Annotated in this window: 178 protein-coding genes, 1 tRNA gene, 3 pseudogenes and 1 riboswitch (1 of these 183 running past the window's edge); of the genes and pseudogenes, 82 read left to right on the top strand and 100 right to left on the bottom strand. The window is 61.6% G+C overall.

Features of this window, described 5'->3' with window-relative positions; all coding sequences use genetic code 11:
• From lhpI to J0663_RS08940, 4 genes are all read left to right on the top strand, one after another.
• Complete coding sequence (gene lhpI, locus J0663_RS08955; RefSeq protein ID WP_207244051.1) at positions 1-948, top strand: bifunctional Delta(1)-pyrroline-2-carboxylate/Delta(1)-piperideine-2-carboxylate reductase; 948 nt, start codon at positions 1-3, stop codon at positions 946-948.
• Complete coding sequence (gene hrpB, locus J0663_RS08950; RefSeq protein ID WP_207244050.1) at positions 945-3,410, top strand: ATP-dependent helicase HrpB; 2,466 nt, start codon at positions 945-947, stop codon at positions 3,408-3,410. Before lhpI ends, hrpB begins: the two co-directional genes overlap by 4 nt.
• A 21-nt stretch (positions 3,411-3,431) precedes the next feature.
• Complete coding sequence (locus J0663_RS08945; RefSeq protein ID WP_207244049.1) at positions 3,432-4,760, top strand: ActS/PrrB/RegB family redox-sensitive histidine kinase; 1,329 nt, start codon at positions 3,432-3,434, stop codon at positions 4,758-4,760.
• A 70-nt stretch (positions 4,761-4,830) separates the two neighbouring features.
• The gene (locus J0663_RS08940) at positions 4,831-5,409 is read left to right on the top strand and encodes an ActR/PrrA/RegA family redox response regulator transcription factor (RefSeq protein WP_207244048.1); all 579 of its coding nucleotides are present in this window, start codon (positions 4,831-4,833) and stop codon (positions 5,407-5,409) included.
• Between the two features lie 11 nt (positions 5,410-5,420).
• Here J0663_RS08940 and J0663_RS08935 read toward each other — a convergent pair whose 3' ends face one another.
• Positions 5,421-5,915, bottom strand: a complete 495-nt coding sequence (locus J0663_RS08935) for an MmcB family DNA repair protein (protein ID WP_207244047.1) — start codon at positions 5,913-5,915, stop codon at positions 5,421-5,423.
• Positions 5,916-6,094: 179 nt separating this feature from the next.
• Here J0663_RS08935 and J0663_RS08930 point away from each other — a divergent pair, with 179 nt between their 5' ends.
• Positions 6,095-6,778 carry a L,D-transpeptidase gene (locus J0663_RS08930; protein WP_207244046.1) on the top strand — a complete coding sequence of 228 codons (684 nt, stop codon included), beginning with the start codon at positions 6,095-6,097 and terminating at the stop codon, positions 6,776-6,778.
• Between the two features lie 68 nt (positions 6,779-6,846).
• Here the strand turns inward: J0663_RS08930 and J0663_RS08925 are convergent, their stop codons facing one another.
• From J0663_RS08925 to hslV, 5 genes are all read right to left on the bottom strand, one after another.
• Entirely contained in the window at positions 6,847-9,018 is a 2,172-nt protein-coding gene (locus J0663_RS08925; RefSeq protein ID WP_207244045.1) for a malate synthase G, read from the bottom strand.
• Between the two features lie 85 nt (positions 9,019-9,103).
• Positions 9,104-10,516 carry a cytochrome P450 gene (locus tag J0663_RS08920; protein ID WP_207244044.1) on the bottom strand — a complete coding sequence of 471 codons (1,413 nt, stop codon included), beginning with the start codon at positions 10,514-10,516 and terminating at the stop codon, positions 9,104-9,106.
• Positions 10,517-10,564: 48 nt separating this feature from the next.
• A complete protein-coding gene (locus J0663_RS08915; protein ID WP_207244043.1) occupies positions 10,565-11,512 on the bottom strand; it encodes a DUF1402 family protein in 948 nt (315 codons plus the stop codon).
• Positions 11,513-11,700: 188 nt separating this feature from the next.
• Positions 11,701-13,008 carry an ATP-dependent protease ATPase subunit HslU gene (hslU, locus tag J0663_RS08910; RefSeq protein WP_207244042.1) on the bottom strand — a complete coding sequence of 436 codons (1,308 nt, stop codon included), beginning with the start codon at positions 13,006-13,008 and terminating at the stop codon, positions 11,701-11,703.
• Between the two features lie 105 nt (positions 13,009-13,113).
• Complete coding sequence (hslV, locus tag J0663_RS08905) at positions 13,114-13,641, bottom strand: ATP-dependent protease subunit HslV (RefSeq protein WP_064708199.1); 528 nt, start codon at positions 13,639-13,641, stop codon at positions 13,114-13,116.
• A gap of 178 nt (positions 13,642-13,819) precedes the next feature.
• On the opposite strand from hslV, the gene hisB reads away from it, so the two are divergent.
• The 9 genes from hisB to coaA are packed head-to-tail and all read left to right on the top strand — an operon-like array spanning position 13,820 to position 19,252.
• On the top strand, positions 13,820-14,428 hold the full coding sequence (hisB, locus tag J0663_RS08900) for an imidazoleglycerol-phosphate dehydratase HisB (RefSeq protein ID WP_207244041.1): 609 nt from the start codon (positions 13,820-13,822) through the stop codon (positions 14,426-14,428).
• A 22-nt stretch (positions 14,429-14,450) separates the two neighbouring features.
• Positions 14,451-14,936 (top strand): DUF2628 domain-containing protein, encoded by a 486-nt coding sequence (locus J0663_RS08895; protein ID WP_207244040.1) that lies wholly within the window; start codon positions 14,451-14,453, stop codon positions 14,934-14,936.
• A 2-nt stretch (positions 14,937-14,938) separates the two neighbouring features.
• Positions 14,939-15,589: an imidazole glycerol phosphate synthase subunit HisH gene (gene hisH / locus J0663_RS08890; RefSeq protein ID WP_207244039.1), complete on the top strand. Its 651-nt coding sequence runs from the start codon at positions 14,939-14,941 to the stop codon at positions 15,587-15,589.
• 52 nt (positions 15,590-15,641) lie between these two features.
• Positions 15,642-15,824 carry a hypothetical protein gene (locus J0663_RS08885; protein WP_207244038.1) on the top strand — a complete coding sequence of 61 codons (183 nt, stop codon included), beginning with the start codon at positions 15,642-15,644 and terminating at the stop codon, positions 15,822-15,824.
• Positions 15,821-16,378: a hypothetical protein gene (locus tag J0663_RS08880; protein WP_207244037.1), complete on the top strand. Its 558-nt coding sequence runs from the start codon at positions 15,821-15,823 to the stop codon at positions 16,376-16,378. The genes J0663_RS08885 and J0663_RS08880 overlap by 4 nt, the downstream gene beginning before the upstream one ends.
• Before the next feature lie 6 nt (positions 16,379-16,384).
• Positions 16,385-17,131 carry a 1-(5-phosphoribosyl)-5-[(5-phosphoribosylamino)methylideneamino]imidazole-4-carboxamide isomerase gene (hisA, locus tag J0663_RS08875; protein WP_207244036.1) on the top strand — a complete coding sequence of 249 codons (747 nt, stop codon included), beginning with the start codon at positions 16,385-16,387 and terminating at the stop codon, positions 17,129-17,131.
• Positions 17,131-17,919, top strand: coding sequence for an imidazole glycerol phosphate synthase subunit HisF (hisF, locus tag J0663_RS08870; protein ID WP_207244035.1), 789 nt, complete (start codon positions 17,131-17,133; stop codon positions 17,917-17,919). The genes hisA and hisF overlap by 1 nt, the downstream gene beginning before the upstream one ends.
• 17 nt (positions 17,920-17,936) lie before the next feature.
• Complete coding sequence (locus tag J0663_RS08865) at positions 17,937-18,260, top strand: phosphoribosyl-ATP diphosphatase (protein ID WP_017995608.1); 324 nt, start codon at positions 17,937-17,939, stop codon at positions 18,258-18,260.
• Positions 18,257-19,252 carry a type I pantothenate kinase gene (coaA, locus tag J0663_RS08860; RefSeq protein ID WP_207244034.1) on the top strand — a complete coding sequence of 332 codons (996 nt, stop codon included), beginning with the start codon at positions 18,257-18,259 and terminating at the stop codon, positions 19,250-19,252. The genes J0663_RS08865 and coaA overlap by 4 nt, the downstream gene beginning before the upstream one ends.
• Positions 19,253-19,266: 14 nt before the next feature.
• On the opposite strand, the gene J0663_RS08855 is transcribed toward coaA, so the two are convergent.
• From J0663_RS08855 to J0663_RS08845, 3 genes are all read right to left on the bottom strand, one after another.
• Positions 19,267-19,878 carry an alpha-ketoglutarate-dependent dioxygenase AlkB family protein gene (locus tag J0663_RS08855; RefSeq protein ID WP_207244033.1) on the bottom strand — a complete coding sequence of 204 codons (612 nt, stop codon included), beginning with the start codon at positions 19,876-19,878 and terminating at the stop codon, positions 19,267-19,269.
• Position 19,879: 1 nt separating this feature from the next.
• Complete coding sequence (arfB, locus tag J0663_RS08850; RefSeq protein WP_207244032.1) at positions 19,880-20,317, bottom strand: alternative ribosome rescue aminoacyl-tRNA hydrolase ArfB; 438 nt, start codon at positions 20,315-20,317, stop codon at positions 19,880-19,882.
• 180 nt (positions 20,318-20,497) lie between these two features.
• Positions 20,498-22,108 (bottom strand): phosphoenolpyruvate carboxykinase, encoded by a 1,611-nt coding sequence (locus J0663_RS08845; RefSeq protein WP_207244031.1) that lies wholly within the window; start codon positions 22,106-22,108, stop codon positions 20,498-20,500.
• Positions 22,109-22,446: 338 nt separating this feature from the next.
• On the opposite strand from J0663_RS08845, the gene J0663_RS08840 reads away from it, so the two are divergent.
• The 12 genes from J0663_RS08840 to trxA all read left to right on the top strand — a co-directional run bounded on the left by J0663_RS08840 (position 22,447) and on the right by trxA (position 40,060).
• Positions 22,447-23,184 carry a response regulator transcription factor gene (locus J0663_RS08840; protein ID WP_190233656.1) on the top strand — a complete coding sequence of 246 codons (738 nt, stop codon included), beginning with the start codon at positions 22,447-22,449 and terminating at the stop codon, positions 23,182-23,184.
• Between the two features lie 77 nt (positions 23,185-23,261).
• Positions 23,262-25,052 carry a sensor histidine kinase gene (locus tag J0663_RS08835; protein WP_207244030.1) on the top strand — a complete coding sequence of 597 codons (1,791 nt, stop codon included), beginning with the start codon at positions 23,262-23,264 and terminating at the stop codon, positions 25,050-25,052.
• Positions 25,049-25,498: an HPr kinase/phosphorylase gene (locus J0663_RS08830; protein ID WP_207244029.1), complete on the top strand. Its 450-nt coding sequence runs from the start codon at positions 25,049-25,051 to the stop codon at positions 25,496-25,498. Before J0663_RS08835 ends, J0663_RS08830 begins: the two co-directional genes overlap by 4 nt.
• A gap of 148 nt (positions 25,499-25,646) precedes the next feature.
• Complete coding sequence (locus J0663_RS08825; protein WP_004672623.1) at positions 25,647-26,048, top strand: PTS sugar transporter subunit IIA; 402 nt, start codon at positions 25,647-25,649, stop codon at positions 26,046-26,048.
• A 9-nt stretch (positions 26,049-26,057) separates the two neighbouring features.
• Positions 26,058-26,333 (top strand): HPr family phosphocarrier protein, encoded by a 276-nt coding sequence (locus tag J0663_RS08820; protein WP_207244028.1) that lies wholly within the window; start codon positions 26,058-26,060, stop codon positions 26,331-26,333.
• 143 nt (positions 26,334-26,476) lie between these two features.
• On the top strand, positions 26,477-27,877 hold the full coding sequence (gene ahcY / locus J0663_RS08815) for an adenosylhomocysteinase (protein WP_207244027.1): 1,401 nt from the start codon (positions 26,477-26,479) through the stop codon (positions 27,875-27,877).
• Between the two features lie 203 nt (positions 27,878-28,080).
• Positions 28,081-30,666: a sensor histidine kinase gene (locus tag J0663_RS08810; protein WP_207244026.1), complete on the top strand. Its 2,586-nt coding sequence runs from the start codon at positions 28,081-28,083 to the stop codon at positions 30,664-30,666.
• On the top strand, positions 30,663-32,177 hold the full coding sequence (gene tsaE, locus J0663_RS08805) for a tRNA (adenosine(37)-N6)-threonylcarbamoyltransferase complex ATPase subunit type 1 TsaE (protein WP_207244025.1): 1,515 nt from the start codon (positions 30,663-30,665) through the stop codon (positions 32,175-32,177). Before J0663_RS08810 ends, tsaE begins: the two co-directional genes overlap by 4 nt.
• A gap of 13 nt (positions 32,178-32,190) precedes the next feature.
• Positions 32,191-32,922, top strand: a complete 732-nt coding sequence (locus J0663_RS08800; protein WP_207244024.1) for a nucleotidyltransferase family protein — start codon at positions 32,191-32,193, stop codon at positions 32,920-32,922.
• A gap of 3 nt (positions 32,923-32,925) precedes the next feature.
• On the top strand, positions 32,926-36,120 hold the full coding sequence (gene addB / locus J0663_RS08795; RefSeq protein ID WP_207244023.1) for a double-strand break repair protein AddB: 3,195 nt from the start codon (positions 32,926-32,928) through the stop codon (positions 36,118-36,120).
• The gene (gene addA, locus J0663_RS08790) at positions 36,113-39,664 is read left to right on the top strand and encodes a double-strand break repair helicase AddA (protein WP_207244022.1); all 3,552 of its coding nucleotides are present in this window, start codon (positions 36,113-36,115) and stop codon (positions 39,662-39,664) included. Before addB ends, addA begins: the two co-directional genes overlap by 8 nt.
• A gap of 75 nt (positions 39,665-39,739) precedes the next feature.
• A complete protein-coding gene (gene trxA, locus J0663_RS08785; RefSeq protein WP_004672616.1) occupies positions 39,740-40,060 on the top strand; it encodes a thioredoxin in 321 nt (106 codons plus the stop codon).
• Positions 40,061-40,123: 63 nt separating this feature from the next.
• On the opposite strand, the gene J0663_RS08780 is transcribed toward trxA, so the two are convergent.
• From J0663_RS08780 to J0663_RS08735, 10 genes and pseudogenes are all read right to left on the bottom strand, one after another.
• A complete protein-coding gene (locus tag J0663_RS08780; protein WP_207244021.1) occupies positions 40,124-41,476 on the bottom strand; it encodes a bifunctional folylpolyglutamate synthase/dihydrofolate synthase in 1,353 nt (450 codons plus the stop codon).
• 27 nt (positions 41,477-41,503) lie between these two features.
• Positions 41,504-42,409: an acetyl-CoA carboxylase, carboxyltransferase subunit beta gene (accD, locus tag J0663_RS08775; RefSeq protein WP_207244020.1), complete on the bottom strand. Its 906-nt coding sequence runs from the start codon at positions 42,407-42,409 to the stop codon at positions 41,504-41,506.
• 39 nt (positions 42,410-42,448) lie between these two features.
• Positions 42,449-43,288, bottom strand: a complete 840-nt coding sequence (gene trpA, locus J0663_RS08770; RefSeq protein WP_207244019.1) for a tryptophan synthase subunit alpha — start codon at positions 43,286-43,288, stop codon at positions 42,449-42,451.
• A 3-nt stretch (positions 43,289-43,291) separates the two neighbouring features.
• Positions 43,292-44,512, bottom strand: coding sequence for a tryptophan synthase subunit beta (gene trpB / locus J0663_RS08765; protein WP_207244018.1), 1,221 nt, complete (start codon positions 44,510-44,512; stop codon positions 43,292-43,294).
• 2 nt (positions 44,513-44,514) lie between these two features.
• Complete coding sequence (locus tag J0663_RS08760) at positions 44,515-45,183, bottom strand: phosphoribosylanthranilate isomerase (RefSeq protein ID WP_207244017.1); 669 nt, start codon at positions 45,181-45,183, stop codon at positions 44,515-44,517.
• A 75-nt stretch (positions 45,184-45,258) separates the two neighbouring features.
• Positions 45,259-46,017, bottom strand: coding sequence for a M48 family metallopeptidase (locus J0663_RS08755; RefSeq protein ID WP_207244016.1), 759 nt, complete (start codon positions 46,015-46,017; stop codon positions 45,259-45,261).
• A 204-nt stretch (positions 46,018-46,221) separates the two neighbouring features.
• Positions 46,222-46,656, bottom strand: a complete 435-nt coding sequence (locus J0663_RS08750; protein WP_064800136.1) for a DUF2852 domain-containing protein — start codon at positions 46,654-46,656, stop codon at positions 46,222-46,224.
• Between the two features lie 143 nt (positions 46,657-46,799).
• Positions 46,800-48,077, bottom strand: coding sequence for a polyhydroxyalkanoate depolymerase (locus J0663_RS08745; RefSeq protein ID WP_207244015.1), 1,278 nt, complete (start codon positions 48,075-48,077; stop codon positions 46,800-46,802).
• A gap of 202 nt (positions 48,078-48,279) precedes the next feature.
• Positions 48,280-49,122 carry a fumarylacetoacetate hydrolase family protein gene (locus J0663_RS08740; RefSeq protein ID WP_207244014.1) on the bottom strand — a complete coding sequence of 281 codons (843 nt, stop codon included), beginning with the start codon at positions 49,120-49,122 and terminating at the stop codon, positions 48,280-48,282.
• Positions 49,123-49,218: 96 nt separating this feature from the next.
• Positions 49,219-49,341 (bottom strand): annotated as a pseudogene (locus J0663_RS08735) (glutathione S-transferase family protein); the annotation flags it as partial.
• 206 nt (positions 49,342-49,547) lie between these two features.
• On the opposite strand from J0663_RS08735, the gene J0663_RS08730 reads away from it, so the two are divergent.
• Both J0663_RS08730 and J0663_RS08725 read left to right on the top strand, forming a co-directional pair.
• Complete coding sequence (locus J0663_RS08730; protein ID WP_207244464.1) at positions 49,548-49,832, top strand: DUF2218 domain-containing protein; 285 nt, start codon at positions 49,548-49,550, stop codon at positions 49,830-49,832.
• A gap of 36 nt (positions 49,833-49,868) precedes the next feature.
• On the top strand, positions 49,869-50,468 hold the full coding sequence (locus J0663_RS08725; RefSeq protein WP_207244013.1) for a nitroreductase family protein: 600 nt from the start codon (positions 49,869-49,871) through the stop codon (positions 50,466-50,468).
• Between the two features lie 67 nt (positions 50,469-50,535).
• Here J0663_RS08725 and gyrB read toward each other — a convergent pair whose 3' ends face one another.
• The 5 genes from gyrB to J0663_RS08700 all read right to left on the bottom strand — a co-directional run bounded on the left by gyrB (position 50,536) and on the right by J0663_RS08700 (position 55,889).
• Positions 50,536-52,971, bottom strand: a complete 2,436-nt coding sequence (gyrB, locus tag J0663_RS08720; protein ID WP_207244012.1) for a DNA topoisomerase (ATP-hydrolyzing) subunit B — start codon at positions 52,969-52,971, stop codon at positions 50,536-50,538.
• Between the two features lie 135 nt (positions 52,972-53,106).
• A complete protein-coding gene (locus J0663_RS08715; protein ID WP_207244011.1) occupies positions 53,107-53,484 on the bottom strand; it encodes a helix-turn-helix domain-containing protein in 378 nt (125 codons plus the stop codon).
• Positions 53,481-54,050: a Smr/MutS family protein gene (locus J0663_RS08710; protein ID WP_207244010.1), complete on the bottom strand. Its 570-nt coding sequence runs from the start codon at positions 54,048-54,050 to the stop codon at positions 53,481-53,483. The genes J0663_RS08715 and J0663_RS08710 overlap by 4 nt, the downstream gene beginning before the upstream one ends.
• The gene (mltA, locus tag J0663_RS08705; RefSeq protein ID WP_207244009.1) at positions 54,050-55,192 is read right to left on the bottom strand and encodes a murein transglycosylase A; all 1,143 of its coding nucleotides are present in this window, start codon (positions 55,190-55,192) and stop codon (positions 54,050-54,052) included. Before mltA ends, J0663_RS08710 begins: the two co-directional genes overlap by 1 nt.
• The gene (locus J0663_RS08700) at positions 55,185-55,889 is read right to left on the bottom strand and encodes a Tim44/TimA family putative adaptor protein (RefSeq protein WP_207244008.1); all 705 of its coding nucleotides are present in this window, start codon (positions 55,887-55,889) and stop codon (positions 55,185-55,187) included. The genes mltA and J0663_RS08700 overlap by 8 nt, the downstream gene beginning before the upstream one ends.
• Positions 55,890-56,021: 132 nt before the next feature.
• Between J0663_RS08700 and J0663_RS08695 the strand changes: the two genes are divergently transcribed.
• Entirely contained in the window at positions 56,022-56,528 is a 507-nt protein-coding gene (locus J0663_RS08695; protein ID WP_311043476.1) for an FxsA family protein, read from the top strand.
• 101 nt (positions 56,529-56,629) lie between these two features.
• Positions 56,630-57,112 carry a protein-export chaperone SecB gene (gene secB / locus J0663_RS08690; protein WP_011423412.1) on the top strand — a complete coding sequence of 161 codons (483 nt, stop codon included), beginning with the start codon at positions 56,630-56,632 and terminating at the stop codon, positions 57,110-57,112.
• A gap of 54 nt (positions 57,113-57,166) precedes the next feature.
• Here the strand turns inward: secB and dnaQ are convergent, their stop codons facing one another.
• The 5 genes from dnaQ to J0663_RS08665 are packed head-to-tail and all read right to left on the bottom strand — an operon-like array spanning position 57,167 to position 60,801.
• Complete coding sequence (gene dnaQ / locus J0663_RS08685; protein WP_207244006.1) at positions 57,167-57,889, bottom strand: DNA polymerase III subunit epsilon; 723 nt, start codon at positions 57,887-57,889, stop codon at positions 57,167-57,169.
• On the bottom strand, positions 57,882-58,493 hold the full coding sequence (gene coaE, locus J0663_RS08680; protein WP_207244005.1) for a dephospho-CoA kinase: 612 nt from the start codon (positions 58,491-58,493) through the stop codon (positions 57,882-57,884). The genes dnaQ and coaE overlap by 8 nt, the downstream gene beginning before the upstream one ends.
• The gene (locus J0663_RS08675) at positions 58,493-59,350 is read right to left on the bottom strand and encodes a shikimate dehydrogenase (RefSeq protein ID WP_207244004.1); all 858 of its coding nucleotides are present in this window, start codon (positions 59,348-59,350) and stop codon (positions 58,493-58,495) included. Before J0663_RS08675 ends, coaE begins: the two co-directional genes overlap by 1 nt.
• Positions 59,343-59,942 carry a Maf-like protein gene (locus J0663_RS08670; RefSeq protein WP_207244003.1) on the bottom strand — a complete coding sequence of 200 codons (600 nt, stop codon included), beginning with the start codon at positions 59,940-59,942 and terminating at the stop codon, positions 59,343-59,345. Before J0663_RS08670 ends, J0663_RS08675 begins: the two co-directional genes overlap by 8 nt.
• Before the next feature lie 37 nt (positions 59,943-59,979).
• Positions 59,980-60,801 (bottom strand): pyruvate, water dikinase regulatory protein, encoded by an 822-nt coding sequence (locus J0663_RS08665; protein ID WP_207244002.1) that lies wholly within the window; start codon positions 60,799-60,801, stop codon positions 59,980-59,982.
• Positions 60,802-61,201: 400 nt separating this feature from the next.
• Here J0663_RS08665 and hemE point away from each other — a divergent pair, with 400 nt between their 5' ends.
• The 8 genes from hemE to J0663_RS08625 all read left to right on the top strand — a co-directional run bounded on the left by hemE (position 61,202) and on the right by J0663_RS08625 (position 69,980).
• On the top strand, positions 61,202-62,248 hold the full coding sequence (hemE, locus tag J0663_RS08660) for a uroporphyrinogen decarboxylase (RefSeq protein WP_207244001.1): 1,047 nt from the start codon (positions 61,202-61,204) through the stop codon (positions 62,246-62,248).
• On the top strand, positions 62,245-62,787 hold the full coding sequence (hemJ, locus tag J0663_RS08655; protein WP_207244000.1) for a protoporphyrinogen oxidase HemJ: 543 nt from the start codon (positions 62,245-62,247) through the stop codon (positions 62,785-62,787). Before hemE ends, hemJ begins: the two co-directional genes overlap by 4 nt.
• A 199-nt stretch (positions 62,788-62,986) precedes the next feature.
• Complete coding sequence (gene rho, locus J0663_RS08650) at positions 62,987-64,252, top strand: transcription termination factor Rho (protein WP_003571435.1); 1,266 nt, start codon at positions 62,987-62,989, stop codon at positions 64,250-64,252.
• A 101-nt stretch (positions 64,253-64,353) separates the two neighbouring features.
• A complete protein-coding gene (gene mnmE, locus J0663_RS08645; RefSeq protein WP_207244463.1) occupies positions 64,354-65,670 on the top strand; it encodes a tRNA uridine-5-carboxymethylaminomethyl(34) synthesis GTPase MnmE in 1,317 nt (438 codons plus the stop codon).
• 73 nt (positions 65,671-65,743) lie between these two features.
• Positions 65,744-67,618: a tRNA uridine-5-carboxymethylaminomethyl(34) synthesis enzyme MnmG gene (gene mnmG / locus J0663_RS08640; protein WP_207244462.1), complete on the top strand. Its 1,875-nt coding sequence runs from the start codon at positions 65,744-65,746 to the stop codon at positions 67,616-67,618.
• A gap of 24 nt (positions 67,619-67,642) precedes the next feature.
• Positions 67,643-68,260, top strand: coding sequence for a 16S rRNA (guanine(527)-N(7))-methyltransferase RsmG (gene rsmG / locus J0663_RS08635; RefSeq protein ID WP_207243999.1), 618 nt, complete (start codon positions 67,643-67,645; stop codon positions 68,258-68,260).
• A 19-nt stretch (positions 68,261-68,279) separates the two neighbouring features.
• The gene (locus J0663_RS08630; protein WP_207243998.1) at positions 68,280-69,074 is read left to right on the top strand and encodes a ParA family protein; all 795 of its coding nucleotides are present in this window, start codon (positions 68,280-68,282) and stop codon (positions 69,072-69,074) included.
• Between the two features lie 24 nt (positions 69,075-69,098).
• Positions 69,099-69,980, top strand: coding sequence for a ParB/RepB/Spo0J family partition protein (locus J0663_RS08625; protein ID WP_207243997.1), 882 nt, complete (start codon positions 69,099-69,101; stop codon positions 69,978-69,980).
• Here the strand turns inward: J0663_RS08625 and holA are convergent, their stop codons facing one another.
• Genes holA through leuS form a run of 3 tightly spaced genes read right to left on the bottom strand, consistent with a single transcriptional unit; the run spans position 69,981 to position 74,155 of the window.
• Entirely contained in the window at positions 69,981-71,021 is a 1,041-nt protein-coding gene (gene holA, locus J0663_RS08620; RefSeq protein WP_207243996.1) for a DNA polymerase III subunit delta, read from the bottom strand.
• Positions 71,022-71,031: 10 nt separating this feature from the next.
• Positions 71,032-71,541 (bottom strand): LPS assembly lipoprotein LptE, encoded by a 510-nt coding sequence (lptE, locus tag J0663_RS08615; protein ID WP_207243995.1) that lies wholly within the window; start codon positions 71,539-71,541, stop codon positions 71,032-71,034.
• Complete coding sequence (gene leuS / locus J0663_RS08610; RefSeq protein WP_207243994.1) at positions 71,531-74,155, bottom strand: leucine--tRNA ligase; 2,625 nt, start codon at positions 74,153-74,155, stop codon at positions 71,531-71,533. Before leuS ends, lptE begins: the two co-directional genes overlap by 11 nt.
• A 203-nt stretch (positions 74,156-74,358) precedes the next feature.
• Between leuS and J0663_RS08605 the strand changes: the two genes are divergently transcribed.
• The 3 genes from J0663_RS08605 to J0663_RS08595 all read left to right on the top strand — a co-directional run bounded on the left by J0663_RS08605 (position 74,359) and on the right by J0663_RS08595 (position 78,201).
• On the top strand, positions 74,359-75,018 hold the full coding sequence (locus J0663_RS08605; RefSeq protein WP_207243993.1) for a YggS family pyridoxal phosphate-dependent enzyme: 660 nt from the start codon (positions 74,359-74,361) through the stop codon (positions 75,016-75,018).
• A gap of 80 nt (positions 75,019-75,098) precedes the next feature.
• On the top strand, positions 75,099-77,009 hold the full coding sequence (locus tag J0663_RS08600) for a propionyl-CoA synthetase (protein WP_207243992.1): 1,911 nt from the start codon (positions 75,099-75,101) through the stop codon (positions 77,007-77,009).
• 256 nt (positions 77,010-77,265) lie between these two features.
• The gene (locus tag J0663_RS08595) at positions 77,266-78,201 is read left to right on the top strand and encodes a flagellin N-terminal helical domain-containing protein (protein WP_207243991.1); all 936 of its coding nucleotides are present in this window, start codon (positions 77,266-77,268) and stop codon (positions 78,199-78,201) included.
• Positions 78,202-78,270: 69 nt separating this feature from the next.
• On the opposite strand, the gene J0663_RS08590 is transcribed toward J0663_RS08595, so the two are convergent.
• Entirely contained in the window at positions 78,271-78,972 is a 702-nt protein-coding gene (locus tag J0663_RS08590; protein WP_088675408.1) for a DUF1013 domain-containing protein, read from the bottom strand.
• 229 nt (positions 78,973-79,201) lie between these two features.
• On the opposite strand from J0663_RS08590, the gene acs reads away from it, so the two are divergent.
• Positions 79,202-81,157, top strand: coding sequence for an acetate--CoA ligase (acs, locus tag J0663_RS08585; RefSeq protein WP_207243990.1), 1,956 nt, complete (start codon positions 79,202-79,204; stop codon positions 81,155-81,157).
• A gap of 102 nt (positions 81,158-81,259) precedes the next feature.
• On the opposite strand, the gene J0663_RS08580 is transcribed toward acs, so the two are convergent.
• Positions 81,260-81,484: a DUF1674 domain-containing protein gene (locus J0663_RS08580; protein WP_207243989.1), complete on the bottom strand. Its 225-nt coding sequence runs from the start codon at positions 81,482-81,484 to the stop codon at positions 81,260-81,262.
• A 110-nt stretch (positions 81,485-81,594) separates the two neighbouring features.
• On the opposite strand from J0663_RS08580, the gene htpX reads away from it, so the two are divergent.
• The 4 genes from htpX to purH all read left to right on the top strand — a co-directional run bounded on the left by htpX (position 81,595) and on the right by purH (position 87,530).
• The gene (gene htpX, locus J0663_RS08575; RefSeq protein ID WP_207243988.1) at positions 81,595-82,551 is read left to right on the top strand and encodes a zinc metalloprotease HtpX; all 957 of its coding nucleotides are present in this window, start codon (positions 81,595-81,597) and stop codon (positions 82,549-82,551) included.
• On the top strand, positions 82,542-83,927 hold the full coding sequence (locus J0663_RS08570) for an RsmB/NOP family class I SAM-dependent RNA methyltransferase (protein ID WP_207243987.1): 1,386 nt from the start codon (positions 82,542-82,544) through the stop codon (positions 83,925-83,927). The genes htpX and J0663_RS08570 overlap by 10 nt, the downstream gene beginning before the upstream one ends.
• 216 nt (positions 83,928-84,143) lie before the next feature.
• Positions 84,144-85,817, top strand: a complete 1,674-nt coding sequence (locus tag J0663_RS08565; RefSeq protein ID WP_207243986.1) for a heparinase II/III family protein — start codon at positions 84,144-84,146, stop codon at positions 85,815-85,817.
• Positions 85,818-85,913: 96 nt separating this feature from the next.
• The gene (gene purH / locus J0663_RS08560) at positions 85,914-87,530 is read left to right on the top strand and encodes a bifunctional phosphoribosylaminoimidazolecarboxamide formyltransferase/IMP cyclohydrolase (RefSeq protein WP_207243985.1); all 1,617 of its coding nucleotides are present in this window, start codon (positions 85,914-85,916) and stop codon (positions 87,528-87,530) included.
• Between the two features lie 18 nt (positions 87,531-87,548).
• Here purH and J0663_RS08555 read toward each other — a convergent pair whose 3' ends face one another.
• A complete protein-coding gene (locus J0663_RS08555; protein ID WP_207243984.1) occupies positions 87,549-88,934 on the bottom strand; it encodes an MFS transporter in 1,386 nt (461 codons plus the stop codon).
• Between the two features lie 26 nt (positions 88,935-88,960).
• Entirely contained in the window at positions 88,961-93,736 is a 4,776-nt protein-coding gene (locus J0663_RS08550; RefSeq protein WP_207243983.1) for an NAD-glutamate dehydrogenase, read from the bottom strand.
• Positions 93,737-94,014: 278 nt separating this feature from the next.
• Here J0663_RS08550 and pdxY point away from each other — a divergent pair, with 278 nt between their 5' ends.
• The 3 genes from pdxY to J0663_RS08535 all read left to right on the top strand — a co-directional run bounded on the left by pdxY (position 94,015) and on the right by J0663_RS08535 (position 97,302).
• Positions 94,015-94,890 carry a pyridoxal kinase PdxY gene (gene pdxY / locus J0663_RS08545; RefSeq protein ID WP_207243982.1) on the top strand — a complete coding sequence of 292 codons (876 nt, stop codon included), beginning with the start codon at positions 94,015-94,017 and terminating at the stop codon, positions 94,888-94,890.
• Between the two features lie 70 nt (positions 94,891-94,960).
• Positions 94,961-95,602 carry a carbonic anhydrase gene (locus J0663_RS08540; protein WP_207243981.1) on the top strand — a complete coding sequence of 214 codons (642 nt, stop codon included), beginning with the start codon at positions 94,961-94,963 and terminating at the stop codon, positions 95,600-95,602.
• Between the two features lie 89 nt (positions 95,603-95,691).
• Positions 95,692-97,302 (top strand): GGDEF domain-containing protein, encoded by a 1,611-nt coding sequence (locus tag J0663_RS08535; RefSeq protein WP_207243980.1) that lies wholly within the window; start codon positions 95,692-95,694, stop codon positions 97,300-97,302.
• Between the two features lie 50 nt (positions 97,303-97,352).
• Here J0663_RS08535 and J0663_RS08530 read toward each other — a convergent pair whose 3' ends face one another.
• The 3 genes from J0663_RS08530 to J0663_RS08520 all read right to left on the bottom strand — a co-directional run bounded on the left by J0663_RS08530 (position 97,353) and on the right by J0663_RS08520 (position 99,702).
• The gene (locus tag J0663_RS08530) at positions 97,353-98,177 is read right to left on the bottom strand and encodes a lytic murein transglycosylase (RefSeq protein WP_207243979.1); all 825 of its coding nucleotides are present in this window, start codon (positions 98,175-98,177) and stop codon (positions 97,353-97,355) included.
• A gap of 168 nt (positions 98,178-98,345) precedes the next feature.
• Positions 98,346-99,380: an aspartate-semialdehyde dehydrogenase gene (locus J0663_RS08525; protein ID WP_008528643.1), complete on the bottom strand. Its 1,035-nt coding sequence runs from the start codon at positions 99,378-99,380 to the stop codon at positions 98,346-98,348.
• 112 nt (positions 99,381-99,492) lie between these two features.
• Positions 99,493-99,702 carry a hypothetical protein gene (locus J0663_RS08520; RefSeq protein WP_207243978.1) on the bottom strand — a complete coding sequence of 70 codons (210 nt, stop codon included), beginning with the start codon at positions 99,700-99,702 and terminating at the stop codon, positions 99,493-99,495.
• Between the two features lie 86 nt (positions 99,703-99,788).
• Between J0663_RS08520 and J0663_RS08515 the strand changes: the two genes are divergently transcribed.
• The 5 genes from J0663_RS08515 (at position 99,789) to J0663_RS08495 (ending at position 106,298) form a co-directional block, all read left to right on the top strand.
• Complete coding sequence (locus J0663_RS08515) at positions 99,789-101,543, top strand: alkaline phosphatase (protein WP_207243977.1); 1,755 nt, start codon at positions 99,789-99,791, stop codon at positions 101,541-101,543.
• 198 nt (positions 101,544-101,741) lie between these two features.
• Positions 101,742-102,212 carry a hypothetical protein gene (locus J0663_RS08510; protein ID WP_207243976.1) on the top strand — a complete coding sequence of 157 codons (471 nt, stop codon included), beginning with the start codon at positions 101,742-101,744 and terminating at the stop codon, positions 102,210-102,212.
• Between the two features lie 6 nt (positions 102,213-102,218).
• Positions 102,219-102,911, top strand: coding sequence for an ABC transporter ATP-binding protein (locus J0663_RS08505; RefSeq protein WP_207243975.1), 693 nt, complete (start codon positions 102,219-102,221; stop codon positions 102,909-102,911).
• The gene (locus J0663_RS08500; RefSeq protein ID WP_207243974.1) at positions 102,908-104,179 is read left to right on the top strand and encodes an ABC transporter permease; all 1,272 of its coding nucleotides are present in this window, start codon (positions 102,908-102,910) and stop codon (positions 104,177-104,179) included. Before J0663_RS08505 ends, J0663_RS08500 begins: the two co-directional genes overlap by 4 nt.
• Positions 104,180-104,411: 232 nt before the next feature.
• Positions 104,412-106,298, top strand: coding sequence for an MFS transporter (locus J0663_RS08495; RefSeq protein WP_207243973.1), 1,887 nt, complete (start codon positions 104,412-104,414; stop codon positions 106,296-106,298).
• A 162-nt stretch (positions 106,299-106,460) separates the two neighbouring features.
• Here J0663_RS08495 and lpxE read toward each other — a convergent pair whose 3' ends face one another.
• Both lpxE and leuB read right to left on the bottom strand, forming a co-directional pair.
• A complete protein-coding gene (lpxE, locus tag J0663_RS08490; protein ID WP_207243972.1) occupies positions 106,461-107,195 on the bottom strand; it encodes a phosphatase PAP2 family protein in 735 nt (244 codons plus the stop codon).
• Between the two features lie 259 nt (positions 107,196-107,454).
• Positions 107,455-108,567, bottom strand: coding sequence for a 3-isopropylmalate dehydrogenase (gene leuB, locus J0663_RS08485; protein WP_207243971.1), 1,113 nt, complete (start codon positions 108,565-108,567; stop codon positions 107,455-107,457).
• Between the two features lie 168 nt (positions 108,568-108,735).
• On the opposite strand from leuB, the gene J0663_RS08480 reads away from it, so the two are divergent.
• Positions 108,736-109,668 carry a pyridoxal-phosphate dependent enzyme gene (locus tag J0663_RS08480; RefSeq protein ID WP_207243970.1) on the top strand — a complete coding sequence of 311 codons (933 nt, stop codon included), beginning with the start codon at positions 108,736-108,738 and terminating at the stop codon, positions 109,666-109,668.
• Positions 109,669-109,729: 61 nt separating this feature from the next.
• Here J0663_RS08480 and leuD read toward each other — a convergent pair whose 3' ends face one another.
• From leuD to J0663_RS08465, 3 genes are all read right to left on the bottom strand, one after another.
• Complete coding sequence (gene leuD / locus J0663_RS08475; protein WP_207243969.1) at positions 109,730-110,338, bottom strand: 3-isopropylmalate dehydratase small subunit; 609 nt, start codon at positions 110,336-110,338, stop codon at positions 109,730-109,732.
• 133 nt (positions 110,339-110,471) lie between these two features.
• Positions 110,472-110,891 carry a VOC family protein gene (locus tag J0663_RS08470; protein WP_207243968.1) on the bottom strand — a complete coding sequence of 140 codons (420 nt, stop codon included), beginning with the start codon at positions 110,889-110,891 and terminating at the stop codon, positions 110,472-110,474.
• Between the two features lie 107 nt (positions 110,892-110,998).
• Positions 110,999-111,232, bottom strand: coding sequence for a hypothetical protein (locus tag J0663_RS08465; protein ID WP_207243967.1), 234 nt, complete (start codon positions 111,230-111,232; stop codon positions 110,999-111,001).
• 113 nt (positions 111,233-111,345) lie between these two features.
• Between J0663_RS08465 and J0663_RS08460 the strand changes: the two genes are divergently transcribed.
• Positions 111,346-112,251 (top strand): HpcH/HpaI aldolase/citrate lyase family protein, encoded by a 906-nt coding sequence (locus J0663_RS08460; protein WP_207243966.1) that lies wholly within the window; start codon positions 111,346-111,348, stop codon positions 112,249-112,251.
• Positions 112,251-112,457: a DUF1737 domain-containing protein gene (locus J0663_RS08455; protein WP_008528624.1), complete on the top strand. Its 207-nt coding sequence runs from the start codon at positions 112,251-112,253 to the stop codon at positions 112,455-112,457. The genes J0663_RS08460 and J0663_RS08455 overlap by 1 nt, the downstream gene beginning before the upstream one ends.
• A gap of 20 nt (positions 112,458-112,477) precedes the next feature.
• Here the strand turns inward: J0663_RS08455 and J0663_RS08450 are convergent, their stop codons facing one another.
• Entirely contained in the window at positions 112,478-112,915 is a 438-nt protein-coding gene (locus J0663_RS08450; protein WP_008528622.1) for a metallopeptidase family protein, read from the bottom strand.
• Between the two features lie 162 nt (positions 112,916-113,077).
• On the opposite strand from J0663_RS08450, the gene J0663_RS31195 reads away from it, so the two are divergent.
• From J0663_RS31195 to bfr, 5 genes and pseudogenes are all read left to right on the top strand, one after another.
• Positions 113,078-114,034 carry an ImuA family protein gene (locus J0663_RS31195; protein ID WP_246590383.1) on the top strand — a complete coding sequence of 319 codons (957 nt, stop codon included), beginning with the start codon at positions 113,078-113,080 and terminating at the stop codon, positions 114,032-114,034.
• A gap of 40 nt (positions 114,035-114,074) precedes the next feature.
• Entirely contained in the window at positions 114,075-115,493 is a 1,419-nt protein-coding gene (locus tag J0663_RS08445; protein ID WP_246590399.1) for a Y-family DNA polymerase, read from the top strand.
• The gene (locus J0663_RS08440; RefSeq protein WP_207243965.1) at positions 115,490-118,933 is read left to right on the top strand and encodes an error-prone DNA polymerase; all 3,444 of its coding nucleotides are present in this window, start codon (positions 115,490-115,492) and stop codon (positions 118,931-118,933) included. Before J0663_RS08445 ends, J0663_RS08440 begins: the two co-directional genes overlap by 4 nt.
• Positions 118,934-119,028: 95 nt before the next feature.
• A pseudogene (locus J0663_RS08435) lies at positions 119,029-119,428 on the top strand ((2Fe-2S)-binding protein).
• The gene (gene bfr, locus J0663_RS08430; protein ID WP_207243964.1) at positions 119,394-119,879 is read left to right on the top strand and encodes a bacterioferritin; all 486 of its coding nucleotides are present in this window, start codon (positions 119,394-119,396) and stop codon (positions 119,877-119,879) included. Before J0663_RS08435 ends, bfr begins: the two are co-directional and overlap by 35 nt.
• 139 nt (positions 119,880-120,018) lie before the next feature.
• Here bfr and J0663_RS08425 read toward each other — a convergent pair whose 3' ends face one another.
• The 6 genes from J0663_RS08425 to rsfS all read right to left on the bottom strand — a co-directional run bounded on the left by J0663_RS08425 (position 120,019) and on the right by rsfS (position 125,798).
• Positions 120,019-120,576 (bottom strand): RNA pyrophosphohydrolase, encoded by a 558-nt coding sequence (locus J0663_RS08425; protein WP_207243963.1) that lies wholly within the window; start codon positions 120,574-120,576, stop codon positions 120,019-120,021.
• A gap of 24 nt (positions 120,577-120,600) precedes the next feature.
• Positions 120,601-121,791, bottom strand: a complete 1,191-nt coding sequence (locus tag J0663_RS08420; protein ID WP_207243962.1) for a divergent polysaccharide deacetylase family protein — start codon at positions 121,789-121,791, stop codon at positions 120,601-120,603.
• Between the two features lie 76 nt (positions 121,792-121,867).
• Entirely contained in the window at positions 121,868-123,190 is a 1,323-nt protein-coding gene (locus tag J0663_RS08415) for a S41 family peptidase (RefSeq protein ID WP_207243961.1), read from the bottom strand.
• Positions 123,180-124,580, bottom strand: coding sequence for a murein hydrolase activator EnvC family protein (locus J0663_RS08410; protein ID WP_207243960.1), 1,401 nt, complete (start codon positions 124,578-124,580; stop codon positions 123,180-123,182). The genes J0663_RS08415 and J0663_RS08410 overlap by 11 nt, the downstream gene beginning before the upstream one ends.
• A gap of 176 nt (positions 124,581-124,756) precedes the next feature.
• The gene (gene rlmH / locus J0663_RS08405) at positions 124,757-125,239 is read right to left on the bottom strand and encodes a 23S rRNA (pseudouridine(1915)-N(3))-methyltransferase RlmH (protein WP_207243959.1); all 483 of its coding nucleotides are present in this window, start codon (positions 125,237-125,239) and stop codon (positions 124,757-124,759) included.
• A gap of 115 nt (positions 125,240-125,354) precedes the next feature.
• On the bottom strand, positions 125,355-125,798 hold the full coding sequence (rsfS, locus tag J0663_RS08400; RefSeq protein ID WP_207243958.1) for a ribosome silencing factor: 444 nt from the start codon (positions 125,796-125,798) through the stop codon (positions 125,355-125,357).
• A 210-nt stretch (positions 125,799-126,008) separates the two neighbouring features.
• On the opposite strand from rsfS, the gene J0663_RS08395 reads away from it, so the two are divergent.
• Positions 126,009-126,386, top strand: a complete 378-nt coding sequence (locus J0663_RS08395) for a winged helix-turn-helix domain-containing protein (protein ID WP_207244460.1) — start codon at positions 126,009-126,011, stop codon at positions 126,384-126,386.
• On the opposite strand, the gene modC is transcribed toward J0663_RS08395, so the two are convergent.
• From modC to obgE, 7 genes are all read right to left on the bottom strand, one after another.
• A complete protein-coding gene (gene modC, locus J0663_RS08390) occupies positions 126,387-127,454 on the bottom strand; it encodes a molybdenum ABC transporter ATP-binding protein (RefSeq protein ID WP_207243957.1) in 1,068 nt (355 codons plus the stop codon). It lies immediately after the preceding gene.
• Positions 127,451-128,152 carry a molybdate ABC transporter permease subunit gene (modB, locus tag J0663_RS08385; protein ID WP_207243956.1) on the bottom strand — a complete coding sequence of 234 codons (702 nt, stop codon included), beginning with the start codon at positions 128,150-128,152 and terminating at the stop codon, positions 127,451-127,453. The genes modC and modB overlap by 4 nt, the downstream gene beginning before the upstream one ends.
• A 279-nt stretch (positions 128,153-128,431) precedes the next feature.
• Positions 128,432-129,223, bottom strand: a complete 792-nt coding sequence (gene modA / locus J0663_RS08380) for a molybdate ABC transporter substrate-binding protein (RefSeq protein ID WP_207243955.1) — start codon at positions 129,221-129,223, stop codon at positions 128,432-128,434.
• Between the two features lie 477 nt (positions 129,224-129,700).
• Positions 129,701-130,303 (bottom strand): nicotinate-nucleotide adenylyltransferase, encoded by a 603-nt coding sequence (locus J0663_RS08375; protein ID WP_246590398.1) that lies wholly within the window; start codon positions 130,301-130,303, stop codon positions 129,701-129,703.
• Positions 130,304-130,340: 37 nt separating this feature from the next.
• On the bottom strand, positions 130,341-131,624 hold the full coding sequence (locus J0663_RS08370; protein WP_207243954.1) for a glutamate-5-semialdehyde dehydrogenase: 1,284 nt from the start codon (positions 131,622-131,624) through the stop codon (positions 130,341-130,343).
• Complete coding sequence (proB, locus tag J0663_RS08365; RefSeq protein WP_207243953.1) at positions 131,617-132,786, bottom strand: glutamate 5-kinase; 1,170 nt, start codon at positions 132,784-132,786, stop codon at positions 131,617-131,619. Before proB ends, J0663_RS08370 begins: the two co-directional genes overlap by 8 nt.
• Positions 132,773-133,861, bottom strand: coding sequence for a GTPase ObgE (obgE, locus tag J0663_RS08360; protein ID WP_207243952.1), 1,089 nt, complete (start codon positions 133,859-133,861; stop codon positions 132,773-132,775). The genes proB and obgE overlap by 14 nt, the downstream gene beginning before the upstream one ends.
• Positions 133,862-133,945: 84 nt before the next feature.
• On the opposite strand from obgE, the gene J0663_RS08355 reads away from it, so the two are divergent.
• Positions 133,946-134,812 (top strand): endonuclease/exonuclease/phosphatase family protein, encoded by an 867-nt coding sequence (locus J0663_RS08355; RefSeq protein WP_207243951.1) that lies wholly within the window; start codon positions 133,946-133,948, stop codon positions 134,810-134,812.
• 96 nt (positions 134,813-134,908) lie between these two features.
• On the opposite strand, the gene J0663_RS08350 is transcribed toward J0663_RS08355, so the two are convergent.
• The 4 genes from J0663_RS08350 to rplU all read right to left on the bottom strand — a co-directional run bounded on the left by J0663_RS08350 (position 134,909) and on the right by rplU (position 136,896).
• Entirely contained in the window at positions 134,909-135,496 is a 588-nt protein-coding gene (locus J0663_RS08350) for a GNAT family N-acetyltransferase (protein ID WP_207243950.1), read from the bottom strand.
• A complete protein-coding gene (locus J0663_RS08345; RefSeq protein WP_207243949.1) occupies positions 135,493-136,149 on the bottom strand; it encodes a GNAT family N-acetyltransferase in 657 nt (218 codons plus the stop codon). The genes J0663_RS08350 and J0663_RS08345 overlap by 4 nt, the downstream gene beginning before the upstream one ends.
• Before the next feature lie 125 nt (positions 136,150-136,274).
• The gene (gene rpmA, locus J0663_RS08340; RefSeq protein WP_004676172.1) at positions 136,275-136,544 is read right to left on the bottom strand and encodes a 50S ribosomal protein L27; all 270 of its coding nucleotides are present in this window, start codon (positions 136,542-136,544) and stop codon (positions 136,275-136,277) included.
• 34 nt (positions 136,545-136,578) lie between these two features.
• On the bottom strand, positions 136,579-136,896 hold the full coding sequence (gene rplU / locus J0663_RS08335) for a 50S ribosomal protein L21 (RefSeq protein ID WP_007824851.1): 318 nt from the start codon (positions 136,894-136,896) through the stop codon (positions 136,579-136,581).
• A 305-nt stretch (positions 136,897-137,201) separates the two neighbouring features.
• Here rplU and J0663_RS08330 point away from each other — a divergent pair.
• Positions 137,202-137,291: transfer RNA gene (locus J0663_RS08330), tRNA-Ser, on the top strand.
• Positions 137,292-137,357: 66 nt separating this feature from the next.
• On the opposite strand, the gene J0663_RS08325 is transcribed toward J0663_RS08330, so the two are convergent.
• On the bottom strand, positions 137,358-137,972 hold the full coding sequence (locus J0663_RS08325; RefSeq protein ID WP_207243948.1) for a TetR/AcrR family transcriptional regulator: 615 nt from the start codon (positions 137,970-137,972) through the stop codon (positions 137,358-137,360).
• A 95-nt stretch (positions 137,973-138,067) separates the two neighbouring features.
• Here J0663_RS08325 and J0663_RS08320 point away from each other — a divergent pair, with 95 nt between their 5' ends.
• From J0663_RS08320 to J0663_RS08305, 4 genes are all read left to right on the top strand, one after another.
• Positions 138,068-138,790: an NIPSNAP family protein gene (locus tag J0663_RS08320; RefSeq protein WP_207243947.1), complete on the top strand. Its 723-nt coding sequence runs from the start codon at positions 138,068-138,070 to the stop codon at positions 138,788-138,790.
• 198 nt (positions 138,791-138,988) lie between these two features.
• Positions 138,989-140,425: a M81 family metallopeptidase gene (locus J0663_RS08315; protein WP_207243946.1), complete on the top strand. Its 1,437-nt coding sequence runs from the start codon at positions 138,989-138,991 to the stop codon at positions 140,423-140,425.
• A 38-nt stretch (positions 140,426-140,463) separates the two neighbouring features.
• A complete protein-coding gene (locus J0663_RS08310; RefSeq protein ID WP_207243945.1) occupies positions 140,464-142,248 on the top strand; it encodes a gamma-glutamyltransferase family protein in 1,785 nt (594 codons plus the stop codon).
• A 253-nt stretch (positions 142,249-142,501) separates the two neighbouring features.
• Positions 142,502-143,836, top strand: a complete 1,335-nt coding sequence (locus tag J0663_RS08305; protein ID WP_207243944.1) for a glucoamylase family protein — start codon at positions 142,502-142,504, stop codon at positions 143,834-143,836.
• Positions 143,837-143,930: 94 nt separating this feature from the next.
• On the opposite strand, the gene J0663_RS08300 is transcribed toward J0663_RS08305, so the two are convergent.
• The 6 genes from J0663_RS08300 to hglS form a co-directional block, all read right to left on the bottom strand.
• Positions 143,931-144,968 carry an ABC transporter ATP-binding protein gene (locus J0663_RS08300; RefSeq protein ID WP_207243943.1) on the bottom strand — a complete coding sequence of 346 codons (1,038 nt, stop codon included), beginning with the start codon at positions 144,966-144,968 and terminating at the stop codon, positions 143,931-143,933.
• Positions 144,965-146,545: an ABC transporter permease gene (locus tag J0663_RS08295; protein WP_207243942.1), complete on the bottom strand. Its 1,581-nt coding sequence runs from the start codon at positions 146,543-146,545 to the stop codon at positions 144,965-144,967. The genes J0663_RS08300 and J0663_RS08295 overlap by 4 nt, the downstream gene beginning before the upstream one ends.
• Positions 146,546-146,695: 150 nt before the next feature.
• On the bottom strand, positions 146,696-147,718 hold the full coding sequence (locus tag J0663_RS08290; protein ID WP_207243941.1) for an iron ABC transporter substrate-binding protein: 1,023 nt from the start codon (positions 147,716-147,718) through the stop codon (positions 146,696-146,698).
• A gap of 191 nt (positions 147,719-147,909) precedes the next feature.
• A complete protein-coding gene (amaB, locus tag J0663_RS08285) occupies positions 147,910-149,448 on the bottom strand; it encodes an L-piperidine-6-carboxylate dehydrogenase (protein ID WP_207243940.1) in 1,539 nt (512 codons plus the stop codon).
• A gap of 46 nt (positions 149,449-149,494) precedes the next feature.
• Positions 149,495-150,778: an NAD(P)/FAD-dependent oxidoreductase gene (locus J0663_RS08280; protein WP_207243939.1), complete on the bottom strand. Its 1,284-nt coding sequence runs from the start codon at positions 150,776-150,778 to the stop codon at positions 149,495-149,497.
• 63 nt (positions 150,779-150,841) lie between these two features.
• Positions 150,842-152,272, bottom strand: a complete 1,431-nt coding sequence (gene hglS, locus J0663_RS08275) for a 2-oxoadipate dioxygenase/decarboxylase HglS (RefSeq protein ID WP_207243938.1) — start codon at positions 152,270-152,272, stop codon at positions 150,842-150,844.
• Positions 152,273-152,356: 84 nt separating this feature from the next.
• Between hglS and J0663_RS08270 the strand changes: the two genes are divergently transcribed.
• The 3 genes from J0663_RS08270 to J0663_RS08260 all read left to right on the top strand — a co-directional run bounded on the left by J0663_RS08270 (position 152,357) and on the right by J0663_RS08260 (position 154,888).
• The gene (locus J0663_RS08270) at positions 152,357-153,265 is read left to right on the top strand and encodes a LysR family transcriptional regulator (protein ID WP_207243937.1); all 909 of its coding nucleotides are present in this window, start codon (positions 152,357-152,359) and stop codon (positions 153,263-153,265) included.
• Between the two features lie 68 nt (positions 153,266-153,333).
• Entirely contained in the window at positions 153,334-153,570 is a 237-nt protein-coding gene (locus J0663_RS08265; RefSeq protein ID WP_183838316.1) for an Lrp/AsnC ligand binding domain-containing protein, read from the top strand.
• A gap of 142 nt (positions 153,571-153,712) precedes the next feature.
• Complete coding sequence (locus tag J0663_RS08260; RefSeq protein WP_207243936.1) at positions 153,713-154,888, top strand: glycosyltransferase family 4 protein; 1,176 nt, start codon at positions 153,713-153,715, stop codon at positions 154,886-154,888.
• A 21-nt stretch (positions 154,889-154,909) separates the two neighbouring features.
• Here the strand turns inward: J0663_RS08260 and J0663_RS08255 are convergent, their stop codons facing one another.
• From J0663_RS08255 to epmA, 9 genes are all read right to left on the bottom strand, one after another.
• Positions 154,910-158,221, bottom strand: coding sequence for an oligosaccharide flippase family protein (locus J0663_RS08255; RefSeq protein ID WP_207243935.1), 3,312 nt, complete (start codon positions 158,219-158,221; stop codon positions 154,910-154,912).
• Positions 158,222-158,372: 151 nt separating this feature from the next.
• A complete protein-coding gene (locus tag J0663_RS08250; RefSeq protein WP_207243934.1) occupies positions 158,373-159,551 on the bottom strand; it encodes a glycosyltransferase family 4 protein in 1,179 nt (392 codons plus the stop codon).
• Between the two features lie 66 nt (positions 159,552-159,617).
• Positions 159,618-162,098 (bottom strand): glycoside hydrolase family 2 protein, encoded by a 2,481-nt coding sequence (locus tag J0663_RS08245; protein WP_207243933.1) that lies wholly within the window; start codon positions 162,096-162,098, stop codon positions 159,618-159,620.
• Positions 162,099-162,114: 16 nt separating this feature from the next.
• Positions 162,115-163,092: a DUF1839 family protein gene (locus tag J0663_RS08240; protein ID WP_207243932.1), complete on the bottom strand. Its 978-nt coding sequence runs from the start codon at positions 163,090-163,092 to the stop codon at positions 162,115-162,117.
• Positions 163,083-163,991, bottom strand: a complete 909-nt coding sequence (locus J0663_RS08235) for an amino acid--[acyl-carrier-protein] ligase (RefSeq protein WP_207243931.1) — start codon at positions 163,989-163,991, stop codon at positions 163,083-163,085. The genes J0663_RS08240 and J0663_RS08235 overlap by 10 nt, the downstream gene beginning before the upstream one ends.
• A gap of 4 nt (positions 163,992-163,995) precedes the next feature.
• Positions 163,996-165,177: an acyl-CoA dehydrogenase family protein gene (locus J0663_RS08230; protein WP_207243930.1), complete on the bottom strand. Its 1,182-nt coding sequence runs from the start codon at positions 165,175-165,177 to the stop codon at positions 163,996-163,998.
• Complete coding sequence (locus tag J0663_RS08225; protein ID WP_207243929.1) at positions 165,177-165,428, bottom strand: acyl carrier protein; 252 nt, start codon at positions 165,426-165,428, stop codon at positions 165,177-165,179. The genes J0663_RS08230 and J0663_RS08225 overlap by 1 nt, the downstream gene beginning before the upstream one ends.
• Positions 165,429-165,690: 262 nt before the next feature.
• Positions 165,691-166,743 carry a lysine-2,3-aminomutase-like protein gene (locus tag J0663_RS08220; protein ID WP_207243928.1) on the bottom strand — a complete coding sequence of 351 codons (1,053 nt, stop codon included), beginning with the start codon at positions 166,741-166,743 and terminating at the stop codon, positions 165,691-165,693.
• Positions 166,740-167,801, bottom strand: a complete 1,062-nt coding sequence (epmA, locus tag J0663_RS08215; protein ID WP_207243927.1) for an EF-P lysine aminoacylase EpmA — start codon at positions 167,799-167,801, stop codon at positions 166,740-166,742. The genes J0663_RS08220 and epmA overlap by 4 nt, the downstream gene beginning before the upstream one ends.
• Positions 167,802-167,949: 148 nt before the next feature.
• Between epmA and efp the strand changes: the two genes are divergently transcribed.
• Positions 167,950-168,519: an elongation factor P gene (gene efp / locus J0663_RS08210; RefSeq protein WP_064805660.1), complete on the top strand. Its 570-nt coding sequence runs from the start codon at positions 167,950-167,952 to the stop codon at positions 168,517-168,519.
• A gap of 99 nt (positions 168,520-168,618) precedes the next feature.
• Here the strand turns inward: efp and J0663_RS08205 are convergent, their stop codons facing one another.
• The 6 genes from J0663_RS08205 to metA form a co-directional block, all read right to left on the bottom strand.
• A complete protein-coding gene (locus J0663_RS08205) occupies positions 168,619-169,347 on the bottom strand; it encodes an SIS domain-containing protein (RefSeq protein WP_207243926.1) in 729 nt (242 codons plus the stop codon).
• A 17-nt stretch (positions 169,348-169,364) separates the two neighbouring features.
• Entirely contained in the window at positions 169,365-170,516 is a 1,152-nt protein-coding gene (gene nagA / locus J0663_RS08200; RefSeq protein WP_207243925.1) for an N-acetylglucosamine-6-phosphate deacetylase, read from the bottom strand.
• Positions 170,516-171,547: an SIS domain-containing protein gene (locus tag J0663_RS08195; RefSeq protein ID WP_207243924.1), complete on the bottom strand. Its 1,032-nt coding sequence runs from the start codon at positions 171,545-171,547 to the stop codon at positions 170,516-170,518. Before J0663_RS08195 ends, nagA begins: the two co-directional genes overlap by 1 nt.
• The gene (locus J0663_RS08190; protein ID WP_207243923.1) at positions 171,544-172,317 is read right to left on the bottom strand and encodes a GntR family transcriptional regulator; all 774 of its coding nucleotides are present in this window, start codon (positions 172,315-172,317) and stop codon (positions 171,544-171,546) included. Before J0663_RS08190 ends, J0663_RS08195 begins: the two co-directional genes overlap by 4 nt.
• 131 nt (positions 172,318-172,448) lie before the next feature.
• Positions 172,449-173,471, bottom strand: coding sequence for an aldose epimerase family protein (locus J0663_RS08185; protein WP_207243922.1), 1,023 nt, complete (start codon positions 173,469-173,471; stop codon positions 172,449-172,451).
• Between the two features lie 115 nt (positions 173,472-173,586).
• Positions 173,587-174,510, bottom strand: coding sequence for a homoserine O-acetyltransferase MetA (gene metA, locus J0663_RS08180; protein ID WP_207243921.1), 924 nt, complete (start codon positions 174,508-174,510; stop codon positions 173,587-173,589).
• A 49-nt stretch (positions 174,511-174,559) separates the two neighbouring features.
• A riboswitch (SAM riboswitch) is annotated at positions 174,560-174,637 on the bottom strand.
• A 153-nt stretch (positions 174,638-174,790) separates the two neighbouring features.
• On the opposite strand from metA, the gene J0663_RS08175 reads away from it, so the two are divergent.
• Positions 174,791-176,647, top strand: a complete 1,857-nt coding sequence (locus tag J0663_RS08175) for an ABC transporter ATP-binding protein/permease (RefSeq protein ID WP_207243920.1) — start codon at positions 174,791-174,793, stop codon at positions 176,645-176,647.
• A 46-nt stretch (positions 176,648-176,693) separates the two neighbouring features.
• On the opposite strand, the gene J0663_RS08170 is transcribed toward J0663_RS08175, so the two are convergent.
• From J0663_RS08170 to J0663_RS08160, 3 genes are read right to left on the bottom strand one after another with little or no spacing between them, the layout of a single operon-like run.
• On the bottom strand, positions 176,694-178,505 hold the full coding sequence (locus J0663_RS08170; RefSeq protein WP_207243919.1) for an ABC-F family ATP-binding cassette domain-containing protein: 1,812 nt from the start codon (positions 178,503-178,505) through the stop codon (positions 176,694-176,696).
• Positions 178,506-178,508: 3 nt separating this feature from the next.
• Entirely contained in the window at positions 178,509-179,165 is a 657-nt protein-coding gene (locus tag J0663_RS08165) for a thiamine diphosphokinase (RefSeq protein WP_207243918.1), read from the bottom strand.
• 57 nt (positions 179,166-179,222) lie between these two features.
• Positions 179,223-179,750: a MarR family winged helix-turn-helix transcriptional regulator gene (locus J0663_RS08160; RefSeq protein ID WP_207243917.1), complete on the bottom strand. Its 528-nt coding sequence runs from the start codon at positions 179,748-179,750 to the stop codon at positions 179,223-179,225.
• A 113-nt stretch (positions 179,751-179,863) separates the two neighbouring features.
• Here J0663_RS08160 and J0663_RS08155 point away from each other — a divergent pair, with 113 nt between their 5' ends.
• Positions 179,864-181,402 (top strand): MDR family MFS transporter, encoded by a 1,539-nt coding sequence (locus J0663_RS08155; RefSeq protein WP_207243916.1) that lies wholly within the window; start codon positions 179,864-179,866, stop codon positions 181,400-181,402.
• A 386-nt stretch (positions 181,403-181,788) separates the two neighbouring features.
• Positions 181,789-183,333, top strand: a complete 1,545-nt coding sequence (locus tag J0663_RS08150; RefSeq protein WP_207243915.1) for a M48 family metalloprotease — start codon at positions 181,789-181,791, stop codon at positions 183,331-183,333.
• 95 nt (positions 183,334-183,428) lie between these two features.
• Here J0663_RS08150 and J0663_RS08145 read toward each other — a convergent pair whose 3' ends face one another.
• The 5 genes from J0663_RS08145 to J0663_RS08125 all read right to left on the bottom strand — a co-directional run bounded on the left by J0663_RS08145 (position 183,429) and on the right by J0663_RS08125 (position 189,781).
• The gene (locus J0663_RS08145; protein ID WP_018244054.1) at positions 183,429-184,292 is read right to left on the bottom strand and encodes an RNA polymerase factor sigma-32; all 864 of its coding nucleotides are present in this window, start codon (positions 184,290-184,292) and stop codon (positions 183,429-183,431) included.
• Positions 184,293-184,665: 373 nt separating this feature from the next.
• Positions 184,666-185,238 (bottom strand): CarD family transcriptional regulator, encoded by a 573-nt coding sequence (locus tag J0663_RS08140; RefSeq protein ID WP_207243914.1) that lies wholly within the window; start codon positions 185,236-185,238, stop codon positions 184,666-184,668.
• Positions 185,239-185,631: 393 nt separating this feature from the next.
• Complete coding sequence (gene fdxA, locus J0663_RS08135) at positions 185,632-185,970, bottom strand: ferredoxin FdxA (protein WP_207243913.1); 339 nt, start codon at positions 185,968-185,970, stop codon at positions 185,632-185,634.
• 194 nt (positions 185,971-186,164) lie between these two features.
• Positions 186,165-186,569, bottom strand: a complete 405-nt coding sequence (locus tag J0663_RS08130; protein WP_207243912.1) for an RNA-binding S4 domain-containing protein — start codon at positions 186,567-186,569, stop codon at positions 186,165-186,167.
• A 2-nt stretch (positions 186,570-186,571) separates the two neighbouring features.
• Entirely contained in the window at positions 186,572-189,781 is a 3,210-nt protein-coding gene (locus J0663_RS08125) for a helicase-related protein (RefSeq protein WP_207243911.1), read from the bottom strand.
• Between the two features lie 792 nt (positions 189,782-190,573).
• On the opposite strand from J0663_RS08125, the gene J0663_RS08120 reads away from it, so the two are divergent.
• From J0663_RS08120 to J0663_RS08110, 3 genes are all read left to right on the top strand, one after another.
• A complete protein-coding gene (locus J0663_RS08120; RefSeq protein ID WP_003543790.1) occupies positions 190,574-190,729 on the top strand; it encodes a DUF3309 family protein in 156 nt (51 codons plus the stop codon).
• A 27-nt stretch (positions 190,730-190,756) separates the two neighbouring features.
• Complete coding sequence (locus J0663_RS08115) at positions 190,757-191,017, top strand: YMGG-like glycine zipper-containing protein (RefSeq protein WP_009991900.1); 261 nt, start codon at positions 190,757-190,759, stop codon at positions 191,015-191,017.
• A 190-nt stretch (positions 191,018-191,207) separates the two neighbouring features.
• Positions 191,208-191,354, top strand: coding sequence for a hypothetical protein (locus tag J0663_RS08110; protein ID WP_207243910.1), 147 nt, complete (start codon positions 191,208-191,210; stop codon positions 191,352-191,354).
• 138 nt (positions 191,355-191,492) lie between these two features.
• Here J0663_RS08110 and phbB read toward each other — a convergent pair whose 3' ends face one another.
• Together phbB and J0663_RS08100 are read right to left on the bottom strand one after the other, a co-directional pair.
• Positions 191,493-192,218: a beta-ketoacyl-ACP reductase gene (gene phbB, locus J0663_RS08105; RefSeq protein WP_207243909.1), complete on the bottom strand. Its 726-nt coding sequence runs from the start codon at positions 192,216-192,218 to the stop codon at positions 191,493-191,495.
• A 70-nt stretch (positions 192,219-192,288) separates the two neighbouring features.
• The gene (locus J0663_RS08100) at positions 192,289-193,455 is read right to left on the bottom strand and encodes an acetyl-CoA C-acetyltransferase (protein WP_207243908.1); all 1,167 of its coding nucleotides are present in this window, start codon (positions 193,453-193,455) and stop codon (positions 192,289-192,291) included.
• A gap of 237 nt (positions 193,456-193,692) precedes the next feature.
• Between J0663_RS08100 and phaR the strand changes: the two genes are divergently transcribed.
• A complete protein-coding gene (gene phaR / locus J0663_RS08095) occupies positions 193,693-194,268 on the top strand; it encodes a polyhydroxyalkanoate synthesis repressor PhaR (protein ID WP_207243907.1) in 576 nt (191 codons plus the stop codon).
• Here phaR and J0663_RS08090 read toward each other — a convergent pair.
• From J0663_RS08090 to mtgA, 5 genes are all read right to left on the bottom strand, one after another.
• On the bottom strand, positions 194,263-194,670 hold the full coding sequence (locus J0663_RS08090; RefSeq protein ID WP_207243906.1) for a hypothetical protein: 408 nt from the start codon (positions 194,668-194,670) through the stop codon (positions 194,263-194,265). The genes phaR and J0663_RS08090 overlap by 6 nt on opposite strands.
• A gap of 143 nt (positions 194,671-194,813) precedes the next feature.
• Entirely contained in the window at positions 194,814-194,999 is a 186-nt protein-coding gene (gene rpmF / locus J0663_RS08085; protein ID WP_003543812.1) for a 50S ribosomal protein L32, read from the bottom strand.
• Positions 195,000-195,155: 156 nt separating this feature from the next.
• Positions 195,156-195,803, bottom strand: coding sequence for a glutathione S-transferase family protein (locus tag J0663_RS08080; RefSeq protein ID WP_207243905.1), 648 nt, complete (start codon positions 195,801-195,803; stop codon positions 195,156-195,158).
• Positions 195,804-195,816: 13 nt separating this feature from the next.
• Complete coding sequence (locus J0663_RS08075; RefSeq protein ID WP_207243904.1) at positions 195,817-196,539, bottom strand: DUF1868 domain-containing protein; 723 nt, start codon at positions 196,537-196,539, stop codon at positions 195,817-195,819.
• Between the two features lie 196 nt (positions 196,540-196,735).
• A complete protein-coding gene (gene mtgA / locus J0663_RS08070) occupies positions 196,736-197,473 on the bottom strand; it encodes a monofunctional biosynthetic peptidoglycan transglycosylase (protein ID WP_207243903.1) in 738 nt (245 codons plus the stop codon).
• Positions 197,474-197,607: 134 nt separating this feature from the next.
• Between mtgA and J0663_RS08065 the strand changes: the two genes are divergently transcribed.
• Positions 197,608-198,522 (top strand): polyprenyl synthetase family protein, encoded by a 915-nt coding sequence (locus J0663_RS08065; RefSeq protein ID WP_207243902.1) that lies wholly within the window; start codon positions 197,608-197,610, stop codon positions 198,520-198,522.
• A pseudogene (locus J0663_RS08060) lies at positions 198,461-199,425 on the top strand (IS481 family transposase). The gene J0663_RS08065 and the pseudogene J0663_RS08060 overlap by 62 nt, the downstream one beginning before the upstream one ends.
• A 1-nt stretch (position 199,426) precedes the next feature.
• Here the strand turns inward: J0663_RS08060 and hisC are convergent.
• A protein-coding gene (gene hisC / locus J0663_RS08055) for a histidinol-phosphate transaminase (RefSeq protein WP_207243901.1) crosses the window boundary here: on the bottom strand, positions 199,427-199,967 show its 3' portion. The gene runs 521 nt beyond the window's last position; only the last 541 of its 1,062 coding nucleotides appear in the window; its start codon lies beyond the right edge, outside the window — the gene reads right to left on this strand; the stop codon is at positions 199,427-199,429.

The raw sequence follows: 199,967 nt of genomic DNA, 5'->3' as shown, positions 1-199,967 counted from the left end.
ATGCTTGTCCTCGATGAAGAACAGACGCGCGCGGCCCTGCCCTGGCCGGACCTGATCGAGGCGATCGCCCGCATGTTCCAGAGCGACTGCGTGATGCCGGTGCGCCATCACCATGATATGGAGGTGCCGGGCGAGGAGAGCGCCACGCTGCTTCTGATGCCCGCCTGGGTTCCCGGGCGCTATGCCGGGGTGAAGACCGTCTCGGTTTTTCCCGGCAACATGCGGCGGGGCCTGCCGGCGATCTTCGGAACCTATCTTCTTTCCTCCGGCGCCACCGGCGAGATGCTGGCCGCAATCGACGGCGGCGAGCTGACGGCGCGACGGACGGCGGCGGCATCGGCGCTGGCGGCCCGCTATCTCGCCCGACCAGACGCAGAGGAGATGCTCATCTGCGGAACCGGCCGGCTGTCCCTCAACCTGATGCTCGCCCATCGTACGACCCGGCCGATCAAGAGGTACCGCATCTGGGGCCGCAATGGACAGGCAGCGGAAAAGATCGCGGCCGAGGCACGAGCGCTCGGTCTGAATGCCGAAGCGGTCGAGAACGCCGAGGCCGCAGCCCGGACGGCCGATATCATTTCCTGCGCCACGCTTTCCAACGAGCCGCTGATCTCAGGCGAATGGCTGAAACCCGGCGCCCATCTCGATCTCGTCGGCGCCTTCAAGCCGAACATGCGCGAAAGCGACGACGAGGCCATCCGTCGCGCCAGCGTCTATGTCGATACCCGGGCCGGCGCCCTCACTGAGGCAGGCGATATCGTCCAGCCGCTGAAAAGCGGCGTGCTGAAGGAGGACGGCATAAAGGCGGAGCTTGCAGAACTCGTCAGCGGCGCCCGGAGCGGGCGGAGCCATGACGCCGAAATCACGCTGTTCAAATCGGTCGGCGCCGCACTCGAGGATCTCGCCGGGGCTATCCTTGCCTATGAAACGGTGACGGGCCGAAAGTGACAATCAGTGCATCATTGCCGGAACTTCCGGTTTCGCATGTCCTGCCGGCCATCGGCGTAGCCTTGGCCGAGCAGAAACGTGCCGTTCTTTCGGCGCCGCCCGGCGCGGGCAAAACGACACTTGTGCCGCTTTACCTGCTCGACCAGGTCTGGCGCGGCGACGGCAAGATCATCTTGCTGGAGCCGCGGCGGCTGGCGGCGCGAGCGGCGGCAAGCCGGATGGCGTCACTGCTCGGCGAGCAGGTTGGCGGCACGGTCGGTTATCGCATGCGCCTCGACAACAGGATATCGGCAGCGACACGGATCGAGGTGGTAACGGAAGGGGTGTTTGCCCGGATGGTCCTCGACGATCCGGAGCTGGCCGGAATCTCGGTCGTGATCTTCGACGAATTCCACGAGCGTTCACTCGATGCCGATTTCGGGCTGGCGCTGGCGCTCGACGTTCAATCGGCGCTCCGCGAGGATCTGCGCATCCTAGTGATGTCGGCAACGCTCGACGTCGACCGTGTGGCCGACCTGCTTAAGGAGCCCCCTGTCATCGAAAGCCTGGGGCGCAGCTTTCCGGTCGATCTCCGTTATCAGGATCGGCCGGGCGGTGAGCGCATCGAAGATGCCGTGACGCGCGCGATTATCGACGCGCACGCCAACGAAACCGGCTCGATCCTCGCTTTCCTGCCCGGCCAGGCTGAGATCACGCGGACCGCAGAGCGGCTGCAGGGACGTTTCGGACCGGAAACGCTGATTGCGCCGCTTTATGGCAATCTCGGCCAGAAGGAGCAGGATGCCGCGATTCGACCGGCGGTGAAGGGAACGCGCAAGATCGTGCTTGCGACGTCGATTGCCGAAACCTCGATCACCATCGACGGCGTGAGGATCGTGATCGACAGCGGATTGCAACGCCTGCCGGTATTCGAGGCGTCGACCGGCATCACCCGGCTGGAGACGGTGCGCGCGTCGCGGGCCTCTGCCGATCAGCGGGCTGGCCGCGCCGGGCGAACCGAACCGGGTATCGCCGTCAGGCTGTGGCACCAGGGACAGACGGCGGCACTGCCGGCCTTCACGCCGCCGCAGATCCTCTCCAGCGATCTTTCCGGGCTGGTGCTCGATCTCGCGCATTGGGGTGTCCAGGATCCGCGATCCCTCGCTTTTGTCGATCAGCCGCCGGAAACGACGCTTAGGGAAGCGCGGGCGCTGCTCGGTCAGCTTGGCGCGCTCGACAAGGACGGGGCGCTGACAGCGCGGGGCAAGGTGATGCGCGATCTCGCCCTGCCGCCACGGCTTGCGGCCATGGTGGTCTCGGCGGGCGAAATCGGACATGCCCGGGAGGCTGCGATGATCGCCGTTCTTCTCACCGAGCAGGGGCTTGGCGGGACGAGCCTCGATATCGAGGAGCGGCTGCGGCGCTTCAAGGCCGAGCGCGGCGAAAGAGCCGAGGCGGCGCGACGGCTGGCAGGGCGGCTGGCGAGCGGGCTTGACCAAGTTGGCGCAACGGCGCCGGCGCTTGCGGGCCAGCTGCTGCTGCATGCCTTCCCGGATCGAATCGCACTTCAGCGCGGCGCGCGCGGACGATTCGTGATGGCCAACGGGCGGGGGGCCGAACTGGCGGACACCGAGAGGCTGGCCGGCAGCCAGATGCTTGTGATCGCCGATCTTACCGGCCGGGCGGCGCAGGCGCGGATCCTGGCGGCAGCCGAAGTGACGCGCGGCAATATCGAAGCCGAACTGCCCGGCGAAATCAGAACCGACGACCAGATATTCTTCGACCGGCAGAGCCGCCAGGTGCGGGCGCGGCGGGCAACCCGGCTCGGCGCAATCGTCTTCGACGAGACGCCCTTGCCGCGTCCTTCCGGGGAAGCCGTCACTCAGACGCTGATGGAAGGCGTGCGCGAACTGGGACTCGATCAGCTTGCCTTCTCGAAGGATGCCATCCAGCTGCGTGAGCGGATCGATTTCCTCCATAGAACGATCGGCGATCCCTGGCCTGACGTCAGCGACGCCGCCCTGCTTTCGCGAATGGAGGAATGGTTCGCTCCCTTTCAGGGGGAGGCCCGAAGCCTCTCTGAGATTTCCCCGGCAGGGCTTTCGAACGGGCTGATGTCGCTGGTGCCACACGAATTGCAGCGCGATCTTAGCCGGCTTGCCCCGACGCATTTCGAGGCGCCGACCGGCCAAAGGCATCCGATCCAATATGAGGGCGAGGAGCCGGTCTTGACGATCCGCGTGCAAGAGCTGTTCGGGCTCAAGCAGCACCCGGCGATCGCCGGAGGCCGTCTGCCGCTGCTCCTCGAACTGACATCGCCGGCGCACCGGCCGATCCAGACGACACGCGATCTCCCCGGCTTCTGGGCCGGCTCATGGAAGGACGTACGCGCCGAGATGCGCGGGCGCTATCCCCGGCATCCCTGGCCGGAGCGGCCGGAAGAGGCGTTGCCGACGACACGGGCAAAACCACGTGGTACATGAGAGCCATCAAGGAGCCCCGGCATGATCGACAAGCCTGGCATGATCGACAAGACGGACAGCCAGTCGCTGGAAGATCGGCACAGCAGCCGCAGGCTGCGTTTGCAGACGCTGGTGCGGCTGCGCTGGCTTGCCGTCGGCGGCCAGGCGCTGACGGTGTTCATTGTGGCCTTCTGGCTGAAGTTTCCCTTGCCGCTGATCGCCAGTTCCTCGCTGATCGCCGCGCTTGCCTGGGTCAACTTCTATCTGACGATCCGCTATCCGCCGACGCATCGGCTGGAGCCGCCGGCCGCCTTCGCGCTGCTCGGCTTTGACCTGCTGCAACTTTGCGCGCTGCTCTTCATCACCGGCGGCCTTGCTAATCCGTTCGCCGCCCTCGTTTGCGTGCCGGTCATCATCTCGTTTGCCTCGCAGCCGATCCGCTACAGCACGGCGCTGATCGGCTTTGCGATGGTCTGCATCACGGTGCTTGCCTTTTCACCCTTTCCGCTGCCCTGGTTCGACGGGGCCGAGATCAATGTGCACAATGTCATGCAGTTCGGCGTCTGGTGCTCGATCGCCTCGACGATGGCCTTCGCCGCTTTTTACGCCTATCGCGTTTCGATGGAGGCGAGCCAGCTGGCCGATGCGCTGGCGGCGACCGAACTGGTCCTGCAGCGGGAAAAGCACCTGTCACAGCTCGACGGACTGGCCGCCGCCGCCGCACACGAGCTTGGCACCCCGCTTGCGACGATCAGCGTCGTCGCCAAGGAAATGGAGCGGGAACTCAAGGACGACGACCGTTTCCGCGAGGATGTGATGCTGCTGCGAAGCCAGAGCGAACGCTGCCGTGACATCCTGCGGCGGTTGACGACCCTCTCCTCCGACGGCGAGGCGCATATGCGCCGCCTGCCGCTTTCCTCGATGATCGAAGAGGTTGTCGCGCCGCACCGGGAATTCGGCATCACTCTTGAGCTCATCGAAAAAAGCCCGCGCAAGGGCGAGCCGGTCACCGACCGCAATGCCGGCATCATGTACGGGCTCGGCAACCTCATCGAAAATGCCGTCGATTATGCCAGGGAGAAAGTGACCGTCACCGTCGAGCACGATCACGACAAAGTGCTGATCGTCATCGAGGACGACGGCAATGGCTATTCGCCTGACATACTGACGCGAATCGGCGAGCCCTATGTGACCAAAAGGCAGAAGGAAGATACGGCCGGCGGCCTTGGGCTCGGACTTTTCATCGCCAAGACGCTGCTGGAACGCTCGGGCGCATCGCTGATTTTCGAGAACCGCGAGCCGGAAAAAGCCGGCGCGCGCATCCGCATCGAATGGCCGCGGATGCTGATCGACGCAAATTCGACAAAATGAGTTTATGGGCATAAGTAGAATGAAAAACGGTTGACCAAGATCGGGCGCTCAACCGTCGGGACCCGGGACGATGACAGAACAGAATCATGAAAATTTCGCCGCGTCGGATGAAGACCATATCGGGCCTGACGCCAGCTTGCTGATCGTCGACGACGACGGGCCGTTCCTGCGCCGCCTCGCCCGGGCGATGGAGACGCGCGGCTTTGAGGTGGAGACGGCCGAATCAGTGGCGGAGGGCGTTGCGAAATCGAAAGGCCGGCCGCCTAAATATGCTGTGGTCGACCTTCGCCTCGGCGACGGCAATGGGCTCGACGTCATCGAAGCGATCCGCCAGCGGCGCGACGACACGCGGATCATCGTTTTGACCGGCTACGGCAATATCGCAACGGCGGTGACCGCCGTAAAACTCGGCGCCGTCGACTATTTGGCAAAGCCTGCGGATGCCGACGACGTCTTTTCGGCGCTGACGCAACGGCCAGGTGAAAAAGCCGAGCTTCCCGAAAATCCAATGTCGGCCGATCGGGTACGCTGGGAACACATCCAGCGGGTCTATGAAATGTGCGAGCGCAATGTTTCGGAAACGGCGCGCCGGCTCAATATGCATCGCCGGACGCTGCAGCGCATCCTTGCGAAACGCGCGCCGAAATAAGCAAGCAACCGTCAAACGTCGTCCACGGTGAACGGTTTTCCGTTGGCCCATTCGGCCATCATCAGCCTTTGCGCGGCGGCGCGGGAGAAGTTGAGCGTGACCGATTTGCGCGTGGCAGGCGCCATGCGATGTTCCGGCGCCTCGCGAAGCATGTGGGCGCCGTAGCCATCCGAAAGGAAAAGCCCGCACTCGTCGGGAAAGATGTCGAGCGGCACGTCCTTATGCGTGGCAAAGAACAGGCGGTCGCAATGCAGCCTATATTCCGGCCATTTGCGATCCACCCGGAAATCCTCGATCGACGTCTTGATTTCGATAATCCAGACCTCGCCCTTTTCCGAAAGCGTGATCAGATCCGCTCGGCGGCCGCTGGCGAGCGGCAGTTCGGGCAGCACGGCATGGCGCATTTCATGCAGCAATATCTGCGTGCCGCGTCGCACCATCATGGCCCTGTCCGATTGCCGGCCATCGATTAACGGATTGTTATTGTAAACGCTCAAAATCGTCATGGATAACCGTCGCGGGGCCAGGCGTGTTGTTGCAAAAAAGCCATGCACTTTTAATTTGCGCAACAGACGAATTCGTCGCGCTGCAGCAGTCTTGCAAAGCGCAAGTTAATCGAAAATAAACCATAATCAATGATGGTCGAAAAACCGTTCTCCTTGCCCTAAAACTTCAAGAGTCATTCATGCGCATCCGCAATGCATTCCCTGTATTTGGCCTGCTGACGACGCTCGCTCTGGCTGGTTGCTCCACAACCTCAGACAGCGCCTCCGTCGACGACAAGGGCGCCGGCCCGACGGTACAGACGGCCCAGATCTTCGATGACGCCTATGGCGTGACGAAGGATGCCGGATACTCGCTGCCGGCGATCCCGATCAGCCGGGTCAAGCCGCAGTTCCGCCGCCAAGTCGTCAGCTACCAGACCACGGAGCGCCCCGGAACGATCATCGTCAACACGCGCGAGCGCTTCCTCTATTACATCCTCCCCAACGGCAAGGCGATGCGCTACGGCATCGGCGTCGGCAAGCAGGGCTTCGCATGGGCCGGCACCGCCTACGTCGCCTGGAAGCAGGAATGGCCGACCTGGCACCCGCCGAAGGAAATGGCCGTCCGCCGTCCCGACGTCGCCAAATATGTCGAAGACGGTATGGGGCCTGGCCTCAGCAATCCGCTCGGCGCCCGCGCCATGTATCTCTTCAACGAGGACGGTAAGGACACGCTCTTCCGCCTGCACGGCACGCCGGAATGGGCTTCGATCGGCACTGCCGCTTCTTCGGGCTGCATTCGCCTGATGAACCAGGACGTCATCGACCTCTATAGTCGCGTGCGTCCCGGCAAGGGGACCTCCAAGGTCATCGTCATCCAGTAAGGTAAATACTGAATTCGGTATAAAAAAGGCCGCCGGACTGTCGTTCCGGCGGCCTTTTGCATTCGCTGTCACGCGGTCTGCTTTGCCTTGAGCTCGAGGCGGCGGCGGTGAAGCACCGGCTCGGTATAGCCGTTCGGCTGCTCCCTGCCCTTCAGCACGAGATCGAGGGCGGCCTGGAAGGCGATCGACTCGTCGAAATTGCCAGCCATCGGCCGGTAGGCCGGGTCGGACTCGTTCTGCCGGTCGACGACGACAGCCATCCGCTTCATCGTCTCTACGATCTGAGCTTCGCCGACGACTTTGTGATGCAGCCAGTTCGCCATGTGCTGGGCAGAAATGCGCAACGTCGCGCGATCCTCCATCAAGCCGACATTGTTGATGTCGGGGACCTTCGAGCAGCCGACGCCCTGATCGATCCAGCGCACGACATAGCCGAGGATGCCCTGGGCATTGTTGTCGAGTTCTCGCTGGATTTCCTGCGGCGTCCAGTTCGGACGGACCGCAACCGGCACTGAGAGAATGTCGGAAAGCCTGGCGCGCGCCCGATCCTTCAACCCCTGCTGGATTTTGGCGACATTGACGCGGTGATAATGGGTGGCATGCAGGGTTGCAGCCGTCGGCGACGGAACCCAGGCGGTGTTGGCGCCGGCCTTGGGGTGAGCGATCTTCTGTTCCAGCATCGCCGCCATCAGATCCGGCATCGCCCACATGCCCTTGCCGATCTGGGCGTGGCCGGAGAGTCCGCATTCAAGGCCGATATCGACATTCCAGTTCTCATAGGCCGATATCCAGGCTGCCTGGCGCATGTCGCCTTTGCGAATCATCGGACCGGCTTCCATCGAGGTGTGAATCTCGTCGCCGGTGCGGTCGAGGAAGCCGGTATTGATGAAGACGACACGCTCACGGGCGGCGCGGATGCACTCCTTGAGATTGACCGTCGTGCGGCGCTCCTCATCCATGATGCCCATCTTGATGGTGTTGCGCGGCATGCCGAGCGCATCTTCTACCCGGGAAAAGATCTCGACGGCGAAGGCGACTTCTTCAGGTCCATGCATCTTCGGCTTTACGACATAGATGGAGCCGGTGCGCGAGTTCTTCTTTCGGCCGGCCGGACCAATATCGTAAAGCGCGATCAGGCCTGTGATGACGGCATCCATGATGCCCTCAGGCACTTCGTTGCCGTCTTTATCGAGGATGGCCGGGTTGGTCATGAGATGGCCGACATTGCGCACCAGCATCAATGAACGGCGATGCACCTCGAAGGACGCGCCATCCGGGCCGAGATAGTCCAGGTCCGGGTTGAGCTTGCGCACGAAGCTCGTCCCGCCCTTCGCCACTTCTTCCTGCAAATCACCCTTCATCAGGCCGAGCCAGTTGCGGTAGACGACGACCTTGTCCTCGGCATCGACGGCAGCAATCGAATCCTCGCAGTCCATGATCGTGGTGATCGCCGATTCCAGCCAGACATCGGAAATGTGGGCCGGATCGGCCTTGCCGATCGCCGTCGCCGCATCGATGACGATCTCGATGTGAATGCCGTTGTTCCTCAGGAGGATATGCGTCGGAGCGGCCGCATCGCCGCGATAGCCGGCAAAATGCCCGTTCTCTCTCACCATCAGCTGTTCGCCGTCGGTGGATCGGACGACAAGCGCTCCATCCTGGACGGAAAGGCCGCCGACGTCCTTCCAGCTCCCGTCCTGCAGCGGCACCGCCGCGTCGAGGAAATCGCGCACCCAGGCGATGACTTTCTCGCCGCGCTTCGGATTGTAACCCTTGCCCTTCTCGGCACCGTCGCTCTCGGGAATGGCGTCGGTGCCGTAGAGCGCGTCGTAGAGGGAGCCCCAGCGGGCATTCGCGGCGTTCAGCGCGTAACGGGCATTCATCACGGGAACGACGAGCTGCGGACCGGCGATCGAGGCGATCTCGGGATCGACGTTTTCGGTTGAGACCTGGAAGTCCGATCCTTCCGGCAGGAGGTAACCGATGCTGCGAAGAAAGGACTGATATTCGTCCATATCCGACGGAGCGCCATGCCGGCGATACCAATCGTCGATCTTGGTCTGCAGCTCGTCCCGCTTGGCCAGCAGCGCGCGGTTACGTGGGGCGAGATCGTGGACGATCGCCGAAAAGTCGGCAAAGAACTTGTCCGCATCGATCGCCAGGCCCGGCAGAACCTCCCGGGTCAGGAAATCATGAAGGACGGTTTCGATGGCAAGACCGTTCTTGTCAATGCGGCTCATGCGACATTCTCCCTGGCAGCGCCTATGAATGCTGCCACTTTGCCCGGCTTTCATTCACAGTCAATTCCGCAATAATTCGAAAGATTTATGCTTTCCTGGAAATTGTGCGCGGCGACACGCGCATCGGCAGCCCGTTCTGCGGCTGCGTCGTCAGCTTCTGCACCGGCCAGGGATTGGTCGATTCCGTCTGGTCGAAACGGAAACGGTGCATCATGACAGCCAGTGCGATCACCGCCTCCTGCAGCGCGAAGGTGGCGCCGATGCAGACGCGCGGGCCGGCACCGAACGGCAGAAACTGGAATCGGCCGATGCTGCCGCGGTTTTCGGGCAGGAAACGCTCCGGCATGTAGGCACGCGGCTTCTCCCAATAGAGTTCGTGGCGATGCAGCGTCCATGGCATGATGAGCACGGTGATATCGGCCGGTATTTCGATCTTTTCACCCTTGGCATTTGTCCAGAGGTCATCGGCGATCGCGGCGCGATTGATCGAGGGCGCGGGCGGATAAAGCCTGAGAGCTTCTTCAAAGGCCGCCCGCGTCACCGGCATCAGATCCAGCCATTCCACAGGCTCGGCGCCGGTTGCAAGGACGGCGTCGATCTCCCTCTCCATCGCCTCGCGGATGTGCGGGCTGTTGGCGACACAATAGAGAGTCCAGGCCAGCGCACGCGCCGTCGTCTCATGGCCGGCGCCAATGAAGGTCAGGATATTGTCCTCGATTTCCGCCTTCGTCAGACCATCGGGGCCTGCCTGTTCCAGGAGCAGCGTCAGAAAATCCTCCGGGGCCGCGGCGCGATCGGCCTTCATCTTCGCAAGCCGCATATCCATGGTGTCGCGCACGATCGCTCTGAATTTCTCCAGTACCTTCTGACCGCCGATGCGGGTCAGGCGCGGGACCCAGGAGGGCGCCCGCAGCAGGTCCATCGGGTCGATGCGGCCCATGCGATGGAGAAGCTGATTGACGTCGTCGGCAAAATGGCCGCTCGACGAGACGATTTCGCCGGAGAAAAGCGTTTCGGCAAGGATAGCAAAGGTCAGATCGGTCATGTCGGTGGCGATATCGAAGATGTGGCCAGCCGCATCGACGTTCTCATACTTTCGGACAAAATCTTCCGATTGCCGCAGCATCTGCCCGGCAAAACCTTTCGCGTGGCGCGGCGTGAAGACCGGGGCAACCGCCTTTCGCGATCGCTTCCAGACTTGGCCCTCGGCAGTCAGCAGGCCGTCACGCAGGATCGGCCGCAGCACCAGCTGGCGAATGTCCGACATGCGGTAATTGGCTGCGTTGTCGACCAGCACATGCTTGATCAAGCCGGGATCGTTGACAATCAGGGTATGTTGCCCGAAGAAGCTCGTCTTGATCCAGGGCAGCGTGTAGGACGGCTCACCCCAGAGTTCGAGCGGGTTGCGCAGGATGATGCGAATGATGTCAAGCCGGCTCGGTGGCACGGTGCGCGGCAGCGGTGCCGGCGGAACGAAGGGATCCGGACGCATGTCCATCGTCAAAGCCTTTCGGGGAAGATCGCCGTCTTCCCGGCAAGCTTGAAGCTAGAGCAGGCCCTTGAGTTCGTCCAGCTTGTCGTTGATCAGCCAGCCGTAATAGTTCTCCTCGGGCCAAACCGTCGCACCGCCGGAACGGTTTTTCGCTGCAAGGGCGGTAGCGCGCTGACGTGAATTGCCGACATTGTAAAGCGTCGCCGTGAGGCCGGGATTGCCCGAAATATCCATGCCGGCAATCTCCTTATAGTCGTCGATCGACCTGCGAATCGAGGCGGCGACGAAGGCAAGCGAGATGTCGGGATCCATGATCGCCCTGTAGACGGCGCCCGCATTCTTCTCGTTCAGCTTCGGATAGCCGGAGACGCGGGAGACGAGATCGGAGAGCATCAGCGCCGTCAGCGGGTTGACTTGGCCGAGTCCGAAGGTCTGGCCGGCGTAGAAGGGCTGGAAGAAGACCGCACTGAAGCGGTTGTTGGGGAAGCTCTCGCCGCCGACCGTCTTGCCGCGGAAATCGCTTTCCCAGACATCCTCCCGGCAGGACCAGAGCGTGTAGGAATCGCTCTTGCCCTTGCACTGCGCAAATTGCGGCCGCGCGACGAAATCGTCGATGCTTTCGCCGTCATAGGCGAAACGGAAGCTTTCGCCGGCATAGGAGGCGGCCTTGACATAATAGGCCTGCAGCCGGTCGTAGGCGTCGACATTATAGGTATGTTCGCCAACGATGGCGCCGATGACATGGATGGGGTTGATGCCGTAGGCGCTGGAGACCTTGCGGATCTTGGCCATCAGCTCGTGATCCGTCGCGAGAAGGTCATGGACCTTTTCATATTTCAGATCGAAGCTGCTCTTGGTGCCCTTGGTGCGGCGGACGGAAGCGCCTGGAATATCTGGCTGCTCGGCATGGCGATTGCCGGCCGGCACCGTCTGCATCGCGAAGGCCGGCGCCGAATTCACCAGGGAAACGGCAATCAAAAGGCTTGTCAAAAGGCGTCGCACGATCCGCTATCCCGTCCGTTCATCGTCCTGTTCGCGATGCGGCTGACTGGACCAGAATCTTGGCCGAATAAAGCCGCAGCGGCAAACAAAACGGGCCTTCACTAAAAAGGAAAAGGCCCGCTGTCGATAGTCGAGTTCATCACATTGCGGCATTCACACTGGTAAAGCCACGAACCGGTGCGCCGATATCACAGAATGAAGCGTGACAAATCGGTATTCTGCGCGAGATCGCCGACATGTTCGCGCACATAGGCCGCATCGATCGTGATGGCTGCCCCGGCCCGGTCGGGCGCATTGTAGGAAATCTCGTCCAGGACCCGCTCCATCACCGTCTGCAGGCGGCGTGCGCCGATATTCTCGACCGAGGAGTTCAAATGCACGGCGACATCGGCGAGTGCATCGATCGCATCCTCGGTGAAATCGAGGCTCAGGTTTTCGGTTTCCATCAGCGCCCGATACTGGCGAATGAGGCTTGCTTCGGTTTCCGTCAGGATCCGGCGGAAATCCTCCTTGTTCAGCGGACGCAGCTCGACACGGATCGGCAGGCGGCCCTGCAGTTCCGGCAGCAGATCCGACGGCTTGGAGACATGGAAGGCGCCGGAGGCGATGAAGAGGATATGGTCCGTCTTGACCGGCCCGTATTTGGTCGAGACCGTCGTGCCTTCGACGAGCGGCAGGAGGTCGCGCTGGACGCCTTCGCGCGAAACGCCGGCACCCATGCCGCCGTCGCGGGCGGCGATCTTGTCGATTTCGTCGAGGAAGACGATCCCGTCATTCTCGGTGGAGCGAACGGCCTCGCGCTGGATCACCTCGTTGTCGATCAGCTTGTCGGATTCATCGCGGATCAGATCGGTGTAGGAGGCCTTAACCGTCGTGCGGACCTTTTTGGTGCGTCCGCCCATCGCCTTGCCGAACATTTCCGACAGGTTGAGCACGCCGATATTGGCGCCCGGCATGCCGGGTATTTCGAAGCCACCCATGCCGGAACCGGCATCGGCCACCTCGATATCGATTTCCTTGTCGTCGAGTTCGCCGTCCCTCAGCTTCTTGCGGAAGTTTTCGCGCGTGGCGGGCGAAGCGGTCGTGCCGACCAGCGCATCGAGCACGCGCTCTTCGGCGCTCACATGCGCCTTGGCCTGCACCTCGGCCCGCTTCTTCTCGCGCACCAGGCCGATGCCGACCTCGACCAGATCGCGAATGATCTGCTCGACATCACGGCCGACATAGCCGACTTCGGTGAACTTGGTGGCTTCGACCTTGATGAAGGGGGCGCCGGCGAGTTTTGCGAGGCGCCGCGAGATCTCGGTCTTACCGACACCGGTCGGACCGATCATCAGGATGTTTTTCGGCATGACTTCGTCGCGCAGGCTCGGGTCGAGCTGCTGGCGACGCCAACGATTGCGCAGCGCAATCGCGACGGCGCGTTTGGCGTCATGCTGGCCGATGATGTAGCGATCGAGTTCGGAAACAATCTCGCGGGGGGAAAAGGTCGTCATTGCGCATCATTCTCCTGGCGGTCCGGAGCCATCGGCGTCCGGCCGCAATTCGTCGTTATTTCGCCCCGGCAGATCAGCCGCGGCGGCAGCCGAAAAGCCTGGGATTCAGACTTCGACGTCAAGCGATTCCACCACGATATTGTGGTTGGTGTAGACGCAAATGTCGGCGGCGATATCGAGAGCGCGGCGCGCAATCTCTTCGGCCGATTTGTCGGTATCCATCAGCGCGCGGGCGGCGGCGAATGCAAAATTGCCGCCGGAACCGATCGCCGTCGTGCCATGTTCGGGCTCGAGGACATCGCCGTTGCCGGTGATTGCCAGCGTGATCGACTTGTCGGCGACCAGCATCATGGCCTCGAGATTACGCAGGTATTTGTCGGTGCGCCAGTCCTTGGCGAGCTCGACGGCGGCGCGCATCAGCTGGCCGGGATACTGCTCCAGCTTCTTTTCAAGCCTTTCGAGCAGGGTGAAGGCGTCCGCCGTGGCGCCGGCGAAACCGGCGACGACCTCGCCCTTGCCGATGCGACGCACCTTGCGGGCATTGCCCTTCATGACGGTTTGGCCGAGGCTCACCTGGCCGTCACCGGCCATCACCACCTTGCCGCCTTTTCGAACTGTAATAATTGTTGTCATAAAACACCTGTCTGCCCGTGACGCGGGCTTTTACGCGAGACCACACACGGGTCCTTGTTGAGCCCTATGTAAGCAGGCCGGAGCCGATTGCAAATGGGCGGGCTTTTCTCTTCCCCGGCTTCTGGATATTTGCCGATACGCCTGATAAGGAACGGCCTTATTCCCGATGGAGGGCCGGATGGCCGAGACTGCAGCAAGCCGCACGGGCAGCGTTTCCCGCAAGACCAATGAGACCTCGATTTCCGTTTCCGTCAATCTCGACGGCACTGGCAAATCGAAGATTTCGACGGGCGTCGGCTTCTTCGACCATATGCTCGACCAGCTTTCGCGACATTCCCTGATCGACATGGAGATCGAAGCCAAGGGCGATCTGCATATCGACGACCACCATACGGTCGAGGATACAGGCATTGCGATCGGCCAGGCGATCGCCAAGGCGCTCGGCGACCGGCGCGGCATCACGCGTTACGCCTCGATCGACCTCGCCATGGACGAGACGATGACCAAGGCGGCGGTGGATCTTTCCGGCCGGCCGTTCCTTGTGTGGAACGTTGCCTTCAGCGCGCCGAAGATCGGCAGCTTCGACACCGAGCTCGTTCGGGAATTCTTCCAGGCGCTCGCCCAGAATGCCGGCATCACCTTGCACATTCTCAACCATTATGGTGCCAACAACCACCATATTGCCGAGACATGCTTCAAGGCCGTCGCCCGCGCATTGCGTGCGGCGACAGAAATCGATCCGAGACAGGCGGGCCGCGTTCCCTCGACGAAGGGCACGCTCGTCTGAGCCCCCCAAGGGAGCGACGACAATGACATCCAGCTATATTTTCCTGACGCCGCCCGGCGGCACGAGCGCCACGGCCGATGAGACGCGAACCATCCGCGACGGCTTCACCTTCCTCGGCCTGTTGTTTCCGTGGATTTGGCTGCTGGCGCATCGGCTGTGGCTGCATGCGGCCGCGGCTTTTCTGCTGCAGGCAATCGGCGGGGCGCTGACGGATGAACCGGGCCTGTGGGCGGCGGGAGTGGCAATCATGCTTGGCGTGAACATGATCGTCGGCCTCGAGGGTCAGAACTGGCGCATCCGCACTCTTGCCGCCAAAGGTTGGAACGAGGACGCACTCATTGCGGCCGATAAGCTCGACATTGCCGAGCAGATTTATTTCTCGGACAGGGCGGCCACCGCGGATCATGACGACACCGTCACACCGGACTGGCAGAACAAAGCAGGTGCAAACAGTCCGCGCGGCCAGGCTACATCGCTTGGTCTCTTTGGTTTTGATGGAGGACGCTGACGATGCGCGTCGCAATTATCGATTACGGTTCCGGCAACCTGCGTTCGGCGACCAAGGCTTTCGAACGCGCCGCCCGTGAGGCGGGTATCGATGCGCATATCGATCTCACCGACAAGGCGGAGGATGTTGCCGCGGCCGACCGCATCGTGCTTCCCGGCGTCGGCGCCTATGCCGATTGCCGGCGTGGCCTCGATGCCGTGCCCGGAATGACCGACGTACTGATCGAGGCGGTCGAGAAGAAGGCGCGACCGTTTCTCGGCATCTGCGTCGGCATGCAGCTGATGTCCTCGCGCGGTCTTGAAAAGACCGTGACCAAGGGCTTCGGCTGGATATCCGGCGACGTCGTCGAGATAACGCCTGACGATCCCGCGCTCAAGATCCCGCAGATCGGCTGGAATACGCTGGACCTCAGGCGCGAGCACCCGCTCTTCGACGGTATTCCCACAGGCCCGCAGGGACTGCACGCCTATTTCGTCCATTCCTACCATCTTGCCGCCGAAAATGCAGAGGATGTCATTGCGACCGTCGACTATGGCGGCCCGATGACCGCCCTCGTCGGGCGCGACAACATGGCTGGCGCCCAGTTTCACCCTGAAAAAAGCCAGAAGCTCGGCCTCGCCCTGATCGCGAATTTCCTGCGCTGGAACCCGTAATACCCCCGCCTTATTTTCCCTTTATGGAAAGGGCGGAACAGGAGTGCGCTCGATGCCGGCTTCGCGAAAACCAGGCAAGGTGTTCTATACGCTGCGACCCTCCAGAGAGGGCTTGCCTGCCTTCTCGGACATCCGGCTTCCCGATGGAACGATCATTCGCCGCGTCGACACAACCATCCATAAAAGAGCGCTTTCCAATGCGGCAAAGGCATTGAAAGAAAGGCTGGACCGATGATCCATGAATTCCTTGCCGGCAACGAGAATTCGCAGCTGCGCGCCAACGGCATCAATGCCGACGACATCACCGAAGCCGTGCTGGAATTCTATATCGAAGGCGAAGACGATCTGATCGGCCTGCTTGCCTACGCGCTTTACGAACGACAGAAACGCGATTTCGTCGTCAGCTATCGCAAGCGCAACGCCGGCCGATCGCCCAACGAGGCCGAGCTTGCCGCCGTTTCCAGCAACTATTTCTCCACCGACCTGCGCAACACGCTGCGCGACCGTGCCTCGCATATACTTTCGAGTTATGCCGAGACCTATGTCGAGGCGATGGAGCCGGAGATCCGGCTTGCCGCCGTCAACAGCGACGCCTTGCGACGGGTGCGCGAGATCGAGACATCGGTAAAGAGACGTTTCGGTTTCTGGCGCCAGGTCCGTGCCGGCTTCACCGTCGCCCTGCTGCTTCTCCTGCTTTTGGCCGCGGCCGCCATTGCCGCTGTCTTTTTCCGCTCGGATATCGTAGATGCGTGGAATGCGCTGACGCTATCGACCACTCTACGGACGTAAGACGACATGATCCTTTTTCCCGCGATCGACCTGAAGGGCGGCCAATGCGTCCGCCTGAAGCTCGGCGACATGCAGCAGGCGACGGTCTACAACACCGATCCGGCCGCCCAGGCGAAATCGTTCGAAGAGCAGGGTTTCGAATGGCTGCACGTGGTCGATCTCGACGGCGCTTTTGCGGGACATTCGGCCAATGGCGATGCCGTCGAGGCGATTCTGAAGGCGACGAAAAATCCAGTACAGCTCGGCGGCGGCATCCGTACGCTCGATCATATCGAGGCCTGGCTGTCTCGCGGACTGCGGCGCGTCATTCTCGGCACCGTCGCGGTCAGAAATCCTGATCTGGTCATCGAGGCCTGCCGGCAATTTCCGGACCAGGTTGCCGTCGGCATCGACGCCAAGGGCGGCAAGGTGGCGGTCGAGGGTTGGGCGGAGGCTTCGGAACTCGGCATCATCGAGCTTGCCCGGAAATTCGAGGGCGCCGGCGTCGCCGCGATCATCTATACCGATATAGACCGCGACGGCATCTTGACCGGCATCAACTGGAGCTCGACGCTGGAGCTTGCCGATGCCGTCTCCATTCCCGTCATCGCCGCGGGCGGCCTTGCCTCCATCGAAGACATCAAACGCATGCTGCAGCCCGACGCACGAAAGCTCGAAGGCGCGATTTCAGGCCGTGCGCTCTATGACGGCCGCATCGACCCGGCGGAAGCGCTGGCGTTGATCAAGGCCAGCAGGGCAAAGGAAACCGCATAATGACCCTCAAAGCCCGTGTCATCCCCTGCCTCGACGTCAAGGACGGCCGCGTCGTCAAGGGCGTCAACTTTCTCAATCTCGTCGATGCCGGCGACCCGGTCGAAGCGGCGAAGGCCTATGACGCCGCCGGCGCCGACGAACTCTGCTTCCTCGACATCACCGCGTCCTCGGACAATCGCGAGACGATCTTCGATGTCGTATCGCGCACGGCCGAGCAATGCTTCATGCCGTTGACCGTCGGCGGCGGAGTGAGAACCATCGCCGATATCCGCAAGCTGCTGCTGTGCGGCGCCGACAAGGTGTCGATCAATTCGGCAGCCGTCAGCAATCCCGATTTCGTTGCCGAGGCGGCCGACAAGTTCGGCGATCAGTGCATCGTGGTCTCGATCGATGCCAAACGCCGGCGCACGCAGGCGGTCGGCGGCGACAATCTCAGCGCCTGGGAGATCTATACGCATGGCGGCCGCAACGCGACCGGCATCGATGCGGTTGAGTTCGCCCAGAAGATGGTGGCGCGCGGTGCCGGCGAGTTGCTGGTCACCTCGATGGACCGCGACGGCACCAAGGTCGGTTATGATCTGGAACTGACGCGGACGATTGCCGATGCGGTGCGCGTGCCGGTGATCGCCTCGGGCGGCGTCGGCGACCTCGACGATCTCGTCGCCGGGGTGAAGGAGGGCCACGCCAATGCCGTGCTCGCCGCGTCGATCTTCCACTTCGGCACCTATTCCGTCAGCGAGGCGAAGCACTATATGTCGAAGTGCGGCATCGACATGCGTCTCGACTGAATTCTGAAAGCGCAGATATGAGCGGATTTTCCCTTTCCGACCTCGAAAGCATCGTCGAAGAACGGTCGAAGGCCTCACCGGAGCAATCCTGGACCGCCAAACTCGTGGCCGCCGGCCAGCCGAAGGCGGCGAAGAAGCTTGGTGAAGAGGCGATCGAAGCCGTGATGGCGGCGGTCACCGGCGACCGCGACAATCTGACCTATGAAGCCGCCGATGTGCTCTATCACCTTTTGGTCGTATTGAAGATTGCTGAAATACCGTTAGAGAATGTGATGGCCGAGCTCGAGCGCAGAACCGCGCAGTCCGGTCTCAAGGAAAAGGCCAGCCGGCAGAGTTCATGAGTATCGCGACTGAGATTATCGGGGTGCCGGAGATATTGGATCACTTCCAGTCGGAATCCTATTCGCCCTACCATTTCTTCTCTTCCGAGCAATGGGCGCAATTTCGGGCGGACACGCCGCTGACGCTGACCGGCGACGAGGTCAAACGGCTGCGCTCGATGGGCGACCCGATCGATCTCGACGAGGTCCGGCGCATCTACCTCTCGCTGTCGCGTCTGCTCTCGTCGCATGTCGAATCCTCGCAACTGCTGTTCGAGCAGCGCAACCGCTTCCTCAGCCTCTCCGACGTGACGAAGACACCCTTTGTCATCGGAATCGCCGGCTCGGTCGCTGTGGGAAAATCGACCACGGCGCGTATCCTCAAGGAGCTCCTGGGCCGCTGGCCTTCGAGCCCGAAGGTCGATCTCGTCACCACGGACGGCTTCCTGCATCCGAACGCCGTGCTGCAGCGGGAAAGACTGATGCAGCGCAAGGGTTTTCCGGAAAGCTATGACACGGCGGCGATCCTGCGCTTCCTCTCGGCGATCAAGGCGGGACGGCCTGACGTGAAGGCGCCGAGCTATTCGCACCTCGTCTACGACGTGCTGCCGGACGAATACAAGATCGTCGACCGGCCCGATATCCTGATCTTCGAAGGCATCAACGTGCTGCAATCGCGCGACCTGCCAGCCGACGGCAAGATCGTGCCGATGGTATCCGACTTCTTCGATTTCTCGATCTATATCGATGCCGCGGAAGACCAGATCCACAACTGGTATGTCACCCGCTTCATGCGGCTTCGCGAGACCGCTTTCCGCGACCCGAACTCCTATTTCCATCGTTATGCCTCGATCACCGACGCCGAAGCGCTCGAAATCGCCGAGGATCTTTGGACGAACATCAACCTGAAAAACCTGCGGCAAAACATCCTGCCGACGCGGCCGCGGGCCGATCTCATCCTGAAGAAGGGCAAGGATCATCTGATCGAGCAGGTTGCGCTGCGAAAACTATAGCAGGCAATCAATTTTCAAGCACGGACCCGGCGCAGCGTCAGATTGATGCGGCCGCCGTTCCTGAGCAGCGTCGAGGTCGCCGGATGGATACGGTCGACGCCGTGAAAACAAAGCCTTCCCTCACCGCCGAGAACGACCACGTCGCCGCTCGAAAGCTTGAAAGACAGCGTGGGATCGTTGCGGTTGAGGCCGCCAACGCGGAAGAGGCAGCTGTTGCCGAGCGAGATCGAGACTACTGGCGCCTGCAGATCCTCCTCGTCCCTGTCCTGATGCAGGCCCATGCGCGCGTCGTCGGCGTAGAAATTGACGAGGCAGGCTTCCGGCGGCTTGTCGTAGTCTGAAACGTCATCCCAGATATCGAGCAATTGCTGCGGCATGTCGGGCCAGGGCCTCCCCGTTTCCGGGTGCGTCGGCTGGTAGCGATAGCCGCGCGCCTTGTCGGTCACCCAGCCGAGCGGCCCGCAATTGGTCATGCGCACCGACATCGGCTTACCGGTACCGGGCATAACAGGCACATAGAGCGGCGCCTCGGCGACGACGGCGCGGATCACCGCCACCAATGCCTCCTGGCGCGCGCGGTCGAGGTAGCCGGGGAGATGGCGGATGCCGTTCATCAGGCCGGTCATATCATTCGCCGCCACCGGGGCGGCCGCGCATTTTCTTAACTTCGGAGCGGCCGGATTTTTCCTTCAGGCGACGCTCGACCGAGCCCTTGGTGGGCTTGGTCTTCTTACGCGGCGGCGGCGGCGGCTTGGCGGCCTCGAGAATGAGTTCCTTCAATCGGTCGCGCGCATCCTCGCGGTTGCGGTCCTGGCTGCGAAAGCGGCTCGCCTCGATCATCAGGACGCCCTCTTTCGACATGCGCCGGCCGGCAAGCTTGATCGCATTGGCCTTGACGCGATCGTTAAGAGACGGCGAATTCGGAATGTTGAAGAACAGCTGGACCGCGGTCGAGACCTTGTTGACATTCTGCCCGCCGGGGCCGCCCGCAAGAACGAACTGTTCCGTCAGTTCCCATCCTGCGATGGTGATCCTGTCATCGATGTAGAGTGCGTCGCTGGCCATGCGGCGTTCTATCTCATATCGGCAGCCAATTGAAAACATGGGCCGCCGTGAGAAAACCCGGGATCCTGCGATGCCGGGTTTCACGTGAGTCAGAGAGTCTGTTTAACGCAATTCCCGGCAAAAGCGCTTCGCGCTTTGCCTGGCAAAACCGCTGCACACTTTTGCTGGAATTGCTCCTTCTTATTCGGCCGCGACCTTCACACCGGGAGCCGCGTCGCGGACGCCGCCGTCGACATGGTTTTCGAACTTGGCGAAGTTGGCGATGAACATCGAAACCAGCTTTTCGGCCTGTGCGTCATAGGCTGCCTTGTCGGCCCAGGTCGAGCGCGGATCGAGAATGCCGCCGTCGACGCCATTGACGGAAACCGGTACAGCAAAACCGAAGTTCGGATCCGTACGGAATTCGACCTGGCCGAGTCTGCCGCTGAGGGCCGCGGCCAGAAGGGCGCGCGTCGCCTTGATCGGCATGCGTTTGCCGGTGCCGTAGGCGCCGCCGGTCCAGCCGGTGTTGACAAGCCAACACTCGACGCCGTGGCGGCCGATCAGCTCCTTGAGCAGATTACCGTATTCGGCCGGATGCCGCGGCATGAAGGGTGCGCCGAAGCAGGTGGAGAAGGTCGCTTCCGGCTCGACGACACCCTTTTCGGTGCCGGCCACCTTGGCGGTGTAACCGGAAAGGAAGTGATACATCGCCTGATCGGGCGTCAGGCGTGCAATCGGCGGCATGACGCCAAAGGCATCAGCGGTCAGCATGATGATCGTCTTCGGATGTCCGGCCCGGCCGGTTTCCGAGGCGTTCGGGATGAAATGCATCGGATAGGCGCAGCGGGTATTTTCGGTCAGCGAGCCGTCATCGAAATCGGGCTCGCGGTTTTCGTTCAGCACGACGTTTTCGAGCACGGTGCCGAAGCGCTGCGTCGTCGCATAGATTTCCGGCTCGGCTTCGGCCGAGAGACGGATGGTCTTGGCGTAGCAGCCGCCTTCGAAGTTGAAGATGCCGTTTTCGCTCCAGCCATGTTCGTCATCGCCGATCAGCGTGCGCGCCGGATCGGCCGACAGCGTCGTCTTGCCGGTGCCGGACAGGCCGAAGAAGACTGCCGCATCGCCGTCCGGGCCGACATTGGCCGAGCAGTGCATCGGCATCACCCCCTTTGCCGGCAGCAGGTAGTTGAGCACGGTGAAAACAGACTTTTTCATTTCGCCTGCATAAGAGGTGCCGCCGATGAGGACGAGGCCATTGGTAAGGTCGCAGGCGATCACTGTTTCCGAACGGCAGCCGTGGCGCGCCGAGTCGGCCTTGAAGCTCGGCAGATCGATGATCGTCAGCTTCGGCACGAAGCTCGGCAGTGCAGCGGCTTCGGGGCGGATCAGCAGATTGCGGATGAACAGCGAATGCCAGGCAAATTCGGTGACGACGCGGGTCGGCAGGGCGTGGCCTTCCTCGGCACCGCCGACGAGATCCTGGACGAACAGGTCCTTGCCGGCGGCATGGGCCAGCATGTCGTCGCGCAGCAGGGCAAAATGCTCCGGCGAGAGCGGCTTGTTGTTGTCCCACCAGATTTCGCCGTCGGTATTGGCGTCGCGAACGACGAATTTGTCGCGCGGCGAACGACCTGTATGCTGGCCGGTAATGGCTCTGAGCGCGCCTTGAGCGGTCAGTTCGGCTTCACCCCGGCGGATCGATTCCTCATAGAGTGCAGCGGCGGAAAAGTTGTAGCGAACGCTGGCTGCGCCGCCCAATCCAACCGTTGCAAGCTCCGTTGCCGGGTTATGAACTCCGAACTTTTCCATGGCTAGTTCCCTTTGCTCAGGCTCGTTGCCGTTAAAACTAAGCTAGAAATACGGGGAGAAATTTTAAAAGACAATAGACTGTAATTGAGAAAATACAGTAATATCAAATAATTAATCGATTTAAATTTATCGCGTTCTTTTTAAATCGTTTGAAGTGCTCGCGTTGAAACATTTTGACGCACGACTTATGGTTGCTCGCGAATTTAACAACAATCCTCCCCTTTATCTTTGCCACAATTTGTTCCACCTTTATCCTCCATAAGCGCATCCGGTCACTGAGACCGCCTGGGGACGACCAAAATCCGGGAGACTGCGCACTGATGACGGAGACCAACACCATGCCGACAATCGCGCTCGTTGACGACGACCGCAACATCCTCACCTCGGTGTCGATCGCACTGGAGGCCGAAGGATATAAGGTCGAGACCTATACAGACGGTGCCTCGGCGCTCGACGGCCTTCTGGCGCGACCGCCGCAGCTGGCGATCTTCGACATCAAGATGCCGCGCATGGACGGCATGGAACTGCTGCGCCGCCTGCGGCAGAAGTCGGATATTCCGGTCATCTTCCTCACCTCCAAGGACGAGGAGATCGACGAGCTTTTCGGCCTGAAAATGGGCGCGGATGATTTCATCACCAAGCCGTTCTCGCAGCGCCTGCTGGTAGAGCGCGTCCGCGCCGTCCTGCGGCGCGCCTCGAGCCGCGAAGCCGCCGCCGCCGGCGGCACGAGCCCCAGCGGCACGCCGAAGGCCGGCGCGGTGCAGCAGGCCCGCTCGCTGGAGCGCGGGCAGTTGGTCATGGACCAGGAGCGCCATACCTGCACCTGGAAAGGCGAAGCCGTGACGCTGACGGTGACCGAGTTCCTGATTCTGCATTCGCTGGCGCAGCGCCCCGGGGTCGTCAAGAGCCGCGACGCGCTGATGGATGCAGCCTATGACGAACAGGTCTATGTCGACGACCGGACCATCGACAGCCACATCAAGCGGCTGCGCAAGAAATTCAAGATGGTCGATACCGACTTTGATATGATTGAAACGCTCTACGGAGTGGGATACCGCTTCCGCGAAGCAGCCTGACGCCTCGCGGCGCGGCAAGAGACGATTGAGGGTCGCCGGCCGGTCCACCCGGCCCTACCCTTCGAAAGGGCCTGTCATTGGCACAGTTGGTGCAGGAAAGGGATTTGGACGATGCGGAGGGCGTGAGCACCCGTCGCGTCCGGGCCCGCCGTTGGTCTCATCCCTTCACGCTGATCCGCCGCATCTTCGGCAATGCGGTGTTTTCGAGCCTGACGCGGCGAATCCTGTTCTTCAACCTCGTCGCGCTGGTGGTGCTCGTCGGCGGCATCCTCTATCTCAACCAGTTTCGCGAGGGCTTGATCGACGCCCGCGCCGAAAGCCTTCTGACGCAGGGCGAAATCATCGCCGGCGCCGTTTCGGCCTCCGCGTCGGTCGACACGAACTCGATCACCATCGATCCGCAGAAACTGCTCGAGCTGCAAGCCGGCCAGAGCATCACCCCGGTGCCGAATGACGAGGATCTGGAATTTCCGATCGATCCCGAGAAGGTCGCGCCTGTCCTGCGCCGGCTGATCTCGCCGACGCGTACGCGCGCCCGCATCTTCGATGCCGACGCCAACCTGCTGCTCGATTCGCGTCACCTTTATTCGCGTGGCCAGGTGCTGCGCTTCGACCTGCCGCCGGTTGAGGAAGAAAAACAGACGTGGAGCGACTGGTTCGCGACACTGTTCAACAAGGCGCTGCAGCCCGGCAACCTGCCGCTCTATAAGGAAGCACCAGGTGGCGACGGCTCGATCTATCCCGAAGTCATGAACGCGCTGACCGGTGTGCGCGGCGCGGTCGTGCGCACCACCGAGAAAGGCGAACTCATCGTTTCCGTCGCCGTGCCGATCCAGCGCTTCCGCGCCGTACTCGGCGTGCTGCTGTTGTCGACGCAGGCGGGCGATATCGACAATATCGTTCATGCCGAACGACTGGCCATCATGCGCGTCTTCGGTGTGGCGACGCTCGTCAACGTATTGCTGTCGCTGGTGCTCTCATCGACGATCGCCAATCCGCTGCGCCGGCTTTCGGCTGCCGCCATCCGCGTTCGCCGCGGCGCCAAGACACGTGAGCAAATTCCGGACTTTTCCGCTCGCCAGGACGAAATCGGCAACCTCTCCATCGCATTGCGCGAGATGACGACAGCCCTTTATGACCGTATCGACGCGATCGAGAGCTTTGCCGCCGATGTCAGCCACGAACTCAAAAACCCGCTGACGTCGCTCCGCAGTGCCGTCGAAACACTGCCGCTCGCCAGGTCGGAGGATTCCAAGAAACGGCTGCTTGACGTCATCCAGCACGACGTGCGCCGTCTCGACCGCCTGATCAGCGACATTTCCGACGCTTCGCGCCTCGATGCCGAACTGGCACGCGTCGATGCCGCTTCGATCGACATGGAAGTGCTGCTGCGCGACCTGATCGAAGTGTCACGCCAGATCCGTGGCAGCAAGAAGCAGGTGGAGATCGACTATAAGATCGAACGCAAGCCGAACATCAAGACGCGCTTCCTCGTCAACGGTCACGATCTACGCATCGGCCAGATCGTCACGAATCTGATTGAGAACGCCCGCTCCTTCGTACCTGAAAAGGACGGCAAGATTACCGTGCGGCTGATGCGGACACGGTCGCGCTGCGTCACCACGATCGAAGACAACGGCCCCGGCATCCAAGCGGAAAATATCGACCGTATCTTCGAGCGCTTCTATACGGATCGGCCGGAATCGGAAGGTTTCGGGCAGAATTCTGGCCTCGGACTTTCGATCAGCCGCCAGATCGCCGAGGCGCATGGCGGATCGCTCCGGGCAGAAAATATTACGGACGCCGAAAGCGGACAGGTGCTCGGCGCGCGCTTTATCCTCGCCCTGCCCCTCGATCCCGCGGCATGACGGAGGCCGTCAACATCCATGCCACGGCGATCGTCGTCGGCAGGACGGGCCTGCTCTTCAGCGGTCCGTCAGGCTGGGGAAAATCGATGCTGGCTTTTACCTGCATGACCGAGGCGCGCCGTCTCGGGCTGTTCACGGCGCTGGTTGCCGACGATCAGGTGCTTCTGTCGGGAGAGGCCGGCACTGTGATCGCCACCTGCCCGCCGTCGATCGCCGGGCTGATCGAACTTCGCGGCACCGGCATCGTTCGGCAGGATCATGTTCCCCAGGCGGCCATGCATTATGCCGTGCTTCCCGGGAGCGCTTCCGGCGAGAACCGCGTGCCCCCCGAGGGCGAAATGGTCAGCCTTGCCGCCGGTTTTTCCCTTCCCGCATTGCGGTTGCTCACAGGCGCGTCTTCGCCGCTTGCAATCCTGATGGCGAAAGCCCCCGATATCGGCGATTGAAGGCTTCCGGATTGCTCAATCTGCCTTATATATTTGCATTTTTATCTTGCACTTCGGCTTTTCATCGCCAAGATGTGCCCCCACCGGTGGACGTAATTGCTGCATTGCGATATTGGGCCACCGTTTGCGTAATGGGAGCAGTAATATCATGATCGGACTTGTGCTTGTCACTCATGGCAAGCTGGCTGAAGAGTTTCGTCATGCTGTCGAGCACGTCGTCGGTCCTCAGAAATTCATCGAGACGGTCTGTATTGGCCCCGAAGACGACATGGACCAGAGACGGCAGGACATTCTGCAAGCTGTTTCCGGCGCCGATGACGGCCATGGCGTCGTCATCCTGACCGACATGTTCGGCGGCACACCGTCCAATCTCGCCATATCGGTCATGAGCAGCGGCCATACCGAAGTCATTGCCGGCGTTAATCTGCCGATGCTGATCAAGCTCGCCGGAGTGCGTGGTGAGAACAATATGGAGAAGGCGCTGGTGGAGGCTTCCGAAGCCGGGCGGAAATATATCAATGTCGCGAGCCGTGTGCTCAGCGGAAAATAACGGGCCTTCATGACGTCGCTATCCCGGGAACTCCTCATCATCAACAAGCGCGGTCTTCACGCGCGAGCCTCCGCCAAATTCGTGCAGATGGTCGAGAATTTCGATGCTGCGATCACCGTTTCCAAGGATGGAATGACGGTCGGCGGCACCTCGATCATGGGCCTCATGATGCTGGCGGCAAGCCCCGGCTCGAGCGTCGTCGTCTCGGCGAGCGGCAGCCAGGCCGCTGAAGCGCTGGAAGCCCTGGATCAGCTGATCCAGAACAGGTTCGGCGAAGAAATGTGAGCTCGGCGAGCTCATATAAACATATAAAGACTTCTTTATATCCTTATTGCCATCGCAAGCGAAGCCTGCTAAACGGCAGACATGCCGTGCGCTTGCTTCCGCCTGCGCCAATTTTTGAGACGTTTTTCAGCCTGGAGACCTCTATGAGCACTGAAAAAGATTATGTTGTCGCCGACATCGGGCTTGCGGATTTCGGCCGCAAGGAAATTACGATCGCCGAAACCGAAATGCCGGGCCTGATGTCCTGCCGCGCCGAATTCGGCGACGCAAAGCCGCTGAAGGGCGCGCGCATCACCGGCTCGCTGCATATGACCATCCAGACGGCCGTGCTGATCGAAACCCTGGTGGCGCTCGGCGCCGAAGTCCGCTGGGCTTCCTGCAACATCTTCTCGACGCAGGACCATGCCGCCGCCGCGATCGCCGCTGCCGGCGTTCCGGTTTTCGCCATCAAGGGCGAGTCGCTCGAAGATTACTGGGTCTATACCGACAAGATCTTCCAGTGGGCCGACGGCGGCCTTTCCAACATGATCCTCGATGACGGCGGCGACGCCACCATGTACATCCTGCTCGGCGCGCGCGCCGAAGCCGGCGAGGACGTCCTCTCAAGCCCGCATTCCGAAGAAGAGGAAATCCTCTTCGCACAGATCAAGAAGCGCCTCGCCGCTTCCCCGGGCTGGTTCACCAAGCAGCGCGACGCCATCAAGGGCGTCACCGAGGAAACGACGACCGGCGTCAACCGTCTCTACCAGCTCAGCCAGAAGGGCCTGCTGCCCTTCCCGGCAATCAACGTCAACGACTCCGTCACCAAGTCGAAATTCGACAACAAGTACGGCTGCAAGGAATCGCTGGTCGACGGCATCCGCCGCGGCACGGACGTGATGATGGCCGGCAAGGTCGCCGTCGTCTGCGGTTACGGTGACGTGGGCAAGGGTTCCGCTGCCTCGCTTTCCGGCGCCGGCGCCCGAGTGAAGGTCACGGAAGCCGATCCGATCTGCGCCCTGCAGGCCGCCATGGACGGTTATGAAGTCGTCCTGCTCGAAGACGTCGTTTCCTCGGCCGACATCTTCATCACCACGACGGGCAACAAGGACGTCATCCGCATCGACCACATGCGGCAGATGAAGGACATGGCGATCGTCGGAAATATCGGCCATTTCGACAATGAAATCGAGGTCGCCGCGCTCCGTAACCTCAAGTGGACCAACGTCAAGCCGCAGGTCGACCTCATCGAGTTCCCCAAGGGCAACCGCATCATCCTTCTCTCCGAAGGCCGTCTGCTCAACCTCGGCAATGCGACGGGCCATCCGTCCTTTGTGATGTCGGCGTCCTTCACCAACCAGACACTGGCTCAGATCGAGCTCTTCACCAAGCCCGGCCAGTATGAGAACAAGGTGTACATCCTGCCTAAGCATCTCGACGAGAAGGTCGCACGCCTTCACCTCGACAAGCTCGGTGTGAAGCTCACCCAGCTCAGCGAAGAGCAGGCTGCCTATATCGGCGTGAAGCCGCAAGGCCCGTTCAAGTCCGACCACTACAGATATTGATAGGCTCTTCGATATCCACAAGATGTAGAAGCCGCGGCATTGACAAATGCCGCGGCTTATTTTTTGGCGGCTCCCTTCCCGACGATTCCCTTCCGAAGTATTGTTTTAAGACTTGATTCGGGACGCCGGACCCCGTCCGACCGCTCCGAAAATGGGATGTCTTGTCGTAATGCGGCACATTGAAGGACGGAGACATACCGCGGATGTCGGAATTGAAAAACAGCCTGCCCGGTCAGGCGGATGACGGCGCTCGCGCCGGTCGCCGCCCGCTCACGGCAGGCCAAGAATATAGATCTGCAACGGCACACGAGGCCGAAAAGCAAGAGCATGGATCATTGGCGCGCTTCCTGAAAACCTGCGCGGCCGGCACGGCGCTTGCCGCGCTGGCGCGGCCGGTTCTGGCACAGGGCGAGCAGCAGGCGGCGGCCTCGGCTCACCTCTTCACCTCCTCGCAGGTCATCGGCGTTTCCGTCGTCATCGGCGTCATATCCGCGGCCCTGCTTTCGACGCTCTGGCTCGTGCGCCAGCGCGGCAATCTGGAGAATGAGAGCCGGGAAATCCGCTCGGCGCTCTCCGACGCCCAGCAACGCATTTCACAATACCAGGCGCTGATTGCCGACAAGAACCGGCGGATCGTCATCTGGGACGGCACTGCCCGCCCGGAACTGCTCGGCCAGCTTCCGCCGGAGACCGGCGCACCGCAGGACGGCGAATTCCTGGCTTTCGGTCTCTGGCTGAAGTCACGCTCGGCCGCGGAACTGGAAAAGGCAATCGACCGGCTGCGCGACGAGGCGCAGAGCTTCGATATGGTGGTCGAGACCATCCGCGACGAAATCCTCGAGGCGCAGGGCCGGGTTTCCGGCGGACGCGCCTTCGTCCGCTTCGTGGCGCTCAACAATCTGCGCGCCGAGCTTGCCGAACTCAGGATCGAACGCGACCGGCTGATGACCTCGATCTCGGCGTTCCAGACCATGCTCGACGCGATCGATATGCCGGCCTGGCAGCGCGACCCGACGGGCCGCCTCACCTGGGTCAACCAGGCGTATGGCGACGCGGTCGAGGCGCGCTCGCCGCAGCAGGCGATCAATGAAGGCCGCGAGATGCTGACGACCGTGGCGCGCGAACGCATTCGCGCGACGACGACGCCGGAATCGCCTTTCCACGACAAGATCTCGACCGTCGTGCACGGCAACCGCACATTCTTCGACGTCGTCGACGTCAAGGTTCCCGGCGGTTCGGCCGGCATTGCGGTCGACGTGTCCGACATAGAAGCGGTACGCGCCGAGTTGGAACGGACGCTGAAGAGCCATGCCGAAACGCTGGACCATCTCGCCACACCCGTCGCCATCTTCGACGGCGACCGCCGGCTGCAATTCTACAACCAGGCCTTCGTCGCACTCTGGGAGTTGGATATCGCCTTCCTCGAAGGCCGGCCCGATAACAGCGAACTGCTCGAGCGGCTGCGGGCAGCCAAGAAGCTGCCGGACCAGCTCAACTGGAAAAGCTGGAAGGAAGCGGCGCTTTCGGTCTACCGCGCGCTCGACACGCAATCGGATCTCTGGCACCTGCCCAACGGACAGACGCTGCGCGTCTTCGCCACCGCCCACCCGCAGGGCGGCGCCACCTGGGTGTTCGAAAATCTGACCGAACAGGTCGATCTCGAAACGCGCTACAACACGCTGGTCAAGGTACAGGGCGAAACGATCGATCACCTGTCCGAAGGCGTGGCGGTATTCGGGCCCGATGGGCGCATCCGCCTGTCGAATCCGGCCTTCCGCGCGCTCTGGGGCATTACGGAAACCGAAGCCAAGCCCGGCACCCATATCCGCGCGCTCGGCGAGGCCTGCGCGCCGTCCTATGACCGGCCGGACGGCTGGAAGACCTTCGCGGAACTGATCACCAGCTTCGATGACGAGCGCCGCTCGGGCCAGGGAACGCTGGAGCTTTTCTCCGGCCTCGTGCTCGACTACGCCGTCATCCCGCTGCCGAACGCCCAGACCATGCTGACCTTCGTCAACATGACCGACAGCGTAAGGGCCGAGCGGGCGCTGACCGAGAAGAACGAGGCGCTTCGCAAGGCCGACGAGTTGAAAAACGACTTCGTTCAGCATGTTTCCTATGAACTTCGCTCACCGCTGACCAATATCATCGGCTTCACCGACCTCCTGCGCACGCCGGGCGTCGGGCCGCTGAACGAACGGCAGGCCGAATATATCGACCACATCTCGACCTCGTCCTCGGTTCTGCTGACGCTGGTCAACGATATTCTCGACCTTGCGACCGTCGATGCCGGCATCATGCGCCTGAACTATGTGGAGATCGATCTCAATGATCTGCTCGACGACGTTTCGATGCAGATCGCCGATCGGCTGCACGAAAGCGGCGTCGCGCTCGAAATCACCGCGCCTGCCTATCTCGGCTCGATCGTCGCCGATCCGCAGCGGCTGAAGCAGATCCTGCTGAAGCTTCTCTCCAATGCCGCGAATTTCTCGCCCGAGGGCACCTCGATCGCGCTGGAATGCCGTCGTGAAGGCACGGATTTCGTGTTCTCCGTCCGCGATCGCGGCCCCGGCATCTCGCCAGATATGATTGCGACCGTCTTCGATCGCTTTGCCACGGGCGCCAAAAGCGGCAAACGCGGCGGCGCCGGCCTCGGCCTCTCGATCGTCGACAGTTTCGTCAGCCTGCATCATGGTGACGTGACGATCGACAGCGAGCCGGGCAAGGGCACGACGGTGGTCTGCCGTATCCCCTCGGTCAACGTACCGCATTCCGCCGCCGCCGAATGACGACCAACGATACGATCTCGCTTTTCCTGAAGGACGAGGCGGCTACCATTCGCCTCGGCGAAGACTTGGCGCTGGCCTTGAAGGCCGGTGATTGTCTTGTCCTTTCCGGTGATCTCGGCGCCGGCAAATCCTCGCTCGCCCGCGCGATCCTGCGAGCCATCGCCGATGATGAAGGGCTTGAGGTCCCGAGCCCGACCTTCACACTGGTGCAATCCTACGACCTGCGTATCCCGGTTTCGCACTTCGATCTCTATCGGCTCGGCGATCCCAGCGAATTGACGGAACTCGGCTTCGACGAGGCTCTGCAGAACGGCATCTGCCTTGTCGAATGGCCGGAGATGGCCGCGGGCGAGTTGCCGGCGGAGCGCATCACATTGACGCTGGCGCATGAAGGCAACGGCCGCCGCGCGACGATCGCCGCCGCCGGGGCACAGGCCTCGCGCATTCGCCGCGTCCTGGCGATCCGTAATTTCCTCGACGACGCCGGATATCCCGATGCCAAACGCCGCTTCCTGACTGGCGATGCCTCGTTGCGCGCCTACGAGGCGATCCATCATGAGAAGGTGAAGCGCCGCATCATTCTGATGGACTGGCGGCCGCATCCCGAAGGCCCGCCGGTCTATGATGGCAAGCCCTATCCGAAGGTCGCGCATCTGGCACAGGATGCCTATCCCTTCGTTGCGATTGCCAATGCACTGCGCGAACGGGGTTTTGCCGCGCCGGAGATCTTTGAGGTCGATTATACCCAGGGCATCCTGCTGATCGAGGATCTCGGCACTGAAGGCGTGCTCGATGACACGGGGCGGCCGATCGCCGAGCGTTACCGTCAAAGTGTCGCCTGTCTTGCCCAGCTTCATTCCATGCCGTTTCCGCGGGACATACCGGTTACCGCCACCCATACGCATCACATACCGGACTTCGATCGCACGGCGCTCAAGATGGAAGTGCAGCTTGTGCTCGACTGGCACATTGGCTGGAAGCGCGGCACCGCACCCTCGGAGGCAGAGCGCAAGGAATATCTGGCGATCTGGGACGGCCTGATCGATGAACTCGCCACGGCCGAAAAAAACCTGCTGCTGCGCGATTTCCACTCGCCGAACATCATCTGGCGTCCGCAGGAATCCGGCGTCAAAAAAATCGGCCTCATCGATTTCCAGGACGCGATGATCGGCCCGACAGCCTATGACCTTGCCTCGATCGTCCAGGACGCGCGCGTCACGATCGAGCCGGACCTCTTCCGGCGGCTGGTGGATGATTATCTTGCACTTCGCCACGCGCAGGGCGGCTTCGACGAAGCCGGATTCCTGAAGGCGTGGGCCATCATGTCGGCGCAGCGCAATTGCAAGCTTGCCGGTCTCTGGGTGCGGCTGCTGCAGCGCGACGGCAAACCCGGTTATCTCCGGCATATGCCGCGCACACTCGCCTATCTGAACGTCGCGCTAGAGCACGAGGCGCTTGCCCCCTTGCGCGATTGGTGCGCAAGGGCTGGAATAGGCCAGAGCGAATCATAAGTTCCGGATCAAGATGAGCATCAGACAAGCCATGGTACTGGCCGCGGGTCTCGGGACCCGTATGCGCCCGATCACCGAGACGATTCCGAAGCCGCTGGTGAAGATCGACGGCAAGCCGATGATCGACTATGCGCTGGACGCGCTGGTTTCGGCCGGTGTCGAACGGGCTGTCGTCAACGTTCACCATCACGCCGACCAGATGCTCGATCATCTCGGCCGTTATCGCGGCCTCGACATCATCATCTCGGACGAGCGCGACGGGCTGATGAATTCCGGCGGCGGGCTGGCGAAGGGGCTGAAGCTGCTCGACCGCGAGAATCTCTTCGTCATGAATGCCGATCTCTTCTGGATCGGCGAACAGCCGGGACGGCCGAGCAACCTTAAGCGCTTAGCCGGATTCTTCGACGCCGAGCGCATGGACATGGCGCTGCTCTGCGTCAGGATCGAGGATACGACGGGCCACAACGGCAAGAACGATTTCGGCCTTGCCGCCGACGGCCGGCTGACGCGTTATCGCGACGATCCCACCAATCCCGTCGTCTATGCGGGGGCGATCGTGATGCACCCGTCACTCTTCGACGATGCGCCCCGGGACGCCTTCAATCTCAATATCTATTTCGACAAGGCGATCGCACGCGACCGGCTGTACGGGATGGTGCTCGAAGGTCACTGGTTGACGGTGGGAACCCCAGAGGCGATCGGAGAAGCGGAGGAAACGATCCGCCGATTGCGGGCGTTCGCGTAAGCCATGACGGAGCGGCACCAGCCACGCATCCTGACGATCCCGGCGGGCCTTCCCTTCCTGAAAACCCTGGCATCGGCCCTTTGCGACGGCCGATTGACGCCGCTTTTCCGGCATGATGCCGATGATCCGCTGTCGCTCGCCAAGGTTACGATCTATCTGCCAACCCGCCGTGCCGTGCGCGTGCTGCGCTCGGAATTCGTCGATCTGCTTGGCGGCCGCTCGGCGATCCTGCCGGTAATCCGTCCGCTCGGCGAAACCGACGACGACAGCGGTTATTTCGACGAGGCGCTGCCGGCAACGATCGATCTGGCCCAGCCACTGTCCAACACCGCCCGGCTGCTGGAACTGGCGCGCCTGATCCTTGCCTGGCGAAACAAACTGCCGGAGATCGTCCGTCATATCCATTCAGACTCGCCACTCGTTGCGCCGGCAAGCCCGGCGGATGCCATCTGGCTCGCCCGCAACCTCGCGGAGCTGATCGATTCCATCGAAACCGAAGATCTCGACTGGTCGGAACTGTCGAAGCTCGACACCGGCGACTACGCCGCGTGGTGGCAGCTGACGGCGGAGTTTCTGCAGATCGCCAGCGCGTTTTGGCCGGAGCGGCTTTCCGAACTCGGCAAATCTTCGCCGGCACGGCATAGAAACGCCATCCTTCGGGCCGAAGCGGCCAGGATCTCGGCGACGAAACCTACCGGGCCGATTATTATCGCCGGTTCGACGGGTTCGGTTCCTGCCACTGCCGACCTCATCGCCGCCGTTGCCAATCTGCCCGAAGGCGTGATCGTCCTTCCGGGCCTCGATCTCTCCATGCCCGAAAGGCATTGGCAAATGGTAGCGCCCGAGCCGGCGCCGGGCCAGCATGCCAATCCGGCCAGCCGGAGCCATCCGCAATATGGCCTGTCATTGCTGCTGAAGAGGCTGAGGCTGACACGAGCCGACATCGGCCTCCTCGACGGACCGGAGACCGATCTCGATCGGCGCGCCGAAATCCTGTCCCGCGCACTCGCCCCGGCAGATGCGACCAGCGACTGGGGCGCCTGGAAGGAAGCTTTGCCCGAGGGAGCGCTGGATTCGGCCTTCGCCGATGTTTCGCTGATCGAAGCCGCCAATGAGCGTGAGGAGGCAACCGCGATTGCCATCGCGCTCAGGCTGGCGTTGGAAAGGCCGGGACAGGACGGCGAAAGCCGGGCAGCGCTGATTACGCCGGACCGCAATCTCGCCCGTCGGGTGATGGCCGAACTGTCCCGCTTCGGCATCCTCGGCGACGATTCGGCCGGCACGCCGCTTTCGGCCACCCCGCAAGGCACCTTGTTGCAACTGCTGCTGGAGGCGGCGCTGCGGCCGGGAGATCCGGTGGCGATCGTCTCGCTTCTCAAACATCCGCTGGCCCGCTTCGGCCTCGAGCGCGACGCCCTGATTTCCGCTACCGAAGCGCTCGAACTGCTGGCGTTGCGCGGCGGCGTGGCGGAGGTGGATATCGCCGCGCTCGAATTGCTCCTGACCCATCAGCTTGGCGAACAGGCCCAGGACCGACATGCGCCGCAATGGCGAAAGGCGCTTCCAGCCGAGGCGGCCCATGCCGCAGCCGAGCTTGCCCGCCGGATAACCGCCGCGACAGAGCCGCTTGCCTGCGCGCTCATCCGGCACCGGCCAGAAGATCGCGGCAAGACGGCGCGTTTCACGCTGTCCGAATGGGCGGAGCGGACTGGCCGTTCGCTCGAAGCGGTCGCGGCAGATCCGCAAGGCAATCTGGCCGATCTCTGGTCGCACGAGGCCGGGGACGCCCTTGCCTCGCTTCTCGGCGAAGTGATCGACACCGAGGGCCAGATGGAGGCCGACGGGCCGCAATGGATCGACATCATGGCGGCGCTCGCCGCCGGCAATGCGGTCAAGCCACGGGCGCTCAGCCATCCCCGCCTCTTTATCTTCGGCACGCTTGAAGCCCGCCTGCAAAGTGTCGACACTCTGATCCTCGGCGGCTTGAACGAGGGCTCCTGGCCAGGGCAGAGCGCCAACAATCCCTTTATTCCGCGCATGATGAAGACGGAGATCGGGCTCGAACCGCCGGAGCGGCGCATCGGCCAGCTGGCGCATGACTTCGAGATGGCGAACGGCAATCGCCACCTGATCTATTCGAGAGCCCTGCGCCAGGGTTCGACGCCGACGGTCGCCTCGCGCTGGCTGCAACGGCTGCTGGCTCTGGGCGGCGAGCCGTTCGAAGCGGCATTGAGGGGACGCGGCAACCGGTTCCTACAATGGGCCGGCCTCATCGATCGGGGAGAGGCCCAGGCGGCGGCGCAGCGGCCCTCGCCGAAACCGCCGCTGACGCTGCAGCCGAAATCCTATTCCTTCAGCGAGGTCGGCCGGCTGCGCCGCGATCCCTATGCCATCTATGCCCGTCGCATCCTGCGGCTCGATCCGGTCGACGCGTTCAATCGCGACCCGGGAGCGGCCGAACGCGGGACGCTCTATCACACGATCATCGACCACTTCATCCGCGAGGCCCATGTGGCCGGCACGCCGGACGCGGCAGCGGCGATGGAGCAGATCCTGACCGAGCTTTTCGACATGGAAAAGCTGCCGCCGCACATCGATGCCGTGTGGCGGCCACGCTTTCGCGAGGTGGCCCGCGCCTTCCTCGAATGGGAGGCCGGCCGGCGGCCCGCCATCCGCAGGACGCTGACCGAAGTGCGCGGCGGCGTCGAGCTGGAAGCGATCAATATCCGGCTCAACGGTGTCGCAGACCGTATCGACATATTGGGTCCCAACGCCGCCGATATCATTGACTACAAGACCGGCTACAACCCCTCGCCTGCACAGGCGCGCGCGCTTCTCGATCCGCAGCTCGCGCTGGAAGCGGCGGCTTTGAGCGCTGGCGCCTTCCGCGATGCCGGCGGTCTCGTGCCGCAGGATCTGCTCTATGTCCGCCTGCGTCCGGGACGCCGGTTCCAGGTCGATACGGTCAACAACGAAAACTCGGCCCGCAGCGACAAGGCGAAATCGGCGATGGAGCTTGCCGGAGAGTCGGTCGACCAGCTGATCAAGTTCGTCAGTTTGCTGCAGTCCGGCGAAAAGGGTTTTACCTCGCGGCTCATTCCGGCGCAGCAATTCGATTTCGGCGGCGATTACGATCACCTCGCCCGCGTTTCCGAATGGTCGACGGCCGAGACCGAGGAAGGCGGCGGCGATGAGTAACGAGACCGCTCTTCCGAGTGATGACGATCCCGGCGCCTGGATCGGCTGGACCACCATCCAGCAGGCGATCGCCTCCGATCCCGAGCGCTCGGCCTGGGTTTCGGCCAATGCCGGATCCGGCAAGACGCATGTCCTGACCCAGCGTGTCATTCGTCTCCTGCTGGCCGGCGCACGGCCTTCCGCCATTCTCTGCCTGACCTATACCAAGGCCGCGGCCTCCGAAATGTCGAACCGCGTCTTCGAACGGCTGGCGGACTGGGTGGTGCTTGACGACGCTGATCTCAGCCGGCGGATCATGCAGATCGAGGGTGCGGCTCCCGATGCGCTGAAACTCGCCGAGGCGCGCCGGCTGTTTGCAAAGGCGCTGGAAACGCCGGGCGGACTGAAGATCCAGACGATCCATGCCTTTTGCGAAGCGCTGCTGCATCAATTCCCGCTTGAGGCCAATGTTGCCGGGCATTTTTCGGTCCTCGACGATCGCGCGGCGGCGGCGCTGCTTTCCGATGCGCGCCGGGCGCTGCTGACGGCGACCGCGCCGGAGGAAGGCAGCGCCCTTGCCGAGGCTTTCGCCTACGTGCTCGATCTCGGCGACGAATCCGGCCTGGAGAACCTGCTCGCCGACATCGTCGCCAACCGTAATGCCATTCGCCGCTTCACCGCGGCGGCCGAGCGACGGGGCGGCGTGGAGGCGGTTCTGCGCGAGAGGCTTGGCCTTACCGCGGGCGATACGGAGAGCCGGATCGCGGCGCAATATTGGCCGTTGCCGGAGCTTTCGGGTGGAATGCTGGAGCTTTATCTGTCCATTGCCGACCAGAGGGGCGGCGCCAAGGCGCAGGAGGTTGCCTATGGTCTCAGGCTCGCCAGCCGGGAGCGCAATGAGGCCAGGCGCGCCGAAATGCTGGAGAAAATCTTTCTGACGGCGAAGGGCGAGCCGAAATCGGACTCGCAGTTCCTGGTCAAGGCCATGCTGGCGGAAGCGCCGCAATTGACGAGCGCCATCGCCGTTGCCCGCGCACATATCGTCGCAAGCCGCGACAGGTTGAAACTGATGCGGATGTGCGGCGCCACGCAGGCAGCGCTCGTGCTCGCCGGTCGGCTGAATCACGATTACGAGGAGCTGAAGAAACAACGCAGCCAGCTCGATTTCGAAGACCTGATCACCCGCACCGCCGATCTGCTGACGAAGAGCGGCGTCGGCCCCTGGATCCATTACAAACTCGATCGGGGTATCGATCATATCCTCGTCGACGAGGCGCAGGATACCAGCCCGATCCAGTGGAGTGTCATCCAGTCGCTCGCCGGGGATTTCTTTTCCGGCGAGAGCGCCCGGTCGATCGTGCGCACACTCTTTGCCGTCGGCGACGAGAAGCAGTCGATCTATTCCTTTCAAGGGGCGCGGCCCGAGCGGTTTTCCGAAGAAAGCGACCGGACGCGGCGCCGCGTCTCCGAAAGCGGGCAGAGCTTTTCTTCGGTGCGGCTGCCCCTCTCCTTCCGCTCGACCGCCGACGTGCTCGAGGCCGTCGACCAGATCTTCAGGACATCGGACAATGCGCGGGGCCTCAGCGCGCTGGGCGAACCGGTCGTGCATCGTTCCAGCCGCATCGGACATCCGGGCGCCGTCGATCTCTGGGAGATGATCGCGCCGGAAGCGGTGGTGAAGGAAGAGGATTGGACGGCGCCCTTCGATGCGACGCCGGAAAGCGCGCCGGCCGCCATTCTCGCACGGCGGATCGCCCATGCTGTCGGCACGCTCGTCGGCCGTGAAACGATCATCGACAAAGGCAAAGAGCGGCTGATCGAGGCCGGCGATATTCTCGTTCTGGTGCGCAAACGCGACGCCTTCGTCAATGCCTTGACACGCGCCCTGAAGCGCCGCGGTGACATTCCCGTCGCCGGTGCCGACAGGTTGACGCTGACCAGCCATATCGCCGTGCAGGACCTGCTGGCACTCGGCCGCTTCCTGCTTCTGCCGGAGGACGATCTTTCGCTTGCCGCCGTGCTCAAGAGCCCGCTTTTCGATTTTTCCGAGGACGATGTCTTTGCAATCGCCGGCCTGCGGGGCGACGACGAAAGCGTCTGGAACCATCTGAAAAGATTTGCGGCCGACGGCACCGAACGTTTCCGTGCCGCCGTCGAAAGGCTCGAGCTGTTTCTTCGGCAGTCGAGGCGCCTGTCGGTCCATGATTTCTATGCGCGCGTGCTGGGCAGCCATGGTGGGCGGCGGCAATTCCTGGCCCGTCTCGGCACCGAGGTCAGCGATATCCTCGACGAATTCCTGACCTTCACTCTCGACCATGAGAGCTCCGGCCTTCCCGGGCTGCAATCCTTCATCTCAACGCTGGAGCTCGAAGCGCCCGAGGTGAAGCGTGAGCAGGACAAGGGGCGCAACGAAGTCAGGATCATGACCGTGCATGCCTCCAAGGGTCTTGAAGCGCCCATCGTCTTCCTCGTCGACGGCGGTTCGAAGGCCTTCACCCATACGCATCTGCCGAAGCTTCGCCTAATCGAAACCGACCCGGACGAGCCGCCGCTGCCTGCCTGGGTTCCTGTCTCCGACCTCACCAATTCGCTGACGCAAAACGATGCCGCACGTATCCAGATGCTGGCGGAAGAGGAGTATCGCCGGCTGCTTTATGTCGCCATGACGCGGGCCGCCGACCGGCTGATCGTCTGCGGCTATCGTGGCGTACGTGCCAATGCCGACACCTGGCATATGATGATCTCCACCGCGCTCGGCGAAGGCCATCCGCATGTCGAGGCAGCCACCTTCTCCGGCCCTGACGGGGAATGGCCAGGCATCCGATGGCGCGTGCCGCGGGTGGAACGGAGCTTCGAGCGTATCGACCGAGACGAGGCGCGCGACAGCCACGAGGCTTTACCGGAGGGCCTGTTGCGGCCATTGCCGCCGCAGGCCGAGCTGCCCCGGCCCCTCAGCCCTTCCGGCGCCGGGACGATCGTCGACGAAGACGAAGGCAGCCTGTTCGTAGCTTCGCCGCTGTTCGGCGGGAAGGAGCGGAGCGATCGTTCGCTGGAAAAGGGCCGGCTGATCCATCGCATGCTGCAGGCGCTTCCGGAAATTCCGCCTGCCGGACGGGCCGATGCCGCACACCGGTATGCCGAACGGGCGGCACGGTTCTGGCCGGAGGGCGAACGTCGCAGGCTTGTCGATTCGGTTCTGAAACTATTGGACGAAGGGGGGCTGCAGCCCGTCCTCGGGGTCGAGGCCCAGCCGGAAGTTTCGATCATGGGAACCTTGACGCTCGACGACAGACGCTATGCCGTCTCCGGCCGTATCGACCGGCTTGCCGTCCTTGCCGATCGCGTCGTCATTCTCGACTACAAGACCAATCGGGTGCCGCCGGTGACAGAGGAGGCCGTCCCCTTCGCGCATAAGGCACAGCTCGCCATCTATCGCGAGATCCTGGCGCCGCTTTATCCCGGCAAGCGCATCGACTGCATGCTCGTCTATACCGAGAACGCCTCTCTCTATACGCTGAGCGAAACGGCGCTCGGTTTGGCGCTTGCAGGACTCAAGACAAAGTGAAATACCGGACATTGAAAATTCGGCACCGCACCATCACATGTGGTTCAACACATAATTCCGTTAAAGGAGCAGCCTATGGCTACCGTGAAAGTCGATATCAATAACTTCCAGTCGGAAGTTCTGGAATCTGCAGAACCCGTCGTCGTCGATTTCTGGGCTGAATGGTGCGGCCCGTGCAAAATGATTGCTCCGAGCCTCGAAGAAATCTCCGTCGAAATGGAAGGCAAGGTCAAGGTCGCCAAGCTCAACATCGATGAGAACCCGGAACTCGCCGCCCAGTTCGGCGTGCGCTCCATTCCGACTCTCGCGATCTTCAAGGGCGGCGAAGTGGCCGATATCTCGGTCGGCGCCAAGCCGAAGACAGCTCTTTCAAATTGGATTTCGAACGCTGCGTGATCGATATCGCTTATTGATATCCCGTGAAAAAGCCCGGCTTCGACCGGGCTTTTTTGTTACCCTTTATCTCGGGGGCGTGCCGTTGTCGGCAAGTACATCGCCGACGAGATAGAGAGAGCCGCCGACGAGGATGCGCGGTGGCAGTGCATCCGGATTGACGGCCGCCTTTATCGCTTCCAGCGCCTCGCCGACCGTCGACATCGGTTCGGCAACCAGGCCGGCATCATAGGCGGCATTGGACAAGATCACCGGATCGATCATCGCGTCGCTGCCGCGGATCGGCACACAGAACACCTTCTCGACCAGGCCTGCGAAAGCCCTGAAATAACCGATCGGATCTTTGGTGTTGATCATGCCGATGACCAGGAAGAGCGGCCGCGGCTGGCGCTCCTCGAAATTGGCCATGGCTTCGGCGATGACTTCGCCGGCGCCGGGATTATGCCCGCCATCGACCCAGATTTCGGCGCCGGCGGGCGCGTGCGACAGCAGCCGGCCTTCGCTCAGGCGCTGCAGCCGGCCCGGCCACTCCACGCAATTCATCGCCTTTTCCATCATCATCTCGGTGACGGTAAAGCCAGCGGCCTTGACGGCGCGGATGGCGGCGGCGGCATTGGCATATTGATGGCGGCCGGGAAGGCGCGGCAACGGCAGGTCGGCAAGCCCGTATTCGTCCTGATAGACGAGCCTGCCATATTCCTCATGCGCCATGAAATCCTGGCCGAAGACGGCGGTCGGGCAATGCAGACGCTCGGCCGTGGACATCAGGACATCAAGCGCCGCATCATAGTCCTGGTGACCGATGACGACGGGCAAGCCCGGCTTCATGATACCGGCCTTTTCCGCGGCGATCAGTTCCACCCTGTCGCCGAGATAGGGCTGGTGATCCAGCGAGATCGGCATGATGACCGAGACGGCCGGATCGGACATGACATTGGTGGCGTCGAAGCGGCCGCCGAGACCGACTTCGATGATCGCGGCATCGGCTGGATGTTCCGAGAACAGAATGAAGGTGACCGCCGTCAGGATTTCGAAGACGGTGATGTGCTGACCAGCATTGGCATCAGCCACGCGGCGCACCGCATCCGCAAAGACGGCGTCGTCGACGAGCTGGCCGCGGCCGCCCGCCACACCGATGCGATAGCGCTCGTGCCAATTGACGAGATGCGGCGAGGTATGGACATGGGCGCTGTAGCCGCCGGCCTCGAGCAGGGCGCGGCAGAAGGCGGTGACCGAGCCCTTGCCGTTGGTGCCGGCGACATGGATCACCGGCGGCAATTTCCTGTGTGGATTGCCGAGCTGATCGAGAAGGCGGGTGATGCGATCGAGAGACAGGTCGAACCCTTTGGGATGCAATCCCATGAGTTTTTCGATCTCGTGCGCTGCCTCACTCACCGCCATTTGGCCTCTGGGTATCAATTCCGCACCCCGCCTGTTTGCCGGTTATCAGGCGCTCGCCGCCAGAGCGATTGCGCCGCCATTCACGTCGTTGGCTGCCGAGACGGGCTTCTTCGTCAGGATCTTCAGCAGGCGCGCCAGCGTTTCCGGAATGTCGTGACGTTTGACGACCATATCCACCATACCATGTTCCAGCAGGTATTCGGAGGTCTGGAAACCTTCCGGCAGCTTCTCACGGAGCGTCTGCTCGATCACGCGCTTACCGGCAAAGCCGATTTCAGCGCCGGGCTCGGCCAGATGAATATCGCCGAGCATGGCGTAGGAGGCCGTGACGCCACCGGTCGTCGGATTGGTCAGCACGACGATGTAGGGCTGGCCGGATTCCTTGAGCAAGTCGACGGCGACCGTCGTGCGCGGCAGCTGCATCAGTGAGAGAATGCCTTCCTGCATGCGCGCGCCGCCGGAGGCGGGGAACATGACCAGCGGGCACTTCTCGGAGGTCGCGCGTTCGAAGGCCTTGACGATCGCTTCGCCGGCGGCAATGCCGAGCGATCCGCCAATGAAGTTGAATTCGTGCACGACGGCAACGAGCTTCAGCCCTTGCACCTTTCCGAGGCCGGCAAGGATCGTATCTTCCTGTTCCGTCTTCACACGGCTGTCGCGGAGGCGATCGATATATTTCTTGGAATCGCGGAATTTCAGCGGGTCCTGGGCGACCTTCGGCTGCGGCAGCGATTCATATTCGCCATTGTCGAAAAGATCGGCAAGGCGGGCCTTGGCCGGCATCTTCATGTGATAACCGGACGCCGGAATGACCCATTTGTTGGATTCCAGATCCTTGTGAAAGACCATTTCGCCCGTTTCCGGGCACTTGATCCAGAGGTTCTCCGGCACTTCGCGACGGCCCAGCATGGAATTGATCCGCGGGCGAACGTAGTTGGTGATCCAGTTCAACTCGAATTCTCCTGGTTGAATAGCGCCAATGTGGGAAAACTATTCGGCAGCAACAAGGCGCGCCGAGCGTGTTCCCGAGGAAAGGCCGCGCACCAGCGTTGCGACGGCCTGAACCGTGTCCGCCGTCGCCTTTCCGTCTTTCGTCAAGCTCGTCGCCACCTGATTGACGATGGCGGTGCCGACGACGACGCCATCGGCCGAGCCGCCGATGACCTTCGCATGTTCCGCCGTCTTGACGCCGAAGCCGACACAGACTGGCAGTTCCGTATGCTGCTTGATGCGGGCCACGGCGCCCGAAACCAGCGACGGATCGGGCAGCGCCGAACCGGTGATGCCGTTCATCGAAACGTAGTAGACGAAGCCGGACGTATTCTTCAGCACGGCGGGCAGGCGCTTTTCATCCGTCGTCGGCGTTGCCAGGCGAATGAAATTGATGCCTTTGCGGATCGCCGGAATGCAGAGCTCGTCGTCCATCTCGGGTGGCAGGTCGACGACGATCAGACCGTCGATGCCCGCGGCAAGCGCATCGTCAAGGAACTTCTCGACGCCGTAAATGTAGATCGGGTTGTAATAACCCATCATCACGATCGGCGTCGCATCATTGGTCTTGCGGAAATCGGACGCCAGCTGCAGCGTCTTCTTGAGCGTCTGGCCGCCCTTCAGCGCCCGCTGGCCAGCCAGCTGGATCGCCGGGCCATCGGCCATCGGATCGGAAAAGGGCATGCCGAGCTCGATAATGTCGGAGCCTGCTTCCGGCAGCGCCTTCATGATGCCGAGGGAGGTGTCGTAATCGGGATCGCCGCCCATGAAATAGGTCACAAGCGCCGGACGGCCCTCGGCCTTCAGCTCGGCAAAGCGTTTGTCCATGCGTGCGGTCATGTCTTACAGTCCCATTCCCAGAATCTTGCCGACAGTGAAGATATCCTTGTCGCCGCGGCCGGAGAGGTTCATCAGGATGATTTCGTCCTTGGCCATCGTCGGCGCGCGCTTGATGACTTCAGCAATCGCATGCGCGGCCTCGAGCGCCGGGATGATGCCTTCGAGGCGGGTCAAGGTCTGGAAGGCCTCGAGCGCTTCATGATCCATGATCGGCACGTAATCGACCCGGCCGATATCGCTCAGCCAGGAATGTTCAGGGCCGATGCCGGGATAATCGAGACCGGCCGAAATCGAATGGCCTTCCTTGATCTGGCCGTCGCCATCCTGCAGCAGGTAGGTGCGGTTGCCGTGCAGCACGCCGGGCGTTCCGGCAGTGATCGACGCGCAATGTTCGTCGCCCTGCAGGCCCTTGCCGCCGGCTTCGACGCCGACGATCCTCACGGAGGAATCGTCGAGGAAGGGGTGGAAGATGCCGATCGCATTCGAACCGCCGCCGACGGCAGCGACGACGAGATCCGGCAGACGGCCTTCGGCGGCCAGCATCTGCTCTTTCGCTTCGGCGCCGATCACCGACTGGAAGTCGCGGACCATTTCGGGATAGGGATGCGGGCCGGCCGCCGTACCGATCAGATAATAGGTGTCCTCGACATTGGTGACCCAATCGCGGAGCGCCTCGTTCATCGCGTCCTTCAGCGTGCCGCTGCCGGCTGTGACCGGCTTCACTTCGGCGCCGAGCAGCTTCATGCGGAAAACGTTCGGGGCCTGACGCTCGACGTCGGTGGCACCCATATAGACGACGCAGGGAAGGCCGAAACGGGCGGCGACGGTCGCGGAGGCGACACCGTGCTGGCCTGCGCCGGTTTCGGCGATGATCCGGGTCTTGCCCATGCGCTTGGCAAGCAGGATCTGGCCGATGCAGTTGTTGATCTTGTGCGAGCCGGTGTGGTTCAGCTCCTCGCGCTTGAAATAGATCTTGGCGCCGCCGAGTTCGGCCGTCAGCCGTTCGGCGAAATAGAGCGGGCTCGGGCGGCCGATATAGTGGGCGCCTAGATGCTTCAATTCCGCCTGGAACACCGGATCGGTCTTCGCCTTGTTCCACTCGTCCTGCAGGTCGAGAATCAATGGCATCAATGTTTCGGCAACGAAACGACCGCCGTAGATGCCGAAGCGGCCATCTTCATCGGGACCGGAACGGAAGGAATTCGGTTTAGGCGTTTCGTTCACTCTCAACTCCCTGAGGCCATAGCAGGCTTATCCGCCTTTTCGACCGCATCGAAAAATTCATCGATCATCGCAACACTCTTCACACCGGGCGCGGTCTCAACACCTGAAGAGACATCGATACCACGTGCCCTGGTGCTGGCCAGCGCATCAGCGACATTGTTCTTGTTCAGTCCGCCGGAAAGCATGTAGTCAATGCTGCCGTCGAGCCAGCTCAAGAGGCTCCAGTCGAAGGAAATCCCGTTGCCGCCAGGCAGTTCCGAACCCTTCGGCGCTTTCGTATCGAAGAGAAAACGGTCGGCGATGCCGATATAGGCTTCGACGCGCTTCAGGTCGTCGGCGGTGCGCACGGAAAAGACCTTCATGACCGGCAGGCCGTAGAGCGCCTTGATGGTCAGCACATGTTCGGGGCTCTCGTTGCCGTGAAGCTGCAGGATATCCGGCTTCAGCAGCGAGACGATCTCGTCCAGCTCGTCATTTGTGGGATCAACGACGACGGCGACGATCTTCGCCTTGCCGCGGACTGGTTCGGCAAGCTTTGCCGCCATATCCGGCTCGACGTAACGCGGGCTCTTTTCGAAGAAGATAAAACCGATATGGGTCGCGCCGCGTTTCAGCGCACGATCGATCGCTTCGGGCGTCTTCAAGCCACAGATCTTGATATCGGGTTTCATGGCAGCGAAGTGACACGAAATGCGGCAAGAGTCGAGCCAATTTGCATGGTAAGCTGCATTTAGCGCGAGGCTCAGCTAGTCGAAATCGATGGCGTGCAACTGGCTGCCGTGCCGCTTCAGCCAGGATTTCGCTTCCTCCGTGCCGGGGCAAAGCGTCTTGCACAGCGCCCAGAAGCGCGGACCGTGGTTCATCTCCTTGAGATGGGCCACTTCATGGGCGGCGAGATAATCGATCACCGAAGGCGGCGCCATGACGATACGCCAGGAGAAACTCAAATTTCCCTCCGACGAGCAGGAACCCCAGCGGCTCCGGGTATCCTTCATCGCGATCGAGCGGATCGGCGCCCTGATCCTTGCCGCATGCATCGCCGCCAGTCGTTCGAGATCGGCACGCGCCTCCTTCTTGAGGAAGGCGGCGATGCGCCGTCCGACATGTTCTGGCAGGCCGCTGACGCGCAGCACAGGGCTGCCGTCCACCGAGATCACCTCCGTCAAACCGCGCAGACTGCCGGTGTGCTCGATGCGATGGGAAACACCGCGCAGAAGGATCCTGCCGCCGTCGCTTAACCCCGTATCGGCCGAAAACTTGGCAAGCTTGGTGAGCAGCCATCCCTGGTGCCGGTCGAGGAAGGCATTGACCTCACGTGCCGCAAGTCCCCTCGGCACCGTCATCTTCAGGGCTCGCCCGCCCGGCTCGATGCGCAGCGTGATACGCGTTGCCTGGTCATGCTGTTTGATTGTCAGGGGCATGAGCCGGCCGGCGACATCGAGCGTCCGCGTTTCGGGCGGAGCCGGCTTGCGCGCCTTTGGCCGTGTCTTCAGAAGCGGAAACATGGGTGTTTTCTATACGATTCGCCGGGGAACCTAAACGATTTGCGGGGCCAGCAGACATGGAAAAACCGGCATCGGTGAGATGCCGGTCATCATGTCATCGCCTAGAGCGCGTCACGATATTCGCTCCTTGCGCTTTAGGTCTTTGTTTACGCATGTCGTTGCCGCAAAACCGCTTCACGCTTTTGCGCGACATGCTTTAACCCTTCACGGCGTCTGGAACTCCGCGACCGGGCCGTTGTCGTCACGCTTGGCGTTCTTGCGATCACGCATGAAGCGGTCGAACTCTTCCTGGTCCTTGGCGCGGCGGAGTTCACGCAGATACTCGTCGAATTCCTCGCGCATTTCATCAAGCTTGCGGCGCTCTTCCTCGATCCGGTCAAGCTCGGCCTTACGCCAGTCGTCGAAGGCGACATTGCCGGTCGAGAAATGCGGGCGGTGACGCCCATGCGAGCGGCGGCAGGAGGCAAAGAAGCCATCGGTCGCCTGATTGACGTCGCGCTTGAAGCCGCGCAGACGATCGCCGAAGATGATATAGGCAAGCATGGCCAGACCCAGAGGCCAGAAAACCATGAAGCCGAGAATCATCAGGGCAATGGTAGCCGGAGTCCAATCCGGTCGAAGCAATGCTGACTGGTTCATCGTGCGGTATCCTCGCTTTCCACGCCCGGCAAGATGCCGAACGCTGAAATCGATGTGGTTACCGCAAGATGCGCCTTCAAGGCGATTGCCCGCGAAATCGGACAAATCCTTGAATCCCCTTCGCTAAATCAGCAATTTCTGAATCAGGCCGTCCGGCCGCCCTTGATGACGCGCTGGACGGGGCGCTTGAGGGCGGAGCGGGAATGCTGGCGGACGAAATTGACGATGCGCGGCGCAATCTCGCGTCGGAACCGCGAGCCGTTGAAAACGCCGTAATGGCCGACATCCGGCTGGAGATAATGCATGCGCATATCGTCAGGAATATTCACGCAGATGGTCTGCGCCGCCCTGGTCTGGCCGACGCCCGAAATGTCGTCATTCTCGCCTTCGACGGTCAGAAGCGCGACGTTGCGGATCGCCGCCGGGTCGACGCGCCTTCCGCGGTGCATCAATTCACCCTTCGGCAGGGAGTGCTTCATGAAGACTTCTTCCACCGTCTGCAGATAGAACTCGGCGGTCAGATCCATGACGGCGAGATACTCGTCGTAGAAATCGCGATGTTTTTCCGGCTCGCCGTCATTCTTCACGAGATGCATGAAGAACTCCTTGTGGGCGACGAGGTGGCGGTCGAGGTTCATCGACATGAAGCCCGACAGCTGCAGGAATCCCGGATAAACAGGCCGCATGAAGCCCGGCTGCGGCCAGGGCACGTTCATGATGACATTATCGGAAAACCATTGCAGCGACCGCTCCTGCGCAAGCTTGTTGACGGCAGTCGGGTTGATGCGCGTGTCGATCGGGCCGCCCATCAGAGTCATCGACGAGGGCGAGAGCGGATCCTTGGCTTCCTCCATCACCGCAGCTGCGACCAGCACAGGGACCGAGGGCTGACAAACGGCGATCACATGCGTGTCGTGACCGAGGAAATGCAGCATCTCGATGATGTAGTCGACGTAATCGTCGAAATCGAACGTGCCTTCCGTCATCGGCACCATGCGCGCGTCGATCCAGTCGGTGATATAGACATCGGCGCTCGGCAGCAAGGCCTCGACTGTGCCGCGCAGCAGCGTCGCATAATGGCCGGACATCGGCGCGACGATCAGGATGCGCGGGTCGGCGGCACGGCCGGCCGGCACGTTTCGCGCGAAATGCAGAAGATTGCAGAAGGACCGCGACCAGACGACCTCTTCGCGGACGGAAACCGTCTGCTCGCCGATTGTCGTCTGCTTCAATCCGAATTCCGGTTTTCCGTAGCGGCGCGTCGTGCGTTCGAACATTTCGAGGCTTGCCGCCATTGTCCGGCCGAACGGGGTTTGGGCAAACGGGTTAAGCGGATTGGCATAGGCAAACCGCATAATGTCCGCCGCGGCCCGAAACGGCGCCATGGCGGCATGATTTAATTCATAAAGCTGATAGAACATAGAAGGCGCCGCCTTTCTTTATCGAAAAAATGACGTCGATTGAAAGACATCGAATCTTTCCGCACGCTGGCACGTAACGCAGACTAACAGGTTTTTGTTGCACAGCAACATGAGCGTCCCGAACCTGCACAAGAAATGCCAGAGAGTTGATCTCTGGCATCACATAAAACTGAAAGCTTAAGGTTCCGCTGAGGTAGCGTCGTTAACGATCGGCAACGAAGCTCTGCTTCTGACTGCCGAGACCTTCGATTCCGAGTTCCACGACATCGCCATCCCTGAGGAAGCGCGGCGGCTTCATGCCCATGCCGACACCGGGCGGCGTGCCCGTCGAGATGACATCGCCCGGGTGCAGCGACATGAACTGGCTGAGATAGGAAACGATGTGCGCCACGCCATAGACCATGGTTTTGGAAGAACCGTTCTGCATCGTCTGGCCGTTGACCTTCAGCCACATAGCGAGGTTCTGCGGATCGGCGATCTCATCCTTGGTGACCAGCCAGGGACCGATCGGCCCGAAGGTGTCGCAGGACTTGCCCTTGGTCCACTGGCCGGCGCGTTCCGTCTGGAAGGCGCGCTCGGAAACGTCGTGGGACACGCAGTAGCCGGCGACATAGTCTAGCGCGTCGGCTTCGCTGACATATTTCGCCGTCTTGCCGATAACGACGCCGAGCTCGACTTCCCAGTCGGTCTTTTCCGAACCGCGCGGGATCAGCACGGTATCGTTCGGACCAACGATCGCAGAGGTCGCCTTCATAAAAATCACCGGCTCCGGTGGCACGGTGGCGCCGGTTTCGGCGGCATGGTCGGAAAAATTGAGGCCGATACAGATGAATTTGCCGGTGCCGGCGACGCAGGCGCCGATACGGCCAGGAGCAAGTTCCGGAAGGGTCTTCGGATCGATCGCCGCGATCCTCTCAAGGCCGGCCGGCGAGATAGCCTCGCCGCCGATGTCGGCGACATGCGCCGAGAGATCGCGGATCTTGCCATCGGCATCGAGAAGCGCCGGTTTTTCACGACCTGCTTCGCCAACACGCATCAGCTTCATGGAATGCCTCCTCATCGAAAACAAAAATTTGCAGCCACCTATGAACGAATTATTCATCGGTGTCATTACGGCTTTGCCCGGAAGCGGTACGGCGTTCTAGAAAATTTCGGAGAGATCCGGTCCGGCAGGCACGATTTTCGTCGGGTTGAGGCTTTCGACCGAGTAATAACCACGCTTGATGTGGTCGAGATTCACCGTTTCGGCGATGCCCGGCCGGGCTGCTAGTCTTCCGTCCATTTTCCGTTCACCAGCATGCACAACTCTCGGACCGATCGACTGAAGCGGTCCATTACCTGCCTCGGCGCGCGTGAGGCCGCCTTTATAAAGACAGTCCGTCCACCCAACTGCGACGATGCTGCGCTTGCCAAGCCGGCGACGCAGGAAATATGACTTTGCTGCAGTCCCCCAATGAGATGGAATTCACCATGTACCTCTCCAAGGCCGTCGTGCGCACCGAACATGCGAGCCGCTATCTGCAGCAGCTCTGCAAACACTGGAGCCACAAGTTCAGCGTCGATTTCGATCCGCACAAGGGCCAGGTGCCGTTCAGCGATAACGCCGAGGTGACATTCGCAGCCGACGATGCGGCGCTCACAATGACGCTTTCCGTTGCCGATCGCGACCAGCAGGCACGGATGCAGGGCGTGATCGATGATCACCTGAAGCGCTTCGCCTTCCGCGAAGAACTCGACATCGTCTGGACGCGCTAGCCCCATCATATTTTCCGCCCCAAACCTGGAACGAGCATGACAAAGAGCAATTACCGCGAGTCCGACTATCCGATCGATCCGATGTTCCTCGACCGCTGGTCACCTCGCGCCTTTACCGGGGAAATCATCGAAGAAGCGCAATTGCTCAGCCTCCTAGAAGCCGCCCATTGGGCGCCGTCCTCTTCCAACCAGCAGCCGTGGCGCTTCATCTATGCCCTCAAGGGCTCGCAGCATTGGGAGAAATTCGTCGTACTGCTCGTCGACGCCAATCAGGAATGGGCAAAGAACGCATCGGCGCTGATCTTCGTCGTGTCACGCAGCTTCACCGGCGCTGCCGGTTCCGGCGAGGAAAAGCCGAGCTACACCCATTCGTTCGACGCCGGTGCGGCCTGGGGATACCTGGCGCTCCAGGCGCGCCTTTCCGGTCTCTATGCCCATGGGATGGGCGGCATCAAACATGAGGAAATCAGGAAAACGTTCGAAATTCCTGAGGGTTACCGGGTCGAAGCGGGCGTCGCCGTCGGCCGTCTGGCTGACAAGAGCGTGCTTTCCGAACGCAATCAGGCGCGCGAATTCCCGAGCCAGCGCAAGCCGCTATCCGACCTCGCCTTTAACAGCCGTTTCGTCGGGAACTAGGCGATATCAGAACAAACGAACCCCGCCGTCCTGTGACGGCGGGGCTCTTTGTTTGAAGGGACAGCGATCAGATATCGAGGTTTGCGACGCTGAGCGCGTTGTCCTGGATGAATTCGCGCCGAGGCTCGACTTCATCACCCATCAGACGGGCGAAGAGGCCATCGGCATCGGTGGCGTCACTGACCTTGACCTGCAGCAGCGAGCGCACATTCGGATCGAGCGTCGTTTCCCAGAGCTGTTCGGCATTCATCTCGCCGAGACCCTTGTAGCGCTGCATGGTCAGGCCTTTGCGGCCGCTGGCGAAGATCGCATCGAGCAGCGCGCGCGGCCCCGAAATCTCGACGTCGCCGTCGCGGCGATGCAGCGACGGCGGCGTCTGATAGATTTCCTTGAGGCGCGAGGTCAGCTGGTCGATGTGGCGGGCGTCGGAGGAGCCGATCAGCGCCATGTCGAGCACGACCACTTCCTTGACGCCACGGACCATGCGCTCGAGACGCAGGCCGCCATCACTGGTCAGATCGCCCTGCCAGCCGCGTTCGGTCTCCTCGGCGATGATGTCGAGACGGCCTGCCACCTCTGTCGCCAGCGTGAGGGCTCTTGCGGAATCGCTGACCAGTTCGGCATTGAGAGCACCGGCGATCGCCGCCTGTTCGACGACGGCGCGATTGTAACGCGAATGGAGATTGTCGAGCAAAGCGCGCATGCGCAACGCATCGAGGATGACTTCGCGCAGATCCTGGCCGGTGCGGACCTCGCCGCTGCCGAGCCTCAACGCCGCATCCTCAAGGCCCTGGGCGATCAAATATTCCTCGAGCGCCTTCTCGTCCTTCAGATACTGCACCGACTTGCCGCGCGCGACCTTATAGAGCGGCGGCTGAGCGATGTAGAGATGGCCGCGCTCGATCAACTCCGGCATCTGGCGGAAGAAGAAGGTGAGCAGCAAGGTGCGGATATGGGCGCCGTCGACATCGGCATCCGTCATGATGATGATCTTGTGATAACGCAGCTTTTCGGCGTTGAACTCGTCCTTGCCGATGCCGGTGCCAAGCGCGGTGATCAGCGTGCCGATCTCCTGGCTGGACAGCATCTTGTCGAAACGGGCGCGCTCGACGTTCAGGATCTTGCCGCGCAGCGGCAGGATCGCCTGGTTCTCGCGCGACCGGCCCTGCTTGGCCGAGCCGCCGGCGGAATCGCCCTCGACCAGGAAGACTTCGGATTTGGCCGGGTCGCGCTCGGAGCAGTCGGCGAGCTTGCCGGGAAGAGAGGCGATATCGAGCGCACCTTTGCGGCGGGTCAGTTCACGGGCCTTGCGAGCCGCTTCGCGCGCAGCTGCCGCCTCGACGACCTTGCCGACAAGAATCTTGGCTTCGCTCGGATGTTCTTCGAACCAGGTGTTCAACGCTTCGTTGACGAGGCTTTCGACGACCGGACGGACTTCCGAGGAAACGAGCTTGTCCTTCGTCTGCGAGGAAAATTTCGGATCGGGAACCTTGACCGACAGGACCGCCGTCAGGCCTTCGCGGCAGTCCTCGCCCTGGAGCGTCACCTTTTCCTTCTTGGTGATGCCGGAATTATCGGCATAGGAAACCACCTGACGCGTCAGAGCCGCCCGGAAGCCGGCCATATGGGTGCCGCCGTCACGCTGGGGAATGTTGTTGGTGAAGCAGAGCACGTTCTCGTGATAGCTGTCGTTCCACCACATCGCGACTTCGACGGTGATGCCGTCCTTTTCGCCGCGAATGGCGACCGGCTTGTCGACGAGCGGCTTCTTGGCGCGGTCGAGATAGGCGACGAAGGCTTCGAGACCGCCCTCATAGCGCATCTCTTCCTGCTTGATGTCGGAATGGCGCTTGTCGGCCAGCAGGATACGGACGCCGGAATTCAGGAAGGCGAGTTCGCGCAGGCGGTGTTCGAGCGTGCCGTAATCGAACTCCGTCATGGTGAAGGTTTCGCTGCTCGGCATGAAGCTCACTTCCGTGCCGGTCGAATCAGGAGCATCGCCCGTGACCTTCAGAGGAGCATCGGCCACGCCATGGGTGAAGCTCATTTCATGGATCTTGCCATGGCGGCGGATCTTCAGCTTCAGCCAGACCGAAAGCGCGTTGACGACGGAAACGCCCACCCCATGCAGACCGCCGGAGACCTTGTAGGAATTCTGGTCGAATTTACCGCCGGCATGGAGCTGCGTCATGATGACTTCGGCGGCCGATACGCCCTCGCCGCTATGAATGTCGGTCGGGATGCCGCGGCCGTTATCGGTGACGGTCACGGAGCCGTCCGGATTGAGGGTGACGGTGACGATGTCTGCATGGCCGGCCAGCGCTTCGTCAATCGCGTTGTCGACGACTTCATAGACCATGTGATGCAGACCGGAGCCGTCGTCGGTATCGCCGATATACATGCCGGGGCGCTTGCGCACGGCATCGAGGCCCTTCAGGACCTTGATGGAATCTGCGCCATATTCGGTGCTTACGCCGTTTTCCGTCGCGGATATATCGCTCATTCTGTCGAGATTTTCCCTGTTGTCGTAAAGCGGCGGCGGGCCTTGCGAATCACCGGCTTTCTTCACTCTCGTATATAGGTTTTTTGAACCCGGTTCCCAATGGCATGTCCCCTCAACAAGCCATAAAACAGGGGATTATGACGCTTTTCCGTCGCCTTTGCCGCCATTTTCGAGAAGAGCCGATAACCGGGCGATCTCAGCGCTGTCAAGGTTGCGGATCCGCCGGGCCAGCCGGTTGGCGAATTCGGTGTATTCCGGCGGCAGCCCCGATGTGTCGATGATGACCCGGGGGTCGGAGGAACGAGCAAGCAGGAACAATTCCTCGGCTTCGTCCCAGATGATATTGAAATAGCCGGCGATGCGCTGCAGCAAGTCGAATGTCGGCAGGCCGCGCTTCCCATGTTCGAGCGCCGAGAGATAGGCGGGCGAGACATTCAACGCTGCCGCCATCTCCTTCTGCGAGACGCCCTTGCGCGTCCTCAGCCTGCGAACCGCCTCTCCGAAGGGTGTCATGCCTTTTCTCCATGCCGCCGCGACAGCCGGATGTAGAGCGCGCCCTCGCCGCCATGGTGCTGGGCGGCCGGCTCGTAGGAAGAGATCAGGTAACGGAATTCGGGCTTGGAGAACCAGAGGGGAACGGCGCGTTTCAACGCACCTTCGCTGCCCAGCGAGCTGCCCTTGCCGGTGATGACAAGCACATGGCGCATGCCGCGCTCATGGGCGCGGATCAGAAAATCGAGAAGGATGCCGTGGGCCTCACTCTGAACCAGGCCATGCAGGTCAATACGCGCCTCAAGCGCCAGCCGGCCCTTGGCGATCTTGCGCTTGACCGGCTTTTCCAGCGGATGGTGCACCTTGGCCTGATGTCTCGATGTTGCAGGTGGTGCCGGCAGTGCAGCCGTTGGCGAAGGAGACGTCGGCGTTTCGGCTTTCTGGCGCTCTGCTGCCGCCTCGGTTTCGGCAAGAAATGCATCGAGCTCGGTCAACTCATCCACCTTGCCGGGCATCGGCCGCGTGCTGCGGGCAACCTTTCCCCACAGTATCCTCTCATCGGCGCTGAGCTTGCGGTCCCTTGCCATCAGTCGAATCGTCCGGCGGCGGCATTGGGAAGGAGGATCACAAAATCGGCGTCGTTGCGGACGGTGCCCGCACTTTCTCCTGCCGCATCTCCCGAGCCGGTGAAAATGTCGCCGCGCGCCGGCCCGACGATCGCCGAACCGGTATCGAGCGCCAGCATCAGCCGCCGGAAAGGTCGCCCCTGATCGAGATGAATGAGGCTATCGGCGCTGATGAAAAAGGGAAAACCGAACGTATGGATCATCCGGTCGACCGCCAGCGAGCGCCCGGCGAGGAGCGGCACCTTGGCAGCGGCGATCGGACCCGCCTCAGGATCTGCGGTACGCAGGCCGAGAGCCTCCGAGGGCATTTCGCGGAAGAAAATATAGGAGCGGTTGTGCCATAGCACCTCGTCCACTCGCCCCGGATTGCGGGCCAGCCAGCCGCGGATCGACTGCATGGAAATCTCGGCGCGGTCGATCTCTCCGCGCTCGATCAGCAGCTTGCCGATCGCCGAGAAGGGATGTCCCGCTTTCGCCGCGTAAGTGATGCGGCCGATGCGGCCGTCGCGATAACGCAGCCGCGCGGCACCCTGCACATGCACGAAGAAAACGTCGACCTTCGACTTCGCCCAGGCGATTTCAAGGCCTCGACCTGCAAGAAAACCCTGGTCGATCTCGCGGCGATCCGGATAGGCGCCAACGCGGCCGTCACCATGCAGACGGCCGAAGACATAGGATACATCCAATTCGGCGGGGCGATTGCCGTCATCAAGATCGATCAGATCGTCCGGGCGGCTGTAGAAGGGAAATCGGAAGACGTCGTCCGGCCGCTCGGACACCTCGATCTCGGGCTCGTAGAAGGCGGTGACGAAACCGGAACCGCCGTCCTTGCGGCGGATCAGAAAGGGTCGACAGCGTGCTTCGAAAAAGGCGCGCGCCGATGCCGGCGACGACGGCGTAAAATTTTCAGCGTCCAGGAGAAGCGGTAGCAGATCGTCCGAGCTCAGGCCGAGCGATCCGGTGCGATAGGGTTTGACATCGGTGATCTGCCGGCGGCAGCGTCGCATCACTTCGAAAAGGCCGGAGGGATCATCATCCTTCCAGCCTTCCAGTCGATCGAAGCTGATGGCTTGCAGGACGAAGTCCGATGCGTGGTCACTCATGTTCCGATTCGGTCGCCACCAGTTTCCAGTTCGGATCGCGCGAACGGGTGTCGCGGGCGAAGGTCCAGAGGTCGTTGACCTCGGCGACGTTTTCGGCGTCGCCCTCGATCAGCACGTCGGCTTTGTCGTAGGTCGCCGATATCAGCTGGCTGACGATGCGAACCGTGATCTGCGCTTCGCTGCCCTTGGTCTCGGCATGGGTGATTTCGGCCTTGTCGATGCCGACGAAGGTGGACTTCACCTTATCGCCGCGGGCTTCGCGCTCGCCGATCGCCGCATCGAATCCATCATAGACTTCGCGGGACAGGAGGTTCTTCAGGGTTTTCCGGTCGCCGTCGGCATAGGCCATGACGATCATCTCGTAAGCCATGCGGGCGCCGTTCAGAAACTCCTTCGGGCTGAAGGACGGATCGGCCTTGTTCAGGGCGCGCAGGGATTCATTGAGCGGCGTTCCGGATGCGGCGACGGCGTCGATCTCGGAGAAGCGATCCTCATCGTCAGCCGTCGTGTCCCGGCGCGGCAGGGTCACGACCTTGCCGGCATCGGCGGCGTCGGCCGGCGCCGTATCTCGCGGGCTGTAAAGATCGCGCGGCGGCTTCTCATTTCCTGTGCGGCGACCGAGCACGGAACGGAGCTGAAAGAAAATCAGCACCGCCGCCACCAGGAAGAATAATGTGATGAAGTCGTTCGAACTCATATCGTATCGCAACCGCCGTTAACATCTCTGATTTGTACTCCCATATAGTCCGCCTATACAGATGATTCAAATCATGGCTGGCGTCTTCGCCGGCACCAAGAGGAGACCGGCAAAGCCCGGGACATGACGACCATGCGTTTTTCAATCCTGCCGGCTTTCATTCTGCTGCTGCCGCTTGGCGAAATTGCCGGTTTCGTCGTCGTCGGCCGGGCGATCGGCCTGGCGCTGACACTTGCGCTCGTCATGGCAAGTTTCGTTCTCGGCGTGGTCCTGCTGCGCCGGCAGGGTATCGGGATCCTGCGCCGCATGTCGAGCGAAGGACGGAACGGCGTGATGCCGGGGCGCGATCTCCTGAAGCCAGTGATGACGGTGATCGCCGCTCTGATGCTGATCATTCCGGGTTTCCTGACGGATATCGTCGCAATCCTTATTCTCCTTCCGCCGGTGCGCGAGTTCATCTGGCGGGCGATCGCCAAACGCTTCGTCGTCGTCAATGCCAAGGGCGGCTTCTCCGCGGGACCGAAATCGGATTTCCGCGATCGCAATCCGAATTCGAAGGTGGTCGATCTCGATGAGGAGGACTATCATAGGGAGCCGGATCGCAAATCGCCGTGGTCCGGCAAACATCTCGGTGACTGAGGCTGAGCCGGCGATCAGTTGCGCCTTGCGCTCAGGGTTGTAAGCCCCTCCCCGAAATGTTAGATGGCGGCACCATTCCCATGCCCTTCGAGGAAAAGCCAATGGCAGACGATAACAACAGCAACGGCGCGACCAACCCCACCCTTTCGATCCTTGCGCAATACACCAAGGACCTCTCCTTCGAAAATCCGGGTGCGCCGCGTTCGCTGCAGGCCCGCGACAAGGCGCCGACGATCAACATCAATGTGAACGTCAACGCCAATCCGCTTTCCGACACGGATTTCGATGTCGTGCTGTCGCTGAATGCCGAAGCCAAGGACGGCGACAAGACGGTCTTCCATACCGAGCTCGTCTATGGCGGCGTCTTCCGCGTTGCCGGTTTCCCGCAGGAACACATGCTGCCGGTCCTCTTCATCGAGTGCCCACGCATGCTCTTCCCCTTCGCCCGTCAGATCATCGCCGACGTGACCCGCAACGGCGGCTTCCCGCCGCTGATGATCGACCCGATCGATTTCACGCAGATGTTTGCCCAGCGGGTCGCCGAAGAACAGGCCCGCGCCAAGGTTCAGGCCGTTCCGAACTGATCGGACGTTCCGGCATTGACATGCGGATGATGCCCGGGCAGGTCCCGGGCATTTTCAATTAGGGCTGCGGTATTTTGCCCAGATGCCTTTTTCACCGAGCTTGGCGACCAGGGCCTCGTGCGCCTGCGCTTCGGCCGGGCTGAGGCGAGGTGCGAGCGGGCGGGGCCGTTCGAGCGGTGCGGCAATCAGCAAATCGTCTTCCGTCACCATTTCACCGCGTGCCGCCTGGCCGGATTGACCTGATATGCTCAGGCCGAATGCTGCCTGCCTGCCGCCGATCATCTCGATATAGACCTCGGCCAGCAATTCGGAGTCGAGCAGCGCGCCGTGTTTGGTGCGGTGCGAATTGTCGATGCCGTAACGCCGGCAGAGCGCATCGAGAGAATTCGGCCCCATCGGATTTTTGCGCCGCGCCATCGACAGTGTATCGACCACCTTGTCCGGCAAGATTGGCGGCAAACCCAGCCGGGCGAATTCGGCATTGATGAAGCCCATATCGAAGGTGGCGTTATGGGCAATCCACTTCGCGTCGCCGAAGAAGGCAAGGATCTCTTCGGCGACCTCGGCAAATGGCTTCTTGTCCTTCAGGAACTCGTCGGTAATGCCGTGCACGGCGAGTGCATCCGGATGAACCTTCTGGTCTCCAGGGTTGATGTAGATGTGGATCGTATTGCCTGTGGGGAAATGGTTGAAGAGTTCGATGCCGCCGATTTCGATGATGCGGTCCGTCCGGTTATCCAGGCCGGTGGTTTCCGTATCGAAAATGATTTCACGCATTCCGGAATTCTCCGCTGGCAATCCGCTTTTTCAGGTCGGCGACAATCTCAAGCACCCGTTCCTTCGTCTCCGCGATACTGTGGCTGGTGTCGATCAGGTAATCAGCACGGCGCCGTTTTTCCGCGTCCGGCGTCTGGCGCGAGAGAATCATGTCGAATTTTTCCTCGGTCATGTCTTCCCGCGCAAGCACCCTCTCGCGCTGAATCTGTGGATCGGTGCTGACGACGACGATGACATCCACTCTTTCCCAGGCGCCGGTTTCGAAGAGCAGCGGAATATCGAGCAGAACCATTTCGGCGCCGGCGGCGCGCTGTTGCGCCAGAAATTCCCTCTCGCGCTTGCGGACCAGCGGGTGAACGATCGCCTCCAGGCGTTTGAAACCGTGGGGATCGAGCGCCAGCTGCCGGCCGAGTTCGTGCCGGTCGACGGCTCCATCCTTCATCGTGCCCGGGAAGGCGGCGTCCACCAGGGGCGCAGCCTCCCCGGCATAGAGATCATGGACGACGGCATCCGAATCGTTCAGCGGGATCCCGGCCTCGGCAAAGAGTTTGCCGGCCGTCGATTTTCCCATTCCGATGGAGCCGGTGAGACCAATCTTCAGCATCAGTGTGCTTCCACATCTGCGATGATCAGGGCGCGCAGCGCCGCGTCGACGACGGGACGTTTGCCGAACCATTTCTCAAATCCCGGCACAGCTTGGTGCAGCAGCATGCCGAGACCATCGACGATCGGAAATCCCTGCTCTTGCGCCTGGGCCAGGATCGGCGTCTTCAGAGGCACATAGACGATATCAGTGACGACGGCCTCGGCTGCAAGAGGGGTGAAGTCGAGCTTCGGTGCGACCTCGCCGTCCATGCCGAGCGAGGTGGTATTGACGAACAGACCGGCGCCTTTCATCACTTCGGCGAGCGCGCCAGCCGGATGGGCGTGAACTTTCGGGCCAAAACGATCGGCCAGTTCATGCGCTCGTTCGACGGTGCGGTTGACGACGTGGATTTCCTTGAAGCCGCGATCACGCACCGCCTGGATGATCGCCCGGCTGGCGCCGCCGGCGCCAAAGATAACGGCAATGCCATGACGGTCCCAGCCCGGATGACGTTCGTCGAGATTGGCGGTGAAACCGCGGCCGTCGGTGTTTGTCGCATGGAGAACGCCGTCCTCCAGCCAGAGCGTGTTGGTGGCACCGAGTTCGCGTGACAGTGCGTCCGGGTTGTCGGCGAGCCGGAAGGCCAATTCTTTATGGGGAATGGTGACATTGCCGCCAACAAAGCCGGAGCTGCCATCCTTCAGCGTGCGGATGAAATCGGCAAAGGCCTCTGGCGCGACTTCGTGGGCACGGTAGCTGCCGGGCAGGTCGAGCGTCTTCAGCCAATATCCATGGATCAACGGCGAGCGCGAATGTTTGACGGGAAAGCCAGTGACAAACGCTTTCGGCCCGAATGTTTCACGTGAATCATCCATCGATTGCTCCGAGTTCGCGCAATTTTTTCAGAAGCGGCAGCATCGGCAGACCGAGAATCGTGAAATAGTCACCCTCGATTTTTTCGAAGAGCTGGATCCCCTGCCCCTCCAATTGATAGGCGCCAACGCTGGAAAGCGCCCGTTCGCCGACGCGCGTCAGATGCCTGGCGATGAAATCTGCCGACAACGGTCGCATCCTCAGCTCCGCATGGGCGAGATGATCCCACAAGACCACGCCATTGCTGACAATGGCAACCGCACTGTTCAAGCGGTGGGTCACGCCAGAGAGAGCCTGAAGGTGGCCAGCGGCCTCGGCCATATCCTTCGGCTTGTGAAAGACCCGATCGCCGAGCGACATCGTCTGATCGGAACCGATGACCAGCCCATCCGGAAAACGGCGGCTGACTTCCTCGGCCTTGGCCTTGGCCAGGATGAGGGCGACGGCATCCGGCGTTGCGCCGGCTTTCTCCAACGGTGCTTCGAGCGCCCGCTCGTCGATCGCCGCAGCATGCGCCTCGAAGGAGAGACCGGCATTTTCCATCAGCATTCGGCGAAACGGGCTCGACGATGCAAGGATGAGTTTCGGCTTCATGGGTTCCTCGGAGTGCGAGCGAGCGTTGCGTCTGCGCTTAGCGCAGCTTCGGGCGCAGAGCAACGATTGCCGCGGCCGTTTCTTCGATCGAGCGGCGAGTAACGTCGATCAGCGGCCAGTTGTGGCGCGCGCAGAGCGAGCGGGCATATTTCAGCTCCTCGGAAATTGCGGCGCGATCGGTATAATGTTCGCGATCGAAACCTTGCGTCGCTCCGAGTATCCGGTTTTCCCGCACCTGGGAAATGCGGTCGGTCGTGGCGATCAGGCAAACGATCAGCGGTTTGGTCGCGGCAAAAAGACTTTCCGGCAGGGGCACGCCATAGACGATCGGAATATTAGCCGTCTTGATGCCGCGATTGGCGAGATAGATGCTGGTCGGCGTTTTCGATGTCCGGCTGATTCCGATGATGACGACATCGGCGTCGTTGTAATCGTCCGGCATTTGGCCGTCATCGTGATCCATAGTGAAATTCAGTGCTTCGATGCGGGCGAAGTAACCGGCATTCATCACGTGCTGGGCGCCGACCCGGCGACGCGACGGGGCGCCGAGATAGATCTGGAACGCATTCATCACCGGTTCCAACACGTTCACCGAGGCGACACCCATTTCGACGCAGCGCTCGTCGATCAGGCTCGCCAGCTCCCGGTCGACAATGGTGTAGAGGACGATTCCCGGCGCGTCATCGATCGCCTGCAGAACCGGCAGCAGCTGCTTGCGATTGCGGATCAGAGGATAGACGTGCTCGATCGGCTGAGCGGACCTGAACTGCGCCGAGGCGGCGCGGCCGGCGGAGATCAGAGTCTCTCCCGTCGAGTCAGAAATCAGATGCAGATGAAAGAAGTTCGTTCTGTTCTCCACGTTATTTTCCGCTGCCTGTTGAAAAGACTGGATGATGGAGAGCTAAGGCGGCGAGGCTGCCTCGGGCAAGGGAAAACATGCCGCCTTATCCACATTTCGAATTTTGCGGATCGGTTTTGACCGCTGCTGTGGAGGATGGGGATGAAGTCGGTTTGCCGGACAGAACTCCACAACCTATCCACAGGCAAGCAAATTTCCGCTTTTCCGCAAGGATTTGGAATCGTTTCTAGATTCGGCTTCTCACCGGAATTTCGAAAGAACGGCGAAATTCTTTCGAGTTGGCATGCGAATGCGCGACAAATGGCATCGGCAGTGGATGGATTTTAATCCTTGATAGACACCGACTCTAAGAAATAGAAACCTTTTAAAATATCTTTGATTTTTTATAGGGAAGAGGCGCTTGAGCGACATGCGGCGAAAGATCATGAGGGTTCTCGATGGCGAAAGCCTCTTCCCTCCCCCTCTCTGGCTGATGAGACAAGCAGGACGTTATCTCCCGGAATACAGAGAGACCCGGGCAAAGGCTGGAAGTTTCCTCGATCTCTGCTACACGCCCGATCACGCGGTCGAGGTGACATTGCAGCCGATCCGCCGCTATGGCTTTGATGCGGCGATCCTGTTTTCCGATATTCTCGTCATTCCGGATGCGATGAAGCGCAATGTCCGTTTCACCGAAAGCCATGGGCCGGAGATGGATCCGATCGATGAAGCGGGTATCGGCAGATTGAACGGCGAAGACGTTGTCGATTATCTCAGACCGGTTCTGGAAACGGTGCGGCGGCTGCGGGACGAGCTGCCTGATGAGACGACGCTGCTCGGTTTCTGCGGCGCACCCTGGACGGTTGCGACCTATATGATCGCCGGTCACGGGACCCCGGACCAGGCCCCTGCCCGTCTCTTCGCCTACAAGCATCCCCGTGCCTTCGAGCATCTGCTGATGCTGCTCGCCGACGTCTCGGCCGACTATCTTGTGGCCCAGATCGACGCCGGCGCCGATGCCGTCCAGATCTTCGATTCCTGGGCGGGTGTTCTCGGTGAGAAGGAGTTCGAGGCCTTTGCCATCAGGCCGGTTGCGCGGATGATCGCCTCGATCAAATCGCAACGGCCGCAGGCCCGCATCATCGCCTTCGCCAAGGGCGCGGGCTATCAGTTGAAAGCGTATCGTCAGAAGACCGGTGCGGACGCGATCGGCCTCGACTGGTCGGTGCCGTTGGCCTTTGCCGCCGAACTTCAGAAGGATGGTCCGGTTCAGGGCAATCTCGATCCGATGCGCGTGGTCGCCGGCGGCCGGGCTTTGGAAGAGGGAATTGACGATATTCTGCAGCATCTCGGCAATGGACCGCTGATCTTCAATCTCGGCCACGGCATCACGCCGCAAGCCGATCCCGAACATGTGCGTCTGCTGGTCGACCGGGTGCGGGGCGCGCGGATGCGGGGTCAGCCGTGACGATAGAGAAACAGACGGACGGCAGAGCCGGTGTCTACGCCCGGCGCCGCGCTTATTTTGCGCTGGCCTTCTTCGCGCTGATCGCGGTCGGACTTTTCGCCTGGAATCCCGACAACCTCTATCTCTGGATCAAGGCGCTGCATATCATCGCGGTCATTTCCTGGATGGCAGGACTGTTCTACATGCCGCGGCTGTTCATCTATCATACCGACGCCGCACCAGGCTCGGTACAGTCGGAAACCTTCAAGGTAATGGAGCGCCGGTTGCTTCGCATCATCATGACGCCGGCGATGATGCTGACCTGGATCTTCGGTCTCTATCTCGCCTGGTCGGTCTACGGATTCCAGGGTGGCTGGCTGCATGCCAAGATGGGTCTGGTCGTGCTGCTGACCGCGATCCATATCTTCTTCAGCCGGGCCGTGCGCGCTTTCGAGCGGGATGAAAATCGCCGTTCGGCACGCTACTGGCGGTTCATGAATGAAGCGCCGACATTGCTGATGATCGTGATCGTGATCCTCGTCGTGGTGAAGCCGTTTTGAGAAAAAATCGTCGTCGGGTTAAATTTGCTTCATTTTAAGCAGCCCCCTTGCGGCGGCGATTGCGACTCGCTATTTTCCGCGCATCTCATCTACGTGGCATGTGTGAAGAGTTCAGTCGTCTGCGAGCCCCTGTCGCAGTACCGAATACGACCCAACATCGCCTTTCCCCTTCGAAATCGAAAAGAGTATTGGTCACTTCATGGCTGAAATGAAGCTTCAGGAACTTAAGAGCAAATCCCCGACGGATCTTCTGGCTTTCGCCGAATCGCTCGAGGTCGAGAATGCAAGCACAATGCGCAAACAGGAGCTGATGTTTGCGATCCTCAAAATGCTTGCCAGCCAGGATGTGGAAATCATCGGCGAAGGAGTCGTCGAGGTGCTGCAGGACGGTTTCGGCTTTCTGCGTTCGGCCAACGCCAACTATCTGCCGGGTCCTGACGACATCTATATTTCTCCATCACAGATCCGCCGTTTCTCCCTGAAGACCGGTGACACGGTGGAGGGACCGATTCGCGGACCAAAGGAAGGTGAACGCTATTTCGCACTGCTCAAGGTCAACACCATCAATTTCGACGATCCGGAAAAGATCCGTCACAAGGTTCATTTCGACAATCTGACGCCGCTCTATCCGAACGAACGCTTCAAGATGGAGCTGGACATCCCCACCTCCAAGGACCTGTCGCCGCGCGTGATCGATCTCGTTGCGCCGCTCGGCAAGGGTCAGCGCGGACTGATCGTCGCACCGCCGCGCACGGGTAAGACCGTGCTTCTGCAGAATATCGCGCATTCGATCACGGCAAACCATCCGGAGTGCTATCTCATCGTTCTTCTGATCGACGAGCGTCCCGAGGAAGTGACCGACATGCAGCGTTCCGTCCGCGGCGAAGTCATTTCCTCGACCTTCGACGAACCGGCAGTCCGTCACGTCCAGGTGGCGGAGATGGTCATCGAAAAAGCCAAGCGTCTCGTCGAGCATGGCCGCGACGTCGTCATCCTGCTCGATTCGATCACCCGTCTCGGCCGTGCCTACAACACGGTTGTTCCTTCTTCCGGCAAGGTTCTGACCGGCGGTGTCGATGCCAATGCACTGCAGCGGCCGAAGCGCTTCTTCGGTGCGGCGCGCAATATCGAGGAAGGCGGTTCGCTGACGATCATCGCAACGGCGCTGATCGATACCGGCAGCCGCATGGACGAAGTCATCTTCGAAGAGTTCAAGGGTACCGGCAACTCAGAAATCGTCCTCGACCGCAAGGTCGCCGACAAGCGCATCTTCCCGGCGATGGACATTCTGAAGTCCGGCACGCGCAAGGAAGACCTTCTTGTTCCGCGCCAGGATCTGCAGAAGATTTTTGTTCTTCGCCGCATTCTCGCTCCGATGGGCACCACCGATGCGATCGAATTCCTGATCGACAAACTCAAACAGACGAAGAACAATTCCGACTTCTTCGACTCGATGAACACCTGATCTTTGCCGGATTCTTGCAATCAAAGCTGGCGCATCGTCTCGATGTCGCCAGCTTTTTATTTAAGAGGATTCGATTCGGAGCCGAAGCCAAACCGGACGACATGGCCATGAACGACACCATTTATGCGCTTTCCAGCGGTACTCCGCCTTCGGGTGTTTCGGTTATTCGCGTCAGCGGTCCGTTGACCAGAGATCTATTGGGCCAGTTGGTCGGATCCGTACCGGCCGATCGGGTGGCCTCCTACCGAACGATTCGGGCCCGTAACAAACAGCCGATCGACAATGGCCTAGTGCTGTTCTTTCCCGCCCCGAACTCGTTCACCGGCGAGGATGTCGCCGAGTTGCAGATCCATGGCAGCAAGGCCGTGCTGGCGGCCCTGTTTCACGCGCTTGGCGAGACTCCGGGTGTCCGAATGGCGATTGAAGGCGAGTTTTCACGCCGCGCTTTCGAAAATGGCAAGCTCGATCTGGTCGAAGTCGAAGGGCTTGCCGATCTCATCAGCGCCGAAACCGAGATGCAGCGCCGTCTGGCGGTGGAACAGAGCGCCGGCGGCATCTCGGCGATTTACGATTCGTGGGCGGAACGATTAACCCGCGCTCGCGCGTTGATCGAAGCGGAGCTTGATTTTCCTGACGAGGACGATGTTCCGGGTTCCGTGTCGGATACGGTGTGGGCCGACATCATGCGGCTTCGGAACGAGATCGGACGTCATCTCGACGCGGCGTCGGCGGGGGAGATCATCAGGGACGGCTTCAAGGTGGTGATCGCCGGCGCCCCAAATGCCGGAAAGTCGAGTCTACTGAACGCTCTCGCCCGGCGTGACGTCGCGATCGTTACGGAGATTGCAGGAACCACGCGCGACGTTCTGCAGGTCGATCTCGATATTGACGGCTATCTGGTCAAGCTCTATGACACCGCCGGTCTGCGGGTGGCGGACGACCGGGTCGAAATGGAGGGCGTGCGGCGGGCGCGCGTTGCGCTTCGCGATGCCGATCTGGCGCTGCTTCTGGTCGACATGAGCAATCCAGTGATCCCCGGCGACTTGGAGCGGGCTTTGCCCCATGTTACTGTCGGGACGAAAAAGGATCTCATCAAGGCCGGTCCCGATCAATATGATCTGCAAATCTCGACGGCGACGGGTGATGGTCTGCCGGAATTGCGGCAGCTGATCGGGCGCATTGTCGCCGAACGTTTCGGTGGCTTGTCTCTGGCTATTCCCAGCCGGCAGCGGCATAAGGATTCGCTGACGAAATGTTTGGCGGCGCTCGATGCGGCCATCGCGGAGACAGACGCAAGTCTGGAACTTCGCACCGAGCAGCTTCGGCTTGCAGCGGAATATTTGGGGAGAATTACGGGGCGGGTGGATGTCGAACAGCTGCTCGATGTGATCTTCTCGGAATTTTGCATCGGCAAATGATTCACGTGAAACCTTCTCAGGCTGCGGTTCTCGAAGTTTCACGTGAAACCCCTGCCGTTATTGGAGTTTGGATATGTTCGGCGTATATGATGTGATTGTGATAGGCGGCGGCCATGCAGGGACGGAGGCGGCCAGCGCGGCTGCCCGCCTCGGTGCGAAGACTGCTCTCGTTACCCACAGACGAGAGACAATTGGCGTCATGTCATGCAATCCGGCGATCGGAGGGCTTGGTAAGGGACATCTGGTACGTGAGGTTGACGCGATGGACGGCCTGATGGGCCGCGTCGCCGACGTTGCCGGTATTCAGTTCCGGATATTGAACCGGAAGAAAGGTGCGGCAGTCCGCGGTCCACGGACTCAGGCGGATCGGAAGCTTTACCGATTGGCGATGCTTGCTGCGATCGAAGCGACGCCAGGCCTGGACATTGTCGAGGGCGACGCCTTCGACCTCGACGTAGTCGACGGCCGGGTTGCGGGCGTCATCATGAAGGACGGCCGATTGCTGAAGGCACCTGCAGTGGTCTTGACGACCGGCACCTTCCTGCGCGGTCTTATCCATATCGGCTCAGAAAAGACGCCAGCCGGCCGCGTTGGCGAGGCTCCTTCGATCGGTCTGTCGGCCACGCTGGCGCGGCTGGGGCTCAGGCTGGGGCGATTGAAGACCGGAACGCCGGCCCGGCTGGATGGCAAGACAATCGATTGGCAGTCCGTCGGTCGCCAGGGGGCGGATGAGGAGCTTGTGCCCTTCTCCTTTATGACCGATTCGATCACCACCCCGCAGATCGAATGCGGCGTCACCCGGACGACGGAAGCGACACACCGTATCATCGTTGACAACATCAAGCGCTCGGCGATGTATTCCGGACAAATCGAGGGCGTCGGCCCACGTTATTGCCCGTCCATCGAAGATAAGCTGGTCAAATTCGGCGAGCGCGATGGACACCAGGTCTTTCTCGAGCCCGAGGGCCTGGATGACGATACCGTTTATCCGAACGGCATTTCGACGTCGCTGCCGGCCGAGGTTCAGGCGGAGTTCATAAAGACCATTCCCGGCCTCGAGGCGGCACGGATATTGCAGCCGGGTTATGCCATCGAATATGATCACGTCGATCCGCGAGAGCTGACCCCGTCGCTCGAGGTCAAGCGGCTGAGCGGACTGTTCCTGGCCGGTCAGATTAACGGCACGACCGGCTATGAGGAAGCGGCGGCGCAGGGACTGGCAGCGGGATTGAATGCCGCCCTGCGAAGTTCCGATTCGGAACCGTTCCATTTCAGTCGCACCAGCTCTTATATCGGGGTCATGATCGACGATCTAACCTCGCGTGGTGTTACGGAGCCGTATCGAATGTTTACCTCGCGCGCGGAGTACCGTCTGACATTACGCGCCGACAATGCCGATGTGCGGCTGACGCCCCTGGGAATCCAGCTGGGATGCGTCAGTACCGAACGCGAAAAGCGATTTACGGCCTATCAGCGCGAAATTGATGCGGGCCGGGCCGAACTGGCGGCGCTGACCGTGACGCCGAATGAAGCGCGTAGGGCGGGCTTGAATATCAACCTCGATGGCCAACGCCGGACGGCCTATGAGCTCTTATCCTATCCGGCCTACGATTTCGCCGCTCTTCGACAGGTTTGGCCCGACGCACTGGGTAATATCCAGCCGAAAGTGGCCGAAGCGCTGGAGATTGAGGCCGGTTATTCGGTCTATCTCGATCGCCAGGCGGCGGCGATTGCCGACCAGCAGCGTGACGAAGAACGGCGGATTCCCACTGATTTCAATTATGATGCGCTGTCCGGGCTCTCGAACGAACTCAAGGCGAAGCTCAGTGCGGCCCGTCCTTTCAACCTCGCCCAGGCCGCTATTGTCGAGGGGATGACGCCGGCGGCAGTTGCACTGCTGCTGGTCCATCTGCGTCGGCAGAGTGGGTTAGAGCGCCAGAGTGCCTGACACAAGATTTGAGAGTCCTGCAGAATGGAACTAAACGGTTTGCGTGTTTCACGTGAAACACAGGGACGACTTCAACACTTCGCAATTCTGTTTCAGAAATGGGCAAAGACGATCAATCTCGTGGCGCCGTCGACGCTTGATGATTTGTGGCGCCGCCATGTCGCCGATAGCAGTCAGATTTTTCAGATCTGCCCTCAGCCGATCACCTGGGCCGATCTCGGCAGCGGCGGCGGCTTTCCCGGTGTGATCACCGCAATTTTTCTAGCGGAACTGCAGGATGGGTGGGTGCATCTGGTCGAAAGCAATCACAGGAAGGCAGCATTTTTGCGCACGGCGTTACGGGAGACGAATGCGCGTGGAAGCGTTCATGCCATTCGAATCGAAGATGCCCACGCCGAAATCGGTGATTGCGGCGCGATTTCGGCCCGCGCCCTCACCGATCTAGACCGGCTGATCGACTATTCGGCGCCGTGGATGCTTGGCCAGCAAAATTGTCGTGGGTTTTTTCATAAAGGCCGGGATTACCTGAGGGAAATCGAGGAAGCACGTGGCCGGTGGGAATTCGATCTGTTAGAACATAAGAGCGCCGTCGAGCAGGAATCCGTCATTTTGGAAATATCGAATCTCCGGCGCTTGGTTTAACAGATCGGATATTGCGGCAATGGCTGGCGAACGACATCGGATAATAACCATCGCAAATCAGAAAGGTGGCGTTGGCAAAACGACCACTGCCATCAATCTGGCAACGGCGCTGGCCGCTATCGGCGAGCGTGTCCTGATCGTGGACCTCGATCCTCAGGGCAATGCCAGCACCGGCCTCGGTATCGACCGCCGTGATCGTAAGCTCTCTTCCTATGATCTGATGGTCGGCGACCGCGGGATCAGCGAGGTGACGCTCGAGACAGCCGTTCCCAACCTCTATATCATTCCGTCGACGATGGATCTGCTCGGTGTCGAGATGGAGATCTCGCAGCAGAGCGATCGAGTCTTTAAATTGCGGAAGGCACTGTCTTCTCCCGAGGCGATGGCATTCTCCTACATCCTTCTGGATTGCCCGCCCTCTTTCAACCTGCTGACGATGAATGCCATGGCGGCCGCCCATTCGGTGCTGGTGCCGCTGCAATGTGAATTCTTTGCTCTGGAAGGGTTAAGCCAGTTGCTCGAAACCGTCAGCCAGGTTCGTCGAACGGTGAATCCCCGGTTGGATATTCAGGGCATTGTCCTGACGATGTTCGATGCGCGCAACAATCTTGCCCAGCAGGTGGTCAATGACGTGCGGACCCACCTCGGCGAAAAGGTTTATCATACGTTAATTCCGCGCAACGTCCGGGTATCCGAAGCGCCATCCTACGGCAAGCCCGCTATTCTTTATGATTTGAAATGCGCGGGCAGCCAAGCCTATCTGCAACTGGCCTCCGAGGTCATTCAGCGGGAGCGCCAGAGACTGGCCGCCTAAGATCTTTCCAGGTGAGTGTAGATCATGAACGATGATATATCGAAAAGACGATTGGGTCGTGGGCTTGCGGCGCTGATTGGTGAAATGGATCAGCCTGTTCCGGTGGAAGCTGAACGAACGGTCAGCGCCGATCGGATGATTCCGATCGAGTTCGTCAGTCGCAACCCTCGCAATCCCCGTCGTTTTTTTGATGATACCGAATTGCATGATCTTGCCAGTTCGATTCGCCAGCACGGCATCGTTCAGCCGATTGTTGTGCGGACGATGTCGCAGGACAGATATGAAATCATTGCCGGGGAGCGGCGTTGGCGCGCCGCCCAGCTTGCAGGCCTGATTGAAATTCCCGTCATTATCCGCGACGTGGACGACAAGACAGCGCTCGAAATTGCGATTGTCGAAAACGTTCAGCGAGCTGATCTCAATCCGCTCGAAGAGGCATTGGGCTATGAGCAGCTAATCGCTGAATATGGCTACACGCAAAACGACCTTGGCGAAATTATCGGCAAAAGCCGCAGTCATGTCGCCAACTCGCTGCGTTTGTTGAAACTGCCGGATCCGGTTCGCGATCTGCTTGCGGCCGGCAGTCTTTCGGCCGGCCATGCGCGCGCGCTGGTTTCTACGCCCGATCCGGCCAGCCTTGCCCGCACCATCGTTGCCAAGGGCATGTCGGTGCGCGACGCAGAAAAGTTGGCGCAGAACAATATCAAGGCGCAGTCCGAGCCGCAGCAGTCGGCCTTGCGGCGCGACCAGAAGGATTCGGATACGCTGGCGCTTGAGCGAACGCTATCCGATGCCCTCGGGCTCGACGTTTCAATCAATCACAAAAGCAACGGCGGGCAGATCAAAATTTCCTATAAGTCGCTGGAACAGCTCGAGGAAATCTGCCGGCTCCTGGAAAGGCGATAATCACGCGGATTTGCGGCCGGATTGCAGGGTGGTGGAGAGAAGCGTTTGCATCGCAACGCTGTCTTCCAGCACCTGCCGTCGCCGGCTCTGGAGGATCGCCGCCTGTAGGCGGTTGGATTCACGCGCAATGCTTTCCGCAGACCAGTGGCGGAGCGCATTTTCAATAATCGGCTTGCGGCGAAAATGCAGATGCCGACCCATCGTCTGGATGATCTGAGGCGCCTGCAATCGTTTTTCTTCCATTTCAGCACGCATCGTATCCAGAAGCTGGAATTGCTTCAGGCAGGCCTGCAGCACCAGAAAGATCGCCGTTTTCGAACTGCTGATCTTTTGCATGGCATGGAGGAAGCCGTTGAGATCACCGCTGAGGATGGCGTCGACGGCGTCATCAACGGAAATCGCGCTGGCGTCGCCTATTATTTCGGTGACGTGATGTTCTTCGACCGTGTTCAGGCCGCTGCAATAGAGGGCGAGTTTTCGCACCTCGTTACGGGAAGCAATGCGATCACCGCCGATCAACGCGATCAGCGCCTGGCGCGCTGCCGGCGTAATGCCGAGCTTCGCCGCCCCGAGTTCAGCGTCGATCAAGCCGTTCAGGGCGCGGCTGTCGTCGGCGTAGGAGGGGATCGTCATGATGGATCGAGCAGCTTCGGCGGTCTTGCGAAGCAGCGATCCCTTTTTCAGGTCACCGGCCTCGACGATCAAGTGGGCGGCTTCGAGCGGTTTTTCAGCCAGCAGCGCCAGGGAATCGACGAGATATTTTTCGTTGGCGGCGCCGCGAATCCAGATGAGCTTTTCGCCTCCGAACAGCCCGATGGACTGTGCCTCGTCGACCAGCCGTCCGGGATCCTTCTGCAGATCGGCGATATCGAGTTTCGTCAGCGAGAAAGGATCATCCAGCGCGACGCCGGTCTTGCCGGCAAGCTGAGCGGCGCGTTCGGAAACCAGACCCCGATCCGGACCGTAAATGACGAAAATCCGATAACTTCCCGCCGATTTCTGCAGGAAGGTCTCGAATTCGTGGGACTTGATCTCTGCCAACCCCCTGCCCTCAGCGGCTGAGAGCAGCGGCGATATCGGCTCCTACAAATTCCGCCGCCTGATCCGCTGCGCGGTTCTCGGCATCGCGGATCGCCCTTTGCTTGGCAAATTCCTGCTCGGAGAAATCCACCAGCGCGGTCGCCTGGCGGCTGCCGGCCTTGATGACGCGGCTGTCGGCGATAGCACTCAGCGTATAGGTGACGGTGACAGTGACACGGCCGGCGCGCGACGTATCGCCGGATTGCCGCAGGAGCGTATCGGCGACGGTCGAGATGGCCCGCATCTCGACGTGATATTGCGGATTGACCGCCTCGCCGGCGCCGCGCGACGCCAGGAAGATCAGGCGATTGCGAACCTGCTGTTCGACGCGGCCGCCCGCCTCGGAAAAACCAACCGAGGCCAGCTTTTCAGTGACGCCCGAACTCTCGGAGTAAAGCGGCCGGACCTGGCAGGCAGAAAGAAAAGCCGCGGCGGCAAGGATCACGGCGATGCCGGCATTGCGGGTGATATCAGACGACAATGTTCACAATCCTTTGGGGAACCACGATGATCTTCTTCGGTGCTTGCCCGTTCAGCGCGTTCTTCACCGCATCGAGATCCAGCACGGCTTTGGTGACGGCATTCTGATCTGCGTCGCGAGAAATTGTCAATTCAGCGCGCTTCTTGCCGTTGATCTGCACCGGCAGGACGACGTCGTTCTCCATGACGAGCGTTTCGTCGTATTGCGGCCAGCCGGTCCGGGCAAGCAACCCGTCATTGCCAAGCGCAGCCCAGCATTCCTCGGCAAGATGCGGCGTCATCGGTGCGACGAGTTGGATCAGGATTTCGGCGGCATCGCGCACTGCGGCGCGATAGCCGGCATCACCCTCACCCGCCGCAACCCTGGTCAGCGGGGCGGCCAGCGCGTTAACCAGTTCATAGATCCGCGCCACGGCCTTGTTGAACCAGAGCTTGTCGTAATCATTCTGGACAGCCTTCAGGGTCTTGTGGGCTGCCTGCGAAATCGCCAGCGCTTCCCCGTCGGTTGCCGGCGCGGGTGCAACAGCCGACAGGACGTCGGCCGCTTCGGAAATCAGCCGCCACAGGCGCTGGGTGAAACGATGGGCGCCTTCGACACCCGCCTCGGACCAGATGACATCGCGCTCCGGCGGAGAATCGGACAGAACGAAGAAGCGGGCGGTATCGGCGCCGTAGGAGGCGATGATATCATCAGGATCCACGACGTTCTTCTTCGATTTCGACATCTTCTCGATCGAGCCGATGGCGACCTCCTCGCCTGACGTCAGCAGGAAGGCGCGACGTTTGCCGTCGAGCTCCTCAATGCGGATATCGGCGGGCGCCACCCATTCGCGGCCGGCGCCACGGCTGTAGGTTTCATGGACCACCATGCCCTGGGTGAAAAGACCCTTGAAAGGTTCGGTGGCGGCGACATGGCCGGTCTCGCGCATGGCGCGGGTGAAGAAGCGGGAATAGAGCAGATGCAGGATCGCATGCTCGATGCCGCCGATATACTGGTCGACCGGCAGCCAACGGTTAGCCGCCTCAGGATCGGTCGGCTTTGCTTCCCATGGCGCGGTGAAACGGGTGAAATACCAGCTCGAATCGACGAAGGTGTCCATCGTATCCGTCTCGCGGCGGGCATCCTTGCCGCAATTCGGGCACGCGACGTGACGCCAGGTCGGATGGCGGTCGAGCGGATTGCCGGGCTGATCAAAGGTCACGTCTTCCGGCAGTTTCACCGGCAAGTCGGTCTTCGGAACGGGCACGACGCCACAGGCCTCGCAATGGATGACCGGGATCGGGCAGCCCCAATAGCGCTGACGCGAAATACCCCAGTCGCGCAAGCGGAAATTGACCTTCCGCTCGCCCTGCGGCGCATTGCCGAGCGAAATGGCCGACAGCCGGTCGGCGACGATATTGAAGGCTTCTTCGGTTGTCTTGCCGTCAAGGAAGCGGGAATTGATCATGATGCCATCGCCGTCATAAGCGGTATCGCCGACGGAGAATCTTGCGGCATCGCCATCCCGCGGCATGACGACGGCCACGACTGGCAGGCCGTATTTCCGGGCGAAATCAAGGTCGCGCTGGTCGCCGGAGGGGCAGCCGAAGATCGCCCCCGTGCCGTAGTCCATCAACACGAAATTGGCGATATACACCGGCAGCTCCCAGGAGGGATCGAACGGATGCCGGACGCGGATGCCGGTATCCAGGCCCTTCTTTTCAGCGGTCTCGAGCGCGGCGAGCGAAGTGCCGGCGCGGCGGCATTCCTCGCAGAAGGCTTCGATCTCGGGATTCTTTGCAGCGGCGTCCTTGGCCAGCGGATGATCGGCTGAAATCGCCAGGAAGGAAGCGCCGAACAGCGTATCGGGCCGGGTCGTATAGACGGTGATCTCGGTCTCGCCGGCCGGCGCGGTTTGCGGCACGATCTCCCAGCGGATCGTCAGACCTTCCGAGCGGCCGATCCAGTTCTTCTGCATCAGGCGGACTTTCTCCGGCCATTGGTCGAGCGTGTCCAGCGCGTCGAGCAGGTCCTGGCTGAAATCGGTGATCTTGAAGAACCACTGCGTCAGCTCGCGCTGCTCGACCAGCGCGCCCGAACGCCAACCGCGGCCGTCGATCACCTGTTCGTTGGCGAGAACTGTATTGTCGACCGGATCCCAATTGACCTTCGACTGCTTGCGGTAGACCAGCCCCTTCTCGAGAAAATCCAGGAAAAGATGCTGCTGGTGCTGATAATATTCGACATCACAGGTGGCGAATTCGCGGCTCCAGTCCAGCGAAAGCCCCATGGCCTTCAGCTGCGACCTCATCGAGGCAATGTTCTGGTAGGTCCAGGAACCGGGATGCACGCCGCGCTCCATGGCGGCGTTTTCGGCCGGCATGCCGAAAGCGTCCCAGCCCATCGGATGGAGCACGTTATAACCGCGGGCGCGCTTGTAGCGGGCAACGACATCGCCCATGGCGTAATTGCGGACATGGCCCATGTGAATGCGCCCCGAGGGATAAGGGAACATTTCAAGGACGTAGTATTTTTCGCGCGGATCGGCATTATCGGTTTCGAAGACCTTGTCTTCGTTCCATTTCTGCTGCCAGCGGGGCTCGGCATCGCGCGGATTATAACGTTCGGTGGCCATGGTATTCGTATTTCCGGAAAATCAGGGGAGGTCGGCCGAGACCTTCACCATGAAACCACCGTAGCGTCAAGTTTTGCAGGCGCTGCAGGCGTCCGATCTGCATTCGAAGCCGTGAGATTTCACGCGCGCGGGTCTTGGCAAGCACAGAATGGCTGGGTTAGTTCAGTGCCGATCCTTTCATGCTGGTATGTCGAGGCAGAACGATGGAACTTCAAGAGCGCTTGGATGACGTGCGGTCGCGGATTGCGGCCGGAGAACGCCAGGCAGGTCGTCCGGCCGGTTCCGTACAGCTGGTCGCGGTGTCGAAGACCTTCGAGGCGGATGCGATCCGTCCTGCCATCGCCGCCGGACAGCGCGTATTCGGCGAGAACCGGGTGCAGGAAAGCCAGGGCAAATGGCCTGATCTGAAGGCCGAGCATCCTGACATCGAGCTGCATCTGATCGGACCGCTGCAATCGAACAAGGCTGCGGATGCGGTGGCGCTTTTCGATGTCATCGAGACGGTGGACCGGGAAAAGATCGCCCGCGCACTTGCCGAGGAGATGAAGCGGCAAGGCAGGACGCCGCGGCTCTATGTCCAGGTCAATACCGGCCTCGAGCCGCAGAAGGCCGGCATTGCCCCTGACGACACGCCAGGCTTCATCTCGCTTTGCCGTGGCGAACTCGGTCTTTCGATCGAAGGCTTGATGTGCATTCCGCCGGCCGAGGAAAATCCCGGGCCGCATTTCGCCCTGCTGGCCAAGCTCGCCCGCAAGTGCAGCGTCGAAAAGCTCTCCATGGGCATGTCGGGCGATTACGAGACGGCGATTGCATTCGGCGCCACCAGCGTGCGTGTCGGATCGGCGATTTTCGGCGCGCGCTGATACCCCTTTGGTCGGGCTTCCCGTCCTCCCCCTCACTGCCTAAATTGACTTCAAGGCTTGCATTTCCTGGGGAGGAGCAGATGCAGAACGGCTATCATCAGGTCTATGCGGCCTGGAAACGCGATCCTGAAACCTTCTGGCGCGAGGCTGCCGCCGATCTCGACTGGTTCAAGCCGCCGGAGCGGATATTCGCCCCCGACGACGGTGTCTATGGCCGGTGGTTTCCAGGTGCCGAGACCAATACCTGCCACAACTGCCTGGACCGGCATGTGGCTTCAGGGCGCGGCAGCGAAACGGCAGTCATCTTCGACAGCGCCATGACCGGCGAGAAACACCGTTTCACCTATGACGAGGCACTCGGCGAGGTAAAGGCCATTGCCGCGACGCTGCTCGCTCTCGGGGTCGCCAAGGGTGATCGCGTGATCCTCTATATGCCGATGGTACCGCAGGCAGTGTTTTCGATGCTCGCCTGCGCCCGCATCGGCGCGGTTCATTCCGTCGTTTTCGGCGGCTTTGCCGCCAGCGAACTTGCGGCGCGCATCGATGACAGCGGCGCCAGGCTGGTGATCACCGCGAGCTGTGGGCTCGAGCCCGGCCGTGTTGTCGCCTATAAGCCGCTCGTCGACCAGGCCATCGAGATCGCGAGGGCCAAGCCGGCACACTGCCTGGTGCTGCAGCGGCCGGAGCTTAACGCAGATCTCGTCAGTGGCCGCGATCAGGATTTCGAGGCGGCGGTGGCGCGCCATCGCGGGACCGAGGTCGCCTGTGTTTCCGTCAAGGCGACGGACCCGCTCTACATTCTCTACACCTCCGGCACCACGGGTCAGCCGAAGGGCGTCGTGCGCGACAATGGCGGCCACATGGTCGCCCTCAACTGGTCGATGCGCAATATCTACGGCTTGAAGCCCGGCGAGGTTTTTTGGACGGCTTCGGATATCGGCTGGGTGGTCGGCCATTCCTATATCGTCTATGCCCCGTTGATCGCAGGGGTGACGACGCTGATCTTCGAAGGTAAGCCGGTCGGCACGCCGGATGCCGGCACATTCTGGCGGGTCGTCTCGGAATATAGGGTGCGGGTGCTCTTCACGGCGCCGACCGCATTCCGCGCTATTCGGCGGGAGGATGGCGACGGCGAACTGCTGCGGAATTATCCCATGCCGGATTTCCGGGCGCTGTTTCTCGCCGGCGAGAGGGCCGATCCCGAGACGCTGAAATGGGCCGAGCACATGCTCGGTGTGCCCGTCATCGATCACTGGTGGCAGACGGAGACAGGCTGGCCGATCGCCGCCAATCCGCTCGGTCTCGGCGCCCTTCCCGTCAAGCACGGATCGCCGACGTTGCCGATGCCGGGTTACGATATCACAGTGCTTGACGACGCCGGCCATCCGATCGAGGCCGGAACGCTCGGCAATATCGTCATCAAGCTGCCTTTGCCGCCGGGTTGCCTGCCGACTCTCTGGAACGCCGACGAGCGTTTCCGCTCGGCCTATCTCGACGAGTTCCCCGGTTACTATAAGACCGCCGATGCCGGCTATGTCGACGAGGACGGCTATCTCTTCATCATGTCGCGCACCGACGACATCATCAATTGCGCCGGTCATCGGCTTTCCACGGGAGCGATGGAGGAGGTCTGCGCACGCCATCCCGATGTCGCCGAATGCGCGGTCATCGGTATCGCCGATGCGCTGAAGGGCCAGGCCCCCTGCGGCTTCCTGGTGCTGAAACGGGATGTTTCCCGTGAAACGGCGGTGATCGAATCAGAGGTCGTGGCGATGATTCGCGAATCGATCGGTCCTGTCGCGGCCTTCAAAACCGCCATCACCGTTCATCGTTTGCCGAAGACCCGCTCCGGCAAGATCCTGCGCGGGACGATGCAGAAAATTGCGGACGGCATACCCTGGAAAATGCCTGCAACCATTGATGATCCGGCGATTTTGGAGGAGATCGCCGAGGCGCTGCGCAAGCGAGGTTTCGGCTCGCTGCCGCTGTGAAATTAAACTTTCAATAAGTCTAATTGAGAAATTGTTAACCATGTTGCGCAAGGATTTGTTAACGGCAATGGCTTGCATAGCAGGCTTTGCATGACGCGGTCGCCGTTACCGGCCTACTGCATAATTCCTTAAATCGGAATCGATTTAAGGATAAAATTATGCAGCAGTTGAAGTGCTACAGCGTCCTTTGCGCGTCTGAAAGACGCGCGGCGCGGTAGTCCGGAATGCCCCTTTCTCTACGATTGTGGAACGGATCATGACAAGCATCCTTACCAACAACGCTGCCATGGCAGCGCTGCAGACTTTGCGCGGGGTAAACGATAGCCTCAAGGACACCCAGGGTCGTGTTTCCTCGGGTTATCGTGTCGAAAAGGCGGCCGACAATGCGGCTTACTGGTCGATCGCAACGACCATGCGCTCGGACAACAAGGCTCTCTCGGCTGTCTCAGACGCCCTCGGTCTCGGCGCGGCGAAGGTCGACACCGCCTATTCGGCCATGGACAGCGCCATCGACGTCGTCAGCGAAATCAAGGCGAAGATCGTCGCCGCCACGGAAAAGGGCGTCGACAAGACGAAGATACAGCAGGAGCTCGACCAGCTGCAGGAGCAGTTGCTCAGCATCGCTCAATCGGCGTCCTTCTCCGGTGAAAACTGGGTCGCCGGCGCTTCCGGCACGAAGAGCGTCGTCTCGTCCTTCGTCCGCGATGGCAGCAATGCCGTTTCAGTGAAGATGACGGACTATGTGCTGAATTCAGGCACGCTCGGAAACGTGCTCTTCGGCATGACCTCCACCGGTGCGATCGAGACGACCAGCGGTATCATCGGCACCGCCTTCAACGGAACCTATGGCGGCACCGTCATCGTCATGCCGTCGATCTATGCGCTCGACATCAGCAACTTCACGCAGGGCCAGCTCGATTCGGCCTTGACGGGCATCGAGCTGGTTCTCGGCGCCATGATTGCCGCCGGCTCGGCCCTCGGCTCGATCTCGACCCGTATCCAGCTGCAGGAAACTTTTGTCAGCGGCCTTCACGATTCGATCGACTCCGGCGTCGGTCGCCTGGTCGATGCCGATATGGAGGAGGAATCGAGCAGGCTCTCGGCGTTGCAGACACAGCAGCAGCTCGCCATTCAGTCGCTTTCGATCGCCAATACCTCGGCGCAGAACATCCTCACCCTGTTCCGCAGCTGATCCGATCCTCAATAAAAAACCCCGCCGGTCGGTTCACCCGGCGGGGTTTTTGACGAGATAGCTGATATCTCAGTACTGATCTTCGTCGTCCTCGTCCTTCGGGGCCGAGCGCAGCGAGCTCAGCTTGCGGAAGACGGCATCGGCGTCGATTTCCTTTTCCTCTTCGCGCTCGTAGCTCGGCGTGAGGCGTTCGGTTTCCTGTGCCGATTGCAGCGTCGCGCCAAGTTCGGCGGCGGTCGGCAGTGGACGACCCTTGGAGGCCTTTTCCACTTCCATGTCGAGATCGATCTGGCTGCAGAGGCCAAGTGTCACCGGATCCATCGGCGCCAGATTGGCGGAATTCCAGTGGGTGCGCTCGCGGATCTGCTCGATCGTCGATTTGGTCGTGCCGACGAGGCGGGAAATCTGCGCGTCCTTCAGCTCCGGATGGTTGCGAACGAGCCAGAGAATGGCGTTCGGGCGATCCTGGCGCTTGGAAACCGGCGTATAACGCGGGCCGCGGCGCTTGGATTCCGGCACACGCACCTTCGGTTCGGAAAGCTTGAGCTTGTGGTTCGGGTTGGCTTCGGCGCGGGCGATCTCGTCGCGGGAAAGCTGTCCGGTCGAGATCGGATCGAGGCCCTTGATGCCCTGCGCCGCTTCTCCATCGGCGATCGCCTTGACCTCGAGCGGGTGCAGTTTGCAGAACTGCGCGATCTGATCGAAAGACAGCGCCGTGTTGTCGACAAGCCAGATGGCAGTCGCCTTCGGCATGAGCAGTGTTTGAGCCATGGATATAGTCCTTCTATCGTCCGCGCCGGTCGCGGTCCGTGGATTGTCACCACAATGTCCGGGAAATATGCCGCTATATAACCGGACTGTCGCAGAATTGCAATTCTTCCGAAATCAAATGACCTTTGTCTAATTGCCGTGGCGATGCGACCTGCTATGAATTGCCGTGATTTGAAGTTCGGGCTCATAGATCGCTTGGCCCGTCGCATGTCCCATGAGGAGGAGTTCCATGTCGGAGAAGATCTATCCGGTTACGAAGCCGGTGAAGGCGCGTGCCCTGATCGATAAGGAGAAGTACCTGAAATGGTACGAGGAAAGCGTCGAAAACCCGGACAAGTTCTGGGGCAAGCACGGCAAGCGGATCGACTGGTTCAAGCCCTACACCAAGGTCAAGAACACCTCCTTTACCGGCAAGGTCTCGATCAAGTGGTTCGAGGACGGCCAGACGAACGTCTCGTATAATTGCATCGACCGCCATCTGAAGACGAATGGCGACCAGGTGGCGATCATCTGGGAAGGCGACAATCCCTACATCGACAAGAAGATCACCTATAACGAGCTCTACGAGCATGTCTGCCGGATGGCGAACGTGTTGAAGAAGCACGGCGTCAAAAAGGGCGATCGCGTCACCATCTATATGCCGATGATCCCCGAGGCCGCTTACGCGATGCTCGCTTGCGCCCGCATCGGCGCGGTGCATTCGGTCGTCTTCGGCGGTTTCTCGCCCGAGGCGCTGGCAGGGCGCATCGTCGACTGCGAATCCACCTTCGTCATCACCTGCGACGAGGGCGTGCGCGGCGGCAAGCCGGTGCCGCTGAAGGACAATACCGATACGGCGATCCACATCGCCGCCCGCCAGCACGTCAATGTCAGCAAGGTGCTGGTCGTGCGCCGCACCGGCGGCAAGACCGGCTGGGCTCCCGGCCGCGATCTCTGGTATCACCAGGAAATCACCACGGTGAAGCCGGAATGCCCGCCGGCGAAGATGAAGGCGGAAGACCCGCTCTTCATCCTTTATACGTCAGGCTCGACCGGCAAGCCGAAGGGCGTACTGCACACGACAGGCGGCTATCTCGTCTATGCCTCGATGACGCACGAATATGTCTTCGACTATCATCACGGAGACATCTACTGGTGCACGGCCGATGTCGGCTGGGTCACCGGCCATTCCTATATCGTCTATGGGCCGCTTGCCAATTGCGCGACGACGCTGATGTTCGAGGGCGTGCCGAATTTCCCGGATCAGGGCCGGTTCTGGGAAGTGATCGACAAGCACAAGGTCAACATCTTCTACACGGCGCCAACGGCGATCCGCTCGCTGATGGGGGCCGGCGACGAATTCGTCACGCGCTCGTCGCGCTCTTCATTGCGCCTGCTCGGCACGGTCGGCGAGCCGATCAACCCGGAAGCCTGGGAATGGTATTACAATGTCGTCGGCGACAAGCGCTGCCCGGTTATCGACACCTGGTGGCAGACGGAAACCGGCGGCCACATGATCACGCCGCTGCCTGGCGCCACCGATCTGAAGCCCGGTTCGGCGACGACGCCGTTCTTCGGCATCAAACCGCAGCTGGTCGACAATGAGGGCAAGGTGCTGGAAGGTCCCGCCGACGGCAATCTCTGCATCACCGACAGCTGGCCGGGCCAGATGCGCACGGTCTATGGCGATCACGACCGCTTCATCCAGACCTATTTCTCCACCTACAAGGGCAAATATTTCACCGGCGACGGCTGCCGGCGCGATGAAGACGGCTATTACTGGATCACCGGCCGCGTCGACGACGTGCTCAATGTTTCCGGCCACCGGCTCGGTACGGCGGAGGTGGAATCGGCACTCGTCTCGCACAATCTGGTTTCGGAGGCCGCGGTCGTCGGTTACCCGCATGCGATCAAGGGCCAGGGCATCTATTGCTATGTGACCTTGATGGCCGGACACGAAGGCACTGATACACTCCGCCAGGACCTGGTGAAACATGTGCGCGCCGAAATCGGCCCGATCGCCGCGCCCGACAAGATCCAGTTCGCGCCTGGCCTGCCGAAGACCCGCTCCGGCAAGATCATGCGGCGCATCCTGCGCAAGATCGCCGAGGACGATTTCGGCGCGCTTGGCGACACCTCGACGCTTGCCGATCCAGCCGTCGTCGACGATCTGATCGCCAACCGGCAGAACAAGGTGACCGCCTGACATAAAGAGCCGCTCTGACCATCCGGGTCCTGGAGCGGCTCGCTTTACGCCGATAGCGCGTTTTTGATGGCGTGGCTCAGTATCGGCGTTGACAATCGCAGCTTAGAAATCGATTGCCCGGCCGTTGATCTCGTAATCCCCGAAGCGGGCGGGCTCGGCGCCGCCGCGGCCGCCGGTCTCCGGCGGCAGCTCCAGCGGTTTCTGGTTCTTGCGCCGCTCCTCAGCCTCGGCAAGCGCACGCTGGGCCGCCGGCGACAGTAGCTTGCGCGGCGGCTCCAGTCCCTCGGCCGTCGGCGTTTGGCTATTGTCGTTATCGGCTTCCTGCATTGGCTTCTCCTGCCGGAAATATTGAAAATGGCGGGTGAGTAACCAAATCATAATGCGCCGGTACAGCGATTAAAAGCTGGTAACGCCGAAATCGGAGTTGGAGATTCACCATGAACCTCGTTCGCACTGCCATGTTGCTTGCCTTCATGACGGCGCTTTTCATGTTCGTCGGCTTTCTGATCGGCGGCCGGGGCGGCATGATGATCGCGTTCGTCATAGCCGCCGGCATGAATTTCTTCTCCTATTGGAACTCCGATCGCATGGTGCTTGCGGCCTACCGCGCGCAGCAGATCGATGAGCGGAACGCGCCGGAATTCTTTGCGATCGTGCGCGACCTTGCCCGCAATGCCGGCCTGCCGATGCCGAAGGTCTATCTCTACGACAGCCCGCAGCCGAATGCCTTCGCCACCGGCCGCAATCCTGAAAATGCCGCCGTCGCCGCCTCGACCGGCCTGCTCAGCGCCCTGTCACCCGAGGAGGTCGCAGGCGTGATGGCGCATGAGCTCGCTCATATCCAGAACCGCGACACGCTGACCATGACGATTACGGCAACGCTTGCCGGGGCGATCTCGATGCTCGGCAACTTCGCCTTTTTCTTCGGCGGCAACCGCGACAACAACAACAATCCGCTCGGCTTCGTCGGCGTCCTCGTCGCGATGATCGTGGCGCCGCTCGCCGCCATGCTGGTGCAGATGGCGATCAGCCGCACACGCGAATATTCGGCAGACCGCCGCGGTGCCGAGATCTGCGGCAATCCGCTCTGGCTCGCTTCGGCGCTCGGCAAGATCGCCCGGGGTGCTGCCCATGTGCCGAACGAAGATGCCGAGCGCAATCCGGCGACAGCGCATATGTTCATCATCAACCCGCTCTCCGGCGAACGGATGGACAATCTGTTTTCCACCCATCCCAACACGGAAAACCGTATCGCCGCGCTGCAGGACATGGCGCAAAGCGGCATGGGTATCTCGACGGGACCGGTCCGTGCTGCTAATCCGTCGCGCAAATCGCGCTCTGTTCCGAATACGGGTCGCGGTGGTTCGCAACCGCCAAAAGGTCCGTGGTCTTGAATTCAAACGGCACGAAGCCATTCCGCAAACAGAAGCCCTCCGCCTCCCGATCGGCGCCTGATAAGCCCGGCCTGCAGGCCCGGGCCGCGGCGGCGAAAATTCTCGCCGCCGTCGTCGACCGCAAGCTGCCGCTCGACGGCGCTCTCGATCATGAACATGGCAATCCAGCCTACAAGGCGCTTGGCGAAAGCGATCGCGCCCTTGTCCGCGCCATCCTGAACACGACGCTGCGCCACCTGCCGCGCATCGATGCGGCAATTGCCTCGCTGCTGGAGTCGCCGCTGCCGGAGGGTGCGCGGGCTTTGCACCATGTTCTGGCCATCGGCGCCGCGCAGATCCTCTATCTCGACGTGCCGGATCATTCGGCCGTCGATCTTGCCGTCGAGCAGGCCAATCAGGATCCGCGCAATCGCCGTTTCGCCAAGCTGGTCAACGCCGTCCTGCGCCGACTCGGCCGTGAAAAGGAGGCGGTGCTGGAGGCAATCGGCAAGGTTCCGCCGATGCCGACCTGGTTCCTGACACGGCTGGAAAAGGCCTATGGCCGCGACGCGGCGCTGGCGATCTCGCAATCGCAGCTCGAACCTGCGGCAATCGATCTGACCGTCAAATCCGACGCCGAAGCCTGGGCGAAGCGGCTGAACGGGATTGCCCTGCCGACGGGCGGCGTGCGGCTTGCCGCCTTTGACGGCGGCATTCCTACACTCGAAGGCTTCGACGATGGGGCATGGTGGGTGCAGGATGCGGCGGCAAGCATCCCGGCCAGGCTTTTCGGCGATCTCACCGGCAAACGTGCCGCCGATCTTTGTGCCGCGCCAGGCGGCAAGACGGCGCAGCTCATCCTTGCCGGCGGCACAGTTACCGCCCTCGATCAGTCGGAAAGCCGGCTAAGACGGCTGCGGTCCAATCTCGAGCGGCTTGGCCTCAAGGCTGAAACGGTGGCGACGGACCTGACTACATTCAAGCCGGCAGAAGGCTTCGATGCGATTCTGCTCGACGCCCCCTGCTCTTCCACCGGCACGACGCGCCGGCACCCAGACGTACTGTGGACCAAGGGACCGGATGACATCGCCAGGCTGGCGGCGCTGCAGGAGCGGCTGCTGCGTCATGCGCTGACCTTGCTGAAGCCCGGCGGCACGTTGGTGTTTTCGAATTGCTCGCTCGATCCCGCCGAGGGTGAAGATGTCGTCGCCCGCATTCTTTCCGATACGGACACGATCGAGCGGGTTCCGATCAGCGCCGGCGACTGGCCCGGCCTTGAAGCGGCGATCACGCCACTCGGCGAATTCCGCACGCTTCCGACCATGCTGAAAATGCCTGAGAACGTGGCCTCCGGTCTCGACGGTTTCTACGCGGCGGTGCTGCGGCGAGCAGCCTGATTAAATCTTAACGCGTCGCCTGCGAATCCGCGCCATGCGCGGGCGTTTACACCCTCGCATCATGTCCGTCGGTTCTTGCGAACCGCCCGAATATCCTCGAATGATATGCGCTCATTTGCGTATATTCGAACTTTGTCACGAATTAATTCATTGTGGGCGATGAAATCGGCCGCTTTTCACCTATTCTTAACCACGAGGGTCAATAGACAATAGAATATGCAGTCCGGTCGGCGTTTTGCGAGCATGTATGTTCGGGAAGCTTGGCGGCGCGCCTTGCGCCGCGTCGCGCTGCTGCGCCTGAAGCTCATGCGCCATTCGATCAAGCCGCCTGAGCGCCTGATCGTCGCTCCGACTGATCTTCGCGGCATCGATCCGCATGTGGCCGACGAAATTCTCAACGGGCGTTTCCTTCTGGCCGGGCGCATGCTGGAAACCAACGGCAAATCGCCCTTCACCTTCACCTTGCCCTCGCGCCCTTTCGCAATCCGCCTGCACAGCTTCGGCTGGCTCCGGCACATGCGGGCGCACAAGACGGAACGCAGCTCGGCCGCTGCCCGCGCCATCGTCGACAGCTGGCTTTCCATCCATGCCGGCCGCATGGAAGGCGTTGCCTGGGAGACCGATGTCACCGCCCAGCGTGTCATCGCCTGGCTGTCGCATTCGCCTGTCGTGCTGCAGAATGCCGATCGCGGCTTCTATCGCCGCTTCATGAAGTCGCTGGCTTTCCAGGTCAGGTTCCTGCACCGGATGGCGCCCTACACGCTCGGCGGTCTGGAGCTGTTTCGGCTGCGTATCGCGCTCGCCATGGCCTCCGTCGCCATGCCGGCCCGCGCATCCACGCTGAGAAGAGCGGCCCAGGCGCTCGACCGTGAATTCGATAGCCAGATTCTGCCGGATGGGGGCCATATCTCGCGCAATCCGCGGGTCGGTCTGGAATTGCTGCTCGACCTGCTGCCGCTCAGGCAAACCTATGTCAATCTCGGCCATGATCTGCCGCAGAAGCTGATCTCGGGTATCGACCGCATGTATCCGGCCTTGCGGTTCTTTCGCCATCAGGACGGGGATCTGGCGCTTTTTAACGGCGCGACTTCCACGCTCGCCAACGAGCTGATGTCGGTGCTCAGATATGACGAGACCGCTGGCCAGCCGTTCAAGGCTTTGCCGCAGTCGCGCTATCAGCGGCTTTCCGGGGGCAAGACGGTCATCATCGCCGATACCGGCGCGCCGCCTTCGGGCGGCGCGCTGCGCACCGCGCATGCCGGCAGCCTCTCGTTCGAGATGTCGTCGGGCCGCCATCGCTTCATCGTCAATTCCGGCTCGCCAAAATTCGCCGGCCACCGTTATGTGCAGATGGCGCGCACGACTGCGGCGCATTCGACCGTCATCCTCAACGACACGTCGTCCAGCCGTTTCGCGCTCTCGCCTTTCCTCGATCACGCGATCACCGAACCGGTGAGGACCGTCAGCGTCGAACGTGTTGAAACCGAGGATGGACGCGACAGCATCAAGCTCAGCCATGACGGTTATCTCAGGACGTTCGGCGTGCTGCACGAGCGTGAGTTGACGCTCAATGCTGCAGGCTCGATCATGACCGGCCGCGACCGGCTCATCATGCGGGAAGGATATGAAAGTGACGAAGCTCTGAAGGCCGTCGCCCGTTTTCATATTCATCCGGCGATCGTTGTGCAGCAGAGTGACGGGGAATCCGTTCTGCTGACGGCGCCGGACGGCGAAAGCTGGCTGTTTTCCGCGCCCGGCAACGAAGTGCTGATTTCCGAGGACATCTTCTTTGCCGACAGCTCCGGCATTTGCGGGTCGGATCAGATCGAGATCGACTTCGATCTCGCAGAGAAGACGGAAATCCGCTGGTTCTTATCCCGCAAAGGCTAGATCCTGTTTGCGCGGCGGCAAAGCTGTGCTAACGCGGCGCCAGCACGCTGACGTCCGGATATGGATGTCTTCCGAAGCCCGAACGGAGAAGGTTTCATGGCCGTCATTTCCAAGAAGATCCCCGCCCCCGACAAGGTTGAAATCAAGACCGCGCTCCTTTCCGTCTTCGACAAGACCGGCATCGTCGAGCTCGCCCAGGCATTGTCTGAAAGAGGCGTGCGTCTGCTGTCGACCGGCGGCACCTATAAGGCGATCGCCGCTGCCGGTCTCGCCGTCACCGACGTTTCCGAAATCACCGGCTTTCCCGAGATTATGGATGGGCGCGTCAAGACGCTGCATCCGACGGTGCATGGTGGCCTGCTGGCGATCCGCGACGACAGCGAGCACCAGGAGGCGATGAAAGAGCACGGCATCGAGGGCATCGATCTTGCCGTCATCAACCTCTATCCCTTCGAAGACGTGCGCGCGGCCGGCGGCGATTATCCGACGACCGTCGAGAATATCGATATCGGCGGTCCGGCGATGATCCGGGCGTCAGCCAAGAACCATGCCTATGTGACCATTCTGATCGATCCCAGCGATTATGCCGAGTTCACTGGGCAGCTTTCGGCGGAGGACGGCAAGACTGCCTATGCCTTCCGCCAGCGCATGGCCGCCAAGGCCTATGCCCGTACCGCTGCTTATGATGCTGTGATTTCCAACTGGTTCGCCGAGGCGCTGTCGATCGACACGCCGCGCCACCGCGTCATCGGTGGCACGCTGAAGGAAGAGATGCGCTACGGCGAAAACCCGCACCAGAAGGCGGCTTTCTATGTGACGGGTGAGAAGCGCCCCGGCGTGTCGACGGCCGTCCTTCTCCAGGGCAAGCAGCTCTCCTACAACAACATCAATGACACCGACGCCGCTTATGAACTCGTCGCCGAGTTCCTGCCCGAAAAGGCGCCGGCCTGCGCCATCATCAAGCATGCCAATCCCTGCGGCGTCGCCACGGGATCGAGCCTGGTCGAGGCCTATCGCCGGGCGCTCGCCTGCGATTCCGTTTCCGCCTTCGGCGGCATCATCGCGCTCAACCGGACGCTGGATGCCGAAACGGCCGAGGAGATCGTCAAGCTCTTCACCGAGGTGATCATTGCCCCCGATGTGACCGAGGAGGCGAAGACGATCGTCGCCCGCAAGCCGAATCTGCGGCTTCTGTCGGCCGGCGGCCTGCCCGACCCGCGCGCCGCGGGCTTGACGGCGAAGACCGTTTCCGGCGGCTTCCTTGTCCAGAGCCGCGACAACGGCATGGTCGAGGATCTGGAACTCAAGGTCGTGACCAAGCGCGCGCCGACGGCGCAGGAGCTTGAGGACATGAAGTTCGCCTTCAAGGTCGGCAAGCACGTGAAATCGAATGCCGTCGTCTACGCCAAGAACGGCCAGACGGCCGGTATCGGCGCCGGGCAGATGAGCCGGGTCGATTCTGCCCGCATCGCCGCGCTGAAAGCCGAAGAGGCCGCCAAGGCGCTCGGCCTTGCGGTTCCGATGACTCAAGGCTCGGCGGTCGCTTCCGAAGCCTTCCTGCCGTTTGCCGATGGCCTTCTGTCGATGATCGCCGCAGGGGCGACGGCGGTCATCCAGCCGGGCGGCTCGATGCGCGACCAGGAGGTCATCGATGCCGCCGACGAACATGGCGTTGCCATGGTCTTCACCGGCATGCGCCATTTCCGGCACTGATCGGGCACGGGAAAATTGTCAGACGCGATCGGCCGGATAGGGCGTGCGGATCAGCAGCACCAGCCCTGCGGCGAGGAACAGGACCAGCGTTGCCATTCCGAGCCGCGCTGAGCCGCTCATATAGGTCACTAGCGAGAAGAGCAGCGTCGCCATGAAACTCGTGGCGCGACCCGAAAGCGCGTAGATGCCGAAATAGCGGCCGGCTTCCTTCAGGCTGACGCTGCGGGCGAGATAGGAGCGCGACGAGGCCTGCACCGGCCCGAAGGCGAGCCCGATCAGCAGGCCATAGAGGATATAGGCTTTCTCCGCGGCGGTGCCGAAGAGGCCGCCGGAATCGGCCGTCGGCAGCGATATCAGGCCAAACAGGGTGTAGCCCGGTCCGGTCGAGATGATGCCGATGGTGGCGAGAAGCAGCATCGTGAGACTGATGACGACGGTCGCCTTCGAACCGACGCCCTTGTCGATCCGGCCGGCGAGCAGGCAGCCGAAGATTGCGACGATGTTCAGGATGATGCCATAGAGGCCGATCTCGATCGTCGCCCAGCCGAACATGCCGGCGGCGAAGACGCCGCCGAGGATCAGCAGGCCATTGACGCCGTCCTGATAGATCATGCGGGAGATGATGAATTTCAGGATGCCGCGGCGCTCCTTGAGTTCACTGAGCGTATTCCTGAGTTCCCGCAGGCCGAGGCGCACGGCGCTGATGAAGGGAAGGCCCCGGCGAACATCGGGCGTGAAGAAGAACATCGGCAGGATGAAGATCAGATACCAGACAGCCGAGATCGGCCCGGTGATGCGCGCATCCTCGCCGGTCTTGGGATCGAGGCCGAAAAGCGGATCGAGGCCGAGAACGGTTTTGCCGCTCTCCGGGTTTGCCGCCAAAAGCGTGACGACAGCAATCAGCACGATCATGCCGCCGAGGTAACCAAGCCCCCAGGCGGTGTTGGAGAGCTTGCCGACCTCCGCCTTGTCGACAAGGCGCGGCATCAACGAATCGTTGAAGACGATGGAAAACTCGGCCGAGATCGAGGCGAGGATCATGAAGATCACGGGATAGAGGACAGGCGAGCCGGGGGCTGCAAACCACAGGCAGAAAAGGCTGACGATCTTGACGATCGCGAAGAAGCCGATCCAGGGCTTGCGTGCGCCGGACTGGTCGGCGATCGAGCCGAGAACCGGCGAGAGCAGGGCGATGATCACCGAGGAGATCGTCGCCATATTGCTCCACATCGTCTGGGCCGACACCGGATCATCGGTCAGGCGTGAGACGAAGTAGGGCCCGAAGATGAAGGTGGTGACCACGGTAAAGAACGGCTGGGCCGCCCAATCGAAGAACATCCAACCCCAGATGCCCTTCTCCGTGGCCTTCGGCGGCTGCGTTCCTGTCCAGTCTATGCGATTCAATGTCCGCTCCCTTTTCGCGGACTGTCTCACCTCGCCCGGTCGCGCGCAAGATCGGTCAGGATACCTGCGGCAACGGTAATGCGTGCAAGGTTGGGATCGCCGCTGTCGCTCAGGCTCGAAAGCTCCTCGACGATACGGTTGATGCGGATACGATCCTGCGCATGCCAGGCCTGAACCGGCAGCTTCTCCTTGCCGTGATCGGAAAGGGCAGAGATGACGATGTCACGCCGGGCGCTGGCGATCTGGTCGATGCTGCGGGCAAGCGCCAGGTTCTCGTAGTGATCGGAGGTGAGAATCCGTCCGCCCGCCGCCAGCAGCCGGGCGATGCGGAAGGTCTGCGACACCGCGAAGTAGTTCTCGGCGGCCCGCACCAGCGGCTCGCCGGTGCGTTCGGCAATCTGCATGATCTCGGGCACCAGGGCGAAACTCTGAATATTGGCGATCTCGGCGCCCAGTTTTTCCGGCACACCCGCTTGGAGGTATTCTGCCTGGCGGGCGGCGGCATCGCTGGCGGACTGTTCGGCAAAGGCGGGTTTCAGCTTCTTCAGGGCAGCCTGCAACCGGCTAATCACTTCCGCCATATCGGCCTTGGTCATGCCGGTCTTCAGGAGGAGGCGCGTCAGCACGGTGAAGCTATGGCTGATCTCCTCGTAGAGGCGGTTCTGCATCTCGCCTGATATCTTGCCATCGAGGGCGTCCGTTTCGGCCCAGAGCCGGGTCAGGTCGAAACCGTCGCGGGCGACGATGGCGGCGCGCACCACTTCCGGCGCCGAAGCCGCCGTCGCATCCATCATGGCGACCGTGAAGCTCGGTCCGCCGCGATTGATGGCCTCGTTGGCAAGCACGGTCGCGACGATTTCGCGCTTCAGGCGGTGGCTGGCGATGTCGCCGGCGTTCGACCTCTGCATCTTCACGGGAAAATAATTCGAAAGCGTCGCGGAGAAATAGGGATCGTCCGGCAGATCGCTTGCGGCGAGCGCATCGAAGAGCACGATCTTGGCATAGGACACAAGCACGCCGATTTCCGCCCGGGTCAGCGGCTTGCCGGCGGCATAACGTTCGGCAAGCGTTGTGTCATCGGGCAGCGTCTCGACCTTGCGATTCAGCTGCTTGGCACCTTCGAGAACGGTCATGAACCGCGCAAGCTCCAGGCCGTTTGCCGTGCCCTTGCGTTCCGTCAGCGAGATCGCCAGCGACTGCAAATAGTTGTTGCGCAGCACCAGGGCCGCCACTTCTTCGGTCATCGATGAAAGAAGCTGGTCGCGTTTTGCCCGGGTCAAGCGCCCGTCATGCATGGCGGATGCCAGCGCGATCTTGATGTTGACCTCGACGTCCGAGGTGTTGACGCCGGCCGAATTGTCGATGGCGTCGGAGTTGCAGCGCCCACCCTTGAGGCCGTAGGCGATGCGGCCCTTCTGGGTGACGCCGAGATTGGCGCCCTCGCCGATCACCTTGGCGCGTACCTCCGTCGCAGTGATGCGGATCGGATCGTTGGCACGATCGCCGACTTCGGCGTCGGTTTCGGAGGGAGCCTTCACATAGGTGCCGATGCCGCCGAACCAGAGCAGGTCGACGGGGCTCTTCAGGATCGCCGTCATGATCTCGAAGGGCGTGGCGACAGCCTTGTCGATGCCGATCGCGGCAACCGCTTCCGGCGTCAGCGTCACGGATTTCGCCGAGCGGGAGATGATCATCGCCCCTTTCGAAAGCATCCCCTTGTCGAAATCCTGCCAGCTCGAGCGTGGCAGGTTGAAGAGCCGCTGGCGTTCGGCCAGCGTCTTTTCCATGTCCGGGTCGGGATCGATGATGATGTCGCGGTGATCGAAGGCGGCAATCAGTCTGATCTTCGGCGAGAGCAGCATGCCGTTGCCGAAGACGTCGCCCGACATATCGCCGACGCCGGCGACGGTGAAGGGCGTCGTCTGAATGTCGATGTCCATTTCGCGGAAATGGCGTTTTACGGTTTCCCAGGCGCCGCGGGCGGTGATGCCCATCTTCTTGTGGTCGTAACCGGCCGAGCCGCCGGAGGCGAAGGCATCGTCCAGCCAAAAGCCGGCTTCCTGCGCCAGCGCGTTGGCGGTGTCGGAGAAGGTCGCCGTACCCTTGTCGGCGGCAACGACGAAATAGGGATCGTCACCATCGAGTCTGACCGTATCCTTCGGCGGCACGATATCGGCGCCCGATATGTTGTCGGTGATCGAAAGCAGCGTGCGGATATAAGTCTTGTAAGCCTCGCGGCCGGCATTGAAGACCTCGTCGCGGCTGCCGCCGATCGGAAGCTTCTTCGGATAGAAGCCGCCCTTGGCGCCGACCGGCACGATGACGGCATTCTTCACCTGCTGCGCCTTGACGAGGCTGAGCACTTCGGTGCGGTAATCCTCGGCGCGGTCGGACCAGCGCAGACCGCCACGCGCCACCTTGCCGAAGCGCAGGTGCACGCCTTCGACCTCGACGCCATAGACGAACATCTCGCGGAAGGGCCTGGGTTGCGGCAGGCCGTCGACCAGGTGCGGATCGAGCTTGAAGGCCAGCATCGATTTCGGCGAGCCATCCGGGTTCTTCTGAAAATAATTGGTGCGCAGCGTCGCGTCGACGATGTTGACGTAGCGGCGCAAGATACGGTCGTCGTCAAGGCTCGGAACGTCGGCGAGTTCGGCCTCGATCGCTTGGTGCAGGTCGGCGAGCTTCTTGGCGCGGGCCTTTTCCGAAAGCTTGGTGTCGAGCGTGTCGTGAAAGAGGCGGAAAATGGTGGCGGCAATCTTCGGATATTTATCGAGCGTCGTTGCGATATAATCCTGCGAATAGGCGATGCCGGCCTGGCGGAGATAACGCGCATAGGCGCGCAGCACGTTGGCCTCGCGCGCCGAGAGCCCGGCCGACAGGATCAGCCGGTTGAAGCTGTCATTATCGATCGTGCCGGCGAAGGCGGCGACGAAGGCTTCCTCGAGGGTGGCGCCATAACGCTGCAGATCGATGTCGCCGCCGGTGCGGGTCTCGAGCTCCATGTCGTGCAGCACGACGAGCTTCGTTTCTCCATCGGCGGCCGGCACGCCGATGTCGAAGGTCCGTTCGCTGACGACATTGAAGCCGAGATTCTCCAGAAGCGGCACGCGACGCGACAGCGCCAACTGGCCCCCGGAGTGGAAGATCTTCAGCGAGAGGACACGGCCATGTTCTTCCCGGCGATGGTAAAACTGGATGCGGAGCGGTTCGCCGGCAGCGCAGGCTCCGATATCGGCGAGGTCGGCAACGGTTTCTTCGGGCGTGAAGGAATCCTGGAAGGCTTGGTCGACCGATAGCTTCGGCGCCTTGGGTCCGGCCAGCGCTTCAAAACGATCATCCCAGCGGGCGGTGATTTCCCGGATCGTCTGCTCGAGCTTGGCCTGCGGAATGCGCGGCGTCTTGCCGCCGGAGCGGCCGATGATGAAATGAACGCGCGCCACACCGCCTTCCGGGAAAGCCGGGTAATAGGCGGAGACGCGGCCGTCGTAGACGGTCTTCAGATAAGTGCCGATCCGCTCCCGCACGATCGAATCATACTCCTCACGCGGCACATAGACGATGACCGAGACGAAGCGGTCGAAATGATCGATGCGCGGCAGGACGCGCACGCGCGGCCGGTCGGCGAGATCGTTGATCTGCTCGGCAAAACTGGCGAGCAGCGTGGTGTCGATCTGGAAAAGGTCGTCGCGCGGATAGGATTCCAGCGTGTTGTCGAGCATGCGGCCGGAATGACTCATCGGGTCGAAGCCGAAATGCTCCTTCACCTTTTCGATTTTGGACCGCAGCAGCGGGATTTCGGAGGCGAGCGAGGTATAGGCCGTCGAGGTGAAAAGGCCGACGATGCGCAGTTCCCCTGTGACATTGCCGTCGGCATCGAAGCGCTTGACGCCGACATAGTCCATATAGGCGCGGCGATGGACGATCGATTTCACGTTCGCCTTGGTGACGATCAGGAAATCGGGGCCGTCGAGGAAGGCGAGGATCTCGGGCGTCGTTGTCACCGCGTCCTTGCCGGTGCGGAGCACGAGAACATCGGGGTTGGAGAGGATGCCGAGGCCGGCGCCCTTGTCGCGCTCGACCTTGGCGTCGGCACCCTTGCCGGAATAAACATATTCGCGCATGCCGAGGAAGGTGAAATTCTCGTCCCGCAGCCAGCTCAGGAAGGCGATTGCCTCGGCGTGTTCGGCCTTCCTGCGACCGGGGCCGTTGGCCGCAAGCTCGGCGATCACCCCGTCGAGCTTCGCGAGCATCGGCTTCCAGTCGGAGACCGATAGGCGGACCTGTTCGAGCACGGTCTGGACGCGTTTGACGAGATCGGCAGCCTGAGTGGAGTTCAACGGGGCAATATGGAGCTGGATATGGCTGACGCGCGCGGCGGGATCGCTCGGGTGGTCGGCGGAATAGAGCGCGGGGGCTTTGCCCTTTTCCATGACGAGGATGGGATGCACGGCCATGAACAGATCGCGATAGGTGCTCGTTACTTCACCCATGACCGATTCATAAAGGAAAGGCATATTCTGGTCGGTGACCGAAAGCACCGAGACGGCGGTGCCATCAGGCGTCACTTCGGGAATGGTGTCGATGCTGACGCGGGGCGTCTTGCCGTTCCAGGCGGCGAGTTCCTTTGCCGAATGCACGGCGGAGCGCGCCAGCATTTCAGGCGTATAAAGTTCGAGATCGTCATTGCTGGCCCGGCCGAACAGAATTACCGGATCGAGATGCGACTCGCGCGTCGCCTTGGCGATCTTGCGCGCGTTTTCGATCTGCTTTTCCCGTTTCGGATTGTTTCTCGCAGCCATGAAATGCCTCCCCGCAATGGACTGATTTTCCGCAAGCTAGCAGAAGATCATTCGAAAAAATCTCTAAAATAGAGGTCTGAACGATTGTTTTGATGCTTTTTTGGCGTGGGAAATGGGAAACCGGCAGAGGTTTTCGCGGATTTTTGGCCAAACCGCCCGGGAAAGACCATTTTCTCGTTTCTCATGCTGCCTCACATTTTCATGGTCACGTGAAGAATGGTTGACAGTAAGGCGTCAAAAAGATCATCAAACGCCATCATCATTCGGGCCTTGGAAACATGTCGGAAAACGCAGCGGGCGCAGTCATCGTCATCTCCAGCCATGTGGTGCGCGGCTCGGTCGGAAACCGGGCGGCCGTCTTTGCACTGGAAACGCTAGGTCATGCCGTCTGGGCGCTGCCGACCATCGTCTTGCCTTGGCATCCCGGCCATGGCCGTTCGACGCGACTGACATTTGCCGAGGCGGATTTCGATGCGGCGATCGACGATCTGATCCGTGCGCCCTGGATCGGCGAAGTCAGGGCGGTGCTTTCGGGCTATTTCGGCAATGCCGCCCAAGCGCGCTCCGTCGCCCGGCTGATCGCTGCGCTCCGGCAAAACAATCCCGACCTGCTTTATGTCTGCGATCCGGTCATGGGCGATCTCGGCGGCCTCTACGTGCCGGAAGCGACGGCCGAGGCCATTCGCGACCATCTCATTCCGCTCGCCTCGCTCGCGACGCCGAACCGGTACGAGCTCGCCTGGCTGTCGGGGGCAGCACTCGACGACAACAGCGCGATCATGGAGGCGGCGCTGGCGCTCGGGCCGTCGCGCATGCTCGTCACCTCGGCGGTGCCGATGATGGCAGGCGGGACCGGCAATCTCTATCTTTCCGGCCGTCACGCGCTTCTTGCCGAGCACCGCGTCGTTGAGAACCCGCCGAATGGTCTCGGCGACCTGCTCGCCGCCGTATTCCTGTCGCGCCTGCTGTCCGGCCTCGAGGACGAAAAGGCGTTGCAGCTTGCCACCGCCAGCGTATTCGAAGTGCTGGCGCGTGCCGTCAAGCGGGGCAGCAATGAGTTGATGCTGGCAAGCGACGCGTCCAGCCTTGCGACGCCGATGGCCATGGTGCAGATGCGCCGGCTCGTGCACCCGGCGCAGCGGCGGAAAAAATGACGCATTTGCCAATGGGCTCATTTGCGGTGCAGCAGTTGATCTTGTCTTCCGCGCGCGCTAATCCAAAAGCATGCAGCGTTTTCCAAACACCCTTCTCGACGGTTATCGCAACTTTATGAACGGGCGTTATGCCGACGCCCGCGACAGGTATCGCCAACTTGCCGAAAACGGTCAGAATCCGAGCACGCTGGTCATTGCCTGTTCGGATTCACGCGCGGCTCCCGAGCTGATCTTCGATGCCGGGCCGGGCGAGCTTTTCGTCATCCGCAATGTTGCCAATATGGTTCCGCCCTACGAGCCGGACGGCCATTTCCATTCGACGTCGGCCGCTCTTGAATTTGCCGTTCAGGCGCTGAAGGTCTCGGATATCGTCGTCATGGGTCATGGCCGCTGCGGCGGGATCCGTGCGGCGCTTGATCCGAATGCCGAGCCACTATCGCCCGGCGATTTCATTGGCCGGTGGATGTCGCTGGTCAAACCTGCAGCCGAGCAGATCCAGAGCAATGACGTCATGACGGCGGCCGAGCGGCAAACCGCGCTCGAGCGTGTCTCCATCCGCAACTCGATCGACAATCTCAGAAGCTTTCCCAATATCAAGGCGCTCGAAGACGCGGGAAATCTTCATCTTCATGGTGCCTGGTTCGACATTTCGACGGGTGAACTCTGGGTGATGGACGCCGACACCCGTGACTTCATTCGACCGGAGATCTAGGTCAGGCGGGTTTATCAGTTTTTTAAGAATTACTGCTAAGCTTGCATCAATTGGTTGCGCGACCGCTTTTGATCACGTGGCGATTGGCGATGAAGTTCGAAACCATCAAAAAGGTTATCCTGGCCGCCATCCTGCTGCCCTTTGTCTTCATGCTCATTGAAGGCGTCTTCGTCCTTCGTACTTCCATGCAGCGATACACGGATCTCGAGAAGGACCGGCAGTTCGCCGATGTGCTTGCGCGCGGCGGGTCCATCGCCGCCACGGAAATCCTAAGCGAAATCGAGGCCACGCGCCGCTATCTTGCGCATCCAGGCAGCGAGACTGTCGTCGATATGCAGCGAAGCCGGCTCACGCTCGATCGCGAACGTCGCGCCTTCTATGCCAGCCTGCCGCCTCGCGATACGCTCGATGAGGGACTTGCAGGTGAATTATCGGCTCTCAGCCTCGCCTACAGCCGCATCGTCGCCGCCCGAAGCGCCGTCGACCAGGGCCGTTATTCGGGCAGCAATCCCGGTTCCGCTTATTGGTATGCGGCCCTCAAGCAGCTTGCCGTCGTCGACGCGCTTTCGCCGCTGATCAGCGATCCCGTGCTGCTTGAGAAATCCAACCAGCTGATGGGCATCCTGCTGACCTACTACGGCGAAAGATTGATCACGGGAATTGGCACCCGTTACCTCGATCAAGGCGTTTCCGCCAGGTTTCCGATCGAACTGTTCATACAAGGCAAGACCATGCTCGGCGCCGGCATGGATCATATGGTCTTCCATTCCTCGGCGCCAATCGTGCGCGACATCGTCGCCTATCTTAATCGCAGCGAACAGGTGAAGGCGAACGCGATCACCGACGCCATTCTTGCCGGATGGCGGCCGTCACGCCCAATGCGCGACGTCTGGGCGGCTGCGCAGCGAGAGCGCATGGCCTTCCTGCAGCGGAAGATGGTGGAGGCTGCAAGCGATATTCACGAGACCGGCGAACAGTTCTCGACGCTTTCGCATCTGCACCTGACACGGATCCTGGCGCTGTGTGCGGGCCTACTGATTCTCGCCACGCTGGTGATGGTGCTGGCGGCAAGAGGTTTGCGCCTGATCGACCGGTTGTCTCAAGATCGAGAGAAGCTGGTGGGCGAGTTGCGCAACGCTGCGCAGACCGATCTTCTGACGGGGCTTTACAACAGGCGCGGCTTCGAGGTCGCCGCGTCGGCACTCCTCACCCAGGCCGAGCATGGATCGCGCTGGATTTCCGTCGTGCTCTTCGACCTCGACCATTTCAAGAAGATCAACGACGTTCACGGGCATGATGCCGGCGATGCCGTGCTTCGGCAGGTCGCGGCCGTCGCGCGTCAGAATTTCCGTTCCTTCGATCTCCTGGTGCGCCATGGCGGCGAGGAGTTCCTGGCGCTTCTGCCGGATTCGACGCCCGACGCCGCCGCAATCGTCGCCGAGCGTGTGCGGCAGGCGATCGAGGCGGCGGAAATCCCACTGCCTGGCGGTGACGTGCTTAAGGTGACGGCGAGTTTCGGATGCGCCGGCCGGGCAAATGCAGTTGCCAACCGGAACTTCGAGGATTTGGTCAAACGCGCTGACCTGGCGCTTTACGCCGCCAAGGCTTCCGGCCGCAACTGCGTCGTAGCAGGAGCGACCGTGCCGCCGCAGGAGGAGCGACGCAAGACGGCGTCCGGTGGTTTTGATTCCCGCATATGAAAAACGCCGCATTGAGAGCGGCGTTTCCGGATGTTCCTATCGATGAAGGCTTATCTGCCGCCGTCGATCTGCTGGCCGATATAAGCGATCGCCTGCTGATAGACGCTGGCGGCGTTCCAGCCCTGGATGGCAGCGAAATTCGGCTCTCCCGGCTGATAGCCCGCGCCCGCACGCCAGCCGTGGCCCCTGAGGAAATTGGCGGTCGAGGCCAGCGCATCGGCGCGCGAGCCAACCATGTCGACCCGGCCGTCGCCGTCGCCGTCGGCGCCGAAGCGTACGACGTTGCGCGGCAGAAACTGCGTCTGGCCGATTTCACCATGGGCCGCACCCTTGGCCTGTGGGCTCAGATAACCTTCGGAGACCAGCTGGAGCGCAGCATAGAGCTGGTCGGTAAAATATTCCGAACGGCGGCAGTCGTAAGCCAGTGTCGAAACAGCTGACAGTGTATGCTGATTACCCATATAGCTGCCAAAACCGGTCTCCATGCCCCAAATGGCAATCAACGGGCCGGCCGGAACACCGAAACGGCGCTCGATCGACGCAAACAGAGCCTGGTTGGCGGCCTTCATACTGCGGCCGCGGGAGATGATGGCGGCGCCTCCGCGCTTCTTCATGAAGGCGTCGAATGATAGCTTGAAGCTTTTCTGGCCACGGTCGGCGGCGATGGTCGGCTTGTTGTAGCTGACATTGGCAAAAGCGCGGTTGAGAACCGACTGGCTGACGCCGCTGGCGGCCGCCGTCTGCTTGAAATCGCTAACCCAGGCGTCGAAGCCGGCGCTGGTATTGCCACATTGCGGTCCTTGCGCAAACGCCGGTACCGCTTGGAGGACGCCCATTGCCGCAGCGGCCGCCAGAAACAACTTTGTCATGCGCATTGAGAAACCCCGCTCTCGATCTGCATAGTTTTTGGGCGGGCAAGAGAATGCCAGCCACTCGCGATTTTGTCACGATCATCTTTTAGCGAGCGCTTATACAGTGTGTTTGCCCCGGAAAAGCCCCGCTCACCGAGCAGGGCTTTAACATCTTATGGTTTACAATTGGTATCAGGCTGCCTGCTTGCGCGGCTTGACGAGGCCGCGATTGACGAGAAGCTCGGCGATCTGAATGGCGTTCAGTGCTGCGCCCTTGCGCAGGTTGTCGGAAACCACCCACATATTGAGGCCGTTTTCGACCGTCGCGTCCTCGCGGATGCGGGAGATGTAGGTCGCATCTTCGCCGGCGGATTCATATGGCGTGATGTAGCCGCCATTCTCGCGCTTGTCGATGACGAGGCAGCCGGGGGCGTCGCGCAGGATGTCGCGAGCCTGGTCAGCGGTGATCTCGTTTTCGAACTCGATGTTGACCGATTCCGAATGGCCGATGAAGACGGGCACACGCACCGCAGTGCAGGTCACCTTGATCTTCGGGTCGAGCATCTTCTTCGTTTCGGCCAGCACCTTCCACTCTTCCTTGGTGTAGCCGTCCTCCATGAAGCTGTCGATGTGCGGGATGACGTTGAAGGCGATACGCTTGGTGAACTTCTTGTTCTCGATCGGATCGGCGACGAAGACGGCGCGCGTCTGGTTGAAAAGTTCGTCCATGCCGTCCTTGCCGGCGCCGGAAACCGACTGATAGGTGGAGACGACGACGCGCTTGATCTTGGCGAAGTCGTGCAACGGCTTCAGCGCCACCACCAGCTGGGCGGTCGAGCAGTTCGGATTGGCAATGATGTTGCGCTTGGTGAACTGCGTGATCGCATCCGGGTTCACTTCCGGCACGATCAGCGGCACGTCGGCGTCGTAGCGCCAGGCTGAAGAATTGTCGATGACGACGCAGCCCTGCTGGCCGATTTTCGGCGAGAACTTCTTGGAGACCTCGCCGCCGGCCGACATCAGGCAGATATCGGTATCGGAGAAATCGTAATTTTCGAGATTGGAAACCTTCAGCGTCCGGTCACCGTAGGAAACTTCGGTGCCCTGCGAACGCGCGGAGGCGAGCGCCACGACCTCATCGGCGGGGAAGCCTCGTTCGGAGAGGATGTTGAGCATCTCCCGGCCGACATTTCCGGTCGCTCCCGCAACTGCTACTTTGAAACCCATTTTCTCAAGCTCTCTTTCTCTTCTCTCCTCTTGTCCGGTGAGGGGAAAGGCGCGACGGATCGCGTCTTCCTGTCCCCAGCCGAGCCGGGGAGAGAGCGGCAGGCCAGAGACGTCAGACGGTTTTCGTCGTCGTTTTGGCCTTGGTTTTGGAAGAAACCGGAACGGCAATATCCACCCCGGCAACCCGTGCCCGGTCATTGCATTCGGCAATGGCGTGTTCGTCGTGAACCATGGAGATTCCTTTTCCGTGGTTGCTCTTAAAAGGTTTTCCACAGGAGTCAAGGTTTTTGCGTGACGCGCCCGCAGGCGGGAACGGCTGCAATCCCGCAACGTTTTGTCATGCCGTTGTCATCCCCGGCAGGTATCCCGACCCGGCTGTCACTAGCTGCACGAAAACGAGGGTTTTCCATGCGTACGCTTCTCGCCGCCTTCGCGGCCACCACCATTCTCGCGGGCGCCGCTCAGGCGACGACGGTCTATCCGCTCGATCGCGCCACGATTCTCGTTGGCTCGCCGTTCGATTTCAAGGTTGAGCTCAACAAGCAGGTCAAGCCTGAAGACGTGAAGATCACCGTCAACGGCCAGGACTACAAGACCGTTCTCGGGGGCGAGGCGCAGTTCGTCGAGCTGGAAAAGGGCAAGGAAGACAAGGCGCTGGGTTCCGCTCTCCTGCTGCGCGGCCTGAAGATTTCCGCGCCCGGCGCCTATAAGGTTGAGGTCGCTACCGGCGACGAATCGACGTCCGTCACCTGGAACGTCTACGAAACCGCGGCCCAGCCCAAGGCGAAGAACATCATCTTCCTTTTGGGTGACGGGCTTTCCGTCGCGCATCGCACCGCCGCACGCATCATGTCCAAGGGCATGACCGAAGGCAAGGCCAATGGCCGCCTCAACATGGATGACCTCGATCATATGGCTTTCATCGGCACGTCGGCGACGAATGCCGTTGCCACCGACTCGGCCAACACGATGTCGGCCTTCATGACGGGCCACAAGACGGCCGTCAACGCGCTCGGCGTCTATGCGGACCGTACGCCGGCTCCGCTCGATGACCCGCGTGTCGAAACCCTTGGCGAAGCCGTTCGCCGTGCGACCAAGAAGTCGATCGGCATCGTCGCGACCTCCGAAGTCGAGGATGCGACGCCGGCTGCCGTCGTTTCCCACACCCGCAGCCGCAGCGACAAGGCCGACATTGTCGGCATGCTGCTCGAGGTCAAGCCGGAAGTTCTCCTCGGCGGCGGCTCGGCCTATTTCCTCGGCAAGGAAGTCGCCGGTTCGAAGCGCAAGGACAACCAGGACTACATCAAGCTGTTCCAGGCTGCCGGCTATAAGCTTGTGACCGATAAGAACGAGCTCGCAGCCAATGCATCGGCTGAAGGCAATCTTCTCGGTCTCTTCCACACCGGCAACATGGACGTCACGCTCGATCGCGAGTTCCTGAAGAAGGGCACGGTCGACAAGTTCCCGAACCAGCCGGGCCTCGTCGAGATGACCAAGGTCGCGCTCGACCGTCTCTCCAAGAATCCGGAAGGTTTCTTCCTGATGGTCGAAGGCTCCTCGATCGACAAGATGTCCCATCCGCTCGATTGGGATCGTGCGGTCATCGACACAATCGAATTCGACCAGGCGATCGGTGTCGCCCGCGAGTTCCAGAAGGCCCATCCCGATACGTTGATCGTCGTCGCTGGCGACCACACGCACGGCGTATCGATCATCGGCACCGTCGATGACGACAAGCCCGGCACGGAAATGCGCGAAAAGGTCGGCACCTATGCCGAAGCCGGCTTCCCGAATTACAAGGATGAAAACGGCGACGGTTATCCCGATAAGGTCGACGTCAGCCGCCGTCTGTTCCTGAGCGCCAACAACGGTCCTGACCACTACGAGACCTTCCGTCCGAAGCTCGACGGCCCGTTCGTTCCGGCCGTCCAGAACGAAAAGAAGGAATATGTCGCCAACGAGCAGTATAAGGATGTTCCCGGCGCCGTCTTCGTCCAGGGCAATCTTCCGAAGAGCAGCGAAAGCGGCGTCCACGCCGTCGACGACGTCGTCCTGCAGTCGGCCGGCCCGGGTTCGGAAGAGTTCCATGGCTACATGGAACAGAGCGACGTGTACCGCGTGCTCGCCGACACCTTTGCACTCGGCGCCAAGCAGACGAACTGATTTGCAGCCGATCCTGCAAGGCCGCTTGCCGGCCTTGCCTCTTTCGCCGATCATGGTCCCGGCCGATTACAGCGCCGCGCATCTTTCGGACGCGCAATAGGACGCTGTAACACTTTGAAGCTAGCATCGTGCTTTCCGAAAATCGTTTCGATTTTCAGGCCGATGCCAGAGGCCGGGATTTCTTTCCTGGAGGTCGCCATGGACATGTTCTCTTCGCTGCATCTCAGCCGCCGCCGGCTGATCGGCGCTGCCATTGCGGTTCCCTTCGCTGCATTTGCTGCCTGTACTGCGCACGCTGCCGATGCTTCGCTTTCCTTCGACGAGCTCTATGGCAAGTTCGGCGTGCTCGGCCTCGAATTCTCCGACAAGGTGAAACGTCTCGCCGGCCAGGGAATCAGCATGAAGGGCTTCATGGCGCCGCCGCTGAAGGCCGAAGCGCAGTTCTTCGTGCTCACCGAAGTGCCGATGTCGCTCTGCCCATTCTGCTCCTCGGATGCCGACTGGCCCGACAATATCGTCGTCGTCTATCTCTCGGAGAAGCAGACTTTCGTGCAGCCGCGCCAGACGATCGAAGTGCGCGGCACGCTGGAATACGGATCCTGGACCGATCCGGAAACCGGTTTCGTCAGCCTGTTGCGCATCCGCCAGGCCGAATATTTCGCCGTCTGAACAGATATGCTTGCTCTCGATATCGAAAACCTTGATGTCACCTTCCCCGGCCTCTCCTCGCCGGCGCTGGCGATCGACCGCCTGTCGATCGGCCCCGGCAGCAGGGTCGCCATTACAGGGGCGTCCGGCTCCGGCAAGAGCACCTTCGTCAATATGGTGACCGGGCTGGAGCGGCCGCGGCAGGGTCGCATCCGCTGGAACGGTGAGGATATAGCGGATTTTTCCGAAAGCCGGCGCGACCGGTTCCGCGCTGCCAATATCGGCCTGGTCATGCAGGAGTTTCACCTGTTCCCCGGCCTGTCGGCACTGGAAAACGTACTTCTGCCCGCGCGGCTTGCCGGTGCGGCAACGGCTGGCGTCATCGAGCGGGCGCACGGGCTTTTGAGTACGGTCGGCCTTTCCCGTCCCGGCCAGAGTATCGAAACCATGTCGCGCGGCGAAATGCAGCGCGTGGCGATCGCTCGCGCGCTGCTGCGCAAGCCTGGCGTCATCATCGCCGACGAGCCGACCGCAAGCCTCGATGCCGAGAGCGGCGAGGCCGTCGGCGATCTCATTCTCGATCTTGCCATTGCCGAGGGCAGCACGCTGATCGTCGTCTCGCACGATCAGCGTCTCGCCGGCCGCCTCGACCGACGCATCACCTTCGATTCCGGCCGGATCCGTGAAGATTCCGGCGCTGCGGCCGGGGAAGCTGCATGACCCGCTTCATTCTTGCCGATCTTCGCCGCCTATGGGCCGGGTCGCTGGTCGTCGTGCTCCTGGTGGCGCTTGCGACCGCGCTCAGCGTTTCCGTCATCCTGCAGGAGCGGGCGCTTCGCCTCGGCAGCGCGCGCGCTGCCGACAAATTCGACCTCGTCATCGGCGCCGGCGGCAGCGAGACGCAACTCGTCCTTTCCTCGGTCTTCCTGCACCCCTCGCCCCTGCCGCTGATGCCGGGCGAGGTGCTGGCAAGACTTGCCGCCGATCCACGCGTCGATTGGGCCGCGCCGATCGGCTTCGGCGATTCCTTCTCCGGCTATCCGATCGTCGGCACCACGGTCATGTTGGCGAACAAGCTGTCCGGCGGTTTCGCCGACGGACAGGTTTTCGCGCGCGAGGGAGAGGCGGTGATCGGCTCGGCGGTCAGGCTCTCGCTCGGCGACGAAATCAAGCCGATGCACGGGGTGGGCGAAGAAGGGGGCGAGACCCATACCGAACTCGTCTATCATGTCGCCGGCCGACTCCGGCCGACGGGTACCGGCTGGGACCGGGCGATTCTTGTTCCTATTCAGGCGGTCTGGCACATTCACGGACTGGAAGCGGAGGAGCATGCGGAAGGCGCCGAGGAGGCCGGACACGATCACGATCATTCCGGCGCCGATCACGACGCGCATGATCATCACGGGAAGCTCGATCCGGATGCCGCGCTGAACGAGACCTGGACCGCGGATGCGCCAGGCCTGCCGGCCATCCTCGTCAAACCGCAAACGATCGCCGACGCCTATAAGCTCCGACAGGACTATCGCGGCGGCAATACAATCGCCGTCTTTCCCGGCGAGGTGCTGACCAATCTTTACGCCACGCTCGGCGACGCCAAGCAAATCCTCGTTGCGGTCGCTTCCGGCGCCCAAGCTCTCGTCGCGGCCTCGCTGGTGCTGGTTACGGTCATCCATATCGGCCAGCGCCGCCGTCAGATCGGCGCGCTCAGGGCCTTTGGCGCCCCGCGCGGCGCGATCTTCGGCATCGTCTTCCTGGAGTTCTTCTTCCTGGTGGCCATCGGCATCGCGCTTGGATTTGCACTCGGCTATGGCGCGGCGCTGGCCTTGTCCGGCATGTTCTCCCAAGCCAGCGGCATCGCCATGCCGGTTGGCTTCGCCCGCGAGGATGCCGGGCTTGCGGGCGTGCTGCTTGCTTTTGCCGCCACTCTCGCCGCATTGCCGGCGGTGCTCGCTTACCGCCAATCGCCGGCGCAGGCGCTGAGGGCGTAGAGCCCTTCCGTCTCCAAAATCGCGTTGCTGGATGTGAGCTTTGATGAGGCGGAGCAATGGTCTGATGCCGGCGACGAAACGCGCTGCCATTAGACTAAAGTCATAATCCCAAAGCATCTCTCTTTGCGGGCCATGTTTTCTGGCACACTCTCGTCAGGCGTGTCGCGACCTGGGGTATGCTTCGAGGAGAGTAGGTCGCGCGCGTTGCTCATCACTCTGTGGAGGACAGACAATGGCAAATGTCGCAAGCATCGACGGCGTGAAGGCCGGTCCGATGACCGGCGAGGAGAAGAAGGTCATCTTCGCCTCTTCGCTCGGCACCGTTTTCGAATGGTACGATTTCTATCTTTACGGCTCGCTCGCCACTTATATCGGCGCCACCTACTTCACCCAATATCCCGAGGCAACGCGCAACATCTTCACGCTGCTCGCCTTTGCCGCCGGCTTCCTGGTGCGGCCCTTCGGCGCGCTGGTGTTCGGCCGTCTCGGCGATCTCGTCGGACGCAAATACACCTTCCTGGTGACGATCCTGATCATGGGTTTTTCGACCTTCCTCGTCGGCATCCTGCCGGGGGCGGCCAGCATCGGCATCGCGGCGCCGATCATCCTGATCGGCCTTCGGCTGCTCCAGGGCCTGGCGCTCGGCGGTGAATATGGCGGCGCTGCAACCTATGTCGCCGAACACGCGCCGAACGGACGCCGCGGCTACTTCACCTCGTGGATTCAGACGACGGCGACGCTCGGCCTCTTCCTGTCGCTGATCGTCATCATTCTGGTTCAGTCGCTGATGGGCCCGACCCAGTTTGCCGCTTGGGGCTGGCGTATTCCGTTCCTGGTCTCGGTCGTACTGCTCGGCATTTCCGTCTGGATCCGCTTGAAGATGAACGAATCGCCCGCGTTCCAACGCATGAAGGCGGAAGGCAAGGGTTCAAAAGCGCCGCTCAGCGAAGCCTTCGGCCAGTGGAAGAACGCCAAGATCGCGATCATCGCGCTTCTCGGCGCCACCATGGGCCAAGCGGTCGTCTGGTACGGCGGCCAGTTCTATGCGCTGTTCTTCCTGCAGAACGTTCTCAAGGTGGATCTCCAATCGGCCAACATCATGGTCGCGATCGCCCTGTTGCTTGGAACGCCGTTCTTCGTCATCTTCGGCGGCCTCTCCGACAAGATCGGCCGCAAGCCGATCATCATGGCCGGCCTTCTCATCGCTGCGGTGACCTATCAGCCGCTGTTCAAGGCAATGACCTGGACGGCGAACCCGGCGCTTGCCGAAGCACAAGCCTCGATCCGCGCGACGGTCACGGCCGATCCGGCGGATTGCAGGTTCCAGTTCAACCCGACCGGCACGGCGAAATTCACCAGCTCCTGCGATGTGGCAACGGCCTTCCTGACGAAAAACTCGGTGCCATACGACGTCGTGCCGGGCCCTGCCGGGCAGCCGGCAACGGTGAAGATCGGTAACCAGACGGTCACGAGCTTCGACGCCCTTGCGGCCGGCGACAAGGCGAAGAGCATGACCGCCGCCTTCGAAAAGGGCGTCAACATTGCGCTTCATAGTGCCGGTTATCCGCTGAAACGCGGCGTCGCCAAGGTGCCGGATTCCAAGCTCGATGCCTTTATCGCCGCCAATCCGGAACTGGCGCTCACTGCCGATGCCGTGCGCGCCGGCGAGAAGGAAACCGTGCCGGCAGCCAAGCTGGTCGAAGGCAAGCTGCTGACGGCCGATGAGGCCAGTGGCGTCACCGACATGGCAGTCTACAACATCGCCAATGGCGGCAGCTTCGCCATGACCGCCGATCCCGCCCGCGTCAATTGGGTCGGTACGGTTGCGGTTCTCTTCGTCCTCGTCCTCTATGTGACGATGGTCTACGGCCCGATCGCAGCTCTTCTGGTCGAGCTCTTCCCGACCCGTATCCGCTATACCGGCATGTCGCTGCCCTACCACATCGGCAACGGCTGGTTCGGTGGTCTGCTGCCGGCGACGGCCTTTGCGATGAGCGCCGCCGCGGGCGACATCTATTACGGTCTCTGGTATCCGATCGTCTTCGCGGCGATCACGCTGGTGATCGGCCTGATCTTCCTGCCCGAAACGAAGAACAGGGACATCCACGCCATGGATTGATGACGCGATCGCGTCTGACAAGCTCGAGAAACGGCCCGGCGCTCACAAGGCGCCGGGCTTTTTCGTATTACAGTGCCGCGCGTCTTTTTGGACGCGCAAAGGACGCTGTAACATTTAAATTGGCTGCATAATTTATCCTTAAATCGATTCTGATTTAAGGAATTATGCAGTGCGGAACAGGCGTTTGGCGAGCGGCCAGCCATCCGGCGCCAGTTTGAAGATCAGACCACAACGGGCATAGACGATCGCCGTCAGCAGCGAGAACCAGCCGCCGAAGGCAAGACCGGCGATGACGTCGCTCGGATAATGGGCGCCGACCATGACCCGTGTCATGCCGAGCCAGATGGCGCATGCGATAAAGGCAACACGGTAGCGCGGAAACAGCAGCGCAAAGGCAGCGAAGAAGGCGCCGACCGTGGTGGAATGGCCGGAGGGAAAACTTTCGAAAGCGGCATGTCCGGAAAAGGGCGTGAAGGAAAAGATACCGTAATCGTGGAAGTGATCGGGACGTGCCCTTCCAATCGCCCGCTTCAGGAGATTGGCGAGAAGTCCGGAAAAGACGACCGTGGTGAAGAGATAGGCGCCGATCCAGCTGACATAAAGCGCCTGCGCCTTGGCGCGTGCCGACTGCAAAAGCTTGTAGCCCGCCCTGCCCTGAAAAAAGAGCAGGATGCTGGTGCAGATCAGCCAGGCGGAATCGCCGAAACCGGTCAGAAGCTCGCCAATCTGTTTCACCGGCGCGGGAGGTTCGCTGGCGCCGATCGGCGCATCGAAGAGCAGCATGGAAAGAATGACGGCGTTGATCGTGATGAAGAGACAGGCCTGCCACCGCAATGGCGGCATCGCAGCGTCGCTCCGGCGCCAGCGCCTGTCCAGGGAAGCCCAAAATGCCCGCATTCCGTCGTCCGTTCGAATTAGCCTTCGAGCGCCGCGCGTGCGGTAGGGCGCTCTTTCACTTTGAACTGGCGCATAGACGGAAATCGTTTTCCGACTTCAAAAATATGCGCAGGTGAAATCCGGCGCAAAAATACACGAGATTATGGCCGAGGCTAGCCCGTTTTGGTTAATTCGGCCGAATCCGGCGGGTTATCCATCCCTGAAGGAGCCCTCCGCATGCGTGATGCGAAGGGCAGGAAACTGTTTCACGTGAAATATATCAGGCTGCAAGCGCCTTGAATTCGGCAAGGATCGCATCGCCCATTTCAACGGTGCCAACCTGTCTGCAGCCGTCGGCCATGATATCGCCGGTGCGGATGCCCTTGTCGAGCACGTTGGCGATCGCCCTTTCCAGATCGTCGGCTTCCTTCACCAGATTGAAGGAATAACGCAGGCACATGGCGAAGGAGGCGATCATTGCGATCGGATTGGCGATGCCCTTGCCGGCAATATCGGGAGCCGAGCCGTGCACCGGCTCATAGAGCGCCTTGCGCTTGCCGGTCTTGCCGTCCGGGGCGCCGAGCGAGGCCGACGGCAGCATGCCGAGCGAGCCGGTCAGCATGGCGGCGACGTCGGAGAGCATGTCGCCAAACAGATTGTCGGTGACTATAACGTCGAACTGCTTGGGCTGGCGTACCAGCTGCATGCCGCCGGCATCGGCGAGCATGTGTTCGAGCTGGACGTCGGAATATTTCGCCTTGTGGGTCTCGGTCACCACCTGGTTCCAGAGCACGCCCGACTTCATGACATTGCGCTTTTCCATGGAGCAGACGCGGTTCTGTCTGGTGCGGGCCATTTCGAAGGCGACGCCGGCGATGCGTTCGATCTCGTAGGTATCGTAGACCTGCGTGTCGATGCCGCGCTTCTGGCCGTTGCCGAGGTCGATGATTTCCTTCGGCTCGCCGAAATAGACACCGCCTGTCAGCTCGCGGATGATGAGGATATCAAGGCCTTCGACCAGTTCCGGCTTCAGCGAGGAAGCCGAGGCAAGGGCAGGATAGCAGATGGCGGGACGCAGATTGGCGAAAAGCTGCAGATCCTTGCGCAGGCGAAGCAGGCCGGCTTCCGGGCGCACGTCGTAGGGCACGCTATCCCACTTGGGGCCGCCGACGGCGCCGAAGAGAACGGCATCGGCGGCCAGCGCCTTCTGCATGTCGGCTTCCGAGATTGCCGCGCCGTGGGCGTCATAGGCTGAACCGCCGACCAGCCCTTCGTCCGTGACGAAACCGGCATTCATCGCCTCGTTCATATAGGCGATTATCTTGCGGACCTCGCCCATGGCCTCGGGACCGATGCCGTCACCCGGCAGCAGGAAAAGATTGCGCGCTGTCATGAAACCCTCCTGGAAAAACAAGTTGCGGCTTCTTAGACCCCGGAAATAGGCATTTCAAGCGAGAGAAGGCCTGAATCGGTACGCTTCGCTCACCGTTACGATAGTTGCTCCTGTGCCTGCAAACGGATTAGAACGGCAGGCCCGATCCTCTATTCGCTGGATGTTGCCATGCCTTTCGCACCTCTTCATCTCGACACGCCTTTGGTTCGGACATCGCCCGACTACAGCGCCAGCGGAAAGCTGCTGTGGCTGAAGCTCGATGCCCTGCAGCCTTGCGGCAGCTTCAAGCTTCGCGGCGTCGGCCGGCTGTGTCAGCACGAGGTGGAACATGGCGCGCGTGAGATTTTCTGCGCCTCCGGCGGTAATGCCGGCATCGCTGCGGCTTATGCCGGCCGGGCGCTCGGTGTGCCGGTCACGATCGTCGTGCCGGAGACGACGGCAGCCGATGTCCGGCAGACAATTGCCGCAACCGGTGCGAATGTTCTCGTTCATGGTTCGGTTTTCGATGAAGCCAATGCCCATGCGATCGAACTCGCCCGCCGCCGCAAGGCGACCTATGTGCATCCCTTCGACCATCCGCTTCTGTGGGATGGCCATGCCACGCTGATCGACGAGGTGGTGGCGAAGGGCGCAAAATTCGATTGCGTCGTCACCAGTGTCGGCGGCGGTGGATTGCTTGCCGGCATTGTCGAGGGGCTGAAGCGAAACGGCCTTTCCGATGTGCCTGTCATCGCCGTCGAAACCGAAGGCGCGGCTTCGTTGAATGCCAGTCTCCGGGCGAATGAGCGCATCACCCTTCCCGCCATTACCTCGATTGCCAATTCGCTCGGCGCCCGGCAAGTAGCACAGCACGTCTTCGGTCTGCCGAAGCAGCACCCGATCGAAAGTGTCGTCGTCAGCGACGCCGATGCCGTTGCCGCCTGCGTGAAGTTTGCCGATGCCCAGCGCATTCTGGTTGAACCAGCTTGTGGCGCCGCCCTTGCGGTTGCCGACGTGCATGCCGGGCTGCTTCAGCGCTTCAGCAATCCGCTGATCGAAGTCTGCGGCGGCATCGGCGTATCGCTCGAAAAGCTGAGGCTCTGGAAAGAAAAGTTTCTCTGATCTCGGCCAAAGAAAAAGCCGGGCGAACCCGGCTTGATCGATAGACAATTCCGTAAGGGGCTTAAGCGGCCCAAGGGTGCGAAGCGGCGTTCTTCTTTTCGAATTCGTCGATCGCCTTGCCCTTTTCCATCGTCAGGCCGATATCGTCGAGGCCGTTCAGCAGGCAGTGGCGCTTGAATTCATCGAGATCGAACTTGATCGAGCCGCCATCGGGACCGGTGATCTCGAGGTTCTCAAGATCGACGGTCAGGATCGCGTTGGAGCCGCGCTCAGCGTCGTCCATCAGCTTGTCGAGATCGTCCTGGCTGACCTTGATCGGCAGGATGCCGTTCTTGAAGCAATTGTTGTAGAAAATGTCGGCAAAGCTGGTGGAGATCACGCAGCGGATGCCGAAATCGAGCAGCGCCCAGGGGGCGTGTTCGCGCGAGGAGCCGCAGCCGAAATTGTCGCCGGCGACCAGGATCTTGGCGTCGCGATAGGCCGGCTTGTTCAGCACGAAATCGGGGTTTTCGGAGCCGTCTTCATTGTAGCGGGCTTCGGCGAAGAGGCCCTTGCCGAGACCGGTGCGCTTGATGGTCTTCAGATAGTCCTTCGGAATGATCATGTCGGTGTCGATGTTGACGACCGGCAGAGGCGCTGCAACGCCCGTGAGCTTCACGAATTTATCCATGACCCATGCTCCATTTCAGCAAAACGTACTTTCTGGAATTTGCATCTAGTCCAGTTTTTCGCCGAAATGAAGGAGAATCTTTCTAAAATGCGGGCCACGCGGCATTTCGCGTGGCCCGTCGATAAGCGCGTTGTTACTTAGTCGGCGCGTTGAGGCCCCAGAGGACGCCGAAGGGATCGCGAAGCTGGCCGTAACGGTCACCCCAGAACATCAGTTCGACCGGCATGACGACTTCGGCGCCGGCAGCGACCGCGCGCTCCCACCAGAAATCGATATCGTCGATAACAAGCTGGATGGCGAAGCCTTCATGGCCTTTGAAGGGAGCGCCGTATTCGGGATAGGCATCTGCCAGCATGAGGGAGCTGCCGTTGATATAGAGATGAATATGCATCGTCCGGCCGCTCTCGTCGACCGGCACCCGATAGGCTTCTTCGGCGCCGAAGGCTTTTTTGTAGAATTCCGCAGCTTTTACCGCGCCGTCGACCGTCAGATAGGGCAGCAGGCCATTCTTGACCGGCGGCATTTTGACCGGCTTGTTTTCCGTCGTATCCATGCTCATCCTCCATCGTTTTGAGCGCCGGCTGAATGCCTGGCTGCTTCAAAGACGTATCATGGAAGCATGATCCGACAGTGTCGTCAGTTTTTTGAGCATAAATCGGCTTAGAGATCGATGATCGTGCCGCGGCCGTCGTTCCAGATGCGCATCTCGTGTTGGCCGTTGTTTGCCTTGGCACGCACCGGAGCGGGCTTCATCTTCATCGAAAGCGCGCGGCCGACCATGAGCACGGTCAGAATGCCGCCGACGGCGAGCGTCACCGAGAAGGTGAGAAGCAGCATGGCCACGAAAAAGGTGGCGCCGGCAAGCATGATGAAGATGGAGCGAATGTTCTGCATGGGTTTGAGACCTTTCTACGGAAAGGAATGTGGTCCTTCTTTTTCCTCTCTGCAAGGCAAGCATGGCTTTTTGTTGTCTTGCCGGGCTTTGCGAAGCTTGGCACTAATGGCGGATGAACCAAACCCCGCCTCTCTGTTCCTTCAATCTGCGCCGCTCGGTACTGAGCGTGCCCGCCATCAATCTCCGCGCGCTCGAAAAGAGCCATTCCCTTGATTGTGATGCCGTTATTCTCGATCTGGAAGATTCCGTCGCACCGGAGAAGAAGGCAGAAGCGCGGGAAAACTTAAGACGGTTTTTTGCCGGGCCGCCGCTCGAGGGCAAGGAAAGGATCATCCGCATCAATTCTTTGTCATCCGAATTCGGAGCGGCGGATCTCGATCTGGTCACGGCGCTTTTGCCTGACGCCGTTCTGCTGCCGAAGGTGGACGATCCTCGGGATGTCACCGACATCAGTGATCTGCTTGCCGATGCGGATGTGCCGGAAGAGCTGCGCATCTGGGCCATGATCGAGACGCCGCGCGGCGTGCTGAATGTCGGGGCGATCGCCGAAACCGGCCGCACACCGACCTCGCGGCTCGATTGCCTCGTCGTCGGTCTCAACGACCTGCGCAAGGAAACGGGCGTCCTGCCGCAGCCGGGGCGAAGCTTTCTCGTGCCCTGGCTGATGCAGGTCATCCTGGCGGTCAAAGCCTATGGGCTCGATGCGCTCGACAGCGTTTTCAACGATTTCCAGGATGCCGAAGGTTTCGACGTCGAATGCGGGCAGGGCCGCGCCATGGGTTTTGCCGGCAAGATGCTGATCCATCCCGGGCAGATTGCAGCCGCCAACCGGCATTTCGGCCCGAGCGCGGAGGAGATTGCCGAAGCGCAGGCGATCATATCAGCCTTTGCCGATCCGGCTGCCGAGGGCCTCAACGTCATCAATGCGGACGGGCGGATGATCGAGCGGCTGCATCTTGTCCAGGCCGAGGCTCTGGTTCATAAAGCACGTCTGATTTCCGCAAGAAAGCCCGCCTGATGAAACTCTACCGCTTCCTGACCGGCCCCGACGATGCTTCGTTCTGTCACAAGGTTACCGCCGCCCTCAACAAGGGCTGGTCGCTGGAAGGCTCGCCGACCTATGCCTTCAATGCCGCCACCGGCGCGATGCAGTGCGGCCAGGCCGTCGTCAAGGAGGTCGAGGGCAAGGATTATGATCCGGAAATGAAGCTCTCCGAGCAATAGGCGTTCTGCCGGACGCGGTGTCAACGTTCCGCGGCTTCCTCGGCGCTGGCCTCGATCCGCTCCATATCATCGTCGCTCAGCCCGAAATGGTGGCCGATCTCATGGATCAGGACATGGGTGATGATATCGCCGAGCGTCTCGTCGTTCTCAGCCCAGTAATCGAGGATGGGACGCCGATAGAGGCGGATGCGGTTCGGCATCTCGCCGGTTTCCACCGTGAAACGTTCGGAAATACCTCTGCCCTCGAAAAGGCCGAGCAGATCGAAAGGGGTTTCGAGCGCCATGTCCTCGAAAACATCGTCATCGGGGAAATCCTCGATCTCGATCGTGAGGTTGGTCGTCAGCTGGCGGAATTCATCCGGCAAATGGCTATAGGCTTCCATGGCCAGCGACTCGAAAGTGCTGATCGTCGGCGCATGGCGGTCTCGCCAATCATCGCTCTGGTCTATGCGGGCCATGAATATTCCTTCCTTTGCGGGCCCATATAGAACCTTTATCGCCGTTTTTCGAGTGTGGAATCAAAGGCAGGAATAAATTCATAGAAAATGGTTGTTGACTCTTCTCCGGCTCTCTGGAATCCATAAGAACATAACAGGAACAAGACGGATTGGAGCAACGCCATGGCGCAGCACGCCCTGGCGCGCGAGCGGCTTTTTGCGCTCCGCGAAACCATTGCTAGACTGGAAGGAAAGCCTGCGCCGGCGCTTGCGGCAGCGGAGCGGGAAGCCTTGGCCTCGGGCAAGACGACGCGGCAGGCTGCGGAACGCAATGGCCGCGGACTTCGGCTGCCGTTCGGCGTGACGTCGCTCGACGAAGCGATGGAAGGCGGCCTCCCCCTCGATGCGGTCACGGAAATTCGTTCCGCGTTGTTTCGCGAAGCCGGTGCGGCAAGCGGATTGGCGATGGCCGTTGCCGCGCGGCTGCAGAAACAGGGGGCGGATGACGGCAGGTTTCAGCCGTTACTCTGGATCGGCGATGCCGTCGGCACGCTGGAGGCCGGCCGTCCCTATGCTCCCGGGCTTCGGGATTTCGGGTTGAGCCCGGAGCGATTTCTCCATGCCGCGCCGCGCAAGCTTGATGAAGCGCTCTGGCTGGCGGAGGCAGCGGTTGAAAGCGCTGCTTTCTCGGCCGTCGTCTTCGAAGTGCGGGGCAACCCCGCCCATTTCGGCCTGACCGAAAGCCGCAGGCTCAGTCTCAGGGTGCATGCTGCCCGCCGTCCGCTCCTTCTTGTCCGGCAGGCGGGAGAGGAGGAGGCGAGCAGTGCGGTTTTCCGCCTGCATGTCGAACCCGCACCGTCCGGTCTGCGGCCGTTGCCGGATGGATCGAAGCTTGCCGGCAGCATCGGCAATCCGATTTTCCGTCTCACGCTGGAGAAGAGCCGTAATCCGGCCCCGCTCTCCTTTCTTCTGGAGTGGAATCCCCATGAACGCGAATTTCTCCCGGTCGATGAACCAAGCTTCGCTCGGCCTCCAGGCGAACAGTCAGCGCATTCTGGCGCTCAGCTTCCCGCATCTGTCGACCGACCGTATCGCCCGCAGGCGATGGGGGCCCTCCTGGCGTTCGAACGGGCGTCCTGAAGCGTCACCGATCGTCTGTTCCGGCAAGCTCAACAATGCCATGCGGCTGACAGCGCTGGACGAGCTTGCCGAGACGCTGGGGCTGAGGAAGGAACAAGGCGTTGCCGAAGCCCGCGCCATGTATCCGGCGCTCGATGTCGTGGACGAGGATATTGCGGCCGACCGCCGGCTGCTGGAAGCGATCGCCGACTGGTGCGATCGCTATACGCCGCTGGTGGCGCTCGACGGCAAGGAGGGGCTGTTTCTCGACATTACCGGCTGCGCCCATCTCTTCGGAGGTGAGAAGGCGCTTCTCAAGGATATCCTGTCCCGGCTCTTCCATATGGGGCTCGATGCGCAGGGTGCAATCTCCTCATCGCCCGGCCTTTCCTGGGCCATGTCCCGTTTCGGCCAGGGCGGCGTCGTGGAGGATGAGGAGACAGAACGTGTGCTGATGCCGCTGCCCATCGCGGCCTTGAGGCTGGAGGGACAGACCGCCGATGCCCTGAAGAAACTCGGCCTGAAATATATCGGCGATGTCATCCATGCGCCGCGGGCGCCGCTGACCCGCCGCTTCGGGCCGGAACTGCTTCTCCGTCTTGACCAGGCACTAGGGCATGAAGAGGAGCCGGTTTCGCCCCGGCGTCCTATCGCCAGCCTCTCGTCCGAACGCCGTCTGGTCGAGCCGATCGGAACGGAGGAACAGGTTCTTGCCATTACCAGCCAGATCGCCGTGTCTCTGAAACCGTCTCTGGAGGCGCGCGGAGCCGGCGGGCGGGTATTCGAGCTGGTGCTGTTTCGTGTCGACGGCCGGGTTTTCCGTATCGCCGTCGGCGCCTCACGGCCGCTTCGCGAGCCGAGGCTCATTGCCGGGCTGTTTTCCGAGCGGTTGCAGGTCATTTATGACGATATCGATGCCGGCTATGGTTTCGATATCCTGCGCCTGAATGTACTGCGGCATGATCCTTTCGATGAAGCGCAAGCTGATTTCGAAGGCGATCGTCAGGGAGAAGTTTCGCTTTCGGCTTTTATCGACCGCGTTTCCGCCCGGCTCGGCGCCGATTGCCTGCAAAGCTTCCAGCTTCGCGAGAGCCATGTGCCCGAACGTGCCGTCATCACGATTCCGGCGATTGACAGCCTTTCGAGGCGGCGGAAGACGGAGCAGGGCAGTTCCCTTCCTTTCCGCGAGGAGCGTCCGTTGCGGCTTTTTGCGACGCCGGAGCCTGTCGAGACTGTGCTCGCCGAAGTGCCCGATGGCCCGCCGCAAATCTTCCGCTGGCGGCGGATGCAGCATCAACTGGCAAAAAGCGAAGGTCCGGAGCGGATTGCCATGGAGTGGTGGATCGACGGAAGTGACGCCGAGGCGCGTGACTATTTCCGTATCGAGGACGAGGCCGGGCATCGCTACTGGATCTATCGTCGAGGTTTTTACGGTCAGGAGGTTGATCCTCGCTGGTTCATGCATGGGGTATTTGCATGAAAAGCGAGCCCGCATTCTTCGAGATCGGCGTCAGGACGAATTTCTCGTTCCTCGAAGGCGCCTCCGGCCCCGAGGAGATGGTCATACAGGCCGCTCATCTCCGGCTCGGCGGTCTCGGGATTGCGGACCGGAATTCCGTTGCCGGCGTGGTCAGGGCACATGCACAGGCCTTGCAGCTCGAGGAGAAATACAAAAACAGGGATGAAAGGGACCCAGACGCGAAGGAAGAGATTCTCGAGCCGATCCGGATCCAGCCGGGCGCTCGTCTCGTCTTCTCCGACGGAACACCCGACATTCTCGCCTATCCCCGCAACCGTCGCGGTTGGGCGAACCTTTGCCGTCTTTTGAGCGCCGGCAATCTGAAGAAGGAAGCGGTCAAGGGAAGCTGCATCCTGACGGAAGCGGAATTCATGGAGTGGGGGGACGAGATGATGCTTGCCCTCGTTCCCGATCGCACTCTTGTCGACAGTCTGACGGACCAATCGGCGCTGGAGGAATATCTGGAACGGTTTCGCAGGCGATTCCGCAAGGCATTCTTTCTGGCGCTGGCACCAGCCTATGACGGCCGCGACAGGCAGGTCTTTGCGGTGCTTGCCAAGCTTGCCGCTCGAAACCGCGTGCCGCTGATTGCGACCAACCAGCCACTTTACCACCATCCCGAACGCCGGCCGCTTTCGGATGTCGTGATCGCGATCCGGGAGCATGTAGAGATACCGCAAGCCGGATTCCTGCTGGCGCCGAATGCCGAACGCTACCTCAAGGATTCACGTGAAATGGTCCGGATCTTCCGGGACTATCCTGATGCGGTCGAGAATACTCAGGTCTTTTTCAACAGGCTGACTTTTTCGCTGAAGGAGTTGGAGCACAATTACCCGCCTGAAAACGATCCCGGCGAAACGCCACAGGAGACCCTCGAAAGACTGACGAGAGCGGGAGCGGCAAAGCGCTATCCCGAGGGTATCCCGTCCAAGGTGGCGCAACAGATCGATTATGAACTGAAGCTCATCGGAGATAAAAACTATGCCTCCTACTTCCTTACGGTTCACAAGATTATCCAGCACGCCCGCTATGAACTCAAGGTTTTGTGCCAGGGGCGCGGCTCGGCGGCGAATTCGGTCATCTGCTATTGCCTCGAGATAACGGAAGTCGACCCTCAAAAAAGCACATTGCTCTTCGACCGCTTCATTTCGATGGACCGGGACGAACCGCCTGACATCGACGTCGATTTCGAGCATGACCGGCGCGAAGAGGTCATCCAGTTCATCTATGGAAGATACGGTATCGAACATGCCGGACTGACGGCGGGGGTGACAACCTATCGCACCCGTTCGGCCGGCCGGGAGGTTGCCAAGGCCTTCGGGCTTTCGGAGGATGTCCAGTCGGCGATCAGCAGCCTCGTCTGGGGCTGGTCGGAGGACAATCTCTCCGATCGGGATGCAAAAGCGGCCGGTCTCGACGTCAAGGATCCCGTGACGCAGAACGTGCTGAGATATGCCTCCGAGCTTCTCGGCTTCCCACGCCATCTCACCCAGCATGTCGGCGGCTTCGTCATCACGCGGGACAGGCTCGACGAGGTGGTGCCGATCATGAAGACGGCGATGCCGGATCGATACATGATCGAGTGGGACAAGGATGATCTCGACAACGTCAAGATCCTCAAGGTGGACGTGTTGGCGCTCGGCATGCTGACCTGTCTTAGGAAGGCTTTTTCGCTTCTTGAACTGCATTATGATGTGAAGAAGACGCTCGCAGACCTCGGCAACAAGGAGCATGGAGACGAGGGCAAGCCGGTATACGAGATGATGGGTCGGGCCGATACGCTCGGCGTCTTCCAGATCGAAAGCCGGGCGCAGATGAGCATGCTGCCGCGTCTTAAGCCGAAGGAATTCTACGATCTCGTCATCGAGGTGGCGATCGTCCGACCGGGGCCGATCCAGGGCGATATGGTGCATCCCTATCTGAAACGCCGGGAGCAGAAGGCCAAAAACATTCCGGTGGAATATCCGAGCAAGGAGCTGGAAGCGGTCCTCGAAAGAACGCTCGGCGTGCCCCTGTTTCAGGAGCAGGCGATGCAGATCGCGATTACCGCCGCGGGCTTCAAACCGGCGGAGGCCGACAAGCTTCGAAGAGCGATGGCGACATTCAAGCGAACCGGGACGATCGGCGATTTCGAGAAGCGGTTCATCGAGGGAATGGTCTCAAAGGACTACGATCCCGAGTTCGCAAAGCAATGCTTCAATCAGATCAAGGGCTTCGGTGAATATGGTTTTCCGGAAAGCCACGCCGCATCCTTCGCGCTGCTCGTTTATGCCTCTTCATGGCTCAAGGCCTATTATCCCGACGTCTTCTGCGCGGCGATGCTGAATTCTCAGCCGATGGGTTTTTATGCTCCGGCTCAGCTGGTTCGGGATGCACGCGAGCATGGGATAAAGGTCCTCCCGGTCGACATCAATGAATCGGACTGGGATTGTACCCTGGAAGAGGCTGCCTTCGACCGGAAGGCTGTCGATTTCCGGCATGGTGAGATGCGTGAGATCATCAAGAGCCGGCATGCGGTGCGACTGGGTTTTCGACAGATCAAGGGTCTCTCATCGGACGATATGGAACGGCTCGTCGGCAATCGTGGCCAAAGCTATAGTTCGGTGCGTGATCTCTGGCTGCGGTCCGGCCTGCAAAAATCCGTCATCGAGCGACTGGCGGATGCGGACGCATTCCGCTCCATCAACCTGTCGCGGCGCGAAGCTCTTTGGGCCGTGCGGGCGCTGGATGTGAAGAGTGCAGCCGAAGAGCTGCCCCTTTTCGAACGGGTCCGTCATGTCGACCTTCAGCCCGAACCGGCAGCGACATTGCCGGATATGCAGCCGGGCGAGCAGGTGATCGAGGATTATCGTTATCTCTCCCTCTCGCTGAAGGCTCATCCGGTTTCCTTCCTGCGAGAGAACTTCCAAAAGACCGGCATTACGCGCAATGTCGATCTTCTCAGAGTGCCGAACGGAAAGAGAGTGACGATCGCCGGTCTCGTGCTGGTGCGTCAGCGGCCAGGCTCGGCCAAGGGCGTGATCTTCATGACATTGGAGGATGAGACCGGGGTCGCCAATGCGATCGTCTGGAACAAGATATTCGACAAATACCGGGCAGTCGTCATGGGTGCCCGCCTCGTTAAAATCCGCGGCAGGCTGCAAAGCCATAGCGGCGTCATCCATACGGTCGTCGAACATATCGAGGATATGACGCCGGCGCTTGGCATCCTGCAACGCGAGGCCCGCCGGTTCGGCGCCTGCGCGCGTTCGGACGAGGTGCTGCGGCCGGGAATCGACCAGCGGCAAAAGGCGGATGAGCGCAAGAGGGTCGGACAGGAAAGAGGGGCGGCTGGAGCAGAGCGCCATACAGGCGTGAGCGAGACCGCTGAAGTCATGCCGCGCGGGCGGAACTTTCATTGAAACGCGTCGCGCAGATCGGGATCTGGATCATCATCCCGGAACAGTCGTCTCATTTTAGACAATTTGCAACAAGCCCGGCTTATCGCTGCTCATCGATGCCGCCGGACTCGAATTTTTTCTTGACAGCCACCATCTTCTTTAGCAGAAAACACGATAGTCAGTGTCATGTTTGGAAATGAAGACGTGCTTGTCTGCAGCTGCAATTACATAACCGACAAGGAAATCCGGGAGGTTATCATCGACCTTCTCGACGAAGACTGTTGGCAGCTTATCGTGCCTGCGAAGGTCTATCATGCCATGGAAAAGCGTGGCCGCTGCTGCGGCTGCTTCCCTAACGTGGTCGACATCATTATCCAGACAACCGAGGATTATCACGCCCGTCGCCACTCGACGGAGGCCGAAATTTTTGATTTCATGTCGCGCTTGAAGCAGTTCCATGAGGAAAACAGGAGAGCGGACATTGAAAGGCGACAAAAAGGTCATCGAGCGGCTTAACGAGGCACTGTTCCTCGAGCTCGGGGCGGTCAATCAATATTGGGTTCATTATCGTCTTCTCGAGGATTGGGGCTACACCAAGCTCGCCAAGAAAGAGCGTGCCGAATCCATCGAAGAGATGCACCACGCCGACCGGCTTGTTGCGCGCATCATTTTCCTCGAAGGTCATCCCAATCTGCAGACGCTGGCGCCTCTGCGCATCGGCCAGAACGTCAAGGAAGTGCTCGAAGCCGATCTTGCCGGCGAGTACGACGCCCGCACGGCCTACAAGAAGTCGCGCGACATCTGTTATGAGGCCGGCGACTACGTCTCTATGAAGCTTTTCGAAGAGCTGCTGGCGGACGAGGAAGGCCATATCGACTTCCTCGAAACACAGATCGATCTGCTCGAGAAAATCGGCGAGAGCAAATACGGCCAGCTCAACGCCGATTCCGCCGACGAAGCCGAATAATTCGGATCAGATGCCGGCTGCCCGAAGCAGCCGGCATTCTCAATGCGCGGCTTCGATCCGCAACCAGCCGATTAGCGCATTTCCGTTTTTCTTCGAAGCTCTATCTCTTTGTTTTCACGCAATTCCGGACGCAAAACCGTTACACACTTTTGCTGGAATTGCTCCAGTCCTCCGGCTGCAGCGCTGCCAAATGCTGGAACTCGGCGATCACCTGATCGTAAACGGCGCGTTTGAACGGCACGATCAGGCCGGGCAGTTCCTGCATCGGCTTCCATTCCCAGGCATCGAATTCCGGCTCGTGGCCGCCCGGCGGCGGGTTGATGGCGATCTCGTTTTCGTCGCCCTCGAAGCGGAAGGCGAACCAGCGCTGCGTCTGGCCGCGGAATTTTCCTTTGAGCCCGATACCAATCAGTGCCGGCGGCAGATCATAATTGATCCAGTCCCGTGCTTCGGCGAGCAGCGTCACGGTCTTGATGCCGGTCTCCTCGTAAAGTTCGCGGTAGGCGGCATCCAACGGATCCTCGCCCTTGTCGATGCCGCCCTGGGGCATCTGCCAGAGCTGCGGCGAACCGTCATATTCGGAATTACCGTCGGGGATGCGTCGCCCGGCCCAGACCAGGCCATCGCGATTCAGGATCATCACGCCGACGCAGGGGCGGTAGGGCAGGTCCTCGGCTTTCACGGTCGCCTGGCTCATTCTCTTCTCCGTCAGGATATCATCTCAGGGGTTTCTGGGGTCGTGGGAAAGCGCCGCGACGCCGACGATCTCGATGCCGCGCATCGAAGCCTCCTCGCTCCACTTGGCGATGGCGTCGACGCTTTCGTCAAAAGCCGAGGCAACGCCAATCGCCTGGCCGTTCTTGCGAGCGATGCGCTCGAGTTCGTCGAGCTTCTTGAGGACGGCGTTGACATCGAGCTGGCCGTCGAGCTGCAGATCGGCGAGGGCATAGGGCAGCTCGGTTCCCTTGGCGACAACAGCCGTTTTCGACTGCGCCGACGTGCCATCGTCGAGGAAGAGCAGGCCGCGCTTGCCGATATCGCGCATGACAGGTTCCATGGCGGCGGGGTCGGAGAGGAAACGGCCGCCGAGATAGTTCATGATGCCGGTATAGTTGGTGATCTCACCCATCGCCTTGTGCAGGTTTTCGATGTTGCGGGCGATCGGCTTGGACGTCAGCAGCGTCTCGGGGCCTGGATCATTGGCTGGGTAATCAAACGGCTCGAGGGGGACCTGCAGCAGAATCTCGTGACCGCCGCGGCGGGCTTCCTGCATCCAGCGCTGCAGGCTGTTGCCGCTTGCGGCAAAGGCGAGGGTGATTTCCTCCGGCAATTCGGCGATGGCGCGCTGCGTTCCCGTCTGGCTGAGTCCGAGGCCGCTGACTACGATGGCGATGCGGATGCCGCGCGCCTGGGATGAGGGGCGGGCATACTGGTCCATCGGCCGCCGCCCGTCCGGGCCGACGATCGGCAGCCTGCCAAACGCGGTTTCTTCGAGCAGGCTTTCGTTGGGCTGGGCCGCCATGCGCGGATCCTGGCCGATCTGCATGGCATCGACCAGCACTGGCCCGCTGCCGTCGCGCGGCCGGGGACTGTACTTGGTAACGACCGAGCCATCGCCAGTGACCATCCGTTCAACATTGGCGCCCGAATGCGGATCGGAGCGAGGCAAGCCGTCCGCCGCCTGGTCGGCAGCGCTTGTCGGCGGCTTATCGGAAGGTCCCGATGCCGCCTGTTCGGCCGCCGGCGGTTTGGCGCGCTCCAACCCATCGCCACGAAAGGCGGTATAGAGAGAAAAGCCGCCGATCGCGAAAAGGCACAGGCTGGCGGCAATGCGGCCAAGGCGCAGCACGCCCGGCCGCCGGCTGCGGGTTTTGCGGTTACGCCCCAAAGGCGCATGCAGGTCCGTTCCCAATTTTTCGCCCGCTCCAAAACCGGGAAACAGCAGAAAGGGTCAAGGCCGGGCGAGTGCCCGGCCTTGCGATGATCGATTACTTGGCGACGACGGCCTTGTCGGGGTTCGGCGGGAAGGCCGGATCGGTCTTCTTGCCGCGCAGAAGGTCGAGCGCGTAGTTCAGCTGAACGTCATCCTTCGGGTCCGGCGGGACATAGGCAACGGAACCCGAACCTTCGTCGGTTTCGCTCTGGCCCTTGATGTGGCCGCGCAGGCTGGATTCGCCTTCGGTCACCATCTTGCCCTGCAGTTCCTCCGGCAGCGGCTCCTCGACCTTGATGTCAGGCGTAATGCCGGTGCCCTGGATCGAGCGGCCCGACGGCGTATAATAGAGCGCCGTGGTCAGGCGCAGCGCGCCGTTCTCGCCGAGCGGGATGATCGTCTGGACGGAACCCTTGCCGAAGGAGCGGGTGCCGAGAATGGTGGCACGACGCAGATCCTGAAGGGCGCCGGCAACAATTTCCGAGGCGGACGCCGAACCGCCATTGATCAGCACGATGACCGGCTTGCCATCGGTCAGATCGCCCGGGCCGGCGTTGAAGCGGCGGGTCTCATCGGGATTGCGGCCACGCGTCGAAACGACTTCGCCGCGCTGCAGCAAGGCGTCGGAGACATTGATCGCCTGGTCGAGCAGACCACCGGGATTGAGGCGCAGGTCGAGAACATAACCCTTCAGCTTGTCGGCCGGAACGGTGTCCTTGATCTTCTTGATCGCCTTTTCCATGTCAGGATAGGTCTTTTCGGTGAAGGAGATGATGCGGAGATAACCGATATCGTCCTCGACACGCGACTTGACGGCCTGGACGGCGACGACGTCACGGACGATCGTCAGCTCGATCGGCTTGTCGGCACCCTTGCGGATCAGCGTCAGCTTGATCGGCGTGTTGACGGCGCCGCGCATCTTCTCGACGGCGTCTTCCAGCTTCAGACCACGCACGGACTGTCCGTCGATCTCGGAGATGTAGTCGCCGGCGAGAACGCCGGCCTTGGCGGCGGGTGTATCATCGATCGGGGTGATGACCTTGACGAGCTCGTCTTCCATTGTGACTTCGATGCCGAGACCGCCAAATTCACCCTTCGTCTGGGTGCGCATGTCTTCGGCGTCCTTCGCATTCATATAGCTCGAATGCGGGTCGAGGGAGGAAAGCATACCGTTGATGGCATTTTCGATCAGCTTGTCTTCCGCCGGCGGCGTGACGTACTGGGCACGCACGCGTTCGAAAACGTCGCCAAAGACCGACAGTTCCTTGTATGTGGAGGATCCGGCTGCTTCCGCCGGCACACCTGCCGAGTAAATGACGCTCATCGCGGTCGCACCCATCAGTGCGCCGACCAGAACAAGAGAAGCCCTACGAATCATTGCGTGCCTTTCCAGTGTCCTTGGCGGTCCACCACGGTCGGGAATCGACCGGTTTACCGTCCTTTCGAAATTCAATGTAAAGCGTTGGCCGGTCGGTTTCCAGCGCCAATGCAGTCGCGCTTGCCACTCTTTTCGCGCCCATCACGGCGAGCGGCTCGCCGGAGAAAACGAATTTTCCCTGACGGGTGTTGATCGTGTCCATTCCCGAGAGAACCAGATGATATCCGTCGCCCGCGTCGAGAATGATCATCTGGCCGTAACTGCGGAAAGCACCGGCGAAAACCACCAGCCCATCTGCCGGCGCGGTCACCACCGTCTCCGGGTTGGTGGCGACCGTCACGCCCATGGCCTCGTGTCCGGTGCCATCGGCATCGCCGAACTGGCGCAGGATATCACCTGCCACGGGCAGTTCCAATTTCGCCCTCAATTCTCCGAAGGGATATGCGGGCGCAATGCGGTTTTTATCGGGCACGCCGCTGTCGGCCAGCGCCTTCGCCTGAGCCCGCTGCTCGTCCGTCAAGAGCTTGCGGTTCTCCTCCGCCTGGCGGGCGGCGGCGGCCGCTTCGCGCACGGAAGCGATCTCGGATTCCATCGAGGCGACGAGGCCTTCGAGGCTGGTCGCCTTGCCCGCCAGTTCCTCCGAGCGCTTCTTTTCGGCCTCCAGTTCGGCGGCGTTGCTGCGGCTGAGCTTGTCGTTTTCGACAAGCAGCAGGTCCATGCGCCGCTCTTCCTCGATGCCGTCACTCATCGTCGCCGTAAGCCGGGCCTTTTCGGCGGCGCTTGCCGTCTGCAACGCGGCAAGGCTTGCGAGATCGGCGGCGAGCTTGTCGGTTTCCTTGCGGATGCCGGGCACGACGGCACCGAGCAGGATGGCACTGCGCACGGAGGCGAGCGCATCGTCGGGTGTCACGAGCAAAGCCGGCGGCGGGTTGCGGCCCATGCGCTGGAGTGCGGCCAGCACCTCTGCCAGAAGGCCGCGGCGCTCGTGGAGGGAGCGGCGGATGCCATCCTCCTTGACGCCGAGATCGGCGAGCTTCTTCTCGCTCTCGAGGATCCTCCTTTCCAGCTCCTTGCGGCGGGCTGCGGAATCGATCAGCGCCTGGCGAATGCTTTGCGTGCTCTTTTCCAGGCTGGCGATGCTTTGCTGGAGTTCGCTCACCTTGTCCGAGGAGAGACTGATTGTCTTCGACAGGGTTTCGAGCTCGGCGCGGGTCTGATCCCGTTTGGCGGCGAGCGCGGCGGCCGGATCGGGAGGCGGCGGCTCGGCCGCCGGCGGGTTTGAAGGCGGGGTCGCTTCGGGAGCGGCGTCCTGGGCTCGAACTGAGAACGGGCTTGACGAGACGAGGATGGCCGCGACACCAAAGACGGCCGCAAGTGCCGGCAGAATCATGCGGTGTCGCCTGGTTGGAATCGTCGTCATGCGTGTGCGGGCACTCTCTCAAATCGCGCGGAGACTAAGCTGATTTGGCACGCTTTGCCAGAGTTTGCAGGAGCATGGCTGCCCGAGCAAAACACGGCTGCGTGATAATGCGACGCATAGCCAAGGCACGGGACGAACCGGACCGGTCAGACACGGTGATAGGGATGGCCGGACAAGATGGTGACGGCGCGGTAGAGCTGCTCGGCGATCAGCGTGCGCACGAGTTGGTGCGGCCAGGTCATTTTGCCGAGGCAGAGCGTGGCGTCGGCGCGGTCGTAAAGGGCGGGATCGAGCCCATCGGCTCCGCCGATCGCAATCGTCAGCTCGCGTTTGCCCTGGTCGCGATAGCTGCCGAGCAGGTTTGCGAAGGCTTCGCTGTCGAGCGCCTTGCCGCGCTCGTCGAGAAGGATGAGAATGCCGCCATCGGCAAGCGACTTCAGAAGCGCCGCCGCTTCCTCGCGTTTGCGGGTCTCCGCATTGGAGGCGCGGCTTTCGCCAACTTCGGCAACACGGGTGAATTCAAAGCCGACCGCGGGGCCGGCCTTGGCAAAACGATCGAGGTAACGGGCCACAAGATCCTTCTCGGGGCCGGACTTCAGCCGTCCCACCGCAAAAAGGCCAATTCGCATTCCCCGCTCCTGCTCATGACGGCATTTCAGGCGTACAAAACACCACGGCCGGCTTCTCGTATTCCCGGCCAGTTACATGCCGCGTCTCAGGCGCCGGACGATGCCGGTTCGCCTGTCAGTGCCGTGTCTCTTCGTCCATATCCGGAGCCGCCCACATCTTTTCGATGTTGTAGAACTCGCGGATTTCGGGACGGAACACATGCACGATAATGTCCCCGGTGTCGATCAGGATCCAGTCGCCGCCTTCCTGACCTTCGACGCGGGCCGTACCGAGGCCCTCGTCCTTGAGATCGGTAAGCAGGTGATCCGAGATCGCCAGGACGTGCCTGTTGGAACGGCCGGAGACGACGATCATGTAGTCTCCAAGCGCCGATTTTCCGGCAATGTCGATAGTGACGATATCTTCAGCTTTGGAGTCCTCGAGGCTGGCGAGGACGGCTTCTAAGGCGCGGGCAGCGGCATCGGCGCCACGTTCCGCACTCTTCGGGACAACGGCGAGCGTTTTTCCCTTGGCGTGTACTGTTGTCAGTTTTTTCCCTTTCCTGGAATGACAAACCATGCACAACACGAGATCCGATGATGACCGGATCATGGTTAAGATAGGCATCAAACCATTAATGTTTCAAGACGCGCTAACGTACGGAACAAGCGAAAATCCGATCTTGCGTTAGAATTGACGAATATTGCCGCCAGAGCCGCTTCTTCCGGGCGGTGTACAGTTTCCATGCCGCAGCGTAAAGTGCGGCAAATTTCACGCTCTCTGGCTTCGATGACCGATTCGGCTGCAAATTTAATCATTCCCATCCTGCGAATCACCTTTCCGCAGGAGGATCGCCTCGGCCACGGCAAGATGGAGCTGCTGGAGCATATCCGCGAGACCGGGTCGATTTCGGCGGCGGGGCGGGCGATGGACATGTCTTATCGGCGGGCATGGCTGCTCGTCAGCGAGATGAACCGGATGTTCTCAGAACAGGTGGTGGAATCGCAGCGCGGCGGGCAAAAGGGCGGCGGCGCGGCGCTGACGCCATTCGGCGAGGAACTGCTCGAGCGCTTCCGCCGGATGGAAAAAACGATGCGGGAGAGCCTTGCCGAGGATCTCGCCTGGCTCGAAGGCAAGCGCAACCTGCAGCCGGGCGAGCGCAGTTGATCAGGCTTCCAGGGCGACCGTCTTGATGATGGCGAAGACGATTTTGCCAGGCTGAAGATCGAGGCGCTCGCAGGAGAGCGCGGTGATGCGCGCGAGAACGGCATCGCCGCCGCAATCGAGGCGGATTTCGACCGTTCCGTCTTCGTCCGGCGACATGCCTGCGATTCTGCCTTCAAGAATATTCAGTGCGCTCAGGCCCTCGGGCCTTGCGGTCGCCAGCATGACGTCGCGGGACGGAATGCGGATGCGGACAGGTCTGCCGGGTGCCAGGACGGTGCTGGGAATATGCAGCCGGCTGGATTTCAGGGCGACAATCGACAGGCGATGGCGCGCATCGTAGCTTTCGACGGTGCCTTCCAGCAGCGCGCCCGCCTCTTTCCGGTCAGAGGCCGCAGAGGGACGGCTCAATATGTCGATGGCGGGACCCGTCGCCTCCACCTTGCCGTCGTGCATGACGACGACCTGGTTTGCCAGCCGCGCCACCTCGGCGATCGCATGGCTGACATAGACGATCGGGATTTGGGTCTCATCGCGCAACCGCTCGAGATAGGGCAGGATTTCGGCCTTGCGCGCTTCGTCCAGGGCAGCGAGCGGTTCGTCCATCAGCAGCAGCCGGGGCGAGGAGAGAAGGGCGCGGCCGATCGCGACGCGCTGTTTCTCGCCGCCGGAAAGAGTCGAGGGGCTGCGCGCGAGCAGTGTCTCGATGCCAAGAAGATCGACGATACGGTCGAAGCTATCACCGTGTGCCGTCTTCGGCGCGAACCAGCGGCCATAGGAAAGATTGGCGCGGACGCTCAAATGCGGAAACAACCGCGCCTCCTGGAAGACGTAGCCGAAACGCCGGCGGTGTTTCGGAACGAAGATGCCCCTGGCCGTGTCGGTCAAGGACTCGCCGTCAAGCACAACGCGTCCTTCATCAGGCCGTGCAAGGCCGGCGATGATGCGGATCATCGAGGTCTTGCCGGAGCCCGAACGGCCGAACAGCGCGGTGACCCCGCGCTCGGAGGTGAAGGCGGCATCGAGCGAAAACGCGCCGAGCCTCTGTTTTGCCTCGACGATCAGCGTCATTCCGGATCGATCCTCCGGCCTGCGAGACGTGCAAGGAACTCTGAGGCAAGCAGGGCGGCCATGGAAATGACGATGGCGACCAGCGTCAGCCGCAGCGCGCCGGCATCGCCGCCCGGCACCTGGGTGAAGGTATAGATCGCGGCGGGCAGCGTCTGGGTCTCGCCGGGAATGTTGGAGACGAAGGTGATTGTCGCGCCGAATTCGCCCATTGCCTTGGCGAAGGAAAGGATCATGCCGGCGATGATGCCGGGCAGCGTCAGCGGCAGGGTGACTGTCAGGAAAACCAAGACAGGACCGGCACCGAGGGTTCCGGCCGCCTCTTCCAGCTTGCGGTCGACTGCCTCGATCGACAGGCGGATGCTGCGCACCATCAAGGGAAACGCCATGACGGCGCAGGCGAGTGCTGCGCCCGTCCAGCGGAAGGAGAAGACGATGCCGAAATGCTGGTCGAGCAGGCTGCCGATCGGGCCACGGCGGCCGAAGAGGATGAGAAGAAGGAAGCCGGTGACGACGGGGGGCAGAATCAGCGGCAGGTGAACGAGGCCGTTCAACACCGATTTGCCCCAGAAACGGCCGCGGGCGAGCAGCAGGGCAACGAGGATGCCGAGGGGCAGGCTCGCCAGCATGGCGACAATCGAGACGCGCAAGCTGAGCAGGATCGCCGTCCATTCCTCATCGCTCAAGCCGAATATGTCCAAATGCGCGGTCTCCCTGGAAATCCGGCGTCACCCGATGCCTGCCCCTCATCCGCCTGGCCGGCACCGACCGGGTCGAGCCACGTGTCTCGACCCGTCCTTCGGACCCGCGTAAACGGGGCGAAGGGATATGCCGCACCGTCTTCCTCAATCTCAGCGCGGCGTTTGACATGTCCCCTCGCCCCGCGAGGGTGAGGGCGATCCCACGGACCCCCGAGCAATCGATCTGTGTCGATGCTTAGGACTCACAAGCCCGAGCATGACAAAACACTAACGGGCCGACTATTTCAGAATCGTGAAGCCCTGCGCCGTGAAGAAGGCGGCTGCCTTGTCGGATTTCAGGAAGTCGAGATAGGCGCTCGCATCCGGGTTCTTGCTCGAAGCCAGGATCGCGATCGGATAGATGATCGGCGGATGGGAATCGGCGGGAAAAGTGCCGACTACGGCAACACCCTTATCAGCCGCCGCATCCGTCTGGTAGACGATGCCATAGGGCGCTTCGCCGCGCGAGACGAAGGCGAGGGCGGCGCGCACGCTTTCGGCGCCGGCTACCTTCGATTCGACCGATGTCCAGACGCCGAGCTTTTCGAGCGCCGCCATGCCGTATTTGCCGGCCGGAACCGATTTCGGTTCACCCATGGCAAGCCTGCGGTCGCCAAGCAAACCGGCGAGGTCGAAACCCGGCTCGATCTCGACAGGCTTGGCCTTATCCCTTTCGGCAACGAGCACGATGCGGTTTCCAAGCAGGTCCGAACGAGTGTCCGCCTTGATCAGGTTCTTCTTGGCAACGTAATCCATCCAGTCGCTGTCGGCCGAGATGAAGATATCGGCGGGTGCTGCGTTTTCGATCTGTTTGGCAAGCGCCCCGCTCGCCGCATAGGAGGCGACGGTTTGCTTGCCGCTTTCCTTAGCCCAGGCGGCATTGGCGGCATCGAGCGCATCCTTGAGGCTCGCCGCCGCAAAGACGGTGAGCTTTTCCGCTGCGGCGGCCGGCGTTGGCAGCGCTGTCGTGCCAAGCCAGAGGGCCGTGATCGCGGCGGTCGCGAATTTGATCCATTGGCGGCGGTTCTGCATGATTTGCTCCCCTCGAAATATTCCGACGAATATAACGATGAGCAGGGCTTGGCTAGGGGGATGTATCCAGAAAAATATAACCACGAGGTCGGGCCGACTGACTAACTCACCGTTCCTGGAGCGCATGGCTTGGAACGCAATGTGAGATTGACGGCAGGAAATATCCGAGCGGGACCCCGCCAAATCGTAAGAACATCCGTCGGCAGAACCAAGCCGATTGATTTGTGCCAATAAAAACAGCATTGCCGGAAGCTTGCTCCTGAACAGAGATGCATTCAACGCATTGCTGCGATGCACAAAACGATATTCACCTTCCTGCGGAATGTGATAAAACGTCCTCATCGAAACGGCTTTCTCCTCCTCCCAAAGCCGTTCGACAGGATCGGCAACACTCCTCCTCCCAGTTGTCGATCGAGTTTATAAGCCCGACGGATCCTCCCCCGTCGGGCTTTCTCGTTTCTGGGATTTCCTCAAAAGTCAGCTATCGGCGCTGCCCGGCCGCGAGGCGTTGCGGATGGCCGTCGAACTCAGGCCGGAGCGCGGCCCGTGGATGAAAGTCCAGGCCGGGGCCGGCTTCTTCCAGAGAACGCGGGCGTCGTCTTCGTCGATGCGGGCGAAGTCGAAGGTTCTCGTCAATTTCGAGGAGAGGAATGAGAGTGTGGCGCCCGGCCGGTCGATCACCGCGATCGGGAAGGTGCGGGCGATCTCCTGCCATTTCTGCCATTTGTGAAAGGTCTGCAGGCTGTCGGCGCCCATGATCCAGATGAAATGCACATGCGGATTGCGGGCTTTGACCCTGGCGAGCGTATTGGCGGTGTAGCTGACGCCGAGCGCCTGTTCGAAGGCGGTGACCTTGATGCGCGGATCGGCGGCGATCCGTTCGCTCTCGGCTATGCGCTCGGCAAGCGGAGCGAGAAAATTGCGGCTTTTCAGCGGATTGCCCGGGGTCACCATCCACCAGAGCTGGTCGAGGCCGAGCCGCTTGATGGCGATCTCGGCGACGAGCGCGTGGCCCTGATGCGGCGGATTGAACGAGCCGCCGAACAGGCCGACGATCATGCCGCGCTCGGCGTGCGGCATGCGGAGATAGCGTCGGTCCAGGTTTTCCGTCGTCACGTCAAGGTCGGGTTTGTCCGGCACCGCGCACCCGGTATTTGAAGGAGGTGAGCTGCTCGACGCCGACCGGGCCGCGGGCATGCATCTTGCCGGTGGCAATGCCGATCTCCGCGCCCATGCCGAACTCGCCGCCATCGGCAAATTGCGTCGAGGCGTTATGCAGCAGAATCGCCGAATCAACCTCGGTGAAGAAGCGCTCGACGACTTGCGCGTCTTCGGCGATGACGGCCTCGGTGTGGTTTGACGAATATTTCTGGATATGGCCAATGGCGCCCGATATGCCGTCGACGACGGCGACCGAGATGATCGCGTCGAGATATTCGGTGGACCAGTCCTCCTCAGTCGCCGGTTTCAGGCCGGGCGCGATCTTCAGCACGTCTGCCGACGCGCGGATCTCGCAGCCGGCCTCCGTCAGAACCTCGAGCAGCGGCTTCAGATGCGTGCCGATCGCCGCACTGTCGACGAGCAGCGTTTCGGCCGCGCCGCAGATGCCGGTACGGCGCATCTTGGCGTTGACGACGATCTGCTTCGCCATTTCGATATCGGCCGAGGCATCGACATAGATATGGCAAAGGCCTTCGAGATGGGCAAAGACCGGCACCCGGGCCTCGGTCTGCACGCGGGCAACCAGGCTTTTGCCGCCGCGCGGAACGATGACGTCGATCGCGCCGTCGAGGCCGCGCAGCATGGCGCCGACGGCAGCCCGGTCGGTCACCGGAACGAGTTGGATAGCATGCTCTGGAAGCCTGGCGACCTTCAGGCCCTGAACCATGCAGGCATGAATAGCTTGCGATGAACGGCGCGAATCCGAGCCGCAGCGCAGGATGACCGCATTGCCCGCCTTGAGGCAGAGCGCGCCGGCATCGGCCGTGACGTTCGGCCGGCTTTCGAAGATGACGCCGATGACGCCGAGCGGCGTGCGGACCCGCTCGATCTTCAGGCCGTTCGGCCGGTCCCAGGCAGCGATGATTTCGCCGACCGGATCGGCAAGGGCGGCAATGGCGCGGATTCCCTCGGCCATTTCGGCAATGCGCTTGTCATTCAGCGTCAGCCGATCAACGAAGGAGGCGAGCGTTTCGCTGCCTTCTATATCTTTGAGATCTTTGGCGTTTTCCGCAAGAATATCCGCCTTGTTCGCCAGGATTGCATCGGCCATGGCATGCAAGGCTTTGTTCTTCGCCTCGGTAGAGGCAAAACCCAGCGGTCGCGCGGCAGCCTTCGCCTTGCGGCCGATGTCGTTCATCAGCACGTCAATATCAGGGCTTGCCGCAACGGTCTCAAGCATAGCTCGCGTCCTTCTTCTGCCTTTCCGATTTCGGTCTGAACTGGGCGGTCATCACCATGTCGTCGCGATGGACCATGGCGGCGCGCCCGGCATAACCGAGAATGGCCTCGATCTCCGCCGATTTGCGGCCGGCGATGCGGCGGGCATCCTCGGCATCGTAGCTCGCAAGACCGCGTGCGATCTCGCGGCCTTCCGGGCCGATGATCGCCACAGTGTCGCCGCGGCTGAAGAGCCCGGAAACCTTGCGAACGCCGGCGGGAAGCAGGCTCTTGCCGGCGCCGAGTGCCGCCACGGCACCGTCATCGACATGCAATTCGCCGGCCGGCTGCAGCTGCCCGGCAATCCAGGTCTTGCGAGCGGTGACGGGCGTGCCCGAAGGGGCGAACCAGGAGGAGCGCGCGCCGTTTTCGATCGCCGACAGAGGGCTTTCGGTCTTGCCGGAGGCGATGATCATGGCGCAGCCCGATGTCGTGGCGATCTTGCCGGCGTCGATCTTGGTGCGCATGCCGCCGCGCGACAGCTCGGAAGCCGCCCCTCCGGCCATCGCCTCGATTTCGGGGGTGATTGCGGCAATCGTCTCCAGGAAGGCCGCATTCGGGTCGAGATGCGGCGGCGCGGTATAGAGCCCGTCGATATCGGAGAGAAGGATGAGCAGGTCCGCGCCGGTCATCGTTGCGACGCGGGCGGCGAGGCGGTCGTTGTCGCCATAGCGGATTTCGCTGGTCGCGACCGTATCGTTCTCGTTGATAATCGGCACGGCGCCGATTTTCAGAAGCTGATTGATGGTGGCGCGCGCATTGAGATAGCGGCGGCGTTCCTCGGTATCCCCAAGCGTCAGCAGGATCTGGCCGGCGACGATCTCGTCGCGCGACAAGCTTTCCGACCAGGCGCGCGCCAAGGCGATCTGGCCGACGGCGGCGGCGGCCTGGCTTTCCTCGAGCTTCAGCGCGCCTGACGGCAGGTCGAGCACCGAGCGACCGAGCGCGATCGCGCCCGAGGAGACGACGAGCACGTCGATGCCCTTGGCCTTCAGGCCTGATATATCGGAGCACATGGCGTCGAGCCAGGCCTTCCTCAGCCCGGCCTTGCGGTCGACCAGCAGGGCGGAACCGATCTTGATAACGATGCGGCGGTAACGGCCGAGCGGCTTACGGCTGGTCATCGGCCTCGTCCTCGCCCTTTGCGCCGTCGGCGGCGAGCATGTCGCGATGTCTGAGCTTCGGCGCCTTGGCCGGCTTTTCCTCGGCATTCTCCTCGACGATAACGTCGCGCAGCGCGCGCAGGACCTCGGTCATGCCCTTGCCGGTCACAGCCGAGATCTGGAACGGCGTCTTGCCGCAGGCCTTGGCCAGTTCCTTCGTCTTCTTCTTGAGTTCGGCCTCGTCGAGCACGTCGATCTGCGACAGCGCCACGATTTCTGGCTTGTCGGTCAGGTCGTTGCCATAGGCTTCCAGCTCGTGCTTGACCGTCTTATACGCCTTGCCAACCTTTTCCTCCTGGGCGGAAACGAGATGGAGCAGCACGCGGGTGCGCTCAACATGGCCGAGGAAACGGTCGCCGATACCGACCCCTTCGTGGGCGCCTTCGATCAGGCCCGGAATGTCGGCCAGGATGAATTCGCGCTCGTCAACCGTGGCAACGCCGAGATTGGGATGCAACGTGGTGAAGGGGTAGTTGGCGATCTTCGGCCGGGCGCGGGTGACCGATGCAAGGAAGGTCGATTTGCCGGCATTGGGCAGGCCGACGAGGCCGGCATCGGCAATCAGCTTCAGCCGCAGCCAGATGGTTTTTTCCTCGCCGGGCAGGCCGGGGTTGGCCCAATCCGGCGCCTGATTGGTCGAGGTCTTGAAATGGGCATTGCCGAAGCCGCCATTGCCGCCACGGGCGAGGCAGTAACGCTGGCCTTCGACGGTGAGATCGCAAATCAGCGTTTCCCGATCTTCCTCGAAGATCTGGGTGCCGACAGGAACCTTGAGCGTCACATCGCTGCCGTTGGCGCCGGTGCGGTTCCTGCCCATGCCGTGGGTGCCGATCGTCGCCTTGAAATGCTGCTGGTAGCGGAAATCGATCAGCGTATTGAGACCGTTGACGGTTTCGACCCAGACATCGCCGCCGCGTCCGCCGTCACCGCCATCGGGGCCGCCGAACTCGATGAATTTCTCGCGCCGGAAGGAAACGCTGCCCGCGCCGCCATCTCCGGACTTGATATAGACCTTTGCTTCGTCGAGAAATTTCATTTTACTTCCAGTATCCGGTGGCAGTTGGACGGCCCGTCTCGGCCCATTCGATATAGGCGGTTCCGACGGAGGTCAAAGATTATCGTGAATTTTGTGAGCTATAACATACAGTACGGCTTCGGTCTCGACGGCAGATACGATCTGGCGCGGATTGCCCGAAGCCTCGACGGCGCCGATGTCATCGCACTGCAGGAGGTGACCCGAGGCTTCCGGCGCAATGGTTTTGCCGACATGGTGGCGGAGATTGCAGCCTTCTTTCCCGACCATTTCTGGGTGTATGGGCCGGCTTGCGACATGCATGCCGAGGCCGATGAAGGCGGGTTCCAGCCGGCGCGCGGCACGCGCTTTCAATTCGGCAATATGGTGCTGTCGCGCTGGCCTATTATCTCGACCCGGACGCTGCTTTTGCCGCGCAGCCGGACGATCGGCAAGATCAACCTGCAGCGCGGCGCAACCGAGGCGCTGATCGCCGCCCCCGGTGGAGCGATCCGCGTCTACTCCGTCCATCTCGACCATGTGTCCGCCGACGAACGCATCCGCCAGCTGCAATTCTTGAACGCCCATATCAATGCCTTCATCCAGGAGGGCGGATCGCTGACGGGTGGTGGCGAGCTTGACCTGCCGGAGCCGCCGCTGCCCGAGGATTATATCATCATGGGCGATTTCAACATGGAGCCGGAATCGCCGGAATATTGCGCGCTCGCCGGTGCAGGCGGCGGATATTACGGCCGGGTTGCGAGGATCGGCACGCCGATCGACACCTTTGCGGCGCTCAAGGCTTACGGGCCGGAGAGCTACAGCTGGATGGATCCCGAAGATCACGGCAAACGCATGCATCTCGACTATTGCTTCGTCAGTTGCGGCCTGGAGGGCCGGTTGAAATCCGCCCGGATCGATACGCAATCCGTCGGCTCCGATCATTTTCCCCTGTGGGTCGAGATCGAGGATTGATGGAGACGCCGCCGGTCGGGCGGCATCTCCTTTTCGACTTCTATGAGAGCATGATGTTGTCCGAAAACCGCTCACACTTTTCGGCATCATGCTCGCTTACGCAACCTTGCGCGGCTGCAGCATGCCCGGCTGCAGCACGGTTTCGATGTGCGACACCATGGTGTTGCGGGCGAAACAATAGATTTCGCCGCAACCGGTCATGCGAAAACCGAGCTTCTCCTGCAGCCGCAGCGAGGCCGGGTTGTCGGCGAAGACGCCGGAATCGATCGGCGTCTCCGGCATGCGGCGCGAGAAGCGCTCGATGATCGCCGCCACCGCCTCGCTCATATAGCCGCGCCGCCAGTAGTAGCGGTTCAGCCAGTAGCCGAGGTGCCAGCGGCCGTGGCGCAGCTCGATCGAGACGGTGCCGATATGGACATCGTCCTTGCCGGTGATCGCGAGCGACCAGTCCGGCAGGGTGCCTGACGTGACCGGCATCAGCCAGTCCAGCGCATCCTGCCGGTCGAAGGGCGCGGGCACCCGGGATAGCATGCGCGTCACCGCGAAATCGGAAAGCGATTCCGCGATGGCGGGTGCATCGCTCAGCCGGTGGGGGCGGAGCGTCAGCCGAGCGGTCGAAATGACCGGCGCGGGGCCGGGCATCATCGGCTTGGTGTGCGGCCTTTGCAGTGCCGTCGTGCTCATGCGATGTTCCCCCAGCTTCTCAGCGACATCCAGGTCTTGCGGTCGAGCCTGTACCACTCGACCGGGACGTTGCTGCCGAGCGCCAGCGAGGCGGCGAGCCCCGATCCCTGGAACTGGAAGCCGCACTTCTGGATGACGCGCCGCGAGGCGACGTTCATCACCCGGCAGCGGGCGTCGATCTGGTCGACGTCCTGGCGGGTTCTGAACACCATATCGACCAGCGCATGGCAGGCCTCGGTCATATAGCCCTGGTTCCAATAGGGCTCACCCAGCCAGTAACCGATCTCGACGGTCTTGCCGTCGGCATGCGGTTCCACACCGCAGCACCCCATGAAGGCGCCGTTTTCGGCCTTGGTGATGGCATAGACGCACTTACCAATCTCGCCATTTCGCGTACGCCAAACAAAGTCGGCGGCATCATTGGCGGTATAGGGGTGCGGCATACGCGATACCATGGTGGCGACTTTGGCGTTGTTGGCGAGATGGGCAAGGGCGTCGATGTCTTCTTCGTGGGGCGCGCGCATGACGAGCCTTTCCGATAACAAGACAGGGCAATCGGTCCTTAACCGCTCCGGCCTCAGCCGTTCCTTGGGAGACCGCTGGTCTTCCCGGGGTGACCGTGATTGGTCGACCCTTATCAATTCGCCTTGCATGTTCAGTCCTCCTGTTTGGACAAAGAAAAAGGGGAGATGGCGCCCCATCTCCCCTGTTTTCTGGACTGAACCTGGTACGGCCAGCCGGGTCGATGAGACGCCGGCTGTTTTTGAGCGCTACCGGCTTATTCCGCTGCTTCCGCTTTCGGCATGACAGACACGTAGACGCGACCGTTGGCCTTCGTACGGTAGTCCACATTGCCGGCGGTAAGTGCAAAGATCGTGTGATCCTTGCCGAGGCCGACGTTGGAACCGGGATGCCACTGCGTACCGCGCTGACGCACGATGATGTTGCCTGCGATGACGGCTTCGCCGCCGAACTTCTTCACGCCAAGGCGCTTGGATTCGGAATCGCGACCGTTGCGCGAGGAACCGCCAGCTTTTTTGTGTGCCATTGGAGTTCTCCTTTAAACCTGAAACCCGTTGATCTTACTTGGCAGCCACGATGTCCGTGATACGGACGACCGTGTGATGCTGGCGATGGCCGCGCGAACGCTTCGAATTCTGACGACGGCGCTTCTTGAAGGCGATGACCTTCTTGCCGCGGGTCTGGTCGACGACTTCCGCCTTGACGGAGGCGCCGGCTACGAAGGGCGCACCGATCGCTGCGTCGGCGCCTTCGCCGATCACGAGGACTTCGGTGAATTCAATGGAGTCGCCAGCGGATGCTTCAAGCTTCTCGATGGTCAGCACGTCGTTGGCTGCCACACGGTACTGCTTACCGCCGGTCTTGATGACTGCGAACATTTTTTATCCTTTCATGTTCGTTCCGGCGCTCCCCGCCATTCGAGCAGGTGGCCGTCTTTTTATCAGTCGAAGTTAAGCAGGGATTTCAGGGAACTAGCCCGGAACTCTGGTCTGCCGGTGAAACCCCGCGCGAGCGCGAGGCGGGCAAGGGGCGGACTACTCCACTCCTATTGCGCAAGCGGGATACGCGAGTGACAGAAAGGTGTCAAGGCAAAAGGATGGAATGTATCGACTTTTCGGCTTGCCAACCCGTCATAGGCTCGTTATGAGAACGCCCGCGCCGAACAAGCGCCGACCAAGACCGCGGAGAGGTGGCAGAGTGGTCGAATGCACCGCACTCGAAATGCGGCATACCTGCAAGGGTATCGTGGGTTCAAATCCCACCCTCTCCGCCATATTTTCCCTGCCCATACCGGGTTAGGCGGGGCCCGATTTTTTCAGGCGAATTCGACGCGCGGCGGTCAAAGCCGGCGGTATTTCTCCGCGAGCAACTCGGCCAGTTCGGCGCGACAGTCGTTGAGCGGGCCGGCATCCTGGCGTGCCTTTGCCATCGCCATGGCACCGGAATATGCGGCAATGAGAAGCGTTGCGGTTCTCTGCGGATTGAAACCGGCGGCGCGTTTTCCTTTCACATCTGCCTCAAACTTGGCGGACAGCGCCTCATGCCAGGCTCTGAACACGGCGCTGACAAGCGCGCGCATCTCCGCGTCGTGCTGGGAAACTTCCATCGCCATATTATTGAGCGGGCAGCCGGAGACGCTGTCCTTCTGCGCCAGTTCACCGATGATGGTTTCGAAGATCAGGTCTATGGCGGTCGGCGCATCCACACATCTGTGAAGCGGTTCGATCCATGTCTGCCGAACGGCGTCGGCGACGCGATCGCGGATGACTGCAAGCCCGAGGTCGCGCTTTGCAGGGAAATGGTGCGCCATTGCGCCGCCGGACACGGAAGCCCGCTCGCGCAGCTCCAGCATGCCGGTGGCGAGGTAACCTTGCGTGATAAAGGCGTCGTAGGCGGCGTCGATGATCCTGCGACGCACGCCTTCGGGGTCGTTGATCCTCTTGTGGTCGATCATTGTGTCTCACGTGTATCGGTGCCCATTCTACCGGCTTGACAAAACAGGTCAATCATCCTGTTATAAAACAGGATGATTGACCTGTTTGGAAAACCATGGACCCTCATATCGTATTCGAACTTCGCCGCTACCGGCTTCTTCCCGGGCGCAGAGAGACATTGATCCGGTTATTTGACCGCGCCTTCGTTGAGCCTCAGGAGGCGCTGGGCATGCGAGTCGAAGGGGAGTTTCGCGATCTCGACGATCCCGATTGCTTTGTCTGGATTCGCTCCTTCAAGAACATGGACGCCAGAACGGATGCGCTCGCTTCCTTTTATTCCGGCCCGGTTTGGAAGGAGCATGGACCGGCTGCGAACGCGACGATGCTCAATTCGGACAATGTCTTGCTGCTGAAGCCGGCGGCCGGCGTTATTCCCTTCGCGCATAATCTGCCGAGGGATAAAGAGGCCGGGCGCACGCGAGCACAGGGGTTGATCGTCGTGAATATCTGCTCGCTCGCACCCGGAACGGAGGAAGATTTCTCGGAATTTTTCCGCGACAGCGCGATGCCGGCCATGTTGGCGGCCGGTGCGCGGATCGAGGCGGTGTTTATGACCGAGCGAAACAGGAACGGTTTTCCTCGGCTGCCGGTTCGCGAGGGAGAAACGGTGTTCGTCTGGCTTGAAGCTCACGAGGATCAAGACGGCGCGGTCGCCTACCAGCACCGGCAGACTCCGGTCTGGACGGCCGAGATTTATCCCTGGATGGACAGCCGGTGCTGGCGCAGGATCGAGATCGTACGCTTGACGCCGACGGCGCGGTCGCTTTGCGCCTGGTGAGCGACCTTCCGCTCGACGCAATCCGCTTCCAAAGGCGGCTCCTCGGAAAATGTCTTGCATCACGGGTTCCCGATTGTCGATCTCGGGATCGACCGCTGTCAATTTTGTCATTGATGCGGTTGATTGGCTCGTTTTGCGAACTATCATCAGGATCAACTCATCCTGCCCGATTGCTCCCAATATAACCGAGGTTTCCCCATGCGCATCGCCGTCGGTGGCATTCATATCGAATGCAGCACATACAATCCCGTTCTGAACGAGGAGAAAGATTTTCGGGTGCTGCGCGGGGAGGGGCTGCTGGAATCGCCCTATTTCGCCTTTCTGAAGGATTATGACGCCGAGTTCCTGCCAACGATCCATGCCCGCGCCATTGCCGGCGGTCCGGTATCGCGTGCGACTTATGACGCCTTCAAGGGCGAATTCCTCGAGCGGCTGAAGCCGCTGCTGCCGCTCGATGGTCTCTATCTCGCCATGCACGGCGCCATGTATGTCGAAGGCATGGAGGATGCCGAAGGCGACTGGATCAGTGCGGCGCGTGCGCTGGTCGGCGAGGCATGCACCGTCTCGGCAAGCTACGACCTGCACGGCAACGTCACCCAGCGCATCATCGATGCGCTCGACATCTACTCCACCTATCGCACCGCCCCGCATATCGATGTCGAGGCGACGATGCGTCGCTCGGTCTCGATGCTGGTCAAGAGCTTGAAAACCGGCGTGAGGCCGTTCGTTCTCTGGGCGCCGATCCCGGTCGTCCTGCCCGGCGAGCGCACCAGCACGGTCGATGAGCCGGCGAAGAGCCTCTATGCCAGATTGCCCGAGATCGACGCGATGGACGGCGTCTGGGATGCATCGCTGATGGTCGGCTATGTCTGGGCCGATGAACCGCGCGCCACTGCCGCCGCCATCATGACGGGCACCGACCGGGTCGTGCTGGAGCGCGAGGCAAGGCGTCTTGCCATGGCTTATTGGGACGCGCGCGCGGATTTCGTCTTCGGCTGCGAGACCGGCTCGATCGAGGAATGCGTCGCCAGAGCGATGGCAAGCCCGACCGCACCCGTGGTGCTCGCCGAATCCGGCGACAACCCGACTGGCGGCGGCGTCGGGGACCGGGCCGAGGTGCTGGCCGAACTGATCGCCAGGGGTGCGCAAGGCGTCGTCTTCGCCGGCATCGCCGACAAGGCGGCGACCGAAGCCTGTTATGCCGCAGGCGTCGGCGCGGAGCTGACCCTCAGCGTCGGCGCTTCGCTCGATGCCAAGGGCAGCAAGCCAGTTACGGCATACGTCACCGTAAAATTCCTGCATCAGACCGCCGATCTTTCCGATCGCCAGGCGGTCGTTTCGATCGGCGGCATCGATCTTGTGCTCTCGGCGAAGCGCCGGCCCTATCACAACATCGTCGATTTCACCCGGCTTGACCTTCATCCGGAACGGGCGAAGATCATTGTCGTCAAATCGGGCTATCTCTCGCCGGACTTGGCGCCCATCGCCAACCCGAATCTGATGGCGCTCTCGCCCGGCGTTGTCGACCAGTTCGTCGAGCGCCTGCCGCGGCTGCGCAAACAGCACCCGACCTATCCCTTCGACAAGGATTTTGCCTTCGAGCCCAAAGTCTTCCGTTCCGCACGCGCGCGCTAGCCCGATCCCAGGCATGGTCCGCAGAAAGGACAGCTGACATGACCGCATTCACGACCCGTCCCGAAATCCTCGGCACCTTCGGCGTCGTCACCTCGACGCACTGGATCGGCTCCGCCGTCGGCATGAGCATTCTCGAAAAAGGCGGCAATGCCTTCGACGCCGCAATCGCGACGGGTTTCGTGCTGCAGGTCGTCGAGCCGCATCTGTGCGGGCCGGGCGGCGATCTGCCGGCGGTGATTTATTCGAGGAAAAAGGACAAGGTCGAAGTCATCTGTGCGCAAGGCCCCGCACCGGCCGGCGCGACGATCGAGCACTATAGCGCGGAAGGCCTGACGCTGATCCCCGGCGATGGCCTGCTCGCGACGGTCATTCCCGGCGCCTTCGACGGCTGGATGCTGATGCTGCGCGATTACGGCACGATGAGCGTGCGCGACGTGCTGGAACCGGCGATCTATTATGCCGAGCACGGCCATCCCCTGCTGCCGCGCGTCTCGGCCACCATCAAGGGGCTGGCGACTTTCTTCGAGAAGGAATGGCCGACCTCCCACCAAACCTGGATGCCTGGTGGCCGCGTGCCCGAGGCGCATGCGAACTTCCGCAATCCGGTGCTTGCTGCGACCTGGAAGCGCGTCATTGCCGAGGCCGAGGCGAAAAGCGGTCGGGAGGCGCAGGTGGAGGCGGCGCGCGACGCCTTTTATCGCGGCTTCATCGCCGAGAAGATCGATGCGTATCTCAACACCGCCGAGGTGATGGATGCGAGCGGTTATCGCCACAAGGGCGTGCTGACGGCAGACGATATGGCGAACTGGTCGGCGACGGTCGAGGCGCCGCTGACCTATGATTATCACGGCTGGACGATCGCCAAGACAGGTCCCTGGGGCCAGGGGCCTGTCTTCCTGCAGGCGCTGTCGATCCTGAAGGGCTTCGATCTCGCCGCGATGGATCCGGCCGGCGCCGACTTCGTCCATACGGTCACCGAGGCGATGAAGCTCGCCTTCGCCGACCGCGAAGCCTATTACGGCGACCCGGATTTTTCGGAGATTCCCGTCGCGCATCTTCTGTCGGAGCCATATGCCGACGGGCGCCGCAAGCTGATCGGCGCCGACGCCTCCTTCGATCTCCGTCCCGGCATCGTTCCCGGTTTCGAAGCGCAGCTTGATCTGACGATGAAGATGCTCGGCGCCGAATCCAAGACCGGCGCCGTCTACGAGCCGACCATGGCGCATCTTTCCGAAAAGCGTGGCGACACCGTGCATATCGACGTGATCGACCGTGACGGCAACATGGTCTCCGTCACGCCGTCCGGCGGCTGGCTGCAGTCTTCGCCAACCGTACCCGGCCTCGGCTTCTGCCTCAATTCCCGTGCGCAAATGTTCTGGCTGAAATCCGGCCTGCCGACCTCGCTTGCGCCCGGAAAACGGCCGCGCACGACGCTGACGCCTTCACTCGGCCTCCATGAGGGCCGCCCGACGCTTGCCTTCGGCACACCGGGCGGCGACCAGCAGGAGCAATGGCAGCTCTCCTTCTTCCTGCGGCATGTGCACCACAGGCTGAACCTGCAGGCGGCGATCGACCAGCCGCTTTTCCACACTTCGCATTTCCCGAGCTCCTTCTATCCGCGCACGCGCGAGCCCGGCAGCCTGATGGTGGAAGCAAATTTCGGCGCCGATGTGCTCGCCGCGCTCTCCCGCAAGGGCCACAAGCTAACGGTGGCCGATGAATGGACGATTGGCCGGCTGACCGCGGCGCGGCGCGATGCCGACGGACTGATGCGCGCCGCGGCGACCCCACGCCTGATGCAGGCTTATGCGGTCGGACGGTAGTGTCACCGGGCCGCATCGAGAGCGCCGGAGAGAACAAGTATTGCCTGAGATAAGCTGTGCCGGCATGGAGCGGGCCCGGCTTTTTGCTGCACCGCTTATATGACTTCTGCTAGATATTATTTCACCAATAATTATTAACGACCAGATCCGCCCATTTGTGTTCTCTTATCCCTACGAATCAAAAAGGTTTGATTTGCCCGGGGACGGCCACCATGTTCAAGCATGGGGCGATGCAACAGTTGGGTAGGAGCCTATGCTGCAACGGATTGAAGACATTGATGCAGCCCTCGTCGACAGGTTGCAGCATTCGGCATTCAAGTACTTCCTGAAATATTCCAATCCCGAAAATGGCCTGGTGGCCGATACCTCGATCGGCGGCGTACCGGCGAGCATCGCGGCTGTCGGTTTTGCCCTTTCCTCCTACCCCGTCGCTGTCGAGCGCTGCTGGATCGCCCGCAAGGAAGCCGCCGAGCGCACGGTCAATACGCTGCGGTTCTTCGCCGAGGCGCGCCAGGGCGAAGAGCGCCACGCGACCGGCCACCGCGGCTTCTTCTATCATTTCCTGCACATGGATACCGGCAACCGCGCCTGGAACAGCGAGCTTTCGACCATCGACACGGCGCTGCTGATCGCCGGCGTGCTGACGGCGGCGCAATATTTCGATCGCGAAGACGACGAAACCGAGACTGAAATCCGTGAACTCGCGACCTTCATCTACGAGCGTGTCGACTGGCGCTGGGCACTGAACAAGGGCGACACCATTTCCATGGGTTGGAAGCCCTCATCGGGCTTCCTGCGCTGGCGTTATCACGGCTTCGACGAAGCGATCATCCTGTATGCCCTGGCGCTCGCCTCGCCGACACATCCCATCCCGCAGTCGAGCTACGACGCCTTCACGTCAAGCTATTCCTGGATGACGCACGACGAACAGCCCTATCTCTATGCCGGTCCGCTGTTCATCCATCTGTTCTCGCATGCCTGGATTGATTTCCGCGGGATTCAGGACAGGCCGATGGCGGAACGGAATTGGGATTATTTCCGCAACACGCAGGTGGTCATCAACGTCCAGCGTGACTATGCGGAGCGCAATCCCGGCCAGTTCGTCGGCTACAACAGGAATATCTGGGGTTTTTCCGCCTGTGACGGCCCGCCGCCGACACGGCGCATGCGCGGCGGCCGCCAGCCGAAGGTTCTCGGCTATGCCGCACGCGGCGCGCCGCTCGGACCGGATGACGGCACGATCGCACCCTGGGCGGCCCTCGCCTGCCTGCCCTACGACAAGCAGGCCGCTCTCGACGGCACCAAGGCGCTTCTGACCACCTATCCGAACCTGCTCCTGGAAGGCGGCTTTCCCGGCGGCTTCAATCCGACGGTCAAGACCAAACGGCCGGAGGGCTGGGTCGACGACCGCACCGTCGGCATCGACCAGGGTCTTGTCGTCATGACCATCGAAAACGAGCGTTCCGACTTCATCTGGAAGCTGATGCGGCAGTCGCCGGTCATCCGCCTCGGGCTCGAGCGCGCCGGCTTCACCGGCGGCTGGCTCGAGGGCGCCGAGCCGCAGGAACTGGTGCGCAGGGTCGGCTAGCGCATGACCCCGGAAATCGATTTCCGGAAAGGATCATGCGCAAACAAAAAAGCATAGAGCCCGCGTGTCCGACAGGACGCGCAGGCTCTATTGCTCAGCGCTCGAAGACGTGCGCCTTGCCCGATATATCCAGGCGAACGAGATCGCCGCGCGCGGGAAGGGCGACGCTTGAGGTCTTGATCCGGATCGGCGGCAGGGCAACGCCATCCAGCGAGACGGCGACGGTGCAGACCGCGCCGCCGAATTCCACCTCGACCACCCGCCCGCCATAGTCGCGATTGCTTTCATCGGCAATGACACGGATCTGCTCGGGCCGCAGCATGATTTCCGCCTTACCTTGCCGACTGCCTTCGACGGCCACGCGGCCGAGGGCGCAGTCGGCCTCGCCGTTCCGGATGATTGCGGGAAGCAGGACGGCATCGCCGAGGAACAGCGCCGTCTCGCGATCCCTGGGATGCAGATACAATGATTGCGGCGATCCGGCCTGGATCAGCCGCCCTTCCCGGAGCACCGCGACCTGATCGGCAAAGCTCAGCGCCTCTTCCTGATCATGCGTGACGAGAACGGCGGTAATGCCGGCCGCCTGCAGCACACGCGCGACGGCCTTGCGCATGTTTTCACGCAAGCCGGTATCGAGCGCTGAGAATGGCTCGTCGAGCAGCATCAGCCGCGGCTTGCGACCGAGCGCGCGGGCGAGCGCCACGCGCTGCTGCTGCCCGCCGGAAAGCTGGTGCGGGCGCCGCGCCAGCATGCCGCGGTCGAGCTCGACCATATCGAGCAGCTCGGCGATGCGCCGGTCACGATCGGCCGCACCCCGTTCAAAACCGAAGCCGATATTCTCGGCCACGCTCAAGTGCGGAAACAGCGCGCCATCCTGCGAGACGATGCCGATGCCCCGCTTGTGAGCCGGCACCGCCGCCGGGCCATCGGCCAGCACGTCGCCATCCAGTGTCACCCTGCCGGCATCGGCTTGCTCGAAGCCGGCGATGATGCGCAGCAGCGTCGTCTTGCCCGAGCCGGACGGGCCGACGACGGCGGTGCGGCTGCCGGCCTGAACGTCGAGTGAAATATGCTGCAACGCCTGGACGGGTCCATAACGCTTGCTGATGTTTTCGATCGTGAGCAGCGTCATTGGCCGGCGGTCCGTTTCGATTGGGCATAAAGCGTCAGAGTGAGCGGCAGCGACAGCACGACCATCATGAAGGCGTAGGGGGCGGCCGAGACATAATCGATCTCGCTCGTCAGCGACCAGAATTTCGTCGCCAGCGTATCGATGCCGTTGGGCGAGAGCATCAGCGTCGCCGTCAGTTCGTTGGTGATACCAAGTGCAGTCAAGGCAACGCTGGCGGCTGCTCCCGGTGCGGCAAGCCGCATGGTGATCTGCCGTACGGCCTGACCGGGGGTTCGGCCAAGGCCCATCGCGGCTCGCTCCAGCTCCACCGGTGCCTGGGCAATGCTGGCGCGCAACCCGACCATGGCGCGCGGCAGGAAAAGCATGACATAGGCGACGAGCAGCGTTGCGAAGGTCTGATAGAGCGGCAGCACCAGGCGTACGGTGATCGTCACCAGCGCCAGCGCCACGACGACGCCCGGCAACGAGCCGACATAATAATGGCAGGCTTCGAGCACGCGCTGGAAGCGCCCGGGCGCGCGCACGGAGAGCCAGGCCATGGGTGCTGCGGCAATCGTCGCCAGCACGCCACCGGCAACGGCAAGAACGATCGTCTGCACGAAGGCGCTGCCGACCTCGATGCGCCAGATCTCGCTGCCGCCGAGATAGAGCCAGCGGCCGAGCGTCATCAACGGCACGCCGAGCGTCAGCACCGCCAGGACGGCAGGCAGCAAGATCGCCGGCAGCACGAACCAGCCGAGGCGCCGGCGATCGGCCGGACGCGGCGAGCCGGAGCCGACGCGGGCATAGCGTTCATTGCCGCGCAAGAGAATTTCGAGGCCGAGCAGGAAAAGACAGCAAGCGACGAGAACGCCGCCGAGCATGTTGGAGGCCGGGCTGTTGTAGGAAGATTGGAACTGGTCGACGATTGCCGTCGCGAAGGTGTCGAACCGGATCATGACGAACAGGCCGTATTCCGAAAGAAGATGCAGCGCGATCAGCAGCGAGCCGCCGCAAATGGCAAACCTCAATTGCGGCAGAACGGCACGGAAGAAGACGCGCCAGGGATTGAGGCCCAGCGAAGCTGCCGCATCCTCGATGGCCGGATCGAGGCGGCGCAAGGCGGCGGCAACCGGCAAATAGAGAAACGGATAATAGGCGATCACCGAGACGAAGACGCCGCTCTCAAGGCCGCGCATGCCGGGAATGAGGCTGACCCAGGCATAGCTGTGCACGAAGGCCGGCACCGCAAGTGGCGCGATCGCCAGCCAGGCCCAGAACTGCGCGAAAGGAATGTCGGTCCGCTCGGTCAGCCAGGCAAGCGTCACGGCAAGCGCGATCGACAGCGGAATGGTAATCGATTCCAGCAGAACCGTATTGACGAGAAGGTCGCCGACGCGCGGCCGGAAGACCAGCGCCTTCACCGTTTCCCAGCCGACATCATAGGTGACCCAGCCGATGAAGCCGAGCGGCACGAGGCTGAAGGTCGCGACGACGGTTGCCAGCAACACTACGGAAGCGTGCGGCATGCGCCCGCGCGGCAAAACCATTCGCATGGTCCGGGGCGCGGCCGGCGCATCGTTGCCGGATGCGAGCAATCTGTTGTCCTGCAGCAAGGCCGATGCCTTCACACGCTGAAAAAGTGAGGCAACCGCCTTCGAGAGGACGGTTGCCGGATATCGTCATGCCCTAAGGTTTTCTTGACCCAAAAGCAATAGTTTTGGCCGGAAGGAGCCTGCGGCAGAAGGTCAGATAAGACCCGCGGCCGTCATCAGCTCCACGACCTTCTTGCTGTCGAGGGTGGAAGCTTCGACCTTTGGAGCGTTGAGATCGGCCAGCGGAGTGAGCTTGTCGTTAGAGGGCGCATCCTTGCCGATGGCATATTCATAGGACGTGCCGTCCTTGAGAATTGCCTGGCCGGCCTTGCCGGTGACGAATTTCAGGAAAGCCTGGGCTTCCTTCATGTGCTGGGTGGACTTCAGGACGCCGCCGCCCGAAACACTGACGAAAGCGCCCGGATCCTGGTTCTTGAAATAGTGCAGCCCGACATTCTTGCTGTTCTCGCCGGTTTTGGCCTGATCGCCGAACCAGTAATAATGGTAGATGACCGCGCCTTCGACTTCGCCCGCATTGACGGCCTTCATGGCGACGCTGTTGCCCTTGTAGGGGGTAGCGTTGTCCTTGAGGCCCTTCAGCCATGCCTTGGTGGCGTCTTCGCCCTTCAACTGCAGCAGGGCGGCGACGATGGCCTGGAAGTCGGCGCCGGCGGGTGCTGCACCCCAGCGGCCCTTCCAGGCCGGATCGGCCAGGTTGAGCAACGACTTCGGCAGCTTGTCTTCGCTGAGCTTCGTCTTGTCATAGGCGAAAACCGTGGTGCGGGCGGCAATGCCGGTCCACATGCCGTCGGCCGGGCGATACTGCTCCGGGACCTGGTCCAGTGTTTCCTTTTCGACCGGCGCAAACAGGCCCGCTCCATCGACCAGCGCCATGGCCGGCGAGTTCTCCGTCAGGAATATGTCCGCGGGAGATGCATCGCCTTCCTGGACGATCTGGTTGGCGAATTGCATGTCGCTGCCCTGTCGCATGGTGACCTTGATGCCGGTCTCCTTGGTGAAGGCATCGATCCATTCGCGGCCGAGGCTTTCGTGCTGAGCATTGTAGACGACGAGACCTTCATCCTGCGCATGGGCGCCGCCTGCAAGCGCCGTGGCGGAGAGAAGCGAAGCGGCGAGCGCAAGCGCGTGGGAAAAGCGGTTAAAAGCAATGGTCATGATGGCCTCCATGGCAATGTCACCCCGAGGGGCAAGAGGCGTATATTTTTCTTGACCAGCTATTTCAAGTTTCGTCGCGGGGAAAGAAGCATCACAATAGCTTGACCTGATATTTTCGGATTGCCAGGGAATAAATCTCGATCGAGCCAGAAGGCGACGCCCTGCCAGCGTCGCCTTTCGCGCCATTATGCTTATTCCACGTCGAACTTGACGCCTTGCGCAAGCGGCAGCGTGCTGCCGTAATTGATCGTATTGGTCGCGCGGCGCATATAGGCCTTCCAGGCATCGGAACCGGATTCGCGTCCGCCGCCGGTCTCCTTTTCCCCACCGAAGGCACCGCCGATCTCGGCGCCCGATGGCCCGAGATTGACATTGGCGATGCCGCAATCCGAGCCACGGGCGGAGACGAAGGTTTCGGCCTCGCGCATGTCGTTGGTGAAGATCGACGACGACAGCCCCTGCGGCACGGCATTGTGCAGCGCCAGCACCGCATCGAAATCGCTGTATTTCATTACGTAGAGGATCGGCGCGAAGGTCTCGTGCTCGACCGGGCCCGTCTGATCGGGCATTTCGACGAGCGCGGGGCGAACGTAGAAGGCTTCCGCCGAACCGTTTTCGACACGATCGCCGCCGGTCACCTTGCCGCCAGCCGCCTTTGCCTCGCCGAGCGCTGCCTGCATCTTCTCAAAGGCCTGGCCGTCGATCAGCGGTCCCACAAGCGTGCCCGTTTCGAGCGGATTGCCGATGGTGACGGAGCCGTAGGCCTTCTGCAGGCGAGGCACAAGCTGGTCATAGACGCTTTCATGGACGAAGAGACGGCGCAGCGTCGTGCAGCGCTGGCCGGCCGTGCCCATGGCGGAGAAAGCAACGCCGCGCAGCGTCAGGTCGAGATCCGCGCTCGGGCAGACGATGGCTGCGTTGTTGCCCCCGAGTTCGAGAATGGCGCGGGCAAAACGCTGCGACAGGCGCGGGCCGACGGCGCGGCCCATGGCCGTCGAGCCCGTGGCCGAAACGAGCGGGATTTTCGGGTGGTCGACCAGCACCTCGCCGACCTCACGGCCGCCGATGATCAGGGTCGACAGATTGGCGGGCGCCTTACCGCCCTCGGCGACGAAACGCTTCAGGGCCTTTTCGAACAATGCCTGCACGGCAAGGGCGGTCAGCGGCGTCTTTTCCGAGGGCTTCCAGACGGTGGAGTTGCCGCAGACCATGGCAAGTGCCGCGTTCCACGACCAGACGGCGACCGGGAAGTTGAAGGCGGAAATGATGCCGATCGCGCCGAGCGGGTGCCAGCTTTCCATCATCCGATGCTCGGAGCGTTCGGTGGCGATCGTCAGGCCATAGAGCTGACGCGACAGGCCGACGGCGAAATCGCAAATGTCGATCATCTCCTGCACTTCGCCGAGACCTTCCGAGGTGATCTTGCCGACTTCGATCGAGACCAGACGGCCGAGGGCCGTCTTGGCGGCGCGCAGCTCCTCGCCGAGCAGGCGGACCAGCTCGCCGCGCTTTGGCGCCGGAACCGAACGCCATTCGAGGAAAGCCTTGTGTGCCTCTTCGATCGCCGTTTTCGTTTCGGAAACGGAATGTTCTCTCAGCCTGCCGATTTCCTTGCCGGTGACCGGCGAGGTAACGGACAGCGTGCCGCCGTGATAGCGGCCGGCATCGACGCCGAGTTCGGCGAGCAGCTTGGCGGTTTCGGTGGCGAGATCGAGGACGGCGATGGTCATTGTCGGGTTTCCAATCTTATTGTTCTCAAGAAGCGGACGTCGGTTCTCAGAAGCGGGCATCGGCGAAATGGGCGACCTGGGCGCCGGCTTCGTACCATAGTTCCTTGAGCGTGCGGAAGCGTGGCTCCGTTGGTGGCGTCAGCGGCAGCGGCAGGTCGCTCTCGGCAAGCCGGCCGAGAATATGGTCGGCCAGCGTGCGGCCGAAGACCGTGCCGGGCGCGATGCCGCGGCCATTATAGCCTGAAAAGCCGATGACATTGGGGGCGAATTTGTGGAAGCGCGGCAGCGCATTGTCGGTCATGCCGATCTGGCCATACCATTCGCATTCGAATTCGACATCGCCAATATTGGGAAAGAGCCGTTTCACGGCGCGTTTGGCCCAGCCCTTATGCACGGCAAGCCCGGTATTGCGCAACGCCCCGACACTGCCGAAGACGAGACGTCCGGCCTGATCCATGCGGAAGGAGGACAGAATGTCCTTGGTATCCCACGCGCCTTCTCGCCCCGGCAGGATCGACCGGCGAAGATTATGGCCCAGCGGCACGGTGGCGAAATTGAAGTAGGGCAGAAACACCTGTTCGTTGCGCACCGGCTCGAAGGGGCCGGTGCTGTAGGCATCGGTCGCCACGACGATCCACTCCGCGCTGACTTCGCCGCTCGCCGTCCTCACGGTCCAGCGGCTGCCATTGCGCTCCGTTGCGATGACGGGGCTCGACGTGTGGACGACCACACCGGCTTTGACCGCGGCATGGGCAAGGCCGCGGGCATAGGCAAGCGGCTGCAGCGTTCCGGCGCGCATATCGAGCAGCGACCCGGCATAGGCATCGCTGCCGATCCGTTTGGCCGTCTCCGCCGCATCGAGTAGCGTGACGGCTGCGCCGCGGGCCGTCCATTGCGCCGCGCGTTCCTCGATCTCCTTCAGACCGTCGGCGCCGACCGCGCAATGCAGCGTGCCGTTGCGCTCGAGTTCGCAGGCAATGCCGTGCTTGTCGATCAACGCCATGACAAGCTTGGGGGCGTTGCCAAGCAGATCGAGCAGGCGTTCGCCGTGAACCGGGCCGAGCACGCCAGGCAGATCGTCCGGCATCACCCACATGCCGGCATTGATTAGCCCGACATTGCGTCCTGCTCCGCCAAAGCCGATCTCCCTTGCTTCCAGCAGCAAGACCCTCGACCCGGCTTCGGCCAGATGCAGGGCAGCGGAAAGACCGGTATAACCGCCGCCGACGATGACGACGTCGGCCGATGCCGCGCCGGCGAGCGGCGAGGTGGCCGGCGGCTCGGCTGCCGTCTTTTCCCAGAGGCCGTGGGAGCGCGGATCATTCAGCATGGCTCAGTCCGATCGGATCGAAATCGCGATAGTTTAGTGCAGCTTACTGGCGAAAGCACCATCTCAGGCAACGGTCTTCAGCGGCAGGCCCGCGAGCCCGAGCGCCTCCATCGCCGCATCCAGAGAAGCGGCCTGGCGCTCCGCATAAAGCGCCAGCTCGTCCTGAACGGCGGCTCCGAGCGCTGCCTCGAAGGCGTCCCGGTTCGAACGCGTTCCATAATTCTGCTGCTCGTCGGTGCCGAGATTCGACTGGAAGATGCCGGCCGCGCTGACGGGCAGGAAGTCTTCGTAGACGATCGGAGAAAAGGCGAGATAGCCTTTGTCGATCAGCGTCTGCGGATCATGCGGCAGCTTGCTGTGGGCCATGGCGGCGATACCCGCAGGCGTCGCGGAATAGCGGAAGAAGGCGAGATCTTGCCTGCGCAGCTCGTCCCAGCTGTCCGGCAGCGCCTTGAACCGCTCGGCCAATTCCTGATCATAGGCGCCGGCCTTGGCGCCGCCGGCGCCGACCTGCACCTCGCCGCGGACCGAGGCGAGCAGCTGGTCGTAGAGCGCCCGGCCCTTCGCCGTCAAAGCGACCCCACGCTGTTCGATCTCGCCGAAGCGGGCGGTATGGGTCCCCATGGCCGCGCCTTCGGCGCCTGAGAAGGCGATCGTTTCCTCAAGCGCCTTGAAGCTCGTTTGCCGCAGGAGGATATCGCAATGTCGGCGCGGCGGTCCTTCGATGACGGCTTTCGGCGTGATGCCGCGTTCCGGCATGCGGGCCTGGACCGCGTCGATATCGAGCGTGCGCGGCGTCAGGTGGTTGATATGCGGCCCCTTGAAGCTGACGACGTCGGCAATCAGCCGATGCGCATCGTGCAGACGCTTGTAGGTTTCGGCGCTGACGGTCGCCTCGCCATGCCAGCGGAAGGTTTCGAGCGCCTCGGCGACGAATTCCGTCGCTTCAGCCTCGGTCAGGCCGCCATTCTGCTCATGGCGCTCGATCAGCGCGATGGCGCGCGGCGTGTAGATGCGCCGCTTTGCCAGAATGGCCTCGGCCTCGCCGCGCAGCCCCTCGTCCTCGATCAGCTCCAGGCGCAGCAGCGAGGTGAAGACGCGGAACGGATTGGCGTTGAGCGCCGCCTCGTCGATCGGCCGGAAACAGGTGGAATGAACGGGCACGCCGGCAACCGAGAGGTCGTAATAGCCGACCGCCTGCATGCCCATGACGGCGAAGAGCCGGCGGATGGTGAAAAGTTCTTCCGCGGTGCCGAGGCGGATCGCGCCGTGGCGTTCGACGTCGATGCGCTCCAGCTCGCCGGCGCGGGCCAGGCGCTCGCGCAGAGCGGGATCCTTTTCGAGGCAGCCGGCATTCACGTCCGCAACCAGTTCGATCAGCGTGCCGTATTGCGGCACCTCCGTCCGGTACATCTGCGACATCGCCTCGGTGAAGAGCGAGCGGATACGGTCTGTGGAAACGAAGGCTTGCGGCATTTGGGGACTCCGGCTCATTCCGTTTTTGCAGGATGAACCTCTTTACTTCGGCTATAAAGCCGGAAATATCGACATTTTGGAAATAGTTCATTCTGAAATGGAATGACCATGCTCGGCTCACGACGTTTTCTGCCGTCGATTTCTCATCTCGCCGCCTTCGAGGCGGTCGCCCGCACCGGCAGCGTCACGGCGGCGGCGCGCGAACTCGATCTGACGCAGAGCGCCGTAAGCCGGCAGGTGAGTGCGCTGGAAGAGCAGCTCGGGGTCGAGCTCTTCCTGCGGGAACGCCAGACGATGCGATTGACGCTTGCCGGCGACAGCTACGCCCGCGAGATCCGCGAGGCGCTGCGGCGCATATCGAGCGCCTCCTTGAACCTGCGCGCCAATCCGCATGGCGGCACGCTGAACCTTGCCATTCTGCCGACCTTCGGCACACGCTGGCTGGCGCCGCGCCTCGGGCGCTTCCTCGCCGCCCATCCCGGCGTGACGATCAATCTCGTGACCCGGCTTTCACCCTTCGATTTCCGCCTCGATTCGATCGACGCCGCCATTCATTTCGGCCATCCGCACTGGCCGGGCGCCGAACTCGCCTTTCTGATGTCGGAACGCACGGTGCCGGCCTGCAGTCCCGATTTTCTGAGGCGCTACGCAATATCGCGGCCGGAGGATCTGCTCACTGTTCCGCTTCTGCATCTGACGACGCGTCCCGATGCCTGGGAGCAATGGTTCGCCGGCAACGGCGTTTCCTTCGAAAGCGTGCATGGCATGCTCTTCGACCAGTTCGCCACCGCCGCACAGGCTGCCATCGCCGGCCTCGGCATCGCCCTGTTGCCGACATTCCTGATGCAGGACGAGCTCAGGCGCGGCGATCTCGTCGCCGCCGTCGACCGCGAAATGGAAAGCCGCGAGCGCTATTATCTCGCCTTTCCCAGAGAGCGCGCCGATTATGCGCCGCTCGCCGCCTTTCGCGACTGGATCGTCGCGGAAGCGGCCGCCAGCCCGACCGCCTGACGAACGGCTTGCATCGGCGTGGCGGTTTCGACCATTATGTCAGCCGAACAACTTTGCAGGAAATCTCCATGAAGCCGATCTTCGTCCAGCTCCAATGCGCACCCGGCAAGACCTACGACGTCGCCGACGCGATCTACCAGACCGAACTGGTCTCGGAGCTCTATTCCACCAGCGGCGATTACGACCTGCTGATGAAGGTCTACATCGAGGAAGGCCAGGATATCGGCAAGTTTATCAACGATAACATCGCCAATATACCCGGCATCGTCCGGTCGCTGACGACGCTGACCTTCAAGGCCTTCTGAACTTCCGTCAGAGCTGGTTAACCCTTTTTGCGAAGATTCGCCTCTGCGCCGGTCGCTCAAACCGTGCCTTAACGCCTGAGATATCTGCCCGTTGCTATAAGGGCCTCGAGATGAGGCGGCGTACGCAGCGATGGGGTGGAAAATGGCGATCGTGGAGGCAGATAGGGGGCACGAGAAGCCGCAGCCACAAACGGCGCCGCTGATCGTCCATGTCGTGCGCCAGTTCCTGCCCAACCGCGGCGGCCTGGAAGACGTGGTTGCCAATCTTAGCCGCCAGACCGTCCGGCGCGGTTATCGCGTCCGCGTCGTCACGCTCAATTCACTCTTCACCGCGCCTGAGGACAAGTTGCCGGCGCGCGAAAACATCGATGGCATCGAGGTCGTGCGCATCCCCTGGTCCGGCAGCAGCCGCTATCCGCTGGCGCCTGCGGTGTTCCGCCATCTCGGCGACGCCGATCTCGTACATGTCCATGCCATCGATTTCTTCTTCGATGCGCTCGCCTGGGGCCGGTTGTTGCATGGCAAGCCGATGATCGTCACCACCCATGGCGGCTTCTTCCACACGCGCAAATACGCGGCGATCAAGAAGATCTGGTTCCGGACGCTGACCCGCGCTTCGGCCATGGCCTATCAGCGCGTCGTTTGCTGCAGCGCCTCCGACCTCAAGCAGTTTTCCGAGATTGTGCCCGGCAGCATGCTGATCGAAAACGGCGCCGATATCGGCAAGTTCGCCGACAGCGCCGCGCGCCGGGCACAGCGCCGCATCGTCACGATCGGCCGGTTCTCGGTGAACAAGCGGCTGGACCACCTTCTCGATGCGATGGCCGTACTGAAATCTCGCAATGGGGAATGGCATCTCGATATTGTCGGTGCCGAATCCGACCTGAACCGGGAGGATGTCGAGGGCGCGATCGAGAGCCGTCACCTTTCCGGCAGCGTCACCCTGCATGTGTCCCCCGACAACGGCGCCATCCGGCGCATCATCGCCGAGGCCTCGCTGTTCGTTTCCGCCTCGGAGTATGAGGGTTTCGGGCTGGTGGCGCTGGAGGCGATGAGCGCCGGCCTGCTGCCGGTGCTGAATGCCAATGACGCCTTTGCCACGCTTGCCGGCCGCCATCCTGTCATCAGGCTTGCCGATTTCACCAAAGCTGAGGCTGCCGCCACGGCAATCGAGACGGGGTATGAAGCTCTTCAGCGCGCGCCGGACGCCGTTCGCTCGGAGCTTCTCGGGGCCACACGCGGTTATTCCTGGGACATTGTCGCCGGGCGCTATATCGATCTCTACCAGTCGCTTGATATCGCAGCCGGCCAGGACTGATCCTGCCGGCCTGAAACGCCCTCATGCCCTCGCTAAGCGGATGATCTCGTCGAGCACGAATTTACGCGATTGCGGCGGCGTCAGATTATGATCGGCATCAGGCAGCATCAGCAGCCGCACGTTCGGATAACGGGAAAGCTTGCTGCCACGCGGCCCGAAATGGAAATAGACATGGTCGAGCCCGACATCGCCTTCACTGTAGATCAGCGTTAGCGGCACCTTGCGTTTGCCGAACAGCGCGAATGAGCGCCGGACCTCGCGGGCGATATGTCCCCGGTCGGGCAACAGCTCGAGCAGTGGCGCGATCCATGGCGACAGCCGGCGGCCGGCGGCGATGACCATGTTCTGCAGCGCCGAAACGACGTCGACCTGGCCGCGCAAGAGCCGCTTCAGCGTGTCCAGCCGCGCCAGGCGCTGGCCGTAATCGTCGAGGCTCCGGGGAACGGAGACGACGTGTTCCCTGCGTACCGGGATCTTCGGATCCCAGTAATAGACGAAGGGATTGATCGAGACGACGGCCTTCAGCCGTTCATCGGCGACGCCGGCGCGGAAGGCGACATAACCGCCGCTGCACCGGCCGGCGACCATGATCGGACCGGCGACGACGCTTTCGAGCAGATCGAGTGCGGCGAGCGCATCCGCAGTCTGCGTATCGGAATAGAGCACCTGTTCCGGCGCATCCGGTCGCGGCGGACTGTCGCCGACATTGGCGGAATCGAAGCGCAGCGAAACGACCCCCTGGCGCGCGAGTTCGCGCGCCATATCCACCGTCGTCCGTCCCCAGCCGGCATGCCGGTCATAGGCGGTCGACAGGAAAAGCACGGCATTGCCCTTGATCTCGCCGACCGGCCGGCTGACCACGCCGACCAGATGGTCGTGGCTTCCGAACCGCACCGGCATTTCCACAAAACCCTCGCCGGCCAGCGGCAGGCTTTCGATCGCTGCCGGCGCACGGGCGGCGGGCATCTCCGTCGTCCGCGCCTCCAGCCATGCCGTCAGCTGCTCGACGACTTCAATCGGCGTCTTGGCAAAGAGCGGGTTGGTGGCAAGCTCGTCATAGCCTTCGAAAACCGTCTGTTCGACATCGGCGCCAAGCGCCTTCAGGGCGTCGGCGAAGCCGGTATCGTCGGCTCTCGCCGGACGCTCGACGATCAGATAGCGAGGGGCTGCAAGCTCCTGCGGCGAGGCGATGGTGAGCTTGCCGAGTTCGGCGGCGATCTCTTCGGGCATGGCGAGCCCGGCAATCTGCACCTTCGCTGTCTGGACGTGCTCCTTGCCGAGGCCGAGATCGGCATCGATGATCTTGGACCACATGTTGAGTTCGCGCAGATAGGCTCGGCCGCTCAGCACCGGCGCCAGCATGACGAGACTGTCGACGCCGTCGATCGAGGCGCCGATGCGATGGGCAAGCGTTGCGCCGAGACCTTGGGCAATGACGATGATACGATCGCAGCCGGAGAGCGACTTCAGCTTGACGGCGGCGGCACGGATCGAATTTTCCCAGGTTTCCAGCCTTGCCGGCAAGGCGCCGAAATCGAGCGCATCGCCGGTGCCGCGATAATCGAAACGCAGGCTCGCGACGCCGATATCCGAGAAATGCTCGGCGGCGACGCGGAAAAATTTGCGGCTGCACATCTCCTCGAAGCCCCAGGGGCTGACGAAGAGCACGGCGGCCGAGCGTTTCCCGACCTCGGGATTTTCGGGCATGAACAGCCCGATCGTGCCGTCGAAGACGACAGGCAGGGCGGCACTGCGTCCTGCGCCCTCGGCCGGTTCGAGCGAGAATTCGCCCGGCGCGACCTTGGCGCGGTCGGGATCGCCGGGAAGCCGGGGTGCAATGAAGTTGATGGCGTGTCCCACAGGCCGCCGCAGCAGGGATGGCATCTTGTCGAGAATGGAGCGCATGACCTCGACATCCTCGCCCGGAACGGCGCGCAGCACGCGCAGCGCCGCGAAATAGCAGAAGGTGCCGGCAAGGATCGCAGTGGCGAGGCCGAGCGGACCCTGGATGAATTCCAGCGCGGAGATCGCTCCGCAAGCACAGAGCACGGAGGCGAGCGTCACCTTCGTCAGACTTGCGTAGAGACCCGAAAGCTGGGATCCGAATCCTGTCTGTCTGATCATCATCACCGACATTGCAACGAAAACGAGGATGCGCACGAGTGCGGCACCCTCCGCTGCAAGCCTAGGCACGATCAGTAAACAACCCACTACCATGAGAAGGCCACCAATCACACTGGTGTTCAGGCGGGAGCGGGCCCTGTCCATCGACAGCAGATAGAGGCTGAGAATCTGCATGAAGGTATAGGCCGGGGCGACGAGCGCCAGCAGCGCCACCACAGTGCCGCTGCGGCGGAACGCCTCGCCGAACACCACAAACACCAGCTCGCTGGAGATCGCGGCAAGCCCGAGGCTCATCGGCAAGACGATATAGGCCATGCTGCGGGTGACTGCAGCGAAGACCTCGACCGGCAAGGTCGAATCGTCGCTGTTGTGCCGCCGCTCCGAATAATAGGGCAGCAGGCTGCCGGTCATCTGGATCGGCAGCTGCAGGGCGATATTGGCGATCGACAGGCCGACGGCGTAGTAGCCGACCATTTCCACCGACCAGAACTGCTGCAGGAAGAGCAGCTCGAGCCGGTTGAGGAAGATGGAATCGATGATGAACTGGATCGACAGGATGACCGAGGAGGAGGCGAGATATTTCAGCGAAACGCCGCACCAGTCGCGCCGCGAAAGGAGGATCGGCAGCGTGGCGAAAAACAGCACGAGCTGGCCGAGCGCATAACCGATGAGAACGCCTTCGACGCCATAAAGGACGGCGCCGGTGGCCACGCCGGCAAGCTGTATGACGGAGACGGCGACGGTCAGCTTGAAGAAAGTGCCGAGTTTCTTTTCGCCGATCAGGTAGAATTTGACGAAGGAGCCGATCGCCTGCACGAAGAACAGCACGCCGGTGACCAGGGCGACGGAAGGCGCAGTTTCTGCCCAGTGCATCTCCTCCGAAGTGAGGAAAAACAGGGCGTAGAGCGAAAGCAGCACAACGGTCGAAAACATCATGAAGCTGACGAGGATGGCGGCAAACCCCCGCCGGCGGCGCGTGTCGTAACCCTCCGCCGAAAGCTGCGGCAGCGTCTTCAACAGCGTGATGCTGGAGCCGAGTTCGGCGATCGAGGCGCCTGTCACCACCAGCCAGAGCGAGAAGGCGACAATGCCGTTGGCTTCCGGGCCCAGCAGCCGCGCGGTGATGATCGAGGAGACGAAGCCGGTCAGCAGCAGCAACATGCCTGCGGCCGCGTTCATCACCGAATTTGCGATAATACCCTTCGACATCTGTCCATCCGCCAGGATCGGCCTAAAGCTCTTTGTTTTTCGCGGTCGTATCGCAAAACCGCTGCGCACTTTCGCGCGACATGCTTTGGAGCCGCATACCCGCCATCTCTAATGCGAAAATGTTAAAATAAAGCGGAGTGACGATCTCACCTTAGCTCGCCTGCATCGCCGCCAGCTTCTGGAGCGCCTTCTCGTAGCTGTTGTCAGCGAGATAGCGCAGCAGGAACTCCCGCGCCTTCCCGGCTTTTTCTCGCGCACGCTCGGGCGCGCGAAAGATATCCCGCAGATGCGACGCCGCCGTTTCCGGAGAGGGATCCGCCCAGACCGCCCCCGGCAGCCCGGCAAATTCGGGATGCGTGTCGACAACGGGAATAAGAGGAGAGGCGACCAGCCAGCTGTTCTCAGGGTCACAGAAATCCGCCGCGCCCGACCAGGCGGTTGATATGACGGGAGTGCCCTGCATGATCGCCTCGGCGACCGTCAGTCCGAACCCTTCCGAGCGATGCAGCGAAAGATAGGCATCGGAGGAGCGGATGAGGCCATTGATATCGGCATTCGAAAGCCTGTCGGTGACGATCCGAATGCGGGGATTGCCGGCGACCGAAGCGATCAGTTGGCGTAATCCCTCGTCCTTGCCAATATCGCCGCTCGCCTTCATCAGCAGGAAGGCGTTCGGGCATTCGGCGCTGAAGATTCTGAAGGCCTTGATGACCGCCTGCGGGTTCTTTCGGTTGATCGAAGAGCCGGCGCTGAAGATGAAGCTGACGAGAAAGGCATCCTTGTCAATGCCGAACTTCTCTCGCATGCGTGGGGTGGCCGGCACCTCGATAACAGGATGCGGAACCACGATGACGGGTGCGGTGGTGAGCGGAGCAATTGCCTGCCTGGTGAATTCCGACGGCACGAAGACGGCATTCATGTAGCGCAACCCATTGCGCCACTCCGCCGGCACGACTTCGAGTTCCCAGGCGAAATAACCGATGTTGAAAACGCGGGTGAAATTCGCCACGCCCGTCTTCAGGATTGCGCGCGGCAGCATGGGTGGGTTGAGATGCCAGATGCGGCTTCCCGGAGTCTCGGTGGACAGAGACGAGGGCGACCATCCGGCAAAGGATTTTTCGTCGGGTTGAGTGCTCACGTCCGAAAGCGATATCGCGCGCCCCGCTTGGGAAAGCGCGCCGGCGCAGAGCCGCGCCGATTCGCCGAGGCCGACCGGCATCGAGAGATAACCGACGATCTCCACCGGCTTGCGCGGATTGAAGGCGACACGCGACCGTGGGATCAGCCGCTGCAGGACATGGGCACGTAGAAAGCGATATGTCTTTCTCAAGTAACGATCTTTCCGATGGATTGGCTTGGTCCCTTCGAGCCTTGAAGCGAACCTCCGCGACATGCTCTAGCCCGCGAGCCGGACGCGATGCGAACTGCCCAGACTTCTGATTTCACCGGCTGGCGGAACATCGCTCTCTGTGCCGGACAGGGCATGGAGCCTCACGCGCCGCCACGGGCCGGGCGCAAGGTGGAACCAGTCGTCAGCCGCCCTGTAACCTTCGACGTCGATATGCACAGATTGCGCCAGCTGGTCGCTCCTGAGATCGACGACCCAGTCGTCGCCCTCCTTACCCAACGAGGCCTCGATGCTGGCGTCATGCAGCGCCTTGCCTCGTCCGCAGGGGAAGTGGAAGCTTTCGGCTAGAACGGCGCCATCGGCAAGCGAGCGCAGTCGCGCCATGCTGGTATCGTGCGCCGGCGGGCCGAAACGGAAGGCATAGGTCGTGTCGAAGAAGGCGCCGAACAGCGCGGTGGAAGCAAAGCATTCCACGCTTCTTGCTGCCAGCTTGAAAGCCATATTGCCGCTGACGACCTGCTGTTTTCCATCACGCAGGCAGGCAATCTCCAATTCCACATCGAGGTCAGTATCCGTCTCATTGACGACATGTACGGCAAGACCGTTGGTTCCCTCGTCTGTGAAGACTGTCTGGATCGGACGGAAGGCACGGCGCATCGCATACCAGACCGGCTTCGGCTCGCCGGTCGAATCGATCACGCCCCAGCCAGGGCCCGGCAGCAGATCCTGTAGAGTCCAGACGAGCGCGCCGTTGCAGGCGGAACCCTTGCTCCGCCATTCGGCGAAGGTCTCTTCGAGCACCTCGCCGGTGACGGCGCGGGATAGATCGAGATACCATTCCGGATTTTCGCGGCGCAGCCGAGCCGGATCGAGGCCGTAGAGCAGCTCGAGATAGAAGTCGCGAACATCCTCGAAGTCCCACGATGCGCCGCGGTCGCGGGGCACACGGGCCTTCCACAGCGGGCTGTGGACGGCGGGCACGTCGAGATGACGCTGCAGCGTCCTTTGCTGCGGCACATGTGCGAAGGCGAGGCTTTCGGAGGCAAAGCGCACATCGGCACGGCGGGCATCGGCGATCGGTCGCATATAGGCGCCGACACCGTAATAATGGGCCACTCCCGCATTCGGCGAAAAAGGCATGGCTCCGCCGTAGGGCGAGTTCGGAACATAGGGGACGTCGGGACGCATGCGCGCGACGATTGCCGGTATGATCTCATCGGTAACCGGCCCGCTCCAGAATTCCATGGGCAGGCCGAGCATCGCCGCCTGCTGGTGAATCTCGCTGCCGCCGCAAAGTATTGCAAGCGACGGCGACGCCTGGACGCCGTGCAGGAATTCTTCGACCTCGGCATGCACATGGCCGAGGAAGGCCTTGTCGTTGCGTGGGTAATCGAAATTGGCGAACATGAAATCCTGCCACACGAGCAGGCCGAGTTCGTCGCAGAGCGCGAAGAAATCGGGCGTCTCATAGGCCATGGTGCCGCCGATGCGGATCATGTTCATGCCGGCCTGAGCGGCAAGCCGCAGGAACGGCTCGTAATCGGCCCGCCCGCCCGGCAACCGAGCGATATCCGCAGTCGTCCAAACCGCGCCGCGGCAGAAGATACGTTCGCCGTTAACGAGAAGCGCGAAGTCATCGCCATCGGCGCCACGATCGACCTCGATCCGCCGGAAGCCAGTCGTGCCGAGCGAATATTCTACGCCATCGGAAACGAGCGTCAGATTGTAGAGACGCGGATTGCCATGTGTGTGCGGCCACCAGGGCTCGATGTCGGCAAGTTTGAGAATCGCCGAGTAGTGATTGTCGCCGATCTTCTCGAAGGGCTGCTCCATGCCGCCGCAACGCAGCAGCATGGCCGGATTTTCGGCGTTGTTATGCAGGGAGACGCTGAGACGGCCGACACCGTTCTCCTCCAGGATCGCCCGGATGGAGACATTGTCGATCGAGACGGAATCGCGTCGCACCAGTGAAATCGGCCGCCAGGGCCCGACGGCGTGAATATCGGGGCACCAGCCGGGCATATGGCCGAGCAGCGTCGTGCGGAAATTTTTCAAGCCAGCCGGCATGATCATCTGTGGCCGCCAGCGGGCGCGGGGGCCAGTCTCCGACAGACGGGGGCCGAGCGCCCGGAAACAAAGCGCCAGCTCATCACCGCCCAGAAGCGTCACCGGAATCTCATGCGCCGTGAACATGCTTTCGGACGAAAGGATTTCCTGGCCGTTCAGGAAGACATGGCAAATGGTGGCAAGCCCGCCGAAACGCAGGATCGCGTCGCCAGGCTCGGCATCGAAAAGCCGGCAGAGATACCAGGCGTCTTTCGTGTTCAGCGGCTCGGGATTTTCCCGGTCGAAAAGCCCGGCTTTTTCGAGCGCCGCGGCAACCGTGCCGGGAACGGGCGCGGGAATGAACTGCGCGGAGAGAGGAATATCGTGCGGCACGGCGCAGGCGTCCGGCTCCGTCAGGACCAGGTTCCAGCCTTCGGAAAGCACACTCTCCTCGGCTCCGATGCTTGCCAAACGCCCCCGCATGGTCTGATCTCCGGCCTCAGATTCGCTCTGCAAGCGATGCCATCATGGAATCCCATGCATCGGCGGCCGGATCAAGTGCTGCTTGCAGCGGCTCGAACTTTCTGCGGGCAACGGCACGGGCAAGCTGGAACTGCACTGATTTCGCCGTGTCGGAAATGCGCCGGGCTTGCTCGGCGGCCGCCGCCAATTCGGGAGAGAGCCAGACCAGATGATCGGCCGCCAGCTCGAAATTGGCGCCGACCTGGCGGAGCGTGTTGAAGGCATATTTGTGGAAGAAGCCGAACGGCCGCTCCGCCACCGCTTCCACCTGCTGCGGAAAGACGCGGGCGAAGGCGCGGATCGGGTTTTCGCGGGGACGCCTGGCGAAGTGAAATCCAGTAAGCCGCGTTGCGGTCGCGCGCAGATGTGCTTCATCGGCGGGCTTTTCCGGAAACCGGGCAAATTCCGCATAAGGCAGGAACGGCGGATCGTTCTCCGTCAGATGCTGCTGGAATAGCCCGTCGAAGTCCTCGCCTTCGAGGTGGAAATAGCCGGCATTGTGAAAATATTCGACACGTTTTGCCGCAACGTCCAACCGGTTGATCGCAACCGTCGTCTTGCCGTGCTCCTGCCGGTAGGCGGTGCCGCGCGTATCCGGCATGTAAAAGGAATCCATCTCGATCAGGCAGAGACGCCCGCGCGCAATCTGCACGTCGACATGCCGTTCGACACGGTCGTAGATCGCAAGCTCGGTCGCGCGGATGCCGTAAAGCGCTTCGAGATCTTCGAGCGGCACCTTGAAGAAGGTGAACTGATCGCCTTCGAAATCCTGCGACAGGGTGAAACCCAGCATCGCCTCGGGTGCTGCGCCCGACGTCGCCAGCACCTCGATCCAGAGATCGACATAGCAGTTGGTTTCGGGCCATGCCCGCTCGCCTGCATGCAGCACGTGCTGCCGGTAGGTTTCCGGGCTGATCCCAGAGAAGACCGATGTCGTCGACGTCATCAGCCCCACAGCGTTTTCCGTACGCTCGCCGGCCACGCCTTCACGTCGAGCCCATGGTGGTGGAAGAGGGCGAGCGCGATGCGCTCCAGGCCGAAGCCGACGCAGGCCGTGTGTGCGACGCTGCCGTCTTCGAGATTGAGGCCCCACTTCAAGCCGAAGGAATCCTGATGGTAGTTGAAGCTCATGCAGGCGGTTGGGTTGGCAGCCGAGGTGATCGGGATCAGCAGTTCGAACTTCAGGTTCTGGTCACGCTGGTTGTTGACCATCATCTTGCCGGCCCGGCCGAAGAACGGGTCGTTGGCGACGTCGATGGTCACATCGAGGCCGACCTGCTTCATCATCTCGACGCCGCGATCCATCCAACGCTGGCGGAAATCGGTGACGTGCTGTTCCTTCCCCATACAGACATATTCACGCATGCGGAACAGCTGCTGGCGGGCGGGATCCTTCGACGGCTCATGGCGGAAGCAGTAGGACTGCAGATCGAACAGGCCGCCCGTCTTCGGCAGGTTGCCGCGCTTGGCGACCGTCGGATAGAGCGGATAGCAAGCCGCCGGCGTCAGCACGATGTCGGTGGCCTTCTGGTCCTTGGTCCAGTCATCGCCGACTTCCATGCATTGCAGCAGGCTCATATGGTCGAGCTCGCTGCCGCAGAAGCTGTGCACCGTGCCGGCAAGTTGCGGGAAGCTCTTCATGTAGCCGCTCTTTTCGAAGAGTGCGCGGTTCATGCCGGGCGGGAAACGCATCGCCTCGGCGCCGTCGGCGCCGCCGAACGTATCGATCAGCCGTTCGAAGGCGGTTATGACATCTTCGAACTGGCCGCTGCGGCCGTAAAGACCGTCGACGCCGGTATCGATCAGCAGGCCGGACTCGAAGAGCCGGTCCAGAAACGAGGTCTGCATATCCATGACTTTACCCCAGTAGGCTAGTGTCCTGCTTATGGACGAGAAGCATGCTCGACGTATTGCCGAGGATGCGGTCGTTCGAGATCATGAGCTGTGCGGAATGCGCGTCCCGCAGATGGCGACCGAGGCTGAAGGGCGTGCCGTTCTTGTAGCCCATGATGCCGCAGATCAGCATGGCGTGATTGACGATCTCCAGGATCGTCTCGGAAGAGGCGATCTTGACGTTGTTCATCGCCACCGCAAAGCCCATCGATGACAGCCTGTCGGGATCGGCCTTGGCATCTTCATAGGCCTTGAGGCCGGCAACCACGTTGGATTTCACCATCTGCAGCAGGTTCGAGACCTCGGCGAGGCGGAGTGCGCCGGGCGGCTGGGAATCCGGCGCCTTGCGGGCGGCGGCGCGCACGAAGGACTGGGCGCGGGCCACCGCATCGACCGCGATGCCATACCAGACGCCGCTCCATAACAGGTGCGAAGATGCGAGCATCGATTGCGCCGCGATCTCCGCAAAAGGCTTCGGCAGGATCTGATGCGCCGGCGCTTGACCCTTGAAGAGGAAGCCGTCGGAGCAGGTGCCGCGCATGCCGAGCGTATTCCAGGCATGCGTTTTCTCGAGCGTGTACTGGTCCTTCGTAAAGGCCGTCAGCACCTGATCGGAGGAGGCTGCCTGCGCATGGGCGCGCGAGGTGATGAGGATGGCGTCGGCATGCGAGCCGTAGGAAATGACGGTCGCATCCTTTTCGAGCCGGCAGCGATCGCCGTCGACCTCGACTGCGCAAATGCTGTTGCGCAGGTTTCCGCCAATCCCGCCCTCGGTGGTGGCGGATGCGATCAGCAGCTGTTCGGCGGCGATGCGGCGCATGAAGTCGCAATGCCATTCGCTGTCGGCGCCGTGTTCGACGAGGCTCGAGAGCTTGATATGATGCATGGCGAAGACCATGGCGCTTGCTGCGCAAGCCTGGCCGAGCATCGAACACAATTCGGCGATCTCGGTGATCGAGGCCGATTCACCGCCGAGATGGCGCGGCACCTGGATGCCGAGCAGCCACTCGGCCTTCATCGCATCCACGGCTTCCCGGGGGAAGCGGCCTTCGACGTCAACGGCATCCGCATGTTTTGCCGCGATTTCGGCAACACGGGCCACCCGCGCGACAAGACCGTCCTCTATAATCTTGACGGGAAAATTCATCAGGCGACCTTCCGGCCGTCCCGGATGAGATCGACCGTCTTGGCGATGGCCGAGATACTTGCGAAGGATTTGCGGTTCAGGAGATTGTCGGGAAATTCGATGTCGAACGCCTCTTCAATGCCCAGCATCAGCTGCACCGAAGCAAAGGAGGTCAGACCTGCGGCATAAAGATCGGCATCGTCGGCGACCTGGTCGATTGCGACAGGAAGCTTGCCGAATTTGGCTACGAGGTCGCGGATTGTCTTATTCATCCCATCACTCCAAGATTCTCATGATCCCGATCCGGCGTTCATCGCCTTGTCATGAGCGTTCTTTTAGTGCGGAAAACAGAACATTCCGCTAATGGGTTGGGTTAAAGATGACTGTTGCTCATAGTTACGTTTTTAGCGATCCTTCCGGCAAAAGCCCGAATAGTCGTTTTTTGTCAGCTGCCTAAGATCATTCCAGCGCCAATGCTCTGTGGGGCTTGCGGTACGGCGAGTACAGAAATGATACGGAAAAGCCCCGCTTGCCTCAATCGGCAGGCGGATAGGAATGCTTACCGCCGCGATAATCCGATACGGAATAACAACCGTCGCCCATGGCCCGAACCGTGCTTCCGCTGATGACGGCCTTGCCGTGGCCGCCCGGAATATCGAGGATGTAGGTCGGCTGGCAGAGGCCGGAAATCCGCCCGCGCAGCGCCGCCACGATCTTCTGCCCCTCCTCGATCGTCAGCCTGAAATGACCGGTGCCGGGCGCCAGATCAGGATGATGGAGGTAATAGGGTTTGACGCGGATCTCGACGAAAGCCTTCATCAGTTCCGCAAGCACGTCGGGATCGTCGTTGACCCCTCTGAGCAGCACCGACTGGCTGACCATGGCAATGCCGGCATCGATGAGGCGGGCGCAGGCCGCGCGCGCTTCCGCCGTCAATTCCCTGGCATGGTTGGCATGCAGCGCGATATAGACGGTCTTGCCGCTCGCCTTGAGCGCCGCGATCAGCGCCGCATCGACCTTCTCCGGATCGATGACGGGAACGCGGGTGTGAAAGCGCACGATCTTCACATGCGCAATCCCCGCGAGCGCCTCCATGATCTCGCGGAGCCGGCGTGACGACACCACCAGCGGATCGCCACCGGTCAGAATGACCTCCCAGATTTCCTGATGGCTTCTGATATAAGCGAGCGCAGCCTCCATCGCAGCCGCATCGAGCGTGCCGAGGCCCTGCGGCCCCACCATTTCGCGGCGGAAGCAGAAGCGGCAATAGACCGGGCAGACATGCACGGCCTTGAGCAGCACGCGATCGGGATAACGGTGCACGATGCCTTCGACGGGACTGTGGGCGTGGTCGCCGATCGGATCGGCGCGTTCTTCGGGCGCGACGACGAGTTCGGCGGGGTCAGGCACGAATTGCCGTGCGATCGGGTCGTCGGGATCGGCGCGATCGATCAGCCTGGTGACGACAGGCGTCAGGGCGATTGCGTAACGCGCGGCCACCTCTTCGAGCGCCGCGCGGTCGGCCGGCGCGGCAAGCCCCGCCTTCATCAGATCGTCGACACTCTTGATCGACTTGACGGCATTCATCGTCCGTACTCCGCAACCGGCGCCCAGAGCACCTGATCGATGCGCGATGCCCCCGTCGCCAGCATCACCAGCCGGTCGAAGCCGAGCGCGATGCCGCTCGCCTCCGGCATCAGCGCCACTGCAGCCAAAAAATCCTCGTCGATCGGATAGGTCTCGCCGTAGACCCGCGCCTTCTCGGCCATCTCGATCTCGAAACGCCGCCGCTGTTCGGCCGCATTGGTGAGCTCGCCGAAGCCATTGGCAAGCTCGACGCCGCAGGCATAGAGCTCGAAACGCTCGGCAACCCTGGGATCGCGCGCCGAGGGACGCGCAAGGGCCGCCTCCGAGACCGGATATTCGTCGAGGATGGTGATGCGGCCGAAGCCGAGATGCGGCTCGACCTTTTCGACCAGCACCCGGCTGAAGAGGTCGGCCCAGCCGTCGTCATCGGCAACACGCATGCCGACGCGCCTGAGTTCGGCCGCCAGATGATTACGATCGGTCGAGCCGTCGGCGGCGACCGAGGCGAGAAGTTCGATGCCGGCATGCCGCTCGAACGCTTCTGCAACGCTGATCCGCTCCGGCCCGGCAAAAGGATCGCTTTCAGCGCCGCGATATGTAAGCTTCGGCGTCTTCACTGTTTCGGCCGCAAGCGCCAGCATGCGCACGCAATCCATCATCAGGCTCTCATAGCTTTCGCCGGTGCGATACCATTCAAGCATGGTGAACTCGGGGTGATGCAGCGGCCCGCGCTCGCGATTGCGGTAGACATGGGCGAAACACGAGATGCGCTGCTCGCCCGCCGCCAGCAGCTTCTTGCAGGCGAATTCCGGCGAGGTGTGCAGATAGAATGGCGCCCTCTGCCCGTCCGTCGTCAGGGCTTCCGTTCCGAAGGCGTGGAGATGCGCCTCGTTCCCCGGGGAGATCTGCAACGCTGCCGTATCGACCTCAATGAAATCCTCGCGCGCGAAAAATCCGCGCAACGCCGCCTGGATCGCATTGCGCCCGATCAGGAACGGGCGGCGATCGGCATGCACGGACGGGGTCCACCAGGGGGACGCTTTGGCCGAAAAGTTCATTCCAAGCTTTCTTCGCCGGAGAAGCCGGTATGGGGGTGGCTATTTCCCGGATTTTAGGTTAGTTGCGCCCCCAAAGAAAAACATTTGCGTCTTTGGGGCGTCTCGACAGTCATCTACGACGCCGAAAGCCGAGTTACAAGGAAGTCTTATGGTCAAGGTCATCGCCTCTTCGGTCCGCAAGGGCAACGTGCTCGACGTGGACGGCAAGCTCTACGTCGTTCTCACCGCCCAGAACTTTCATCCGGGCAAGGGCACGCCGGTCACCCAGGTCGACATGCGCCGCATCGTCGACGGCGTGAAGGTGTCCGAGCGCTGGCGCACCACCGAACAGGTCGAGCGCGCCTTCGTCGAAGACGTCAACTTCCAATATCTCTATGAAGATGGCGAGGGCTTCCACTTCATGAACCCGGCGACCTACGACCAGGTGGTCGTCAGCCAGGAAACTATGGGCGACCAGAAGGCCTATCTGCAGGAAGGCATGACCTGCATCCTGTCGATCCACGAAGGTATCCCGCTGGCGCTCGAGCTGCCGCGCCACGTCACCCTCGAAATCGTCGAGACCGAACCGGTCGTCAAGGGCCAGACGGCGTCCTCTTCCTACAAGCCGGCCATGCTCTCCAACGGCATCCGCACCTCGGTTCCCCCGCATATCGACGCCGGCACCCGTGTCGTCATCGCGACGGAAGACAATTCCTACGTCGAGCGCGCCAAGGACTGATCCTGGTTTCGACCCATCAGGAGGCCGGCTCGCGCCGGCCTTTTTGTATCCGCCGCCTTTACAGCATGATGTTCAAAACCGCGCACGGTTTTCAATGCTCTAAAGATGCGGATTGCGCGGCCGATACTTCTGCACGAGCTTCTGGTTGATCTCGGCGGCTCCCGGCATGTTGGCACTGAGATAGACTGGCGCATCGCCGGCTTTCGCAAGCTCAGAGGCAACCTCGGCAAAGACGGCATTGATGATCGTCACCCCGACCGCCGTCGAGACCGGTCCGACCCGAAGCCCCGTGCCTTCGAGGTCGACAACGGCGTCACCGGGCGGCAATCCGTTGTCGAGCACGACATCGGCGACGTCGGCGAGCCGCCGGCGGCCATTGGCGATCGCTGAGGAATAGGCGATCGAGGTGATGGCGATCACCTTTGCGCCGATTTCGCGCGCATAGTCGGCCGCCTCGATCGGCGCGGCGTTCACGCCGGAATTGGAAGCGATGATGATGACATCGCCCGGCTGCATGCCGTAACGCTCCAGCATCGGCCGCACCAGGCCCTGCGTGCGCTCATAGACCGAACTGATGACCGCACCCTCGTGCAGCATGGCCGAGCCGACGAGCACCGGCACGGTGAAGGCAAGCCCGCCGGCACGGTAGTGCACCTCTTCCGCCAGCATGTGCGAATGGCCGGTGCCGAAGACATAGACACGCTTGTCGCTGCGGGCGGCATCGAGAATGACCGCTGCTGCCTGTGCCATCGGCTCGGCAAGCGCCTGCTTCAACGTCTCCAACCGGCCGATCAGGTTGGAGAAATAGACATCGGTAATGTCGGTCATCCCGCTTCTCCTTACGTTCAGGCCGCCTCGCCGGCAAGCCAGGTGGCGGTGACGGCAAGGGCGTCGGTGAGATGGACGAGGTCGGCGCGCGCGCCCGGCGAGAGGTGACCGCGATCGGGAAGTCTCAGGAAACGGGCGGGATAAAGGGTCGCCATGCGCAAAGCCTCGGCGAGCGTCAGGTCCAGATAGGTGACGCCGTAGCGGATCGCCGAGATCATGTCGACATCTGACCCGGCCAGCGTGCCGTCGGAAAGCACCAGCTTCGAGCAGAAGCCGCCCCTTTCGCGCCGGACGGTACGCCCGTTCAGTGTGAACGAATCCTTCTCAGAGCCGACGAGCGACATCGCATCGGTGACGAAGAACAGCTTGCCTTCGCCGCGCTTTGCCCGCAGCGCCGTGCGTAGGGCTTTCGGATCGACGTGATGACCATCGGCAATGATGCCGCACCAGGTCGAGGGATGATCAATCGCCGCACCGACGAGGCCGGGGGCGCGATGCCCCATCTGGCTCATTGCGTTGAAGAGATGCGTCACACCCCGCGCGCCGGCATCGAAACGTTCCTCCGCCGCTTCGCTCGAACAATCGGAATGGCCGATGCTGATGGTGACGCCTGCTTCCGCAAGTTCGCGCACCTGGGCCACCGTCACCTGCTCTGCCGCCATGGTGACGAGCAGGGTGCCGATGGCCTCCCGCGCCTGGATGAAGGCTTTGACATCGCTGTTCTCAACCGGCCGCATCAATTCGGCCAGATGCGCGCCTTTGCGCGCGGGCGCCAGATGCGGTCCCTCGAGATGCAGCCCGGCGACGCCACGGTTTGCCTTGACGGCTTCCTTCGCCGCGTCGATGGCAGCATTGGTCGCCTCTGACGTGTCGGTGATCAGCGTCGGCAGCAGCGATGTCGTGCCGTAGGGCCGGTGTCCGCCGGCGATGATATCCATCGACGCGGCGGAGGGCTCGTCGTTCAGCATCCGGCCGCCGCCGCCATTGACCTGTGCATCGATGAAGCCCGCCGACAGGACGCCGCCGGCCAGCGTTATCGTCTCGCCGGCAGGCAGATCGCTTCTTGCGATGATCGCTTCGACGCGGCCGCCGGCAACGACGAGCGCCTTGTCGTCATGGAAACGATCGCCGTCGAAGATGCGGGCGCCGATGAAGATCTTGCGGATCATCAGACCGTCTCCGTCACCTTGAGCAGGTTTGCGGGCCGGTCGGGATCAAAACCCTTACGGCGTGTCACCGATTCGATCAGCCGGTAATAGACGAGCAGCGATACCAGCGGATCGAGGAGGCCGTTGCCCGTCGTCGGCACGCGCAGATTGATGCCGGAGAGCGGCTGGGTGGAGAAGCCGACGGTGGTGGCGCCAAGCTTCTGCAGGCGCTCCAGCGCTTGGCCGTTATTGGCGAAGGCGGCATCGTCGGGGGCGAAGGCGACGATCGGAAAGCCCGGCTGCACCAGGCGCATCGGGCCATGCATCAGTTCCGCGAGCGAGAAGGCCTCGGCATGCAGGCCGGAGGTTTCCTTGGCCTTCAGCGCCGCTTCGAGCGCGATCGCAAAAGCGGGGCCGCGGCCGGCCGTATAGAGCGAGGTGGCATTGAACAGCACCTCCTCGGCGGCGGCCGTGTCGATCCCGGCGGTGGCCGAAAGCGCCTCCGGCAGCTTGGCGAGCGCGGTCTGCAGGTCGGAAACGCCGCCGATCGCGGCTGTCACGCCGGAAAGGGCGGCGACGGAGGCAATGAAGGATTTCGTCGCCGCGACGCTCTTTTCGGCGCCGGCATTGAGGCCGAGAACGATATCGGCCTGTTTTGCGAGTGGGCTGTCGATGACGTTGACGACGGCGATGGTGGTTGCGCCACCCTTCTTGGCCGCATCCTGCAGGGCGACGATATCGGGACTTGCACCCGACTGCGAGACGGTGAAATGGACGCCGCCCTTAAGATGCAGCGCGGCGCCATAGACGGAAGCGATCGACGGACCGACCGAGGCGACCGGAATACCGCAGGTGATCTCGAAGAGATATTTGAAGAAGGTGGCAGCATGGTCCGAGGAGCCGCGCGCGGCCGTCGTCACCACGCTCGGACGGGCGGACGAAAACAGCCGGGCAATCTCGGTGAAGACCGGTTTTTCCTTTTCGAGAAGCGTGGCCACCACCCCTGGCGACTGGCCGGCTTCCTGCAGCATCAGCGACTGGTTCTCACTCATAGGTCATCTCCGATTCTCAATTCGGCAACGAAATCGTAAGCATCGCCACGATAGTGCGAGCGGGTGTATTCGACGACGCGCTGGTCCTCCAGCCGTGAAACGCGTTCAATCAGAAGCGCTGGCGCGCCTGATTTGACGTTCAGCATCGCGGCGGAAGACGGGTCGAGCGTTACCGCCGTCAGCCGCTGCAGCGCCCGCACGGGCCTGTGGCCGTTGGCCGCCAGCGCATCGTAGAGCGATCCCTCGCCGCCGGCATCGCCGCCTAAGAACTTGATCGGCACCACGGCGCGTTCGATCGCCAGTGGCAGGCCGTCGGCAAGACGCAAGCGGTCGAGCCTCAGCACCGGTTCGTCGCTGCCAAGTCCAAGCAGGAAGGATTCCTCCGGGGACGGCGTATTGACCGCCCGCGACAATATCCGTGCGGCTGGAAGACGTCCGCGCGAACGCATATCGGCGGAGAAGGAGGAGAGCCGCCAGAGCGACTGCTCCATACGCTCCACTCTGCTCGATACGAAGGTACCGCTCCCGTGGCGCGATTCCAACGCGCCGGAGGCCATCAGGTCACGATAGGCGGTACGCACGGTGACACGGCCAAGCTTGAGACCCTCGGCAAGATCGCGTTCGCCAGGAAGTGCGGTGCCGGGCTTCAGCAACCCCTCCTGCATAAGGCCCGTCAACGCCTGCGCCAGCCGCTTGTAAAGCGGTCCGGTCAGCGCTTCATCGCGCAGGCCGCGGCTGTTCAGTTCCGCTATCAGACTGGTTCTATCCATGGCGGAACAATAGAACCTATTTAGAACCAATCGGCAAGGCAGAATCCAGTGCGGACAAGAAAAAACCCTCGGCGGAGAACCGACGAGGGTTTCATAGCGGCTAACCTTGACAGCCATGCGTTCACCGAAACTCAGCTCTTGCTGAAGATATAATCCGTCTCTTGGCGCAGCACTTCGCCGGGGCGCAGCACGGCATTCGGGAAGCCTTGGTGATTGATGGCATCCGGCCAAACCTGCGTCTCCAGGCAGAAGCCGGCGAACGGGCCGTATCTTCGCCCGCCTAGGCCGGGAGCCCCGGTGTTCAGCTTGAAACCGGCATAGAACTGCACGCCCGGCTCGGTGCTGCGCACCTCCAGCGAGACGCCGGAATAGAGACTGCGGGCAAGCGCGACGGTCCGCTTGGCGGTTCGTTCTGCGGAGAGGCAGAAATTATGATCGTACAGCACCTGCTCGCTGCCGACGAAACGCTTCATCGGCGCCATCTCGCGGAAATCGAATTCAGTGCCGGCGACCGAGCGGATTTCGCCGGTTGGCACCTGCTTCTCGTCGGTCGGCAGATAGTGTTCGGCCGCGATCATGATGTCATGGCCGAGCGCATCCTCGCGGCCGTCGAGATTGAAATAGGCGTGCTGGCAGACATTGGCAAGCGTCGGCTGGTCGCTGGTCGATTCGTAGGTGATCGACAATTCGCCATTGCCGTGCACCCAGAACGTTGCCTGGATGGTGCAATTGCCGGGGTAGCCGGCACGGCCATCGGGGTCGACGATCTTCATCACCAGCCGGTCGACAGCGTGCTCGACGATCGTCCAGTTGCGCTTGGCGATATTGTCGCTGCCGCCATGCAGATGCGTGACGCCGTTTTCGTTCGGCTCCAGCTGATAATCCTTGCCGTCGAGCGTAAACCTGCCGCCGCCGACGCGGTTGGCGCAGCGGCCGGGCGTCGCGCCGAAATAAGCCGAATAGAGGGGATAGCTGTCGAAATCGTCGAAGCCGAGCTGTAGCGGCGCGCCATGGCCTTCGAGGCGCAGGTCCTGAATCACTGCGCCCCAAGTGATGATTCTGGCGGTCAGCCCGCCGCCCCTGATCTCGACCCGATCGACGGTCTCGCCCGACTTCGTCCGCCCGAAAACTTCCCGCTTCAACTTATCCGACATGATCGATCGTCCGTTCTTGGCGCATCCGATTCAAGACGCGCGGCGCTATAGGGTTCGACTGGAACCTGCCCGCATTTGCCTCAAACCGCAACCGTGGGATTAGCAGAAACGCCGCTCAGAGATCCATGCCGATCTCTTCGACGTCATAGGGCGTCGTCTGGTAGATCTCGTTGATCCAGTTGCCGAACAGGAGATGCGCATGGCTGCGCCAGCGGTTCTGCGGCGGAAGTGCGGGATCGTTATGCGGGAAGTAATTGTGCGGCATCTTGATCGGCACGCCGGCATTGACGTCGCGGAAATACTCGTCGGAGAGCGAGGTGGAATCATATTCCACATGGTTGAACATGTAGAGCCGCCGTCCTCTCTTCTCATGTACGAGACAGACGCCCATCTCGCTGGATTCCATCAGGATCTCCAGGCTGTCCGATTTTTCGATATCGGCGCGGCGCACCTCGGTCCAACGTGACACCGGCACCTCGAAATTGTCGGAGAAACCGTTGAGATAGATCGAGGAGGGCTTGAGATTCCGGTGACGATAGACGCCGAAGGCCTTCTCCTTCAGCTCGTACTTCGGAACGCCGTGGAAGTGATAGATCGCTGCCATCGCGCCCCAGCAGACGTTCATCGTCGAATGCACGTTCGTTTCCGTCCAGTCAAGAATCTGCTGCATCTCCGGCCAATAGGTGACGTCCTCATAGGGCAGGAGCTCGATCGGCGCCCCTGTTATGATGAAACCGTCGAACTTGCGCTGTTTTACCTCTTCCCAGGTCTGGTAAAAAGCCAGCAGGTGATCTTCGGAGGTGTTCTTCGCCTTGTGGCCGCCGATGCGGATAAGCGACAGCTCCACCTGCAGCGGCGAGGCGCCGACAAGGCGGGCCATCTGCACTTCGGTCTTGATCTTGTTCGGCATCAGGTTGAGCAGCCCGATCTGCAGCGGTCTTATATCCTGACGGATCGCCATCGTCTCGGTCATCACCCGCACACCCTCTTGAACCAGGGTTTCGAAAGCGGGCAGCGTATCGGGGATCTTGATGGGCATTGCGGTCACTCGATCAAAACAAAAAAACCGGCGGCGACAAAAAATCGCTACCGGTCCGCACGCGGCCCTTTAGCGACTTTTTTAACGTGGCTGCAAGCCGGCCGGCCAAATCACCACGGAGCCTTTAATTAGCCCCAGTCGAAGCGCGAATCAACTCCGAAAGCATGCAGGCGCTACCCACGCAAGGCTCATCACAGTTTAATGACTGATAGAATCTGTTGATAGACCGGTAACGCCACCATGTTAATAATGACAGTATGGGCGGTGTTGGAAAAGCGTGATGGCAGAAAAGATCGAGGGGAGGCCGGGAATCCGGAGGCAGGATAGGGTAGGGTATGATTTCAGCCTGACATATCGCCTCGGGGTGATGTTCTCAGCATTCTGGAATTCGCACGTGCGCGGCAAGGTGCTGTTTCTGGCGACTGTGCTCATTCTCGTCATCCTGCTGACCGCCTACGGCCAGGTTATCCTCAACGAGTGGAACGCTCCCTTCTACGATTCGCTGGAACGCCGCGACCTCGGCGAATTCTTCCATCAGCTCGAAATCTTCGCGATGATCGCCGGCACGCTGCTGCTGCTCAATGTGCTGCAGGCCTGGCTGAACCAGATGACGGCGCTCTATATGCGCGAGGGCCTGTCGCGCGATCTGGTCGACCAGTGGCTGAAGCGCAAGCGGGCACTGCGGCTCGCCTCCAGCGGCCTGATCGGCGTTAACCCGGACCAGCGCCTGCACGAGGATTCGCGTAACCTCGCCGAGAGCACGACCGGGCTCGTTCTTGGCCTCTTGCAGTCGACCATTCTTCTGGTGAGCTTCATCGGCGTCCTCTGGGAGCTGTCGAGCGGCTTCGTCTTCCACATCAGCGGCCACAGCTTCTCGATCCCCGGCTACATGGTCTGGGCGGCGATCTTCTATGCCGCTTCCGCATCGGTGCTGAGCCAGGTCGTCGGCCGCAAGCTGGTCAAGCTCAATGCCGACCGCTTCTCGAAGGAGGCCGAGCTTCGCTTCACGCTGATGCATGCCAATGAGAACATGCCGGCGATCACCGTTGCCCGCGGCGAGGAGAACGAGCGCCGCCGCATCAACACCGACATCAGCTCGGTATTGAGGGTCGTCAAGCGGCTCGCCATGGCCAACACCAACCTCACCTGGGTTTCAGCCGGTTACGGCTGGCTGGTGATCGTCATTCCGATCATCGTCGCCGCTCCCGCCTATTTCTCCGGCGGTCTCACGCTCGGCCAGCTGATGATGTCTGTCGGCGCCTTCAACCAGGTGAATACGGCGCTGCGCTGGTATGTCGCTAATTTCGGTCCGATCGCCGAATGGCGCGCCACGCTGATGCGCGTCACCGATTTCCGCCAGGCCCTCCTCGATATGGACGAGGACTACGACCTGAAGGACAGCATCGCCTATGAAAACACAGCACCTGATACGCTGACGCTGAAGGATATCGTCATCAACGCCAAGATCGGCGAAGACATCGAGGAATGCGGCGGTTTCCGCCTGCGCGAAACCGACGTAACGATCAAGGCCGGCGAAAAAATCATGATCAACGGCGATCACAGCGTCAACCGCAAGCTGCTGTTCCAGGCCATGGCCGGCCTCTGGCCGTGCGGCAGCGGCACGATGGGCCTGCCGCCGGTCGACGATATGCTGTTCGTTCCCCAGATTGCCTATGTTCCCGGCGGCACGCTGCGCGAGGCGCTGGCCTTTCCAGAAAACCCTGATGCCTATGATAAATCAGCCGTCGAAGCAGCCCTTGAAAAGGCCGGCCTGCATTCGCTGATCGCAAGGCTCGATACCCGCGCCCGCTGGGACAAGCTGCTTGATAGCGACGAACAGAAGGCGATCGGCTTTGCGCGCCTGCTGCTGGTACGCCCACGCTGGATCATCTTCGACGAAGTGCTTGAGGGCATGGAGCCGGAATGGCAGGAAACGATGGCGAGGCTGCTGACCTCCATGCCCGAAACCGGCATGATCTATATCGGCCGCTCCGAAGCCTATCTTGAGGTGCTGCAGCCGCGCGTGCTGCATCTGCAGGCTCTGCCGTCGAGATCCGAGGAGCCGCAGCAGACCGCCGCCCGGACCGGCGCCAGCGCCAGTGTGGGAACTGCGGCAGTGCCCGCGCCGGCGCTCTAACCCGACCGCCACAGGGCTGCGAACAGAAACCGGCAGGTCGAAAAAATCAACCTTCCAGCTCTTCCCTCAGCATTTCGAGCTCCAGCCACTCTTCTTCCATTTTTGTCAGACCGGTGCGCAGCTTCTCCATCTCCGCCGCAAGCCGGTTGAAAGCTGCAGGATCGCGCGTGAAAAGATTGGGATCGGCCATTACCTGTTCTCGCTTGGCGATCTCGGCTTCGGCCTTCGCCATTTCCTTCGGCAGGTTGTCCAGCGCGAATTTCTGCTTGAAGGAGAGCTTGCCCTTCGAGCCGCCCGCGGCAGGTGTCGGCTCCTGGCTCTTCGGCCGCTCCGCCGCCTTCTTGCGCTCTTCAAGCGCGCCCTTGCGCTGGGCAAGCATGTCCGAATAGCCGCCGGCATATTCAATCCAGCGACCATCAGGCGCATCAGGTATGGCGGGTGCGATCGTCGAAGTTACGGTGCGGTCGAGAAAATCGCGGTCGTGGCTGACGAGAATGACGGTGCCGGGAAAGCCTGCGACGATTTCCTGCAGGAGGTCGAGCGTCTCGATATCGAGATCGTTGGTCGGCTCGTCGAGGATCAGGAGGTTTGCCGGCCGCGACAGGATGCGCGCCAGCATCAGCCGCGCGCGCTCGCCGCCGGAGAGGCTCTTGATCGGCGTTCGCGCCTGTTCCGGCTGGAACAGGAACTCCTTCATGTAGCCGGTGACGTGCCGCTGTTCGCCGTTGACGATCAGGTTTTCGCCGCGCCCGTCCGTCAGATAGTTCGCAAGCGTATTCTCGGGATCGAGATCCTCGCGCTTCTGGTCGAGCGTCGCGATCTCCAGATTGGTGCCAAGCTTGACGGTGCCGCTATCGGGCGACAGCTGGCCGGTCAGCATCTTCAGCAGCGTCGTCTTGCCGGCGCCGTTCGGTCCGACCAGACCGATGCAATCGCCACGATGCACACGGATCGAGAACGGTGCAACGATTGCCCGGTCGCCGAATCTCTTGGTGATCTTCTCGGCCTCGATTACCAGCTTGCCGGATTCCTGCGCATCCGAGACCGTCGCCTGCACCGTGCCCTGCGGCCCCTTGTGGCCGCGATACTGCGATCGCATCGTCTGCAGTTCGCCCAAGCGGCGCATGTTGCGCTTGCGCCGCGCCGTCACACCGTAGCGCAGCCAGTGTTCCTCACGCTCGATCGCCTTGCCGAGCTTGTGCTGCTCCAGTTCCTCGGCCTCCAGCACCTGGTCGCGCCAGGCTTCAAAATGCGCAAAGCCCCTGTCGAGCCGGCGCGAGGCGCCGCGGTCGAGCCAGACGGTCGCGGTCGAGATCTTTTCGAGAAAGCGGCGGTCATGCGAGATGAGCACCAGGGCGCTGCGGGTCTTCTGCAGCTCGCCTTCAAGCCATTCGATGGTCGGCAGATCGAGATGGTTGGTTGGCTCGTCGAGCAGGAGAATGTCGGGCTCCGGCGCCAGCACGCGGGCAAGGGCGGCGCGGCGCGATTCGCCGCCGGACAGGGTGCTCGGATCCTCCTCGCCGGTCAGGCCGAGATGGGACAGCAGATAGGTGACGCGATACGGATCGTCGCCCGGTCCAAGCCCGGCCTCGGCATAGGCCTGAACCGTGTTGAAGCCGGCAAAGTCGGGCGCCTGCTCGAGATAACGCACCGTCGAGGAGGGGTGGCGAAAAACCTCGCCGGACTGCGCCTCGACCAGACCGGCGGCGATCTTCAGCAGTGTCGATTTGCCCGAGCCGTTGCGCCCGACGAGACAGATCTTGTCGCCGGGCTCGACCTGAAGTGCGGCGCCAGCCAGAAGGGGTGCGCCGCCGAAGCTCAGGTAGATATCGTCGAGTTTCAGGATGGGAGGGGCCAAAAATCAGACTCCGGAAAGATCATAGGGGCGGGCGAGCACGATCGCTCGGCCGCTGCCGAGCGAAAAGCGAACCTTGCCTTCGGCGACGTTGGAAATGGTGCGCGACGAGCCGAAAGGCAGGTGGAAATCTGTGAGCGGATAACGCGCGTTCTCGATGGAAAGCCCCGTCAGTTCGCTGAATCCCGGCACGGAAAACAGGCTGTCCTTGGGAAGGTCCAGTTCGATGGTGCCGGCAAGCAGCGGCACGGCCTCTTCCTTGCCCGAGGTCAGGAGCACATCGAAGCCATCTTCGGCCAGATTGACGGCCGACAGCAGATGCTGAAGCGCGTGATCGGAGCGTTCGCCGCCGAGCGCTCCGGCCAGGATCAGTCGCCGCGCCCCGCGCGCGATTGCTTCCGATACGGCGATTTCTCCGTCCGTCGCTGCCTTGGCCGCGGGATAAGGCTGTTTCGGCACATGGGGAAATGCACCTTCGAGATCGGCCGGCGTCGAATCGAAGTCGCCCACCCAGAGCTCCGGCGTAACACCGAGTGCAGCCGCATGCCGCATGCCACCGTCGGCCGCAATGAAACGGCTGCCGCTGATGGCGCGTCGTAGCCGTTCCGTCAGGCTGAGTTCGCCGCCGAGCAGGATGGTGAAGGTGGATTTGCTCATGGGCATTGCCCTTAGCGCAAACGGGGGTCGAGGGGAAGGGGCCTAGGGATGGGCGGGTTTCCCTCAGCCCGGCGTGTCCTTGTCGCGCGACAGGAAGACCGCCTCGTAGCCGCCGATGAAACGCTCGAAAAGCGCTGCGAAACGCTCGACATCCTGCTCCGGCCAATCGGAGACAATCTCGGAGATGATCGCCAGCTTCTGCGCAAGGATCTCGGCGAGCAGGGCCTGGCCGGCCTCGGTTATAACAACGACGATCCGCCGCGCATCGGCCTGCGAGGCTTCGCGCCGCAGCACGTTGCGCCCAACCATCTCGGCCACCACCCGGCTTGCCCGCGAGGGATCGATGCGCAGCATCTCTGCAATCATACCGACCGTAACCTCACCGGTCGGCTGGGCCCTGCGCACGGCGTCAAGCACGTCGAGATGTGAAAGCTCGAGACCCGGGGCTGCACTCTGGATCGCCAGCCGCCCGATCAGCCGCCGCCCAGTCATCAGCCGCATGCGCGCCATGCTCCGGCCGATGCGCTGCACGCTTTCGCCGTTCGGATCGACCGGGTTGTTCGACAGGGTCTTGGTCATCGCTTCATTCATGAAGGAACCATAACAGAGCGGGACGGGAAATTGAATATGCTCGTGTCATTCATGTGCCGTTGACAATTATATGCTGATAGCACATAAAAGCCGTCCAACCGGAATGACGATCCATGGACATGCAACTCGCGCCTGCGCCGCTCGTGACGGATCCTCGCCACCGGCTCATCCTCTTCTTCTTCCTGATGACCGCCATGTTCATGGCGACGCTGGACAATCAGATCGTTTCAACGGCGCTGCCGACGATCGTAGGAGAATTCGGCCATCTCGAACGTTTCGGCTGGATCGGCTCGGCCTACCTGCTGGCGCTCAGCGCCGTCATGCCGCTCTACGGCAAGCTCGGCGATCTTTTCGGCCGCAAATATGTGATGATGACGGCGATTGCGATCTTCACAGTCGGCTCTGCGGTCTGCGGCCTCGCCGTCTCGATGGACACGCTGATCGCCGCCCGCGTCCTGCAGGGGCTCGGCGGCGGCGGCATTATGGTATCGATCTTTGCCGTCAACGCTGATCTGTTCGAGCCGCGCGAGCGGGCGCGCTATCAAAGCTATTCCAGTCTCGTGCTGATGGCTTCAGGCGCAATCGGCCCGGTGCTCGGTGGTACGATGAGCGATCTCTTCGGCTGGCGTTCGATCTTCCTCGTCAATGTGCCGATCGGTTTCATTGTACTGACCGGCCTTGCCTTCATGCTGCCCTATCGTAAGCCGCATCGCCGCCCCAAAATCGATTATGCCGGTGCGTTGCTGATCGCGCTCACGACGACGAGCATTGTGCTTGCCACGGACAGCAGCGAATTGTTCGGCTCGTTGATCTCGCCGCAGAGCATGGGGATCGTCGCCTTCGGCATCGTTTGCGCCGTGATCTGGGTGTTAATCGAGCGCCGCGCGCCGGAGCCGATCGTTCCCCTGCAACTCTTTCGCAATCCGACCTTCAGCCTGCTCCTGGTGATGTCAGTCATGGGCGGCGCGATCGCCATCGGCATGGTCAACTATCTCGCCCTCTTCCTGCAGACCACGACCGGCCTTTCGCCGTCGGCGGCCGGCCTTCTCTTCATTCTGCTGACCGGTGGCCTCGTCTGCGGATCGCTGTCCGCCGGCCGCATCATCTCCATGACCGGGCGCTACAAACCCTTCGCCATCGCAAGCCTCACCTGCAGCGCCATTGCCTTCGCACTGATGTCGCAGGTCCACGCGGGAACGCCGATCGCCATCATCGGCGCAATCATGATGCTGCATGGAATCGGTATCGGTCTCGCCCAGCAGGTTCCCGTCATCGGCGTGCAGAATGCCGCTCCCGCCCGCGACGTCGGCGCGGCGACCGGCGCGGTGACGCTCTCGCGCATGGGCGGCGCCTCGATCGCCATATCAATCTATGGCGCAATCATTGCCTCCGGACTCGGCAGGGTCGGTGCCCCCATTCCCGGTGTTGTCGATATTGAGCAACTGACGCCGAAGATGATGGCTGCCCTTCCGGACGCGAGCCGCCAGGCCGTCGCCGATATCTATGCCGCCGCCTTCTCACCGCTGTTCATGACCTCCTGCGCCATTGCCTTGATCGGCCTTGCCGCCGCCATCATGCTGAAGCCGGTGCAGTTGCCTCGCGCCGGCGAGACGAAGCATCCGCAACCGGCGACGGCGGAAGCGGCGGAATAGTCCGATAGTATCGCGGGAATGCGTGACCAGCACGCGCTCCCTTATGGGAGAACAATCAGGAGCTGCGATTTTCCCGCATCGCCGCCACTCTCGGCCAGTCGCCTCAATCAGCCCGTTCTTTTTCCGCGCCGCCGACAAATCTCCGCTGCTTGACGGAACTTTCGCCATAATTTCATCCGAGCGAAGGGAGGCCTCAACGCCTGAGGCTTGCTAAAATGCAACGGCGCCACAATTAAACAGAGTCTCGCTATGCAACCGATGCGTAAATCAGCTACAGCAACGACTTGTATCGGCCTAGCGTGCAGCGCGAAATAGGGGTGCGCACCCTGTTGAGTTCCCCTTGCCAAGGCCGGTCCCAATCTGCGGCAAACCGGCAAAACAGCGACATGATGCGGAGAACCAGACTGGACAGCTTGACGACGTGGAAATCGCCCGCGCTTTCCAGTGATGCCATTTCCGCGCCGCGCCGCTTCGCCCGTCGCCTGGTGTTGCTTTCGGCCGTCGCCATGGCGTTGAACGGGTGTCAATCGCTGATCGAACAATCCTACCAGCCGAGCATCTCGCCTTCTTCCAATCCACAGATCGTCGACGAGGTGCAGAAGAACGACCCGCGTGCGGCGATGGGCGCCCGCGAGCATCCGCGCATCGTGGCAAGCTACGGCGGCGAATACAAGGATGCCAAGACCGAGCGTCTCGTCGCCCGCATCGCCGGCGCACTGACGGCGGTGTCGGAAAATCCGAGCCAGTCCTACCGTATCACCATCCTGAACTCGCCTGCCATCAACGCCTTTGCGCTGCCAGGCGGTTACCTCTACGTCACGCGCGGCCTGCTCGCCCTTGCCAACGACGCCTCGGAAGTCGCCGCGGTGTTGTCGCACGAAATGGGCCATGTGACGGCAAACCACGGCATCGAGCGGCAGAAGCGCGAAGAAGCGGAGGTCATCGCCAGCCGCGTCGTCGCCGAGGTCCTCTCCAGCGATATCGCCGGCAAACAGGCGCTCGCCCGCGGCAAGCTCAGGCTCGCCGCCTTCTCCCGCCAGCAGGAGCTGCAGGCCGATGTCATCGGCGTGCGCATGCTCGGCGAAGCCGGCTACGATCCCTATGCCGCCGCCCGCTTCCTCGACTCCATGGCGGCCTACAGCCGTTTCATGTCGGTCGATCCCGAAGCCGACCAGAGCCTGGACTTCCTCTCGAGCCATCCGAATTCCGCCCAGCGCATCGACCTTGCCCGCACCCATGCGCGCGCCTTCGGCCAGGAAGGGTCGGTCGGAGACAAGGGCCGTGACTATTATCTCGACGGCATTGACGGCCTGCTCTACGGCGACAGCCCGGAAGAAGGCTATGTCCGCGGCCAGACCTTCCTGCACGGCGGCCTCGGTATCCGCTTCGATGTCCCGGCCGAGTTTCACATCGACAATAAGGTCGAAGCCGTGATGGCCACCGGCCCGAACGACATCGCCGTCCGCTTCGATGGCGTCGCCGATAACCAGAACCAGAGCCTCACCAACTATATCTCCAGCGGCTGGGTGACCGGCCTCGACCCGTCGACCATTCAGCAGATCACCGTCAACGGCATGGAGGCAGCCACGGCGCGCGCAAGTGCCGACCGCTGGGATTTCGACGTCACCGTCATCCGCAACAATGCGCAGATCTTCCGTTTCCTGACCGCCGTGCCGAAAGGCAGCGATGCCCTCGAGCCGACGGCCAATGTTCTGCGCGCAAGTTTCCGGCGCATGACCCCGGCGGAGGCCACCTCGCTGAAACCGCTGCGCATTCGTGTCGTCACCGTCCGGCCCGGCGAGAACATTTCGACGCTTGCCGCCCGCATGATGGGCACCGACCGCAAGCTCGACCTCTTCAAGCTCATCAACGCCCTGCCCATGGGTGCCGCCGTTTCACCCGGCGATCGCGTCAAGATCATTGCCGAATAAAAGGGGCCCGGCTTACACCGGGCGAGTTTGTGCTGCTGGAGGAAAATGGTCTTGACGGCGCCGCGCGTGTTCGAGGACGCGCCGGGCAACGTCTGTTAGGCGTAGGCCGCCATGTGCGGGTCGGCGCTGACCAGCGCGCTGCGTAGCTTTTCCATCGCCCGGCTTTCGATCTGGCGCACGCGCTCCTTGGAAATGCCGAGATCGGCGCCGAGCTCTTCCAGCGTGGCGCCGTCTTCCGCCAGGCGCCGGGCGCTGATGATCTTCATTTCGCGTTCGTTGAGATGTTTGAGCGCCGAGGCGAGCCAGACGCGGCGGCGCTCGCCGTCGATCATGTTGGATACCTGCTCGTCCGGCAGAGGATCATCGCTGACGAGGAAATCCATCTTCTCCGCGCTCTCGGCGTCGCCGGAGACCGAAGGCGCCTGAAGCGAAGCGTCGTTGCCGGACAATCTGGCATCCATGGTCTGAACGTCGGCGAGGCTGACGCCGAGGGCCGCGGCGATCTCCTGATGAATGGATTGCAGCGTCAATTGCGTATCGCCCTTGGCGAGCTTGGCGCGCAGGCGACGCAGATTGAAGAACAGCGCCTTTTGCGCCGAGCTCGTGCCGCCACGCACGATCGACCAGTTGCGCAGGATATAGTCCTGGATCGAAGCCCTGATCCACCAGCTGGCATAGGTCGAAAAGCGCACGTCACGTTCCGGTTCGAAACGCGCGGCGGCTTCCAGCAGGCCGACATAGCCCTCTTGCACGAGGTCGCTCATCGGCAGACCGAAATTGCGGAACTTGCCGGCCATGGAAATAACGAGGCGCATATGCGCCATGGCGATCTGGTTGCGCGCACCGCGGTCATCGTGATCTTTCCAGCGGGTGGCGAGATCGTGCTCTTCCTGACGGGCGAGATAGGGGGCGGCCATCGCGATTTTGATCATGCGCCGATCTGCAGACATGTTCTTCATTTCGATCTCCCGAAACAGGCCTTCGCCCTCAAAATGAACAATAAAACTCATCTTCCGGAACATCACTGCCCGGACTGAATGGGGTTCCGAATGCATAAAGACCTCCCCTGGACTTTTCACGGGGAGGCCCTATCTCTCATCAGGTGCCGCTAAGACGGCAGGGTTGGACCTGTTTTTTCACGTTGCCGAATGGGCAATATTGAAAAGGCATGATCCGCTCCTCACGAACATTGATGGAATGGCAGTTCGCCCGACGAGCCAGCGCTCGACGAGCAGTCCGCAATTACATGGGGTAAACGCGGCAGCCGGGAAAAAGTTCCAATAAAAAACCCGGCACGGAGGCCGGGTTTTTTATTGGAAAAACAGGCTTGCCTTATGCGGCTTCGTCCTGCGAATCGTCTTCTTCGATGGTCTTGCCGCGCTTCGGGCCCTTGTTGAGGTTGGTCTCGACGAGGCGAACGGCTTCGGTTTCCGACATCTTGTTGACTGCGGCGATTTCGCGCGCCATGCGATCGAGCGCAGCCTCGTAGAGCTGGCGCTCGGAATAGGACTGCTCGGGCTGGTTTTCTGCGCGATAGAGATCACGCACGACTTCAGCGATGGAAATCAGATCGCCCGAATTGATCTTGGCATCATATTCCTGGGCACGGCGGGACCACATGGTGCGCTTGACGCGCGCCTTGCCCTGCACAACCTTCAAAGCACGATCGACGAAATCCGTTTCCGAAAGCTTGCGCATGCCGATGCTCATCGCCTTCGCGACCGGAACCTTCAGGCGCATCTTGTCTTTCTCGAAATCGATCACGAAAAGTTCGAGCTTCATGCCGGCAACTTCTTGCTCTTCGATAGCGGTGATGGTACCGACGCCGTGAGCGGGGTAGACGATCGATTCACCGGTCTTGAAGCCGTGACGTGCTGTAGAAGGCTTTTTCTGCTGAGTCGTCATTCTATTCAAAAACTCCCTGTTACGCTTCCGGCGGCGGCCGGAGCCGGGTCAGTCAGGCCCGGTTGAGACGGTGGATCCGTCGGGTGACTTCACTCTGGTCCCATCAGGCAAAAGCAAAGACTTCTTGCGCGCGATCTTGGGACCCGGCGCTCAAAGCGTTGATATGTCACGGAAACCGCGTACGGATTTGTTTTGCTTTCGTGATGGTTTTGGGCATGCGTCATGCCACAAATGGAACAGTAGGCGAAACCTATCACAAAAATATGAGGAAATCAATAATTTGGTTCGCATGAGCCATGCGGGCAACACAGATCACCCATATGCCACGCGCAGGATTTAAAACGTTTCACCGCGTTGCCGCCCCGAATCCGGCGGTCAAATCCGGCAGCTGTCTCAATCGCCGGAACCAGGTTTTTCGGAGAAATATTTCTCGAATTTTCCGGTCTGACCGTCCATGTCCTTGGCCTCCGGCAGCGGGTCCTTCTTGACCGTGATATTCGGCCAAATGCTGGCATATTCGGTGTTGATCTTCAGCCACTTGTCCAGGCCCGGCTCGGTATCTGGCTTGATCGCCTCGGCGGGACATTCGGGCTCGCAGACGCCGCAATCGATGCATTCGTCGGGATGGATGACGAGGAAATTCTCGCCTTCATAAAAGCAGTCGACAGGGCAGACTTCCACGCAATCGGTGTATTTGCACTTGATGCAATTGTCGGTCACGACATAGGTCATGAAGAACTCCAGGATTTCCATGCGGTTGGGGCCGGGCAACCTGGAACGTCGCGCCTATCCCCTTGCCGGACGAAAAGCGTGGACAGGCTTGGGAGGCAAGCACGCTTCCGGCAGGTTGTCAGTGACGTATCGGCTTTGGCGCCGGATTTCAAGGACAAACGATCTGCAAATGCCGCTGCCGCAGACAGAGTTTTCTAATCCTCGTCCGACATCAGCCTGTCGATTGCGCGTCTTTCTTTTTTGGTCGGACGACCGGCACCGGTCGCCCGGATCGCCTGCTCGTAGGGCGTGAGACGTTTTGTCTCATCCGGCGGCGGCGACAGGTCCTCGTAGAGCAGGCGGGCCTCCTCGTAGGGACCCCGCCGTTCACCGGCAAGACGGACGATGAGAACGACATCGCGCCGCTCCAAAGTCAGCTCGATACGGTCTCCCGGCTTGATCATCTGGCTCGGATGACTGCAGCGTTCGCCATTGATGCGCACGTGCCCCGACTGGACATGGCTCTGCGCCAGCGAGCGCGACTTAACCATGCGCGTGAAGAACAGCCACTTGTCGATGCGCTGGCGCGAACCGCTTGCCGGCTGTGTCTCCCCGCTCATGATTATTTCTTCATCTGTTCCTTGAGAGCTGCGAGCTTGGCGAAAGGCGAATCCGGATCGATCGGCTTCTCCTTGCGCGGCGGCTTGGCCTCGAAGCGCAGCGGCTGCGCGCCGCGATTATTGTTGCGGTCGTTGCGGTCATTGCGCTCGCCGCGATCCTTGCGGTCGCCCCGATCCTGCCGGTCGCCGCGCGGCTGATCGCCCCGCGGTTGGCTGTCGCGGTCGCCCCTCGCCTGCTGCGGCCGGCCGCCGTCGCGACCGCCGCCGTCCTTGCCGCGGTTGTGGCGATTGTTGTCGCGGCCGTCACCGCCGCGATTGCCGTCGCCGCCTTCACCGGCCGGCCGGCGATTGCGATCACCGCGCTCGTGGTTCTGGCCGCCACGGCGTTCGCCATGCCCGCCGCGCGCCTGGCGCTGATTGTCGTTGCGACCGCCGAGACGCCACAGGAGAACCGGCTTCGGTTCCACCGGCTCGCCGGCTTCCCCCGGTGCGGACACCGTTGCCTCGGACGCGGACACCGCTTCTGCCGGAGCCGGCGCGGCTGCTTCGATCACTTCTGCCGAAGAGTGGGCCGGGACCGTTTCCGCCACGGCTGTTTCGACAGCCGCCTCGGCTGCCGGCGGTTCGGAAGCCGTCTCTTCGGCTGCCGCGTCGGCATCGTCGTGATCGGCATTGTCGGCCGACTCTTCCGCGGGCGTCTGCGCGGCGGCGGCAGGCGCCGAAGCCGCATCCTGCGCGGCGAGGTGCGCCGACGCCTCTTCCGCCTTCACGGCATCGGCGCGATAGCCGAGACCCTTGAGGATTTCTTCCATGTCCTCGAGCGTTGCACCGAGGATCGACAGCATCGCCGTCGTCGTGGTGAAGCGGCGGCCGTCATAGGCACCTTCCGGGCGGTTGGTCTGACCCGGCTTCCATTGCAGCAGCGGGCGGATGATGTCGGCCAGCCGTTCCAGGATGTCGATGCGCACGGCGCGCTTGCCGAGGAAACGGAAGCCGGCGAGCTTGTAGAACATCCGCTCGAAACTCGGATCGGTGACGACCGAGGTGCGGCCGGCGGCAAGCACGGGAATAAGATCGCCGTAGCCCGGCTTGTCGAGACCGTCGTTCTTTAGTGCCCAGAGCAGCGTGATCAGTTCGGCCGGCGCCGGCTTCAGAAGCGCGGGAACGAAGATATGGTAGGCGCCGAAACGCACGCCATAACGGCGCATGGAGGCGCGGGCCTCCTGATCCAGCGACTTCACCTCCTCGGTGACGTCGCGGCGGAAGAGCACGCCGAGATTCTCGACGAGCTGGAAGGCGAGGCCCTTGGCGAGACCCTGCAGGTCCTCGGCGCGCGACAGATCGTCGAGCGGCTTCAATACCGTGCTGATGTGATGATTGACGAAGCGCTCGATGCGGGCGGCAACGTGATCGCGGGCATTGCCCGTCAACTGCTCGTCGGCGAGCAGAATCACGCGCGGACGCATGACGTGATCGCTGCCCGAAAGCCGCGCCACCGGATCGCCCAGCCAACGGATCAACCCATCCGACCCGATGGCCAGGTCGCTGTTGCCGGCAGCATGCATCCGGGCTGCGCGGGCTTCAAATTCAAGCGCGAGCGCCTTCTGCGACGCAGCCTGAACCGCCTTGGCATCCGGTCCGTCCGTTCCCGCCACCGGCGTGAAACGGAATCCGCTCAATTGCCCTACATGATGTCCTTCAACGAAGACATCGCCATTCACACTGATTTCAGCTTCCAGCATCGCATTCTCTCTCAGGCGCTTCATGAGCACAGATGTCCTGCGATCAACAAAGCGTTTCGTCAACCTCTCATGTAACGCATCGGACAATCGATCTTCGATTTCCCGCGTCTTTTCCTGCCAATGTGTCGGATCGGCAAGCCAGCCGGGCCGATTCGAAACGTAGGTCCAGGTCCTTATCTGCGCGATTCGCGCCGAAAGCGTGTCAATTTCCCCATCTGTTCGATCGGAGCGATGAACCTGCTCCGCGAGAAACTGCTCGTTCACCGTGCCATAGCGGACGAGATCGGAAAAGAGGGTCGAGATAAGATCGGCATGTTGTGCCGGTGTGATACGCCGGTAGTCGGGAAGCGCGCAAGCCTCCCAGAGTTTTTCGACGCGCGCCGGTCTGTCGGCGAGATCGATGACCTCGGGATAGCGCGAAAGCTGCTCGAGCGCCTGCTGGTCGACCGCGGGCAGCGCCCTCGTCAGCCCCGGCACGCGCGGTCCGGCCTCGAGGCTGGCGCGAAGCGACTGGATCGAGGAGAAGTCCATCTCGGTCGTGCGCCACTGCAAGACTTTGACGTTGTCGAACTCGTGCCCTTCGATGTGCTGCACCAGCTCATCGTCAAAGGGGGAGACCTGCCCGGTCACACCGAAGGTTCCGTCGCGCACGTGCCGTCCCGCACGTCCGGCGATCTGGCCGAGTTCGGCTGGATTGAGATTACGGAACTGGTAGCCATCGAATTTGCGGTCCTGGGCGAAGGCGACGTGATCGACATCGAGATTGAGGCCCATGCCGATCGCATCCGTTGCCACCAGATATTCGACGTCGCCCGCCTGATACAGCGCGACCTGCGCATTGCGGGTGCGCGGGCTCAAAGCCCCCAGCACGACAGCCGCGCCGCCGCGCTGGCGGCGGATGAGCTCGGCGATGGCATAGACCTCGTCGGCGGAAAAAGCGACGATGGCCGAGCGCTGCGGCAGCCGGGTGATCTTCTTCTGCCCGGCGTAAAGGAGATGCGAAAGCCGCGGCCGCTCGACGATCGTGATGCCGGGCAGGATGTGCTGCAGGATCGGCCGCATCGTCGCAGCACCCAACAGCAGCGTTTCATCACGGCCGCGAAGATGCAGGATGCGGTCAGTGAAGATATGGCCGCGCTCAAGATCGCCGGCGAGCTGCACCTCGTCGATCGCAACGAAGGCAGCCTTGGTCTCGCGCGGCATTGCTTCGACGGTGCAGACGGAAAAACGTGCGTTGGGCGGCGAAATTTTTTCCTCGCCGGTGACCAGCGCCACGTGCTGCAAGCCGACCTTCTCTACCACCCGCGTATAGACCTCGCGCGCCAGCAGCCTGAGCGGCAGGCCGATCACGCCGGTCCCGTGTGCGACCATGCGCTCGATGGCATAATGGGTCTTGCCGGTATTTGTCGGTCCGAGCACCGCGGTCACACCGCGCCCGCTCAGAATCATCGGCTGCGAAGTCAGAGTCATGGTCCATGCAAACGAGGCGGGCGCCCCAGGGAAATCTCGGCTCCTCGATGGAAGCTAGAGAACACATGGACAGCTGCCGCCGCAAACGCAAGGGCAGATTTCAAAATGCACCTGAGATTACGACCTTTGCGAGTCCCGCAGAACGTCCGTAGAGATGATTCGGAACAGCGTGAGAACGAATCAGCGACGAATCGCTGACTCCCGCTGATTCAGCTTTTGTTCACGGCTAAGTATTGATTTTGAATCACTTTTTCCCACTAGATGCTGAATCACGACCCTTCCGCCCGTTGGCATTTTCGCTGTCGCCATCGGCTCCCTTCCGACTGATTGTCGGCAATTGAAAATTGCGCCGAAATTAACTTGTCGACCAAAGCCGGAACGAATCGGAGACGAATCGCTGACCATTTCGTTTTCGCCTTTCGTTCACGGCCATATCTGGTGGCAAAGCAGCGCCGATGCGCTAGATGCGGATCGCCATAGGATCTCCTCCTCCCGCGTCCCCGCATCGGCATTAATCTTGGAAAAGGTGGATTCAGAAGACGTTAAGTCGGAGACCCAATGTCGGTGCGTCGATCATACAGGGAACGAATCGCTGACGAATCGGCGACATCGCGGCTTTCCCGCTTTGTTCACCACAACATATTGTATTTAAAATATTTTTTTACCATGCCAACAATTTTCCGAGGTGACGAGGACCAGATCGCGCCACATTTCCAATACCGAACCGGGAACAAAAATCGCCAATGCGTGTTTCTTGTCCATCGAAATGCGGATGAATGAAGGGAACACCTCATGCTTGGCACTATACTTCTGGTTATCCTCATTCTGCTCTTAATCGGAGCCTTGCCGAATTGGGGCTACAGCCGCGGTTGGGGCTATGGACCTTCCGGCGGTTTGGGGCTAGTTCTCGTCATTATTATCATCCTTGTACTCATGGGCCGCATCTAAAGGCCAACAAACCTGGGGAGTTACGACATGATGAAGAAGATTGTTCTTATCGGCGCGCTGGTTGGCGCTCTCGCATCCTGCACGGCGACCGAGCAGGGCACGGCGATCGGCGCCGGCACCGGTGCGGTCATCGGCGGTGCCGTCACCAACAGCTGGGGTGGTGCCGCTGTCGGCGCCGTTGCCGGCGGTCTGACCGGCGCTCTCATCGGCCAGTCGGTCGAACGGCGCGGCTACTGCATCTATCGCGACCGCTACGGCCGCCGCTACGAGGCTCGGTGCCGTTACTGATCAGCAGCAGCATATCGGACTCCCAACGGGCGCTTATGCGCCCGTTTTTCTTTGCCGTCGGGCCTGTCAATATGGCGTTGACAGTCGGTCGCGAAAGTCAAACCTACCGGCGCCCGTTCGGCCGGCGCATATTTCCTTCGTGAGCGCGGAGCAGGCAACATCGCTCCGGCGCACCGAAAGGAATACTTCCATGGATCAGATTGTCTTGAATTCCGCCGTCGCGATTCTCATCGGCTCGGCGTTCGTGGCAACCGCAATCACAGCTCTTCGCGGTGAAGGTCGCTCGATACGGAAAGTGCCGGTCAAGGTCCGCGCGTCGCGGCATCGCAATACCTAACGCCCCTTCTGACTTGTCGGAGAACAGCGAAGGATCCGCTTGAGAGGCGCTACTTACGTCACCCGACGAGCCAATAAACAGGCAATGGCGCCTCCGCAGGAGACGCCATTGCTTCAAGTTCGTGGAATTTTCGTCGCGTTAAACGAAGAACTGCCCGCCATTGGCCGTCAGCGTCGAACCGGTGATGAAGCCGGCATCGTCGGATACAAGGAAGGTAACGCAGCGCGCGATCTCTTCCGGTTCGCCGAGACGACCGACGGGGATCTGCGGAATAATGCGCTCGTTCAGCACTTTCTCCGGTACGGCGAGCACCATTTCCGTTCCGATATATCCGGGGCAGATGGCATTGACGGTGATGTTTTTCGCTGCCCCTTCCTGGGCTAGCGCCTTGGTAAAGCCGAGATCGCCGGCCTTGGCCGCCGAATAGTTCGCCTGACCCATCTGGCCCTTTTGGCCGTTGATTGACGAGATGTTGACGATGCGGCCGAAGCTGCGATCGCGCATGCCGGTCCAGACCTGATGTGTCATGTTGAAGAGGCCGGTGAGATTGGTGTTGATCACCTCGTGCCATTGCTGCGGCGTCATCTTGTGGAACATCGCATCGCGGGTGATGCCGGCATTGTTGACGAGGATTTCGACCGGCCCGATCTCGCTTTCGACCCTGGCGATACCCTCGCCGCACGCACCATAGTCCGACACATCCCATTTGAACACCGCAACGCCGGTAACATCGTGGAAGGCCCTGGCCTTCTCGTCATTGCCAGCATAGGTGGCCGCAACCCTGTATCCGGCGTTCTTCAGCGCCATGGATATTGCTGCGCCGATGCCACGCGTACCTCCGGTGACCAGAGCCACTCTGCTCATGTTCCACTCCCCTGTTGTTATTCGCCCGCCTCGCGACGGGCTTTTCAATCAATGATGGATCGTATGCTGTTTAAAGTGCTTCAAAGCACATGGCGACGCCCATGCCGCCGCCGATGCAAAGCGTGGCGAGGCCTTTCTTCGCGCTGCGGCGCTTCATCTCGAACAGCAGCGTGTTGAGGATGCGCGCGCCGGAGGCGCCGATCGGATGGCCGATCGCGATCGCCCCTCCATTGACGTTGACGATCGATGGATCCCATCCGAGATCCTTGCTGACGGCGCAGGCCTGTGCCGCGAAGGCCTCGTTGGCTTCGACGAGGTCGAGATCGTTCACGGACCAGCCGGCCTTTTCGAGCGCCTTGCGCGAAGCCGGGATCGGCCCCGTGCCCATGATGGAAGGATCGACGCCAGCGGTTGCCCAGGAAACGATACGGGCGAGCGGCTGGATGCCGCGCCGGGCGGCCTCCGCTTCGCTCATCAGCACGGCTGCGGCCGCGCCGTCATTGAGGCCGGAGGCATTGGCGGCGGTGACCGTGCCGTCCTTGTCGAAGGCGGGACGCAGCTTGCCCATCGCCTCCAGCGTCGCGCCGTGGCGGATATATTCGTCGGAATCGACCGTCACGTCGCCCTTACGCGTCTGGATGATGTAGGGGATGATCTCGTCGGCAAAACGGCCGGCTTTCTGCGCGGCTTCCGCCTTGTTTTGCGAGGCGACCGCGAACTGATCCTGATCGTCGCGCGAAAGCTGCCACTGCCGCGCGATATTCTCGGCGGTGATGCCCATGTGGTAGCCATGGAAGGCGTCGGTCAGGCCGTCCTTGATCATCGTGTCGACCATCTTGACGCCGCCGCGCAAATGGGCGGCATGCGGCGCCATCGACATCGATTCCTGACCGCCGGCAACGATGATGCTGGCGTCGCCGGTGGCAATCTGCTGCATGCCGAGCGCGACTGCGCGCAGGCCCGAGCCGCAGAGCTGGTTTACGCCCCAGGCCGTTGCCTCCTTGGGAATACCGGCCTTGATCGCCGCCTGGCGGGCCGGGTTCTGGCCTTCGCCCGCGGCCAGCACCTGGCCCAGGATCACCTCATCCACCTCGCCGGCATCGACACCGGCACGCGCGAGCGCGCCCTTGATGACGGCCGCGCCGAGTTCGTGCGCGGGGACCGTTGCAAAAGCGCCGTTGAACGAGCCGACTGCGGTTCGACCTGCGCTGGCGATGACGACGGATGAATTGCTCATGGGGTGGCTCCTCGTTTTTCGTCTTACTTACATAAGGGGAAACTGGCAAAGCTTTGAGCACAAGTCAAACGCGAAGACCGGCTGCCGCCATTTTTCGGCGGCAGCCGTCAAAGCCGATTTGTTTGACCTGCTAAAGGTTTGCCGCATCGCACAAATAGATTGTCACCGGGCTTCTTTTGCGTTTACAGTCTGAAGTGGAGGAACATCCAGAAATCAGCGGGGGTTCAGGAGACTGATATGGCGAAGAATGAGGGTCAGATAGTCATCAAGAAATACGCCAATCGCCGCCTGTACAATACAGGCACCAGCACCTATGTGACGCTGGAAGATCTGGCGGAGATGGTGAAGAAGGGCGAAGACTTTACCGTCCAAGACGCAAAAAGCGGGGATGACATCACCCATTCGGTGCTGACCCAGATCATCTTCGAGCAGGAATCGAAGACCGGCAACACCCTCCTCCCGATCTCCTTTCTACGCCAGCTCATAACCTATTACGGCGATCAGATGCAGATGGTCGTGCCGAGCTTTCTCGAACATTCGATGCGCGCCTTCACCGAACAGCAGGCCCAGATGCGTGAGCAGGTGAACCGCGCCTTCGGCGAGACGCCGCTCGGCAAGAATCTGCAATTGCCGATGCAGATGGTCGAGGACCAGGTGCGCCGCAATACCGAGCTGTTTCAGCAGGCCATGCAGATGTTCTCGCCTTTCATGACGCCGCCGGCGGCGAAGGAAAGCCGCAAGGCCGAGGCCAAGGACATCGACGAGCTGAAGGAACAGCTCCGCGCCCTTCAGAACAAACTCGACAACCTATAGGCCGATAGAGACATCCCGCCCGGCGCTCCGGATCGAAACGGCAAAACCGCCGATCACATCGATCAGGGCAATCGTCATCAAAATGAAGAACACCTGGGTCGCGGCGTCCCGGACGAGCAGAAACTCGACCAGGAAGGCGATGAAGATCAGCATCGACAAAATGTGGTTGAGGAGGTTGCCGGAACCGGTTCTGCTGGCCTTCAGGATTTCGAAGAACAGCACGACAAGGGCGACGACGATGAAGAGATCGCCGAGCGCCATGCTCCAGATTGCGCCCGAGAGCATCGATAGCACGATGATGTCATGCTGCAGCGCTGGAATGCCGCCGTCGCCCATCAGGCCGAGCATCGCCAGATTGTAAAGAATAAACGGGATCATCATCAGCGGCATTGCAGCTATCATCGGCAATCTCCTTGGCGCAGAAAGAATACTGCCGCAAACCGTCGCCCCACTGCAAGTCAGCGCAAATATATTATCTTCAAAATGCAAAAAGGCCGGCGTGACGCCGGCCTTGAAATTTACGATCGGCCGAGCCGGATCGGGAATTATGCGCTTTCCTTCGGCGTCAGAACCTGGCGGCCGCGATACATACCGGTCTTCAGATCGATATGGTGCGGGCGACGCAGTTCGCCGGAGTTCTTGTCTTCGACATAGGTCGGAGCCTTCAGTGCGTCAGCCGAACGGCGCATGCCGCGCTTGGACGGGCTCGTTTTTCTCTTCGGTACAGCCATTTTTCTTACTCCACTTGCGGGCAAAACATTCCCACGGCCAGACTGGCGGCCGAAACGGACATGTCGCGATTTCGGAAATTTTGCGCGCTTATACATGCAAGGGCCGGCCTTGACCAGTCCCCATATGTATTTTTTGCGAAGTCGGCGATTCGATCCTCAGACCTCGTCTTCCGCCACGACCCAGGGCTCGGCGCGGGCCGCTTCTTCCCATTTCCGCCAGGCCGGGTGGGCCTTCATGGTCTCCATGTAAGCCAGTGTGTCGCTCCGGCCGACGAGATCATAGACATCGAACCGGTTCACGACAGGCGCAAACATCGCATCCGCGCCGCTGAACGCTCCAAACAAAAACGGCCCGCCGGATTGCTGCAGAAGGTCGCGCCAGAGCGTTTCGATGCGGCTGATATCGTCCTCGACACCATCCGGCAGCGCGATCCTGGCTTTTGGCCGGCGGATATTCATCGGGCAGGCGGCGCGGAGCGCCCGGAAACCCGAAAGCATTTCCATCGAAACCGAACGGACCAGCGCCCGCGCAGCGCGATCTGTCGGCAGAAGGCCGGCATCGGGAGAAAGCTCGGCGGCATATTCGATGATCGCCAGCGACTCCCATATCTTCAATGCGCCGTGCTTGAGAAGCGGCACTCGCCCGGTCGGTGAAATCGCCTTGATATTGGGATTGCCACTGGGATAGTCGAAGGGGATCAGCACTTCCTCGAAATCGATGCCGGCGCCCGTCAACGCCATCCAGGGCCGGAACGACCAGGAGGAGTAGTTCTTGTTGGCGATGTAGAGTGTCGGTCTGTCCATGGGCTTCTCCCGTTCAGGCGTCGAAATCGAAGATCAGCAATTCGTGGAAATGGTTCATATCCTCGAACACGCAGAATGCCGGCGGCGTCAACTCGAAAACGGGAGCCTTGCGGCGGATATCCTCGGCCACGTCGTCGAGCATCGCCTGCCAGCGCGGCAAGGCCTCGTCCTCCAGCCGTTCAATCGCATAGGCGAAGGTGATGTGAAATTTGTAATCCTCATGGTTGGGCTGGCGATAGCCGAGAAGATCGGCAAAGGCATCGCGCCAGGCACGCATGATCTTGCGGTCCTTTTCCGTCGCCCCGTCGACAAGCAGACCCGATGGGCGAGCTTCGACGATGGCGACATTGAAGGGGTCGGTCATCGAAAAACCTTCGAGCCGCGCCGCCATCAGCTTGGTCATGTCGTCGACCGGCGTCTCGAGCGGGAGATCGTTCGGCCAGTATTCCGGCCGGCGCCTGGTCTCGATGATACCTTCGAAAAGCGTCATGTGAAGGCTTGATATCGGCGTGAAGAGAAACTGCTGGGCCTCGGGCACCACCAGATATTTCTCCCGCGCCTCAATCAGCACCGTCTGCGTCCGCGAACCTTTCTCGATATGGCAGACGACGGTATTGCCGGCTTCCGGCAGAAAGCCGCCGGCCTTGCGATAACGACTGCCGAGATGGGTGGGCGGGTTCGGATTGTGCGTCTTTGAATAAAGAAGAAGCTCGGGAGAAAATGTCGTGGGGGTCATGGGCGACTCGGGGCTCAGGTTGGACTGCATTCGCCCATATGGCAGAACCAAGAATGTCAGATGACGGCCGGTGCACCAGCCAGAAATCGGATTGGGCTTTCAGAAGCGCGATGTACAAATTTCAAAGGTCTGGAGCGCCGTTTGCGTGTCCGAGGACGCACGGCGCTCCGGTGGTGTCTAACGATAGGCTCTGATCTCATTCATAGATGCACTTGATGTAGTCGCCCGAACCTTGCCCACGCCGCTCGATGACGCCGGCAAGCCGGCGGAGGCCTCGTCCGGGTTTGCCGGCATTGCGGTCGATCGGGTTCGGCAGCGAGACGGCAAGCAGCGAGGCCTGGCGGCGCGTCAGCTTCGCGGCCGGCACCTTGAAATGATGCTGGGCCGCCGCCTCGATGCCGTAAATGCCGGGACCCCATTCGGCGATATTAAGATAGATTTCCATCAGCCGCCGCTTCGACAGGACGAAATCGGTGGTGACGGCGAGCGGAAGCTCCATCGCCTTGCGCACGAAGGAGCGGCTGTTCCAAAGAAAAAGGTTCTTCGCTGTCTGCATCGGGATCGTGCTGCCGCCACGCGTTGCCTGGCCTTTCAGCGTATCCTCGACCAGCATGCGCATCTCCGCCCAATCGACGCCGCCGTGAAAGCAATATTGACCGTCCTCGGACATCATCACGGATTGCACCAGGACCGGAGAGATTTCATCCAGCGATACCCATCTGCGGTCGTAGCCACGCAGCAGCACGAGATCGCGCAGCATCAGCGTCGAGACGGGATGGATGAAAGGCAGCAGGTAAAGCAAGATCAGCACGTAGGGGAGGATCAGCACGGCCAGCAAGGCAAGAACGATGCGTTTTAGCGCAGGCCGATTTTCGAACCATCGCCGACGGGCCGGCATGTCGGCGATATCCTCTCTGTCAGGCGCTATATCCAATGTCCCTAGCCCATTTCGCTCCCTTTCGTTCTCATAACGCCTGCGAGGCGCATATGCCAGAGCACATCGGAAATCTTGCGGCGGTCATCGACAATTCCGTTGCAAGCCCCGGTGCCCCATGCCAAACAGCGCCCATGGACGCGAACCGGGACACTTTCGAGACGAGGCTTAGCAACAACGCCCGCGAAATCGAGGCGCTGCTCGACGCATTGCTTTCACCGAGCCCTCTTTCCGATGAAATCGCCAGGCCGGGTACGCTGCGCAGCGCCATGCACTATGCCGTTCTGAACGGCGGCAAGCGGCTGCGTCCGTTCCTGGTCGCCGAAAGTGCGGCCCTTCTCGGCGGCGATGAGCAGGCCGCGCTTCGTGTCGGCGCCGCGCTCGAATGTGTTCACTGCTATTCCCTCGTGCATGACGATCTGCCGGCCATGGACGATGACGACCTGCGCCGCGGCAAGCCGACGGTCCACATCAAGTTCGACGAAGCCACAGCGATCCTTGCCGGCGACAGCCTGCTGACCTATGCCTTCGACGTCATCGCAGCGCCGGAAACCACCCTTCCCGATACGGCCAAGGCCTCGCTGGTGCTGGCCCTCGCCCGGGCCGCCGGTCTCGGCGGTATGGCTGGCGGCCAGGCGCTCGACCTCGCGGCGGAAAAACAAGCGCCAGACGAGGCCGGCATCATCCGTCTGCAGGCGATGAAAACAGGCGCGCTGATCCGCTTCGCCTGCGAAGCCGGCGCCATCATCGCGGGTAGCGCTTCGGACGATCGCCGCCGCCTCCGCGCCTTCGGCGAAAAGATCGGCCTTGCCTTCCAGCTCGCCGACGACATTCTCGACCTGACTTCGGATGCTGAGACCATGGGCAAGGCGACCGGCAAGGATGCGGCCCGCGGCAAGGGAACGCTCGTGGCGCTGCACGGCATGGAATGGGCCGAGACCGAGCTGCGCCGGCACGTCGAAGACGCCGAAGCGCTGCTCGCCCCTTATGGCGCCCGCGCTTCGATTCTCACCGCCGCGGCGCATTTCATCGCCGACCGGAAGAGCTGAGCTGGAGCCTTTCCTGATCAGATTGAATCATTCTGTTGGCTCAAACGGAGTCGGATGGTCGACCGGCCGGCCCGGTCGAGCGTTTCAAGGCCGGTGGTCGAGAGGCGATGCTCGATCGTTCCTCCCGGCCTCATGCCATGCCCCGGCAGACCAGTCAGGCGCTGGCGGAGCGCATCATCACGCTTCGCCGCCAGCGCCTGACTGGCAAGCACATCGCGATCGAAACCGGTGTATCTGCAGCGACGGTGAGCCGGGTTCTCAAGCGCGCAGGCCTCTCCCGCCTCAAGGATATCGAGCCGGCCGAGCCTGTGCGTCGTTATGAACGCCAGGCTCCCGGCGAGATGATTCATATCGACATCAAGAAGCTCGGCCGGTTGAGGTCGGCCACCGCATCACCGGCGATCGTACTCGGCAGAGTTCGCGCAGAGGCAAGAGTTGGGGCGCCGGTTGGGAATGCGTTCATGTGGCCATCGACGATGCCTCTCGCATCGCTTTCTCACAGATATTGCCGGACGAGACGAAAGAAAGCGCCGTGGCCTTCTTGAAGGCGGCATTGGCCTATTATGCCAGCCTCGGGATCGCGGTCGAGCGCGTCATGACCGACAATGGTCCCTGCTACACATCAAAGCCATTCGTTCAAGCTTGCCGCGACAACGGCCTCAAGCACGTCCGCACCAGACCATACACGCCTAAAACCAACGGAAAGGCCGAACGCTTATCCAGACCGCCCTCAGAGAGTGGGCCTACGCCGTCGCCTATCCCAACTCGGACATGCGCGCCGCCGAACTGCCAGGATGGCTTCATCGCTACAATTGGCACAGGCCTCACGGAAGTCTAAACTCAAAACCACCAATCACTAGGCTCGCTCTTACCCAGGACAACCTGTTGAGGCTCCACATCTAGATCAGGCCGCCAGTATTTCCTTGAGAGCGGAAACGAGCCGCGCGCATTCCTCATCCGTGCCGATGCTGATGCGCAGGAAATCCGCAATGCGTGGCTTGGCGAAAAGCCGGACGAGAACGGCCCGCTCCCGAAGCGCGGCCAAAAGCTCAGCGCCCGACCGGCTTTTGTGACGCGCGAAAACGAAATTCGCCTGAGATGGCAGGATCTCGAAATCCAAAGCGTCAAGCTCCCCGACGAGGCTTTTCCGGCTGGCGATGACTTTCCGCCGGCTTGTCTCGAACCAGGCCTCGTCTTTGATTGCCGCTGTCGCGGCGACCTGCGCCAGGCGATCGAGCGGATAGGAATTGAAGCTGTCCTTGACGCGCGCCAGCGCCTCGATCAGATCCCGCTGTCCTAGCGCAAAGCCGACGCGCAGACCCGCAAACGAACGGGACTTCGACAAGGTCTGGACAACAAGCAGGTTGGGATATTTGGAGATGAGCGGCACGGCGCTTTCACCTCCGAAATCGACATAGGCCTCGTCTATCACGACGACCGCATCC

Source organism: Rhizobium lentis (genome assembly GCF_017352135.1).
Lineage (GTDB): Bacteria > Pseudomonadota > Alphaproteobacteria > Rhizobiales > Rhizobiaceae > Rhizobium > Rhizobium lentis.
This window is presented reverse-complemented; position numbering and strand designations above follow the sequence as displayed.

What these genes read in the sequence shown, in the direction of transcription:
- lhpI (WP_207244051.1), top strand. Translation starts at nt 1, where the DNA reads ATGCTTGTCCTCGATGAAGAACAGACGCGCGCGGCCCTGCCCTGGCCG.
- J0663_RS08945 (WP_207244049.1), top strand. Translation starts at nt 3,432, where the DNA reads ATGATCGACAAGCCTGGCATGATCGACAAGACGGACAGCCAGTCGCTG.
- J0663_RS08940 (WP_207244048.1), top strand. Translation starts at nt 4,831, where the DNA reads ATGACAGAACAGAATCATGAAAATTTCGCCGCGTCGGATGAAGACCAT.
- J0663_RS08935 (WP_207244047.1), bottom strand. Translation starts at nt 5,915, where the DNA reads ATGACGATTTTGAGCGTTTACAATAACAATCCGTTAATCGATGGCCGG.
- J0663_RS08930 (WP_207244046.1), top strand. Translation starts at nt 6,095, where the DNA reads ATGCGCATCCGCAATGCATTCCCTGTATTTGGCCTGCTGACGACGCTC.
- J0663_RS08925 (WP_207244045.1), bottom strand. Translation starts at nt 9,018, where the DNA reads ATGAGCCGCATTGACAAGAACGGTCTTGCCATCGAAACCGTCCTTCAT.
- J0663_RS08920 (WP_207244044.1), bottom strand. Translation starts at nt 10,516, where the DNA reads ATGGACATGCGTCCGGATCCCTTCGTTCCGCCGGCACCGCTGCCGCGC.
- hslU (WP_207244042.1), bottom strand. Translation starts at nt 13,008, where the DNA reads ATGACGACCTTTTCCCCCCGCGAGATTGTTTCCGAACTCGATCGCTAC.
- hslV (WP_064708199.1), bottom strand. Translation starts at nt 13,641, where the DNA reads ATGACAACAATTATTACAGTTCGAAAAGGCGGCAAGGTGGTGATGGCC.
- hisB (WP_207244041.1), top strand. Translation starts at nt 13,820, where the DNA reads ATGGCCGAGACTGCAGCAAGCCGCACGGGCAGCGTTTCCCGCAAGACC.
- J0663_RS08895 (WP_207244040.1), top strand. Translation starts at nt 14,451, where the DNA reads ATGACATCCAGCTATATTTTCCTGACGCCGCCCGGCGGCACGAGCGCC.
- hisH (WP_207244039.1), top strand. Translation starts at nt 14,939, where the DNA reads ATGCGCGTCGCAATTATCGATTACGGTTCCGGCAACCTGCGTTCGGCG.
- J0663_RS08885 (WP_207244038.1), top strand. Translation starts at nt 15,642, where the DNA reads ATGCCGGCTTCGCGAAAACCAGGCAAGGTGTTCTATACGCTGCGACCC.
- J0663_RS08880 (WP_207244037.1), top strand. Translation starts at nt 15,821, where the DNA reads ATGATCCATGAATTCCTTGCCGGCAACGAGAATTCGCAGCTGCGCGCC.
- hisA (WP_207244036.1), top strand. Translation starts at nt 16,385, where the DNA reads ATGATCCTTTTTCCCGCGATCGACCTGAAGGGCGGCCAATGCGTCCGC.
- hisF (WP_207244035.1), top strand. Translation starts at nt 17,131, where the DNA reads ATGACCCTCAAAGCCCGTGTCATCCCCTGCCTCGACGTCAAGGACGGC.
- J0663_RS08865 (WP_017995608.1), top strand. Translation starts at nt 17,937, where the DNA reads ATGAGCGGATTTTCCCTTTCCGACCTCGAAAGCATCGTCGAAGAACGG.
- coaA (WP_207244034.1), top strand. Translation starts at nt 18,257, where the DNA reads ATGAGTATCGCGACTGAGATTATCGGGGTGCCGGAGATATTGGATCAC.
- J0663_RS08855 (WP_207244033.1), bottom strand. Translation starts at nt 19,878, where the DNA reads ATGACCGGCCTGATGAACGGCATCCGCCATCTCCCCGGCTACCTCGAC.
- arfB (WP_207244032.1), bottom strand. Translation starts at nt 20,317, where the DNA reads ATGGCCAGCGACGCACTCTACATCGATGACAGGATCACCATCGCAGGA.
- J0663_RS08845 (WP_207244031.1), bottom strand. Translation starts at nt 22,108, where the DNA reads ATGGAAAAGTTCGGAGTTCATAACCCGGCAACGGAGCTTGCAACGGTT.
- J0663_RS08840 (WP_190233656.1), top strand. Translation starts at nt 22,447, where the DNA reads ATGCCGACAATCGCGCTCGTTGACGACGACCGCAACATCCTCACCTCG.
- J0663_RS08830 (WP_207244029.1), top strand. Translation starts at nt 25,049, where the DNA reads ATGACGGAGGCCGTCAACATCCATGCCACGGCGATCGTCGTCGGCAGG.
- J0663_RS08825 (WP_004672623.1), top strand. Translation starts at nt 25,647, where the DNA reads ATGATCGGACTTGTGCTTGTCACTCATGGCAAGCTGGCTGAAGAGTTT.
- J0663_RS08820 (WP_207244028.1), top strand. Translation starts at nt 26,058, where the DNA reads ATGACGTCGCTATCCCGGGAACTCCTCATCATCAACAAGCGCGGTCTT.
- ahcY (WP_207244027.1), top strand. Translation starts at nt 26,477, where the DNA reads ATGAGCACTGAAAAAGATTATGTTGTCGCCGACATCGGGCTTGCGGAT.
- J0663_RS08810 (WP_207244026.1), top strand. Translation starts at nt 28,081, where the DNA reads ATGTCGGAATTGAAAAACAGCCTGCCCGGTCAGGCGGATGACGGCGCT.
- tsaE (WP_207244025.1), top strand. Translation starts at nt 30,663, where the DNA reads ATGACGACCAACGATACGATCTCGCTTTTCCTGAAGGACGAGGCGGCT.
- J0663_RS08800 (WP_207244024.1), top strand. Translation starts at nt 32,191, where the DNA reads ATGAGCATCAGACAAGCCATGGTACTGGCCGCGGGTCTCGGGACCCGT.
- addB (WP_207244023.1), top strand. Translation starts at nt 32,926, where the DNA reads ATGACGGAGCGGCACCAGCCACGCATCCTGACGATCCCGGCGGGCCTT.
- addA (WP_207244022.1), top strand. Translation starts at nt 36,113, where the DNA reads ATGAGTAACGAGACCGCTCTTCCGAGTGATGACGATCCCGGCGCCTGG.
- trxA (WP_004672616.1), top strand. Translation starts at nt 39,740, where the DNA reads ATGGCTACCGTGAAAGTCGATATCAATAACTTCCAGTCGGAAGTTCTG.
- trpA (WP_207244019.1), bottom strand. Translation starts at nt 43,288, where the DNA reads ATGACCGCACGCATGGACAAACGCTTTGCCGAGCTGAAGGCCGAGGGC.
- J0663_RS08760 (WP_207244017.1), bottom strand. Translation starts at nt 45,183, where the DNA reads ATGAAACCCGATATCAAGATCTGTGGCTTGAAGACGCCCGAAGCGATC.
- J0663_RS08755 (WP_207244016.1), bottom strand. Translation starts at nt 46,017, where the DNA reads ATGTTTCCGCTTCTGAAGACACGGCCAAAGGCGCGCAAGCCGGCTCCG.
- J0663_RS08750 (WP_064800136.1), bottom strand. Translation starts at nt 46,656, where the DNA reads ATGAACCAGTCAGCATTGCTTCGACCGGATTGGACTCCGGCTACCATT.
- J0663_RS08745 (WP_207244015.1), bottom strand. Translation starts at nt 48,077, where the DNA reads ATGTTCTATCAGCTTTATGAATTAAATCATGCCGCCATGGCGCCGTTT.
- J0663_RS08740 (WP_207244014.1), bottom strand. Translation starts at nt 49,122, where the DNA reads ATGAAGCTGATGCGTGTTGGCGAAGCAGGTCGTGAAAAACCGGCGCTT.
- J0663_RS08730 (WP_207244464.1), top strand. Translation starts at nt 49,548, where the DNA reads ATGTACCTCTCCAAGGCCGTCGTGCGCACCGAACATGCGAGCCGCTAT.
- J0663_RS08725 (WP_207244013.1), top strand. Translation starts at nt 49,869, where the DNA reads ATGACAAAGAGCAATTACCGCGAGTCCGACTATCCGATCGATCCGATG.
- gyrB (WP_207244012.1), bottom strand. Translation starts at nt 52,971, where the DNA reads ATGAGCGATATATCCGCGACGGAAAACGGCGTAAGCACCGAATATGGC.
- J0663_RS08715 (WP_207244011.1), bottom strand. Translation starts at nt 53,484, where the DNA reads ATGACACCCTTCGGAGAGGCGGTTCGCAGGCTGAGGACGCGCAAGGGC.
- J0663_RS08710 (WP_207244010.1), bottom strand. Translation starts at nt 54,050, where the DNA reads ATGGCAAGGGACCGCAAGCTCAGCGCCGATGAGAGGATACTGTGGGGA.
- mltA (WP_207244009.1), bottom strand. Translation starts at nt 55,192, where the DNA reads ATGAGTGACCACGCATCGGACTTCGTCCTGCAAGCCATCAGCTTCGAT.
- J0663_RS08700 (WP_207244008.1), bottom strand. Translation starts at nt 55,889, where the DNA reads ATGAGTTCGAACGACTTCATCACATTATTCTTCCTGGTGGCGGCGGTG.
- J0663_RS08695 (WP_311043476.1), top strand. Translation starts at nt 56,022, where the DNA reads ATGCGTTTTTCAATCCTGCCGGCTTTCATTCTGCTGCTGCCGCTTGGC.
- secB (WP_011423412.1), top strand. Translation starts at nt 56,630, where the DNA reads ATGGCAGACGATAACAACAGCAACGGCGCGACCAACCCCACCCTTTCG.
- dnaQ (WP_207244006.1), bottom strand. Translation starts at nt 57,889, where the DNA reads ATGCGTGAAATCATTTTCGATACGGAAACCACCGGCCTGGATAACCGG.
- coaE (WP_207244005.1), bottom strand. Translation starts at nt 58,493, where the DNA reads ATGCTGAAGATTGGTCTCACCGGCTCCATCGGAATGGGAAAATCGACG.
- J0663_RS08675 (WP_207244004.1), bottom strand. Translation starts at nt 59,350, where the DNA reads ATGGATGATTCACGTGAAACATTCGGGCCGAAAGCGTTTGTCACTGGC.
- J0663_RS08670 (WP_207244003.1), bottom strand. Translation starts at nt 59,942, where the DNA reads ATGAAGCCGAAACTCATCCTTGCATCGTCGAGCCCGTTTCGCCGAATG.
- rho (WP_003571435.1), top strand. Translation starts at nt 62,987, where the DNA reads ATGGCTGAAATGAAGCTTCAGGAACTTAAGAGCAAATCCCCGACGGAT.
- mnmE (WP_207244463.1), top strand. Translation starts at nt 64,354, where the DNA reads ATGGCCATGAACGACACCATTTATGCGCTTTCCAGCGGTACTCCGCCT.
- mnmG (WP_207244462.1), top strand. Translation starts at nt 65,744, where the DNA reads ATGTTCGGCGTATATGATGTGATTGTGATAGGCGGCGGCCATGCAGGG.
- rsmG (WP_207243999.1), top strand. Translation starts at nt 67,643, where the DNA reads ATGGAACTAAACGGTTTGCGTGTTTCACGTGAAACACAGGGACGACTT.
- J0663_RS08630 (WP_207243998.1), top strand. Translation starts at nt 68,280, where the DNA reads ATGGCTGGCGAACGACATCGGATAATAACCATCGCAAATCAGAAAGGT.
- J0663_RS08625 (WP_207243997.1), top strand. Translation starts at nt 69,099, where the DNA reads ATGAACGATGATATATCGAAAAGACGATTGGGTCGTGGGCTTGCGGCG.
- leuS (WP_207243994.1), bottom strand. Translation starts at nt 74,155, where the DNA reads ATGGCCACCGAACGTTATAATCCGCGCGATGCCGAGCCCCGCTGGCAG.
- J0663_RS08605 (WP_207243993.1), top strand. Translation starts at nt 74,359, where the DNA reads ATGGAACTTCAAGAGCGCTTGGATGACGTGCGGTCGCGGATTGCGGCC.
- J0663_RS08600 (WP_207243992.1), top strand. Translation starts at nt 75,099, where the DNA reads ATGCAGAACGGCTATCATCAGGTCTATGCGGCCTGGAAACGCGATCCT.
- J0663_RS08595 (WP_207243991.1), top strand. Translation starts at nt 77,266, where the DNA reads ATGACAAGCATCCTTACCAACAACGCTGCCATGGCAGCGCTGCAGACT.
- J0663_RS08590 (WP_088675408.1), bottom strand. Translation starts at nt 78,972, where the DNA reads ATGGCTCAAACACTGCTCATGCCGAAGGCGACTGCCATCTGGCTTGTC.
- acs (WP_207243990.1), top strand. Translation starts at nt 79,202, where the DNA reads ATGTCGGAGAAGATCTATCCGGTTACGAAGCCGGTGAAGGCGCGTGCC.
- J0663_RS08580 (WP_207243989.1), bottom strand. Translation starts at nt 81,484, where the DNA reads ATGCAGGAAGCCGATAACGACAATAGCCAAACGCCGACGGCCGAGGGA.
- htpX (WP_207243988.1), top strand. Translation starts at nt 81,595, where the DNA reads ATGAACCTCGTTCGCACTGCCATGTTGCTTGCCTTCATGACGGCGCTT.
- J0663_RS08565 (WP_207243986.1), top strand. Translation starts at nt 84,144, where the DNA reads ATGCAGTCCGGTCGGCGTTTTGCGAGCATGTATGTTCGGGAAGCTTGG.
- purH (WP_207243985.1), top strand. Translation starts at nt 85,914, where the DNA reads ATGGCCGTCATTTCCAAGAAGATCCCCGCCCCCGACAAGGTTGAAATC.
- J0663_RS08550 (WP_207243983.1), bottom strand. Translation starts at nt 93,736, where the DNA reads ATGGCTGCGAGAAACAATCCGAAACGGGAAAAGCAGATCGAAAACGCG.
- pdxY (WP_207243982.1), top strand. Translation starts at nt 94,015, where the DNA reads ATGTCGGAAAACGCAGCGGGCGCAGTCATCGTCATCTCCAGCCATGTG.
- J0663_RS08540 (WP_207243981.1), top strand. Translation starts at nt 94,961, where the DNA reads ATGCAGCGTTTTCCAAACACCCTTCTCGACGGTTATCGCAACTTTATG.
- J0663_RS08535 (WP_207243980.1), top strand. Translation starts at nt 95,692, where the DNA reads ATGAAGTTCGAAACCATCAAAAAGGTTATCCTGGCCGCCATCCTGCTG.
- J0663_RS08530 (WP_207243979.1), bottom strand. Translation starts at nt 98,177, where the DNA reads ATGCGCATGACAAAGTTGTTTCTGGCGGCCGCTGCGGCAATGGGCGTC.
- J0663_RS08525 (WP_008528643.1), bottom strand. Translation starts at nt 99,380, where the DNA reads ATGGGTTTCAAAGTAGCAGTTGCGGGAGCGACCGGAAATGTCGGCCGG.
- J0663_RS08515 (WP_207243977.1), top strand. Translation starts at nt 99,789, where the DNA reads ATGCGTACGCTTCTCGCCGCCTTCGCGGCCACCACCATTCTCGCGGGC.
- J0663_RS08510 (WP_207243976.1), top strand. Translation starts at nt 101,742, where the DNA reads ATGGACATGTTCTCTTCGCTGCATCTCAGCCGCCGCCGGCTGATCGGC.
- J0663_RS08505 (WP_207243975.1), top strand. Translation starts at nt 102,219, where the DNA reads ATGCTTGCTCTCGATATCGAAAACCTTGATGTCACCTTCCCCGGCCTC.
- J0663_RS08500 (WP_207243974.1), top strand. Translation starts at nt 102,908, where the DNA reads ATGACCCGCTTCATTCTTGCCGATCTTCGCCGCCTATGGGCCGGGTCG.
- J0663_RS08495 (WP_207243973.1), top strand. Translation starts at nt 104,412, where the DNA reads ATGGCAAATGTCGCAAGCATCGACGGCGTGAAGGCCGGTCCGATGACC.
- lpxE (WP_207243972.1), bottom strand. Translation starts at nt 107,195, where the DNA reads ATGCGGGCATTTTGGGCTTCCCTGGACAGGCGCTGGCGCCGGAGCGAC.
- leuB (WP_207243971.1), bottom strand. Translation starts at nt 108,567, where the DNA reads ATGACAGCGCGCAATCTTTTCCTGCTGCCGGGTGACGGCATCGGTCCC.
- J0663_RS08480 (WP_207243970.1), top strand. Translation starts at nt 108,736, where the DNA reads ATGCCTTTCGCACCTCTTCATCTCGACACGCCTTTGGTTCGGACATCG.
- leuD (WP_207243969.1), bottom strand. Translation starts at nt 110,338, where the DNA reads ATGGATAAATTCGTGAAGCTCACGGGCGTTGCAGCGCCTCTGCCGGTC.
- J0663_RS08470 (WP_207243968.1), bottom strand. Translation starts at nt 110,891, where the DNA reads ATGGATACGACGGAAAACAAGCCGGTCAAAATGCCGCCGGTCAAGAAT.
- J0663_RS08465 (WP_207243967.1), bottom strand. Translation starts at nt 111,232, where the DNA reads ATGCAGAACATTCGCTCCATCTTCATCATGCTTGCCGGCGCCACCTTT.
- J0663_RS08460 (WP_207243966.1), top strand. Translation starts at nt 111,346, where the DNA reads ATGAACCAAACCCCGCCTCTCTGTTCCTTCAATCTGCGCCGCTCGGTA.
- J0663_RS08455 (WP_008528624.1), top strand. Translation starts at nt 112,251, where the DNA reads ATGAAACTCTACCGCTTCCTGACCGGCCCCGACGATGCTTCGTTCTGT.
- J0663_RS08450 (WP_008528622.1), bottom strand. Translation starts at nt 112,915, where the DNA reads ATGGCCCGCATAGACCAGAGCGATGATTGGCGAGACCGCCATGCGCCG.
- J0663_RS31195 (WP_246590383.1), top strand. Translation starts at nt 113,078, where the DNA reads ATGGCGCAGCACGCCCTGGCGCGCGAGCGGCTTTTTGCGCTCCGCGAA.
- J0663_RS08445 (WP_246590399.1), top strand. Translation starts at nt 114,075, where the DNA reads ATGCGGCTGACAGCGCTGGACGAGCTTGCCGAGACGCTGGGGCTGAGG.
- J0663_RS08440 (WP_207243965.1), top strand. Translation starts at nt 115,490, where the DNA reads ATGAAAAGCGAGCCCGCATTCTTCGAGATCGGCGTCAGGACGAATTTC.
- J0663_RS08425 (WP_207243963.1), bottom strand. Translation starts at nt 120,576, where the DNA reads ATGAGCCAGGCGACCGTGAAAGCCGAGGACCTGCCCTACCGCCCCTGC.
- J0663_RS08415 (WP_207243961.1), bottom strand. Translation starts at nt 123,190, where the DNA reads ATGATTCGTAGGGCTTCTCTTGTTCTGGTCGGCGCACTGATGGGTGCG.
- J0663_RS08410 (WP_207243960.1), bottom strand. Translation starts at nt 124,580, where the DNA reads ATGATTCTGCCGGCACTTGCGGCCGTCTTTGGTGTCGCGGCCATCCTC.
- rlmH (WP_207243959.1), bottom strand. Translation starts at nt 125,239, where the DNA reads ATGCGAATTGGCCTTTTTGCGGTGGGACGGCTGAAGTCCGGCCCCGAG.
- rsfS (WP_207243958.1), bottom strand. Translation starts at nt 125,798, where the DNA reads ATGGTTTGTCATTCCAGGAAAGGGAAAAAACTGACAACAGTACACGCC.
- J0663_RS08395 (WP_207244460.1), top strand. Translation starts at nt 126,009, where the DNA reads ATGACCGATTCGGCTGCAAATTTAATCATTCCCATCCTGCGAATCACC.
- modC (WP_207243957.1), bottom strand. Translation starts at nt 127,454, where the DNA reads ATGACGCTGATCGTCGAGGCAAAACAGAGGCTCGGCGCGTTTTCGCTC.
- modA (WP_207243955.1), bottom strand. Translation starts at nt 129,223, where the DNA reads ATGCAGAACCGCCGCCAATGGATCAAATTCGCGACCGCCGCGATCACG.
- J0663_RS08375 (WP_246590398.1), bottom strand. Translation starts at nt 130,303, where the DNA reads ATGCCGCACGCCGAGCGCGGCATGATCGTCGGCCTGTTCGGCGGCTCG.
- J0663_RS08370 (WP_207243954.1), bottom strand. Translation starts at nt 131,624, where the DNA reads ATGCTTGAGACCGTTGCGGCAAGCCCTGATATTGACGTGCTGATGAAC.
- proB (WP_207243953.1), bottom strand. Translation starts at nt 132,786, where the DNA reads ATGACCAGCCGTAAGCCGCTCGGCCGTTACCGCCGCATCGTTATCAAG.
- obgE (WP_207243952.1), bottom strand. Translation starts at nt 133,861, where the DNA reads ATGAAATTTCTCGACGAAGCAAAGGTCTATATCAAGTCCGGAGATGGC.
- J0663_RS08350 (WP_207243950.1), bottom strand. Translation starts at nt 135,496, where the DNA reads ATGAGCACGACGGCACTGCAAAGGCCGCACACCAAGCCGATGATGCCC.
- J0663_RS08345 (WP_207243949.1), bottom strand. Translation starts at nt 136,149, where the DNA reads ATGCAAGGCGAATTGATAAGGGTCGACCAATCACGGTCACCCCGGGAA.
- rpmA (WP_004676172.1), bottom strand. Translation starts at nt 136,544, where the DNA reads ATGGCACACAAAAAAGCTGGCGGTTCCTCGCGCAACGGTCGCGATTCC.
- rplU (WP_007824851.1), bottom strand. Translation starts at nt 136,896, where the DNA reads ATGTTCGCAGTCATCAAGACCGGCGGTAAGCAGTACCGTGTGGCAGCC.
- J0663_RS08325 (WP_207243948.1), bottom strand. Translation starts at nt 137,972, where the DNA reads ATGATCGACCACAAGAGGATCAACGACCCCGAAGGCGTGCGTCGCAGG.
- J0663_RS08320 (WP_207243947.1), top strand. Translation starts at nt 138,068, where the DNA reads ATGGACCCTCATATCGTATTCGAACTTCGCCGCTACCGGCTTCTTCCC.
- J0663_RS08315 (WP_207243946.1), top strand. Translation starts at nt 138,989, where the DNA reads ATGCGCATCGCCGTCGGTGGCATTCATATCGAATGCAGCACATACAAT.
- J0663_RS08310 (WP_207243945.1), top strand. Translation starts at nt 140,464, where the DNA reads ATGACCGCATTCACGACCCGTCCCGAAATCCTCGGCACCTTCGGCGTC.
- J0663_RS08305 (WP_207243944.1), top strand. Translation starts at nt 142,502, where the DNA reads ATGCTGCAACGGATTGAAGACATTGATGCAGCCCTCGTCGACAGGTTG.
- J0663_RS08300 (WP_207243943.1), bottom strand. Translation starts at nt 144,968, where the DNA reads ATGACGCTGCTCACGATCGAAAACATCAGCAAGCGTTATGGACCCGTC.
- J0663_RS08290 (WP_207243941.1), bottom strand. Translation starts at nt 147,718, where the DNA reads ATGACCATTGCTTTTAACCGCTTTTCCCACGCGCTTGCGCTCGCCGCT.
- amaB (WP_207243940.1), bottom strand. Translation starts at nt 149,448, where the DNA reads ATGACCATCGCCGTCCTCGATCTCGCCACCGAAACCGCCAAGCTGCTC.
- J0663_RS08280 (WP_207243939.1), bottom strand. Translation starts at nt 150,778, where the DNA reads ATGCTGAATGATCCGCGCTCCCACGGCCTCTGGGAAAAGACGGCAGCC.
- hglS (WP_207243938.1), bottom strand. Translation starts at nt 152,272, where the DNA reads ATGAGCCGGAGTCCCCAAATGCCGCAAGCCTTCGTTTCCACAGACCGT.
- J0663_RS08270 (WP_207243937.1), top strand. Translation starts at nt 152,357, where the DNA reads ATGACCATGCTCGGCTCACGACGTTTTCTGCCGTCGATTTCTCATCTC.
- J0663_RS08265 (WP_183838316.1), top strand. Translation starts at nt 153,334, where the DNA reads ATGAAGCCGATCTTCGTCCAGCTCCAATGCGCACCCGGCAAGACCTAC.
- J0663_RS08260 (WP_207243936.1), top strand. Translation starts at nt 153,713, where the DNA reads ATGGCGATCGTGGAGGCAGATAGGGGGCACGAGAAGCCGCAGCCACAA.
- J0663_RS08255 (WP_207243935.1), bottom strand. Translation starts at nt 158,221, where the DNA reads ATGTCGAAGGGTATTATCGCAAATTCGGTGATGAACGCGGCCGCAGGC.
- J0663_RS08245 (WP_207243933.1), bottom strand. Translation starts at nt 162,098, where the DNA reads ATGCGGGGGCGTTTGGCAAGCATCGGAGCCGAGGAGAGTGTGCTTTCC.
- J0663_RS08235 (WP_207243931.1), bottom strand. Translation starts at nt 163,991, where the DNA reads ATGGATATGCAGACCTCGTTTCTGGACCGGCTCTTCGAGTCCGGCCTG.
- J0663_RS08230 (WP_207243930.1), bottom strand. Translation starts at nt 165,177, where the DNA reads ATGAATTTTCCCGTCAAGATTATAGAGGACGGTCTTGTCGCGCGGGTG.
- J0663_RS08225 (WP_207243929.1), bottom strand. Translation starts at nt 165,428, where the DNA reads ATGAATAAGACAATCCGCGACCTCGTAGCCAAATTCGGCAAGCTTCCT.
- J0663_RS08220 (WP_207243928.1), bottom strand. Translation starts at nt 166,743, where the DNA reads ATGAATGCCGTCAAGTCGATCAAGAGTGTCGACGATCTGATGAAGGCG.
- epmA (WP_207243927.1), bottom strand. Translation starts at nt 167,801, where the DNA reads ATGAACTTTTCGGCCAAAGCGTCCCCCTGGTGGACCCCGTCCGTGCAT.
- efp (WP_064805660.1), top strand. Translation starts at nt 167,950, where the DNA reads ATGGTCAAGGTCATCGCCTCTTCGGTCCGCAAGGGCAACGTGCTCGAC.
- J0663_RS08205 (WP_207243926.1), bottom strand. Translation starts at nt 169,347, where the DNA reads ATGACCGACATTACCGATGTCTATTTCTCCAACCTGATCGGCCGGTTG.
- nagA (WP_207243925.1), bottom strand. Translation starts at nt 170,516, where the DNA reads ATGATCCGCAAGATCTTCATCGGCGCCCGCATCTTCGACGGCGATCGT.
- J0663_RS08195 (WP_207243924.1), bottom strand. Translation starts at nt 171,547, where the DNA reads ATGAGTGAGAACCAGTCGCTGATGCTGCAGGAAGCCGGCCAGTCGCCA.
- J0663_RS08190 (WP_207243923.1), bottom strand. Translation starts at nt 172,317, where the DNA reads ATGGATAGAACCAGTCTGATAGCGGAACTGAACAGCCGCGGCCTGCGC.
- J0663_RS08185 (WP_207243922.1), bottom strand. Translation starts at nt 173,471, where the DNA reads ATGTCGGATAAGTTGAAGCGGGAAGTTTTCGGGCGGACGAAGTCGGGC.
- metA (WP_207243921.1), bottom strand. Translation starts at nt 174,510, where the DNA reads ATGCCCATCAAGATCCCCGATACGCTGCCCGCTTTCGAAACCCTGGTT.
- J0663_RS08175 (WP_207243920.1), top strand. Translation starts at nt 174,791, where the DNA reads ATGGCAGAAAAGATCGAGGGGAGGCCGGGAATCCGGAGGCAGGATAGG.
- J0663_RS08165 (WP_207243918.1), bottom strand. Translation starts at nt 179,165, where the DNA reads ATGCCCATGAGCAAATCCACCTTCACCATCCTGCTCGGCGGCGAACTC.
- J0663_RS08160 (WP_207243917.1), bottom strand. Translation starts at nt 179,750, where the DNA reads ATGAATGAAGCGATGACCAAGACCCTGTCGAACAACCCGGTCGATCCG.
- J0663_RS08155 (WP_207243916.1), top strand. Translation starts at nt 179,864, where the DNA reads ATGGACATGCAACTCGCGCCTGCGCCGCTCGTGACGGATCCTCGCCAC.
- J0663_RS08150 (WP_207243915.1), top strand. Translation starts at nt 181,789, where the DNA reads ATGATGCGGAGAACCAGACTGGACAGCTTGACGACGTGGAAATCGCCC.
- J0663_RS08145 (WP_018244054.1), bottom strand. Translation starts at nt 184,292, where the DNA reads ATGAAGAACATGTCTGCAGATCGGCGCATGATCAAAATCGCGATGGCC.
- J0663_RS08140 (WP_207243914.1), bottom strand. Translation starts at nt 185,238, where the DNA reads ATGACGACTCAGCAGAAAAAGCCTTCTACAGCACGTCACGGCTTCAAG.
- fdxA (WP_207243913.1), bottom strand. Translation starts at nt 185,970, where the DNA reads ATGACCTATGTCGTGACCGACAATTGCATCAAGTGCAAATACACCGAT.
- J0663_RS08130 (WP_207243912.1), bottom strand. Translation starts at nt 186,569, where the DNA reads ATGAGCGGGGAGACACAGCCGGCAAGCGGTTCGCGCCAGCGCATCGAC.
- J0663_RS08125 (WP_207243911.1), bottom strand. Translation starts at nt 189,781, where the DNA reads ATGACTCTGACTTCGCAGCCGATGATTCTGAGCGGGCGCGGTGTGACC.
- J0663_RS08120 (WP_003543790.1), top strand. Translation starts at nt 190,574, where the DNA reads ATGCTTGGCACTATACTTCTGGTTATCCTCATTCTGCTCTTAATCGGA.
- J0663_RS08115 (WP_009991900.1), top strand. Translation starts at nt 190,757, where the DNA reads ATGATGAAGAAGATTGTTCTTATCGGCGCGCTGGTTGGCGCTCTCGCA.
- J0663_RS08110 (WP_207243910.1), top strand. Translation starts at nt 191,208, where the DNA reads ATGGATCAGATTGTCTTGAATTCCGCCGTCGCGATTCTCATCGGCTCG.
- phbB (WP_207243909.1), bottom strand. Translation starts at nt 192,218, where the DNA reads ATGAGCAGAGTGGCTCTGGTCACCGGAGGTACGCGTGGCATCGGCGCA.
- J0663_RS08100 (WP_207243908.1), bottom strand. Translation starts at nt 193,455, where the DNA reads ATGAGCAATTCATCCGTCGTCATCGCCAGCGCAGGTCGAACCGCAGTC.
- phaR (WP_207243907.1), top strand. Translation starts at nt 193,693, where the DNA reads ATGGCGAAGAATGAGGGTCAGATAGTCATCAAGAAATACGCCAATCGC.
- J0663_RS08090 (WP_207243906.1), bottom strand. Translation starts at nt 194,670, where the DNA reads ATGATAGCTGCAATGCCGCTGATGATGATCCCGTTTATTCTTTACAAT.
- rpmF (WP_003543812.1), bottom strand. Translation starts at nt 194,999, where the DNA reads ATGGCTGTACCGAAGAGAAAAACGAGCCCGTCCAAGCGCGGCATGCGC.
- J0663_RS08080 (WP_207243905.1), bottom strand. Translation starts at nt 195,803, where the DNA reads ATGGACAGACCGACACTCTACATCGCCAACAAGAACTACTCCTCCTGG.
- J0663_RS08075 (WP_207243904.1), bottom strand. Translation starts at nt 196,539, where the DNA reads ATGACCCCCACGACATTTTCTCCCGAGCTTCTTCTTTATTCAAAGACG.
- J0663_RS08065 (WP_207243902.1), top strand. Translation starts at nt 197,608, where the DNA reads ATGGACGCGAACCGGGACACTTTCGAGACGAGGCTTAGCAACAACGCC.